General features: G+C 68.7%; 237 protein-coding genes, 8 tRNA genes and 4 pseudogenes (2 of these 249 cut by a window edge). 135 read left to right on the plus strand and 114 right to left on the minus strand.

The genetic code is table 11. The annotated features are described in order from the left end of the window. Positions 1-187, plus strand: the end of a protein-coding gene (locus J2744_RS02895; RefSeq protein WP_209544268.1) for a DUF4382 domain-containing protein. The gene continues 557 nt to the left of window position 1, outside the view; the window shows 187 of its 744 coding nt (coding positions 558-744); its start codon lies off the left edge, out of view; its stop codon occupies positions 185-187. A 294-nt stretch (positions 188-481) separates the two neighbouring features. On the opposite strand, the gene J2744_RS02900 is transcribed toward J2744_RS02895, so the two are convergent. From J2744_RS02900 to J2744_RS02910, 3 genes are read right to left on the minus strand one after another with little or no spacing between them, the layout of a single operon-like run. Further along, positions 482-1,177, minus strand: a complete 696-nt coding sequence (locus J2744_RS02900) for a VTT domain-containing protein (protein WP_209544270.1) — start codon at positions 1,175-1,177, stop codon at positions 482-484. Positions 1,178-1,226: 49 nt separating this feature from the next. After that, complete coding sequence (locus tag J2744_RS02905) at positions 1,227-1,754, minus strand: hypothetical protein (protein ID WP_209544272.1); 528 nt, start codon at positions 1,752-1,754, stop codon at positions 1,227-1,229. Positions 1,755-1,800: 46 nt separating this feature from the next. Further along, the gene (locus tag J2744_RS02910) at positions 1,801-2,628 is read right to left on the minus strand and encodes an NAD(+)/NADH kinase (protein ID WP_209544274.1); all 828 of its coding nucleotides are present in this window, start codon (positions 2,626-2,628) and stop codon (positions 1,801-1,803) included. A 173-nt stretch (positions 2,629-2,801) separates the two neighbouring features. Between J2744_RS02910 and J2744_RS02915 the strand changes: the two genes are divergently transcribed. Both J2744_RS02915 and J2744_RS02920 read left to right on the plus strand, forming a co-directional pair. After that, a complete protein-coding gene (locus J2744_RS02915; RefSeq protein WP_209544276.1) occupies positions 2,802-4,283 on the plus strand; it encodes a KaiC domain-containing protein in 1,482 nt (493 codons plus the stop codon). A 65-nt stretch (positions 4,284-4,348) separates the two neighbouring features. Further along, a complete protein-coding gene (locus J2744_RS02920; protein WP_209544285.1) occupies positions 4,349-5,203 on the plus strand; it encodes a mechanosensitive ion channel family protein in 855 nt (284 codons plus the stop codon). Between the two features lie 47 nt (positions 5,204-5,250). Here J2744_RS02920 and J2744_RS02925 read toward each other — a convergent pair whose 3' ends face one another. Then, positions 5,251-7,152, minus strand: coding sequence for a site-2 protease family protein (locus J2744_RS02925; protein ID WP_209544287.1), 1,902 nt, complete (start codon positions 7,150-7,152; stop codon positions 5,251-5,253). 129 nt (positions 7,153-7,281) lie between these two features. Between J2744_RS02925 and J2744_RS02930 the strand changes: the two genes are divergently transcribed. Next, entirely contained in the window at positions 7,282-7,521 is a 240-nt protein-coding gene (locus tag J2744_RS02930) for a hypothetical protein (protein WP_209544289.1), read from the plus strand. Between the two features lie 34 nt (positions 7,522-7,555). On the opposite strand, the gene J2744_RS02935 is transcribed toward J2744_RS02930, so the two are convergent. The 3 genes from J2744_RS02935 to J2744_RS02945 form a co-directional block, all read right to left on the minus strand. Next, positions 7,556-9,250 carry a methyl-accepting chemotaxis protein gene (locus J2744_RS02935; RefSeq protein WP_209544946.1) on the minus strand — a complete coding sequence of 565 codons (1,695 nt, stop codon included), beginning with the start codon at positions 9,248-9,250 and terminating at the stop codon, positions 7,556-7,558. A 192-nt stretch (positions 9,251-9,442) separates the two neighbouring features. Beyond that, the gene (locus J2744_RS02940) at positions 9,443-10,426 is read right to left on the minus strand and encodes a 5,10-methylenetetrahydromethanopterin reductase (protein WP_209544291.1); all 984 of its coding nucleotides are present in this window, start codon (positions 10,424-10,426) and stop codon (positions 9,443-9,445) included. A gap of 2 nt (positions 10,427-10,428) precedes the next feature. Next, complete coding sequence (locus J2744_RS02945; protein ID WP_209544293.1) at positions 10,429-11,184, minus strand: coenzyme F420-0:L-glutamate ligase; 756 nt, start codon at positions 11,182-11,184, stop codon at positions 10,429-10,431. A 473-nt stretch (positions 11,185-11,657) separates the two neighbouring features. Between J2744_RS02945 and J2744_RS02950 the strand changes: the two genes are divergently transcribed. Further along, the gene (locus J2744_RS02950; RefSeq protein WP_209544295.1) at positions 11,658-12,161 is read left to right on the plus strand and encodes a DUF367 family protein; all 504 of its coding nucleotides are present in this window, start codon (positions 11,658-11,660) and stop codon (positions 12,159-12,161) included. 93 nt (positions 12,162-12,254) lie between these two features. Then, positions 12,255-12,728: a redoxin domain-containing protein gene (locus tag J2744_RS02955; protein ID WP_209544297.1), complete on the plus strand. Its 474-nt coding sequence runs from the start codon at positions 12,255-12,257 to the stop codon at positions 12,726-12,728. Between the two features lie 512 nt (positions 12,729-13,240). Here J2744_RS02955 and J2744_RS02960 read toward each other — a convergent pair. Beyond that, a complete protein-coding gene (locus J2744_RS02960) occupies positions 13,241-13,603 on the minus strand; it encodes a DUF5518 domain-containing protein (RefSeq protein WP_209544300.1) in 363 nt (120 codons plus the stop codon). 137 nt (positions 13,604-13,740) lie between these two features. On the opposite strand from J2744_RS02960, the gene J2744_RS02965 reads away from it, so the two are divergent. From J2744_RS02965 to J2744_RS02980, 4 genes are all read left to right on the plus strand, one after another. Then, complete coding sequence (locus J2744_RS02965; RefSeq protein WP_209544323.1) at positions 13,741-16,155, plus strand: heavy metal translocating P-type ATPase; 2,415 nt, start codon at positions 13,741-13,743, stop codon at positions 16,153-16,155. A gap of 84 nt (positions 16,156-16,239) precedes the next feature. Next, entirely contained in the window at positions 16,240-17,199 is a 960-nt protein-coding gene (locus tag J2744_RS02970) for a hypothetical protein (RefSeq protein ID WP_209544325.1), read from the plus strand. 94 nt (positions 17,200-17,293) lie between these two features. Then, on the plus strand, positions 17,294-17,593 hold the full coding sequence (locus tag J2744_RS02975; RefSeq protein WP_209544327.1) for a hypothetical protein: 300 nt from the start codon (positions 17,294-17,296) through the stop codon (positions 17,591-17,593). Between the two features lie 126 nt (positions 17,594-17,719). Next, a complete protein-coding gene (locus J2744_RS02980; protein WP_209544329.1) occupies positions 17,720-17,896 on the plus strand; it encodes a hypothetical protein in 177 nt (58 codons plus the stop codon). Between the two features lie 47 nt (positions 17,897-17,943). Here J2744_RS02980 and J2744_RS02985 read toward each other — a convergent pair whose 3' ends face one another. Then, positions 17,944-19,011, minus strand: coding sequence for a type II glyceraldehyde-3-phosphate dehydrogenase (locus J2744_RS02985; RefSeq protein WP_209544331.1), 1,068 nt, complete (start codon positions 19,009-19,011; stop codon positions 17,944-17,946). A 184-nt stretch (positions 19,012-19,195) separates the two neighbouring features. On the opposite strand from J2744_RS02985, the gene J2744_RS02990 reads away from it, so the two are divergent. Continuing rightward, positions 19,196-20,146, plus strand: coding sequence for an aminopeptidase (locus J2744_RS02990; RefSeq protein ID WP_209544333.1), 951 nt, complete (start codon positions 19,196-19,198; stop codon positions 20,144-20,146). A 392-nt stretch (positions 20,147-20,538) separates the two neighbouring features. Here J2744_RS02990 and J2744_RS02995 read toward each other — a convergent pair whose 3' ends face one another. Then, positions 20,539-21,426, minus strand: coding sequence for an HVO_0234 family beta-propeller protein (locus J2744_RS02995; RefSeq protein ID WP_209544335.1), 888 nt, complete (start codon positions 21,424-21,426; stop codon positions 20,539-20,541). A gap of 142 nt (positions 21,427-21,568) precedes the next feature. Here J2744_RS02995 and J2744_RS03000 point away from each other — a divergent pair, with 142 nt between their 5' ends. From J2744_RS03000 to J2744_RS03010, 3 genes are all read left to right on the plus strand, one after another. After that, entirely contained in the window at positions 21,569-22,552 is a 984-nt protein-coding gene (locus J2744_RS03000; protein ID WP_209544337.1) for a nucleoside recognition protein, read from the plus strand. 58 nt (positions 22,553-22,610) lie between these two features. Next, positions 22,611-22,775, plus strand: coding sequence for a DUF7838 family putative zinc beta-ribbon protein (locus J2744_RS03005; RefSeq protein ID WP_007345976.1), 165 nt, complete (start codon positions 22,611-22,613; stop codon positions 22,773-22,775). Between the two features lie 117 nt (positions 22,776-22,892). Then, on the plus strand, positions 22,893-24,179 hold the full coding sequence (locus J2744_RS03010) for a CaiB/BaiF CoA transferase family protein (protein ID WP_209544340.1): 1,287 nt from the start codon (positions 22,893-22,895) through the stop codon (positions 24,177-24,179). A 73-nt stretch (positions 24,180-24,252) separates the two neighbouring features. Here the strand turns inward: J2744_RS03010 and J2744_RS03015 are convergent, their stop codons facing one another. From J2744_RS03015 to J2744_RS15290, 4 genes are read right to left on the minus strand one after another with little or no spacing between them, the layout of a single operon-like run. Beyond that, entirely contained in the window at positions 24,253-25,173 is a 921-nt protein-coding gene (locus J2744_RS03015) for an HpcH/HpaI aldolase/citrate lyase family protein (RefSeq protein ID WP_209544342.1), read from the minus strand. Further along, entirely contained in the window at positions 25,173-26,216 is a 1,044-nt protein-coding gene (aceA, locus tag J2744_RS03020) for an isocitrate lyase (RefSeq protein WP_209544344.1), read from the minus strand. The genes J2744_RS03015 and aceA overlap by 1 nt, the downstream gene beginning before the upstream one ends. Before the next feature lie 4 nt (positions 26,217-26,220). Further along, positions 26,221-26,451, minus strand: coding sequence for a hypothetical protein (locus J2744_RS03025; protein ID WP_209544971.1), 231 nt, complete (start codon positions 26,449-26,451; stop codon positions 26,221-26,223). Then, positions 26,448-26,780 (minus strand): hypothetical protein, encoded by a 333-nt coding sequence (locus J2744_RS15290; protein WP_245203158.1) that lies wholly within the window; start codon positions 26,778-26,780, stop codon positions 26,448-26,450. Before J2744_RS15290 ends, J2744_RS03025 begins: the two co-directional genes overlap by 4 nt. Before the next feature lie 288 nt (positions 26,781-27,068). Here J2744_RS15290 and thiL point away from each other — a divergent pair, with 288 nt between their 5' ends. Then, positions 27,069-27,980, plus strand: a complete 912-nt coding sequence (gene thiL / locus J2744_RS03030; RefSeq protein ID WP_209544346.1) for a thiamine-phosphate kinase — start codon at positions 27,069-27,071, stop codon at positions 27,978-27,980. A 354-nt stretch (positions 27,981-28,334) separates the two neighbouring features. Here thiL and J2744_RS03035 read toward each other — a convergent pair whose 3' ends face one another. After that, positions 28,335-29,477 (minus strand): thiolase family protein, encoded by a 1,143-nt coding sequence (locus tag J2744_RS03035; RefSeq protein WP_209544348.1) that lies wholly within the window; start codon positions 29,475-29,477, stop codon positions 28,335-28,337. Between the two features lie 63 nt (positions 29,478-29,540). Then, positions 29,541-31,118, minus strand: a complete 1,578-nt coding sequence (gene gpmI / locus J2744_RS03040) for a 2,3-bisphosphoglycerate-independent phosphoglycerate mutase (protein WP_209544350.1) — start codon at positions 31,116-31,118, stop codon at positions 29,541-29,543. Between the two features lie 152 nt (positions 31,119-31,270). On the opposite strand from gpmI, the gene J2744_RS03045 reads away from it, so the two are divergent. The 5 genes from J2744_RS03045 (at position 31,271) to J2744_RS03065 (ending at position 35,399) form a co-directional block, all read left to right on the plus strand. Next, the gene (locus J2744_RS03045) at positions 31,271-31,930 is read left to right on the plus strand and encodes an ArsR/SmtB family transcription factor (RefSeq protein ID WP_209544361.1); all 660 of its coding nucleotides are present in this window, start codon (positions 31,271-31,273) and stop codon (positions 31,928-31,930) included. 75 nt (positions 31,931-32,005) lie between these two features. Continuing rightward, positions 32,006-32,926 (plus strand): DMT family transporter, encoded by a 921-nt coding sequence (locus J2744_RS03050; RefSeq protein WP_209544363.1) that lies wholly within the window; start codon positions 32,006-32,008, stop codon positions 32,924-32,926. Between the two features lie 67 nt (positions 32,927-32,993). Further along, complete coding sequence (locus tag J2744_RS03055) at positions 32,994-33,968, plus strand: alpha/beta hydrolase (protein WP_209544366.1); 975 nt, start codon at positions 32,994-32,996, stop codon at positions 33,966-33,968. A 125-nt stretch (positions 33,969-34,093) separates the two neighbouring features. Further along, complete coding sequence (locus tag J2744_RS03060) at positions 34,094-34,687, plus strand: GNAT family N-acetyltransferase (protein WP_209544948.1); 594 nt, start codon at positions 34,094-34,096, stop codon at positions 34,685-34,687. A gap of 109 nt (positions 34,688-34,796) precedes the next feature. After that, a complete protein-coding gene (locus tag J2744_RS03065; RefSeq protein WP_209544368.1) occupies positions 34,797-35,399 on the plus strand; it encodes a transporter in 603 nt (200 codons plus the stop codon). A 30-nt stretch (positions 35,400-35,429) separates the two neighbouring features. On the opposite strand, the gene J2744_RS03070 is transcribed toward J2744_RS03065, so the two are convergent. Further along, positions 35,430-35,882: an RNA-binding domain-containing protein gene (locus tag J2744_RS03070; RefSeq protein WP_209544370.1), complete on the minus strand. Its 453-nt coding sequence runs from the start codon at positions 35,880-35,882 to the stop codon at positions 35,430-35,432. Further along, positions 35,879-36,496, minus strand: a complete 618-nt coding sequence (locus J2744_RS03075; protein ID WP_209544372.1) for an AAA family ATPase — start codon at positions 36,494-36,496, stop codon at positions 35,879-35,881. The genes J2744_RS03070 and J2744_RS03075 overlap by 4 nt, the downstream gene beginning before the upstream one ends. Positions 36,497-36,593: 97 nt before the next feature. Here J2744_RS03075 and J2744_RS03080 point away from each other — a divergent pair. Together J2744_RS03080 and J2744_RS03085 are read left to right on the plus strand one after the other, a co-directional pair. Further along, a tRNA-Arg gene (locus J2744_RS03080) sits at positions 36,594-36,668 on the plus strand. 188 nt (positions 36,669-36,856) lie between these two features. After that, a complete protein-coding gene (locus J2744_RS03085; RefSeq protein WP_209544374.1) occupies positions 36,857-37,180 on the plus strand; it encodes a hypothetical protein in 324 nt (107 codons plus the stop codon). On the opposite strand, the gene J2744_RS03090 is transcribed toward J2744_RS03085, so the two are convergent. From J2744_RS03090 to J2744_RS03125, 8 genes are all read right to left on the minus strand, one after another. Beyond that, positions 37,170-37,583 (minus strand): hypothetical protein, encoded by a 414-nt coding sequence (locus J2744_RS03090; RefSeq protein WP_209544376.1) that lies wholly within the window; start codon positions 37,581-37,583, stop codon positions 37,170-37,172. The two genes, J2744_RS03085 and J2744_RS03090, sit on opposite strands and share 11 nt — an antisense overlap. A gap of 320 nt (positions 37,584-37,903) precedes the next feature. Continuing rightward, positions 37,904-38,908, minus strand: a complete 1,005-nt coding sequence (gene moaA / locus J2744_RS03095; RefSeq protein WP_209544378.1) for a GTP 3',8-cyclase MoaA — start codon at positions 38,906-38,908, stop codon at positions 37,904-37,906. Positions 38,909-39,041: 133 nt separating this feature from the next. After that, positions 39,042-39,809 carry an MBL fold metallo-hydrolase gene (locus J2744_RS03100; protein WP_209544380.1) on the minus strand — a complete coding sequence of 256 codons (768 nt, stop codon included), beginning with the start codon at positions 39,807-39,809 and terminating at the stop codon, positions 39,042-39,044. Between the two features lie 108 nt (positions 39,810-39,917). Next, complete coding sequence (locus J2744_RS03105) at positions 39,918-40,343, minus strand: universal stress protein (RefSeq protein WP_209544382.1); 426 nt, start codon at positions 40,341-40,343, stop codon at positions 39,918-39,920. Between the two features lie 61 nt (positions 40,344-40,404). Continuing rightward, positions 40,405-40,962, minus strand: a complete 558-nt coding sequence (locus J2744_RS03110) for a diadenylate cyclase (protein WP_209544384.1) — start codon at positions 40,960-40,962, stop codon at positions 40,405-40,407. 199 nt (positions 40,963-41,161) lie between these two features. Beyond that, complete coding sequence (gene cruF / locus J2744_RS03115; protein ID WP_209544386.1) at positions 41,162-42,112, minus strand: bisanhydrobacterioruberin hydratase; 951 nt, start codon at positions 42,110-42,112, stop codon at positions 41,162-41,164. Next, complete coding sequence (locus tag J2744_RS03120; protein WP_209544388.1) at positions 42,109-43,050, minus strand: prenyltransferase; 942 nt, start codon at positions 43,048-43,050, stop codon at positions 42,109-42,111. Before J2744_RS03120 ends, cruF begins: the two co-directional genes overlap by 4 nt. Beyond that, positions 43,047-44,549, minus strand: coding sequence for a phytoene desaturase family protein (locus J2744_RS03125; RefSeq protein ID WP_209544390.1), 1,503 nt, complete (start codon positions 44,547-44,549; stop codon positions 43,047-43,049). Before J2744_RS03125 ends, J2744_RS03120 begins: the two co-directional genes overlap by 4 nt. 145 nt (positions 44,550-44,694) lie before the next feature. On the opposite strand from J2744_RS03125, the gene J2744_RS03130 reads away from it, so the two are divergent. Continuing rightward, a complete protein-coding gene (locus J2744_RS03130; RefSeq protein WP_209544392.1) occupies positions 44,695-45,441 on the plus strand; it encodes an SDR family oxidoreductase in 747 nt (248 codons plus the stop codon). A gap of 82 nt (positions 45,442-45,523) precedes the next feature. Here J2744_RS03130 and thiM read toward each other — a convergent pair whose 3' ends face one another. From thiM to J2744_RS03180, 10 genes are all read right to left on the minus strand, one after another. After that, positions 45,524-46,387, minus strand: a complete 864-nt coding sequence (gene thiM, locus J2744_RS03135) for a hydroxyethylthiazole kinase (protein WP_209544394.1) — start codon at positions 46,385-46,387, stop codon at positions 45,524-45,526. Beyond that, positions 46,380-47,015 carry a thiamine phosphate synthase gene (gene thiE / locus J2744_RS03140; protein WP_209544396.1) on the minus strand — a complete coding sequence of 212 codons (636 nt, stop codon included), beginning with the start codon at positions 47,013-47,015 and terminating at the stop codon, positions 46,380-46,382. Before thiE ends, thiM begins: the two co-directional genes overlap by 8 nt. 270 nt (positions 47,016-47,285) lie before the next feature. Next, on the minus strand, positions 47,286-48,146 hold the full coding sequence (locus J2744_RS03145) for a mechanosensitive ion channel family protein (RefSeq protein ID WP_209544398.1): 861 nt from the start codon (positions 48,144-48,146) through the stop codon (positions 47,286-47,288). Between the two features lie 132 nt (positions 48,147-48,278). After that, the gene (gene cofG / locus J2744_RS03150) at positions 48,279-49,448 is read right to left on the minus strand and encodes a 7,8-didemethyl-8-hydroxy-5-deazariboflavin synthase subunit CofG (protein ID WP_209544400.1); all 1,170 of its coding nucleotides are present in this window, start codon (positions 49,446-49,448) and stop codon (positions 48,279-48,281) included. Between the two features lie 178 nt (positions 49,449-49,626). Then, complete coding sequence (locus J2744_RS03155) at positions 49,627-50,355, minus strand: DUF6498-containing protein (RefSeq protein ID WP_209544402.1); 729 nt, start codon at positions 50,353-50,355, stop codon at positions 49,627-49,629. A 77-nt stretch (positions 50,356-50,432) separates the two neighbouring features. Beyond that, on the minus strand, positions 50,433-51,107 hold the full coding sequence (cofC, locus tag J2744_RS03160) for a 2-phospho-L-lactate guanylyltransferase (protein ID WP_209544404.1): 675 nt from the start codon (positions 51,105-51,107) through the stop codon (positions 50,433-50,435). Positions 51,108-51,126: 19 nt separating this feature from the next. Continuing rightward, on the minus strand, positions 51,127-52,305 hold the full coding sequence (locus tag J2744_RS03165; protein ID WP_193365843.1) for a tubulin/FtsZ family protein: 1,179 nt from the start codon (positions 52,303-52,305) through the stop codon (positions 51,127-51,129). A 114-nt stretch (positions 52,306-52,419) separates the two neighbouring features. Continuing rightward, entirely contained in the window at positions 52,420-53,316 is an 897-nt protein-coding gene (locus tag J2744_RS03170) for a complex I NDUFA9 subunit family protein (RefSeq protein ID WP_209544406.1), read from the minus strand. Between the two features lie 96 nt (positions 53,317-53,412). Further along, positions 53,413-54,276 carry a universal stress protein gene (locus J2744_RS03175; protein ID WP_209544409.1) on the minus strand — a complete coding sequence of 288 codons (864 nt, stop codon included), beginning with the start codon at positions 54,274-54,276 and terminating at the stop codon, positions 53,413-53,415. A 74-nt stretch (positions 54,277-54,350) separates the two neighbouring features. After that, on the minus strand, positions 54,351-55,748 hold the full coding sequence (locus J2744_RS03180; protein WP_209544411.1) for a hemolysin family protein: 1,398 nt from the start codon (positions 55,746-55,748) through the stop codon (positions 54,351-54,353). A gap of 166 nt (positions 55,749-55,914) precedes the next feature. Between J2744_RS03180 and tmk the strand changes: the two genes are divergently transcribed. Continuing rightward, on the plus strand, positions 55,915-56,508 hold the full coding sequence (gene tmk, locus J2744_RS03185; RefSeq protein WP_209544413.1) for a dTMP kinase: 594 nt from the start codon (positions 55,915-55,917) through the stop codon (positions 56,506-56,508). 18 nt (positions 56,509-56,526) lie between these two features. Here tmk and J2744_RS03190 read toward each other — a convergent pair whose 3' ends face one another. Beyond that, positions 56,527-56,850: a hypothetical protein gene (locus J2744_RS03190; protein WP_209544415.1), complete on the minus strand. Its 324-nt coding sequence runs from the start codon at positions 56,848-56,850 to the stop codon at positions 56,527-56,529. 39 nt (positions 56,851-56,889) lie between these two features. Beyond that, complete coding sequence (locus J2744_RS03195; RefSeq protein ID WP_209544417.1) at positions 56,890-57,486, minus strand: DUF5813 family protein; 597 nt, start codon at positions 57,484-57,486, stop codon at positions 56,890-56,892. A gap of 153 nt (positions 57,487-57,639) precedes the next feature. Between J2744_RS03195 and J2744_RS03200 the strand changes: the two genes are divergently transcribed. Both J2744_RS03200 and pyrF read left to right on the plus strand, forming a co-directional pair. Next, positions 57,640-58,950: a carboxylate--amine ligase gene (locus J2744_RS03200; RefSeq protein WP_209544419.1), complete on the plus strand. Its 1,311-nt coding sequence runs from the start codon at positions 57,640-57,642 to the stop codon at positions 58,948-58,950. A 48-nt stretch (positions 58,951-58,998) separates the two neighbouring features. Further along, positions 58,999-59,829, plus strand: a complete 831-nt coding sequence (gene pyrF, locus J2744_RS03205; protein ID WP_209544421.1) for an orotidine-5'-phosphate decarboxylase — start codon at positions 58,999-59,001, stop codon at positions 59,827-59,829. Positions 59,830-59,858: 29 nt separating this feature from the next. Here the strand turns inward: pyrF and J2744_RS03210 are convergent, their stop codons facing one another. Beyond that, positions 59,859-59,999 (minus strand): hypothetical protein, encoded by a 141-nt coding sequence (locus J2744_RS03210; protein ID WP_209544423.1) that lies wholly within the window; start codon positions 59,997-59,999, stop codon positions 59,859-59,861. Positions 60,000-60,049: 50 nt separating this feature from the next. On the opposite strand from J2744_RS03210, the gene trmY reads away from it, so the two are divergent. The 4 genes from trmY (at position 60,050) to J2744_RS03230 (ending at position 62,531) form a co-directional block, all read left to right on the plus strand. Beyond that, complete coding sequence (gene trmY / locus J2744_RS03215; protein ID WP_209544426.1) at positions 60,050-60,664, plus strand: tRNA (pseudouridine(54)-N(1))-methyltransferase TrmY; 615 nt, start codon at positions 60,050-60,052, stop codon at positions 60,662-60,664. 11 nt (positions 60,665-60,675) lie between these two features. Then, on the plus strand, positions 60,676-61,089 hold the full coding sequence (locus J2744_RS03220) for a CHY zinc finger protein (RefSeq protein ID WP_209544428.1): 414 nt from the start codon (positions 60,676-60,678) through the stop codon (positions 61,087-61,089). A 447-nt stretch (positions 61,090-61,536) separates the two neighbouring features. Beyond that, positions 61,537-61,609, plus strand: a tRNA-Pro gene (locus tag J2744_RS03225). Positions 61,610-61,829: 220 nt separating this feature from the next. Further along, positions 61,830-62,531, plus strand: a complete 702-nt coding sequence (locus J2744_RS03230; RefSeq protein WP_209544438.1) for a TVP38/TMEM64 family protein — start codon at positions 61,830-61,832, stop codon at positions 62,529-62,531. Positions 62,532-62,566: 35 nt separating this feature from the next. On the opposite strand, the gene J2744_RS03235 is transcribed toward J2744_RS03230, so the two are convergent. Further along, positions 62,567-62,989, minus strand: coding sequence for a GtrA family protein (locus J2744_RS03235; RefSeq protein WP_209544440.1), 423 nt, complete (start codon positions 62,987-62,989; stop codon positions 62,567-62,569). Beyond that, a complete protein-coding gene (locus J2744_RS03240) occupies positions 62,989-64,509 on the minus strand; it encodes a sulfatase-like hydrolase/transferase (RefSeq protein ID WP_209544442.1) in 1,521 nt (506 codons plus the stop codon). The genes J2744_RS03235 and J2744_RS03240 overlap by 1 nt, the downstream gene beginning before the upstream one ends. A gap of 157 nt (positions 64,510-64,666) precedes the next feature. Here J2744_RS03240 and J2744_RS03245 point away from each other — a divergent pair, with 157 nt between their 5' ends. Continuing rightward, positions 64,667-65,623: an alpha/beta fold hydrolase gene (locus tag J2744_RS03245; RefSeq protein WP_209544444.1), complete on the plus strand. Its 957-nt coding sequence runs from the start codon at positions 64,667-64,669 to the stop codon at positions 65,621-65,623. Positions 65,624-65,746: 123 nt separating this feature from the next. Next, positions 65,747-66,025 (plus strand): DUF7553 family protein, encoded by a 279-nt coding sequence (locus J2744_RS03250; RefSeq protein ID WP_209544446.1) that lies wholly within the window; start codon positions 65,747-65,749, stop codon positions 66,023-66,025. Between the two features lie 40 nt (positions 66,026-66,065). On the opposite strand, the gene J2744_RS03255 is transcribed toward J2744_RS03250, so the two are convergent. Continuing rightward, positions 66,066-66,605 (minus strand): hypothetical protein, encoded by a 540-nt coding sequence (locus J2744_RS03255; RefSeq protein WP_209544448.1) that lies wholly within the window; start codon positions 66,603-66,605, stop codon positions 66,066-66,068. Between the two features lie 83 nt (positions 66,606-66,688). Between J2744_RS03255 and J2744_RS03260 the strand changes: the two genes are divergently transcribed. Then, positions 66,689-66,763 (plus strand) — tRNA-Val (locus J2744_RS03260). 328 nt (positions 66,764-67,091) lie between these two features. Here the strand turns inward: J2744_RS03260 and J2744_RS03265 are convergent. Next, the gene (locus tag J2744_RS03265) at positions 67,092-68,258 is read right to left on the minus strand and encodes an ISH3 family transposase (protein WP_209544449.1); all 1,167 of its coding nucleotides are present in this window, start codon (positions 68,256-68,258) and stop codon (positions 67,092-67,094) included. 361 nt (positions 68,259-68,619) lie between these two features. On the opposite strand from J2744_RS03265, the gene J2744_RS03270 reads away from it, so the two are divergent. Together J2744_RS03270 and J2744_RS03275 are read left to right on the plus strand one after the other, a co-directional pair. Continuing rightward, the gene (locus J2744_RS03270; RefSeq protein WP_209544451.1) at positions 68,620-69,336 is read left to right on the plus strand and encodes a hypothetical protein; all 717 of its coding nucleotides are present in this window, start codon (positions 68,620-68,622) and stop codon (positions 69,334-69,336) included. Positions 69,337-69,652: 316 nt separating this feature from the next. Then, the gene (locus tag J2744_RS03275; protein WP_209544453.1) at positions 69,653-73,486 is read left to right on the plus strand and encodes an Eco57I restriction-modification methylase domain-containing protein; all 3,834 of its coding nucleotides are present in this window, start codon (positions 69,653-69,655) and stop codon (positions 73,484-73,486) included. 170 nt (positions 73,487-73,656) lie between these two features. On the opposite strand, the gene J2744_RS03280 is transcribed toward J2744_RS03275, so the two are convergent. Beyond that, positions 73,657-74,277 (minus strand): SWIM zinc finger family protein, encoded by a 621-nt coding sequence (locus J2744_RS03280; protein WP_321169780.1) that lies wholly within the window; start codon positions 74,275-74,277, stop codon positions 73,657-73,659. A gap of 93 nt (positions 74,278-74,370) precedes the next feature. On the opposite strand from J2744_RS03280, the gene J2744_RS03285 reads away from it, so the two are divergent. Then, complete coding sequence (locus tag J2744_RS03285; RefSeq protein ID WP_209544455.1) at positions 74,371-74,607, plus strand: helix-turn-helix domain-containing protein; 237 nt, start codon at positions 74,371-74,373, stop codon at positions 74,605-74,607. A gap of 249 nt (positions 74,608-74,856) precedes the next feature. Here J2744_RS03285 and J2744_RS03290 read toward each other — a convergent pair whose 3' ends face one another. Both J2744_RS03290 and J2744_RS03295 read right to left on the minus strand, forming a co-directional pair. Beyond that, on the minus strand, positions 74,857-75,849 hold the full coding sequence (locus tag J2744_RS03290) for a tyrosine-type recombinase/integrase (RefSeq protein WP_245203161.1): 993 nt from the start codon (positions 75,847-75,849) through the stop codon (positions 74,857-74,859). A 308-nt stretch (positions 75,850-76,157) separates the two neighbouring features. Next, on the minus strand, positions 76,158-76,571 hold the full coding sequence (locus tag J2744_RS03295; RefSeq protein WP_209544460.1) for a winged helix-turn-helix domain-containing protein: 414 nt from the start codon (positions 76,569-76,571) through the stop codon (positions 76,158-76,160). 98 nt (positions 76,572-76,669) lie between these two features. On the opposite strand from J2744_RS03295, the gene J2744_RS03300 reads away from it, so the two are divergent. Then, complete coding sequence (locus tag J2744_RS03300) at positions 76,670-77,290, plus strand: DUF7509 family protein (RefSeq protein WP_209544462.1); 621 nt, start codon at positions 76,670-76,672, stop codon at positions 77,288-77,290. Between the two features lie 20 nt (positions 77,291-77,310). Continuing rightward, a pseudogene (locus J2744_RS15390) lies at positions 77,311-77,493 on the plus strand (hypothetical protein); the annotation flags it as partial. A 13-nt stretch (positions 77,494-77,506) separates the two neighbouring features. Here J2744_RS15390 and J2744_RS03305 read toward each other — a convergent pair. Together J2744_RS03305 and J2744_RS03310 are read right to left on the minus strand one after the other, a co-directional pair. Next, a complete protein-coding gene (locus J2744_RS03305) occupies positions 77,507-78,247 on the minus strand; it encodes a competence/damage-inducible protein A (RefSeq protein ID WP_209544464.1) in 741 nt (246 codons plus the stop codon). Between the two features lie 52 nt (positions 78,248-78,299). Next, positions 78,300-78,665, minus strand: coding sequence for a cupin domain-containing protein (locus J2744_RS03310; RefSeq protein ID WP_209544466.1), 366 nt, complete (start codon positions 78,663-78,665; stop codon positions 78,300-78,302). Positions 78,666-78,806: 141 nt separating this feature from the next. Between J2744_RS03310 and J2744_RS03315 the strand changes: the two genes are divergently transcribed. The 5 genes from J2744_RS03315 (at position 78,807) to J2744_RS03335 (ending at position 83,001) form a co-directional block, all read left to right on the plus strand. After that, positions 78,807-79,691, plus strand: coding sequence for a DUF7260 family protein (locus tag J2744_RS03315; protein ID WP_209544468.1), 885 nt, complete (start codon positions 78,807-78,809; stop codon positions 79,689-79,691). Between the two features lie 67 nt (positions 79,692-79,758). Beyond that, positions 79,759-80,787 (plus strand): ring-cleaving dioxygenase, encoded by a 1,029-nt coding sequence (locus J2744_RS03320; protein WP_209544470.1) that lies wholly within the window; start codon positions 79,759-79,761, stop codon positions 80,785-80,787. Between the two features lie 99 nt (positions 80,788-80,886). Further along, complete coding sequence (locus J2744_RS03325; protein WP_209544473.1) at positions 80,887-81,747, plus strand: TatD family hydrolase; 861 nt, start codon at positions 80,887-80,889, stop codon at positions 81,745-81,747. A 116-nt stretch (positions 81,748-81,863) separates the two neighbouring features. After that, positions 81,864-82,445, plus strand: coding sequence for a DUF2150 family protein (locus J2744_RS03330; RefSeq protein WP_209544475.1), 582 nt, complete (start codon positions 81,864-81,866; stop codon positions 82,443-82,445). Positions 82,446-82,518: 73 nt separating this feature from the next. Next, on the plus strand, positions 82,519-83,001 hold the full coding sequence (locus tag J2744_RS03335) for a DUF456 domain-containing protein (RefSeq protein WP_209544477.1): 483 nt from the start codon (positions 82,519-82,521) through the stop codon (positions 82,999-83,001). Positions 83,002-83,018: 17 nt separating this feature from the next. On the opposite strand, the gene J2744_RS03340 is transcribed toward J2744_RS03335, so the two are convergent. From J2744_RS03340 to J2744_RS03355, 4 genes are all read right to left on the minus strand, one after another. Next, on the minus strand, positions 83,019-83,828 hold the full coding sequence (locus J2744_RS03340) for a DUF63 family protein (protein ID WP_209544479.1): 810 nt from the start codon (positions 83,826-83,828) through the stop codon (positions 83,019-83,021). Further along, complete coding sequence (locus J2744_RS03345; RefSeq protein WP_209544481.1) at positions 83,828-84,277, minus strand: universal stress protein; 450 nt, start codon at positions 84,275-84,277, stop codon at positions 83,828-83,830. Before J2744_RS03345 ends, J2744_RS03340 begins: the two co-directional genes overlap by 1 nt. Positions 84,278-84,432: 155 nt before the next feature. Further along, complete coding sequence (locus J2744_RS03350) at positions 84,433-85,353, minus strand: DNA adenine methylase (RefSeq protein WP_209544489.1); 921 nt, start codon at positions 85,351-85,353, stop codon at positions 84,433-84,435. A 105-nt stretch (positions 85,354-85,458) separates the two neighbouring features. Beyond that, positions 85,459-85,758, minus strand: coding sequence for a DUF7344 domain-containing protein (locus J2744_RS03355; RefSeq protein ID WP_209544491.1), 300 nt, complete (start codon positions 85,756-85,758; stop codon positions 85,459-85,461). 336 nt (positions 85,759-86,094) lie between these two features. Between J2744_RS03355 and J2744_RS03360 the strand changes: the two genes are divergently transcribed. After that, positions 86,095-86,382 carry a hypothetical protein gene (locus J2744_RS03360; protein ID WP_209544493.1) on the plus strand — a complete coding sequence of 96 codons (288 nt, stop codon included), beginning with the start codon at positions 86,095-86,097 and terminating at the stop codon, positions 86,380-86,382. Between the two features lie 106 nt (positions 86,383-86,488). On the opposite strand, the gene J2744_RS03365 is transcribed toward J2744_RS03360, so the two are convergent. Then, on the minus strand, positions 86,489-87,571 hold the full coding sequence (locus J2744_RS03365; protein WP_209544494.1) for an NAD(P)/FAD-dependent oxidoreductase: 1,083 nt from the start codon (positions 87,569-87,571) through the stop codon (positions 86,489-86,491). A gap of 347 nt (positions 87,572-87,918) precedes the next feature. On the opposite strand from J2744_RS03365, the gene J2744_RS03370 reads away from it, so the two are divergent. The 5 genes from J2744_RS03370 (at position 87,919) to J2744_RS03390 (ending at position 93,252) form a co-directional block, all read left to right on the plus strand. Beyond that, entirely contained in the window at positions 87,919-89,628 is a 1,710-nt protein-coding gene (locus J2744_RS03370; RefSeq protein WP_209544497.1) for an L-lactate permease, read from the plus strand. A 1-nt stretch (position 89,629) separates the two neighbouring features. After that, positions 89,630-89,812, plus strand: coding sequence for a hypothetical protein (locus J2744_RS03375; protein WP_209544498.1), 183 nt, complete (start codon positions 89,630-89,632; stop codon positions 89,810-89,812). Positions 89,813-90,028: 216 nt separating this feature from the next. Then, the gene (locus J2744_RS03380; protein WP_209544508.1) at positions 90,029-91,390 is read left to right on the plus strand and encodes an OFA family MFS transporter; all 1,362 of its coding nucleotides are present in this window, start codon (positions 90,029-90,031) and stop codon (positions 91,388-91,390) included. A gap of 53 nt (positions 91,391-91,443) precedes the next feature. Next, complete coding sequence (locus tag J2744_RS03385; RefSeq protein WP_209544509.1) at positions 91,444-92,211, plus strand: pirin family protein; 768 nt, start codon at positions 91,444-91,446, stop codon at positions 92,209-92,211. A 498-nt stretch (positions 92,212-92,709) separates the two neighbouring features. After that, the gene (locus J2744_RS03390) at positions 92,710-93,252 is read left to right on the plus strand and encodes a hypothetical protein (protein ID WP_209544511.1); all 543 of its coding nucleotides are present in this window, start codon (positions 92,710-92,712) and stop codon (positions 93,250-93,252) included. 33 nt (positions 93,253-93,285) lie between these two features. On the opposite strand, the gene J2744_RS03395 is transcribed toward J2744_RS03390, so the two are convergent. Beyond that, positions 93,286-94,326, minus strand: coding sequence for a succinylglutamate desuccinylase/aspartoacylase family protein (locus J2744_RS03395; protein ID WP_209544521.1), 1,041 nt, complete (start codon positions 94,324-94,326; stop codon positions 93,286-93,288). A gap of 110 nt (positions 94,327-94,436) precedes the next feature. Here J2744_RS03395 and J2744_RS03400 point away from each other — a divergent pair, with 110 nt between their 5' ends. From J2744_RS03400 to J2744_RS03410, 3 genes are all read left to right on the plus strand, one after another. Further along, a complete protein-coding gene (locus tag J2744_RS03400) occupies positions 94,437-95,792 on the plus strand; it encodes a putative ATP-dependent zinc protease (protein WP_209544523.1) in 1,356 nt (451 codons plus the stop codon). A gap of 79 nt (positions 95,793-95,871) precedes the next feature. Continuing rightward, a complete protein-coding gene (locus J2744_RS03405; protein WP_209544525.1) occupies positions 95,872-96,318 on the plus strand; it encodes a ribbon-helix-helix domain-containing protein in 447 nt (148 codons plus the stop codon). 24 nt (positions 96,319-96,342) lie between these two features. Continuing rightward, positions 96,343-96,606, plus strand: a complete 264-nt coding sequence (locus J2744_RS03410; RefSeq protein WP_209544527.1) for a hypothetical protein — start codon at positions 96,343-96,345, stop codon at positions 96,604-96,606. 18 nt (positions 96,607-96,624) lie between these two features. Here the strand turns inward: J2744_RS03410 and J2744_RS03415 are convergent, their stop codons facing one another. Next, a complete protein-coding gene (locus tag J2744_RS03415) occupies positions 96,625-97,242 on the minus strand; it encodes a DNA-3-methyladenine glycosylase family protein (RefSeq protein ID WP_209544529.1) in 618 nt (205 codons plus the stop codon). 146 nt (positions 97,243-97,388) lie between these two features. Here J2744_RS03415 and J2744_RS03420 point away from each other — a divergent pair, with 146 nt between their 5' ends. Beyond that, a complete protein-coding gene (locus J2744_RS03420) occupies positions 97,389-99,383 on the plus strand; it encodes a 3-hydroxyacyl-CoA dehydrogenase/enoyl-CoA hydratase family protein (protein WP_209544539.1) in 1,995 nt (664 codons plus the stop codon). Positions 99,384-99,886: 503 nt separating this feature from the next. On the opposite strand, the gene asd is transcribed toward J2744_RS03420, so the two are convergent. The 3 genes from asd to J2744_RS03435 form a co-directional block, all read right to left on the minus strand. Further along, positions 99,887-100,933 carry an aspartate-semialdehyde dehydrogenase gene (gene asd / locus J2744_RS03425; protein WP_209544541.1) on the minus strand — a complete coding sequence of 349 codons (1,047 nt, stop codon included), beginning with the start codon at positions 100,931-100,933 and terminating at the stop codon, positions 99,887-99,889. Positions 100,934-101,355: 422 nt separating this feature from the next. Continuing rightward, entirely contained in the window at positions 101,356-102,441 is a 1,086-nt protein-coding gene (locus J2744_RS03430; RefSeq protein ID WP_209544543.1) for a hypothetical protein, read from the minus strand. Further along, on the minus strand, positions 102,438-103,085 hold the full coding sequence (locus J2744_RS03435; protein ID WP_209544545.1) for a hypothetical protein: 648 nt from the start codon (positions 103,083-103,085) through the stop codon (positions 102,438-102,440). The genes J2744_RS03430 and J2744_RS03435 overlap by 4 nt, the downstream gene beginning before the upstream one ends. A gap of 135 nt (positions 103,086-103,220) precedes the next feature. On the opposite strand from J2744_RS03435, the gene J2744_RS03440 reads away from it, so the two are divergent. From J2744_RS03440 to J2744_RS03450, 3 genes are all read left to right on the plus strand, one after another. Then, positions 103,221-104,201 (plus strand): calcium/sodium antiporter, encoded by a 981-nt coding sequence (locus tag J2744_RS03440; RefSeq protein WP_209544564.1) that lies wholly within the window; start codon positions 103,221-103,223, stop codon positions 104,199-104,201. Between the two features lie 70 nt (positions 104,202-104,271). Next, a complete protein-coding gene (locus J2744_RS03445) occupies positions 104,272-104,505 on the plus strand; it encodes a hypothetical protein (RefSeq protein ID WP_209544566.1) in 234 nt (77 codons plus the stop codon). A gap of 259 nt (positions 104,506-104,764) precedes the next feature. Next, positions 104,765-105,325, plus strand: coding sequence for a hypothetical protein (locus tag J2744_RS03450; protein WP_209544568.1), 561 nt, complete (start codon positions 104,765-104,767; stop codon positions 105,323-105,325). A 161-nt stretch (positions 105,326-105,486) separates the two neighbouring features. On the opposite strand, the gene J2744_RS03455 is transcribed toward J2744_RS03450, so the two are convergent. From J2744_RS03455 to J2744_RS03465, 3 genes are all read right to left on the minus strand, one after another. After that, positions 105,487-105,559, minus strand: a tRNA-His gene (locus J2744_RS03455). A gap of 88 nt (positions 105,560-105,647) precedes the next feature. Beyond that, positions 105,648-105,929, minus strand: a complete 282-nt coding sequence (locus J2744_RS03460; protein ID WP_245203163.1) for a hypothetical protein — start codon at positions 105,927-105,929, stop codon at positions 105,648-105,650. A gap of 46 nt (positions 105,930-105,975) precedes the next feature. Beyond that, positions 105,976-106,338, minus strand: coding sequence for a hypothetical protein (locus J2744_RS03465; RefSeq protein ID WP_209544570.1), 363 nt, complete (start codon positions 106,336-106,338; stop codon positions 105,976-105,978). A gap of 112 nt (positions 106,339-106,450) precedes the next feature. On the opposite strand from J2744_RS03465, the gene J2744_RS03470 reads away from it, so the two are divergent. Further along, positions 106,451-106,906, plus strand: coding sequence for a DUF5814 domain-containing protein (locus tag J2744_RS03470; protein WP_209544572.1), 456 nt, complete (start codon positions 106,451-106,453; stop codon positions 106,904-106,906). 99 nt (positions 106,907-107,005) lie between these two features. Here the strand turns inward: J2744_RS03470 and J2744_RS03475 are convergent, their stop codons facing one another. Further along, a complete protein-coding gene (locus J2744_RS03475; protein ID WP_209544574.1) occupies positions 107,006-108,508 on the minus strand; it encodes an MATE family efflux transporter in 1,503 nt (500 codons plus the stop codon). Positions 108,509-108,754: 246 nt separating this feature from the next. Here J2744_RS03475 and J2744_RS03480 point away from each other — a divergent pair, with 246 nt between their 5' ends. The 4 genes from J2744_RS03480 to J2744_RS03495 all read left to right on the plus strand — a co-directional run bounded on the left by J2744_RS03480 (position 108,755) and on the right by J2744_RS03495 (position 112,234). Next, positions 108,755-109,651, plus strand: coding sequence for a COX15/CtaA family protein (locus tag J2744_RS03480; RefSeq protein WP_343769787.1), 897 nt, complete (start codon positions 108,755-108,757; stop codon positions 109,649-109,651). 115 nt (positions 109,652-109,766) lie between these two features. After that, entirely contained in the window at positions 109,767-110,591 is an 825-nt protein-coding gene (locus J2744_RS03485; RefSeq protein ID WP_209544576.1) for a basic amino acid ABC transporter substrate-binding protein, read from the plus strand. 78 nt (positions 110,592-110,669) lie between these two features. Then, positions 110,670-111,509, plus strand: coding sequence for an amino acid ABC transporter permease (locus J2744_RS03490; protein WP_209544955.1), 840 nt, complete (start codon positions 110,670-110,672; stop codon positions 111,507-111,509). Further along, positions 111,506-112,234, plus strand: coding sequence for an amino acid ABC transporter ATP-binding protein (locus J2744_RS03495; protein WP_209544578.1), 729 nt, complete (start codon positions 111,506-111,508; stop codon positions 112,232-112,234). The genes J2744_RS03490 and J2744_RS03495 overlap by 4 nt, the downstream gene beginning before the upstream one ends. A gap of 15 nt (positions 112,235-112,249) precedes the next feature. On the opposite strand, the gene J2744_RS03500 is transcribed toward J2744_RS03495, so the two are convergent. Continuing rightward, complete coding sequence (locus tag J2744_RS03500; protein WP_209544580.1) at positions 112,250-113,320, minus strand: zinc-dependent alcohol dehydrogenase family protein; 1,071 nt, start codon at positions 113,318-113,320, stop codon at positions 112,250-112,252. A gap of 158 nt (positions 113,321-113,478) precedes the next feature. Here J2744_RS03500 and J2744_RS03505 point away from each other — a divergent pair, with 158 nt between their 5' ends. Then, positions 113,479-114,609, plus strand: a complete 1,131-nt coding sequence (locus J2744_RS03505; RefSeq protein WP_245203178.1) for a sensor histidine kinase — start codon at positions 113,479-113,481, stop codon at positions 114,607-114,609. Positions 114,610-114,643: 34 nt separating this feature from the next. On the opposite strand, the gene J2744_RS03510 is transcribed toward J2744_RS03505, so the two are convergent. The 3 genes from J2744_RS03510 to J2744_RS03520 are packed head-to-tail and all read right to left on the minus strand — an operon-like array spanning position 114,644 to position 116,806. Further along, positions 114,644-116,158 (minus strand): replication factor C large subunit, encoded by a 1,515-nt coding sequence (locus J2744_RS03510; protein WP_209544585.1) that lies wholly within the window; start codon positions 116,156-116,158, stop codon positions 114,644-114,646. Positions 116,159-116,200: 42 nt separating this feature from the next. Then, positions 116,201-116,575 carry a PIN domain-containing protein gene (locus tag J2744_RS03515; protein WP_209544587.1) on the minus strand — a complete coding sequence of 125 codons (375 nt, stop codon included), beginning with the start codon at positions 116,573-116,575 and terminating at the stop codon, positions 116,201-116,203. Continuing rightward, entirely contained in the window at positions 116,576-116,806 is a 231-nt protein-coding gene (locus J2744_RS03520; RefSeq protein ID WP_209544597.1) for an AbrB/MazE/SpoVT family DNA-binding domain-containing protein, read from the minus strand. Positions 116,807-117,128: 322 nt separating this feature from the next. Between J2744_RS03520 and J2744_RS03525 the strand changes: the two genes are divergently transcribed. Both J2744_RS03525 and J2744_RS03530 read left to right on the plus strand, forming a co-directional pair. Then, on the plus strand, positions 117,129-117,554 hold the full coding sequence (locus J2744_RS03525; RefSeq protein WP_209544957.1) for a type IV pilin: 426 nt from the start codon (positions 117,129-117,131) through the stop codon (positions 117,552-117,554). Positions 117,555-117,730: 176 nt separating this feature from the next. Next, positions 117,731-119,128, plus strand: a complete 1,398-nt coding sequence (locus J2744_RS03530) for a phospholipase D-like domain-containing protein (RefSeq protein WP_209544599.1) — start codon at positions 117,731-117,733, stop codon at positions 119,126-119,128. A gap of 42 nt (positions 119,129-119,170) precedes the next feature. Here J2744_RS03530 and J2744_RS03535 read toward each other — a convergent pair. Continuing rightward, positions 119,171-119,446, minus strand: a pseudogene (locus tag J2744_RS03535) (restriction endonuclease); the annotation flags it as partial. Between the two features lie 150 nt (positions 119,447-119,596). On the opposite strand from J2744_RS03535, the gene J2744_RS03540 reads away from it, so the two are divergent. Further along, positions 119,597-119,983 carry a DUF7718 family protein gene (locus J2744_RS03540; RefSeq protein WP_209544601.1) on the plus strand — a complete coding sequence of 129 codons (387 nt, stop codon included), beginning with the start codon at positions 119,597-119,599 and terminating at the stop codon, positions 119,981-119,983. Then, positions 119,980-120,147: a hypothetical protein gene (locus J2744_RS03545; RefSeq protein ID WP_209544603.1), complete on the plus strand. Its 168-nt coding sequence runs from the start codon at positions 119,980-119,982 to the stop codon at positions 120,145-120,147. The genes J2744_RS03540 and J2744_RS03545 overlap by 4 nt, the downstream gene beginning before the upstream one ends. Before the next feature lie 33 nt (positions 120,148-120,180). Here the strand turns inward: J2744_RS03545 and J2744_RS15535 are convergent. From J2744_RS15535 to J2744_RS03595, 10 genes and pseudogenes are all read right to left on the minus strand, one after another. Beyond that, positions 120,181-120,714, minus strand: a pseudogene (locus J2744_RS15535) (Eco57I restriction-modification methylase domain-containing protein); the annotation flags it as partial. Positions 120,715-121,008: 294 nt separating this feature from the next. Then, positions 121,009-121,146, minus strand: a pseudogene (locus J2744_RS15470) (DUF5615 family PIN-like protein); the annotation flags it as partial. A 4-nt stretch (positions 121,147-121,150) separates the two neighbouring features. Beyond that, a complete protein-coding gene (locus J2744_RS03560; RefSeq protein ID WP_209544605.1) occupies positions 121,151-121,447 on the minus strand; it encodes a DUF433 domain-containing protein in 297 nt (98 codons plus the stop codon). Between the two features lie 398 nt (positions 121,448-121,845). Continuing rightward, positions 121,846-121,916, minus strand: a tRNA-Pro gene (locus J2744_RS03565). A 46-nt stretch (positions 121,917-121,962) separates the two neighbouring features. Next, positions 121,963-123,165, minus strand: coding sequence for a succinylglutamate desuccinylase/aspartoacylase family protein (locus J2744_RS03570; RefSeq protein ID WP_209544607.1), 1,203 nt, complete (start codon positions 123,163-123,165; stop codon positions 121,963-121,965). Positions 123,166-123,188: 23 nt separating this feature from the next. Next, complete coding sequence (locus J2744_RS03575; RefSeq protein WP_209544609.1) at positions 123,189-124,190, minus strand: RNA-guided pseudouridylation complex pseudouridine synthase subunit Cbf5; 1,002 nt, start codon at positions 124,188-124,190, stop codon at positions 123,189-123,191. Positions 124,191-124,211: 21 nt separating this feature from the next. After that, positions 124,212-124,790: a (d)CMP kinase gene (gene cmk / locus J2744_RS03580; RefSeq protein WP_209544611.1), complete on the minus strand. Its 579-nt coding sequence runs from the start codon at positions 124,788-124,790 to the stop codon at positions 124,212-124,214. Between the two features lie 84 nt (positions 124,791-124,874). Further along, the gene (locus J2744_RS03585; protein ID WP_209544613.1) at positions 124,875-125,312 is read right to left on the minus strand and encodes a hypothetical protein; all 438 of its coding nucleotides are present in this window, start codon (positions 125,310-125,312) and stop codon (positions 124,875-124,877) included. After that, on the minus strand, positions 125,302-126,342 hold the full coding sequence (locus J2744_RS03590; protein ID WP_209544615.1) for a zinc-binding dehydrogenase: 1,041 nt from the start codon (positions 126,340-126,342) through the stop codon (positions 125,302-125,304). The genes J2744_RS03585 and J2744_RS03590 overlap by 11 nt, the downstream gene beginning before the upstream one ends. A gap of 173 nt (positions 126,343-126,515) precedes the next feature. After that, positions 126,516-126,953 (minus strand): hypothetical protein, encoded by a 438-nt coding sequence (locus tag J2744_RS03595; RefSeq protein WP_209544618.1) that lies wholly within the window; start codon positions 126,951-126,953, stop codon positions 126,516-126,518. Between the two features lie 216 nt (positions 126,954-127,169). Here J2744_RS03595 and J2744_RS03600 point away from each other — a divergent pair, with 216 nt between their 5' ends. Beyond that, positions 127,170-127,499 (plus strand): hypothetical protein, encoded by a 330-nt coding sequence (locus J2744_RS03600; RefSeq protein ID WP_209544620.1) that lies wholly within the window; start codon positions 127,170-127,172, stop codon positions 127,497-127,499. A gap of 108 nt (positions 127,500-127,607) precedes the next feature. On the opposite strand, the gene J2744_RS03605 is transcribed toward J2744_RS03600, so the two are convergent. Beyond that, on the minus strand, positions 127,608-128,252 hold the full coding sequence (locus tag J2744_RS03605) for a hypothetical protein (protein ID WP_209544622.1): 645 nt from the start codon (positions 128,250-128,252) through the stop codon (positions 127,608-127,610). 350 nt (positions 128,253-128,602) lie between these two features. Between J2744_RS03605 and J2744_RS03610 the strand changes: the two genes are divergently transcribed. The 13 genes from J2744_RS03610 to rpsB all read left to right on the plus strand — a co-directional run bounded on the left by J2744_RS03610 (position 128,603) and on the right by rpsB (position 134,843). Next, a tRNA-Ser gene (locus J2744_RS03610) sits at positions 128,603-128,688 on the plus strand. Between the two features lie 56 nt (positions 128,689-128,744). Beyond that, the gene (locus J2744_RS03615) at positions 128,745-129,266 is read left to right on the plus strand and encodes a 30S ribosomal protein S13 (protein WP_209544624.1); all 522 of its coding nucleotides are present in this window, start codon (positions 128,745-128,747) and stop codon (positions 129,264-129,266) included. Next, positions 129,263-129,796, plus strand: a complete 534-nt coding sequence (locus tag J2744_RS03620) for a 30S ribosomal protein S4 (protein WP_209544633.1) — start codon at positions 129,263-129,265, stop codon at positions 129,794-129,796. The genes J2744_RS03615 and J2744_RS03620 overlap by 4 nt, the downstream gene beginning before the upstream one ends. Further along, positions 129,796-130,185 (plus strand): 30S ribosomal protein S11, encoded by a 390-nt coding sequence (locus J2744_RS03625; protein ID WP_004046448.1) that lies wholly within the window; start codon positions 129,796-129,798, stop codon positions 130,183-130,185. Before J2744_RS03620 ends, J2744_RS03625 begins: the two co-directional genes overlap by 1 nt. 1 nt (position 130,186) lies before the next feature. Continuing rightward, on the plus strand, positions 130,187-130,939 hold the full coding sequence (locus tag J2744_RS03630; RefSeq protein ID WP_209544635.1) for a DNA-directed RNA polymerase subunit D: 753 nt from the start codon (positions 130,187-130,189) through the stop codon (positions 130,937-130,939). Positions 130,940-131,088: 149 nt separating this feature from the next. Continuing rightward, positions 131,089-131,173: transfer RNA gene (locus J2744_RS03635), tRNA-Leu, on the plus strand. A 39-nt stretch (positions 131,174-131,212) separates the two neighbouring features. Next, positions 131,213-131,566: a 50S ribosomal protein L18e gene (locus J2744_RS03640; protein WP_209544637.1), complete on the plus strand. Its 354-nt coding sequence runs from the start codon at positions 131,213-131,215 to the stop codon at positions 131,564-131,566. Next, on the plus strand, positions 131,563-132,012 hold the full coding sequence (locus J2744_RS03645; protein ID WP_209544638.1) for a 50S ribosomal protein L13: 450 nt from the start codon (positions 131,563-131,565) through the stop codon (positions 132,010-132,012). The genes J2744_RS03640 and J2744_RS03645 overlap by 4 nt, the downstream gene beginning before the upstream one ends. Next, positions 132,006-132,404 carry a 30S ribosomal protein S9 gene (locus J2744_RS03650; protein WP_209544640.1) on the plus strand — a complete coding sequence of 133 codons (399 nt, stop codon included), beginning with the start codon at positions 132,006-132,008 and terminating at the stop codon, positions 132,402-132,404. Before J2744_RS03645 ends, J2744_RS03650 begins: the two co-directional genes overlap by 7 nt. Positions 132,405-132,416: 12 nt before the next feature. Then, entirely contained in the window at positions 132,417-132,611 is a 195-nt protein-coding gene (locus tag J2744_RS03655) for a DNA-directed RNA polymerase subunit N (RefSeq protein ID WP_006628058.1), read from the plus strand. 3 nt (positions 132,612-132,614) lie between these two features. Further along, positions 132,615-132,791: a DNA-directed RNA polymerase subunit K gene (locus tag J2744_RS03660; protein WP_209544642.1), complete on the plus strand. Its 177-nt coding sequence runs from the start codon at positions 132,615-132,617 to the stop codon at positions 132,789-132,791. Beyond that, positions 132,791-133,993, plus strand: a complete 1,203-nt coding sequence (gene eno / locus J2744_RS03665) for a phosphopyruvate hydratase (RefSeq protein WP_209544645.1) — start codon at positions 132,791-132,793, stop codon at positions 133,991-133,993. The genes J2744_RS03660 and eno overlap by 1 nt, the downstream gene beginning before the upstream one ends. 16 nt (positions 133,994-134,009) lie before the next feature. Continuing rightward, positions 134,010-134,843 (plus strand): 30S ribosomal protein S2, encoded by an 834-nt coding sequence (rpsB, locus tag J2744_RS03670; RefSeq protein ID WP_209544647.1) that lies wholly within the window; start codon positions 134,010-134,012, stop codon positions 134,841-134,843. A gap of 116 nt (positions 134,844-134,959) precedes the next feature. Here rpsB and J2744_RS03675 read toward each other — a convergent pair whose 3' ends face one another. Continuing rightward, positions 134,960-135,325, minus strand: coding sequence for a DUF4870 domain-containing protein (locus J2744_RS03675; protein WP_209544664.1), 366 nt, complete (start codon positions 135,323-135,325; stop codon positions 134,960-134,962). Between the two features lie 199 nt (positions 135,326-135,524). Between J2744_RS03675 and tnpA the strand changes: the two genes are divergently transcribed. Beyond that, the gene (gene tnpA, locus J2744_RS03680) at positions 135,525-135,929 is read left to right on the plus strand and encodes an IS200/IS605 family transposase (protein WP_209544666.1); all 405 of its coding nucleotides are present in this window, start codon (positions 135,525-135,527) and stop codon (positions 135,927-135,929) included. 1 nt (position 135,930) lies between these two features. Then, positions 135,931-137,172, plus strand: coding sequence for an RNA-guided endonuclease InsQ/TnpB family protein (locus tag J2744_RS03685; protein WP_209544668.1), 1,242 nt, complete (start codon positions 135,931-135,933; stop codon positions 137,170-137,172). A gap of 52 nt (positions 137,173-137,224) precedes the next feature. Here J2744_RS03685 and J2744_RS03690 read toward each other — a convergent pair whose 3' ends face one another. Beyond that, positions 137,225-137,794, minus strand: coding sequence for a mechanosensitive ion channel domain-containing protein (locus tag J2744_RS03690; RefSeq protein WP_209544679.1), 570 nt, complete (start codon positions 137,792-137,794; stop codon positions 137,225-137,227). Positions 137,795-137,921: 127 nt separating this feature from the next. Here J2744_RS03690 and mvk point away from each other — a divergent pair, with 127 nt between their 5' ends. After that, on the plus strand, positions 137,922-138,938 hold the full coding sequence (mvk, locus tag J2744_RS03695; protein WP_209544681.1) for a mevalonate kinase: 1,017 nt from the start codon (positions 137,922-137,924) through the stop codon (positions 138,936-138,938). Further along, complete coding sequence (locus J2744_RS03700) at positions 138,935-139,762, plus strand: isopentenyl phosphate kinase (protein ID WP_209544683.1); 828 nt, start codon at positions 138,935-138,937, stop codon at positions 139,760-139,762. Before mvk ends, J2744_RS03700 begins: the two co-directional genes overlap by 4 nt. Positions 139,763-139,778: 16 nt before the next feature. Here the strand turns inward: J2744_RS03700 and J2744_RS03705 are convergent, their stop codons facing one another. Beyond that, complete coding sequence (locus J2744_RS03705) at positions 139,779-140,699, minus strand: response regulator (RefSeq protein ID WP_209544685.1); 921 nt, start codon at positions 140,697-140,699, stop codon at positions 139,779-139,781. A gap of 90 nt (positions 140,700-140,789) precedes the next feature. Between J2744_RS03705 and J2744_RS03710 the strand changes: the two genes are divergently transcribed. Together J2744_RS03710 and J2744_RS03715 are read left to right on the plus strand one after the other, a co-directional pair. After that, a complete protein-coding gene (locus tag J2744_RS03710) occupies positions 140,790-141,857 on the plus strand; it encodes an Mrp/NBP35 family ATP-binding protein (RefSeq protein ID WP_209544687.1) in 1,068 nt (355 codons plus the stop codon). Next, positions 141,854-142,189 carry a hypothetical protein gene (locus J2744_RS03715; protein ID WP_209544690.1) on the plus strand — a complete coding sequence of 112 codons (336 nt, stop codon included), beginning with the start codon at positions 141,854-141,856 and terminating at the stop codon, positions 142,187-142,189. The genes J2744_RS03710 and J2744_RS03715 overlap by 4 nt, the downstream gene beginning before the upstream one ends. Before the next feature lie 38 nt (positions 142,190-142,227). Here the strand turns inward: J2744_RS03715 and J2744_RS03720 are convergent, their stop codons facing one another. Continuing rightward, positions 142,228-144,168: an aldehyde ferredoxin oxidoreductase family protein gene (locus J2744_RS03720; RefSeq protein WP_209544699.1), complete on the minus strand. Its 1,941-nt coding sequence runs from the start codon at positions 144,166-144,168 to the stop codon at positions 142,228-142,230. 127 nt (positions 144,169-144,295) lie between these two features. On the opposite strand from J2744_RS03720, the gene yqeC reads away from it, so the two are divergent. Continuing rightward, entirely contained in the window at positions 144,296-145,027 is a 732-nt protein-coding gene (gene yqeC / locus J2744_RS03725; protein WP_209544701.1) for a selenium cofactor biosynthesis protein YqeC, read from the plus strand. Between the two features lie 4 nt (positions 145,028-145,031). On the opposite strand, the gene J2744_RS03730 is transcribed toward yqeC, so the two are convergent. Further along, positions 145,032-145,631, minus strand: coding sequence for a hypothetical protein (locus J2744_RS03730; protein WP_209544703.1), 600 nt, complete (start codon positions 145,629-145,631; stop codon positions 145,032-145,034). A 90-nt stretch (positions 145,632-145,721) separates the two neighbouring features. Between J2744_RS03730 and J2744_RS03735 the strand changes: the two genes are divergently transcribed. Further along, positions 145,722-146,882, plus strand: coding sequence for a CobW family GTP-binding protein (locus J2744_RS03735; RefSeq protein WP_209544705.1), 1,161 nt, complete (start codon positions 145,722-145,724; stop codon positions 146,880-146,882). Between the two features lie 10 nt (positions 146,883-146,892). On the opposite strand, the gene J2744_RS03740 is transcribed toward J2744_RS03735, so the two are convergent. Next, positions 146,893-147,045: a hypothetical protein gene (locus J2744_RS03740; protein WP_209544708.1), complete on the minus strand. Its 153-nt coding sequence runs from the start codon at positions 147,043-147,045 to the stop codon at positions 146,893-146,895. 152 nt (positions 147,046-147,197) lie between these two features. Between J2744_RS03740 and J2744_RS03745 the strand changes: the two genes are divergently transcribed. Then, positions 147,198-147,365 (plus strand): hypothetical protein, encoded by a 168-nt coding sequence (locus J2744_RS03745; RefSeq protein ID WP_209544710.1) that lies wholly within the window; start codon positions 147,198-147,200, stop codon positions 147,363-147,365. 60 nt (positions 147,366-147,425) lie between these two features. Here the strand turns inward: J2744_RS03745 and J2744_RS03750 are convergent, their stop codons facing one another. Further along, positions 147,426-148,595, minus strand: a complete 1,170-nt coding sequence (locus tag J2744_RS03750; protein WP_209544712.1) for a glutathione-independent formaldehyde dehydrogenase — start codon at positions 148,593-148,595, stop codon at positions 147,426-147,428. Between the two features lie 205 nt (positions 148,596-148,800). On the opposite strand from J2744_RS03750, the gene fdhF reads away from it, so the two are divergent. Beyond that, positions 148,801-150,984, plus strand: a complete 2,184-nt coding sequence (gene fdhF, locus J2744_RS03755; protein WP_209544714.1) for a formate dehydrogenase subunit alpha — start codon at positions 148,801-148,803, stop codon at positions 150,982-150,984. A 15-nt stretch (positions 150,985-150,999) separates the two neighbouring features. Here the strand turns inward: fdhF and J2744_RS03760 are convergent, their stop codons facing one another. Both J2744_RS03760 and J2744_RS03765 read right to left on the minus strand, forming a co-directional pair. Beyond that, entirely contained in the window at positions 151,000-151,467 is a 468-nt protein-coding gene (locus J2744_RS03760) for a hypothetical protein (RefSeq protein ID WP_209544716.1), read from the minus strand. A gap of 57 nt (positions 151,468-151,524) precedes the next feature. Beyond that, complete coding sequence (locus J2744_RS03765; protein WP_209544718.1) at positions 151,525-153,957, minus strand: methyl-accepting chemotaxis protein; 2,433 nt, start codon at positions 153,955-153,957, stop codon at positions 151,525-151,527. Positions 153,958-154,164: 207 nt separating this feature from the next. Between J2744_RS03765 and J2744_RS03770 the strand changes: the two genes are divergently transcribed. Further along, the gene (locus J2744_RS03770) at positions 154,165-154,482 is read left to right on the plus strand and encodes a DUF5785 family protein (protein ID WP_209544720.1); all 318 of its coding nucleotides are present in this window, start codon (positions 154,165-154,167) and stop codon (positions 154,480-154,482) included. A 70-nt stretch (positions 154,483-154,552) separates the two neighbouring features. Here the strand turns inward: J2744_RS03770 and arsN2 are convergent, their stop codons facing one another. Further along, positions 154,553-154,996, minus strand: a complete 444-nt coding sequence (arsN2, locus tag J2744_RS03775; RefSeq protein WP_209544722.1) for an arsenic resistance N-acetyltransferase ArsN2 — start codon at positions 154,994-154,996, stop codon at positions 154,553-154,555. Positions 154,997-155,139: 143 nt separating this feature from the next. On the opposite strand from arsN2, the gene J2744_RS03780 reads away from it, so the two are divergent. Both J2744_RS03780 and J2744_RS03785 read left to right on the plus strand, forming a co-directional pair. Next, the gene (locus tag J2744_RS03780; protein ID WP_209544723.1) at positions 155,140-156,231 is read left to right on the plus strand and encodes a DUF1611 domain-containing protein; all 1,092 of its coding nucleotides are present in this window, start codon (positions 155,140-155,142) and stop codon (positions 156,229-156,231) included. Then, the gene (locus J2744_RS03785; RefSeq protein WP_209544725.1) at positions 156,228-157,274 is read left to right on the plus strand and encodes a dipeptide epimerase; all 1,047 of its coding nucleotides are present in this window, start codon (positions 156,228-156,230) and stop codon (positions 157,272-157,274) included. The genes J2744_RS03780 and J2744_RS03785 overlap by 4 nt, the downstream gene beginning before the upstream one ends. A gap of 46 nt (positions 157,275-157,320) precedes the next feature. On the opposite strand, the gene J2744_RS03790 is transcribed toward J2744_RS03785, so the two are convergent. Beyond that, positions 157,321-158,208: a PspA/IM30 family protein gene (locus tag J2744_RS03790; RefSeq protein ID WP_209544727.1), complete on the minus strand. Its 888-nt coding sequence runs from the start codon at positions 158,206-158,208 to the stop codon at positions 157,321-157,323. A gap of 168 nt (positions 158,209-158,376) precedes the next feature. On the opposite strand from J2744_RS03790, the gene J2744_RS03795 reads away from it, so the two are divergent. Next, positions 158,377-159,345, plus strand: coding sequence for a sugar phosphate isomerase/epimerase family protein (locus J2744_RS03795; protein WP_209544729.1), 969 nt, complete (start codon positions 158,377-158,379; stop codon positions 159,343-159,345). A 9-nt stretch (positions 159,346-159,354) separates the two neighbouring features. Here the strand turns inward: J2744_RS03795 and J2744_RS03800 are convergent, their stop codons facing one another. Next, positions 159,355-160,098 (minus strand): potassium channel family protein, encoded by a 744-nt coding sequence (locus J2744_RS03800; protein ID WP_209544731.1) that lies wholly within the window; start codon positions 160,096-160,098, stop codon positions 159,355-159,357. A gap of 112 nt (positions 160,099-160,210) precedes the next feature. On the opposite strand from J2744_RS03800, the gene J2744_RS03805 reads away from it, so the two are divergent. Further along, entirely contained in the window at positions 160,211-161,335 is a 1,125-nt protein-coding gene (locus tag J2744_RS03805; RefSeq protein WP_209544733.1) for a Gfo/Idh/MocA family protein, read from the plus strand. A 43-nt stretch (positions 161,336-161,378) separates the two neighbouring features. On the opposite strand, the gene J2744_RS03810 is transcribed toward J2744_RS03805, so the two are convergent. Then, on the minus strand, positions 161,379-161,846 hold the full coding sequence (locus J2744_RS03810; RefSeq protein ID WP_209544735.1) for a type IV pilin: 468 nt from the start codon (positions 161,844-161,846) through the stop codon (positions 161,379-161,381). A 169-nt stretch (positions 161,847-162,015) separates the two neighbouring features. On the opposite strand from J2744_RS03810, the gene J2744_RS03815 reads away from it, so the two are divergent. The 3 genes from J2744_RS03815 to J2744_RS03825 all read left to right on the plus strand — a co-directional run bounded on the left by J2744_RS03815 (position 162,016) and on the right by J2744_RS03825 (position 165,608). Further along, complete coding sequence (locus tag J2744_RS03815; protein WP_209544737.1) at positions 162,016-162,624, plus strand: YIP1 family protein; 609 nt, start codon at positions 162,016-162,018, stop codon at positions 162,622-162,624. Positions 162,625-162,698: 74 nt separating this feature from the next. Then, positions 162,699-164,855: a DHH family phosphoesterase gene (locus J2744_RS03820; RefSeq protein WP_209544739.1), complete on the plus strand. Its 2,157-nt coding sequence runs from the start codon at positions 162,699-162,701 to the stop codon at positions 164,853-164,855. A 171-nt stretch (positions 164,856-165,026) separates the two neighbouring features. Next, positions 165,027-165,608: a DoxX family protein gene (locus tag J2744_RS03825; RefSeq protein WP_209544753.1), complete on the plus strand. Its 582-nt coding sequence runs from the start codon at positions 165,027-165,029 to the stop codon at positions 165,606-165,608. 58 nt (positions 165,609-165,666) lie between these two features. On the opposite strand, the gene fer is transcribed toward J2744_RS03825, so the two are convergent. After that, positions 165,667-166,323: a ferredoxin Fer gene (fer, locus tag J2744_RS03830; protein WP_209544754.1), complete on the minus strand. Its 657-nt coding sequence runs from the start codon at positions 166,321-166,323 to the stop codon at positions 165,667-165,669. 146 nt (positions 166,324-166,469) lie between these two features. On the opposite strand from fer, the gene fen reads away from it, so the two are divergent. From fen to gcvPB, 4 genes are all read left to right on the plus strand, one after another. Then, entirely contained in the window at positions 166,470-167,447 is a 978-nt protein-coding gene (gene fen, locus J2744_RS03835) for a flap endonuclease-1 (RefSeq protein ID WP_209544755.1), read from the plus strand. Between the two features lie 185 nt (positions 167,448-167,632). Continuing rightward, positions 167,633-168,016 carry a glycine cleavage system protein GcvH gene (gene gcvH / locus J2744_RS03840; RefSeq protein ID WP_209544756.1) on the plus strand — a complete coding sequence of 128 codons (384 nt, stop codon included), beginning with the start codon at positions 167,633-167,635 and terminating at the stop codon, positions 168,014-168,016. 171 nt (positions 168,017-168,187) lie between these two features. After that, the gene (gene gcvPA, locus J2744_RS03845) at positions 168,188-169,516 is read left to right on the plus strand and encodes an aminomethyl-transferring glycine dehydrogenase subunit GcvPA (protein WP_209544757.1); all 1,329 of its coding nucleotides are present in this window, start codon (positions 168,188-168,190) and stop codon (positions 169,514-169,516) included. Next, positions 169,517-170,947, plus strand: a complete 1,431-nt coding sequence (gene gcvPB / locus J2744_RS03850; protein WP_209544758.1) for an aminomethyl-transferring glycine dehydrogenase subunit GcvPB — start codon at positions 169,517-169,519, stop codon at positions 170,945-170,947. A 33-nt stretch (positions 170,948-170,980) separates the two neighbouring features. On the opposite strand, the gene J2744_RS03855 is transcribed toward gcvPB, so the two are convergent. Then, the gene (locus J2744_RS03855) at positions 170,981-171,835 is read right to left on the minus strand and encodes a helix-turn-helix domain-containing protein (protein WP_209544760.1); all 855 of its coding nucleotides are present in this window, start codon (positions 171,833-171,835) and stop codon (positions 170,981-170,983) included. A gap of 230 nt (positions 171,836-172,065) precedes the next feature. Between J2744_RS03855 and J2744_RS03860 the strand changes: the two genes are divergently transcribed. The 4 genes from J2744_RS03860 (at position 172,066) to J2744_RS03875 (ending at position 176,119) form a co-directional block, all read left to right on the plus strand. Next, a complete protein-coding gene (locus J2744_RS03860; RefSeq protein WP_209544762.1) occupies positions 172,066-173,292 on the plus strand; it encodes a threonine synthase in 1,227 nt (408 codons plus the stop codon). A gap of 19 nt (positions 173,293-173,311) precedes the next feature. After that, positions 173,312-174,283 carry a decarboxylating 6-phosphogluconate dehydrogenase gene (locus J2744_RS03865; RefSeq protein ID WP_280921405.1) on the plus strand — a complete coding sequence of 324 codons (972 nt, stop codon included), beginning with the start codon at positions 173,312-173,314 and terminating at the stop codon, positions 174,281-174,283. 161 nt (positions 174,284-174,444) lie between these two features. Next, positions 174,445-174,789, plus strand: a complete 345-nt coding sequence (locus J2744_RS03870; RefSeq protein ID WP_209544767.1) for a DUF5802 family protein — start codon at positions 174,445-174,447, stop codon at positions 174,787-174,789. A gap of 421 nt (positions 174,790-175,210) precedes the next feature. Continuing rightward, entirely contained in the window at positions 175,211-176,119 is a 909-nt protein-coding gene (locus J2744_RS03875; protein WP_209544769.1) for a Vms1/Ankzf1 family peptidyl-tRNA hydrolase, read from the plus strand. Between the two features lie 27 nt (positions 176,120-176,146). Here the strand turns inward: J2744_RS03875 and J2744_RS03880 are convergent, their stop codons facing one another. From J2744_RS03880 to J2744_RS03900, 5 genes are all read right to left on the minus strand, one after another. Then, positions 176,147-176,569: a rhodanese-like domain-containing protein gene (locus J2744_RS03880; protein ID WP_209544778.1), complete on the minus strand. Its 423-nt coding sequence runs from the start codon at positions 176,567-176,569 to the stop codon at positions 176,147-176,149. Further along, complete coding sequence (locus J2744_RS03885) at positions 176,569-176,895, minus strand: cupin domain-containing protein (RefSeq protein ID WP_209544781.1); 327 nt, start codon at positions 176,893-176,895, stop codon at positions 176,569-176,571. The genes J2744_RS03880 and J2744_RS03885 overlap by 1 nt, the downstream gene beginning before the upstream one ends. A gap of 125 nt (positions 176,896-177,020) precedes the next feature. Continuing rightward, positions 177,021-177,554 (minus strand): cob(I)yrinic acid a,c-diamide adenosyltransferase, encoded by a 534-nt coding sequence (locus J2744_RS03890; protein WP_209544783.1) that lies wholly within the window; start codon positions 177,552-177,554, stop codon positions 177,021-177,023. Then, positions 177,551-177,790 (minus strand): glutaredoxin family protein, encoded by a 240-nt coding sequence (locus tag J2744_RS03895; RefSeq protein WP_209544785.1) that lies wholly within the window; start codon positions 177,788-177,790, stop codon positions 177,551-177,553. The genes J2744_RS03890 and J2744_RS03895 overlap by 4 nt, the downstream gene beginning before the upstream one ends. Before the next feature lie 79 nt (positions 177,791-177,869). Next, complete coding sequence (locus J2744_RS03900; RefSeq protein ID WP_209544787.1) at positions 177,870-178,268, minus strand: acyl-CoA thioesterase; 399 nt, start codon at positions 178,266-178,268, stop codon at positions 177,870-177,872. A gap of 194 nt (positions 178,269-178,462) precedes the next feature. On the opposite strand from J2744_RS03900, the gene J2744_RS03905 reads away from it, so the two are divergent. The 5 genes from J2744_RS03905 to J2744_RS03925 all read left to right on the plus strand — a co-directional run bounded on the left by J2744_RS03905 (position 178,463) and on the right by J2744_RS03925 (position 185,165). Further along, positions 178,463-178,942: an Lrp/AsnC family transcriptional regulator gene (locus J2744_RS03905; protein ID WP_209544789.1), complete on the plus strand. Its 480-nt coding sequence runs from the start codon at positions 178,463-178,465 to the stop codon at positions 178,940-178,942. A gap of 62 nt (positions 178,943-179,004) precedes the next feature. Further along, positions 179,005-179,382 carry a hypothetical protein gene (locus J2744_RS03910; protein ID WP_209544791.1) on the plus strand — a complete coding sequence of 126 codons (378 nt, stop codon included), beginning with the start codon at positions 179,005-179,007 and terminating at the stop codon, positions 179,380-179,382. 300 nt (positions 179,383-179,682) lie between these two features. Beyond that, the gene (locus tag J2744_RS03915; protein ID WP_209544793.1) at positions 179,683-181,164 is read left to right on the plus strand and encodes a proton-conducting transporter transmembrane domain-containing protein; all 1,482 of its coding nucleotides are present in this window, start codon (positions 179,683-179,685) and stop codon (positions 181,162-181,164) included. Beyond that, positions 181,154-183,646 (plus strand): DUF2309 domain-containing protein, encoded by a 2,493-nt coding sequence (locus J2744_RS03920; protein WP_209544795.1) that lies wholly within the window; start codon positions 181,154-181,156, stop codon positions 183,644-183,646. Before J2744_RS03915 ends, J2744_RS03920 begins: the two co-directional genes overlap by 11 nt. A 112-nt stretch (positions 183,647-183,758) precedes the next feature. Then, complete coding sequence (locus J2744_RS03925) at positions 183,759-185,165, plus strand: sensor histidine kinase (protein WP_209544797.1); 1,407 nt, start codon at positions 183,759-183,761, stop codon at positions 185,163-185,165. A 35-nt stretch (positions 185,166-185,200) separates the two neighbouring features. Here the strand turns inward: J2744_RS03925 and J2744_RS03930 are convergent, their stop codons facing one another. Together J2744_RS03930 and phoU are read right to left on the minus strand one after the other, a co-directional pair. Next, complete coding sequence (locus J2744_RS03930; RefSeq protein ID WP_209544800.1) at positions 185,201-185,545, minus strand: hypothetical protein; 345 nt, start codon at positions 185,543-185,545, stop codon at positions 185,201-185,203. A gap of 115 nt (positions 185,546-185,660) precedes the next feature. Next, positions 185,661-186,335 (minus strand): phosphate signaling complex protein PhoU, encoded by a 675-nt coding sequence (phoU, locus tag J2744_RS03935; protein ID WP_209544802.1) that lies wholly within the window; start codon positions 186,333-186,335, stop codon positions 185,661-185,663. A gap of 143 nt (positions 186,336-186,478) precedes the next feature. Here phoU and J2744_RS03940 point away from each other — a divergent pair, with 143 nt between their 5' ends. From J2744_RS03940 to J2744_RS03950, 4 genes are all read left to right on the plus strand, one after another. Continuing rightward, positions 186,479-188,131 carry an ABC transporter substrate-binding protein gene (locus J2744_RS03940; RefSeq protein ID WP_209544804.1) on the plus strand — a complete coding sequence of 551 codons (1,653 nt, stop codon included), beginning with the start codon at positions 186,479-186,481 and terminating at the stop codon, positions 188,129-188,131. 69 nt (positions 188,132-188,200) lie between these two features. Beyond that, complete coding sequence (locus J2744_RS15395) at positions 188,201-188,335, plus strand: hypothetical protein (RefSeq protein ID WP_280921403.1); 135 nt, start codon at positions 188,201-188,203, stop codon at positions 188,333-188,335. A 93-nt stretch (positions 188,336-188,428) separates the two neighbouring features. Further along, positions 188,429-189,226 carry a carbonic anhydrase gene (locus J2744_RS03945; RefSeq protein WP_209544806.1) on the plus strand — a complete coding sequence of 266 codons (798 nt, stop codon included), beginning with the start codon at positions 188,429-188,431 and terminating at the stop codon, positions 189,224-189,226. A gap of 92 nt (positions 189,227-189,318) precedes the next feature. Continuing rightward, the gene (locus J2744_RS03950) at positions 189,319-190,581 is read left to right on the plus strand and encodes an outer membrane protein assembly factor BamB family protein (RefSeq protein WP_209544808.1); all 1,263 of its coding nucleotides are present in this window, start codon (positions 189,319-189,321) and stop codon (positions 190,579-190,581) included. A 175-nt stretch (positions 190,582-190,756) separates the two neighbouring features. Here J2744_RS03950 and ndk read toward each other — a convergent pair whose 3' ends face one another. From ndk to rpl7ae, 4 genes are read right to left on the minus strand one after another with little or no spacing between them, the layout of a single operon-like run. Further along, the gene (gene ndk / locus J2744_RS03955; protein ID WP_209544810.1) at positions 190,757-191,236 is read right to left on the minus strand and encodes a nucleoside-diphosphate kinase; all 480 of its coding nucleotides are present in this window, start codon (positions 191,234-191,236) and stop codon (positions 190,757-190,759) included. Beyond that, positions 191,233-191,427 (minus strand): 50S ribosomal protein L24e, encoded by a 195-nt coding sequence (locus tag J2744_RS03960; protein ID WP_149798246.1) that lies wholly within the window; start codon positions 191,425-191,427, stop codon positions 191,233-191,235. Before J2744_RS03960 ends, ndk begins: the two co-directional genes overlap by 4 nt. A gap of 3 nt (positions 191,428-191,430) precedes the next feature. Then, positions 191,431-191,655 (minus strand): 30S ribosomal protein S28e, encoded by a 225-nt coding sequence (locus J2744_RS03965; protein WP_004595321.1) that lies wholly within the window; start codon positions 191,653-191,655, stop codon positions 191,431-191,433. 6 nt (positions 191,656-191,661) lie between these two features. Next, positions 191,662-192,024 (minus strand): 50S ribosomal protein L7Ae, encoded by a 363-nt coding sequence (gene rpl7ae, locus J2744_RS03970; protein ID WP_006112392.1) that lies wholly within the window; start codon positions 192,022-192,024, stop codon positions 191,662-191,664. A gap of 289 nt (positions 192,025-192,313) precedes the next feature. Here rpl7ae and J2744_RS03975 point away from each other — a divergent pair, with 289 nt between their 5' ends. Further along, a complete protein-coding gene (locus J2744_RS03975; protein WP_209544812.1) occupies positions 192,314-193,717 on the plus strand; it encodes a bifunctional metallophosphatase/5'-nucleotidase in 1,404 nt (467 codons plus the stop codon). A gap of 489 nt (positions 193,718-194,206) precedes the next feature. Here J2744_RS03975 and J2744_RS03980 read toward each other — a convergent pair whose 3' ends face one another. Together J2744_RS03980 and J2744_RS03985 are read right to left on the minus strand one after the other, a co-directional pair. After that, the gene (locus J2744_RS03980; RefSeq protein ID WP_209544814.1) at positions 194,207-195,100 is read right to left on the minus strand and encodes a bifunctional methylenetetrahydrofolate dehydrogenase/methenyltetrahydrofolate cyclohydrolase; all 894 of its coding nucleotides are present in this window, start codon (positions 195,098-195,100) and stop codon (positions 194,207-194,209) included. A 107-nt stretch (positions 195,101-195,207) separates the two neighbouring features. Then, positions 195,208-196,002, minus strand: a complete 795-nt coding sequence (locus tag J2744_RS03985) for an aldo/keto reductase (protein WP_209544817.1) — start codon at positions 196,000-196,002, stop codon at positions 195,208-195,210. A gap of 210 nt (positions 196,003-196,212) precedes the next feature. On the opposite strand from J2744_RS03985, the gene J2744_RS03990 reads away from it, so the two are divergent. Then, positions 196,213-196,755, plus strand: a complete 543-nt coding sequence (locus J2744_RS03990) for a hypothetical protein (protein WP_209544819.1) — start codon at positions 196,213-196,215, stop codon at positions 196,753-196,755. A gap of 70 nt (positions 196,756-196,825) precedes the next feature. On the opposite strand, the gene J2744_RS03995 is transcribed toward J2744_RS03990, so the two are convergent. Continuing rightward, the gene (locus J2744_RS03995) at positions 196,826-197,617 is read right to left on the minus strand and encodes a hypothetical protein (RefSeq protein ID WP_209544829.1); all 792 of its coding nucleotides are present in this window, start codon (positions 197,615-197,617) and stop codon (positions 196,826-196,828) included. 107 nt (positions 197,618-197,724) lie between these two features. Between J2744_RS03995 and J2744_RS04000 the strand changes: the two genes are divergently transcribed. Continuing rightward, positions 197,725-198,525, plus strand: coding sequence for a hypothetical protein (locus tag J2744_RS04000; protein ID WP_209544831.1), 801 nt, complete (start codon positions 197,725-197,727; stop codon positions 198,523-198,525). 27 nt (positions 198,526-198,552) lie between these two features. Here J2744_RS04000 and J2744_RS04005 read toward each other — a convergent pair whose 3' ends face one another. Next, entirely contained in the window at positions 198,553-199,236 is a 684-nt protein-coding gene (locus J2744_RS04005) for an HAD family hydrolase (protein WP_209544833.1), read from the minus strand. Positions 199,237-199,315: 79 nt separating this feature from the next. Next, positions 199,316-199,456 carry a hypothetical protein gene (locus J2744_RS04010; RefSeq protein WP_209544835.1) on the minus strand — a complete coding sequence of 47 codons (141 nt, stop codon included), beginning with the start codon at positions 199,454-199,456 and terminating at the stop codon, positions 199,316-199,318. A 125-nt stretch (positions 199,457-199,581) separates the two neighbouring features. On the opposite strand from J2744_RS04010, the gene J2744_RS04015 reads away from it, so the two are divergent. Beyond that, complete coding sequence (locus tag J2744_RS04015) at positions 199,582-200,721, plus strand: CBS domain-containing protein (protein WP_209544843.1); 1,140 nt, start codon at positions 199,582-199,584, stop codon at positions 200,719-200,721. Between the two features lie 119 nt (positions 200,722-200,840). On the opposite strand, the gene radB is transcribed toward J2744_RS04015, so the two are convergent. Then, a complete protein-coding gene (gene radB / locus J2744_RS04020; protein ID WP_209544846.1) occupies positions 200,841-201,548 on the minus strand; it encodes a DNA repair and recombination protein RadB in 708 nt (235 codons plus the stop codon). Between the two features lie 216 nt (positions 201,549-201,764). Continuing rightward, positions 201,765-201,971 carry a cold-shock protein gene (locus tag J2744_RS04025; RefSeq protein ID WP_004595330.1) on the minus strand — a complete coding sequence of 69 codons (207 nt, stop codon included), beginning with the start codon at positions 201,969-201,971 and terminating at the stop codon, positions 201,765-201,767. Between the two features lie 209 nt (positions 201,972-202,180). Between J2744_RS04025 and J2744_RS04030 the strand changes: the two genes are divergently transcribed. The 4 genes from J2744_RS04030 (at position 202,181) to J2744_RS04045 (ending at position 204,988) form a co-directional block, all read left to right on the plus strand. Next, positions 202,181-202,912: an SCO family protein gene (locus J2744_RS04030; protein WP_209544848.1), complete on the plus strand. Its 732-nt coding sequence runs from the start codon at positions 202,181-202,183 to the stop codon at positions 202,910-202,912. After that, the gene (locus J2744_RS04035; RefSeq protein WP_209544850.1) at positions 202,909-203,493 is read left to right on the plus strand and encodes a TlpA family protein disulfide reductase; all 585 of its coding nucleotides are present in this window, start codon (positions 202,909-202,911) and stop codon (positions 203,491-203,493) included. Before J2744_RS04030 ends, J2744_RS04035 begins: the two co-directional genes overlap by 4 nt. Positions 203,494-203,529: 36 nt before the next feature. Next, on the plus strand, positions 203,530-204,195 hold the full coding sequence (locus J2744_RS04040) for a cytochrome c biogenesis CcdA family protein (protein ID WP_209544852.1): 666 nt from the start codon (positions 203,530-203,532) through the stop codon (positions 204,193-204,195). Positions 204,196-204,328: 133 nt separating this feature from the next. Further along, entirely contained in the window at positions 204,329-204,988 is a 660-nt protein-coding gene (locus tag J2744_RS04045; protein ID WP_209544854.1) for an AIM24 family protein, read from the plus strand. Between the two features lie 65 nt (positions 204,989-205,053). Here J2744_RS04045 and J2744_RS04050 read toward each other — a convergent pair whose 3' ends face one another. Further along, on the minus strand, positions 205,054-206,409 hold the full coding sequence (locus J2744_RS04050) for a sodium-dependent transporter (protein WP_209544856.1): 1,356 nt from the start codon (positions 206,407-206,409) through the stop codon (positions 205,054-205,056). 195 nt (positions 206,410-206,604) lie between these two features. On the opposite strand from J2744_RS04050, the gene J2744_RS04055 reads away from it, so the two are divergent. After that, positions 206,605-207,993, plus strand: a complete 1,389-nt coding sequence (locus J2744_RS04055; protein WP_209544858.1) for an NAD(P)/FAD-dependent oxidoreductase — start codon at positions 206,605-206,607, stop codon at positions 207,991-207,993. Positions 207,994-208,059: 66 nt separating this feature from the next. Here the strand turns inward: J2744_RS04055 and J2744_RS04060 are convergent, their stop codons facing one another. Continuing rightward, positions 208,060-209,202, minus strand: a complete 1,143-nt coding sequence (locus J2744_RS04060) for a M24 family metallopeptidase (RefSeq protein WP_209544861.1) — start codon at positions 209,200-209,202, stop codon at positions 208,060-208,062. Between the two features lie 216 nt (positions 209,203-209,418). Between J2744_RS04060 and J2744_RS04065 the strand changes: the two genes are divergently transcribed. The 11 genes from J2744_RS04065 (at position 209,419) to J2744_RS04115 (ending at position 217,944) form a co-directional block, all read left to right on the plus strand. Continuing rightward, positions 209,419-209,493, plus strand: a tRNA-Val gene (locus J2744_RS04065). A gap of 379 nt (positions 209,494-209,872) precedes the next feature. Continuing rightward, positions 209,873-210,577: an AAA family ATPase gene (locus J2744_RS04070; protein ID WP_209544863.1), complete on the plus strand. Its 705-nt coding sequence runs from the start codon at positions 209,873-209,875 to the stop codon at positions 210,575-210,577. Between the two features lie 142 nt (positions 210,578-210,719). Next, positions 210,720-211,004 (plus strand): translation initiation factor eIF-1A, encoded by a 285-nt coding sequence (locus J2744_RS04075; RefSeq protein ID WP_137688795.1) that lies wholly within the window; start codon positions 210,720-210,722, stop codon positions 211,002-211,004. 235 nt (positions 211,005-211,239) lie between these two features. Beyond that, positions 211,240-211,578, plus strand: coding sequence for a thioredoxin (gene trxA, locus J2744_RS04080; protein ID WP_209544865.1), 339 nt, complete (start codon positions 211,240-211,242; stop codon positions 211,576-211,578). 71 nt (positions 211,579-211,649) lie between these two features. Further along, on the plus strand, positions 211,650-212,762 hold the full coding sequence (locus tag J2744_RS04085) for an aminotransferase class V-fold PLP-dependent enzyme (protein ID WP_209544867.1): 1,113 nt from the start codon (positions 211,650-211,652) through the stop codon (positions 212,760-212,762). Between the two features lie 75 nt (positions 212,763-212,837). Continuing rightward, positions 212,838-213,395 (plus strand): class I SAM-dependent methyltransferase, encoded by a 558-nt coding sequence (locus J2744_RS04090; protein WP_209544870.1) that lies wholly within the window; start codon positions 212,838-212,840, stop codon positions 213,393-213,395. A gap of 126 nt (positions 213,396-213,521) precedes the next feature. Further along, a complete protein-coding gene (locus J2744_RS04095) occupies positions 213,522-214,619 on the plus strand; it encodes a DoxX family protein (protein WP_321169784.1) in 1,098 nt (365 codons plus the stop codon). A 92-nt stretch (positions 214,620-214,711) separates the two neighbouring features. Next, complete coding sequence (locus J2744_RS04100; protein WP_209544874.1) at positions 214,712-215,998, plus strand: glucose-6-phosphate isomerase; 1,287 nt, start codon at positions 214,712-214,714, stop codon at positions 215,996-215,998. A 104-nt stretch (positions 215,999-216,102) separates the two neighbouring features. Further along, positions 216,103-216,837 carry a CPBP family intramembrane glutamic endopeptidase gene (locus tag J2744_RS04105; RefSeq protein WP_209544876.1) on the plus strand — a complete coding sequence of 245 codons (735 nt, stop codon included), beginning with the start codon at positions 216,103-216,105 and terminating at the stop codon, positions 216,835-216,837. 471 nt (positions 216,838-217,308) lie between these two features. Then, positions 217,309-217,578 carry an AbrB/MazE/SpoVT family DNA-binding domain-containing protein gene (locus J2744_RS04110; RefSeq protein ID WP_209544878.1) on the plus strand — a complete coding sequence of 90 codons (270 nt, stop codon included), beginning with the start codon at positions 217,309-217,311 and terminating at the stop codon, positions 217,576-217,578. Between the two features lie 15 nt (positions 217,579-217,593). Then, positions 217,594-217,944 (plus strand): type II toxin-antitoxin system PemK/MazF family toxin, encoded by a 351-nt coding sequence (locus tag J2744_RS04115; protein ID WP_209544880.1) that lies wholly within the window; start codon positions 217,594-217,596, stop codon positions 217,942-217,944. A 165-nt stretch (positions 217,945-218,109) separates the two neighbouring features. Here the strand turns inward: J2744_RS04115 and J2744_RS04120 are convergent, their stop codons facing one another. Continuing rightward, on the minus strand, positions 218,110-218,709 hold the 3' portion of the coding sequence (locus J2744_RS04120) for a DNA double-strand break repair nuclease NurA (RefSeq protein ID WP_209544882.1). Its footprint extends 693 nt past the window's final position; only the last 600 of its 1,293 coding nucleotides appear in the window; the start codon falls outside the window, past its right edge; it ends in the stop codon at positions 218,110-218,112.

Below are 218,709 nucleotides of genomic sequence, written 5' to 3' on the forward strand. Positions count from 1 at the left end.
CGAGATCCGCGAGAACGCGCGGACGACGTTCACCGCCGACTTCGCGCCGGTGCTGCGAGGGAACGGGCGGTACCTCCTCCGGCCGGTGCCGAGCGGCATCGAGGTCGAGTACGAGGAGTCCGGCGGATCCGACGGCGACGATTCGACAGGCGGCGAGAACTCGACCGACGGCTCGGGCGACTCGTAGCGACTCGCGTTCCCTCGGTCCCCCGTTGAAGCTGCGGTCGCGTCCGGTCGCTCGCTACAACGCGAGCGCGAGGCGCACCGCGGCTTCGGGGTCAGGGCTGGGTCGGTTCCCGGGATTTGGGGACCGGGGGAATGCGCGCACCGCTGCGGTCGGTTCCCGAGTCGAGGCACTCGTTCGCCGTCAGAGGCACACGACCCGCACGATCGCCCGCGAGACGACGCGTCCGGGCGGTCTTCGCTTTCCTCGATTCGTCGGCTGCCGACCGGTTCTCCCGGACACTCTTCGCACGGCGAGTCACGCCGACGCCGCCGACTCAGGTCGCACGAACGTCCGATAGAGCGGCCCGGCGAGCAGCAGCGCGCCGACCGCGGCCATACCGAGGATGACGGTCGGGTCGACGAGCGACCCGCCGCTCGCCGCGAGGCGGTCGAGCGAGACGCCGACCGCGACCCCGCAGAGGACCCACGGCAGCTCGCCGAGCGCGGTGCCGGTCAGGAACGGCCGAATTTTGACCCCCGCGGCCGCGGCTGCGACCGTCACCGCGTCGGAGGGGAGCGGCAGCAGGCGGGTTCCGGCCACGGCGCGCACGCTTCCGGACTCGGCCGCGAAGCGCTCGCCGGCGCGACAGAACCGGTCGGCGACACCCGGCTCCCCGTCGGTGCCGGAGCCGCCTCGGAGTCGGAGCCGCCCGGCCCGAGCGAGCGCGTACGGCGGGAGCGAGGTGCCGACCACGAGCGCGAGCGCGAACGGCGTCCCGACCCAGCCGAAGCCGAAGCCGACGGCGACGGCGAGCAGGGTCGTCGGCCACGCGAGAAGGGGTCTGACGGCCGCGAGCGCGACGACGGCGACCCCGAACCGCACCGGGTCGTCCGCGAGCCAGCGGAGCCGCGAGAGCGCCGCCTCGGGGGAGACCGCGAGCGCGAGCGCCGCCAGCGCGGCGACGACGACGCCCGCGACCGCGTACCGCCCGACCGTCGACCGACGATTCACGCCCTCGCGTCGGCGGGCGTCCGGTAAACGCTTTGTGGGTCGCTCGCCGTCACTCCTCGACGAACGCCTCGCGGAACGGCTCCGAGAGGTGTTCGCGCTGCCACGCCCCCACGGCCTCCTCGCCGAGCAGGCTCGCCCACGCGGTCAGGATACCCGCACACAGGACGACGCCGGGGACGACGTGCGCGGCGGCGTCGACGAACAGCGCCGGACGGAGGAGGAAGAACCCGACCCGGTCGGCGAGCGCGTCCCACGCCGGCCCGAAGACGGTCCAGCGGAACGCGAAGGGGACCACCGTCACCGTCGCGAGCGGGTACGCGAGGACGTCCGTCACCGGGCCGCCCTTCCCGCGGACGAACGCCAGCGCGTAGAACCCCCAGCAGGCCAGGGAGGCGAAAATGCCGGCGATCCGCTGCGGGCCGATCGGCTCCCCGTGGCCCAGCGCGGCCAGTCCGAAGAACGCCGCGGCCGCCCCGGCGTAGCCGACGAGACACGCGAGCGCCCCGCCGAGGAGGACGAGCGCGTGCTCGGTCCGCGACTGCCCTGCGAACGGCGCCAGCCCCAGCGGAACGTTCATGATCGGGGACTCCGGCCGGCCGCGGATTGAAGCTTGCGCGTCCGGCTCACGACAGCTTCCCGAGCGCCTCGAAGAAGTCGGAGGGCGGGCCGGCGACCCGTATCGGCGGCGCGGTCCGCTCGACGGTCACCTCCACCGGCCCGTCGAGCGCGGCGGTGTCGCGGCCGTCGCTGACGACGGTGGCGCCCGACTCGCCCGCGACCGAGACGGTGACGGTCGCGTCGGCGTCGACGACGAGTGGCGGCATCCCCTCCTCGGCGACCATCTCGTTGACGATCAGGCCGTCCACGTCCGGGTGGACGAGGGGGCCGCGCTCGGAGAGGTTGTACGCGGTCGACCCCGTCGGCGTGGCGACGAGGACGCCGTCGGCGTGACCGGCGCCGTACCGCGACCCGTCGACGCGCACCTCGTACTCGATCCCGCCGCCCGGACCGCGGCGGTCGCCCTGGACGACCACCTCGTTCGCCGCCGGCGTCGAGGTCCAGTCGCCCGCGCTGGCGGTGAGACGGGGGGCCTCTCGGACGTCCAGCCTGCCGTCGCGGAACGACCGTATCTCGGCGCGGAGCGAGGCGGCGGCGTCGGTCGGCGGGACGGCGTTGAGGAAGCCGACCTCGCCGAGGTTCACCCCGACGATCGGCGTGTCGCCGGCGTTGCGCGCGACGAACAGGAACGTCCCGTCGCCGCCGACGGCGACGACCAGGTCGCAGTCGTCGAACGCGTCGACCGGGCGGGCGTCGTCGCCGGCGTCGAGCGCCGCGGCGGTCTCCTCGTCGAGCCAGACGGCCTCGCCCGCGTCGACGACGACGTCCCTGAGCGTCGCCGCGAGCGACGCCGCCCGCTCGCTGCCCTTTCGCGCCACGATGCCCACTTCCATGCCGAACCCATCCCCGTCCCCGGGTAAAAGCGTGCGGACATCGGGCGACTGCGCCGGGAGTCATGGGAGGGCGGATCCGCCCGGTTCTCGGAAACTGAAACCTCGCCGGAAAGTTTCAAGCCGCTCGGCCGCGTTGCTCGGCGCATGTCGACTCCCTACGGGCGGCGGAAACGATGAGCGAGGAGGACGACTGGTTCGAGCGCGCGCTGCGCGAGACCGACGAGATGTCCGACGAGCGCCCGGCGGGTAGATCGGAGTCCGGCGACGACGGGGACCCGGAGTCGAAGGGTGTGGAAATCAGCGACGACAGCGCTGAAGTCGACGCCGACAGCGCGGAGGCCGACGCAGCCGACGCGGAACGCGAGTCCGACGACACCGAGAGCGGTCCCGACGACCCGGCGCGGGAAATCGGTATCGGGAGCGACGACGCGGACGGGAGCGACGACTCGGGGGGCGATCCGTTCGGCGGCGACGACGCGGACAGGACCGATGTCTTCGGCGGCGACGACGCGGACGAGACCGACATCTTCGGCGGCGACGACGCGGACGGGACCGATGTCTTCGGCGGCGACGACGCGGACGGGACCGACGTCTTCGGCCGCGACCACGTTGGAGCCGAGACGGATGCCGATCCCGAGAACGACGACCCGGCGAACGGCGGCGTACCGGCGGAGGCGTTCGGCGACGTCGACGCCGACGACACTGAGTTCGGTTCCTTCGGCGAGGAGGACCCGTTCGGCGGAAGCCGGAGCGGTGGGTCCGGCGGCAAGTCGGGCGGCGGCGGGTCACCGAGCGGTGGCGGCGCCGGCGCAGACGCCGGCAGCGACCCCTTCGGCGGCTACCGCGGCTCCGCGGGCGGGGGCGACGACGACTTCGGGTTCGGAGAGTTCGGTGGCGGCGACGCCGACGGTGGAGACGCGGCCGACTTCGACGTCGACCCCGACGAGTTCGAGTCGGCGATCGATCGGACCGACATCGGGATCGAAGGTCTCGACGACATGATCCTCGGCGGCGTTCCCAGCCGGTCGCTGCTGTCGGTCATCGGCGGCGCCGGGACCGGGAAGACGACGTTCGCGCTCCAGTTCCTCAACCACGCCCTCGAAGCGGGCGATAAGGGGATCTACATCACGCTCGAACAGACCAGCGAGTCCATCTTCGAGACGGCGACCGAGAAGGGGTGGTCGTTCCGCGAGCACGCCGACGAGGACCGCCTCGCGGTCGTCGCCATCGACCCCATCGAGATGGCGAACTCGCTGTCGTCGATCCGGAACGACCTCGTCCGGCTCATCGCCGAGTTCGACGCGGACCGGCTGGTGCTCGACTCCGTCTCCCTCTTGGAGATGATGTACGACCACCCCGCGAAGCGACGCTCGGAGGTGTTCGGGTTCACGCGCTCGCTGAAGGAGGCTGGCGTCACGACGCTGCTCACCTCCGAGGCGAGCGAGGAGACGCCGTACGCCTCCCGGCACGGGATCGTCGAGTACCTCACCGACGCGGTGTTCGTCCTCCAGTACGTCCGGGGGTCGGACTTCCGCGAGACCCGGCTGGCCGTCGAGATCCAGAAGATCCGCGACGCGAACCACTCCCGCGAGACGAAGCCGTACGACATCACGGACGCCGGTATCTCCGTGTACGACCAGGCGAACATCTTCTGACGCGTCGCGCGCCGACGCCCGCGGGACACGGCAACCTTCATTCCGCGTCCGCCGGTGGGTCGGGTATGACTGCGTCACAGGTCACCGCCGAACTGATCCCGAAGTACGTCGGCCTCCTCGCGCAGATCGCGGAGTTCCTCGTCGTCGCCGGCGCGCTGTACCTCCCCGGGAGGTACGTGGTCAGACCGATCGTCGGCTGGACGCTCGACCGCTGGGAGCTCGCACCGACCCTCGAACGGACCATCGAGAAGCTGCTCGGGACCGTCACCTTCGTTGCCGCGCTCGTCGTCGGCGCGTGGGCCGCGGGGTTCACCGGGTTCCTCGGCGGCTCGGCGCTCATCGTCGCCGCGCTCACGCTCGCGGTCGGGTTCGCGGCACAGGACGTGCTGTCGAACTTCGTCGCCGGCGTGTTCATCGTCCAGGACCGGAACTTCAACATCGACGACTGGATCGAGTGGGACGGCAACGCCGGCTTCATCGACGACATCGGCTTCCGCGTGACGCGGGTCCGCACGTTCGACAACGAGACGATCACGGTACCGAATACCGAACTCGCGACCGAGGCCGTGACGAACCGGATGAGCAACGACACGCTCCGCATCTCGACGACCTTCGGCATCGGCTACGCCGACGACATCGACGAGACGACCCGGATCCTGCTCGACGCGGCCGCCGAACACGACGACATCGTCGCCGACCCGGAGCCGTCGGTCCGCGTCGCCGGTCTCGCGGAGACGGCGATAGACCTCCAGGCCCGCTTCTGGATCGCCGACCCCGACCGCGAGGAGTTCTCGGTGACGCGCTCGGAGTACATCCGGACCGTGACGGAACGGTGTCGGGACGCGGGCATCGACCTCAGCACGACCAGCCAGCACGCGATCTCAGGCGATCTCACGGTCGAGGACGTCGGAGAAGCGTAAGCCAGCGGTGCGCCCACCTCGGCGCACCTGCGGCACGGGCCGCCGGCTCAGATCAGTCCGAGCGCGGTGAGGATCTGGTTCCCGAAGATCATCGCGATCAGCCCGGTCAACATCACGAGCCCGGACGAGACCGTGATCGTCCGCACCGCGGCGTGTCGGTCGCTGATCGGGACTCGGCTGATAACCGCCTCGGCGACCATCCGGAGGATGCGGCCGCCGTCGAGCGGGAACGCCGGCAGGCAGTTGAAAAGCGCCAGCTGGATGTTGATCCACCCCGACCAGAAGAGGAGGTTCGCCAGCAGGAACACGCCGCCGCCGAGCGCCGCGAGCGGCCCCTCGACGACGAAGAAGTTGGTCAACTCGCCGGTGAAGCCCGCGAAGTTGAACGGGAGCCCGAACAGGCTGCCGAGCGGGAGGATGAGCGCGACGAAGACGAGACCGAGCGGCGAGTCCGTGATCCCGCCGAGCGGGAGCCCGTCAGCGGCCTCCGCGCCGCCGTCGCCGCCGAGCAGTTCGAGGTACGCGCCCGCGGGGTACTCGGTGACGCCCACGTCGTCGAGCGCGAGCCCGCTCGTCCCGGGGAAGACGCTGACGCCGATGAACCCGCCGTCGCGGTTCGGGTGCGGGTCGAGTTCCACGTCGTAGCTGTCGCGCTCGCCGTCGCCGTCGTAGACGGTGACGGGGACGGTCTCGCCCGGCTCGCGCTCGCCGAGGACGGCCGAGAGCGCCTCGTTGTCGACGACGCGCTCGCCGTCGACCGAGACGACCGTCAGCGGCTCGCCCAGTTCCGCGCCCGCGTCGTGGAGCGGGCCGTCCTCTTGGACGCCGACGACGTACGCGCCGATCGGCGCGTCCGGGACGGTGACGGCGCCCTCGCCGTCGGCCGTTTCGACGCCCGTCGCGTTCTCCGCGCCGGGCGCGTCGCGGACCTGGTCGAGGACGCTCGCGTTGCCGGTCACCGTCAGCGTCGCGCGCTCGTCGTCGCCGACCGCGGCGTAGAAGTCGGACTCGGTCGCGACCGGCTCGCCGTTCACGGCCGCGATGGTCACCGGTTCCTCCTCGATGGTCACGCCGAGGGGGTTGCCGCCGGCGGAGCCGACCACCTGTAGCTCGCGGTCGACCGTCAGCGTCTCCCGCGTGTCGCCGTCGTCGACGGTGAGCGCGACAGAGTCGCCGGCGTCGGCGATCGCGGACTCGAACTCGCCGCTCGTCTCGACCGGGGTCCCCGCAACCTCGACGATCCGGTCGCCCTGCGAGATGTCGGCCGCGCCCGCCGGGGAGCCGGGGTTCACCTCGCCGACCGCGTAGCCCGCCGCGGGCGAGATGGCGCCGACGACGGGACCGAAGAGGAGCGCGAAGACGACGACCGTGAGCACCGTGTTCGCGGTGACGCCGGCCGCGAACATCCGGGCGCGGGCGCCGCGGGAGGCCTCCTGTGTCGCCTCCTCGTCGGGCTCGACGAACGCGCCGACCGGGAGCAGCGCGAAGAAGACGAGACCCATCGAGTCGATGTCGATGTCCTCGACCCGGCAGAGCAGGCCGTGCGCGCCCTCGTGGATCACCATCGCGCCGGCGAGTCCGGCGACGATTTCCGGCGCGACCGACAGCGGGAGGAAGTCGTTGACGCCGGGGATGATGAGGAAGTTCTGCGGCTGCTGGATCGCGGAGGGCTGCGCGTTCGTGAACGCCGACATCGCCGACGAGAGGATGAGCGCGAACGACGCCACCATCGCCACCAAGGCACCCCCCAGCCCGAGGTTGGCGACCGCGCGCCAGAACCGCTTCGGCGCCGCCAGCCGGCCGAGGAAGGCGCGGCCGCGGAGGGTCCGGAGGGTCAACACCGGTCCGGAGACCCTGACCGCGTCCGGGAGGATCCCCTCGTTCCGCAGCCACATCGCGACCGCGGAGTACGCGAGGATCCCCGTAAGCACCCAGAACAACGTGTTCATTAGCGGCGCCTTAGGTTCCGCCGTTCGTAAGGGGTTCGGTTCCGGGAACCCGTGTCCGGTCGTCGCCCGGGGCGGCGAGAGGCCGCCGCGAACTCAACACCCAAGTACCCCCCGGTCCAACCGTGGCCCATGATCGCGCTCATCGACTTCGTCTCCCGGGTGGTCGGCGACATCGGGCGGTTCGTCGACATCTTCCTGAACGACCTGATTCTCGGCGCGGGCGACCCGCTGTCGGCGCTGCTCGTCGTCGTCGGGCAGATCCTGCTCGTCGGCGCCGTCGCCGTGTTCGGGTACGCAGCGGTCGGCGCGCTGCTCGGGGAAATCGGCGTTGACTTCCCCTCGCTGGGCGGGCGCGGGCGCTCGGAGTAGCCGACGCGGTACCGCGGTTCGACCGCTCTCCTCCTCAGTCGTCGTCGCCCGTCGCCGACCGCGTTCCGGCGCCCGTCGCCGGATCCGGGTCGGTCGAACCCCCGACCGCGTCCGCGGTCCCTCCGTTTCCGTCCGGTACCTCGAACTCGTTGAGCCGCGCCAGTAGCTCGTCGGACTGATCCGAGAGGGTGTGAACCTGTCCCGTCACCTCGGAGACGGTCGCGGTCTGCTCCTCGGCCGCCGCCGCGACGGTCTCGGCCTCGGTGGCGGTCTGCTTGCTCACGGAGGCGACGCCGTCGACCATGTCGACGACCTCCTGGGTTGTGCGCGCCTGATCGTCGGTCGCATCGCTGATCTCCTGGACGGTCTCGTCGACCGTCGTCACGTCCTCGACGACCCCCTCGAACTCCCGCAGCGTCGACTCGATCGTCTCGACGCCCTCGGCGACCTGCGTCTCCATCGCCTCGGCGTCGGCCGCGGTCTCCGCGGAGGCGGTCTGGACCTCTTCGATGCGCCCGGAGATCTCCGCGGCGGACTCTCGCGTCTCCTCCGCGAGCGACTTCACCTCGTCCGCGACGACCGCGAACCCGTCGCCGGAGCCGTCGGCGCGCGCCGCCTCGATGGACGCGTTCAAGGCGAGCAGGTTGGTCTCCTCCGCTATCTCGTCTATCACGGCCGCGATCTCGTCGATCTCGCCGACCCGGTCGGCGAGGTCGGTGACCGCGGCCGCCGTCTCGCCGATCCGGGTCTCCAACGTCTCCAGTTCCGCGATCGCCTCGGCGGCCTCCTCGCGGCCGGAGCGACCGCGCTCGGCCGCGTCGCGGGCGGTCTCCGCCGCGTCGTCCGCGCTCGCCGCGATCTCCTCGACCGTCGCCGACAGCGTGTTCATCTCGCCGGCGATCGCCTCCAGCTCGTCGGTCTGTTCGGCCGCGCCGTCGGAGATCTCCTGGACCGAGCCGGCGACCTCGCCGCTCGCGTCGTCGACCTCGTCCATGCTGGCGCGCACGTCGTCCGCGGTGCCGGCCACGTCCGCGGTGAACGCGCCGACGTCGCCGAGCGTCTCGCCCAGCGTCGCGACGAGCCGGTTGTAGTTCTCGACGAGTTCGGCGTACCGCTGCTCGTCGGTCGCCAGCGCCTCCTCGTCGATGGTCGCGGTCAGGTCGCCGTCCTGCGCGCGCTCCGCGGCGTCGCCGAATGCGTCGACGAGCGCCTCAAGCTCGGTGGTGTAGGCGGCGAGGTTCTCGGCCATCTCGTCGAGCGACTCGCCGAAGGAGCCGGGGACCTCCTCGTCGAGCGCCGGGTCGTCGAACTCCTGGGCCGCGAGCGCCTCGGCCTGCGCGGAGACGGTGGTGAGGTAGCCGTGGACCTCGCCGAACGCACCGACGAGACTCCCGATCTCGTCGGGTTGGGAGGGGTCGAGCGCGCTCGCAGCGTCGCCCGGCGCGTTCGCCCCGCCGTCCCAGTTCCCCCCGTCAATCTCCCCCGCGGCGATCGCTTCCGCCTCGCGCTCCAACGCCCGAATCGGGCCGGAGAAGTCGCGCCGGACGATGAGCAGCGTGTTGTAGATGGCGACGACGGCCCCGAGGAACAGGGTCCCGGAGACCACGTACGCGGCGGTCCCGGAGACGAGAAACTGGGTGAGGAAGATGCCGACGGTGACGAGGAACTGGATCCCGACCGCCGTGACGACCTTTCGCTCTATCGACTCCGTGACGCCGAGCGCGTCCATCGTCCGCCACAGGAGGGCCTCGTACCGCCCGCGTATCCCCGGGCGGCGCTGTCGTGTCGTGGACATGTTCGGACCTCGACGAGAACGGGTTATGAAGGTCCCGCCGAGGTTATCACGAGCGATTCTCGATTGTCACCGGCTGAGAATCCGACCGGGGGAGGCGTCGGAGTCGGAGGCCGCCCGGGTGCGGCCTCAGAAGCGGTCGCCGACCGCGTCGGCCGCGAGGTCGACGGCGGTCTCCAGATCCGGGCCGAGCGGCGAGCCGACGACGAGTCCGTCGGCGTGGTCGGCGACGGCGGCGGCGCGCTCGCGGACGGTCTCGGGGGTGCCCGCCATACAGAACGCGTCGATCATCTCCGGCGTCACGCGCTCGAAGGCGGCCGAGAACTCGCCGGCGGAGACGCGCTCGCCGATTTCCGTCGCCGCGTCCGGGTCGATCCCGTGACGCTTCAGGACGGGGGGGGCCGCGCCCGCGGTGATAAATGCGACCGGCGGGCGGGCGGCCTCGCGGGCCGCGGCCTGGTCCTCGGCGACCGAGACGGCGGCGTAGGCGATGAGGTCGAACTCGCCGCGGCCGTCGGGCCTGTCCTCCAGCCCGTCGTCGACCTGCTCGCGGGCCCACGCGAGGTCCTTCGGATGCGAGCCGTTGAACAGCAGGCCGTCGGCGTGTTTCGCGGCCATCCGGCACATGTGCGGTCCCTCGCCGCCGACGTGGACCGGAATATCGGCTCCCTGCGGCGGCTCGTAGTTGAGTCCCGCGTCCGTCGCGTCGAAGGCGCCCTCGTGGTCGACGCGCTCGCCGGCCCACAGCTTCTGGGCGGTCTTGAACGCCTCCAGCACGGGGCGGAGGCCGCGCTCGTCCGCGAGTCCGAGGTTCGCCAGCGTCGAGGGGTCGCCGGGACCGATCCCGAAGACGGCGCGGCCCCCCGACAGTTCGTCGAGGGTGGCGACCTTCGAGGCGAGCGTCACGGGGTGGGTCTCGTAGGGGTTCGCGACGCCCGGGCCGAGCCGGACCGACTCCGTGGCGGCCGCGAGCCGCGAGAGGAACGCCCACGGGTCGCGGTTGTTGTAGTGGCACGTCGAGTAGACGGCGTCGTAGCCGGCCGCCTCGGCGCGGACGCCGAGGTCGACGAGGCGGGACAACTCGTGTTCGGGGGTGAGTTCGATGCCGAGCATGGTTACTCCTGAAACTCCCACTTCCGCAGGGCCTGCCGGACGAAGTCGCCCTCGACCTCGCGGAAGTGATTGTCCGAGCCGTCGTGGTCGCCAAACGTCCAGTCGCGGACGACGACGACCGGGGTGCCCCCGTCGCCCTCGCCGGCGACGAGGTTGGCGGCCGCGGCGAGTTCGTCGATCACGTTCTGGACGGTGACGCCCATCTCGCGGCCGTCGCGGTCGCGCTCGCCGCGCCAGTCGCGGCTGGCGGGCAGCCCGGCCCAGCCGATCGCGACCCCGCGCTGCCCGTGGCGGAACGGGCGCCCGCAGGTGTCGCTGACGACGACTCGGTCGGCGGCGACCCCCTCGCGGATCCGTGCCGCGCTCTCCGAGGGGCGCTCCGGGAGCAACAGCAGGTCGCCGTCGGGGACGTTCGACCGGTCTATCCCGGCGTTGACGCCGATGTGCCCGAATCGGGTCGCGGTGAGGAGGAACGGCGCTTCCGTGATCAGCTCCGTCGACTCCTCGATGACGGCCTGCGCGAAGCGCGGGTCCTTCTCCTCGCCCACGACCTCCGCGAGGCGGTCTGCGACCGCCTCCGCCCGCTCGCTCGCCGGGAAGTCGTCGAGGTCGAAGACGCGGCCCTCCGCCTTCGAGACGACCGTGCTGGCGACGACGACCACGTCGTCCTCGCGGAGGTCGACGCGCTCGTCGATCATGGCCGCGAGGTCGTCGCCCTCCCGGATCTCCGGGAGGTCCGGAACCGCGAACAGCTCCATACGAACGCCTGCGCGGCGACGAGGAAAAACCCCGCCGGTACCGGGCCGGTTTGACGGTATCGGGGCCGAGGGGCGGAACGTGGAGCGTGCGACCGAGACGGCGGCGATCGCTTATAAAGCGAACTGCGGTGGCGCGCGCCTCAGAGCGCCCGGTAGGGCGCGAGGAGCGCGTGCGAGGGAGTCGGCCGACCGAAGCGAAGCGGAGGGAGGCCGACGAGGCTGGGGAGGCGTGAGGCTGCGGTGCGGGGCGGGACTCAAAGGGGCAGTCGGCTCCGGGAAGACGGCCGAAGTAAGCACCGCAGCGAACGGAGTGAGCGAGGAGCGCAACGAGGCCCTCGACCGGAGCCGACTGCCCCTTTGTAGGGAGTAATCCGCAGCTCGCAGTCAGTTGCGTATAAGTAAGCGGCTGGGGCTTTGGCGGTGTTCACCGTTGCTCCGCACCCCTTATAACCCAAACCACCAATCCCGTACTTGTGGACCTTCACGTCCGGTACGAGGGCGACGACGACCCGGATAAGTGCACGGCCCGGAAGCTCGCGCGGTTCGACCTCGCGGAGCTTCACCGCTCGGACCGCGCCACGCCGTACGGGGTCGTGCTCAACCCCCACGCGGAGCGCGCGCTCTCGCCGGCGGACGCCGACCTCGCACGCGAGAACGCCCTGGTCGCGCTCGACTGTTCGTGGGAGTCGGCCGGCGAGAAGATGTTCAGCCTCCCGGGCGAACACCGCGCGCTCCCGTACCTCGTCGCCGGCAACCCGGTGAACTTCGGGCGGCCGATGCGACTGACGACGGTCGAGGCGTTCGCCGCGGCGCTGATCGTCCTCGGCGAGCGCGACCACGCCGAGCGGGTCCTCTCGAAGTTCACGTGGGGCGAGACGTTCCTCGAACTCAACGCGGAGCCGCTCCGGCGGTACGCCGACTGCGAGGACTCCGCGGAGATCGTCGCGATCCAGCAGGAGTACCTCGACCGGGAGTAACCGCCAGAAGCCTCCGAAACGCCCCCGTGCCGGATCCGGCACCGAACGGGGTCGCGACAAGCCTTTTGCCTGAATCGACCGTACCGAGAAGCGATGGTATCCACAGGCGACGCCGCACCGGCGTTCACCGCGACGGTCGGCACGAGCGACCACGAGCCGTTCGACCTCGACGACCACATCGGCGACGGGCCGGTCGTGCTCGCGTTCTTCCCCGGCGCGTTCACGCCGCCGTGTACGAACGAGATGATCGCGTTCCAAGAGCGCGCCGACGCGTTCGCGGACGCCGGTGCGACGCTGTTCGGGATCAGCGCCGACTCGCCGTTCTCGCAGGGCGCGTTCCGCGAGGAACACGGGATCGAGTTCGACCTCGTGAGCGACATGGCCGGCGACGCGATCCGGGCGTACGGTCTCGAGATCGACATCGCCGACCTCGGGCTTCACGGGATCGCGAACCGCGCCGTGTTCGTCATCGACGACGACGGGCAGATCGTCTACGACTGGGTCGCCGACGACCCGACGAACGAACCGGAGTACGAGGCGGTCCTCGACGCCGTCGAGAGCGCTTAAATATCGGTTTATTTCGGAGAGTCCGGTTTCGTTGCCGTTCCGTCCCGCTTTTTATAAATGGTGGATGCGATCGTAGTGACGGATCCCTCCAAAGCCCCAGTCGCTCGGCTGTACGTAGGTGTCTGCTGATCGACGACGAATCCCTCCAAAGCCCCAGTCGCTCGGCTGTACGTAGGTGTCTGCTGATCGACGACGAATCCCTCCAAAGCCCCAGTCGCGAGGCGGGCGCACGCTCGTTGCGCTCCTCGGTCGCTCACTTCGTTCGCTCCCTGCGGTGCTTACATCGCCTGCGCCCGCCTCGCGACTGCCCCTTTGAGTCCCACCCGACCGCGACCGCACCGCAGCCTCACGCCTCCCCAGCCTCGTCGGCCTCCCTCCGCTTCGCTCCGGTCGGCCGACTCCCTCGCACGCGCTGCCTCGCGGCCGCCTGTGGCGGCCGCTCGCAGGCGCGCGCCAGTAACGAAGCCTGCTCTTTTCGATTCCTCAAAACCGACACTCTCGAAAAGCGGCGTTTACTCTCCGACCACGCCGCCGATGGCCCCCGCGAGCGCGGAGTCGACCGCGAACAGCAGCGTCAGGAACAGCCCGACGACCAACACGCCGGCGCCGCCGAGCAGGCTCCCGAGCGGCCCGCCGACCAGTCCGACGAGGCTCCCGAACGCGGCGAGCGCGAGGGTGATAACGATCCCGCTCACCGACCCCGCCAGCAGGCCGTGCCAGAACCCGGAGAGCAGGCCGCCGCCGGCGAGGTAGCCCGCGACGAACCCGCCGACCAGCCCGGCGGCCGCGTGCCCCACGACCGGAACGGCCATTGCCAAGGCGCCGGCGATCAGCATCACCACGAACCCGTAGCCGACGGCGCGCCAGTCTGTCATGCGCCGAGGTAGCCGTCCCGCGGATAAATACTCGCGGATTATTTGCTATTCCATATCCTATTTTTAATAATCTCTTATAAATTGGACGGTGAGAATGGCAGTTGGATTAATAACTGTGCGGCCGATAGGGACTGATAATGAGCGACTCACGCGAATCGAACGGCCCCGACGACGGGGCAACGGATCCGCCCGCCCCCGGGGGACCTGACAACCCCGACGGCGCGGAACTCCGGCTCGCGGTGCCGGACATGGACTGCTCGTCGTGCGCGGGGAAAGTCGAGGGCGCGCTCGACCGCGAGGGCGTCCTCTCGGTCGACACGCGGCCGACCACGGGCGTCGTCGTCCTCACCTACGACCCCGACCGGACCGACGTCGAGGCGCTGACGGCGGCCGTCGAGGGGGCCGGCTACGCGGTCGCGGACGCGGAGTCCGACGGCGTCGCCGACGATCTGTTCACGAGTCCCCGCGCCGTCGGCACCGCGGTCGGCGGCGCCTTCCTCGCGGTCGGTCTCGTCCTGGAGTGGCTGCTCCCGGGGCTCGACCCGACGTTCGCCACCCTCGGCGGGATCGGCTTCCTCGGCCCGTGGGCCGTCACCGGCGCGTCGGTCGCGTACCTGCTGGCGGTCGCCGTCGCCGGCCCGCCGATCCTCCGGAACGGGTTCTACTCGCTGCGGGGTCTGAGCCTCGACATCGACCTGCTGATGAGCGTGGGCGTCGTCGCCGCGCTGCTCGTCGACCTCCCGTTCGAGGCGGCGACGCTCGCGGTGCTGTTCTCGGTCGCCGAGCTGCTCGAGCGCTACTCCATCGACCGGGCGCGCACCTCCCTCCGCGAGCTGATGGAGCTGTCGCCCGACGAGGCGGTCGTGATCCGCGACGGCGACGAGGAGACGGTGCCCGCCGAGAGCGTCGCGACCGGCGAGCGGCTGGCGGTGCGCCCCGGCGAGCGCGTCCCCCTCGACGGCGTCGTCCGCGAGGGGTCGGGCGCGGTCGACGAGTCGCCGATCACCGGCGAGTCCGTCCCCGCGGAGAAGGAACCGGGCGACGAGGTGTACGCCGGCTCGATCAACGAGGCCGGCTACCTCGAGATCGAGTCCACCGCGACCGCGAGCGAGTCGACCATCGCGCGGGTCGTCGAACTCGTCGAGGCCGCTAACGGCGAGGAGACGCGCGCCGAGCGGTTCGTCGACCGCTTCGCGGCGGTCTACACCCCGGTCGTCGTCGTGGGGGCGATCGCCACCGCCGCGCTCGGGCCGGTCCTCGTCGGCGGCGGCGCGGAGACGTGGTTCGTCCGCGGACTCACGCTGCTCGTCGTCGCGTGCCCGTGCGCGTTCGTCATCTCGACGCCCGTCAGCGTCGTCTCCGGCGTGACCGCGGCCGCCCGCAACGGCGTCCTTATCAAGGGCGGCGAGCACTTGGAGGCCGCGGGCGACGTCGATGCCGTCGCGCTCGACAAGACGGGGACGCTCACCCGCGGCGAGCTGTCGGTGACCGACGTGGTCCCCCTCGGCGACCGCGACGCCGACGACGTGCTCGCGTGCGCGACCGCCATCGAGCGGCGGAGCGAGCATCCCGTCGCGGCGGCGATCGTCGAACGCGGCGAGGAGACCGGTGCCGACCCCGACGACGAGGACGCGACCGACGACGAGACCGAGGTCACCGGTTTCGAGGCGCTGACCGGCGAGGGCGTCCGCGCCGACCTCGACGGCGAGACCCACTACGCCGGGAAACCCTCGCTGTTCGAGGAGCTCGGATTCGACCTGAGCCACGCCCACGTCCGCTCTGACGGCGGTGTGGTCCGGGAACGGGACGGCGACTCGAAGGCCGCCGCCGAACCCGAACCCTGCGACCACGGTCAGTACCTCGACTTAGCGAGCGAGACGATCCCGCGGCTCCAGGCCGAGGGGAAGACGGTCGTCCTCGTGGGGACCGAGACGGAACTGGAGGGCGTCGTCGCGGTCGCGGACACCGTCCGTCCGGAGGCGGCGTGGGTCGTCGACCGGCTCCACGAGCTCGGGATCGAGCGCGTCGCGATGCTCACCGGCGACAACGAGCGGACCGCCCGGGCGATCGGCGACCGCGTCGGCGTCGACGAGGTCCGCGCGGAACTGCTCCCGGACGAGAAGGTCGCGGCGGTGCGCGAACTCGCGGCCGAGACGGAGGGGGGCGTGGCGATGGTCGGCGACGGGATCAACGACGCGCCGGCGCTGGCGGCCGCGGACGTCGGGATCGCCATGGGCGCCGCCGGCACCGACACCGCCATCGAGACCGCCGACGTGGCGCTGATGGCCGACGACCTGACGCGGCTCCCGTACGTGGTCGACCTCTCCTCGCGCGCGAGCACGACGATCCGGACGAACATCGGCGCCTCGCTCGCCGTGAAGGCGGTGCTCGCCGCCGGGGCCCCGCTCGGCTACGTGAGCGTCGCGATGGCCGTGGTCGTCGGCGACATGGGGATGAGCCTCGGCGTCACCGGGAACGCGCTCCGGCTCGGCAACGTCGAGCCGGCGGAGCCGCCGGAGGCGGGCGCGGAATCCGACGAGTCGAGCGCGTAGCGGGGGTGAGGCGGTCGACCTCGAGGGGCGATTGATTCTAATCGGCCTCACTCTTTTTACCGGACCGGCGGTAACTCGGCTCGTATGCCCTCCGAGAGCGGAACCGCTACCGCGACCGCGGACACCGTCGACCCCGCCGAGCGCGAGGCGACCGACGGCGTCGACGAGCCCCGCGACCCCGAGCGCGACGCGATCGAGTGGGGACCGGTCCGGCACGACCGGCTTCGGTCGTTCGCCGCCGGTGCGACGGCCGGGATCGTCGGCGCGGTCCTCGTCGGATTCGTCGCCGTCGCCGCCGCGATGGTCCCGCGGGTCGCGGCCGGGGAGATCACGCTGCCGAGCGTCGGTCTCGGCGCGGGGATCGTCGCCGCCGGAGTCGCGGTCGCGCTCGCCGTGACCATCGCACCCGCCCTGTCCCTCTGGTACCGCGAGACCTCCGTCGACGAGCTGACCACCGCTCGGCTGCGCGAGGCCGCCGGCGCGCTCAGTCCCGGCTGGACGCTCGCCGGGTTCGGTGCCGTCCTCGCGGCGGCGTTGGCGTTACCGAGCGATTTGCTCCCCGCCTTCTGGCCGCTGTTCTGGCTCGTCTGGTTCGTACCGGCCGTCGTCCAGTCGAACGGGCGGGTCGTGCGGGTCGACCCGACCGAGTCGGCCGTCGAGCGGACGTATCCGAGCCAGGATCGGACTCGGAGCGACGACCTCGGATCCGTGATCCGAACGCGACGGATCGACCTCCCGTGGACGACGCTGTTCCTGCTCGCGTACCGGGGGAACGCGTGGTACCGGTCGACGCCGTGGCTGTTCGTCCCCGTCGATCGGGCCGACGAGGTCGAGTCGACCCTCGACGCGGTGCTGGCGGAAAGCGACGGCCCGGACCGCGCGAGCGTTCCCGAGCGACTCACCCTCGCGACCGTGGGGTCGTTCTCGCTGGTCGTCGGTCTCCTGATGGCCGTCGCGGCCGGCGAGGGGGCGGGCGGACTGGCGCTGGCGCTACTTACGGCACCGTTCTCCCTGCTGTTCCTCGCGCTGGCCGCGCGGCTGTGAGCCGGCCGTTCCCCCGGATCGCGGTCACTCCGCGACACCGGACGTGACACCCCCTACCACGCGACTCAAATACCCACGTCCCCTATACACGGGCATGGACAGACAGCGTCTGGAACGCGCGCTCGACGACGAGTTCGGCGGGACCGAGTCCGAGCGGCGCGCCGTCTCGCGGGCGGCCCGCGACCTCGTCGACTCCGGACGGCCCTCCGAGGACCGCGGCCAGGGACTGACCGTGACGGGGGTGATCGGGCACTTGGAGGACGCCCCGGACGGCTCCTCGCTGGTGGAGCGGTGGAACTGGTGGATGGGCGCGCTCGACGCCGCCTACGGCGGCTACGACTACTTCACGGTGCGGTTCGTCGAGGACGACGAGGCGACCGGTCTCCGCCGATAGGGTAGACCGATCGAACTTCGACCGCAGTCGGGTTCCGAACCACCCTCAGCGACGTGGAGCCGTCTACTTTCACTTTCACTCCGCGGATGGCTCGCTTATAGGGGCGCTCCGGACCGATCCGGAGGTATGAGCGCAGTCACCGCCGACCGACCGCGGTACGCGACGCCGACGCGCGTGGATGTCACCGAGTGCCGAACCGACCGCCTCCCGGACCGGGTCCGTGCGAACCGCGTCGACGGCAGCGAAGTCCACCTCGAACGCCGCGGCGGGCGGACGTTCCTCGTGACGCGACCGGCCGAGTGACCGCCAGCTCCGGCCGGTAGCGGGGTGGAAAGGACCGATCGCGAAAGTCAGTCGTCGGCCGTCAGCCCCGTGTGTGCCAGTTCCCCGTTTCCGAGTCGGCTGTCGAGACCCACGCCGAGCGTCTCGTTCGTGCGCGCGACCGACTCGGCCGCGTCGGCGTCGGTCGCCATCGCTCGGATCGCGTCGACGTTCTCGGGGACGACGTCGGCCTCCTGGTGGACGTTCTGAAAGAGGTACAGGTCCTGTCCCGTGACGCTTATCGACTCCTCCCAGACGCAGTTCTCCCAGAGGTCGCCGCGGGGACGCCCCGCGTCGGCGGCGTACTCCTTTAACGCGCCGGCGCCGTCGATGCCCGCGGCCTCGGGGACGAGGAAGATCCGGCCCTCGTCGGCGAGCAGGTCGCGGACCGCCTCCGGGTCGGGGTCGGTCTCCAGCGTGACGTTGACGCTGTGGGTGTGCATCCCCGTGACCGGCGCCTTCAGCGCCGCGGTGTCGACGGCCACGTCGGGGAGGATCTCGTTCACGTCCGGGCCGTGGTGTGAGGGGACCGTCGCCGGGTCGGGGACGATGTCGTTTATCGGACCGCGGTCGGTCTCGCTCGGGTCGCCGCCGCGGCGCACGAGCGTGACGCGCGCCTTCTCGACGCCGAACGTCTCGTCGAGCGGCGCGAGCAGCCGCGAGAGCGCGGTCGTGTTACAGGAGACGACGCGGACCGTCTCGGCGTCGCGGGCGGCTTCGAACCGACCGCGAGCGTTGAACGAGGCGTCGGCGACGGCGGCGTCTTCGCCGCCCTGAAAGACGGCCGGCGTGTCGTGGGCCTCGTAGACCGGCGCGTTGCGCTCGCCGACGCCGGAGGGGGCGCAGTCGACGACGACGTCGACGGCGTCGAGTAGGTCGCCGAGGGTCCCGGCCAGGTCCACTCCGGCGGCCGCGAACTCGTCGGTGCGGTCCTCGACCGCCGCGTACAGGTCGTAGCCGCGACGGGCCGCGGCTTCGACGCCGTAGTCCGGCGACGCCTTCGTCACGCCGACGAGTTCCATGTCCGGCTGGGCCGCGACGGCGTCCGAGACCCGTTTCCCGATCGTACCGTAGCCGTTGACGCCCACGCGTGTCATATCCGCCCGTCGCTGCGGAACCGACATAATGTTTTCGAGAACAGCAAAATGAAATTAACTACCCCGCGAGTAAGCAGTCGGTTAATTCGACGGCGATCGACACCGGACGTAAATAATTCAATTACGGAATGGAGTAAAGGCGGCGATGACAAGCCCTAACGCCCGGCCGTTCGGAGACGGGGGCATGGCAGCCGACCGCTCCGACGCCGCGGCGACCGCGATCGAACAGTGTCTGAACGTCTCCCCGGACGAGTCGGTCGTCGTCGTCACCGACGACGAGCGCGAGCCGATCGGCGAGGCGCTGTACGCGGCCGCGAGCGCCGTCACCGACGACGCGACGATCCTGCGGTATCCGCCCGCCGAGCAGCACGGGACGGAGCCGCCGGCGCCGGTCGCGGCCGCGATGCGGGAGGCCGACGTCTTCCTCGCGCCCACGACGAAGAGCCTGAGCCACACCCGCGCCCGCGGCGCGGCCTGCGACGCCGGCGCGCGCGGCGCGACGCTCCCGGGGATCACCGAGGACGTGTTCACGACCGGTCTCGACGCCGACTACGCCGCCATCGACGCGGCCTGCGACGACGTGCTCGACCAGGTCGCGGGGGCCGACGAGGTCCGCGTCACCGCGCCCGCCGGCACGGACATCACGTTCGGGATCGGCGACCGCGAGTGGCTCGCGGACACCGGTATGGTCCGCGAGCCGGGCGACTTCTCGAACCTCCCCGCGGGCGAGGTGTTCGTCGCGCCCGAGACCGCGACCGGGACGTTCGTCGTCGACGGCACGATGATGCCGCACGGCCTGCTCGACGAGGACCAGGAGCTCGCCTTCGAGGTCGAGGACGGGTTCGTGACCGAAATCGCCGACGACGCGATCCGCGCCGACGTGGAGGCGGCCGCGGAGGAGGTCGGCGACGCGGCGTACAACCTCGCGGAGCTGGGAATCGGGACCAACGTCGGCGTCGAGGCGCTCGTCGGCTCGGTCCTCTTAGACGAGAAGGCGGGCGGCACCGTCCACATCGCGATCGGCGACAACGCCGGGATCGGCGGCGAGACCGACGCGCCGCTCCACCTCGACGGCATCATCCGGGATCCGACGGTCTACGCCGACGGCGAGCCGATCGACCTACCGAGCGCGTAGGAGCGCTCAAGGCGGGAACGAGATCGTCCATTTATACCTGAACGAGGCGGTGGCGTCGCCGGCGGCTCTGCCGCCGGCTGCAAGAGGGACCTTCGGTCCCTCGCTGGAGTCAGTCGCCGGAGCGAAGCGACGGCGACTGACGAGGCTGGGGAGGCGCGAGGTGCGGTCGCTGTGCGGGGCGGGGTGGGACTCAAAGGGGCAGCCGTGAGGCGGGCGCACGCTCGCTGTGCTCCTCAGTCGCTCACTCCGTTCGCTCCCTGCGGTGCTTGCGTCACCTGCGCCCGCCTCACGGCTGCCCCTTTGGAAGTGTTCACCGCCGACCTGCTGAATCCCACTTATGAGCGATTGGCTGGGAATTTGGAGGCAGTTACCACCCATCTGCCAGCATCGACCTATTCCACGACCGCGAGCGCCACGCCCGCCACCTCGCGAACGCCGACCACCTGGTGGCGCCAGCCGTCTCCCGCATCCACGCAGAGCGTGCCCGCGTCCGTGACCGCGACCGAGATTCCCGGCCCGTACCCGAGCGCCACGACCCTCTCGTCCACCGGAAGCTCAGCGAGTTCCCACGTCTCGTCGTCCCACTCGCCGGCCTCGTCGGCGTGAACGACCAAGTCCCCGTCGACGATCGCCATCGCGTGGCCGTCGCCGTCGGCGGCGACCCCGTCCGCAGCGCTCTCCCGGACGCTCATCCAGCCGTTGCCGAGCCAGTAGAGTCCCGCGCCGGTCGCCGCGAGCGGCATCCCGGCGCCGGCCACGTCGCGCGCGTCGTCGAGACCGACGTCGTCGAGTCCGCCGCCGGAAACGCGGTACACCCCGTCCGCGGCCGCGAGGAGCGCGCCGTCGACCGCCCGCGGGTCCCCCACGGTTCCGATCCCGGCCGTCGACGCGACCGTCGTCCCACCCGCCGCGAACTCGACGCGCTCGATCGCGCCGTCCTCGCGCGCGACGAGAATGCCGCCGTCACGACCGCCGGCCGGTCCCACTGCGACCGCCGGATCGTCGTCGATCGACTCGAACGCTGGGTCGTCGCCGACCGCGGCGACCGTGAGCCCGTCGGGCGTGGCCGCGGCGACGAGATCCGGCCGCTCGTCGCGCGGGAGGACGGCGACGTCGCGAGCCGCGTCGCGGGCGACCATGTCGAACGCGCCGATCTTGTCGGCCGACAGCGAGACGCGGACGATCCCGGTCCCGGTCGCGACGTAGGCGTCGGTGCGGCCGGCGCTGCCCGCGTACACGCGCTTTTCGTCGATCGAGATGTCGTCCTCGGCGGGAGCCATCGCCCGGGGATTCACCGGCGGGAGGCATAAGCCCCGCGCGCCGGCGCCCGTCTCCCGTTCCGAGAGCCGACGCGCGTTCCGGCGGCCCGGGACGCCCGCGCGTTCCGACGGCCATTTGAGCGCCCCTCGCGTACGCCGATCCGTGCAGTCTGTCGCCGCCGACCTCTCGGTCCTGCTCGCGGACGTGGTCCCCCGACTGGCCCGGATCACGGCGTTCATCGCGGGCGGCGTCTTCGTCGCCAACGTCGCCGTCGCGTTCGGGCTGGTGCGGTACGTCGCCGGGATCGCGGGGTGGCTCACGCGGCCCGCGAACCTCCCCGACGAGGTCGGCACGGCGATCCTCACGACCGCGGCGTCGACGACCGCGGGCTACGCGACGCTCGCGGAGTACCGCGAGTCGGGGCTGCTCGACGACCGGGCGACGCTCGTCGCGGTCGTGATAAACACGTTCTTCGGCTTCGTCCAGCACGTGTTCACCTACTACGTCCCGGTGTTGATCCCGATCCTCGGGGCCACCACCGGCGCCGTCTACGTCGGCGCGCGCGCCGGCATCGCGCTGCTCATCACCGTCACGGGCGTACTCGCGGGCGGACTCCTCCTCTCGGAAGCGAACGTCGACCGCTCCGCGCTCGCCGACGTCGACGCGACCGGTCCCGAGACCGACGACCGCACAGACCGGGAGCGCGTCCGCGACGCCGCCGAGAAGTCGTGGGGGACGCTCCGCCGGATCGTCCCGCGGCTCGCGGTCGTGTACACGCTCGTCATCTGGCTCGTCACGACCTACGACGTGGCCGCGCTGACGAGCGTCGCGGAGCCGATCACGAGCGTGCTGGGACTGCCGGGCGAGGCGGTGCCCGTCATCGCCGTGTTCACGCTCGACACGACCGCGGGCGCGGCGACCCTCGCCGGGGCGGAGGTCGGCACGTTCACCACCCGCACCGCGGTCGCGTCGCTGCTCATCGGGAGCATCCTCTCCTTTGCCGTCTCGACGTTCCGGCGCTCGATCCCGTTCCAGTACGGGATCTGGGGCGCGTCGTTCGGCACGAAGGTGATCGTCGTCAACACCGCCCTGAAGCTCGTCTTCATCTCGGCGACGGTCGCGCTGCTGCTCGCGCCGGTGTGGTGAAAAAGTCCGTTTCGCTCGAATCAGTAGGTTCAACATCGCCCCGGATCGATCGGCGCACATGGCGCTCGAAAAGGACGTGGACTGTCCCGCGTGCGGCGAGACCCGTTCGTTCTACCGGACCGCGGCGATGACGCTCCACCTCGGCGAGAAGACGAAGTGGCGCTGTCCCGACTGCGGCTACGGCTACGTCGAGATCGACGGTATCGATACGCTCCCGGCCTGAGACGGCCCCTCACACGCGATTCTCTCCGCCGCGTCGACGCCGCAACACTCAGTAGCCTCGCGGCTAAGCCGGATCGCATGGACGGAACACGGCGACGGTCCGCGGAGGCGAGACCGCGTGGTCGGTGAGGCGCGCGACCCCGAGAGCGACGCCGGCCCGCTCGACGGACTCACCGTGTTGGACCTCTCCCGTGTGCTCGTCGGCCCGTTCTGCACCATGCAGCTCGGCGATCTGGGCGCGGAGGTGATCAAAGTCGAACGACCCGGGCAGGGCGACCAGACCCGGACGTGGGTCCCGCCGGCGTTCAGCAAGGGTGCCGGTGGGAGCGGGGGGAGTAACGAGAGCGGCGACGACAACGAGAACGACGGCAGCGCGAGCGCCTACTACGTCAGCGTCAACCGTAACAAGCGGTCGATCCAGCTGGATCTGACGACCGAGGCGGGCCGCGCGGTCGTCCGCGACCTCGCCCGCGAGGCCGACGTGCTCGTCGAGAACTTCCGGGTGGGGAAGATGGCCGAGTGGGACCTCGACTACGGCGACCTCGTCGACGAGAACCCCGGACTCGTCTACTGCGCCATCTCCGGCTACGGCGAGTGGGGACCCGACCGCGACGAGCCGGCCTACGACATCATGATGCAGGCCCGCGGCGGCTTCATGTCGTTCACGGGCGTCGAGGGCGGCCCCCCGGTCCGGATCGGGGTCGCGCTCGCCGACGTCGGCGCCGGCATGTACGCGACGCAGGCGATCCTCGCGGCGCTCCTTGAACGCGAACTCGGCGACGGCCGCGGGCAGAAAATCGACGTGAGCCTCCTGGACGGGCAGGCCGCCTGGACCAGCTACATGGCGACGAACTACTTCGCCAGCGGCGAGCCGCCGGGGCGGATGGGGAGCAAACACCCGAACATCGTCCCGTATCGCGCGTTCGAGACGGCGGACGACTACGTCGTCGTCGCCTGCTCGTCGGACCGGTTCTGGCCGCCGCTGTGCGAGGCGCTCGACCGTCCCGACCTGCTCGCGGACGAGCGGTTCGAAAAGAACGAGGGGCGCGTCCGGAACCGCGAGGCCCTCGACCGCGAACTGGAGGAGACGTTCGCGGCGCTGTCGACCGACGAGGCGGTTGCGACCCTCAAAGAGCACGACGTGCCCGCGAGCCGCGTCCGCGACGTGAGCGAGGTGTTCGCCGACCCGCAGATCGAGGCGCGCGACATGCTCGCCGAGGCGGAGCACCCGACCGCGGGCACGGTGCGGTTCCCCGGCTCACCGATGCACTTCTCGCGGACGCCGACGACCGTCCGCCGACACCCGCCGGCGCTCGGCGAACACACGGAGTCGGTGTTACGCGAGTACGGCTACGGCGACGGCGACATCGACGAGCTGCGCGGACGCGGCGCGATCCCGGAGTAGCGACACCGACGAGCGCCCGGCGAACGGCGAAAACGGATGCTCGAGTGCCGCGTCGACCTCGGAGGCTCCCGGCTTACAGGATGCCGGCCTGCTCGGCGCGCGCGACGATGCCGCGGGCCATCTTGTCCGTCGCCTCGTCGACCATCTCGCCGTCGACCGAGACGGCGCCTTTGCCCTGTTCTTTCGCCTCCGCGTAGGCGTCGACGATCCGGCGGGCCTTCTCGGCCGCCTCGGGCGAGGGCGCGAACGTCTCGTTGGCCGGCTCGATCTGGCTCGGGTGGATCGCCCACTTGCCGTCACAGCCCAGCTGGCTCGCCCACCGACAGGAGTCGCGGAACCCCTCCGCGTCCTCGATTTCGGCGTAGGGTCCGTCGATCACCTGAAGTCCCTGCGCCTTCGCGGCATGGGCGATGCGCGCGAGCTGGTAGTGCCAGTAGTGGCCGGGGTAGCCGCCGCCGGAGCCGATGGTGAGTCCCGCGGCGCCGACGTTGGCGGTGTAGTCGCCGGGACCGAACACCAGCGACTCCAGGCGGTCGCTCGCGCGGGCGATGTCGGCGACCTTCGTCATCGCCTCCGGCGACTCGATCTGCGCCTGAAGCCCGATGTCGCCGACCGGCAGGTCGTTGTTCTCCTCGACCTGCGTCAGCAGGTTGTCGACGGTGGCGACCGTCTCCGGGTTGTTCGCCATCGGCACCATGATCGTGTCGAGGTACTCCCCCGCCCGGCCGACGACCTCGATCACGTCGTCGTAGAACCACCTGGTGTCGACGCCGTTCATCCGGTAGCACGGGCGGGTGTCGGACCAGTCGTACTCGATCAGGCCCTCGATGGCGTTCTCGCGGGCCTCGACCTTCTCCGAGGGCGCCACCGAGTCCTCCAGGTCGATGAACGCCTCGTCGGCGCCGGAGTCGGGCGCTCGCTCGATCATCTTCGGGTCGGAGCCGGGCGTCGCGAGCTGACTCCGGCGGAGGGTGACGTCGTCCGCCCCGCCCATCAGTCGTCACCTCCCTCGGAGGCCGTGATCGGGTCGCTCTCCTCGTCGGTGAACCCCGCGGACTCCTCCTGGCGCTCGCGCGCCTCGGGGTCGAACTCGGCCTCGATGTCCTGATAGCGCGGGACGAAGGAGAGCTCGTGGTGGCTCTCTGTCTCGTGGCCGATGTACCGCTCTTCGAGGTCGAACTGCGCCTCCTCGTCGTTCTCGGCGATGTTCTCGAAGTCCTCGTAGGCGGCGTGGGCGCCGGAGTGAAGCCCGTACAGCGTGATGAAGATGTACTGGTAGCCCAGGTCGCCCAGCTCCTCGAAGGTGAGCGGGTCCTCCTCCGCGCCCCACTCGAACGAGGAGGAGTAGTTGAAGGCGAGATCCAGGTCGGGGTGGGTCTCGTGGATCGTCTCGGCGTACTCGACCGCGTCCTCGCGGGACGGGTCGGGCATCTCCGGCCAGACGAGGTCGACGCCGGCGTCGGCGTAGATCCGGCCGCGTTCGAGGTGCTCCTCCCAGTCGCCGTTGGCGGAGCCGTACGCGTCGGTGCGAGCGATGATGACGGTGTCCTCGCTCTGCTTGGCGTCGACCGCGGCCTCGAAGCGCGAGCGCGCCTGCTCGCGGGAGACGATCTGCTTGCCCGCGATGTGGCCGCAGCGCTTCGGCGAGGTCTGGTCCTCGATGTGGATCGCGGCGACGCCGGCCTTCTCGTACTCGCGGACCGCGCGCCGGACGTTGTGGACCCCGCCGTAGCCGGTGTCGCAGTCGGCGATGACGGGGAGGTTCGTCGCCTCGACCATGCGCTTGGCGTTCTCGACCATCTCGGACATGGTGACCATCTCCAGGTCGGGGAAGCCGAACTGGCCGAGGACGGTCGAGTAGCCGCTCATGTAGGCCGCGTCGAGACCCGCCATCTCGGCGAGGCGGGCGTCGAGCGCGTGGTAGATCCCGGGCGCGAACGTGTAGTCCTGCTCCTCGAACAGCTCGCGGAGCCGGCGGCCGGCCGGGTTGTCGATATCTCTCGTGAAGACGTCGTCGTCGAGTTCGTTGGGATTCATCGGATTACTGCGTGGTGGCGTCGTCTGCGGTGCGGTTCGTCGTCGTCCGTCGCCCGTCGGCGCTGCGCCCCTCGGCGTTGTGCCCGCCGGCGGTGCGGGTCGCGGACGTGAACGCCGTGGCGTCGGGTCGCGGGCCGTCGCCGGTCCCCGCCATCGGGACGGCGCGGCGGAACGAGCCCTCGCCGTTCGGTCGAGTCGAGCGGTCGCGGGGGCGTCGCGTCGCGTTCGTCGTCATCGCGATCCCCCGTCCGTCCGCGTCCGCGAAGCGGGACGCAGGTCGGGGACGAGCGGGGCGTCGCGCTCGCCGTCGGTCGGCGGGCGCGTGGGCTGGCGGGTGTCGGTCCCCGGCTGCGAGCCGGACGATCGCGTCCTCGTCGCTCGGCGGGTCGTGATCGTCGGGACCAGCGGCGCACCCGCCGCTTCGGTGAGCGGGGTGCGGCCGGGGACGGTCCGCGGAGAAGTAGCCGGATCGGGTCGGCCGGTCGAGCTCGGATCGCTCGATCGGGCGGTCGTGCTGTCGGTGCGTTGGGTCGTGTCGTCGGGCGTGTCGTTAGGTGTCGTCATCGGGTCGTGTGGGCGGTTGCGGCGGTCGTCTGGTGGTCGGGTCTGTGCGTCGGGTCACTGCGTGCTCGGATACGGGTACTGCCATTGCGACCGGTACGATTCGGAGGATGGTAATAAACATAATGATTGATAATGATAATATTCGTTATGTTGTTTTACCCGATTAAATGTTCCATGATAACGCGCAACATGGGAAACGTGAACGGCACAAGCAAGACGGCGTCGACGACGAGGGTGACGACGGGTCGGACCGATCGCTTATTGGTCCCGCCGCGCGGAGCGTAAGGAGTGAACGAGCGCGACGCCCTCCGGGCCTTGGCGGCCGACCTCCCGCACGCGGGCGACGACGCCGCCGTCGTCGACGGGACGGTCATCACGACGGACATGCTCCACGAGCGGACCGACTTCCCGGCCGGGACGACGCGGTACACCGCGGGCTGGCGCGCGGTCGGCGCGTCGCTGTCGGACGTGGCCGCGATGGGCGCGGCCGCCCGGGCCGCGGTCGCCGTCTACGCGGACGAGGCGTTCGACCGCGAGGAGCTGGACCGGTTCGTCGCGGGCGCGGTCGACGTCTGCGAGGCGGTCGACGCCGAGTACGTCGGCGGCGACCTCGACGAGCACGTGGAGTTCACGACCGCGACCACCGCGATCGGCCGCGTCACCGACGCGGGAGGCGTCACCCGGAGCGGGGCGCGACCGGGCGACGCGCTCTGCGTCACCGGTGAGTGGGGCCGGTCCGCGGCGGCGCTCCGGCTGTTTACCAAGGGAGAGGACGCGGCGGTCGAGCGCGCCAACGAGCTGTTCCGGTTCACGCCGCGCGTGGCCGACGGGCTGGCGCTGGCGCCGAGCGCGACCGCGATGATGGACTCCTCGGACGGGCTGGCCCGCTCGTGCCACCAGCTCGCCGAGGCGAGCGCGGTCGGGATCGAACTGGACCGGGACGCGGTTCCGGTTCATCCCGCGGTCGAGGAGGTGGCCGGGGATTCGGCGGAGCGGTTCGAGCTGGCGGCGCACTTCGGCGAGGACTTCGAGCTGCTCTGTGCGGTGCCGGAGGAGGAGGTAGCGGCGGTCGGTGCGGCGTGTCCCGCCGGGCTGACGCGGATCGGGACGGTGACAGCGGAGCCTGAAACGGGGGCGCCCCGCGTCGTCGCCGACGGCGACCCGCTTCCCGACCGCGGCTACACGCACGGCGACGAGTAGCAAGTCGACACAGATTCCGCCGATGTGCCGGCCGCTCGGCGATACATGATTGGAACCGCTGTCGCCAACCACTCCGAAGCCCCTGTCGCGAGAACTCGGGGGCCTCGCTGCGGTCCTCGGTCGCTCGCGCCGCTCGCTCCCTGCGGTCCTTACGTCGGCCGCCTTCGTCCTCGCGACAGCCCCTTCGAGTCCCACCCCGCACCGCACAGCCCCGCACCTCACGCCTCCCCAGCCTCGTCAGTCGCCGTCGCTTCGCTCCGGCGACTGACTCCCTCGCGCGTGCTCCTCGCGGCCGCCAGGGGCGGCCGCTCGGAGGCGCGCGCCACCGCAGAAATGTACTGCTTTTCGCGGTTCCTACCGCAGGAACTCGATCGCGGCGCCCTGCCCGAACCCGACGCAGAGCGTCGCGAGGCCGCGGTCGGCGTCGCGCTTCTCCATCTCGTGGAGCAGCGTCACGGGGAGGCGAGCACCCGACGCGCCGAGCGGGTGACCGAGCGCGATGGCGCCGCCGTTGACGTTGTAGATTTCCTCGTCGATCCCGAGCTCGCGTCGTGCGTACTCGCACTGGGAGGCGAACGCCTCGTTGAGTTCGACCAGGTCGTAGTCGTCGATGTCCGTGCCGGCGCGTTCGAGGAGGCCGCGAGTGGCGGGCACCGGCCCGATCCCCATCACGGTGGGGTCGACGCCGGCGACGCTGTTCGTGCCGACCTCGGCGAGCACGTCGAGTCCGTGCTCCTCGGCGAAGGCCTCGCTCGTCACGACCGTGAGCGACGCGCCGTCGGAGATCTGCGAGGAGTTCCCGGCGGTGACCGTGCCGTCGCCGGTGAAGGCGGGCGGCAGGTCGGCGAGCTTCTCGGCGGTCGTGTCGGGACGGATTCCCTCGTCTTCCTCGACCAGCCCCTCGTCGGTCTCGACCGGGACGATCTCGTCGTCGAAGCGGCCCGATTCAGTCGCCTCGGCGGCGCGCTGGTGGCTGCGGGCGGCGTACTCGTCTTGCGCCTCGCGGCTCACGTCGTACTCCTCGGCGACCTTCTCCGCGGTCATCCCCATCTGGAGCTGGAAGACGTTGTACGTCTCCGACAGCTCGGGATGGAGGTGCTGGTAGGAGTCGCCGTCCATCGGCACGCGGCTCATGTTCTCGACGCCGCCCGCGATGATGCAGTCGCGGTTCCCCGCGGCGACCGCGTCCGACGCCGAGATGACCGCTTGCATCGAAGAGGCGCACCAGCGGTTGATCGTGGTGGCGGGCACCGACTCGCCCAGCTCCGACAGGAGCGCGATGACGCGCGCGACGTTGTTGTCCTGCTCGGTCCGCTGCTGTGCGACGCCCCACATGAGGTCGTCGACGTGGTCGCTCGTCAGCCCCGTCTCGTCGAGCGCGTGGTCGATGAGCGTCGTCGAGAGGTCCTCGCTGCGGACGTCCTCGTAGACGCCGCCGTCTTTCCCCTGCGGCGTTCGGTAGGCGGCCGCGATCACCGGCGTACTCTCGTCTGTCATGGTCGATCACACGACGGTGGCGACCTTAAATGGCCGTGGAACGAGCGGGAATCGATCCCGAGTTTACTGTTTCTCTTCGAGCAGGCTCTCGCCGGTCATCTCCGCCGGGCGGTCGAGTCCGATCAGTTCGACGAGCGTCGGCGCGATGTCGCAAAGCGATCCGTCGTCGCGGACCGCGCGGCCGCCGTCGTCCCCGTCGGGCGTCAGGTAGACGAACGGGACCGGGTTGAACGTGTGGGCGGTGTGGGGGTCCTCGGGCGTCCCCATGTCGTCGGCGTTGCCGTGGTCGGCGGTCACGACCGCGTGGCCGCCAGCGTCCGCGACGGCGTCGAGGAGGCGGGAGAGCTGCGCGTCGACCGCCTCGACGGCCTCGACGGCCGCGTCGAAGTCGCCGGTGTGGCCCACCATGTCCGGGTTCGCGTAGTTCAACACCAGTAGGTCGGGGTCCTCCCGGTCGATGATCCCGAGCGCCTCGTCGGTGAGCTCCGGCGCCGACATCTCCGGCTGCCGGTCGTACGTGGGGACGTCCGGACTCTCCACGATCTCGCGAAGCTCGCCGGGGAACTCCACCTCGCGGCCGCCGTTGAGGAAGTAGGTGACGTGGGGGTACTTCTCCGACTCCGCGATTCGGAGCTGGGTGCCGTCGGCGTCCGCGACGACCTCACCGATCGTGTTCGCTGGGATCTGCGGCGGGAACGCGACCGGGAACTCGAACGTCTCGTCGTACTCGGTCATCGTCGTCATCCGAATGTCGGGTTGGTCGAGTTCGAACCCCCACTCCGGCCGGGTGTCGGTCAGCATCCGGACCAGCTGTCGGGCGCGGTCCGCCCGGAAGTTGAAGAAGATCGCGGCGTCGCCGTCGGCGAGGGACGGCTCGTCGGCGACGAGCGTCGGCTCGATGAACTCGTCCGTCTCGCCGCGGGCGTGGGCCTCGCGGGCGGCCGCGACCGCGCTCTCGGCCTCGTGCGGAGCCTCGCGGGAGACGATCGCGTCGTACGCCTTCCGCGTGCGCTCCCAGTTCTCGTCGCGGTCCATCGCGTGATACCGACCCGTCACGGTCGCGACGTGACCGGTGCCGCGCTCGTCGGCCTTCGCGGTCACGTCGGCGAGGAAACGGTCGGCGATCTCCGGGGCCGTGTCCCGCCCGTCGGTGAACGCGTGGCTCGTCGCCGGGACGCCCGCGTCGGCGGCGGCGTCGATCAGCGCGAGCAGATGTTCCACGTCCGAGTGGACGCCGCCGTCGGAGACGAGTCCCATGAGGTGGACCCGGCCGCCGGTCGACTTCGCGTGGTCGAGCGCGCCCGCGACGGCGTCGTTGTCCGAGAGCGACCCCTTGGCGAGGGCGTCCGTGATCCGGGTGTACGCCTGCTTGACGACCCGGCCCGCGCCGATGTTCAGGTGGCCGACCTCCGAGTTCCCCATCTGTCCCTCTGGGAGTCCCACGCGGCGGCCGTGAACGACGAGGCGACCGTCGGCGCCGCGGGCGGTCGCGTCGTCGAACGCCGGCGTGTCGGCGACCGCGACCGCGTCGCGACCCGCGGGTCGTCCCGAGGGGTCGACCGTCTCGCCGTCCTCGCCGTCGCCGCCTCCCGCGCCGCTTCCGAGTCCCCAGCCGTCGAGGACGATGAGTGCCGTCTCCATACGTCCCGATCCGCTCCCCGGACTAACTACCCTTCGCTCCGCGCGACCGAGGGCGCCGTCCGACGATCGCCCCCGGTCGATTCCGGGACGGAACGCACCCGAACCGCCCCCGGAGATCAGCCTTTTACGTTCTGGACGCTAACCATACGTTAATGGACTCCGCGGTACTGCTCGATCTCCTCGGCAACGAGAACCGGCGGCGCATCCTCCGGCTGCTCGCCACCAAGCCCTGCTACGTCACGGAGATCTCGGAGTACCTCGACGTGAGCCCGAAGGCGGTGATCGACCACCTGCGGAAGCTGGAGGAGGCCGGTCTCGTCGAGTCGACGACGGACGACCAGCGCCGGAAGTACTTCCGGATCGCGCGCAGCCTCCGGCTGGAGGTGAGCGTCTCGCCGTACGGGTTCGGCGCGAAGAGCGCGTACCCGGCGAAGAACAGCCTCGACATGTCCGGGCGGTGCCCCCACCTCTCGATCGAGGTCCCGGACGGCTCGGGGACGACCGGCGACCTCGCGGAACTCGCTCAGGAGTTCGCGCGGCTCCAGGACCTCGACCGCGAGCTCTCCCTCGCCCAGCGGTGGGTTCAGGGCCGCGTCGAGGACGCGCTCGCAGAGATCGACGAGCGGCTCGGCGGGCAGGCCGACAGCCGCTTCTTCGCGGCCGTCATCGCCGCGGTGGTCGAGACCGACGGTACGCCCGCGGCGGTCGCCGACGAGGTCGGCGCCCGCGAGTCGACGGTCGAAGACGCGCTCCGCCGACTCTCCGACGTCGGGGTCGTCGCCCGCGACGCCGACGGGTACCGGGTCCGGTAGCGTCCCCCGCCGAGCGAATCCAGCGAACGCAACCGTTTCCGGAACCTTTTGGCACGCCGGGGGGAGAGAGCGGACGTGAGCCGTCTCAGAAACCTCTCGCTGTTTCTCGTCCTCGCCGCCGCGTGGGGGTCCGCCTTCGTGGCGATCAAGGCGGGGCTGGCGTACTTTCCGCCGGTGCTGTTCGCCGCCTTCCGGTACGACCTCGCCGGCGTGGTGATGCTCGGCTACGCGGCGTACGCGGTCGACGACCCGATCCCCCGCGGCCGCGACGCGTGGCTTGAGGTCCTCTCCGGCGCCGTGTTCATCATCGCCGCCTACCACGCGTTCCTGTTCGTCGGCGAGACCGACCCGGCGGTGACCAGCGCCGTCGCCGCCGTCATCGTCAGCCTCTCGCCGCTTTTGACCACCGTCTTCGCGCGCGCCTTCCTGCCCGCGGAGCGGCTGACCGCCGTCGGCGCGCTCGGACTCGGAATCGGTCTCGTCGGCGCGGTCGTCCTCGCGAACCCGGACCCCGCGAACCTGACCGGCGGCGGGACCGTCGCGAAGCTGCTCGTGTTGCTCGCGGCCGCGTCGTTCGCGCTCGGCTCCGTGCTCTCTCGGGCCTCCGACGCTGACATCTCCATCGAGACGATGGAGGCGTGGGCGATGCTGCTCGGCGCCGGACTCACCCACCTGATATCGCTCGCGCTCGGCGAATCGGTCGCCGACGCGGTCTGGAACGGGGAGTCGCTGCTCGCCCTCGGCTACCTCTCGATCGTCGCCAGCGGGATCGGCTTCCTCATCTACTTCGATCTCCTCGACCGGCTCGGCCCGATCGAGATCAACCTCGTTTCCTACGTCGCGCCCGTGTTCGCCGCGATCGTCGGCTGGCGCGTCCTCGGCGAGGAGATCACCGCCACGACGGTCGCCGGCTTCCTGATCATCTGCGTCGGCTTCGCGCTGGTGAAACGCGACGCGATCCGCGAGGAGCTGCGGGCGGCCGGAGTGGTTCGGTGAGCGCACCGACCGCGCTCCGTCGACCCCGCCGCAACCGTCTTATCGACGGCCCGACGACCCCTCGGGCATGAGCGCCGCCGATCAGATCGATCCCCAAGCGAAACGCGCGGCTGCCCGCCAGTCGCGGATCCCGCTGCCGCACGGTCGCTACCGACTGAAGCTGCTCCGGCTCCTGACCGGCCCCCTGACGCGGCTTCAGAACCGCAACCCGCCGAGCGTCGGCGCGACCGAGTCGGTGACCGTCCCCGGTCCCGCCGGCGAGGCGCGAGGCGCCTCCGGCAGTCGGGCTTCGCCCGACGGTCTCGACGCGCGCCTGTACCTCCCCGACGGCGACCCGCCGTTCCCGACCGTCGTCTTCTTCCACGGCGGCGGGTTCGTCCTCGGGAGCCTCGAGACCCACGACTGGCTCTGCCGGCACCTGACGCGCGAGAGCGGCTGTGCGGTCCTCTCGGTCGAGTACCGCCTCGCGCCCGAGAACCCGTTCCCGGCCGCGGTCGAGGACGCGTACGCCGCCGTCGAGTGGGCCGCGGACGCGACGGAGGCGCTCCGCGGAACCGGCGACGTCGCGGTCGCGGGCGACTCCGCCGGCGGCACCCTCGCCGCCGTGACCGCACTCATGGCCGCCGAGCGCGACGGTCCCGAGGTCGCGCATCAGGCCCTCCTCTACCCCGGAATCGGTATCGATCCCGAACAGGAGTCGGTCCGGGAACACGCCGGCGTCGTCCTCTCGCGGGAGGACATCGAGTGGTTCTCGGAGGCCTACTACCGGAGCGAGATCCACCGCCGGAACCCGTACGCCGACCCGATCAACGCCGGGGACCTCGGCGGCGTCGCGCCCGCGACCGTGGTCACCGCCGGGTTCGACCCGCTCCGCGACGGCGGGAAGGCGTACGCGGAGCGGCTGGTCGCGGACGGCGTCGCCACCCGGTACGAGAACTACCCGTCGATGGTTCACGGGTTCATGACGATGCAGGATGTCGACCGCGCCCGCGAGGCGATCGCGAGCGTCGGCGACGACCTCGGCGACGCGCTCGACGCGTAGCCGCGGTCCGCGCGCTCGCCGTGCCGGGTGTGCCCGCCGGCGCGCTCCGACCTCGCCGTGCCGGGTGTGCGATCGCGTCCCGCGCCGGCGGTGGAATTTATTTGCGAGGTGACGACCGGTACGACGTGTTCCCCGAAACCATCGAGACGGACCGGCTGTGGCTGGAGGCCAGAGGTCCCGAGACGGTCGACCTCGACGAGTGTTACCGGATCTGTTCGAGCGATCCCGGCATCGACGAGGTGACCGAGCACGTCACGTGGGATCCCCACGAGACGAAAAAGGAGACGCTGGAGTTCCTCGAACGGGGCCGCGAGCGCTTCGAGAACGGCGAGGCCGCGACCTACGTGATCCGGCCGCGCGACGGCGAGAACGGGGCGGGCGAGATCGCCGGCTTCGGCGGCTTCGACGTCGAGTGGGACCGGCGGACCGCGAACCTCGGCACGTGGCTCCGGAAGCGGTTCTGGGGGCGCGGCTACTCGGGCGAGCGCGCCGCCGCGCTCGTCGCGGTCGCGTTCGACGACCTCGACGTAGACGTCGTCGCCGTGAGCCACCACCCCGACAACGAGAAGTCGCGGCGCGCGATCGAGAGGTACGTCGATCGCCTCGGCGGCCGGCGTGAGGGCCGTCTCCGCAACACGCTCACCTTCGCGGACGGGAGCGTCCACGACGAGGTCCGGTACACGATCTCGCAGGCGGAGTGGCGAGAGGCGACCGACTGACCGGAGGAAGTATCCGGCGCGAGAGGTCGTTCCAACGTTCTTTCCCGTCGAATTATGTATCGAACCAAAGCCAACAAACACTTACGGCGTCCGAAACGATACCGAGCACATGTCCTCGTCACCAACCGGTGGAACGACCGCGACGACGGGTTCGAACCAGAGTATCGCGCGAGACGCGATCGGCGGCGCGGTTGCGGGCGCCGCCGCGTACCTCCTCGGCTACCTAGCCGTCTACGTCACACAGAGCGGCCGGATCGAGGAGGGGTTATCAGGGCTGAACTTCCTCGCGGAGCTGTTCGGCGGCGACCCCATCTCGGCGTGGCAGGTGTCCGGCTGGATGTTCTACAACGCCCACTTCGTCGAGACCACGTCGCCCGGACTGCTCGGCGGCACGGAGTCGCGGAACCTCCTCATGCAGGCCGACGGCGGGTCGTTCCTGTTCGTCGTTCCGCCGCTCCTCCTGCTCGTCGCGGGCGTCGTCGCCGGTCGAGTCGCCGACGCGAGCACTCCCGCGGGGGGCGCCCGCTCGGGGGCGCTCGTCGCAGCCGGATACCTCCCGCTCGCGGTCGTCGGCACGTTCCTGTTCCGGTACGCCGCCGGCGACGGGAGCGTGGCGCCCGACATCGTGACGGCCGTCCTCCTCGCCGGCGCCGTCTACCCCGCCGTCTTCGGCGCGATCGGCGGAACGGTTTCGTCGCTGCTGAGCGACTGAGGTCGGAAACCGATCTCGCGACGGCTCCCGTCAGTACGTCTCGTCTTCGGGGTCGAAGCGGTCGCCGTACTCGCGGGCGGGGTCGACCGGCTGCCCCTCGTCCGTCTCGGGTGCGACGTAGTCGATGAACGACTCGACGTCCGGCTCGCGGACGCGCACCTCGACGTCTATCTCGCCAAGCTCGTCCGGCTCGCCGACCGCGAAGTTGACGACGCCTTCGAGCGCCGCCTGCTTTTTCAACGAGAAGGCGAACCCTTCGTCGGAGCTGTTTCGGCGGAAGACGCGGCGGGCGGTGTCGAGGATCTCCTGCTCGTGGAGCACGTCGGAGAAGGCGTCGAGGCTGTGCGTCTCGGAGACGAGCCGTCCGTCCTCGTGGACCGGCTCGGCGTCCGGGAAGACGTTCTCGACCGCGTCGGCGACCCGGTCGGTCACCTCCGTGTCCCGGACGGGGACCTCGATCCGGACGTCGACGCTGTAGATCACGCGCCGTCACCCCCGGCGTTTGCCGCCTCGGCGGCGTCGGCGTCCGACTCCCCGGTCCCGTCGTCGACGCCGAGCACGTCGCGGACGCGCTCGCGGAACGCCGCGAGGCTGTCGGTGTTGTCGATCTCGACGTCGGCCCGTTCGAGGGTCTCGCCGAGTCCGAGTTCGAGTTCGCGGTCGTCGCGCTCGCGGAGGGCTTCGAGGTCGGAGTCGGAGTCGTCACGCCCGCGCTCGCCCAGCCGCTCGGCGCGGAGTTCGAACGGCGCCCGGATCGCGACGAGCGTGAAGTCATCGCCGAACGCCTCGCGGAAGCAGTCGAGTTCGACGGTCGAGCGGAGACCGTCGACGAGAACGGTGTCGTCGTCGCGGTCGCTCTCGGCGGTCGCCTCCCGAATTCGCGGGAGCGTCCGGGCGGCGATGGCGTCGTCGCCCTCCTCCTCGCGGAGCGCCTGCGCGATCCGGCCGTGGTGTTGCGCCGGGTCCAGCCCGCGGCGGCGACACTCAGCGCGGATCACGTCGCCCATCACGACGACGGGGATTCCCGCCGCCTCGGCCACGTTCGCCGCCTCCCCTTTCCCGCTGCCGGGGAGACCGACGGTTCCGATGACGTTCATTACCGGCGCGTACTCCGCTCGCGGACTTAGGTCTGCTGTTGGCCCGCGGGCGCGAACCGCGGGCGTTTTTTAGACTGGGGGGATCAGAAGCGAACGAGGGCACGTAGCTCAGCCCGGATAGAGCGTCGGACTTCTAATCCGATGGTCGTGGGTTCGAATCCCACCGTGCCCGCTATCTGCGAGCGAAGCGAGCAGTAGCGACGCAGGGATTCGAACCCCATCAGCCGCACGCAGCGAACGGTGTGAGGTCCGAGCGAAGCGAGTACCTGGATAAGTGAGCGGCGAAATCGAGACGACTCTTAAAAAGCGAGAATGTGAGGGCTGAATAGGTTTATACAGTTGTGCCACAGAATTGTGGATATGAGTGTTCAGATCGAGGGGTTCGAAGAATTAGCCGACTCTCTGGATAGCCTCCAGCAGGATCTCGAAGGTGTAAGCGGCAAAAATGAGATTCCAATGAATGAACTATTCTCGGCTAGTTTCATGAGAACACATACCGAATTTGATTCGATTGATGAGCTTTTCGATAGTAGTCCTTGGGAGATCGAAACGGAGAACGATTTTAAACAGATCCCTGAATCAGAGTTTGACGATTACATCGATACACACACTGGCTTCAGTTCATGGGAGGCAATGCTCACCGCTGCCGCTCGTGAGTGGCTCTCACGTCAAATCAATCTCTGATTTCTCTTTCTTCGCTCTCTCCTTCAGTTACTTCATCTTCTGTTGACTCCGTATCTTCAGATTCTCTACTTGATTCGGGTGTGTCATCAACATGAAGATGGAAATCGATGTTATGGTTCTGTCCTTGAATAGTGAATCCAGTCGCAGGGCCGTCTGAATTATCTGACTCTGTCTGATAGTTGTAGGCGGCAAGAATAAAGGATCCAATGGTTGTAAGCCCAAGAATCGTTTTCCATATAGTTGATATGACCGAGGTAATGTCACCATATCTTGGACTTTCAATAATAATCCGTAGCTCAATAAAGAAACTCAGAGTAAAGAGAACTAGAGCTACTCCGCCAACGAAAGCAAACAAATACGGATTATATCGATGGCCCGTTATCAATCGGCGCAGCCCCATCATGTGATTCTGATATGAGCCTTCGTATAAATATCCAGCCAAGCTAGACGGGTCGCGTTAAGTTAGTACCCACATAGCTGCTGCCATGCGATTTTCTGTAGTGTTCTAGAATGTTGTAGCGGATCGTGTTCTGTGCATCACCGAGAAAGAGAACTGAGAAGGGAAATCCTGTTTCTCCCGGAGTTACGCCCTATCTTGAGTATATAAATGGCTTCAAAACTCACGGGATACTCTTGCCGTCTTGCGCTTCTGCGTGACTTAACACGAACCTGTAATCATCACCCAAATAAATAGTCTTCGCGAGATTTTCGATTCTGGACCACTCAGTCCGCGGCGCTCGGCGCCCCCAGATACTTTTCGTTCAGTTCGTACTCGCCGTCCTTGCCCTCGATCAGGTACTCGCCGTAGTAGGGCACGCGGTTCGCCACCACGTCCTCGAACGTCTCCGCGATCTCCTCGCGGGTCATCTCACCCATCGACCGGAGGTCGTCGTTGCGGTTGAGACACCCTTTTAAATAGCCCTCGTGGGTGACGCGGACGCGGCCGCAGTTGGCGCAGAACTCCTCGTTCTCGACGGGGTCGACGATCTCGACCATGCCGCCCGTCTCGTCGTCGCTGTCCTCGCCCACGAAGTAGCGCTTCCGGTCGTGCATCTCGCGGTGTTCGACGCGGTCCGCCTCCGCCACGAGCCAGTCGTGGACGCGCCCGATGTCGACGTTCCACTCGGGCTTGCCCGTCAGCTCCGGCATGTACTGGATGAGCTGGAGCTGAAGCCCCTCGTTGTCGGCGACGTGGTCGACCATCTCCTCGACGTAGCCCGCGGTGTGCGTGAACACGACCATGTTGAGTTTCACGGGGTCGAGACCGGCGTCGACCGCGGCCTTCACGCCTTCGAGGACCTTCTCGTAGGCGCCGGACTTGGTGACCTCCGCGAAGTCGTCCGGGTCGAGCGCGTCCTGCGAGACGTTGACGCGGTCGAGTCCCGCGGCCTTCAGGTCCGCGGCGCGCCCGGGGAGGAAGGTGCCGTTGGTCGTCATCGAGACCTCCATCGAGTCCGGCGTGCGCTCGATGATCTCCTCTAAGTCCTGCCGGAGCATCGGCTCGCCGCCGGTGAACTTCACGGCGTCGACGCCGTACCCCTCGACGACCTCAAGGAAGCGGACCACGTCGTCCGCGCTCATCTCCGACTCGCTCGGCTCCATCGGCCCGCGCGTGTCGCCTAACCCCTCGTTGTGACAGTAGACGCAGTCGAAGTTACACCGGTCGGTGAGCGAGATCCGAACCCCCGTCACCTCCCGTCCGAAGTCGTCCGCGAGTGGGCCGGCCATACCGGATCGGAGCGACTACGCGCGCTTAAGTATCCGGGTCGTTCGTGTGGGTGCGTAACATCCACCGGTTACGTCGCGCCCGAGACGCGACCGACAAGCGGTACGATTCCGCCGGCGAAACGCGCCGTCGACCTCACAGCGACAGCCGAAGCCCGTCGGTCGCGGTCCGCACCTCGCCGTCGAAGCCCGCCTCGCGAACCCCCCGTTCCATCTCGCGCTCGCGGCCGCCGGTGTGCGGGTAGAGGTGCGAGAGCAGGAGCGTCCCGATCTCGGCGCCCGCGAGCGACTCGCCGAGGCTCGTCGGCCGCGGGTGGTTGGACACGTCCACGTCGTCCGGGAACGAGCAGTCGTGGACCAAGACCTCGGTCCCGTCTGCGAACCGCGCCATCCCCGCGAACGCCTCGGTGTCGCCCGAGAGCGCGAGCGGGCCCTCGGCCGCCGGCGCGTCCGAACTCGGCGGCGAGAAGCGATAGGCGAACCCGTCCATCGAGTGGCGCGTCTCGCGCGCGGTCACGTCGAACCCGCCGGCGGCGAACGAGCGCGACGCCGACACCTCGCGCACCGCGAGGTCGATCCGTCCGTCGAGGTAGTCGTGGACGCCGAGCAGGCCGTCGACGAGCGACTTCGTGCCCGCGGGACCGACGACTTCGAGGTGCTCCTCGCCGGCGAGCCAGCGCGCCTTCAGGAGCGGGAGAAGCGCCGCGACGTGGTCGAGGTGGTGGTGGGTCAACAGGACCGTCGAGACGCCCTCGTAGCCGGCCTCCGTCCCGGCGAGTCGCTGGAGGACGCCGCTGCCGCAGTCGACGAGCAGCGACCGGTCGCCGTCGTCGAGGAGGTACCCGGCCTGAACGCGGTCGGGGACCGGCATCGCGCTGCCGGACCCGAGCACGGTGAGTTCCATGCCGCCCGGTTGCGGTCGGACCCACCTAACTGGCTCGGACGATCCGGCGTGGACGGGCCTGCCGCCCGGAGAGCGCGGCGGCGACCGCTGCCGGCGTCCGTCGGTCGACTACTTGATCAGGAACACCGGCACCGACGCGTCGTCGGCGACGCGGTCGGAGACGCTCCCGAGCGACCGGATCCGCTCGCGCGGGGACTTCCCCTCCGGACTCATCACGATCACGTCGATATCGGTCTCGCCGGCGTACGCGACGATCTCGGTGTCGGGCGTGCCGTGCGCGACGTGGGTCTCGGCGTCGAGACCGGCCTCGCTCGCCGCGTCGGCGACGGCGTCGACGGCGGTCTCGCCCTGCGATTCGAGGTCCTCGACGACCTCGTCGTGGAGGTCGCCGGAGTTGGCGGCCGCGATCCGCTGGTCGACGACGTACAGCGCGTGGACCGTCGCGTCGTGGTCGCTCGCGAGTCGGACCGCGTGGTCGAGCGCGCGGTCGACCGCCTCGCTCCCGTCGGTCGGCACCAGGATATCGTCGTACATGCGCCGACGTTCACCCGGTACCGGCTTAACGGTGGGGCCTCGATACCGGACTCCGAGAGCGCTACTCGCAGCGCCAGCGGCCGCCGATCTCCTCGCGACGCATGCTGTCCGCCTCGCCGTCGCGGAAGACGCTGACGCGGCCGGTCTCCTCGCTCAGCGTCACCGTCGCGACGACCTCCGGGCGGACGGAGGTCTCGATCGCGCTCATGTGGCGCGATCCCATCCACGGCTCGTAGCTCACGTCGTCGACGAGGTCGGTCTCCTCGTCGCGGGTGCCGAGGTCGCGGAACCGGACCATCTGGGACTCTATCTCGCCGTCGACCGCGACGACGACGCCGCCGTCCTGCGCGACGCTCACCGACTCGGCGGCGGCCGCGAACGCGTCCTCCTCGAAGACGGACGGACAGTCGTCGCGCGGCCAGCGGTTGTCGCCCATCGGGTCGGCGTACGCGCCGTAGTCGCTGTCGCCGATGACGGCGAAGTACAGTCCCGGTCCCTTCACGTGCGGCTCCTCCCACCCGTCGAAGGAGACGCTGACGTGCTCGGCGCAGTAGGTCAGCCGGTCGACGACCTCGCACACCCGCTCGTGGCCGCCGTAGTCGATGGCGAGGTCGCTCATCGTCCCCGATCCCCCCAGTCCGGTCGTCCGCTGCGATTGCCGCCGTCGGTCACGACCGAAAGAACGGGACCCCGGTATATAAGCGCAGCCGAGTCGGACGGGAGTTCACGCCCGCGGCCGCAAACGTCCGCGGCCGCGACCCTCACGCCCCCGGTCGCGCTCGCGCCGATCGCCCGCGCCCGCGCTCCCCGAGCGCTCGCTATCGCCGCCACTCGGTGAACAGCCGCGTGTCGAACCGGTCGGCGCGAACGAGACCGACGCCGAACGCCGCCGCGACCGCCGCGGGCAGGAGGTTGCCGAACCAGACGTTAATCGAGCCCCAGAGGATCACGAAGCTCACCATGTCGTCGAGCATGAACTCGCAGTCGCGGAGGCGCTCGCGGATCCCCGCGGCCGCGAACGCACGGTCGAGCGTGACGACCGCGACGACCGCCGACAGCACCCAGCCGGCGTAGTTCGAGAGGGGAACGCCGTAGAACGCGCCGCCGCCGAAGTTCCAGAAGCCGAGCGACACCGCACCTGGGTCCAACACGACGTCCATCGCGACGACGACCGGGATCACCGTCGCCAGCCGGACCCACACGCTGTCGGCTCGGGGCCCGAGCAGCAGCAGGCAGAGCAGGTACGCGTTCGTCACGAGCGGGATGAAGAAGACGGGGAGCGCGACCGGCACGCCGCCGAGCATCGGCCCGAGGTCGACCGTGTACGCGAACTCGCCGTACGGCCACCCGGTCGCGACGCCGACCGACTCGATGAGGTACGTGTACGCGGTCAAGGCGCCGATCCAGCCGAGCGCGCGGCGATCGATCGTCGGCAGCACGCCGACGACCAGCGGCGAGCGCATCACGATCACGCCGAACAGCACGAACCACGGGTGGAACGCGAACGGTTCGGGAATCCACCCCTCGGCGCTGCCGACGAGCGCGAGGGCCCCCACGAGCGGGAAGACGACCGCGATGGTGAAGCGGTTCTCGCGGACGATCCGGTCGAGCAGCGCCTCCGCCTCGCGACGCGTGTCCGGCGCGCGCTCGCGGAGCGCGTCGACCCGCGATCCGGTCGTCGGGGTCGCGGCGCCCTCCGCGGACTCGGCCGGGGCCGACCGCCTTCCCGCGGAGCCGCCCTCCGCCGAACCGCCGTCGCCGTCGGTCACGGCAGCGCCTCCCAGAGCGGGTACACCCGCCAGAGACCGCCCATCGACAGCAGCGTGCCGACGACGGTGTTCAGCGCCGGGAACCACCAGTACGCGCGGTCGACCGAGATCGACGAGCGCGCGACCCACGCGACGAACAGCGGGTACACCCCGAGCAGCGCGCCGAGCCGTGGGTCAACGAGCCAGAAGCCGACGGCCGCGGCGGTCCACGCAGCGAAGCAGTAGCCGTACGTCCGCCCCTCGCCCAGCAGCGTCGCGGTCGTGTCGATCCCCGCGGCCCGGTCCGGCTCGATGTCCGGGATCGCGGAGAACGTGTGCATCCCCATCGTCCAGAGCCACGCGCCGGCGAGCGCCGCGAGCGGCGGGTGCGTCCCCGCGACCGTCGCGTACGCCGCCGCGCCCGGCAGGGCGTACAGCCCGTTCGACAGCGAGTCGAGGAACGGCGTCGTCTTGAACCGAAGCGGCGGCGCGCTGTACCCGACCGCCAGGACGAGGAACCCGAGCAGGTACGGCCACGCGACCCGGGGCGTGATCGCGAGCGTCGCCAGCCCGAGCGCGCCGGAGGCGACGACCGCGGCGACCACCGGTCTGCTCCCCCGCCAGCGCGCCTCGCGGCCCTCCTTCTTCGGGTTCAGCTCGTCGATGTCGGCGTCGAACACGTCGTTGACGCCGTAGAGGAACACGTTGGCGGGGACGAGGAAGTAGCACGCGAGCGCGACCGTGACCGGCGTGAACAATCCGCTCACGGCGTCGATGCCGTAGGTGACGCCGACCGCGACCGGGCCGGCGAGGTAGAGCCAGAAGCGCGGCCGCGACAGCACCAGCAGGTAGCGAAGCCCCTCGCTCCCGCTGCCGGCGGAGCGGTTCTGTCCCTCCTCGACGGACCGGCTCTGGCCGTCGTCGGCGGATCGGTTCTGGTCGCTCACGGCGGAGATCACACGTCGTCGTCGGCCATGGCTTCCGCGGTCAGCCCCCCGCTGATGAGACACATCGGAACGCCGATGCCGGGCGTCGTCGTCGACCCGGTGAAGTAGAGTCCGTCGACCGCGTCGGAGGTGTGCGGCGGGCGCAAGAGTGACGTCTGCGTGAGCGTGTGCGCCAGCCCGAGCGCACTGCCCGCGTAGCTGTTGTACCGGTCCGCGAAGTCGTCGACGGAGAACGTCTCCTCGACGACGATCCGCCCGCGGAGGTCGGTGTCGGTGTTCGCCGCGATGTCGTCGATCACGAGGTCGCGGTAGCGATTGCGAATCTCCGGGGTGTCGGCCAGTCCGGGCGCGACGGGCACCAGCGCGAAGAGGTTGCTGTGGCCCTCGGGCGCGACCGTGTCGTCGGTCTTCGAGGGGACACAGAGGTAGTAGGCGGGGTCGTCGGGCCACTCGGGGTCGTCGAAGATCTGCGCGAAGTGCCCCTCCCAGTCGGTCGGGAGGACGAGCGTGTGGTGTTCGAGGTTCGGCACGTCGCCCTCGACGCCGAGGTACAGCAGGAACGCGGAGGGGGCGTACGTCCGCGACTCCCAGTACTCCTCGGTGTACTGCCGCTTGCTCTCGGGCAGGAGTTCCTGTTCGGTGTGTGCGTAGTCGGCGTCGGAGACGACGCGGTCGGCGAGGTAGCGCTCGCCGTTCTCGGTGTCGACCGCGAAGGCGCCGTACCGGCCCTCTATCCCCGTCACCTCCGCGTCGGTGACGAACTCGACGCCGAGCGCCTCGGCGAGCTCGACGATGCCGTCGACGACGGCGCCGATCCCGCCCTCGGGGTAGTAGACGCCCATGTTGTAGTCGACGTGGCTCATCAGGTTGTACAGCGCCGGCGTGTTCGTCGGCGAGCCGCCGAGGAACACGAGCGTGTACTGCATCAGCTGCTGGAGCTTCGGGTGGTCGAAGTACTCCTCGACGTGTCCCTGCATCTTCCCAAGCAGCGAGAGCCCCCACGAGTAGCGGAGCACGTCCTTGTCCACGTAGTCGCGCAGCCGCGGGCGGTCCTCGTACACGAAGTGTTCCATCCCGATCTCGTAGGTCCGCTGGGACTCCTCCAGATACGCGTCGAACGCCTCGCCCGCGCCCGGCTCGTACGACTCGAATATCTCCCTGTTCGCCTCGCGGTCCGGTAACACGTCGACCTTGTCCCCGTCCTTCCAGAACACGCGGTAGTGGGGGTCGAGCCGCTCCAGCTCGTAGAACTCGTCGGGCGACCGACCGAAGTGGCCGAAGAACCGCTCGAACACGTCCGGCATCAGGTACCACGACGGTCCCATGTCGAACCGGAAGCCGTCGACTTCGAGCCGGCTGGCGCGGCCGCCGAGCTGCTCGTTTTTCTCCAGCAGCGTGACGTCCGCGCCGGCGTCCGCGAGGTAACAGGCCGTCGAGAGACCGCCAAATCCGCCGCCGATCACGACGACGGACTCGCCGGCGACGCCGCCGATGTGCGGGACCACGTCCATGTCCGATCCTACGGACGGCTCCGGTATAAATCCGGTCGGACGCGCCGGGACGTGCGCCTCGTCGCGCCGCGCGGAAGGGTGCCGACACCCGCCTCTCGCGCCGAGTGGATACCACTAAGTCGCCGACGCGCGTAGCCGATTCCACATGGATCTGACGGTCGCGATCACCGGGGCAACGAGCGGGATCGGGCGAGCCGTCGCCGAGGCGTTCGTCGACGAGGGGGCGTTCGTCGCCGTCTCCGGGCGCGACGGCGGGGCCGTCGATCGGACCGTCGCGGCGCTGAACGGCGAGGGAGACGACGCGGAAGACGGGGGCGAAGCCCCGAAGGAAGGCGACGGCGACGAGCGCGGCACCGCCTGGGGCGACCGCGTCGACGTGCGCGACGAGTTCGACCTCGAACGCTTCTTCGAGCGCGTCGCCCGCGAGTCAGGCCCGGTCGACGTCGTGTTCGCGAACGCCGGCGTGTTCCACGGCGCGCCGGGCGAGAGCCCGACGGACGAACTCTCGTACGCCGACTTCGACGACACGATGCGGACGAACGCGCGCGGCGTGTTCGCGACGATCTCCGAGGCGCTCCCCCACCTCGCGGACGGCGCGCGCGTCCTCGTCCCGTCGGGCGCGGTTGCGGCCGAGTCGAAGCCCGGCATGGGCGCGTACGCGGTCTCGAAGGCGGCCGCCGAGGCGGTCGCGCGCGGCTTCGCCGCCGACCTCGACGCGAACGTCGGCGTCGTCGACCCCGGTCTCGTCGCCACCGACCTCACCGGGAAGGAGCGCGCCCGCGACCCCGAGAGCGTCGCGCCGCTGTTCCTCTGGGCCGCCACCGAGGCGCCGGCCGACGACGTAAACGGCGAGCGGGTCGGCCTGCGAGAGTGGAAGTCGGCGACGCGATAAGGCGGACCGGGCGCCGGCGCCCGGTCGGCGGCCCCGGTCGGCGGCGCTCGCCCGCACTCACCCCTGACCGCGCCTCAGCGAGTCAGATCGGCGTCACGCGGTCGCCGATGTCGACGTCCGGGGGGTCGGCCGCCGTCGACGCCACCGCGTCCATGAACGCGGTCCGGTAGCTGGCCGGGCCGGCCGGCGCCGCCTCGGCCGCGCGCTCTCCGGCCAGCCCGTACGCGGTCGTCGCGGCGAGGGCCGCCTCCGTCGCCGTCTCGACAGGTCCGTCCGGAGAGCCGGCCAGCGCGCCGATCGTCCCGAGCGTGCTCGCGAGCATACAGCCCGAGCCGACGAACGTACCCATGCGCTCGTGGCCGACCGCGACCTCGTACGCGCCGCCGTCCGGATCGGCGACGACGTCGACTTCCCCGGACGCGACGACGGCGGCGCCGGTCTCGGCCGCCAGCGCCTCCGCGGCGGCCGCGACGCCGGACTCCTCGCCGACGGACTCGACGCCGCGCACCGTCGCCTCCTCGCCCGCGAGGCCCCGGATCTCTCCGGCGTTTCCTTTGATGACGTCGAACGCGACCGCGTCGAGGAGCCGCCCGACCGACGCGACGCGGTGCGGCGTCGCGCCGTAGCCGACCGGGTCGAGGACGACCGGGACGCCGGCCTCGTTCGCCCGCTCGCCCGCGTCGACCATCGCGTCGACGTCCGGGCGGCTCGCCGTCCCGGTGTTTATCACGACGGCGTCGGCGCCGGCCGCCATGTCGCCCGCCTCGGCCGGCGCGTCGGCCATCACCGGAAGCCCGCCCCAGTGGAGGGTGACGTTCGCCGTCTCGCTGGTCGTCACGTCGTTCGTGAGGTGGTGAACGAGCGGCGACGCCTCCCCGACCGCGGACAGCGTCCGACCGAGGCGCTCGGCGTCGAACGCGTCGAGCGGGTCGCTCCCGTCAGACATCGGCGACCGCCTCCGCGAGTTCCACCGTCGCCGACTCCAGGTCCGCCGCGGCCGTGATCGCGGACAGCGCCGCCACGCCGGTCGCGCCCGCGTCGACGACGGGCGCGGCGTTGCTCGCGTCGATGCCGCCGATCCCGATCACCGGAACCTCGACCGCGTCCGCGACCGCGGCGATCCGGTCGGTGCCGACCCCGTTCCGGTCGTCGGAGACGTCCTTCGAGTCGGTGCCGTAGACGGCGCCGACGCCGAGGTAGTCCGCGCCCGCGTCCTCGGCCGCTCGCGCCTGCTCGACCGTCGAGGCCGAGACGCCGACGACGGCGTCCTCGCCCAGTTGCTCGCGGGCGACCGAGGTCGGCAGGTCCGACTGCCCGAGGTGGACGCCGTCGGCGTCGACGGCGGCGGCCAGATCGATTCGGTCGTTGACGAGCAGCGGGACGCCCGCCGCCGCGGTCAGCTCGCGGAGCCGGTGCCCCGTCTCGTAGCGCTCGCGGGCGGTCCGCGCTTTGTCCCGGAGCTGGACGACGTCGACGCCGCCGTCGAGCGCGGCCGCGACGACTTCGGGGGTCGTTCGCCCCGCGGAACGGCTCGCCGCCGTCACGAGGTATGTCTGCCACTCGTTGATATTCACGTGTGATATCGGGCGCTGGCGGCGTAAAAACGGTTGCGTTCCGGTCGTGAGGTACGGACCCGTCTCACGGACCGCGGCGTTCGTCGTCGCCTCGGTGCCGCCCGGCGTCGACGGTCGCTGCGCGGCGCCGGTGGCCCGGGAGTTCGTCCACCGGGCTGAACGGCTACGGGTTCCGGTCGAACCGGCGGCAGGCCGTCAGCCGGCAGTACCGGCCCGACGCGGGCGACGTGGAAGAAGGAGTCGGGCGAAGCGCGGGTCGGCCGCAGCGGCCTACTCGTCGGCGGCGACGTCTTCGATCACTTCGACGCTCCCGGTGAGCTGCCGGTGGACGTACGGCATGTCGATGCCGGCGTCGTCGAACGCCTCCTTGACGGCGGTGACGTACTCGGAGCGCACCCGAACGAAGTCGCCGCGGTCGGGGTCGGCGATCCACCAGCGCGACTGAAGCCCGACGGCGGAGTCGCCGAGCTCGACGAGCCGGACCGAGACGCCCGGGTCGTCGAGGATCTCCTCGTGCGCCTCGGCCTTCTCGACGATGATGTCGGTCGCCTCCTCGATGTCGTCGTCGTAGCCGATCCCGAAGACGAACTTCTGGCGGAGCGTGTCGTAGGCGACGGGGTTCGTCACCGCGCTGTTCGCGAGGTCCCCGTTCGGCACCGTCACCAGTTCGTTGTCGAACGTCCGGACCCGCGAGACGCGCAGGTCGATCTCCTCGACGCGACCGGAGTTGCCGTCCCACTCGATCCAGTCGCCGACCTCGAACGGCTTGTCCTTGAGGATGAAGACGCCGGCGACGAAGTTGCCGAGGAGGTCCTGCGCCGCGAAGCCGACCGCGAGCGCGATGGCACCGCCGAACACCGCGAACGCCGAGAGGAAGCTGCCGTAGCCGGCCACGGCGAAGCCGATCGCGATCGCCGCCACCCAGACGACGGCGTTGAGGACGTTCGCGCCGAGGCTCAACACCGCCTCGTCGAACCCGCGCGACCTGACGACACGCCGAAGCCCGGGAATCAGGACGAGCTTGCCGAGCAACAACACGGCGACGAAGCCGGCGACGAACTGGAGCGCCGTCCTCGCGATCGCCGCCACGTTGACCGCGTTCGCGATCGCGTCGAGCTGTAAGGGGTGCATCACGCCATCGTTCGGGAGACTATATAAAGAAGCTACTGGCACCGCGGTTGTTTACGTCCGGTTCGCCGGCGGAGCCGGCGGGTCGCCGGGATCCGTCAGTCGCTTCGAACCGCGAGCGAGGGGACCCGCGCGTCAGTCGCTTCGAACCGCGAGCGGCCCGTCGCCCCGGGCGACCGCGCGCAGCCGCCGGCCGTGGACGTCGTCCGCGGCGATCCGCTCTCGGACCGCAGCCGGAATCCACGCCTCGCGGTCGGCGGGGTCGGGGGAGGGCGCGGGACCGACGCCCGCCGGACGCAGGTCGTCCGGGAGGTATCGGGCGTACGTCGGGAGCCGCTCGCGGAGCGGCACGCCGCCGGCGTCCGCCACGGCTTCGAGACCGCGGAGATCCGGCCACTCGTACGCGGGGTTGATGTAGTCGTCCGTCACCGGCGAGACCCCGCCGAGGTCGTCGATCCCGCAGTCGACGAGCTCCGCCGCCGGCGAGAGGTTCGGCGGGACCTGAACGGACACCTCCGGCGGGAGCGCGGCGCGCGCCATCGCCACGACCCGGCGCATCGTGTCGCGGTCGGGCTTCGGGAAGTCGGAGCGCTCGTTGGGGACGACGTTCTGGACGATCACCTCCTGGACGTGACCGTGTCGCTCGTGGAGGTCCCGGATCGCGAGGAGGCTCTCGGCGCGGTCGCGCCAGCCCTCGCCGATGCCGACCAGGATACCGGTCGTGAACGGGACGCCCTGCCGGCCCGCAGCGCGGATCGTGTTGAGCCGCTGGCCGGGGGTCTTCCGGCGGCCGCCCGAGTGCGCGTCGACGTCGGCGGTCGTCTCCAGCATGACGCCCATCGACGCGTTCACCTCGCGGAGGTCGGCGAACTGGGCTTCGGTGAGATCGCCCGGGTTCGAGTGCGGGAGCAGCCCCTCCTCCAAGGCGATCTCGCAGGCCCGGTAGAGGTACTCGTGGACCGAGTCGAACCCCCACTCGGTGAGCGTCTCGTGGATCGCGGTGTACCGCTCGTCGGGGTCGTCGCCGAAGGTGAAAAGCGCCTCCGTACAGCCCGCGTCGGCGCCCACGCGGCACTGCTCGCGCACCTCCTCGGGCGACAGGAGCGACGCCTCGCCGGGGACGTCGTAGTAGGTACAGTACGTACAGGTGTAGCGGCACGCCGTGGTGAGCGGGATGAAGACGTTTCGCGCGAAGGTGAGCCGGTCGGCGGCGTCGACGTCGGCCGGGCGGACCGAGAGCAGTCGCTCGACCGCCCGCTCGTCGACCGTCACGTCGACGTCGTACTCGTCGGCTCCGGCGAACACGGCCGTCACTCGCGGTCGGCGTTCAAAAAGGATCGCGGTTGCGGATCCCTCGACGACACCGGATCCGGTTACGTCCCGGGCAGAGGGTGAGACCGATCGCTCTCGTTTCGCCGGCCCGCTCTCGTTTCGCCGGAGCCGATCGGACGGCCTCGCGCGATCGAGAGCCGTCCGTCGGCTTTCAGTACGACAGGCCCATCTCGAACCGGTCGTTCCGCAGCCAGACGCTCGCGGCGCCGATGGGGACGACGTAGATCAGCAGGATGAGCGTGTCCCCGTACGGAAGCGCTGACGTCGACTCCACGTCGAGCAGGAGGATCGCCGTGAACCCGTACACGACGGTGATCGGTGCGATCACGTACAACGCGACAACGAGCAGTCGGCCGACGGGACGGAGGGCGACTTCGAGTGCGTCCGCCGGCGACCGGTCTCGGTACGACCCGTCGCGGAGGAACTGACGCCAGACCTGCGCCGCCTGCGACCCGCAGACGGCGACTACTGTCAGGGCGACCGGGAGCGAGGACAGCGAGGAGAGGCTCAAGTCGAACATCGACACCGCGATCCAAGCGAAAAAACAGAAGAAGCCGGCACCGTTGAACAGCTGCCTGACGACCAGTCGGACGTTTCGCCTGTACAGCGGCGGGAGAAGGGGCAACCCGATCGGATTCGGCGCTTCCCGCCACTTGTCGGCCTCCCCGTCGTCGATCGGCCGTGCCGCGAACAGCGCCGCGGTCGCGAACAGAAGAATGGTGACCCCGATATCGATCAGGTAGACGAGTATCAGCTCGTCGATGCTCCACCGGAAGAAGACGATACCGACGACGAGACAGAGATGCGTAACGAGCACCGAGAGATCGTCTCGGGCGACGCCGAGCGTGTCCGCGACCGCGTCTTCTGCCCGTCTCGACATGCGTTCTGGCGACTAGTAAGACTTTCAGTCACTTGCCAATATCGGCGCGGAACGGCGGTCGACGAGCGGACTGTCGATCACTTCCGGACGGCCGCTACCCGGCCCTCGGACGCGTCGAGCGCGAAGCCGGCCTCGCGGAGCCACGTCGCCGCCCGGCCCTCGCCGTGGATCAGCACCTCCGCGAGGTCGGCCGGCTCGTCGACGTCGGTCCCGAGTCGCCGGGAGTCGACCGCGACGAATTCCGCCCCGATCTCGGCCGCGATCTCGCGGTGATCGAGGTACGACGCGCCGTGGTAGTCCACCCGGAACTCCGGGTGGGAGGCGACGAACGCGTTCGTGCCGCCGCCGCGGCCCGGCGCCATCGCGACGTCGGCGTCGCGCCCGGCCGCGAAGAGTCGGTCGAGCGCCGCGGGCGTCGCAAGCGCGAGGTCCGCCATCACCACCGCGACCGGCTCCTGGGATCCGTCGGTCCCGGCGTCGCCCTCGCCGGCGTCATCTTCGGGGTCGACCCCGATCCGCGCGTCGAGCGCCGCATTCACGGCGTCCGTCAACGGGCGGTCGTCGACGGTCACCGGGGGGTCGACGTTGACCGCGTCGGTGGCGAGGACCCGCGGCTCGCCGCCGGCTGCGGCGACGGCGTCGAGCACGTCGTCGAGCATCGCCCGCGCGAACTCGCCTCGCTCGTCGGGCGAGAGGACGCCGGAGAGTCGTGACTTCGGACGGTCGGTCGAAAAGGGAACGATGACCTCCATCGCGGGCGACGGCGGCCCCTTAGAACAGGGATTCCAGCTCGTCGCTGTCGTCGCTGACGAGCTCGTCGAGGTTCTCGTCGCTCTCCTCGCGGATCTCGTCGAGGTTGTCCTGCGCCTCGATGGCGACCTGCTGAAGCTCCTTGATCCGCGGGACGTTCGTGACGCCCGCGAGCAGGATGACCGTCGCGACGAAGCCGGCACCGCGGTACGGGTAGTCGCCGCCGCGGACCTCCATCGAGCCGGTCTGCTCTTCGAGCCACTTGCGGCCGCGCTCGATGCCCTTCCGGTTGAGGTACTCCGGCGGGCCCGCGAGCACGAGCAGCGCGCGCTCCGCGCCCTCGATCTCGCAGGGGAGCGTGAGCCGGCCGAGCGCCGCCTTGCGGACGAGGCTGGTGATCCGGTTGGTGGTGTGCGCGCTGTCGAGCTCCTCGTCGTCGCCGTCGTCGCGCAGCCGCGAGAGCAGGCCGCCCGAGGAGCGCTCCTCGACCTCCTCCTCCGCGTAGCCGACCGTGGAGACGCCGCCGCCGGAGAGCGTGTTGATGATCTCCGAGGAGTCGACGACGCTCTCGGCGACCTCCTGACCCTGCTGGATCTCGCCCGCGCCGAAGAGGATGCCGAAGCGGCGGACGATCTCCTCGTTGATCTCCTCGTAGCCGCCCTGGACGGACTCGCCCGTCTTCCGCCAGGCGTCGTTGTCGAACACCATCAGGTTGTCAACCTCGCGGACGAACGTCTGGAACGAGCGGGCCGCGTTGAGGGTGTAGATACCCCCCTCGTCGCTGCCCGGCAGGATCCCCAGCCCGTAGACGGGCTCGGTGTAGATCCGCTTGAGGTGTTTCGCGAGCACCGGCGCGCCGCCGGAGCCGGTCCCACCGCCGAGACCGGCGACGACGAGGAAGGCGTCGACCTCGTGGACCGGGATCGAGTCGATCGCGCCCTGGACCTCGTCGATGTCCTCCTCGGCGATCTCAGCGCCCAGTTCGTTGTCCGCGCCGACACCGTGGCCCTTCACGCGCGACTGGCCGATGAGGACGCGCTGGTCCTCGGCGATGTGTTCGAGTCCCATCAGGTCCGCCTTCGCCGTGTTGACGGCCGCCGCGGCCCGAACGATCTCGGAGCCGGTCCGCTTGTCGTACTCCAAGAACTTGTCGACGACTTTACCTCCCGCCTGTCCGAATCCGATCATTGCGAGTTTCATCGTGTGCTCCCTCCGCGTTTGAAATGAACAGAACGTGATCTCGTATATAAGCCTTCGGTTGCCGTTACCAGCGTTGAGATTAGGGCAGTTGACACGTTCGGTCCCCCGGTCATCTCATCGGATCCCGAGGTGCTCGCCGAGCGTGGTCAGTTCCGCCGGGTCGACGCCGAACGCGCCGACGTCGTTGTCGGCGGTCGTGTTGTCGAACTTCAGCGAACGATACTGGTCCGCACCCATCGGGAACCCGGGGACGGCGCCGAGAACGGAGAGTCCGATCTTCGCGAGCGGCATGGGCAGCGGGACGATGGTGACGCCCTTCTTCTCGGCCTCGTAGACGAGGTCCGTCACCTGTCGGAGCGTGAGCACCTCCGGGCCGCCGACCTCGTACGTCTCGCCGGCGTGCTCGTCGTCGGTCACCGCGGCGGCGATCATCGGCACCAGATCCTCAACGTGGATCGGCTGGAACCGCGTCTTCCCGCCGCCGGGAAGCGGGTACAGCGGGAGGCCCGGCGCGAACATCTCCTTGAGCCGCTTGGTGAACGAGACGAACTCGCCGCCCTCGCCGAAGACGACCGACGGGCGGAGGATCGTCCAGTCGAGGCCGCTCTCGCGGACGATTTCCTCCGCCTCGCCCTTCGCGCGGATGTAGGCGGTGTCGCCGTTCGGGTCCGCGCCGAGCGCGCTCAACTGGACGAAGCCGTCGACGCCGCCGTCCTCGGCCGCGCGGACGAGGTTCTCGGTCCCGCCGCGGTGGATCCGGTCGTGCATGCGGTTGCCGCCGTCCGGTTCGAACAGCGGCGAGAGGGCGACCAGGTTCACGACCGCGTCGTGGCCGTCGACGGCCGACTCGATGGAGTCGTAGTCGGTCACGTCGCCGGTGACGCCCGTCACGTCCTCCGGCGTCTCCTCGGGCGAGCGGGAGAGCGCGGTCACCGCGTGGCCGTCGTCGGCGAGCGCGCGACAGAGGTACGACCCGATGAAGCCGGTTCCGCCGGCTACCAACACTTTCATGCGATCAACGTGGCGTGGAAGCCCCGTAAACCTACCGCGCTGTCAGACGCTCGTCGAAAACGGGAGAAACGGTCGGCTGCGACCCGCGGGAGCGTCTCACTCCTCGTCTTGGGTGGGAACCGTTAGCACCGGAACGGGCACGGTCCGGAGGGTGCGCTCGGCGACGCTCCCGAGCAGGTACCGCCCCACCCCCGTCCGGCCGTGCGTCCCCATCGCCACGAGGTCGACGCCGGGATCGTCGACGTACGCCCGGATCCCGCGCGCGGCCGATGAGGCGACCTCGACGGCGCCCACCGCCTCCAGCCCGGCGGCCTCGACGCGGTCGACGCCCTCGGCGACCGCGTCGTCGGCGTACTCGGTGAGGGCGTCCTCCTCGACGTAGTCGCCGATGCCGAGTCCACCCGTGCTGACGACCGAGAGGACGTGGACCGTCGCGCCCGCGCGCTCCGCGATCGGAATGGCTCGGTCGAGCGCGGCGGTCGCCGCCGGGCTCCCGTCGGTCGGGACCAGTACGTCCTCGTACGGGTACGCGGTCTCCTCGTCGCCCGGGCGAAGCGCCAACACCGGAACGGGCGACTGCCTGACGACGCGCTCGGTGGTGCTGCCGACGACGTGTTCGACGCCCTGCCGCCCCCGCGTCGACATCGCGACGAGGTCCGCGTCGACCTCGTCGGCGTACGCTGCGATCGTCTCCGGAACGCCGCCCTGCCGGACCGCCGTCTCCGCGTCGACGCCGCGCTCCGCGGCGCGGGCCGCCGCGTCCTCGACGATCGATTCGCCCTCGCGTTCGAGCACGTCCACCACGTCGCCGCCGATCCGGGTCACGCTGTCGCGGGTCGTGTCCGCGACGTGGAGGAGGTGGACCGTGGCTCCGTGGTCGGCGGCGACCGACAGGATGTGCTCGAAGGCCGCCGCGGCCGCGTCGCTGCCGTCGGTGGGGACGCAGATTCGGTCGAACATACCTGCTCGGTCACGGCCGCAGGTGAAAAACGCTCGCGTCGGTACCGCCCGCTGCGCGTCGCCGCGACGCTCGGTTACGTCGCGCCGTCGCCCGACTCGGCTTCGTCGCCCGACTCGGTGCCGTCAGTCGATCCGTCTCCGCCGTCTCCCGAATCCGGCTCTCGCTCGCGGCGCGTGACGCGCACCGTCGAGATGCGCGCACCGTCGACCGCGGTGACCTCGAAGGCGAACGCGTCGGTCTCGGCGACGTCGCCGACCTCTGGAGAGCGCCCGAGACGGTCGAGGACGAACCCACCGAGGGTCTCGTAGCCGTCGCCGCTGAGGTCGGTCCCGAGCGCGTCGTTGACGGCGGTGAGCGGGACGGAGCCGTCGGCCTCGTGGGTGCGCTCGCCGGTCCGGCGGATGGTGTGGCGGCGCTCGGCGGCGTCGAACTCGTCGCGGAGGTCGCCGACGAGCGCCTCGGCGACGTCCTCGACGGTCGCGATCCCCTCGAACGCGCCCCACTCGTCGATGACCGCGGCCATCTGTCGGCGCTCGTCGCGGAACTGGACGAGGAGGTCGCTCGCGCTCGTCGTCTCCGGGACGACGAGTATCTCCCGCGCGAGGTCGGCCGCGGTGGCGTCGGCGTCGCCCTCCTCGGTCGCGCGCAGCACGTCTTTCACGTCCACGAAGCCGACGACGCGGTCGGCGTCGTCGCCGTCGACGACCGGGTACCGCGTGTGGCCGGCGTCGAGGACCGTCCCGCGGATCGTCGTCAGCGACGCGTCCGCGGGCAGCGAGACGACGTCGGGGCGCGGGACCATCAGCTCGCGGGCCGCGGTGTCGTCCAGCTCGAAGACCCCCTCGATCATCGCGACCTCGGACTCGTCGACGTGGCCGGCCTCGCCGGCCCGCGCCAGCACGCGCCGGATCTCGCGCTCCTCGAGCGTCTCGTCGCTCTCCGAGGCGGGCGGGATCCCGATCAGGCTCGTGAAGGCGTTCGCGGTGCCGTTGAACACCGTGATGCCGGGCGCAAAGAGGAGGTACGAGAGCTTCATCGGCGGCGCGAGGAGGAGCGAGACCCGCTCCGCCTGCGCGATGGCGATCGTCTTCGGCGCCAGTTCGCCGAAGACGACGTGGAGGAACGTGATGAAGGAGAACCCGATCGCGAACGCGACCAGGTGTACCAGCCCCTGCGGCAGGAGCGGGCCGAGGACCGGTTCGATGAGCGCCGCGACCGCCGGCTCGCCGATCCACCCGAGTCCGAGCGACGCGAGCGTGATCCCGAGCTGGGTCGCCGCGAGGTAGTCGTCGAGGTTGGTCATCACCTCCTGGAGCGTCTCCGCGCCCGCCGTCCCCTCCTCGACCAGCTGGTCGACCGAGGTGGCTCGGATCCGGACGAACGCGAACTCCGAGGCGACGAAGAAGCCGTTCAGGACGACCAACACCAGCGCGGCCGCCACGCGCGAGAGCGAGACGGCGATCTCTACCATTCGCTCCCTCCGGGCGCGTGAGCGACTGCTGAGTCGGCGACCATGCCGGCCGTTCGGGGAGAGGTCACTAAAAATGGGGGTCGAGCGCGGACCCCGCCCTACGGGAGCGCCGAACGGCGCCGCCGCGACCCGGGTCGTTTATTCCTCGCGGCGGCGGAACGCGACCATGCTGATCACGCTGGAGGGGCTCGACGGCAGCGGCAAGACGACGGTCTGGGAGGCGCTCCACGACGTGTACTCCGACGCGACGTTCACTCGCGAGCCCACTAACAGCTGGTACGGCGACGCGGTATACCGGTCGCTCTCCGACCCGGACGCCGACCCGCTCGCGGAGCTGTTCTTGTACACCGCCGACCACGCGAACCACCTCTCGGAGACGGTGGAGCCGGCGCTGGCCGACGGCGACCTGGTGATCTCCGACCGCTACTCGGACTCGCGGTTCGCCTACCAGGGGGCGACGCTCGCGCGCGCCGACGTCGACATCGAGCGGCCCTTAGAGTACGTCCGGGGCGTCCACGCCGCGTTCTCGCGCCCGCCGGACGCGACGATCTACCTCGACCTGGACCCGAAGACCGCGGCCGAGCGCGCCGGCCGGACCGACAAGTTCGAGCGCGACGGCTACCTGGCGGCGGTGGGCGAGAACTACGAGCGCCTGATCGACGCCGACCCCGGGCGGTTCCACCGCGTCGACGCGACGCGGTCGCCCGAGGACGTGATCGCTCGGGTCGAGGCGATCGTCGCCAACCTCGTCGAGCGCTGACCAGCTCGGAACCCCTCGTCAGCGCGTGTCCGGCAGTTCGTACTCCTCGGGCGACGGGACGTAGAGGTAGTCGATCGCGACCCCGAGCGCCAGCGGGAGCCCGACCAGAAGCGCCAGCAGAATGGTCGAACTCCCGACGTCGATCCCGGTCCCCACGCCGAGCGCTCCCGTGAACACGAGCGTCGAGACGAACAACAGCAGGGGAGTCAAGACGATCGTGTACACGACGGACCCCCACGACGTCGAGAGCTGAATCCGGAAGAACCGGGTCGCGACCCCGGCGAGGAACGTGTGGAACGCGACCAAGGCGAGGAGGCTGCCGAACCCGAACAGCGCGAGCATGGGCGCCGTACGGGCCGCCGACACTTGCCCCTATCGGCCTCAGACGGCGCCGTCGTTCCCGTGCCGTCGCGCGGCCGAGAGCAGGTCGGAGACCGGCTCCGTGTACTCGTAGCCGGGGATCACGCCCTGGACGTACGTCCCCTCGACGAAGTCGATCAGCGCGCCCGCGTCGTCAACCCCGCGGCGCTCGTTGATATCGTCGAGCGCGTAGGTGACCAGGATCTCGTCGCCCTCGCGTTCGACGACGGGGTCGAACTCGCGGTCCCGGCGGGTGACGCCGCCGACGTCGACGACGCGCCGCTCGAACGTGTCGGCCCAGCCGTCCTCGACCACGTCGGCGACCTCGTCCGCGGTGACCGCCGAGAGCGTCGGGACCCGAACGGTGACGGTGAATCGGATCTGCCGCTCGTCCGCCGGCTCGGCGCGGACCCGCCCGTCGAACGCGGTGGTCGTCGAGACCCACGCGTCGCCGTCGCGCTCGAAGGAGCCGTGGTCCGCGAACGCCCGCCGGACGCGGTCGGGGAGTTCGGCGGCGGAGCCGTCGCCGGCGGAATCGCCGCCGGTCGAGTCGGCGCCGTCGACGCGCTCGGCGTCCGTTTCGGCGTCGTCCGTTTCGGCGTCGTCCGTTTCGGTCATACCGATCCGGAGGCGGCGCGCCCTGAAAAGCCGCTCGCGTGGCCCGCGCAAGCCGCGGGCCGGGATGCCGAGGCGGGGCGTATCGCCTCACCGATACGGGCACGCTCGGCCGGTACGTCGGACCCTTTTGTGCGTCGACCGACGAGGAGAGGTATGGCAGACACGTTCCGGTCCACGGAGGGACTGATCGACGCGCTCGCAGACGCCGAGTTCGACCGACCGCCGGCGCTCGTCAGCAACGCGCACATCACCGGACTCGGTGTCGCCCGCGCGCTCGACGCCCACGACGTTCCCGTCATCGCGCTCGACCGCGCGGGCAACGCCGGCGACGGTGGAGCCGAGACCGGGACCGTCACCCACGACGGGCTGGCGCCGCCCTCCGACGCGGTCGACTTCGCGGGCGCGGTCACGTACCCCCTCGACGACCTCGACGGGTTCCGCGAGGACGTGGAGGCGATCGTCGAGGCGGCGGGCACCGAGGCGGTCGCGTTCGGCTGTATGGACGAGTGGGCGCTGTCGTACGCCGAGGCCGACCCCGAGGGCGTCCGGCTCCCGTTCGCCGGGAGCGACACGCTCGACGACGTGTTGAACAAGTCGGAGCTGTACGCGACCTGCGAGCGGCTCGGCGTCCCCTACCCGGAGACGTACCGGCTGGCGGAGACCGCGGCGTCGGGGACCCGCGAGGCGGACGCCACGGTCGACGAGGCCGCCGACGCGCTCGGCTTCCCGCTCGTGGTGAAGCCCGAACTCAAGCGCGACTTCGAGGAGGCGTTCGGCACCAACGTGATCGAGGTCGCGGACCGCGGCGAGTTCGAGGACGTGGTCGCGGCCGCGAGCGACGAGGGCGTCGCCGTGATGGCCCAGAAGCGCGTCGACATCGCGACGGGGCGGGACCACTCGCTGGCCTCCTACGTCCCCCCGTCCGGGCGCGAGGACGCGCTCGCGGTGGTCGGCAACGCCGCGGTGCGGTTCCCGCGCAACTTCGGCACCTCCTGTCTCGTCGAGACCGCCGACGAGCCGGCCATCGAGGAGCGCGCGCTCGCCGTCCTCGACGACGCGGGTTACCACGGGATCAGCGAGTCGGAGTACGTCTACGACGAGGTCCGCGAGGAGTTCCTCCTGCTCGACGTCAACACCCGGCCGTGGAAGTGGATCTCGATGCCCGTCGAAGCGGGCGCGAACCTCCCGATGGCCGCGTACGCCGCGGTCACCGACGCCGAGTACGAGTCCGACGGCGTCGAGCCGACGCGGTGGGTGTACCTCCGCGACTACCTCTCGCTGCTCGCCGGCGACGACGCGTTCTGGGACCAGCTGTCGGCCGCCGACTGGCGCCGGCTCGTCTCCGGCGCGTTCGAGCGCGACGGGAACCTGACGACCGGCGTCTACCGCCCCGCCGACCCGGGTCCGGCCGCGAAGCTGTTCGAGACGGAGTTCGTCGACCGCGAGTACTACTGCTCCTGTTAGTCGACTTCGGAACACAACGGTTAGTGCGCCCGCCGTCACAGGGCGCGTATGGGCTTCTTCGAGACGCTCGCGGACCGGATCGACGCGGTCGACAGCGTCGTCTCGGTCGGGCTCGACCCCGACCCGAGTCGGCTCCCCGACACCGTGACCGACGCCGACCTCCCGCGGTGGGCGTTCAACCGCCGGATCATCGACGCGACCCACGAGCACGCCGCCTGCTACAAGCCGAACGCGGCCTTCTACGAGGACCCCGACGGCTGGCGCGCGCTCCGCGAGACCGCGGCGTACGCCGAGGGGAAGGGCGTTCCCGTCCTGCTCGACGCGAAGCGCGGCGACATCGGGAACACGGCGCGTCGGTACGCCGAGGCGCTCGACCACGTCGACGCGATCACGGTGAACCCGTACCTCGGGCGCGACTCGCTCCAGCCGTTCCTCGACCGCGCGGACAAGGGCGTGTTCGCGCTCTGTCGCACCTCGAACCCGGGCGGCGCCGACCTTCAGGACCTCGAACTCGCCTCCGGCGAACCCCTCTACGAGCGCGTCGCGGCGCTCGCGGACGTGTGGAACGCGAACGACAACGTCGGCCTCGTCGTGGGCGCGACCGCGCCGGAAGAGCTGGCCGAGGTCCGCGAGATCGTCCCCGAGATCCCGTTCCTCGTGCCCGGCGTCGGGGCACAAGGGGGCGACGCCGAGGCCGCGGTCGAGCACGGGCTCGCCGCCCGGCCAGACCTCCCGGTCGACGTCGGCCTCGTGAACTCCTCGCGCGGGATCATCTTCGCCGGCGAGGAGTCGAGCCGCCCCGACAACGAGGCGACGTACTTCGGGGCCGCGGGCGACGCAGCGAAGCGGCTCAAGAGGCGGCTGAACCGGCATCGCTGACGCCGGCGGTTCCCGCGACCCACCCGACCTCACCCGCGCCCGGCGGCGCAGCCGGAACAGGCGCGGGCCGTCTCGTCCCAGTGGTCGTCGCAGACGGCGCGGCCGCAGCGGTCGCAGGCGTGGGTCGCGGTCGCCGCCTCGCAGACCTGACAGAGTCCGGTGAGGCTCACGCCGGCCGTTGGGTCGCACGCCTTATGAGGGTCGGGGGCGACCGCCGGATATGCGCCAGTTCGTCGTCCTCGGCCGCGACGTGCCCACCGACCCCGACGCGATCTCGCTGTCGGACGTCCCCGGGGCCGGGCGGCTCGACCTCTGCTGTCGGTGCGTGAGCGCGGGCGTCTTCCTCTCGCACGGCATCCGCGAGTCGGTCCGGGTCCACCTCGCGATCGCCGACGAGTTCACCGTCACCTTCGATTCCGACACGCTCCGCCACCTCCACCCCGACGAGCGCAACGTGGCCGCGCGGGTCCGCGACGCGCTCGACGCGAAGGCGGACGCGATCGGACACATGCCCGCGGACGTCTCGCCCGGCGTCGAACTCCGCCGGATGGGACTCGACGCGACGCTCGACCGCCTCCTCGGCGACGACGGTCGCGGCCCGGACGGGACGCTCGTCCAGCTCCACGAGGACGGCGACCCCCTCGTCGACGCCGAACCCCCGACGGACCCCGTGTTCGTGCTCTCGGACCACCACGACTTCGCCGACTCGGAGGCCGAAGCGATCGCCGACCGCGCCGAGCGACGGCTCCGCGTCGGTCCCGAACTGCTCCACGCGGACCACACGGTCACCGTGGTCCACAACTGGCTCGACACCGACGGCTACGCCGAATACTGACCCCGGGACCGATGCCGACCGAACCCTCCGACCGCGAGACGACGACCGTCCCCGACACGGACCCGCGCTTCGAGGTCCCGCTGCGCGGAATCTCCGTCGACCCCGAGACGCGCTGCGCGCACTGGGACGACCCCGTCGACGTGGTCGCACTCCGGTTCGGCTGCTGTGAGACGTACTACCCCTGCGACGCCTGCCACGCCGGGGCGGCCGACCACGAGGCGGTTCCGTGGCGCCGCGAGCGCTTCGACGAGCCGGCGGTGCTGTGTGGCGCGTGCGGGAAGAGGCTCACCGCGCGGACGTACCTCGATAGTGATGACACCTGTCCCGCGTGCGGCGCCGCGTTCAACCCCGGCTGCCGGAAGCACCGCGACCGGTACTTCGAGGTGGAAGGGTCGGACGGCGGAGACGATAAAGACGGATTATAAACGACGGCGCGGTGCGGTGGCGCGTGCCTGCGAGCGGCCGCCCGTGGCGGCCGCGAGGCGCACGCGCGAGGGAGTCGCGAGCGAAGCGAGCGACGAGGCTGGGGAGGCGTGAGGCTGCGGTGCTGTGCGGGGCGGGGTAGGACTCAAAGGGGCAGTCGTGAGGACGACGCAGGCGATGTAAGCACCGGAACGAGGGAGCGAACGAAGTGAGCGACCGAGTGAGGCGCGCAGCGAGCGTGCGTCGTCCTCACGACTGGGGCTTTGGCTGTGTCCATCGCTGCTCTCCGGTCTCCGGTCAATTATTTATCAATGAGCGGCTGGGGCTATGGCGGTGTCTGAGGCTGCCGTCAGTTTACTCATAAATCACCGATACATGTTCCATCTGAAACTCTCTGATCGCCCCCCTTTCGGAAGGATTAAAAGAACGAGCGGCCTTCTGTCGAGTGCGGGCCGGTGGGGTAGCTTGGTATCCTTCGGCCTTCGGGTGGCCGTAACCACGATTCAAATTCGTGCCGGCCCACTTCTCCCGCATCCGTTTTAAACCGACGAGCGACGGCGCTCGTTCTCCGGCTCACCGAACCGACTGCGGTGGCCGCGCCTTCGACCGATCCGCGAGGACGACCGCGACCGTCTTGAACGCCGCGGAGCCGCTGGCGCGAAGCGACTCATCTTCGTCGTCGACGACGGTCGGTCGTCCCGTTGGTAAGGTTCAAGGTCCTCTGTCACCCGCTACGACACGAATGAAACTCTTCTCCTCGCGGGCGGACCGCCGGCGGGGCATCGCGGCCGCGGTCGGCATCGCGGTCCTCGCGGTCGGACTCTACGTCCTCGTGAGCCGGTACGCCGGCTTCATCACCGACGCGCAGGCCCTCCGGACGTGGCTCGACCAGTTCGGGATATTCGCCCCCATCGTCTTCGTCGGCATCCAGGCCCTCCAAGTCATCGTCGCCCCGATTCCGGGACAGGTCGTCGCCCTCGTCGCGGGCTACCTCTTCGGCTCGTTCTGGGGCACCGTATACAGCCTCACCGGGGTGCTCATCGGCAGTGCTGTCGCCTTCTCGCTCGCGAAGCGATACGGTCGCTCCTTCGTCGAGAACGTCATCCACGAGGACGTGATCGCCCGCTTCGACGGGTTCGTCGACACCGTCGGGATCCCCGGGCTGTTCGCGTTCGTCATCATCCCCGGGCTTCCCGACGACGCGATCTGCTTTCTGAGCGGACTCACGAAGTGGTCGCTCCCCACGTTCATCGGCGTGATCGCCGTCGGTCGGCTGCCGGCGTACGTGTTGACGGTGTACGCGGGCGGCGAGCTCGCGAGCGGGCGGTTCCTCTCGGCGATGGCACTCGTCGCGCTCGTCGTCGTCGCGTCCGCTGTCGGCTACTACAAGCAGGACGCGGTTCGCGACCTCGTCGAGCGCTTCGAGCCGCGACTCCCCTTCTGAGGCCGCCGCGGTCGGCGCGTTTCGTCGCTCCCGCGTCACCCCCACGTCCACTGCCAGTCGAGGACGAACCGGTACAGCCCGCTGATGAGGATCGCGGGCACGTTCGCGACGAGCGCGATCATCCCGCCCCACTCGACGAGCGCGTAGAGCACGCCGATCTGGATCGGCCACGCGGTCCCGCGAACCAGGTTCGTCTTGAGCAGTCCGCCGAAGTACTCGGACAGGCCGGTGTTCTGACTCGCCCGGAACGTCCACGCGTTGTTGAGTACGTACGAGAGGATGATCGTGATCTCGATGGCGATCGTCGCGGCGAGGAGGTAGTTCAGTCCGGCAACGTTGTCGAACAGCCACAGCAGCGCCAGCTGAATCCCGGCCGTGAGCGCGCCGACGACCACGAACCGGCGCATCTGGACCGCGATCGGCCCGGTCGCGAGGTTCCGCAGCGTCGCTCGGATCATCACTTGTACCCGAGCGCTTCGAGGCGGGCTTCGAGGTCCTCGTCGACCGCTTCGTCGCCGTCCTCGCCGCGCTCGGCGGCGGCCGCTTCCGCCGCCGCGCCGCGCTCGCGGAGCAGCTCCGCGTGGGCGTCGACGACCGGCGCGAACCGGTCGATGACCGCTTGTTCGCGGTCGTCGGAGTCGACCGCGAGGTTCTCCTGTTGGGTCGGGTCCGAGGGGCGGTGGTACAGCTCCCGCTCGCCGGCGTCGACGTTCTCGATGTACGTCCAGTCGTCGTCGCGCGTGCTGACGAACAGGTCGCCGTCGGACAGCGACCGGGGGATCGGCTGTTGGGTCACGTCCTCGCCTCGGACGGTGACCGAGACGACGGGGTCCGCCGCCGGCTCCGTGTCGGGTTCGGGTGCGTCCTCCTCGCCGCGGAGCGCGGGCAGGAGCGAGTCGCCGTGCCACTCGGGTGCGGGGTCGACCCCGAGCAGGTCCGCGACCGTGGGCGGGATGTCGTCGAGACCCACGTGTCCGTCGACGCGGCCGCCGTCGAGTCCGGGTACGTCGGCCACGAACGGGACGTGGATCAGCTCGTCGTACAGCTTCGGATAGTGGGCGAGGTGGCCGTGTTCTTGGAACTCCTCACCGTGGTCACCGGCGAGCAGTACCGCGGTGTCGTCGGCCACGCCCGCGGCGTCTAAGCTGTCGAGCAGCCGTCCGACGCTGGCGTCGACCTGTCGCACCGTCGCCTGGTACAGCGTCCGGAGCTCGCGGAGGGTCCGCTCGCCCACTTCGAGACCGAGGCTCGTCCGGGCGTGCGCGTGGAGCATCTGATGGGTGCCGACGATGCCGTCCGACACCTCGCGGATGTACCGCGGCGCGGGGACGTACGGGGTGTGGGTGTCCATGTAGTGGACCCACAGGAAGAACGGCTCGTCGGCGTTGTCGACGAAGTCGGTCGCCGCGTCCTCGACGTCGAACATGCGCGAGGCGTCGAGGAACGGGCGGTCGTCGCTGTCGCCGCGGAGCTTCGAGCCGAGCCGGCGGACCGGCGAGGTGGCGAGTTGGATCCACGCCTCGACGGTGGGGTGCGCGGCGAGGTACCGGCTGTACACGCTGGAGCCGACGCTGGTGACGAACGGCTCGAACTCGTCGAACCCGTCGGGATACCCCCAGTGGTCGGTGAGGAACCCGTTCGCGGCGTTGAACCCGCCGGTCGCGACGCCGGCGTCGGAGAGCGCCTCCGCGATGGTCACCGACTCGTCGACGCCGATCTCGCCCGTCCGAGCGAACACCGGCTCGGAGGCGAGGATCGAGGGGAACGAGAAGGGCGTCCAGTTGCCCGTCGCGAACGCGCGGTCGAAGACGGTTCCGCCGTTCGCGAGACCGTCGATCACCGGCGAGTGGCGCTCGGAATCGTAGGGGGAGACGGCGTCCGCGCGCAGCGAGTCCACCGTAACGAGGACGACGTTCGAGACGGTCCCCTTCTCGTCCGGCGCGTCCGCGGCTGAAGGGGGCGACGAATCGGATGTCATTGGGTACGAAGCGAATCCCCGGGGAACGCGCGCTCGACGTACAATCCGCCGGGAATCACGGATATACCCGGAACGCCGCCTGCCAGCGGCTTGAGGATTTCGATCAGCGAAGTCGGTCGCGGGTAGCTATTTGCCGGCACCGCCCCACGAAAGTCGTATGAGCGAACCGCCGACGGGACGACACGTCGACGAAGAGGCCCTCTCGGAACCGATCTCCGACGACGAAATTCCGGGGTCTATCCCCGCCGAGTCCCGAGCGATCGAGACGAACGGCGTGCCGCTCCACGTCGTGGAGGCCGGCCCGGAAGACGGGAAGCTCCTGGTTCTGCTTCACGGCTTCCCGGAGTTCTGGTACGGCTGGCACGAGGCGATCGCACCGCTCGCGAACGCGGGCTACCGCGTCGTCGTGCCGGACCAGCGCGGCTACAACTGCTCCGCGAAGCCGCCGGCGGTGCGCGACTACCGGATCGGCGAACTCGCCCGCGACGTCGTCGGCCTGATCGACGCCTACGGGCGCGAAACCGCGGCCGTCGCCGGCCACGACTGGGGCGCCGCGGTGGCGTGGTGGCTCGCGCTCCACCACGAAGAGCGCGTCTCGGAACTGGTCGCGGTCAACGTCCCACACCCGACCGTCTTCGAGCGCGCGCTTCGCACCTCGTGGGACCAGCGGCTCAAGAGCTGGTACGTGCTCGCGTTCCAGCTTCCCAAGCTGCCCGAAGCGGTCGCCCGCGCGGGGAACTGGCGGCTGGCGACGAACGCGTTACGCGACACGAGCGCGCCCGGCACCTTCACCGACGAGGACCTGCGGCGGTACCGGCGGGCGTGGGACCGCGACGGCGCCTTCGAGGCGATGGTGAACTGGTACCGCGCGATCGTCCGCGACCGTCCGGAGCCGGCGCGGACGGAGGTGACCGTCCCGACGCTCGTGATCTGGGGCGCGCAGGACCGGTTCCTCGCCCGCCGGTTGGCCCACGAGAGCGTCGAGCGCTGCGCCGACGGCCGCCTGCTGGCGATCGACGAGGCGACCCACTGGGTCGTCCACGAACACCCGCACCGCGTCGCCGAGGCGATCGCCGACCACGCCGATCCGCTGCCGCCCGGCGCGCGGGAGTGAGGCGCAGACGCCCCGAAACGACTCGGTCGTCGAGCCCGCGAGCGCCCCGTCGGCGGCCGCGCCGAATACTGTCCCCTATTTGTCGCCACAAAGGTTATATCTGCCCTCTACCAAAGGACAGATATGAGCAAGCACTTCGAAGACGCACGGTACTACCTCGGTCGAGCGGCGGAACACGCGAAGGCGGGCGTGGTAGAGGAGCTGGAGCCGGTCGAGGACCGCGTGAAGGAGCTCGTCGGCCGCGAGGATGAGGAGCCGGAACCGGAGCCGTCGCGGCTGGACAAGCTTCAGGCGGACCTGAAACGGCTCGAAGAGCGCGCCGAGGGCGAGGCGCGCGAGGCGGTCGCGGCCGCCCGGAAACGCGTCACCGAGTACCGCGGCCGCGACGCCGCCGAGGAGTAAGGCCTCCGCGGCGCAGCGGCCGGGGGCATCAGCCGACTGACTATCCGATCGGCGCGTCCGCCGACGGTCCTTCCGTTCCGGACGCGTCGATTCCGATCCGATCTGCCGCGGGCACCACCGCGTACTCGATATCCGACTCCTCGAACAGCGACCGCGCTCGTTCGATACCGGCCTGCGCGTCGACGGCTTCCGCCCGGTAGTGACGGATCGGGTGTCGGATCCACGACGGCTCCCTGTGGGCGTACACGTCGGTTGTCGACCGGTCGCGTCCGGTGTACAGCGCGAGGTGGAGCTGGTTGTCGCTCGCGAGCGCGCCCTCCGGGTACCGCACCCAGCTCGCCACCGTCGTCTCCGGGGGCGTCGCGTACGCTCGGTACTTGAGCGAGGAGACGAGGTTGCGGACGAACCCGAGTCGGTGGAGCTGCGCCTCGACGACCGGGTACGGTTCGCGGAGCGTGAACGCGTACTGCTCGCGGGGCGTCTTCCGCTCGGCGTACAGCCCGACGAGCGACAGCGGCGCGTGGAGGAGGCTCGCGACGCCTTGCCGGAGGCGTTCGAGAAAGCGGAGTTCGTGGGTCACGGCGGGGGATCCGTTCGGCTCCGGGATGAAGCTTCGGCGTAAGGTAACTCTTAAGTCCGGAGGTCGGATACCTCCGAGTGCGCGGGTTGGTGGTCTAGTCAGGTTATGACGGCTCCTTCACACGGAGCAGGCCGGCGGTTCGAATCCGCCCCAACCCATCCACTCACTTCGTTCGTGGCGAGTAGTTAACCGCCAGACGGCGGCGTTGTGGTCTTCTTCCCCGTTTCCGACTCACCAAGTCGGCGGTCGGTGTCGTCCAAACCGCTTGACGTGGTCGGCTTCATCTTGGAGTAGTACGCGCGGTATCTATAATCAGTACCTCACAAAGCATCGCCAGTTGAGTTGACCTGAGTCACCTGTTCTGTTGGGATGAGTCGTCGATAGTGGCCGAAGAACGCTAATCGAAGACCGAGCTGCCGCTGTCGGCGGCCACCAGCCGCCGACGCGGCAGCGTTGCCACTCACAAGGCACGTCCTCGGTCGGCGATTACCGGTGGAACCGGTCGTCCGGTGGCCTGTTCGCGGGGACGGCCCGACGTACCGCGAGGGCCGTCCACGCTGCCCGACAGAGCATGTTAATGAACTCCTCAAACGACCAGGACCAGAGGCGACGCCCGCCACGGCGGGGCGTCGCCACATACTCCCAATGGAGATACCGCCACACATTCTGCAAGAGTAGACTAACAACGACGTACAGCAGCCGTACAACCGGATTCTGCGTTGTCGTCGTCACAATACTTTGTTCAGAGAGTCGGTAGCTGGCCTCGATACCGAAGCGTTTCGCGTAGTGGTATCGGGCATCTCGGGGTGTGTCAATGAACGGCGCGTCAGCGGCGTAGCCGTGACGCGCCACTCCGTGCTCGTCGTACCGCCCTTTTTGATAGGTACAGTCGATGTAGACGGGAAACTCGACGGTCCAGCTGTGACCGTCGAGTTTCCCCGTCAGGTCATGTTGGATTACACGGCTCCATCCTTCCGACAGTTCCTGCTTGATCGTCTTTCCCCATCGGACGATCGGCATCACGTACGCATAGTTGTGGGCTTGAAGCAGCGTGAGACACTTGCTATCGTAGAATTCTCGGTCAAGATAGACGGCCTTGACGCCGAGGTCAAGGCCGTCAAGCAGACCAAGAAACTCCACGAGGACACTGCTGGCGGTGTCGCCGTCGACAAGACGGCGCACCGCCAGCGTGTATCGCTTATTCTTCACACGCGCGTAGAGTGTCGCATAGGCGTGGAATGCGGTGGTTCCACGCTTTGCCTCTGAGTGGTAGAGGCCAGCTGTTTCGTCCTTGTCACCGTAGTAGGGCCGCAGGTGGAGGTCTGCGACGACCTCCACCTGCTCGGGGAGAACCTCTAGAACGTCCTTTTGCAGGAGTGCGTTCCCGACTTGTTCAACCGACGTTAGGTCGAACTTCTCGCGGAGGTGGTACAGAATCGTGTTCTGATGAGGAGAGTCTTCACTAGTCTCGCAGAGTTCAGATACCGAGGTCCCGTCGGCGCAAGCGCCGACGAGGACCTCGTAGATATCCTCAGCACCTATTTCAGCATTAGCGCCAAGACCGAGATCAACTTCCTCGTCAAGCGTGTTGACGAGGAAGTTAAGGAGCTGGTCTTCGTGGATTTTACCGTCTGCTTGCTTGGTCTTAGACACACCTTCAGCAAGCAGACCTCTCAACTAACCGGCTTTGTGAAGTACTGATAATGTTTCCCTCGCCCGTAGCAGATTTTCCACCCTATGCGATTCACCGCATCGAGGGGTGTCGTTCCAGTACGGCTTCTTCTCCGTCTCCCCGGAATTATGTGGATGAAACAGCACTCCAGAGTTTGATTCCATCCCGAGTTGATACGGCGATACGCGAATCGGTAAATCGTGCGAAGCGAATCGCATACGCCGACAGAAACGATTATTACGGATGTTCCCGTCTTTTAGAGTGTAGGCGTTTTCTCGCCGTAATTGCTGTCCACGAGCTTGCTCCGTGTAGGGGCCGCTCCGGGCGGCGGAGATTGTCTTTATGGCTACTACGCAGTCACTACCATCCGATTTCGAGCATCGAGCGAAGCAAGTAACCGCGAATCATCCCTTTGCGCGAACCGACGAGCATCTTGACACCCGTGTTGGGGAACACGCGGTCAGCGTTGACGCACAGAACAGCACTTACCTTGACGTCGAGGACGACCAGCTTACCGAACACGCGTCCGACGCACGAATCAACCACTACGCGAAGCTGGAACTGTACAACAGAGGGACGCACAACCTCAAATGGACGGTCGATGAATCCGCAAAGCGAGACAACGACGACTTCCTGTTCTGTGGGTCGCTTACCGACCAAATGGGACTCCCATACTGGATGAGGAAGGCCGTTTGGCGACTGTTCAAGCCGATGGATATGCGGGGGTACGCCCGCTTCGATACGCCGAAAGGCGAACCCGAGTACAAGCAGTATCTCGTTGCGTTCTGTATTGCCGCCGTTCTCTACAACCACTACCTGCCCGAACGGTGCGAGAAGTGGAGGTACTACCCGACAACTGAGTGCTACCCGAGCAAGTCGAAGCGGTATCGTTGTCCCCACTCCCGACTCCGCGCTCAGGAGATGGGTGACGACGGCGACGGGCATCAAGTCATTGAGCGGGTTGCCGACCAGATGGGTTTCACCGAGGAGGATTTGATTTCCTGCTACCAGATGGTGTTGTCCCGACTCCGGAAGTACCTCGAAGATACCGAAGACTGACTTAAAGACGGGAGGGGGTATATACGGTATCTTGTATTATATTAGGTGGCGGAGCTACCCGGTGAGATACCTCCGTGATACACACCGGGGTTCGACTCAAGCGGTTTACCGCATCGAGGGGGTTTGAACACAGGCGAGTGAGACAGAGAGGAAAGAAAACGCCTCGATGCGGTAAAACACAAAGAGCGAAACACAGAGAAGTGAACCAGCAGGGTAAAACACGGCCAACAGTATCGGCAGAACTCCGTCACGACAGTACCCCTACGTTTATGACGATTTCCGCACCAGAATCGAGTAACCGACTCCGGATTCACCAATGTCTTCCGACTCATCATCTGTTCCCACCGAGTTCGTCGCGGACGCCTTCGAGACGACCGTCACCGACGACGAAGCCGACCGCTTCATCCAGACGATTGACGACGCCGTCTCGAACCTCCGCGACCAGATAGACGACGACACGCTCGAAAGCATCCTCCGGGCCGACGCCGGCTCCTACCAGCTCAAGAGCGGGATGACTAAAGACGGCCTTCAGCCTGAATCGTTCACGCAGGAAGCCGTCATTAATCCCCTCCTCGATGCGTTGGGACACGAGTATTCGACCGAAGCCGGCGGACTCTCCGGCGGGCAAACGAAAGTAGCCGATTACACCATCTCCCTCCGCGACCATCCCGAAATAGACTCTACCCGTCTCCTTATCGAAGCCGAACCCATCAACAAAGACCTCGATAGCCGCAAGCACGGCGTCGGGCAAGTCCGGGACTGGCTGAGTCAACGAGAGTTCGAGTCGGACTTCGGCTTCGCCACCGACGGCCTCCGGTGGGTGTTCGTCCGGTACGACCCCGACTCCTACACGCTCAACGTCATCGAGGAGGTGGACTTACAGCCGGTCTTTCTCGCGCTCTTCGAGAACCAAGTCGGCAAACGCGACGACCCCGCGGACGTCCTCTTCGACGCCGACCGCGACCGCGTCCTTCGGCTCGTCCGCACGTTCGAGTACGAGAACTTCGTCTCCATCGCGGGAGACGCCCGCCGCGTCATCAAGGAGAAGAAGGAGGAAATCACCGACGAGTTTTACGACGACTACATCCGGTACGTCTTCGGTATCGTCGGGGGCGACGAAGAGACCGCCCGCTCACTCGTCGGAGACGGCGTCGTCGTTCCCGAGGAAGCGACCGAGGACAACGCCCGACTCTTCGCGGTCGAACTGATGAACCGGCTCGTCTTCATCAAGTTCCTCGAAGACAAGACGCTCGTTGAACCCAACCTCCTCAGCACGCTCAAGGAGACCTACGAGAACGGGATGTACGCCGGCTCGTTCTACGAGTCGTTCTGTCAACCGCTGTTCTACGACGTGATGAACAACAAGCCGGACGACCGCCCGGACTCCGTCCAGAACATCGACCTCTTCCAGAACATCCCGTACCTCAACGGCGGCCTCTTCCGCCCCACGATTAGCGGGGACGACTTCGAGGAAGCGGACTTCGACGTGCGGAACTCGGTGCTGTTCTCCATCATCGACCTCTTGGAGCGGTACAGCTTCTCGGCGGAAGGCGCACCGACCGACCTCGACCCGAGCGTTCTCGGCAACGTCTTCGAGAAGACAATCAACTACATCACGAGCGACAACGCGGACACGAACAAGGAACTCGGGGCGTACTACACGCCGAGCGAGATAACCCGGTTCTCCGCCGAGGAGACTGTCCGCCCGGCTCTGCTCGACCGCTTCCAGACGGTGCTTGTCGAAGAGTGTGACTGGCCGGAACACGAGGCCGAGCGGTTCGACTCGGTGTACGAACTCATCGAGGGGCTTCCCGGCCATATGGGGACAATCGGGCCGCTTCTGGACGAAGTGAACGAGTTCCGCGTAGTTGACCCTGCGTGTGGGAGTGGACACTTCCTCACCAGCGTCCTCGAAGAAATTGTCAACATCCGGAAGGCGCTGTACGCGCAAAACGAAGCCTATCCCGACGAGTATCGCCTGAAAAAGACGACTGTCCTCGAAAACATCTACGGGGTTGACCTGATGGGGCCGGCAGTCGAGATTGCGAAACTCCGGTGTTGGCTCTCGGTTATCTCCGAACTCGAAACCGAGAACGTTGACGACCTTGCGGAGGCCGATGCGCTTGCCCTGCCGAACATCGCGTTCAACCTACGGGAAGGGAACAGCCTCATCGGGTACACAGGCTTCCCGGAAATGAACGGTGACGACCAGTACCGTCTCGGGAGTTTCAGCGGGGACAGCGTCCGCGACCGCTATCAGGGAATCATCGACGAAATCGAGAAGCACGAACAGGCGATTGACACCGAGACTGCCGAGAAGCATCGTCGGCGGGCGTTCGAGAAGCTTCGGGACGCTCGTGAGGAACTGATTGATGATATTCACAGGGACTTCAACGAGGCGGGTGTTGAGGAAATCACTCAACAAGAAGTCGCTGAGATGGAACCCTTTAATTGGGTGCTGGAGTTCGCGGAGGTGTATGCGGAGGGCGGGTTTGACGTAGTCGTTGGAAACCCACCGTGGGACAGACTGAAACCTCTTAGAGACGACTTTTTCTCCCGGTACAAGGCTACATTCCGGACACTTCCTCCGGACGAAAAGGACGCGGTACAGGAGGAACTACTGGAGGATGAACACATCTCGCAAGAGTGGGAGAACTATCTGGACAGTATGGACAAGAGGGCGACGTACTTCAAGAACAGTTCAGCATATGAGCTACAACGACCGGAAATTGATGGGCGGGTAAAACCGAACCCGAACGACCTCTCCGCATTATTCTTAGAGCGTGTTTACAGGATTGCCGATGACGATTCCCACATAGCACAGGTTCTGCCCGGAGTGGTGTTCAACGGAGCATCGTGTAAAGACCTCCGGAGCCATCTACTCGATAAAACCCGGCTAAAAGCCCTTCCAATCTTCGAGAATCACGGTATCTTCGACCAGATTCACGGACAATACAAGTTTGGAGTCGCTGTCTTTGAGAATCAAGGAACGACAGATACTGTAACTGGAATTTATCAGGAAGGGAATGTCGAAATACTCCAATCGTTTGAAGAGAACGCTATTGACATACCTAAAGGTGTTCTCGAATCGTACTCTCCCGAAGCTCGTATCTTCCCGTACATTGAGTCGGAGGAGAAGTTGGAGGTTATCAAGACGCTCATCGAGAAGCCTCCATTGGGAGATAAAACAGCTTCAGATTGGTACATGGAGCCATATCAGGGACTTAGACGGACAAGCGATTCAGACAGGTTCGTTGATGAAGCGGAAGGAGAATACCCGGTCTATGGTGGTAGTAATATATATCAATTCTCCTACACTTCAGATTTCTTCGAAGATATAGATTCCCCCGAGTTCTGGAGTGTTGAGGAGGAGACTGACCCGGAGAGAAGTGCGAAACAGCGTATGCGTGAGAAGACGATAGGCGACCTGAAGAAAGCAATTTACGAAGAGTTCGACGGCACAGGGTCGCAAAAGGGATTCGTGAACGATTTGCTTGAAGAACATCGCGGGAAACCCTTGTCTGAAAAAGACGTTCTCCTTGATAGTACAAGGGCGCGAATTGTTCTGCGGGACATTACTAACTCCACAAATGAGCGGACACTCATTTCAACAGTTCTCCCCGAAGGAATTGTCTGCCACAATACTCTCAGAGCAGTTCGCAACTATAAGATGGAACCTTTCGAGGAAGGACTAACAGAATATCCGTTACACGACTTCTACCAGCCAATATTCACGGACGAAGAGCTATTCGCAGGAGTTGGCCTGCTAAATTCACTCCCCTTCGATTATCTCATCCGAACGAAGGTTGACACCCATATTGTCACCTACAAGTTCAAAGAGACGCAAGTCCCACACCTCTCCGAAGGTGACGAGTGGTTCGAGCAAATCTGGAGGCGGGCCGCTCGACTCAACTGCTACGGCGACGACTTCGAGGAGATGCGTAACCGACTCGGTGGCATTAAGCCGGCGACGACGTTGGACGAACGCCGGAAGGTACAGGCCGAACTTGACGCCGCCGCGTTCCACGCCTACGGTCTTGACCGCGAGCAAACGGCGTTCGTACTGGACGACTTCCACCGCGTTCAGAATCCCCGTCTGATGGACGAGGATTACTTCGAGACAGTTCTGGAGAAGTACGATGAGTTGTGAAAACAATCAATTTCTCTACAATCACCACAAAAAACACGGCAGGATATGGTACGTGAAGCGGCACCTACCGTGTCTCTCGTAGGTCGGCGTAGTGCCGGTTTGTAAGTCTGTGTCACACCTTGATAAGTGTGTCGCGGCTAAATCTTTCAAACCGAAGATTCGCTTAGCGCTTACTCGGGAAGTTCTTTCCTCCCGTCTCTCACGCACGGCCAGCAGGGGAAGTCGTCGGATAATCCCGCACAGTCACACTCGTCGTGTTCTGCCGCATCGAGGGGTTTGGACTCCCCGCCGACTCCCTCGGTTGTAGCCCCACCGTCTGCCCGGAGCTTGTCCGACAACGTCGATGCGTTCGACCGCTCGGAGTTCCCGCTCGGCGTCGGACAGTTTACAGATGCTTCGAGGACGACCGGGCCGCCGACCGTGGCGAGCGCGACCTTGTGCTTACAGTCGTACTTCTCGTTGTACTTGTCCGCCGGACACTCGCACTCCGCCGGAACGAGGACGCCGTCGCGGTCTTCGACGCCGACGAGGTACGAGTGGTCGGCTTTCTCCGCGCCGTAGGAAGCGTTCGTGACGCGAACCAGATGCGGGGCTTCGACCGCGAACTCCCACAACTCCCACGAGACGCGCTTCGACGTCTTCGCGCCGAAGTTCAGGTATTCAACAGCGTTGCGCTTATCTGCCGCAGAGTCGTTTTCTGACATGGCTTTCTGGTATCCACCGAAGGCCACCGTCCGAGTGTTCCAGCACTCGGGCATTCTGACGAAACGAACGCCCCGAAGGACGGCCACCTTCTACCTGTAACCACGTAGTAATTGGTAATAAGCATTCCCCTATTACTTCGTAGTCATAGGATTGAAGCGTCAACGGCTCGAATCCTGTGTATGGAACGCGAACGCGACAACTCCGGGCAGTACGTCGAACAATTGACGGTCGATGCGGTACTCCATGTCTTCGAGGAGGCCGACGTTCCCGTACTAACGGCTAATGAGGTAGCCGACGAACTGGACTGTTCCCGCCCGGCGGCATACAACAAGCTGGAGAAACTGGTCGAACAGGGAGAACTCCTGAAAAAGAAAGTCGGAGCGCGGGCAGTAGTCTATATCCGACTCAACGAGTAGGGGTTAGCGGAGTGAACCCGCTGTAAGAACAAACGACTCGATGCGGTAGAATACTGAGTAAGGACAGTAGGGTATATACACAGTAGGAGAGGGGGAGTTAGAACATTCACCGAGCGCGTCCGCGCGGTATTTAGTAAGTCGCTCAGAGAATTTTCAGGTCTGAGGTCAGGAAAACGGGTTGCTGAAAACGTCGAAATTCGCGGCGTTGAAAGTCGGGAAATCAGGGAGTATGGACGCCCGAAAATGCCCCTACTCCATCCCGAACTCTCTCCGTCGTAGCTCTCGCTTTTCGCTCTCCGAACGGGCATCGTAGTGTTTCTCCAGCGTCTTCGCGGAGACGTTCATCCGGTCGGAGAGGAGTTCCTTACTGTGCCCCTCGTTGAGCCAATGCGTAATCGCTCCGCGTCGAATCGGATGCGGAGATACCGAGGTCGGACACTTCGAGGCGTGGTCGTAATCCTGTGCGGCTTCACACTCGGATTGGTCGCGCCCGTGGGGACACTCTCCTGTAGTGTGACAGGGCCGAGTCACGCGGTTAATATGCATCCGGAGATTCGACCGAACGGTTCGCCCCCTCGATGAGGAAAACAACGGCTCGCGTCCGTACTCGTCTGTCACGTCGTTACGGTGAATTTGGAGGTAGTCATCGAGGATGTCGCACACCCACGGATGGAGATTCACTTCGCGTTCGGCTCGCGTCCCGTTCTTTAGCGGAGTGTCCTGTTCGGGTCGATGCCTGATTTCGACGTATTGTTCTTCCGGATGATAGTCCTCTACGTCGATAGCACGGGCAGTTCCGATACGGAAGCCTGTGTCCCACAGCAAGGCGAATAGTGTGTGCCGGAGCGTGGCGTACTCGAACTTCTCCAAGTAATTGAGTATCTGGTCGGCACGCTCGGCATCGAGCATCGTATCGCGGGCGTCGTCCTCCAAGTCGGGAAGAATCATATTCTCCACGACACTCGAATCGACCAGTTCCATCGAGCGACACCACTTGAGGAAGACACGGAGCGTACAGAGATTTTTGTAGAGCGTGACTTCGTTGATGCCCCCGACCTCGCGGCGGAATATCTTGAAGTCGTGAATGTGGAAGCCGTCCACTTCACAGATGTTGTCTAACCCTTCCTCCTCGCAGAACTCCAAGAAGGCGTTAAGCGTACACGCATGGTTGTAGTGGGTTGACTCCGAGACTTCGGGCTTCCGTTCTTTGAGATACCGTTCGACGGCGCGTTCGGGCTTCATTTGTCGGCTCATTGGTTGTCTCTGAAGCCGACTCACGCCGGGCGTGGTACACGGGGAGATGACCACACACTTCACCACTTCGTGCCGCGCCGTCCTACGGCCTTTTGTGGGCCGTAATCGCTGGACGGCGTCGGGAGGCCGGCGGTTCGAATCCGCCCCAACCCACTTCTGGCGGCACACTGCGACGAACGAGCGACGCGAGTGAGGAGCCGTGCCGCCAGAGCGGATGTTTGTCTGGAGAAACGAGCAATTCCACTACTCGCTGTCGTCACAGCGGGACGAGGGGGGTCCACGGCGTCAGTCGTCTCTCACCCCTTGGTCGAACTGTCGTACAACGCTTCGAAGTCGTTCTCGCCGCGGATCAGTTCGTCGACGCCGCTCGTGAGCGTTACCTCGCCGAACACCGTCGCTCGGTAGTACGTGTAGAGACCGTCCGCTTCTCGCTCGGCGCGTTGCCGTTTCTCGACGAGGCCGACATCGACGAGTTCGTTGAGGTGGTAGTGGAGGGTGCTGTCGTCGACCTCGATCGCCTCCGCCAGCTCCTTGGGACTCATGTCGCCGCCGTGGACGAGCCGATAGAGGATCTCGTATCTGGTGCGGTGCCCGACCGCCGCGTGCATCGCCAGGTACTCGTCAAGGCTGAGGACGCTGTCCTCCGGCAGCAGGTCTTCGGGGTCCTCCGGGAGGGCTGCGTCGGCGGGCTGCGGGTGATTCGTCGCCATCGTGGTGTCCCGTACGAGGGAAAGACGCTTAGTCTTTCTCAAGCCGAACTCTCTCAAAAACACCAGTTTTTAAATACTAACGACGGTCGTGACTTCTCATGGCCGTGGATATCACCCGGGACCTCATCGCTGAGCGGGTAGGTCACGTGGCGTACGACCGGTTCCTCTTCTACCTGATGGGTCCGTACAAATCGTTCAATCTCAACTACGTGCTCGACGAGGACGAGCGAGACGCGATCGACGTGGCCGATCTCCCCGGGCCGCTCCGACGGTTGTTCCGTAGCGAAGACGAGATCGACGCGGCACAGGTGCTCTTGCGACGGGTACAGGGCGCACTTCGCGTGGACCCCGGCGTGAACGCGTTTCTCGCCGTTGACGTTGACGTGGACACCGACGACGTGGACGCCGCGACGCAGAGTATCGAGTACACGCGATGTAGCAACGCGACGGCGTTCGTTCTCCCGTTTCTCGGGCATAACTTCGGCGTCGGCGAAGAAGCCGGAAGCATTCTCGAAGCGCTTTCAGCGACTCACGGCGACCGGCTGATCTTCGTTCACGAGGACGACGTGACGAGCGCGATGATACGATCCGCCCGGGTGCGATGGGACTTGCGCGTAGCAACGTACGAGACCGAGTCAGAGCTAATTTCGAAACTTCGGCTGTTCACCGGCGGAATCATGCATCGCGAGCGTCGAGGAGATCTTGACCAGTTGGGGTAGTTTGACTCCGTGTTGTTACGGTCGATGACGACGACGGGCTGGTCGAGTCGGTACCGACGCGCGATCGGGTGCTCGCGCGAGCGGGCGAACTGGGACTCGACGAGGACGACGCGACCTCACGGCTGAGTCGGCTGGCGACGCTGGAGGTCGTCGACCTCGACAACGGCTACGTCCACCCGGACGACACCTCCTCGCGGTACTGAACGCGGTCCGACCTCACCAGTCCCGGGACACCGGCGTCTCGCTGGCGTTCGCGTTCTCCAGCAGCCACGTCGCGGCCGCGTCGAGCGCCCCATCGTCGGTCGCGGTCACCTTCAGGCGGTTGTGGTCGGCCTCGCGGTCCGGGTAACAGCCGACGACGACGTCGAACCGCTCCATCGCCGTCTCCAAGACGTCGATGATGTTCGACTCCGGCTCGACCGTGTACAGGAACCGCGAGCGCCGGTCGCCCGCGAACTCGTCGGCGACCGTCTCGAACGTCGCCTTCAGCTCGTCCGGAATGCCCGGCATGACGTACACGCCCTCGATCACGCAGCCCGGCGCGAGCCCGACCTCGGTCACCAGCGGGCGGCTCCCCGCGGGGACCGCCGCCTCGGCCTCGACGTCGACGTCGAACTCGCGGTCGGGGACCTGCTCGCGGATCGCGGCCAGCCGCCGCTCGACCGACTCGCGCGTGAGGTCGGTGACGGCCATCTCGCGGTCGAACGCGTCCGCGACAGCTTCCATCGTCACGTCGTCCGGCGTGCTGCCGATCCCCCCGGTGACGATCACGGCGTCGAAGTCGGCCGCGTACTCCCGGACCCGCGCCGTGATCTCGGCCCTGTCGTCCGGGATCGAGAGGATCCGCCCCACGGCGACGCCGCGCTCGCTCAGCTCGGCGGCGAGCCAGTTCGCGTTCGTGTTCACCGTGTCGCCCGAGAGCAGTTCGTCCCCGACCGTGATCAGCGCGATCTCCATCGAACCGCCGTACGGTCGGCCGACGGATGTACGTTTCCCGTCTCGGAAAGCGTCAGTCCAGCCGCTCCAACTCGGTCACGGTCTCGTCGGTCTCGACGTCGCCCGTGTTGCGCGTCTCGCTCGGCTCGAACAGCAGGATGTCGGCCTCCGGCTCCGCGACGGGCCGGTGTTCCGTTCCGCGCGGGACGACCGCGAACTCGCCTTCCTCCAACACCGCGTCCGCCTCCTCGCGGAACTCGATCCGGAGCCGCCCGGCGTGAACGAGGAACAGCTCGTCGGCGCCCGCGTGGCTGTGCCAGACGAACTCGCCGTCTCCCTTCGCGAGCTTGACCGCCTGCCCGTTGAGTTCGCCCGCGAGCCGCGGGGACCACGTCTCCTCGAACGAGTCGAACGCCTCGGCGAGCGCCACCTTCTCCATACCGGCGGTCGGCGACGGAGCCGTAAAGTCGCTGTCCACCGCGTTCGTGATATATACCGCTCCGGAGCGGTCCGGACGTCTCGGCCGCCCGCGATACCTCTCATATAAGCGTTTACGAGGGGTGTCGACGTGCGGCGACGTATGGCAGCGACTCACGCGGACGGTGGGAGCGATCCGATCCGGGCGGCGCGAGCGGAACTCCGGGTCGAGCGGCGTCGGGTCGTCGACGAGCGGGAGGCGTTCCGGGCGTTCCGCGGCCGCGTGTCCTCGATCCCGGACGAGAGCGCGAACGCCGGTCCGTCGGACCCCGCGGCGTCTGACGGATTCGCCGGCGTGGGCGGCGCGATGAGCGGTGCGGTGGGAGGCGGGATGGACGGCCGGGGCGACGCGACCGCCGCTTCCGGCTCCCGGCTGGTCGCGGTTCGGGACGCGTATCAGGCCACGGTGATGTCGGTCCCGCACTACGAGGCGGAGTACGACGACACCTACGAGCGGAGCGTCGCCGAGGAGTTCGGTCCGGAGATCGCGTACGCGCTCACCCGAACGAACTGCTTCCACGAGGAGTACAAACACTCCCTGTTGAGCGCCGCCGAGACCGCGGTCCAGGAGCGCGAGGCGTTCCTCGACGCGCTGGAGTCGGAGATCGAATCGGTCGAGCGCGCGCGGTCTCGCCTCGAACCGATCCGGACGGAGATCGACGCGATCGACGCGGAGCTCGGCGACGGAAATCCCGGTGACGACGAATCGGAGGGCGAACTCCGCACGCCCACCTTCGGCGCGCTCGACGCCTGCCGGACCCGGACTGCGGCGCTCCGAGAGGACTGCGACCGGATCGCGGCCCGCCGCCAGCGCGTGCTCGCGGACCACGAGCGGCGGCTCGCGCTCGGCGACGAACTCGATCTGCCGGAGTACTGCTACCAGAAGCTCGAGGTCACGTACCCGGTTCTCGGGGCCGTCGGCGCGGTCGGCGACCGCTTGGAGGCGCTTATGCGACGAATCGAGAAGGCGATGGCGCGGGCTTGCTGATCCGTCGGCGATCCGGTAACACCCGTGTCCGCGCCGATTCAAGTCCCTCCGGGACGTACCCGGTAGCATGACCGACGAATCCGAGAACGCCGACATCGGAACCGAGGACGGCCCGACACCCACGCCCGGGATCCACCACGTGACCTGCGTCGCGGGGGACCCGCAGCGGAACCTCGACTTCTGGGTCGAGACGCTCGGTCTCCGGCTCGTGAAGCGCTCCATCAACCAGGACGACCCCGGCACGTACCACTTCTTCTACGGCGACGCCGAGGGGAACCCCGGGACCAGCATGACGTTCTTCCCGTGGACGGACCTGCCGGAGGGCGAGGTCGGCGCGGGTCAGGTCTCCCGCACCGCGTTCCGGGTGCCCGAGGGGAGCCTCGACTACTGGGAGGCGCGGTTCGACGAGCGCGGCGTCGACTACGACGCCCGCGAGGAGCGCTTCGGCGAGACGGTCCTCCCCTTCCGCGACCCGGACGGCCTCCCCGTCGAACTGGTCGCGGTCGAGATACCGGACGACGACCCGACGACCGCGTGGACCGCGTTCGTCCCCGAGTCCGCCGCGATCCGGGGCTTCCACTCGGTGACGCTGTGGCTCGACGACGCCGAGCGAACCAAGCGGCTCCTGGGGACGATGGGGCTGACGGTGACCGGCTCCGAGTCGGACGCCGCGACCGGAGAGGACCGCACCCGCTTCGCGGCGAGCGGTCCCGTGGGTAAGTACGTCGACGTCGTCGAGACGGACCGACAGGGGAGTTCGGGGCGCGGCACGGTCCACCACGTCGCGTTCCAGACGCCGACCGACGCCGACCAGTCCGCGATGCGCGACGCGGTGGCCTCGATGGGGCTGCGACCGACCCAGCAGATCGACCGCCACTGGTTCCGATCGGTCTACTTCCGGGAGTTCGCGGGCGTCCTCTTCGAGCTCGCCACCGCCGACCCCGGGTACGCGAGCGACGAGCCGCTCGACGAACTCGGCGAGCGTCTGGTGTTGCCCGGGCAGTTCGAGGACCGCCGCGACCAGATCGAGTCGGGACTCGCCGACGTGACGATCCCTCGATCCGACGCGGAGTTCGCGGCGAACCGCGCGGACTGAACCACGAATCGCGCGAGCGGCGTCTCGGCGCGGGCGCTGATCGAAGGGGTTCCCGCCGCAGACCGAGCCTTCTAATCGGGCGCGCCCGAACGCCCTCGCATGACCGAGGACCTCGGGACGCCCGTGCTGGATAACCACCTCCACCTCGACCCGCGACACGGCCGCGGGATCGAGGCCGTCGAGGAGTTCGTCCGGCTCGGCGGCACCCACCTGCTCGTGGTGAACAAGCCCTCGTGGCTGCTCGGCGTCGAGCCGGACGAGCCGGCCGACTTCCGGGCCGTCTTCGAGGAGACGCTGGAGACCGTCGCGGCCGCGACGGAGGCGCTGCCGGGGCGCGCGTGGCCCGTCCTCGGGGTCCACCCAGGCCTGATCAGCCGGCTCGTCGACGAGCGCGACTTCTCGCCGACTGAGGCCCGCGACCTCATGCGCGGCGGGCTGGAAGTGGCGAGCGAGTACGTCGCCGACGGCGACGCGCTCGCGCTGAAATCCGGACGGCCCCACTACGACGTGACCGACGCGGTCTGGGAGGCGTCGAACGCGGTCACGCGGCGCGCGTTCGAGCTGGGCGCCGAGGTCGACTGCGCGGTCCAGCTCCACACGGAGGCCACCGAGGACCTGACCGACCTCGCCGCGGTCGCGGAGGAGGCGGGTCTCGACCCCTCGCGCGTCGTCAAACACTACGCCGCGGGCGAGCTGGCGGGAGTCACGCCGAGCGTGATGAGCGACAAGGACCGACTGGAGCGCGCGGCCGAGGCAGTCGAGCCGTTCCTGATGGAGACCGACTTCGTCGACGACCCCGACCGCCCGGGGATGGTGTTGGGACCCAAGACCGTCCCGCGGCGGGTGCGCTGGCTGCTGGAGGAGGGGTACGACGAGGCGGTCCGGCGGGCGCACGTCGAGACGCCCCGAGACGTGTACGGAATCGACACCGAGGCGACGCTGGAGCGGTCGGAGTCGTAACCCGAACCCGGGACCGGACGGCCGACCCTCGAATCCGGGATTCACCCGGGTGAGACGCGATCTCGGGCGGCGATCGATAGGAAAGGCCTTTGAGTAGTCCGGGCGACGTACGGGACATGACCGACGACGACGCCGTCGAAACGTTCTATACCGACGAACGCTGGCAGAACTGGCTCGACAGGCTGGCCGAAGAGGAGCTGGATCCCGAGAACGAGGACTCCGCGCGCCTCCTCTTGAACCTCCAAGACGACGCGGCGATCGCCGTGGTGAAGGTGCTCGCCGCGTTCGACGAGGACCGCATCGACGAGGACCGCGCCGTCGAGGAGGTCCACGACATCCGCGACATCGTCCTCGACGACGTCGAGTTCGACGACGAGGACAAGGCGATGCTGATCGACGGTGTCCAGACCTCGCTCGTCCCCGTCTTCTACGCGGCCGAGGAGTACGTCGTCGGCGGCGTCGTCGACGGCGACGTGAGCGAGTTCGTGCGCGCGGCCGCCGAGGCCGAGGAGGGCGACGACCTCGACGCCGCGCTCGGCTACGTCGTTCAGGCCGGCACCCGCGTCATCGACGGCGAGGCGCTCGACATCGAACTCGTCGAGGACCTGGAGTACGGGCTGGTCTCCGAGTGGGTCAACGGGCTGGACTCCCTCCAGTCGGCCATCGAAGATCCGGAAGTCGTCGAAGAGGAGGACTGACGGCGTCGGCGGATCCGCCCCCGCCGGGTCGATCGAGGTGAAGTGTTTTCAGCGCACGTAGCGTCCGGTCCGTATGGTGACTCTCGCGGCCGGACTGGCGATCGCGCTGCTCGTCGTCTGGACGGCCAGCTCGTTCGTCCCGCTCGTGCCGGGCGGCGCCCTCGCGGCGTTGACCGTCGTCGGCTACGCGTACACCACCGGGTTCGCGGAACCGAGTCTCGTCGTGCTGGTCGCGCTCGTTCTCGTCTCGCTTTTGGCCTCCGCCGCGGACCTCGCGTCGGGAATGGTCTCCGGGCGGCTCGGCGGTGCCTCCACCCGGACCGTCGTCGTCGGGACGCTGGTGGGGATCGCCCTCTTGATCCCGCTCGGCCCGATCGGCATCGTCGTCGGGCTGGGCGGCACCGTCTTCCTCGCCGCGCTGAACGAACACGACGGCGACACGCGCGAGGCCGCTCGGCAGGCGGCCTACGCGGTGGTCGGCGCCCTCGCCAGCGCGTTCGTCCAGGCCGCCCTGCTCGCCGGCGTCACGGTCGCGTTCGCTGTCGCCGTGCTGTAACGCCGTCCACCGACCCGTTAGGCCGCCACGGAGAACAGGAGCAGGTTGTGCGCCGCCGGACCGAGACCCATCGCCGCGACGAACCCGAGGAGGAGATACCCCTCCGCCGGCGTCTCGCGGACGTACGCCGCGAAGAGCCAGACGACGGCGGTCGCGACCGCGAGCTTCACGAGGAGGAACAGCCATCCCTCGCCCAGCACCGGCACCGGCGGAATCGGGCCGAGTTCCAGGAGGATCCGCGAGACGGGAGTGCGCTCGCCGAAGCCGAGCTGGGTCGTCCCGACCGCGGTCGAGACGCCGTCGAGCGCGTGGCCGAACACCGCGAGCGCGCCGACCGCACCGGTGACCGCGGCCTCGGGGCGGAACCGCGTCAGGCCGACCCAGGCGGCGCCGGCGAGCGGAACGGTAAGCGCGAGCGCGACCGCCGACCAGCGCGCGCCGTCGGAGGAGATCCCGGTCCCGGCCGCGACCGCGACGACGGGAACGAGGAGGAGCGCGCCGGCGGCCGCGAGGGTCGTCGCGACGCGGTCCGGGCTGGCGGCGTCGGCGGCGAGCCACGCCGCGCCCGCCAGCGATCCGACCGTGAGGTAGACGGTCGGCGAGCCGGCGAGGGGGGAGAGCAGAGATGGGAGCGCGTCGACGACGTAGAGGACGTGAGCCGCGGAACCGAGCGCCATCCACGGGGCGAGCGCGAGCACGCGCCGGGCGGTGACTCCCGGCCGTCGGCGGCGGAGCGCGGCGACGACCCCGCCGGTCGCGAGCAGGACGACGAGGAGGTGCGGTGCGGGCGGCAGCGTCGTGCCCGCCGGGAGGAGACCGCCGACCATCAGACGGACAGCACGGGCTGGCTCGCGTACAGGAGGACGTACTCCGCGGCCTTTCCGAGCACCTCGCCGGGATCGCCGGAGACCGGCTCGCGCGGGACGACGATGAAGTCGGACTCCAGCTCCTCGGCGGTGTCGAGGACGACGCTCCCGGGGTGGACGGTCTTGACCGACGTGGAGAAGCCGTACGCGATGGAGTTGCTGTGGGTCACCCCGGCGGCCTCCGCGCGGCGGGCGACGGAGTCGGTGAACGCCTCGGAGTCGTCGGCCACGTCGCTCTCGTCGACCACGCCGTGGTCGATGGCGCGGACGACCTCCTCGTCGAGCACGTACAACGCGTGGACGCCCGCGTCGTACTCCGCCGCGAGCGCGATGGAGTAATCGACCGCCTCGTGTGACTCCTCGCTGCCGTCGACGGCGGCGAGGACGAGGTCGATGTCGAGATCGGTCATACCCGGGTCGTCGGCGGGGAAGGTCAAAAAGCCCGCCCCAACGCCGCGGTCCGAGGGACGGAATCCGGCGACCGCGACCGCGGTCCGACGGGCGTCGCCGGTCGGCGACCGCGACCGCGGTCCGACGGGACCAACCGGTCGCCGCCGGCGGCGCGTCAGAACCGGGACAGCTCTCGCTGGCCCCCCTCTCGGCGCTCTGTCGGGGGGACGTTGGTCGCGACGATCTCGTCGACGGCGTCGCGGTTGCCGGCGTCGCTGTTGATCGCCCGCGTCGCGTCCTCGCGGTCGACCCTGAACCCCGCCTCGGCGTACGCGTCGTACATCACGCCGCTGTTCGAGAGGACGACCCACACCCCGGCGTCGTCGAGTTCGCCGGCGGCGTCGAGCAGGCGCCGCTGGTCCTCCCGGTCGAACCCGGACGCGCTGTACTCGTTGAAGTTCGCGGTCGCGCTCATCGGCTCGTAGGGCGGGTCGAAGTAGACGAGATCGCCCGGCTCCGCGGCGTCGAGGACGTACGCGAAATCCCCGTTGCGAATCTCGGCGTCGGCGAGCAGGTCGCTCGCGCGCCGGATCCGGTCGCGCTGGACCCAGTCGGGATCGGCGTACCGGCCGACCGGGACGTTGAACCCGCCGTCGGCGTTCTCGCGGTAGAGACCGTTGTAGCAGGTGCGGTTGAGGTACAAGAGGAGCGCGGCCTCCTCCAGCGGGTCGAACTCGCCCTCGTACGGGCGGCGGTTGAACCGCGCGCGCTGCTGGTAGTAGTAGGCGTCGACGGCCCGGCCGCGAGCGGTCTCCTCGGCGTACGGGAGGCTCGGATCCGGGTCGCTCTCGGGGTCGGCGAACTCGGCGAGCCTGGCGATCAGCTCGTCGGGGCGGTCGCGGACCTGCTCGTAGAAGTTCACGAGCCGCGGGTTCGCGTCGTTGACCGTCGCGCGGGCGGGTTCCAGATCGAAGAAGACGGCGCCGCCGCCGACGAACGGCTCGTGGTACCGACCGAACTCGGGCGGGAACCGAGCGTACAGCTCGTCGAGCAGCTGTCGCTTCCCGCCGGCCCACTTCAGGATCGGCTCGGCCATCGCTGTCGGGTGTCGCCCGCGCCCGGGCATAAACGTCCCGGGCCGCGACCGCCGCCGCGCTTCCGCCCGTCGCTCCGGGCCGTCGCTGCCCGTGCGGCCGGCCGGTCAGTCGTCGGCCGGCTCCGACTCCGGCAGCGGGAGGTCGTCGACGTGGGCCGCGGCCTCCTCGAAGTTCGGGCCGGGCTCGATGGTGCCGGCCTCCCGGTCCCACTCGATGTAGCCGGCCTCCTCGAGGGCCGGGAGGTGCGTTTCGCGGAGCTCGGCCGCGATCTCCTCGGCCCGCCCGCGAACGCGCAGATCCACGACCGCCTCGACGGTGCCGTCCGCGAGACCGGCGACCACGCGCCTGCGTTCCGGCGCCGCGACGGCGACCGCTGGATCGGTGGTGCGAGTGTCGAGTGTCATCGTGTGTCTGTCCGTAACTACGAGAGGTATCGAATCGAAATAAAAGCACCGGCGAGCGGGAGCGGCGCCCGTGCTCGTCGACGACCGTACGCGGAGTCGAGACGCGACCGCGACCGCCACGTCCGCCCTCCGAAATCCCCGGGAACCGGAGGCGATCGGTGACATGCTCGGCGTAAGTCACAGAATTATGAGACGTATACCAACGAGTGTCATGGTACACCTTACACCCCATTAACAACCGTTTTAGAACCTCTGATAGATAGTGGTGTGGTACCAATTCTCAGAACCTATTTGAGAAGTGAAAGGTTTTAGTCGTCGGAGTTCGTACGGAGTAGTATGTACCAAGGCTCCATCACCTCGGCCGAGCAGCACCGACCCGTCGGCTCCGAGTCGCCGCCTGCCGGCCGCTCGCCGCTGGGGACGCTCCTGTACCTGGCGCTCGTCGTCGTTCCGTTCGTCGCGTTCGCGTACCCCGTGGCCACCGTCGCGCTGTTGACCGGCACCGTCGCGCTCGCCGTCCTCTCGCGGTCCGTCCTGCGGACCCTGCGACGGCGCAGCGGCCGGGTCCAGACGCTCACGCTCCCCGGACTGGGCACCGTCGAGTACCGTATCACGACGAACTAACCGCGCGAGTATCCGGTCTCCGGCCGGAACGTCGCCGAACCGCTCTCCGAAACAGATCCGTTCTTTCGACGGCGACGAAGCAAACCGCGGCGTCGCGGCCGTTCTTTTAAGTCCGATACGCGACGCGTTCGCCGACGTCGAGTCCGTTCGCGAGCGCGGCGTGGAGTCGTCCCTCGCCCGCGACCCAGTCGCCGAGGAGGTACAGCCCCGCGTCGCGCGCCGAGTCGACCGGTCCGCGGTCGACGCCGCCCTCGGGGAGCGCGTAGCGCCACCCCTGGTGGTCGGTCCACGCGGGGTCGGCCAGCCGCTCGTCGCCGACGATGTCGGCGGCGTGGTCCGCGAGCGCGGCGGCGTTCTCGACCGGGTCGTCGTCGTAGCGCGCCGCCGACCACGCGTCGTTCGCCTGAACGACCAGCAGCGTCTCCCCCTCGGGAACGTGGCCGGCCTTACACTCCTCGCGGGAGATCCAGCCGACCGCGTGCTCCTTGTCGGTGTTGACGAGCGCGTAGTAGGGGACGTCGAGCGCGAACGGGTAGCGCAACACCGCGGTCCAGACGCTGCCGTACTCGACTTCCCCGACCGCCTCGACGAGCGTCTCGCGGAGCGGGTCGTCCCACTCGGCCGTCCGGAGCAGTTCGGCGGTCTGCGGGGCCGGCGGATTCAGGAGTAGTACGTCGAACGGACCGTGCGTCTCGCCGTCGGCGTCGTCGAGTTCCCACCGACCGTCGTCGCCGCCACCGTCCGCTGCGCCGCCGCCTCCACCCGGACCGTCGATCCGCCGAACCGTCTCGACGCGAGTCCGCCGGTGAACGGCCGCGTCGGTGCGGCCGAACAGGCGCTTCGCGATCTGGGTGAGACCCCGCCGGTAGCTCCACTTGTGTTCGTCGGCGTCGCGGCCGGGAGACACCGCCCCGTCGGCTTCGAAGGTGTACACCGGGTCCGTCACGTCGACGAGCCCCTCGTCGTCGAGCGTCTCGGTGATCAGTTCGACGACGCGGTCGTCGTCGCTTTTCAGGTAGTTCGCCCCGTAGTCGTACGTGAGTTCGTCGCGGCGGCGGGTCGCCGCGCGCCCGCAGAGACCGCCGGACTTCTCCAGCACGGTCACGTCCGCGTCGGGCACGGCCCCGTCGACCACGAACGCCGCCGCGGCCGCCCCCGCGCCCGCACCAACGATGCCTACGTCTGTCACACCGATCGTTGCGGTCCGATCCACTTAATCGGTCGCGTGCGGTTCCGCGTCGGACGAGCGACCGTTCCGGTGGTCGGTTCGTTCGAACCTCGAGGTTCCCTCGAGCGCGAATCGATCCCGAACAATGGCCGTAATAGAACACCTAATACATGACCCCATAGAAATGAATCTTCCCCACACGTCTGGTTCGTATTATGGGCACTCTTTTGTAAAATACTCGGAGTTGATGCGATGTCAGTCAATGAAGTCGAGTAAATCTGTGTGGACGATCGATCAGACGGGTGGATTCTCGAACGCGGACCGCCGGCTCGCCCGGTCTCGGAGCGATACGCCGCCGTCGACCGGGGGTGTCCGCCTTGCTGCCAGTTAACGCGACGTACGCCGCGCTAGCGCTGTTGCCGCTGGCACTGCTGCTTTTCACGCTCGTTGTGCTGCGCTGGCGGGCCCACGAGGCCGCGTCGGTCGGGATGTTCGCGGCGGCCGGCGTCGCGGTGGTGGCGTACGGCCTGCCGGCCGAGGCGCTGTCGGTCGCGAGCGCGAAGGGAGTGTGGGACGCGGTGTTCGTCCTCTACGTCATCCTCCCCGCGCTCGTGTTCTATCACGTGATCGACCGGGCCGACGGGTTCGAGGCGCTCCGCACCCGGATCACGGCGTTCACCGACAACGAGCTGTTCCTCGTGTTGGCGTTCGGCTGGGTGTTCGTCTCGTTCATGCAGTCAATCTCCGGGTTCGGGACGCCCATCGTCGTGGTGGCACCGCTGCTGCTGGCGCTCGGCGTGAAGCCGGTGTACTCGGTCGCGATCCCGCTCATCGGCCACGCGTGGGCGAACACCTTCGGCACGCTCGGCGTCGCGTGGCTGGCGCTGGTACAGGTCACGGAGATGCAAAGCGTCGCGGTCACGGCGCTCGCGCTCGGCGTCCTGCTGTGGATCCCCAACCTCGTCGCCGGGTTCTCGATCGCCTGGATCTACGGCCGGATGGAGGCGGTGCGGTACGCCGCCCCGATGATCCTGATCGTCTCGCTCATCCACGGCGGCGGCCAGCTGGCCGCGGTGACCGTCATCCCGCCGGAGTTCGCGAACTTCTTCGCGGCGACGGTGGGGCTGCTCGCGCTCGCGCCGCTCGCGGCGTGGGACCGGTACGCCAGCGCGACCGACGCGATCGAAAAGCGGCTCGTGATGACAGAGGGCCTGACTCCCGCCGCCGACGGCGACGGGACCGGGGCGGTCGCCGACGGCGGCGTGGCGACGGCCGCCGACGCGGCCGCGCCCGACGACGACCTGATGAGCCTGCCGCTCGCCGCGCTGCCGTTCGCGGTACTCGCCGCGATCGCGCTCGTCACCGCCGTCGTCACCCCGCTCGGCGACGCGCTCGGGAGCCTCCAGGTCGGCCTGAGCTTCCCCGAGATCGCGACGGGACTCGGCGTCGTGACCGAGGCGGCCGCGCCGTACGACCCCTTCGCGCCGCTGACGCACCCGGGCACCTTCCTGCTGGCGAGCGCCCTCGTCGCCTTCCTCGTCTACCGTCGGAAGGGGCACTACGAGGCGGCCGCAGATCGGGCCGACGAGCCGCGGACCGGCTTCTCGCGGGCCGTGTTGGCGACGGCGATCCCGGCGTCGATCGCGGTCGTCTCCTTCCTCGTGATGGCGAAGGTGATGGACCACAGCGGCCAGGTGCTCGTCCTCGCCGAGAGCGTCGCGAGCGTCGCGACGACGAACACCTACGGGTTCCTCTCGCCGCTCATCGGGTCGCTCGGCGCGTTCATGACGTCGAGCAACACGGCGTCGAACATCCTCTTCGGCGGTCTCCAACAGCAGACCGCCGCGCAGCTCGGCGGGCTCTCCGAGCCGCTGATCCTGGCCGGGCAGAGCGCGGGCGGCGCGATCGGGAACGCGATCTCGCCCGGCAACGTCATCCTCGGGACGACCGCGGCCGGGATAGTCGGTCGCGAAGGCGACGTGCTCCGCGTGACGATCCCGTGGGTCGCCGCGGTCGGCGCGCTCGTCGGACTCGCAATCGTCTCGCTGAACGCCGCCGGACTGCTGGGGGTGGCCTGAGATGAGCGTCCTGCGCCGGTACACGCTGGCGTTTCTCCTCATGGCGCTGTCGCTGCCGCTGATCAGCTACGGCGCGTCGGCGGGGACGGTCGTCGCGTGGGCCGCGGGGCTCGCGATGCTGTTCGGCGGCGGGCTCGTTCCACCGGCGGTACGGTTCGCGGCCGAGGATCCGGACGCGATCTGAGCCGCGCGCCTCGTCGTCCGGCCCGTCGCGTGCGGTTCGGACCGCACCGTCGCGGTCGAAGCAAGAACGACCGCAACGACGCGTTTTAGTCGAGTGGAGCGACGAGTAGGGACACGAAGCCACGACTGCGGGCCGACCGCGCCGCGCGTCGACCTCGCAACCGCAGATCGAACGGACACATGACACGGACCAACAGCACGCGGCCGACGAACGACGATGGGTAGCGACGAACGGGACGGCTCGACCGCCGGGACGAACGGTGCCGAGTCGACCGACACCGACGGCTCCGGCGGGGTCGACTACGCCGCGCGGGCGGCCGACGTCCTCGGCTTCTCGCGGTGGTGGCAGATCGCCGCCGCGGCCGGGATGATGGCCGCGGTGAGCCCGTACCAGTACGTCTGGTCGTCCATCGAGCAGCCGCTGGCGGACAGCCTCGACATCGCGCTGCCGGCGCTGGGCGCGGTGTTCTCCTTTTATGTGGTGTTTCAGTCGCTCTCGCAGTTCCCTGCGGGGAAGTGGCGCGACAGCCGCGGCCCGGGCGCGCTCACGTTCCTCGCCGCGCTGCTGGCCGGCGGGGGGTACATCGGACTGGCGTACGCGACGAGTCTCTGGCAGCTGTACCTGCTGTACTCGCTTGGCGCAGTCGGCGTGGGAATCGTCTACACCGTCGCGGTCAACACCGCGGTCAAGTGGTTCCCCGACCGCACCGGGCTGACGACCGGCGTCGGGACGATGGCGTTCGCCGCCGGGAGCGCCCTCGTCGTCCCGTACGTGCGCGCGAACGCGACCGTGGCGGCGTACAGCAATGTTCTCCGCAACATCGGGATCGGCATCCTGGTCGTCACGCTCGTCGGCTCGTTCCTCCTCCGGGACCCGCCGGAAAACTGGCTGGACCGCGAGAACGGTACCGACGGCGGTGACGGCGACAACGAGGGGCTCGCCGCGTCGATCCGCGGCCGCAACTACTCCACGCGCGAGATGCTCTCGACGTGGCAGTTCTGGCTGCTGTACGCGATGTTCATCGCGATGGCGAGCGCCGACCTCCTCGTCATCGCGAACGTGGTCCGGTTCGCGGAGAACTTCGGGCTGGCGGCGCTCGTCGCGACGCTCTCCGCGACACTCCTCCCCGTCGCCGCGGGCGTCTCGCGGATGATCCTCGGCGAGGCGATAGACCGGTTCAGCCGCAAGCACGTGATGGCGGGGTCGTTCCTCCTCGCCGGGCTGTTCCGGATCGGGCTGGTGGGCGCCGGCGAGGCCGGTAACGGCGCCGTCTTCGTCGCGTTCGTCCTCGGCGCGATGTTCTTCTCCTCGCCGCTGTACGTCTTCTTCCCGTCGCTTTTGGCCGACTACTTCGGCGCGGCCAACTCCTCCGGCAACTACGCGGTCCTGTACACCGCGAAGGTCGGCGGCGGCGTCTTCTCCGGCACCGTCGCCGGCTACCTCGTCGCGACGCTCGGCTGGACCCCGACGTTCACGCTGGGCGGCGTGCTGGCGGTCGCCGCGGGGCTGGCGGTGTACGCCCTCCGCCCGCCGAGCGGGTCCGGACTGGAAACGGCCGAGCCGGCGGCCGCGGACTGACGCCGCTCGCCGCCACCGGGCGCCTTTTTGCCGGCGCGCACCTACGCAGGGCAATGGAACACACCGCCGCCGCGACCGATGACAACCTCTTTCCCGCGCCTCGCTCCGAGGTCTTTCAGGACCAGGGGAAGTTCCGCACTCGCTTCAACTTCCCGGGCCGGAACCTGCCGGACGGCGACGACCACGGGTACGGCCCCCTCTCGACGGTCGTCGAGTCGTTCATGGACCCCGGCACGCTGATCCGGATGCACCAGCACCGCGACGAGGAGATCGTCTCGTGGGTGCCCGCCGGCGTGATGCGCCACGACGACCGCGAGGGCAACGAGCTGGTCACCGACTCGGAACACCTCCTCGTGATGAACGCGGGCGCGGGGTTCTGGCACGCCGAGGAGACACTCGCGGACGACCCGCCGCTCCGGATGCTCCAGATCTTCGTCCGCCCGCAGGAGGTGGGCCTGGAGCCCGGCATCCAGCACGGGCCGCTCCCGGACCCCGAGCCGAACGAGTGGCGTCGCGTGTTCGCGCCCGCGGGATCCGACCTCCCCTTCACCGTGCGCAACGCGGTCGACTGCTACGACGTTCGCCTCGACGCGGACGCGGGCGCGGCGCTCCCGGAGATCGAGGGACGTGACGCTTACGTGTACGTGTTCGAGGGCGACGTCGACGTCGACGACGCCGCGCTCGACGAGACGGAGAGCGTCCTGTGGACCGGTGACAACGCGCCGCCGACCGTCACCGCGGGCGACGAGGGCGCGACCGTCGTCGCGTTCCTCGTCGACCCCGACGCGCCCGTGACGCGGCAGGGGACGATCGGGCGATAGAAGAGGACAGCAAGACAGATAGCTGAAGTACGCGAATCGGTGCGGCGACGGCGATACGATATTTAAACAGCCGCGGGCGCCCGCGACGATCGCTCATAAGGAGCGGTGCGGTGGCGCGCGCCTCCGAGCGGTCGCCACCGGCGACCGCGGGGAGCGCGTGCGAGGGAGTCAGTCGCCGGAGCGAAGCGGAGGCGACTGACGAGGCTGGGGAGGCGTGAGGTGCTGTGCGGTCGCGGTCGGGTGGGACTCAAAGGGGCAGCCGCGAGGGCGAAGCACGCCGCAGTAAGCACCACAGCGAGTGAGCGGAGCGAACGAGCGAGGCGCACAACAAGGCGCGCGAGCCGTCGCGGCTGGGGCTTTGGAGGTGTTCCCGCCAGCAGCCGCGTATCTCCGAGCGGCTGGGGCTTCGGAGGTGTCAGTCGCCGATCCGTCAGCGACAGTTTACGAAATCGCGTCGGGTCGGAAAGGCTCAACTGCCGGCCCGATAAACCCTGAGCCATGCGCACCCCGCTCGCGGCCGCCGGACTCGTCGCGCTCGGCGTCCTCCTGATGGCGAACCCCCTGTTCCTCCCCGTCCCGGTCGGGGAGCCGGACCCCGCGTACACGCACACGGTCCAGCCGGTGACCGACGGGTCGGTCGCCGGCTTCGAGTCGCCCGCGACCGGCGCGGGTAACGAGACCGACGGGGGCAACGACTCGAACGCGTCGGACGCGGTCGTCGCGTACGCCGACCTCGCCCCCGACGCCCGCGAAGCGTTCGACCGCGCTCGCGACGCGCCGGAGGGCGGATTCGGCGTCGAGGACCCGGCCGAGCGCGTCGACTCGCTGCCGTACCCGACAGAGCCGACGCTCGGCGACGGACTGCTGATCGTCGAGTACGACGGCGAGCGGTACGAGTTCTGGACCCGAACCGTCGAGCGCGAGCCGGGCGCCGTCGTCGCGCAGCGGACGCTGCTCCAGCCCGTCGCGTTCCTCGCTGGCTTCCTCGCGGTCGTCGCCGGCGCCGCGGTCGGACTGCGGGGGCGACTCGGCGGGGACTGACGGAACGACTCGGCGGGGACTGACGAGTCGGCTCTACTCCGAGACCGTCGGCGTCGGCTGTCCGACCGGCTCGGGGGCGTCGCCCGCCTCGATCGCCCGCCGGGTCGACTCGTCGATCTCGACGAGGTGACACAGCGGGTTGCCGGGGTAGACGACCGGGTTCTCCAAGAGACCGATCAGGAGACCGGTGAAGGGCGCCTCGACCGCGACCGCGTCCTCCTTGAACGGGTTGGTGATCGTCGCGATGCGCTTGCCCTCGCGGACGAGCGACCCGCTCTCGAAGTGGGTGTCGACGATGCCGCCGGAGTCGGCGCGCAGCCACGTCTTCTCGCCCGCGCCGGCGACGATCGTGCGCCAGCCGGGCCAGCGAACCGTGGTCTCCAAGAGACCGTACTCCGCGAAGACGGAGCGAACACCGGCGAGCGCGTCGTCGATCAGCGGGCGCTGGAACCGGTGGGCCTCGCCCATCTCGATCGTGATCGTCGGGATGTCGTCGTCGGTGGCCTCGCCGCGGAGGGTGCCGCCCGGGCCGTCGCTGTCGATGACGACCTTCGAGCCGAACGCCATCGCGAGGCGGTAGACCGCCTCGTCGGTCATGTCAGCCCGGACGTGGAGCATGTTCGTCCGCCCGCGAGTGGAGGTGTGGAAGTCGAGTCCGAAGTCGCAGGGTTCGATGAAGTTCGTGTAGATCTGGTGGGCCATCCGCTTCGAACTGGTCGATCCGCGTTTCCCGGGGAACGACCGGTTCAGGTCGCGGTCGTAGACGGGGAGGTAGCGCTGCTGGGCGAGGAAGCCGGGGACGTTGAGGACGGGGAGACAGACCAGGGTGCCCGAGAGCGCCGAGAGGTCCCACTCGTGGGCGACCTCGCGGACGACCTCGATCCCGTTGAGTTCGTCGCCGTGGGCGGCGGCGGTGAGGAACGCGGTCGGCCCGTCGCGCTCGCCGTTGACGATGGTGACCGGGATCCGCACCGGGTCGCCGAGGTACGTCTCGCTGATCCCGTAGCGGATGTTCTGCGTCTCGCCGGGCGGTACAGCCCCGCCGTTGTACGTGAACGCCCGGTCGTCGCTCATGCCGGAGCGGAACACGGCGGCGGGTATATATATGGCGACCGGCCGACCCGACGTTTCGCCGTGCTGAATCGATCGGCGCGCCTTTTATCTCGGCCCACGCAGTGACGCGTATGAGTTCGGACTCGGTTCGGGTGGGAGTGCTGTCGCTGCACAACAGCAAGGAGACGAAGGCGATCTGCAACGCGGTCGAGGACCTCGGCCACGAGCCGGTGTGGCTCCGCGAGGAGAACGCCGCGGTCAGCGTCGAGGACGGCGACGTGTCGGTCGAACCCGCGGTCGACGTGATCGCGAACCGCCTCCTCGTGTCGAACACCGACCAGCCCGCGGAGCTTTTGGGGCTGGCGGCGACGTTCGAGCGCATTCGACCGATGTTGAACGAGCCGAACGCGGTGCTGGCGTCGATCCACAAGTTCGCCACGGCCGCGACGCTCGCCGACTGGAACATCCGCGTGCCGGACGCGCTGCTCGCGCTGTCGAACGACCGCCTCAACGAGGACCGGGAGCGGTTCGGCGACGTGGGCGTGTACAAGACCGCGATCGGTACCCACGGCGGCGGGACGTGGAAGGTCGACCTCACGGAGCGCGTGAACCCGAAGGTGGGCAATCGACAGGCGTTCCTCCAGCAGCTCATCGACCGCGACGACGAGAAGCACCGCGACCTCCGGGTGTACGTCGTCGGCGACGAGATCGTCGGCTCGATGTACCGCTACGCGCCCGAGGGCGACTGGCGCACCAACGTCGCGCTCGGCGGCGCGGTCGAGGACGCCACCGACGACATGCCCGAGGAGGCGGCCGACACCGCCCTCTACGCGGCCGAGGTGATGGGGCTGGACTACGCCGGCGTCGACCTCGTCGAGGGGTACGACGGCTGGTACGTCCTCGAAGTGAACCCCACCGCGGGGTTCAAGGGCCTCTTCGAGGCGACCGGCACCAGCCCCGCGCCGCACATCGCCAAGCTCGCGATCGAGACGGTCGGCGGCGAGGTCGACGACGAGGCGGTCGCGCGCGTCGCGGGCGCCCTCGACGACTCGCGGCCCTCCTGCGCGCCGGCGCCGAAGCCGACCTCAACGGAGCAGCCCGACATCGGCTACATCGAGGAGGTCGTCGTCACCGGCACCTCCGGCTCCACGCAGGCGCTCGCGAAGTCGGACACGGGCGCGACCCGGACGAGCATCGACACGCAGCTCGCCGCCGAAATCGGCGCCGGCCCGATCAAGAGCATGACGCGCGTGAAGTCGGGCAGCGTGAAGGGCGGGAAGGCCCGTCCGGTCGTCGACCTCGTCATCGGCATCGGCGGCAACCAGCACACGGTCACCGCGAGCGTCGAGGACCGCGGACACATGGAGTACCCGCTGCTGCTCGGCCGTGACATCCTCACCGACTACCGGGTCGACGTCCGCCGGCGCGCGGACACCGACGAGGCGGAGCGCGACGAGACGGGGGAAATATTGGAGGAGGAGGAGTGACGCCGGCGTCTCGTCGCCGGGCCGAACGCCGAGGTCGTGTAACGAAGATATAAGACCGAGGGTGTCAATGGCACGGCACATGGTAAAGAGCACGGTTCGGTTTCCGGAACCGGTGGTCGAGGAGATCGAATCGCTCGTCGACGACGGGCAGTTCGAGAGCAAGTCGGAGTTCTACCGCTTCTCGGCCGACTACGTGCTCTCCCGGACGCTCGACGACTACGAGCCGGAGACGATCGACTACGAGGCGATCGAAGCGGAGGTGATCCCGGACGCGGAGCGGGAGCTCGGCGGCGACCGCGACGCGGACGGGCCGCCGTTCTTCGAGTCCGTCGCGTTCGTGCGGAAGCTCGCGCTCCGCGGGAAGTTCAGCGACGCCGAGGACTTCATCGACCACCAGTACGTCCCGGGCGACCGGCACGCCGTCCTCCTCGAAGAGATCCTCCGGCTGTACCGCGAGGACACGGCGAGCGACGACCGGTCGCCGGCGTCCGAACGCGAAGGGGATCCGACGACTCGAAATCGATAACCCGGTCGACACCGCTCAGCGCGCATGAACGTCGTCACGCTCGAACGAACTCGAACCTGTATTCGGTGCCACGAACGGTTCACCGAACCGGCGGGAACCGTCACGCGCATCTGCGACGACTGCCCGGGCCGCAGGCCGGGAGCGTCCCTCGGCGCGGCGGGCGGGAACGTCGTGGACCGCGGCCGGGAGCGGTCGTGTATCCGCTGTGGGGAGCGGTTTCTCGAAGTGCCGGGCGAGATATCGCGGCTCTGTCGGTCGTGCGATCCGGACCACGTCGTCCTCGACTGACGCCGAGCCGCCGCCGAACTACGACTCGTACTCGGCCCAGATGTACCGCGTCCCGTAGCTCCGGTACGGCCGCCACGCCTCGCCGATCTCGCGCATCTCCGCGCGCGACAGCTCCTCGCCGTCGTTGTAGGTCTGCTCGATCCCCTTCCGCACCGCGAGATCGCCGAGCGGCAGCACGTCCTCGCGGCCGAGCGCGAAGATGAGGTACATCCGCGCGGTCCACGCGCCGACCCCGTGAATCTCGGTGAGCGCGTCGACCACCGCCTCGTCGCTCCGGTCCGCAAGCCCCTCCCGGGTGAAGTCGCGCTCGTCGTCGCGGAAGGCCGCGGCGACGTTCCGCAGGTACTCGACCTTCGTGCCGCTGAGTCCGGCCTCGCGCAGGGCCGACTCGTCCGCGTCGAGGACCCGGTCGGGCGTCGGGTCGCCGCCGAGAACGTCCACGAACCGCTCGCGGATCGCCGCCGCGGAGGCGGTCGAGAGCTGCTGGTTCACGATCGAGGTACAGAGCCGGCCGAACTCGTCGTCCGCGGGCGCGACGTCGAGGGGGCCGTGCCGGTCGATCAGCGCCGCCATCGTCGGGTCCTTTCGAAGCACTTCGGTGACCGACGCGTTCGCGCCGTCGACTCCGTCGTCCATACAGAATCGACGGGACCGCACGCACGAGTACGTTCGGTTCCCGTCCGACCTGCCTCGTCTCCCTCCCAGCCGCCCGAATAAACTCACCGCGCGTTTTGGGTTTGGAAGATGGAAACGTTCAACCATGACGGTTCCGACCCTCAGGTATGCAGCTCGAAGACGTCCAGCGCGTGACGGTGCTCGGCGCCGGAAACATGGGACACGGGATCGCGGAAGTGGCGGCCCTCGCCGGCTACGACGTGTCGCTCCGCGACATCAACGACGAACTCGTCCAGAAGGGGTACGACCAGATCGAGTGGTCGCTCGGCAAGCTCGCGGAGAAGGACCGGATCGGCGGCGACGAGGCGGACGCGGCGCTCGACCGCGTCGAGGCGTTCGTCGACCTCGGTGACGCGCTCGACGGCGCCGACGTCGTCGTCGAGGTCGTCCCCGAGAAGATGGCGATCAAGAAGGACGTGTACGACGAGGTCGTCGAGCACGCCCCCGACGAGGCCGTCTTCGTCACCAACACCTCCAGCCTCTCTATCACCGAACTGTCCGAGGTCACCGACCGCCCCGAGCGCTTCTGCGGGATGCACTTCTTCAACCCGCCCGTGCGGATGGACCTCGTCGAGGTCATCTCCGGGAAGCACACGAGCGAGGACACCCTCGAACTGATCGAGGGACTGGCGGAGTCGATGGGGAAGACCCCCGTCCGCGTCCGGAAGGACAGCCCCGGCTTCATCGTCAACCGCATCCTCGTTCCCCTGATGAACGAGGCGGCGTGGATCGTCGAGTCCGGCGACGCGGACATCGAGACGGTCGACTCCACGACGAAGTTCGACATGGGTCTCCCGATGGGGTCGTTCGAACTCGCCGACCAGGTCGGCATCGACGTTGGCTACCACGTGTTGGAGTACATGCACGAGGTGCTCGGCGACGCCTACCGCCCCTGCCCGCTGCTCGGCGAGAAGGTGGAGGCGGAGGACCTCGGCAAGAAGACCGGCAAAGGGTTCTACGACTACGAGGACGGCGACGGCGCCCAGATCCCGAGCGACGCGATCGACACGGGCGTCCGGCGCCGCCTGCTCGCGGTGATGGCCAACGAGACGGCCGGGCTGATCGGCAACGACGTGGCCGACGTCGACGACATCGACGAGGCGGTCAAGCTCGGCGCCGGCTTCCCCGACGGCCCGGCGAAGCTGGCCGACGCCGAGGGACTCGACAGCTTAGTCGAGACGCTCGACACCCTCGCCGAGGAGACCGGCGAGGCGCGCTACGAGGCGACCGACTACCTGCGGGAGGCCGCCGAATCCGGCGGCTTCCGCGGCGGCGACGCGAGCGGCGCGGGCGACGCGGGCGACGCCGAGGGCGGCGCCGACTACGAGGTGCTGAACGTCGCGGTCGACGAGCGCGTCGGCCACGTCGAGATCGACCGCCCGCACCGGATGAACACGATCAGCGGCGAGGTGCTCGACGAGCTCGCCGACGCGATCGACCGACTGGACGACGACGACGAGGTCCGAGCGATCCTGCTCTCGGGCGCCGGCGACCGCGCCTTCTCCGCGGGCGCGGACGTCCAGAGCATGGCCGCCGGCGGCGCGGACCCGATCCACGCCGTCGAGCTCTCCCGACAGGGCCAACAGACGTTCGGCAAGCTGGAGGAGTCGGACAAGCCCGTCGTCGCCGCCATCGACGGCTACTGCCTCGGCGGCGGGATGGAGCTGGCGACCGCGGCGGACATGCGGATCGCCTCCGAGCGCTCCGAGCTGGGCCAGCCCGAACTCGACCTCGGTCTGCTCCCGGGGTGGGGCGGCACGCAGCGGCTCGCCCGGATCGTCGGCGAGGGGCGCGCGAAGGAGATCATCCTCACCGCCGACCGCTACGACGCCGAGACGATGGCCGACTACGACTTCGTCAACGAGGTCGTCCCGGACGACGAGCTCGACGAGCGCGCGCGGGAGCTGGCCGAGCAGCTCGCCGGCGGCCCGCCGATCGCCCAGAAGTACACGAAGCGCGCGATCCACGCCGGTCGGACCGACAACGAGGCCGGACTGGAGGTCGAGGCGATGGGCTTCGGCCACGTGATGAACACCGACGACCTCATGGAAGGGGTCACGGCGTTCATGGGCGACGGTGAGCCGGAGTTCGAAGGGAAGTAGGACGCGAGCGGGTCGGTCGTGGTAGTGGGGGCGGATCGCGTCTCCGGCTGTTTGTTTATAAGTGAGTAATCGCGGCGTGATAAGGAATACCGCGGAAGCCCCAGCCGATCGGCCGGACGACGGTGAATCTTTTAAATCACTGATCGACACAAACACCGCCGAAGCCCCAGCCGCGAGGCGGGCGCACACTCGCTGCGCTCCTCGGTCGCTCGCATTGCTCGCTCCCTGCGGTGCTTGCGTCGTCTGCGCCCGCCTCACGGCTGCCCCTTCGAGTCCCGCCCCGCACAGCGACCGCACCTCACGCCTCCCCAGCCTCGTCGGTCGCCGTCGCTTCGCTCGGCGACCGACTCCCTCGCACGCGCTCCTCGTGGCCGCCAGAGGCGGCCACTCGGAGGCGCGCGCCACTGGGAAAGATCAGAATTCCGATCCGCGGTCCGGTCACTACCGATTATTTAAAAGAAGCCGCGGTCGGTGGAAACGACGTTCGCGGCCGAATCCGTGCCTTAGACGTACCCTTCCTCGACGAGCAGTTCGCCGTTGAGGAGGGAGGCGCCGGCCGCGCCGCAGATGGTGTTGTGCGCGAGGCAGTTGTACTTCGCGCCGGCGTCCGTCGTCTGGACGCCGCCCGCGACGATACCCATCCCGTCCGCGTACGTGCGGTCGAGGCGCGGCTGCGGGCGCTCCGGCTCGTCGTCGCCGAACACCTTGATCAGCTGGTCGGGCGAACTGGGGAGGTCGCCGACGCCCTCGAACGAGCGCATCGCCTCGCGGAGGTCTTCCGGGGAGGGGTCTTCGGCGAACTCGGCGAAGACGTTCTCCAGGTGGCCGTCGAGCGTGGGGATCCGGTTACAGGAGGCGGCCACGTCGGCCCCGTGGAGCGCGACCTCGGCGCCGTCGAACTCGCCGAGCAGCTTGCGCGACTCCGTCTCCATCTTGTCCTCCTCGCCGCCGATGTGCGGGATGGCGTTGTCGATGATCTCCATCGAGGTGACGCCGGAGTAGCCGGCGCCCGAGACGGCCTGAAGCGTCGAGACGCGGACGCTCTCCAGCCCGAACTCGTCGATAGCGGCGAGCGTCGGCACCATCGTGATCGTCGAGCAGTTCGGGTTCTTCACGAGGGCGCCGTCCCAGCCGCGCTCGTCGCGCTGGACCTCGATGAGATCGAGGTGACTGGGGTTGATCTCGGGGATGGTGAGCGGGACGTCCGCCGCCATGCGGTCGTTCGAGGAGTTCGAGGAGACGACGTACCCCTCCGCTAAGAACGCCGGTTCGACCTCGGCGGCGACGCCGGAGGGCAGCGAGGAGAAGAGCAGGTCGACGTCGTCGTCCGCGATCCCCGCGGGCGTCGTCTCCGAGACTTCCATCTCGGCGACGCCCTCCGGGACGGGCGTGTCGACGCGCCACTTGGCCGCCTCGCGGTAGGTCTTCCCCGCGCTCTCCGCGCTCGCGGTGACCGCGGCGAGGTCGAAGGTCGGGTGGTCGTCGAGCAACTGGATGAACCGCTGACCCACGGCGCCCGTCGCGCCGAGGATGCCGACTCGGACTGACATTGCGCGTGGGTCCGTGGCAGGGACGTAAGTGCGTTCGGATAGGCGTCGATACCGCCGGTCGTCGCCGTCTCCGCCTCGGCGACGAAACCGACCCGGCGAGAGGGAACCGCTCGGGGTCCCGTCGGCGGGAGCAAGACCGTTAAGCCGCTCGGGACGGTAGGTTCCGCCGCGCGCCATCAGTCCCCGCCCGAGTACTCCCCGATGGGAGCGATGACAGCGCGGAGAACCCAGGCGCGTCACACCGGTCGCACACGCGACCCGCCCGTCGCCGCGCAGGCGACCGCCCGCCACGAGGGTTTCCCGGTCGACGCGGCACGCCGCCGGAGATGAGACCGGTCGTTAGTGTCGCGGGCGACATTCCGACATGTCCGAAAGCGCCGCACATCCGAAAGCGCCGCACATCCGAAAGCGTCTGCGATCGGCTACTCGGAGTCCCGTAACACCAGCGGGCCGATGGCGAGCGTCCGCTTCGCCAGCGTGAGGATCCGGAGGACGTAGGAGACGAAGAGCGTGAAGGGGAACAGCGTGACCGCGAACGCGGCCCCCACGACGAGCGTCACGTGGTCGACCCCGAGCGTCCGTCCCGGGAACGTCCCGGCGTCGACGACCGTGAGCATGAGGCCCGCGACGACCAGCGCCGGTATCGCGGCGTAGAGAATCAGTCGCGAGAGGTCGATCAGCGCCCACTGGAAGTACAGGGTCTTGACGTGCTCGCGGGCGGGACCGAACAGCGACAGCGACTCCCGCAGCCCCGCGAGTAGGTCGCGTTCGTCGTCACTGAGTGCGTCGCCGTGGTCGTCGACGATACGCTCGACCCGACCGATCTTCGGGCTGTAGTCGAAGTCGAGCGCAGCGAACACCACGTCGAATGAGCCGAACTCGGCGCCGTCGAGCTGGCCGCGCACGGTGTCGGCGTTTTCGGCAATCTCCGCGGCAAACTCGTCGACATCCGATCTGAGAGCGGCTCGGTCCGACCCGCTATGATCGGCGTCGCGCTCGCGGACCGATTCGCGGAGGGATCGGGCGCGATCCGACGCGCTCCGGAGGATCGCGTCGAGGAACGTCGCGGGGTCCGTCGGCACCGGTGAGCCGGTCAGTTCCGCGACGGAGCTCCGGACCGAGAGCGTGTCGTTCATGCGTTCCTGCTGGTCTCCGAGCGGGCCGTTCTCCTGCGTGAGCACGAGCTGTCCGATCGTGACGACGAGCGTCGCCCCGGTGACGATCACCGTGATCATCGAAGCGAACAGCGTCTCGATCGGGTCGCTCGACCCGACCTTCTCGGCGAGAGACGGGGAGAACACGGCCGCCGCGGCGACGAACGCGACGAAGACGACGAGTGTCAGAACTGCCGCGACGAGGGGCCGGTTCGCGCGCAACAGCAGCCAGAGCTTCAGCCGGTTCTCTCCTGCGCGCTCGCGCATCGTGTCGGCGGTGTCGGTGCCGCTTTCGTCGTTTTCGGCGTCGGGGGCGTCGGAAGCGCTCGACGCCGGTTCGGTCGCTCCGCTCATCGCGGCTCGACGGTCACCGCGAGGTCGTCGACGTAGTGCGTCGCGTCCGCCTCCCAGATCACAGCGGTACCGACGGCGAGGTACAGCGTGTCCGTCGACAGCTCCGGGGTCGTCCACTCGAAGGCGTACTCGCGCCAGCCGTCGGCGAGCCACAGCGCGTCGCGGAGCCCGCCGTACGGCGTCTCCCCGAGGTCGGTCGTGTTGAGTCCGGGCTGCGGGAAGTCCTCCTCCGTCTCCGGCGGCTCCGGACCCAGCCGCATCAGCGCGTGCCGGATCGTGTTGAACGACTCCGACTCGCTCCAGAACTGCCCGCTCACCTCGATCCGGTACGAACCCCCGGACTCGACCGGGACCGGACGAGCCGCCCACGTGACGCCGTCGTCGTAGTCGCCCTGGTTCCAGATCCGGAGCGACCGGTCTCCCGAGGCCGCCTCCGTCTCGGAGACGTCGACCTCCCAGTCGAACTCGTCGACGTCGACCTCGGGACCGATCGCGGCGCCGGTCTCCCAGTCGCCGAGACCGTCCTCGAACCCCTCCTCGAAGACCGGCCCGTCGCCGCCGCCGGACTCCGTACATCCCGCGATTCCGGCGATACCGATCGCGCCGACTCTGACACCCTTCCGGAGCAGCCCGCGTCGGTTCACGGCGTCTCACGTCCGTTCATACGACTCGGTACGACTCGCGAGCGGCATATAAGTACGCGGGCGTTACGGAGGCGAACTGACGCGTTCGACCTGGTGGGTCGATTTTAACACAGCCGTTCGAGAACGACGACGCGTATGATCTCGGGAGCACCGATCGCCCAGTTCGCGATCATCGTGGCGACCGTTCTCGGCCTGTGGATCGGAGCCAGGGCGCTCGTCGACTCGACGGTCCGGATCGCCCGACGGTTCGGCGTCAGCGAACTCACGATCGGCCTGACGATCGTCGCGATCGGGACCTCGACCCCGGAGCTCGTCGTGTCCGTCGACGCCGCGCTCGCGGGGCTCGGCGAGATCGGCGTCGGCAACGTCGTCGGGTCGAACGCCTACAACCTCGCGTTCATCCTCGGCGCGGTGTCGCTGCTGCGGGTGATCCCGGTCGAGCGCTCGCTGGTCCACCGAGACGGGGGCGCGCTCGTGCTGTCGACGCTCGTCGGGTTCTGGGTCCTGTTCGACCGGACGATGACCCGGGTCGAGGGCGCCCTCCTCGTCGCCGCGTTCGTCGCCTACACGGCCTACGTCGTCCGCGACGAACGCACCGCGCACTCGATCGAGACCGAGTACGCCGACTCTCGGGTCACGGGTGCGATCCCGGCGCGGTTCTCGCACCGCGCTCGCGACGCGCTGCTGCTCGCCGGCGGACTGGCGCTCGTCTTGAGCAGCGGGCACTACATGGTCGAGGCCGCGTCGACGCTCGCCCGGGGGGCCGGCGTCTCGGACTGGGCGATCGGCGGAACGATCGTCGCGGCCGGGACGTCGACGCCGGAGCTCGCCGTCTCGCTCGTCGCGATGCGGCAGGGCCACGTCGGGATGTCCGTGGGCAACGTCGTCGGCAGCAACGTGTTCAACATGCTCGGAATCCTCGGGATCGCATCGCTCCTCCGGCCGCTCGCGGTCGGCGGCGCGGCGATCGAGACGCTCGCCTGGCTGACGGTGCTCACGGTCGTGATGGTCGCGGCGCTGTGGTCCGGACGGCGGCTCTCGCGCTCGGAGGGCGTCCTCTTCGTCTGCTCCGAACTGGCGCGGTGGACGCTCGGATTGCTGCGTATCTTCGGGTGAACCCGCTGACGTCGACCGACCCCGCTCGCACACCCACCTATTTACGGCCGGCCGGCGACCGACGAAAGGCATGGGAATTCTCGACGCGTTCGGTTCGGTAGCCAGCGCATTGGTCGGCGGGTTCGTGATGCTCGCGTTCGCCGTGTTGAGCCTCTTCGTCACGGTGTTCGTCGTCGACGTGGCGGCGGGGATCGCCGGACTGAGCCCGGACCCCGGGTTCGTCGTCCTCGGCGCGACGGTCCTCGCCGGCAGCGCGATCCTCGCCGGCGGCGTCGGCTTCGCGACGCCGGAGGAGAGCGCCTGACACGAGCCGTCCGCTCACATCGGTGACGACACGCGACGAGGGATCGCGGCGCAACTGACGCGGGGGCCGAAATCTCCACTCGGCCGGTCTGAGGCCCTCCGGAGACACCGAATCCGTTTTCACATTGATTCCGAGGGCGGAAGCCCCCGACGTTAGTCGTGGTAACCGACGGGAAGCGTTTAGTCGCTCGTCGGAAACGGTTCCGTGTGTTATTGAAACTCAGGCGGCTTCGATACCGGGCCTACTCAGGTGGCGAGCGATGACGCAGCCGCAGCCGGGGGAGCAGCTGGTCGGGGCGTACCTCCGCGTCATCGAGGGGTGCGATCTCGTGACGTACAACCAGCGCTCCATGGAGCGGGGCGACCAAACGGAGCTCGACGTGCTGGGCGTCAAATCGACCCCCGAGGGACAGCGTCTCCTCGCCTGCGAGGTCGTCACGCATCTCGACGGGCAGCTGTACTCCGGAACGCCCTCGACGGACGAGTGGGCCGAGTACGGCAACGCCAGCTACCAGTACAGCCTCGAACGGATCTCCGAGAAGTTCGAGCGCGTCGCCGGCTACCTCGACGTCGTGTTCGACGACCTCTCGCTCGCCGAGATACAGCTGTGGGCGCCGTACGTCAGCGAGGGGCACCAGACCGACGGACTCGCCGAGGTCGTCGAGCGCACCGAGACGGAACACGAGCCCTCGGTTCGACTCGTGATCAACGACGACTACACGGAGCGGATCGAGGAGCTTCGCCACGCCGCGGGCGCTTCGTCGAAGGACTACAGCGAGACGGGGTTCCGGTACCTACAGATCCTCGAAGGGATGCGGTAGCGCGTTCCGCGAACGTCGCGGCCTCGCGGCTCGCGGAGTTGCTCGCGGTGAGAAGGTCCGGGTGCGAGAATCGAACCCGAGGCGAGACTCGCTCCGCTCGTCTCGCGTAATTCGATTTCGCCTTCCGGACTTTTCGCTCCTCACTTTGCTCGTCGGAAAAGGTCCGGGTGCGAGAATCGAACCCGCGTCTCAGCCTCCACAAGGCTGAAGGATAGTCCACTACCCTAACCCGGACACGCGTCGTCAACTACCCCGCTTCGATAAATAACGGTTACGACTCCCGGACGGGCGTGGCATTGAGTGGCGTCCGAGGCGGGGCGGTTCATCGGAGGTACGCGGTAAGCGCGTCAACGACACGGTCGACGAACTCGTCTTCGACCTGACCTTGCCACGCGATCAAGTCCTCTCCACGAGGAGAGTGAACGGCCCACGGTGAAACGTACGAGTCGCGCGGAACACCACCGACCTCCCACACATCGGATGACAGCGGGATCAACTCCGGGTACCCCTTCGTCGAAACGGCGACCGCGACGAACTGCTCGTCACCGAACGGATGCGACTCGTTGTTGACGATCAGCCACGGACGCTGTCGCTCGTCGCCCACCTTAACGGGTCCGAGCTTCGGACCACGTCGCCCCGTTCCGGTCGCATCAGTCCTCGCGTTCGCTGGGGTGCGGTTCGTCCGGTGCGGCGTCGTCCCACGTCTCGGGATCGATACCCCCGTCCTCAGCGTCGAGACGGGCGCTGACATCGCGGAGCGCGTACGCGTCACGGACCCGATCCAGATCCGTCGCGAGCGCCCAGTACTCGCCGCGGTGCCGGACGATATCACGTTTCTTCAGCCGTGAAAGGGCGGTTCCGACCGCGTTCGCGTCGGCGTCGATCGCGGATGCGATCTCGGACCGGGTGAACGCCTTGTCCCGATTCGCGTAGAGGTGCGCGACCACGCGCTCGGGAACGCTCGGACCGCTCGGCAGGTCGCCGGACTCGAACTCCTCGATACGGACGGGCATATAGTGTACTTGGCGTACTCTCGAAATAAGTGTACGGGTATACCAAACGACGCCCACCGATCCCTGATCACCGCGTCGCTTTTGAGGGCCGCCCGCCTATCAGGGCGTAACTGTGGCCTTTACCGACAAGATCTACGTGAAGAACCACCGGCAGCTCGCCTCCCAGCTGGAGACGAACATCCCGAAGGGAGCGTTCGCCGGCGCCACCCTCGACCTGCTTTTCACCGGCGACGGCCTCTCGAAGCTCGACGAGACGACTCGCGATCGGGTCCTCGACTTCGCCGAGGACTTCCTCGACTGCGACTGCGACGCGAACCCGTACTGCGGCTGTCCCGAGGAGAAGTTCATGCGCTACGTCCTCGAGCTGCGCGCCGAGGGGTTGGGTCCGCAGGCCATCGTCGACGTGATGACCGACGACTACATGGTGTACGCGTACACCGGCGACGTGCTCTCCTTCCTCGACGACTCCGTCCGGAAATTGGAGGCGATCGAGACGCTCGCCGACGTCGACGGCAACGGGGAGATGTCCGAGCGGGCGCGGAAGGCGAAGCGGGAGCTGTCGGGATAGCGGTCCGGATCGATTCCAGAGCGAACGAGTCTCTTTTGAACGCCGTCAGCCGGTGAAAGCGGGATACCGTCTCGGAGGTGTCGCCCGCGACGTCCGCGCTCAGTCGTTGTCGGGCGACGGGACGTTCGATCCGATCTCCTCGACCGACGGGCCCTCCTCGGTCAGGTTCCCGTCGCGCCAGGTGTCGCGGTTGAACCAGAGGTACGCGACGATCCCGCCGACGACGTTCGAGATCGGGAACGAGATCCACAGCCCCATCGCGCCGAGCGAACCGGCGGCGACCCACGCGACCGGCAGGCGGACGAAGCCGAGCGTGACGAGGGAGATGACGGCCGCGATCATGGTGTGGCCGGCGCCGCGGAAGCCGCCGGTGTACGCGCGCATGACGCCGATGAACCCGAAGGAGAGACCGCTCACGCGGAGGAACGTCGTCGCGTGGTCGACCACCGCCGGGTCCGGGGAGAAGACGCCGGCGATCGGCCGCGCGGCGAGGACGATGATCCCGCCGCCGACCGTGAGCAGGACGAGCATGGCGCGTGCGCCGAAGTGGTTCGTCTCGGCGGCGCGGTCCAGTTCCCCGGCGCCGATGTTCTGCCCGGTCATCGTCTCGATCCCCTGCGATACGGCGAGCGCCGGCAGGAAGATAACCGAGAAGATCCGCGTCCCGATGCCGTACGCCCCGCTGACCGCGTTCGGGAAGTTCGCGACCACGACGAGCAGCGCGGTGATCGACACCGACCGGGCCGCGCCCTCCGCGGAGGCCGGGAGGCCGATGCCGAGGACGGTCTTCCCGAACTCGGGGTCGGGGACCATCTCCGAGAGCCGGATCTGGACCCCCCTGTCTCCGCGGAACATGATCTGAAGCCCGACGAGGAGCGCGAGCGCCCGAGAGCCGACGGTCGCGATCGCCGCACCGGCGATCCCCCAGCCGGTGAAGCCCGTCGCGTCGAGGGCCGCGGCCTCCAGTCCGCCGAGTCCGAGGAACCCGAAGAGAGGGTTCGCGTCGAATCCGAAGATGAAGATCGGGTCGAGGACGATGTTGAGGACCACGGAGCCGGCCATGACGTACATCGGGGTCACCGTGTCGCCATAGCCGCGCATCAGCGCCATGAACACCGCGAAGCCGAAGACGGCGAACAGGCCGATCGCGTAGACGCGCATGTACTCGACGACGAGCGGGGCGACCGTCGCGTTCACCCCGAGGAGCGCGGTGACCTCGTCGACGAAGACGTATCCCACCACCCCCAAGACGACGGAGATGACGGCCGCGTAGGCCATCGTCTGCGAGGCGGCGTAGGCGGCGCGCTCCTCGTTGCCGGCGCCGGTGTGTTGGGCGACGAGGACGCTCCCCGCGACGGAGACGCCGAGCGCCAGCGAGATCATCAGGAAGACGATCGGGAACGCGAACGTGATCGCGGACAGCGCCTCCGTGCTGTAGCGGCCGAGCCAGAAGGTGTCGGCCAGGTTGTACAGCACCTGAAAGAGGTTCTGGACGACGATCGGCAAAGAGAGGAAGAACAGCGGCCACCCGATGTCGCCCGAGGTGAGGTCCAGCTCGTCGGCGCCCTTGAACAGGGAGTCTATCGAGTCGCGAAGCCCCATCAGTGGCTCACCTCCGGAGGGGTCGCGTCGTCACGGTTTCGGAGGGGGCTGTGCGCGGCGTCGGGGATCGGTCGTTCCGTGTCGTCCATTCGGTACCTACCGATACTGACTGACTGGTCAGTCAAAAGCGTTCGGAAGCCGGCGGACCGCGACGCCGGGCTGCCCGGTCGCGGGGAGCGGCCGCGCGCTTCCCGGGCGTAGAAAGCGGCCGAACGGTCTAAGTGCGCGCGCGTCCGAAATCGGCCAATGAGTCTTCGGCCCGCGTGGCTAACGTTCAGGCGATACGCGGCGGCGACGACGGGGATGACGCTCGTCCTCTTCTCGCTCGGCGTCTACACCGCGGCGACCGGCTCCGGGCTGGCGTGTCAGGCCCAGTGGCCGCTGTGTTCCGACCAGCTCATCCCGGCGCTGACGATCAACCCCGACTTCATCGAGTGGTTCCACCGGGCGTGGGCCATGGTTACCGGCTTCCTCATCGTCGGCGTCGCCGGGTGGACCTGGCTCGGTACCGGGTTCGAGCGCCGGACCCGGCTGGCCGCGACGCTGGCGGTCGCGATCCTTCCGCTTCAGATCACCGTCGGCGCGATCACCGTCACCCTCGGCGGACTCGTCCCCGGCGGGTACACGGTGTCGACCCACGCCGCGCACCTGATCGTGGCGCTGATCATCTTCACGCTGCTCGGACTGGCGACCATCTGGGGCGGCGGTCGCGGGAGCGCTCGGCTGCTCCGCGCGGCGGCGGGTATCGCCGTCGCCGGCATCGTCGCCAGCGCGGTCTTCTCGCGGGCGGTGCCGTTCCTCACCTACGCGCCGCCCGCGCAGGCCGCCTTCTACGTGACCGGGCTCGCCGGTCACCTCGGTCTCGTCGCGACGGTCGCGTACGCGACGGAGGCGGTTCGAGGGTGGTACGACGGTCTCGACGGCGGCACCGCGGGTACGGTCCGGGCGCTCGCGGCCGGATCGATGGTCGCGCTCGTCGGGACGCTGCTGCTCGGTCGCGATCTGGTCCCCTACACCGCGACGTGGCAGCGGATCAACCTCGTCGCGCTGGGCGTCGCGCTCGCGCTCGCCGCGGGCGCGGCGTGGACGCTCCGCGGGGCCGACGAGATGCGCGACGGGAGCGTGCCGATCGGCGGCGACTGACGCCGCCCGACGGCGGGGATTTCGCCGGGACGACCGTGTTATACCCCCGAAGAGCGGCAATTATTGCCTGGATACGGTCGAAACGTTGAAACCGTGATCAACCGAGCAACGGTGTATGGACGAACGCAGTTCAGTGAACCGGCGACAGTACCTGACCGCGGTCGGCGCTGGCGGCCTGACCGCAGCGGCCGGCTGTATCGGCGGCGGCGGCGGCGACGACGGTGAGACGATCACCATCGGATCGGACATTCCGTACGCGCCCTTCGAGTACCGGAACGAGGCCGGCGACCTCATCGGGTTCGACGTCGAGATCGCCGAGGCCGTGTTCGGCGAGCAGCTCGACTTGAACTACGAGTTCCAGGAGACCTCCTTCGACGGGATCATCGCGTCGCTGAACAACGCGAACTTCCGCGTCATCATGAGCGCGATGACGATAAACGAGTCGCGGGCCGAGCGCGTCGACTTCTCCGACCCGTACTTCACCGCGTACCAGACCGTCCTCGTGCTGGAGGACAGCGACATCACCTCCCGCGAGGACCTCCGGGGCGAGTCCGTCGGCGTCCAGCGCGGAACGACCGGCGAGGCGGCCGCCGAGGACCTCCAAGAGGAGTTCGACGGCGAACTCCAGATCGAAAGCTACGACCAGATCAACGGCGCGTTCGACGCGCTGCTCAACAACCAGGTGTCGGCGGTCATCAACGACAACACGGTGAGCGCCTCGTTCGCCGCGGAGAACGACGGCGTCGTGTTCCTCGAGGGCGACGGGGTCGCGGCAGACCGCGACGACGCGCCGCCGTACCTCACCCTGACTATCGAGGAGTACGGGATCGCGTTCCGGCAGGACGACGACGACTTCAGAGGGGAGGTCAACGACGCACTTCAGGCGATCCGCGACGACGGAACGTACGAGGAGATCTACAGCGAGTACTTCGACGGATAGCTCCCTCGACCCCGTCGTTTCACCTGATATTCAATGGCAACACAGACCGAATCGGAGTCGAGCGGCGGCGGCGTACTGATGCGCGACCGGCTGGTGAAGCGGGCCGGCGAAGTGGCCGCCGGCGGGTTCATGCTGGCCATCGGCGGACTGCTCGTGTGGATCCTCTCGACGCAGGTCAACTACGAGCTGCTCGCCTCGCCGCTCATCGCCCGGCGGTTCGCGGAGGCGTTCTTCCTCGTCGTCCAGATCGTCGTGATATCGAGCCTCCTTTCGGTGTCGCTCGGCGTCCTCGTGGGGCTGGGGCGGATCTCGACGTCGAACGTCACCGGTCGGATCGCGAAGGGATACGTCGAGTTCTTCCGCGGCACGCCGCTTCTGTTCCAGCTGTTCGTCATCTACTTCGGCGTGCCGCGGCTGTGGGCGACCGGCGAGTTCCCCTTCTCGGACTGGGCGATCCCGGCCGCGATCATCGGACTCACGCTGAACCACGGCGCGTACGTCGGGGAGGCGATCCGCGGCGGGATCGACGCCGTCCCGGACGGGCAGATGGAGGCGGCGCGGTCGCTCGGGATGTCCCGGGTGATGGCGCTGCGGGAGGTCGTCCTCCCGCAGGCGTGGCGGAACGCGCTCGCGGCCATCGGCAACGACCAGATCATCCTCGTGAAAGACACCTCGCTGCTGACCGTCATCGCCGTCCCGGAGATCATGAGCGTGTTCCGGAACATCAACAGTAACCAACTGGACCCGTGGACCCCGCTCGTGTGGGTGTGCGTGCTGTACCTCGCGATCACGATGTCGATGAGCCAGCTCGTCAACGGCCTGGAGCGCCGGTCGGACTGGGGGTCGGACAGCGGGATGTTCGGTCGGCTGTCGGGGCTCGGCTCCGGCGGCGACGCCGACGGAGGTGAGGAGTCGTGACCGGTCCGCTCGTCGAGTTCGACGGCGTCGACAAGTCGTTCGGCGAGACGCAGGTGCTGTACGACGTCGACCTCTCCGTCGACGAGGGGGAGGTCGTCGTCGTCATCGGGCCGTCCGGCTCCGGGAAGTCGACGCTGCTCCGGTGTGCGAACCGGCTGGAGGAGATACAGGGCGGCGACATCCGCCTCGACGGCCGGTCCGTGATCGAGACGGACGTCAACGAGATCCGCCAGCAGATCGGGATGGTGTTCCAGTCGTTCAACCTCTTCCCGCACAAGACCGCGCTGGAGAACGTCGCGCTCGCCCCGGAGAAGGTCAAGGGCGTGCCGGAGGCCGAGGCGAAGGAGGCGGCGGCGGACCTGCTCGACCGGGTCGGACTCGCCGATCAGGCCGAGTCGTACCCGGGCGCGCTCTCGGGCGGTCAACAGCAGCGCGTCGCCATCGCCCGCGCGCTCGCCATGGAACCGAAGGTGATGCTGTTCGACGAGGTGACGAGCGCGCTCGATCCGGAGCTCGTCGGCGAGGTGCTCGACGTGATCGAGGGGCTCGCGGCCGACGGGATGACGATGGTCCTCGTCACCCACGAGATGGGGTTCGCCCGCGAGGTCGGCGACCGGATCGTCCTGATGGCCGACGGCCGGGTCGTCGAGCGGAGCGAGACGCAGTCGTTCTTCGAGGAGCCGTCGACCGAGCGCGGTCAGCAGTTCCTCTCGCGGCTGCTTTAGTCGTGTCTCGTCCTCTCACAGGTCGGTGACGACCTCGACTCCCCGAACCGCGTACTCGTTCATGGCCGCGAGCCGGTCAGAGACCTCAGACAGCGCCAGCTCGCGGGCGACCAAGGCCCCGGGGTCGATCCCGGTCGACTCGATCATCGCGAACAGGTCCGGGTAGCTCGTCGGCGGCATTCCGCGCGAGCCGATAAAGGATATCTCCCACCGGGTCATCCAGTCCGTCGGCAGCGACACCTCCCCGCGCTCTGCGTCCGTCGTGAGTCCGACCTGAACGTGGGTGCCGCGCGGCCGCAGCGACCGGACCGAGTTGCGGCAGGTCTCCGCGATTCCCAGCGCGTCGAGCGACACGTCGGCGCCGCCGTCGGTGAGGTCGCGGACCCGTTCCGGGACCGAGTCGTTCGCTCCGTCGCCGCCCGGGTTCACAGTCTCGCCCGCGCCGAACTCGGTCGCGAGCGCGAGGGCGTCGTCGTCGACGTCGACCGCGATCACGCGCGCGCCGAGCGCCGCGGCGATCTGGACCGCGGAGAGACCGACGCCCCCGCAGCCGTGGACCGCGACGGCGTCGCCGCCGCCGACGGCCGCCCGCTCCGCGAGCGCGTGGTACGCCGTCATGTACCGGCAGCCGAGCGCCGCGGCGGCGGTCGCGCCGAGCCAGTCGGGGCGTTCGACGAGGTTGTAGTCGGCCGCCGGGACGGCCACTCGCTCCGCAAACGCACCGGGGGCGGCGGACTCGAACCCCAGCGCCCGCCCGTCCTCGCAGACGTTGCCGGCCCCACGGCGGCAGTGCGGACAGGTGCCGTCGCCGAGCGAGAAGGGGACCACCACGCGGTCGCTCGGGCGGAATCGGTCGACCTCGTCGCCGACGGCGACAACCTCGCCGGCCGGCTCGTGGCCCAACACCTGCCCGCGCGGGACGCGGTCGTCGGCCCACTCGCCGTGCCCGGCCCAGGCGTGCCAGTCGCTCCGACAGACGCCGCAGGCGTCCACGCGGACGACGGCGCCGTCGGGGGCCGGTTCGGGGTCGGGAATCTCGCGGACCGCGAGCGGCTCGCCGTACTCCCGCAGGATCGCTGCGCGCATACGACGATCCACCGGGGGACGCGACAAAGGTCTCTCGGCGATCCGGTCCGCAGATCTAATTATTTCGTATGTTTTTGACTTGATCTCATCGTATGACACGTGATAGCCGAGTAAGGCTTATGCTGTCGCGGTAGACTCGTTGACACGTGGTACGACGGATGGAACAGCGCCCGGGGATCGCGTACCGTCGTCCAGACGGCGATCCCTCTCGGCTCGTGATCGAGACCGACGGGGAGCCGCGGCTCGACGTCACGGAACGGCCGGAAGGGGGATGGCTCGACCGCGTGGTCGGCGACGACCGCGATCGACTCCGCGAGGCGCTCGGATCGGACTCCGTCGACGTCGTGTATCGGGTCGCGGCCGACGAGGACTCACGGTGGGTCCACGAGCGAGGCCGAGCGACGGACGACGGCGACGTGGTCGGGTATCTCTTTCCGGCGGACGAACGCGTCCGGCGGCGACGGCGGCTGGAGCGACAGCGAGAGCGACTCGAGGAGTTCGCGAGCGTCGTTTCACACGACCTCCGGAACCCCCTCTCCGTCGCGGTCGGGAACATCGAACTGGCCGACGACCTCGACGGTGACGCGGCGGCCGACCGGCTGGACCGCGCCCTCGACGCGCTCGACCGGATGGACGACCTCATCGGCGACCTCCTGACGTTGGCGCGAGAGGGGGAGACGGTTCAGTCCGCCGAGTCGACGGACCTGCGGTCGGTCGTCGAGAGCGCGTGGGGGACCGTCGGCGAATCCGCCGACGCCGCCCTCGTCGTCGACGGACCGCTCGGGACGGTGCCGTGCGATTCCGACAGGCTTCGACAGGCCCTGGTGAACCTCTTCCGGAACGCCCTCGAACACGGGACACCCGAGGGCGTCGACGCCCTCCCCGGATCCGATTCGGCCGAGGGCGACGCCGGGTTCGGAGACCGGGTCGCGTCAGGGACGTTCTCGGCCCGAGAGGAGCCGCCGTCGGACCGCGCCGAGACGGACGCGGAGAGCGCCGCGATCCGTATCCGCGTGGGACGGACGGACGAGGGGTTCTACGTCGCTGACGACGGCCCGGGGATCGAACCCGACCAGCGGGACGCCGTCTTCGAGCCGGGACACACGACCGCCCCGGGCGGCACCGGCTTCGGGTTGGCGATCGTCGAGCGGATCGCGGAGGCCCACGGGTGGACGATCTCGGTGACGGAGAGCCGAGAGGGCGGCGCCCGGTTCGAGTTCGTCTGCGACGGTCCGATCGAAACCGCGGAGTCGTCCGAAAGCGAGGCGAGTCCGACTCGCAGCGCTTGAGCGTCCGCGTCCGCGCTCGGAAACCGGTAGCGAGTCACATGAAGTCGTTCAGTCCGGCCTGATCGTCGCCCGCGCCGTCGGCGTCTCCGTCGCCCGCGCCGTCGGAGGATCCCTCGTCTACCGAGTCGTCGCGATCGGTTCCCGCGGCGTTCGTTTCGGCGCCGTCGAGGGGGGAATCGTCGCCGTCGGAAGCCGCGTCCTCCCCGTCGTCCGCGCGCCCCGCCGCGTCGAGCGCGAAGGCGCCGTCGGCGTGTTCCTCGATCAGTTCCTCGCGGCGGGCCTGCGCGTCCTCGACTATCGACGCAACCTTGTTCGTCGACTCGCCCGAGCCGGTGACGAAGGCGACCCCTTCCTCGTCGAGGTCGTAGGCCGCCGCCATCGCGACGGTCAGCTCGCGGGGCTTACAGTGGTGGGTGACGGACTCGAGGAACGGCAACACCTCGCGTCTGGCGGTCGCGACGCTACAGCCGCTCGCGGCCGCGATCTTGCCGACGATCTCGTCCGCGGTCGCGTCCGACGACGACCAGAACTGCGGGCGACCGTACCGCGTCCACCCGCCCTTCTCGCCGTCGCGGGCCGCGGCCACGCCCGCGGCCGCGTTGTCGGTCGCGTACCGCCAGTAGGAGTAGTTCTGCGTGGCGCGCACGCGGCCGAGCCACACGTCCGCGTTGGCGAGGAAGTCGTACGCGCGGACCGCCTCCGCCGGCTCGTACACGTCCAAGAGGTTGTTCTCGATCCACCGCATCAGGTCGTCGGGCGTCTCGTCGACGGCGTACGCCGACCGGAGCGCCTCCTCGGCGGACTCCTCTTTCAACACGGCGTCGAGGAACGGGAACAGCCCCAACGCCTTGTCGCGGTCGCCGGTGACCACGTCCTCGACCGTGATCGAGTCGCGCCCCTGCGTGGCGGCCTGGAGGTCGTTGACCGCGCCCCGCAGGTCGCCGCGGTTCCCCTCCGCGATCCGCTGGAGGGCGTCGGACTCGAACTCGATCCCCTCCTTGCGACAGACGTCCCGGAGGACGGGGACGATGGAGCGCGCGGAGACGTCGCGGAACTCGATCTCCTGGGTCGCGTTCCGGAGTCCGCGCGACATGTCGTAGTAGTCGTTGGCGATGAGCACGATGGGCTGGCCCGACTCCTTGACCAGCTTCGTGATCGCCGACGCCCCGCCCCGGTCGTAGTTGCCGTGGATGTTGTCCGCCTCGTCGACGATGACGAGCTGGCGCGAGGCGGTGTCGCCGCCGCTCGCGCCGCCGCCCGCGGCGCTCCCGCCGAGGGTGGCGTTGCGCGCGGCCCGCCCCGCGAATCGCTCGATGACGTCGGCGGTACGCTGGTCGGAGGCGTTGAGTTCGACGGTCTCCCAGTCCATGTCGTTCGCGAGCGCGTGCGCCGCGCTCGTCTTCCCGACGCCCGGGCTGCCGTGGAGGACGACCGCCTCGCGGTGGTCGTCCCACGAGCGGGCCCACTCCGCGAACGCGTCGCGGGCCTTGTCGTTGCCGCGCACCTCCGAGAGCGTGCTCGGGCGGTACTTCTCCGTCCAGTCGGCCATTACCGGAGCAAGGAGCGAGCCGCGTTTAGGGGTTGCGGAGCGTCAGTCCTCGCTCGGCTCCGCCAGGTCGTATCGCGGCGCGAAGCCGTCGTACGCACCATCGCTAGAGGCGATAGTATCGCCGTCGGATTCGACGAGGTGGAGCGCGTCGAACGGCGTGAACCCGTGTTCCTCGACGTACGTCGCCGCCGCGACGACCGTGTCCGCGTCGCCGCGGACCTCCACGAGACTCGCGGCGTTCGTGACGACCCGCTCCGTGTCGCGGTCCTCGCGGTAGGCGACCAGGAGGAGTTCGATGAGGGTGAACTGCGACGTCCACAGCTCGCTCCGACGGTCGCGGTACGCCTCCTCGGCCGCCTCACCGAGCCAGTCCTCGTCTTTGATCAGCGCGAGGAGGAAATCGGTCTCCGCGTACATTCAGCGCCCGGCCTCGTCGAACGCCGCCTCGCGCGCCTCCTCGCGAAGCTCGTCGGCCGTCTTCTCGACCCCCGCAAACTCGTCTCGGAGGGCGTCGAGCGGGTCTTCCGCGACCGGGATCAGCTTGATCCCGTCGTGGACCTCGACGATGCGATAGCGGTCGCCGTACCGCTCTCGCAGGTCCTTCGGAAGCGTCATCCGACCTCGGTCGTCGAGCGTCGCCTCGGACATACGCGAACGTAGTGTGGGTAGAAATAAGAATGTACCCATCGAGAGCATCTGTACCCACGCCCGAGGCGGACGCCCGCCGACCGGAGGCCGCCGGCGTCACGCATATTTCGACGGATCCCCCGAAACGGAGGGGTGCGCCCCCGAACGCGACGACCCCAGCGGTTCAATTTTCGGCGTTGATATTCGTGCCACTAAGTACATAAGTGCGCTTCTCCTTTTTACAGTCAACCAGCAACCGATCGGAACGGAACTGAGGGCCGCTTCAACCATGGCACACGAGGCCCTCGGTGTCCGTTCTTCGGTGAACCGCTGGGTTCAAACAATGAAACCAACCAACCAATCCAATTCGGACGACCGTGCGGTGAGCCCCGTTATCGGGGTCATCCTGATGGTCGCGATTACAGTCATCCTGGCGGCCGTCATCGGGACGTTCGTCCTCGGGCTGGGCGATCAGTTAGGCGACACGGCGCCGCAGGCGACCTTTACGATCGACGACAACAGTTCGCAAACGATCAACATCACCAAGACAGGCGGCCAGTCGCTCGAAGCGGGCGATCTCGTGCTTTCGGTCGACGGTGAGAGAGTCAATACCTCCTTCCCAGGAGACACCTGGGAAACAGGCGAGCGGAAGGAAATCGGTAACGGAGATAGTGGTCTCAGCGACTGGGACTCCGGTGAGGCTACAGTTCGAATAATCCACGACCCGAGCGGGAACGCGATCTTCGAGCGGACGTGGGACTTCAGCTAATCGCGTAGCCCGGTTATCACCTCTGTCGGATCTCTATTTCTGTTGGACATCAGAATCGAAGAGCGTCGGCGTTGAACCGCTTGGTCGTGTTGGTCGACGCCGAGCTTGTTTAGTAATTCTCAATGGATAAAGAAGGCAAAGAATAATTCAATCAACTCCTTAACAGTATGTTAAGAATGAATCAGAACAAGCTACAGGATTGCTCGCCGACTATCACGAAGACATTAGAGAATTTGGAAGAGTTTTATTCAGAGGTTGGTGAGTACAAGATCCGTCACGCACCAGCTATTTGGACTCTAGATCGTTTTGATAGTGAGAAGTCGACAATATTCTTGGAAAAATTTGGAGAGGATTTAAGTGTCGATCTTGCTGATTACTTATTATTAGAGTACGGTAGGATATTCACGCCGTTATATAGGCTGTTCATTGAAAATCAGAAGCCAGAGAACTGTAGTGACCATATAAAACTAATCCTCCAAACTCAGAAACAGAAGCAGGAGTTCTCTGGCGGTTTTGTCAACTATCACCCAAATCTATTCCGATCTCTCGTACACATCGCACCCGATTCAGAAGCGACTCAAAGAGCTCGGGATTACTTTATCAAAAATTTTCACCCAGAACAAAACCCGGTAAGAGGACTAATAAGCGGGGTCTCCGGGGTTCTTGGACTTATTGAATTAAATTATAATAAATATGAAGAAATGACGGGGGAGTGGTTACAAGAAATCGCATCGGAAATTGTGGGGGAAGGTAGAAGCGAAACATTAGATGGCGGAACTATTTCAGCGGGTCATTTATTAGAGGCTTCAACCAAACACCGCAGTTATTCTCTTCCACAAGAAGTAATCACTACGATTGAAGAGGATCTTGTTGACTACTGTGACAGTTTTAACCAACATATAGAAAATTCCGGTTTTGACGAGCTAGCCAGCAACGATTTCTATACCCAAGAGAAGCGCTCACATGGAGCAGTTATGTTGCCAGCTTTTGCTGTGAATTCGCTAACAGCAATCGGTCATGGATACAATGTCTCCGGGTATGAACGAGAATGGGAGAACCAACTTAAAGAAAAAGAGCAGGAGCGAACTAGGTCTGAGTTTGTCTCAACGTTGCCTGCAATGGAGATGTGGGAGCGTAAACGTGGAATACAACGGAAGGCAGAATCAATGATTTCTTCTACAGAGAATGAGCTTCGTATCGCTTCACTACGGATCGATATGCTTCATGAGGACTTGATCGATATCGCTGAATCAGATGAGGAGATTGAGATAAAAATACTCACAAACACGGGTTCATCACGTGGCGAGCGACGGAAAATGGCGAACGCGGTGATAAACGAACTGGCTCGTCGAACTGAGGGCAACGTCCATGAACACCAGCTAGTTCATGCCCGGATTGTTATAGCAGACGATCGAGAATTGCTGGTTTCATCTGCTGATCTTACGAGGGATCAGCTTGCAGACGAATTTAACGGCGGTATTTACACCAGAGATCCTGATGCGGTCCAGCAAGCTATAGACGCATTCGATGAAATCTGGAATAGCGGGCATAAACTGGACCCAAGTGGTAATTGATCACAAGCTGCTGAAGGATAGCTCAGGGGTGAGTTATTTGACTCACTTACTGACCGCCTCCTCGACGATATCGATTTCCTCGTCGGTCAGTCCGTACAACTCATACACGATCTCATCAATCAGCGCATCCGTCTGCTCGGCCTTCGCGTCGAGCTCCTCGGCGCGCTCCTTCGTCTCCAGGTAGTTCTCCAGATCATCGGCCACGTCGTCGACATCGGGCAGTTCGATCGCCTTCAGCCGGTCGATCAGCGAGTTCGTCTTCGTCGCCGTCTCGCGGAAGTTCGCGAAGCCGCCCGCCTCGTCGACGGCGACCGGGACCCGTCCAGCAAACCGCCTCAATCGGCGTCCCGTGCGCACCGACCCGGCCGGTCCGGTTCCGACTGTGCTGACCTACGTTCCGACCGAGTCCGGCATTAGCAACGAAAGGAGAACTTCCTTGAAACAAGCCCTCTTCGGACGACGTAAGCGATGGGTAACGGCGACGTCCAGTACTCCGAGTGGGTGGAGTACCCACATGCTCGCCTGCGGGTCGATATCGACAAGACGGCGGGGGTTCCAACTCGGTTCGTCGTCCAACTGGAACGACGCGTCGACGGATCGTGGCGGCAGGTCGTTCGGTTCGATCACGAATCCGAGAATCCGATGGGCCACGATATCACCGACGAGGGACTCCACATGGACGTGTATCGCGACGGCGAGAAGGTGCGGGTGAAAGATGACTTTCCACCCGTAGACTTAACCCACGCGCCGCGCTACTGTATCGCGTATATCGAGCGGCACGCCGGCGTGCTGCTCCGGAGGTTCGAGAGATGGCACGATCTGAGTCAGGAGCCGAGTGGCGGGACGAGCCCATGAGTGACGCTGAACTCGATGCGTTCGAGGACGCCGTCGACGACCTTGGTGAACGCGTCAGCAAGGTCCTCGCGGCCGGAACCGACCAGACTCTCGACGAGATCGAAGCCGAAATCGACGACCTCCAGATGCCCGACCCGCTCGACGATCGCGCCGTCGACGAGTAGTCAGATCAGTCGTGACGGCGGCCTCCTCCGACGCTACTCCCCGACCGCCTCCTCGACGATCTCGATCTCCTCATCGGTCAGGCCGTACAACTCGTAGACGATCTCATCAATCAGCGCGTCCGTCTCCTCGATCTTCGCGTCGAACTCCTCGGCGCGCTCTGTCGTCTTCAGGTAGTTCTCCAAGTCGTCGGCCACGTCGTCGACGTCGGGTAACTCGATCGCCTTCAGCCGGTCGATCAGCGATTTCGTCTTTGTCGCCGTCTCACGGAAGTTCGCGAAGTCGCCCGCCTCGTCGACGGCGACCGGCACGAAGTGCTCGATCAGGTCCGCCTCCCGTTCCGTGAGGTCCGTGATCCGGAACGTGGGCAGGTACTCGGACTCCGTGTAGCCCCACTGGTCCGTCTCGTGTGCGCCTCCATGGGCTTCGTCCGTTCCGGCAGCCCGAGAGCCTCGCTCCGGTCTGCTCTCGCAGTCCTCGTCGTCGGGCTTGTAGCGAGCGGTGGCCTCTATGAGGACCGTGTTGGCGGACTCGCGATCGACGCGAGCGGTGTTGCGTCGAAACGCCGGGACAGCGATTAGAACTGATATCGCAGCGCCGACTCGGTCGCCAGCCAGTGCGCGCCGATCAGGTCGGTCTCGACCTACTCGCGCGTTTTACTCCATTCAGCCCCACTCGTTGAGGTTCACGATCGGGGGCAGGTCGTCGGCTCCGGCACCCACTCGATCACCGCCGCGACGCGGTCGGCGATCGCGTAGGTGTCCATCGTGTCGTCGGCGTAGTAGAGTACCGGCACGTCGCCTCGCGTCTCCGCGTCGAGAAAATCGGTGTCGTGCGTGAGGACGACGATAGCCGCCCTCGCGAGCGAACGCCGCGATCGACTCGTCGTCGACGCCTTCGGAAAGCGCCTCGTGGACGTGGTCCGCGGCGACGCCCTTTCCCCGGAGCGCCTCCGCGACCCGCGGACTCGTGTTCTCGTCGACGAGGACCCGATACGCCATCCGGTTACGCGCTCTCGTCGCCGTTCAGCTCCGACAGCGACACCGCGCCGGCCTCCCGCGCCGCGGTCTCGCGTTCCGACCGTTGACGTTCGACCGCCGCCATCTCGTCGGGGTGACTGTGGTAGTACTGGAGCGCGCCGTACACGTCCGCGACGTCGAGGTCGAGCTGGTCGGCCACCGCCTCGGCCGACTTCCCGGCCTCCTCGACGAGCCCCTGAATCCGCCGGACGGTCACGCGCCGTCCCTCGATATGCGGCTCGTCGTGAACCTCGGCCACGATCCGAACCGACGACTGTGCCATACCGGTGTGTATTAGCCGAGAAGACATAAAACATCGCTCCAGCGGTCATCGATCGCTTCTCTCGAACTCGACCGGGTCTGACCGCTGGCGTGCTTCGCTCGATGCGAGCGACTACGGCGCCGCGGCGGCCCACACACCCGGGAGAGACCATGCGCCTGTCCGATACACGTCCGAATCGGTCCGTTCTACGCGTCCGCGAGCGGCTCCGGCCCAGTCGAATTCCGCCCACATGACCGGAGACTCCCCGAAACTATCAGAAAATCTAACATCGAAGTACCGGCACTACGCGGTCTCGTCGGAACCGCCGATCTGGCGGTTCATAGCGCACCCCCGAATGCGGTTTTCGAACGTTAGAGGGCGTTGAGGCTGCCGATAATGGAAATCTATAAAGAATCTGATGGGACCGCTGAGAGTCGAACTCAGGTCATACGGACCCCATCCGCATAGGATACCACTACCCCACGGTCCCTGACTACACGCTGAAAAACGACGGTCCGGTAATTAAGGACTTCGCTTCACTCCTCGTCGGCGTCCCGCGGGACCACGAGGTCGCCGTCGTCCCGCACCGCGAGGCTCCCGATCGGGTCGCCCTCGTAGACGGCCAGCCCCTCGGACCGGCCGAGGACGTACCCGTCGCGCTCGGCGGTGACCGTTGCGCGTTCTTCGCCCCCGGCGTCGACCACGCGGGCGAGGACGTCGCCCTCGGCGAAGGCGTCGCCGGCGGCGACGCGGTGCCGAGCGATTCCGGAGGTGTCGGTCGTCGGCCCGCGGAAGCGCCGCACCGGGAACTCGACGGGCTCCGGATCGACACCGACGCCGGGCGCGCCGACCGACTCGGGAACGTCCTCGGCCGCCAGGAGTCCCAGTTCGACCGCGACGCCGAACGCGCCCGCGACGCCCGCGGCGAGCAGGTCGTCGTCGACGACGCTGTGCGCGCCCAGTTCCGCGGTGAACGCCGGGACGCCCGCCTCGTTGAGCACGGCGCCCGCGGTCGAGCGCTGGAGGTTCTCCTCGACGTACTCGGCGGCGGGGTACTCCCGGACCACCGGAAGTCCGAACGCGTCGACGAGGCGGCCGAGGTCCGCGGAGAGCGCGGCCGCCTCATCCTCGCTCCGGCGGTCGCCGTAGAGGACGCGGTCGCGGATGGCGAAGGGGACGCTGCCGACGCCGGCGGTGTGACAGTCGATCAGCGCGTCCACAGCGGCGTTCGTTCCGACCGTCTCGACGGGGAACTCGCTCGATTCGTCCGCGGGGTCGTCGTCTCGGCGCTCCCCCGTGATCGCGGCGTACAGCTGCGCGTCGATCCGCTCCTGGAGCTTCGGCGGGCGGGCCGACTCCGCGTCGGCGTCGGGGAAGTGTCGGTTCGGGTCCTCGTCGGCGTAGTACGTCTCCCTCGCGTTCCGACGCAGCCCCGCCGGGGAGACGACGGGCACCGCGACGACCGCGCCGACGAGGTCGGAGAGGTGGCCCGAGAGGGCCGCGACCGTGTCCTGGACGACCGCGACGCCGGTCGCCTCGTCCCCGTGGACGCCGCCCGTGAGCCACAGCGTGGGACCATCTTCGGCGCCGTTCGCGACCGCGACGGGAAGCCGCTCCGAGCCGCCCGTCGGGAGGTCCGCGACGGCGAGCCGGCCGCGGTCGAGCGTTCCCGGCGCCGCGCTCGCGCTCCCGATTGCTATCCGTCTGCCCTCGTCCCCATCCGCGTCCGACTCGTCCATGGTCGGATCCGGTCGCGGCGGAGCTATAAAAGAACGCGCTCTAAGGCGACGACCGTCCCGCCCTCGGCGTCCGGATCACCGACGACTCGCCCGAGACAGACCGCCGTCCCATCAGGAGTGAAGCACGCGACGAGCGGGGGGTCCGCGTCAGGGTCGTCGCCGGCCGGTTCGTCATCTCCCGCCGCCGGGACGGCGTCGTCGTCGACGTCGATCACGCCGGGCGCGTAGACGGGGGCGCCGGTCGCGACACTGCGCGCGGCCGACCGCGCGATCGTCACCGCGGGGAGGTGCGTCAGGGCGTCCTCGGCGGGGCGGACGACCTCGCGGAGGAACGCGTCGTCGCCGTCCTCGGCCCACGCGAGCGCGTCGACGAGGTCCTGAAGCGTGTGAAGGTCGCGGTCGTCGAACGGGTCGGTGGCGCTGCGCCGGAGGTGACCCATCTGCGCGCCGACGCCGGTCGCCAGCCCGATGTCGTGACACAGCTTTCGGACGTACGTCCCCGACTCGCAGCGGATCCGGAGGAGCGCCTTTCGGTCCGCGACCTCCAGCACGTCGAGGTCGTGGACCGTCCGGGTGCGGAGCCGGCGGCTCACGGCGCTCTTCCGGGGCGGCTTCTGGTAAATTTCGCTCTCGAACTCGGCGACCACCTCGCGGAAGTCGGCCGGGGGCGACCCGTGGAGTTCCAGCACCGCGACGTACTCCTTGGTGCCCTCGAGGAACACCTGCGCCATGCGCGTCGCGTCGCCGGTCAGGGTGGGGAGACAACCGGTGACCTTCGGATCGAGCGTGCCGGAGTGGGCGACGCCGCCGGTGGGCGGTCCCTCCGGATCGAGCGTCGCGAGCGTCTCGTCGACGCCGTCGCGAACCCACGCCGACACCTGGTGTGAGGAGGGACCGGCGGGCTTGTCGAGGTTGACGACGCCGAACCGGAGCAGCTCCGGCACCGAGCGCTCACCGGGAGGCGCTCTGAGGGGTCCCTCGCCGTCGGCGGGGGCGTCTGCGTCGGCGTCGGAAGCGTCTGTCATGAGATGGGCGGCGGGTGCGGCTCAGAAGTCGTACACGACGTCTTCGACGGGTGCTTTCCCCTCGTCGTCCGCGGGGTCGTACGCCTCGACGGTCGCGACGAGGACGTCGAGGAAGCGTTCCGGCCCCCAGCGGGCGGTGTTGTACGCGGCGTCGTAGATCGAGAGGTCTTCGATGTCGATGTTGTAGTACTCCCGGTACCGCTTGCGCTCGGAGGTCTCGCGGCGCTCCGTCTCAGTTCTGGCGCGGTCGACGGCCTTCGCTTCGCGCTCCGCGATCCGCTCCGCGCGAACCGACAGCGGCGCGTCGAACCAGAAACGGAAATCGGCGTGGTCGGCCGCGAGCCAGCCGGCGAGCCGCGATTCGAGGACGACGTCGTCGCGCTCGACCGCGATCTCCCGGAGGCGACGGTCGAGGTCGCGGTCGATCTGCGGGTCCTCCTCGGCGAACTCGTTGAACTCGACGGGCGTCATGTCGCGCTCGGCCGCCATCTCACGGAAGATGTCGCCGCCGGAGACGTGCCCGAGGTCGAGCGCGTCAGCGAGCTGGACGGCGTTGGTGCTCTTCCCGCTCCCCGGCGGGCCGGAGACGGTGATCAACATAGCTTCACTCCGCGGGTGCCGTTCAAAACGGTTGTCGTTCGGCGCCGAGCGAAACCGGTCGGTGGGAGGATGCGGAGGCGCCGCTCACGCCTCGCCGTCCGCGGTCGCCGCCGTCATCGACCAGACCGCGACGAGTCCGAGCAGGAGTGCGGGGACGAGCGGGAGCGCGAGGTACGTCGCGAAGAAGGTGAGACCGAACGCGCCCGCCGCGTACGGGTAGACGTAGATGATCCCCGGGATGACCAGCACGCAGGTGAACAGCACGGCCGTCAGCGCCCATCCCCTGCGGCCGAAGCCGTCGGCGGTCGGTTCGCCGGCGGCCGCCGTCCGTTCCCGTGGATCGTCGCCGTCGCCGCCCGCGCCACCGCCGCTACCACCCGAGTCAGCGTCGCTACCGCCCGCATCACCGCCATCTCCCTCGGTTCCGGGGACGTGGACGTAGCCGCCGTCGGTGGTGCCGTCGGCGGTCGCGTCCGTACCGTCGGTTGCGTCGTCCGCGCCGGCGTCGGTCTCAGAACTCACTATCGGGTTTAACCACCACTTTGCCAAAGCCCTCACGGTTCTCGATCATCTCGTGTGCGCGCGGCGCTTCGCTCATCGGGAGGACCTCGCGCACTCGGGGTTCGAAGGTGCCGTCCCAGACGAGTTCCAGCACGTCGTCGACCTCGCCGGGCGTCGCCATCGTCGAGCCGAGCACCGACAGCTGGTTCCAGAAGATGCGGTTGAGTCCGGCGCCCGGGTTCCCGCCCGTCGTCGCGCCGCAGGTGACGAGCCGGCCGCCCTTCGCCATCGACTTCAGCGAGTCCGGGTAGGTGGCCTCGCCGATGTGGTCGACGACGACGTCGACGCCGCGTTTCCCAGTGAGTGCGTCGATCTCCTCGGCGAAGTCGTTCGCCTCGTAGTCGATGACGTGGTCGGCGCCGCAGTCCTCGGCGTGCGAGAGCTTCTCCTCGGTGGAGGCGGTCGCGAACACCTCACAGCCCGCGTGGTCGGCGATCTGGACGGCCGCGTGGCCGACGCCGCCGGAGGCGCCGAGGACGAGCACCCTCTCGCTCGCCTCGATCTCGGCGCGCGTGTGGAGCATGCGCCACGCGGTCTGGAAGACGAGCGACGCGGAGCCGGCGACCTCCCAGTCGACGCCGTCCGGGACCGGGACGAGGTTCGCCTCGGGGACCGTCGCCTTCTCCCCGTGGACGCCGCGGACGTGCTCGCCGATGATGTGGAAGGAGACGCAGAGCGACTCCTCGCCGTTCCGGCAGAACTCGCAGTTCCCGCACGAGACGCCGGCGCTCACGGCGACGTGATCGCCCGGCTCGAAGCGCGTCACGCCCTCGCCGACGGCCTCGACGACGCCCGCCGCGTCGCTGCCGGGAATATGCGGCATCTCCAGGTCGATGCCGGGCATGCCGCGGCGCGTCCAGATGTCGAGGTGGTTCAACGCGCCGGCCTTGACGTCGACGAGCACCTCGCCGCGGTCCGGTTCGGGGTCCGGGAACTCGCCGTACTCGATCACGTCGCGGTCGCCGTGGTCGCCGAACTGAACGGCTTGCATACTCGGGTCCTCCCGCGGAACCCACTAAACAGTACGCCTCACGGCACTGAGCGACACGCCTCGACTGTGCTGTCGAAATCCGCAGAAAGAGACACGTTCTCTCCGGTCTCGGTCGGCACAGGTGAGCTACTGAACGGTCTCTGGAGTTTGCTCAGTAGAGGAGTCCTCATATTCTACTTTTTCTCAGACACGACAGGTGATTGCCTCGGGAGAAATCGCCGTAACGCATACGCAACAGTAGCTGAGATAATCCCTATTGGGAGGCCATAGAAGATTGCTGTCCCCACGCCGGTTAAAAGCCCATAGTCAGGTTGGGGGTGATTAAGCGAGATAACACCGTACAGTGTAAAGCTGCTCATGATGATGACGGTGACAGCAATACTCACGAGTATTCCGTCGTTTCGATATGTATGTATCCCTGCCAGAATAATCGCTGATACTGTGATTCCAAGTGGACCCATAAGCAAACCAAATGAGTTTCCCATACCGGAATTTCCAACAAGATAGAGTTGACCGAAGAACAAGGCCATGAGAACGACCGAGTACCCGAGATACCGAAGCGATAGGTTCAGCGACTTCCCTAAGAGAAGCGATTCTAACCGAGAGTCCATACACCACGATGGTTCACTGGTTGTATAAGCTTTTAATCAAGAAGGTCGCAGAAAATTAGACAGATAGATAGTAGGGGGCTCTGTTGAAATCCTCAGCGGTTGATGTTTTCACACTCTCAATCGCTCAGTACAGTAATAATACACACTTGAAATGGAAACTCAGCGGGTTGTTAGAAGGACCCAAGACATATGTCGAGTCCAACGATTCTATACATAATGACTAATTTCACAGGATATCTGCTGAGCATAAGAGATACGATCGTTAAAAAACGAGGTGGGGAGGTCAGCTATGGCATTTTATCTGCCATTGGTATAATCTTGTTTGCGTTAACATTCAGATCAGTTGATTTCAACGCGTCCTCAATAGTTACATTATTTCCGTTTCTGATCAGTTTAGCTTTTCTTTCCTACGGAGTATCTGGTTTTGTACCGGACAAGAACAAAAATACAATATTATTGCTGCGATCAGGTGTTGTGCTTATAGCAATTGCCGCGATTGGCTTCGTTGTATTATTTATTCTATTTGCGCTTGGAAATACTCCTTGAGTTGTGGGCTAGGTTTTACGGTTGATTCAGCCGCACAATCCCCCATAGATCGTTCAGTACAGATGAAATGCCTAGTGGTCAACACATTTGTGTGAGTGTCTTCCGGCGCTAGTCGTTCGTTCCCTGCATTACGAGTCTTGCCGTCGCACGGTCCCGTTCTGAGCCCCTGAGGAATCCCTTCGTGAAGCCCGCCCCGAACATCGCATCAACGAGAGTATCGTCTGTCTCCGGTGGCTCTTCACGGTCTACGACAGTGGCGAAGCGAAAGATGTGGGAGTTCCCCGTCGCGGTATCAAACATTAGATCCCACCGGTACCGCCTCGTTGACTGGTCAGTATCCAAGTAAAGGTTTGAATCGGCGTTGCCATCGTCAGCGGGAACAACGTCTCCGGAGTGAGAGACGAGCGAGCCTGAGTGCCAGCCGTGTTCGACCGTTAGCGAGGCAGTCTTCCACTCGGTTCCCGTCTCGTTCGCTCCCGGGATAAGCCGATACTTGGTGACGAGAGCGTAGCGGTTGGTCAATTCGAGGTCAAGAACCGATGCGGACTGTTGAACGGTACCATACGTCTCGCGTCCCGCTGTCGTCGTGTCGGTGGCCACGATGGGGCTGTTCCGTTGACCTGTTGAAGGAACTGGCTCCTCGGCGTGCGTGGCTGGTGGAGCGGGGGGTTTGTTGGCGATCGCGGCTGTAGCCCCGAGGACGCCGACGCCCCCGGCGCTGGCGGCCAGTCCAAGGAACGTGCGACGCTTCATTATCTTGAATGAATATCTCTGAGGTAGAATATCTGTTGATAGCACTAGAGATGAACCTGCGTATCAAAGAGCCAGAAGGTACGACGCGCTCAATACGCACGCCTCAGCGACCGGCTGTTTCCGACAGGAATCTGTCTGAAGAAGAGGTTTTCAACGGAGTCGCCTCATCGAACCCGCGCGTTCGACGCGGATCTCATCATCCCCCGATACGACCTCCGCGACAACCGTGCGAATCGCCCACAGCGACCCGGCCGTTTCGTGATGTTTAAGTACTGAAAGCGGGAGGTAACGAACGCACGAACTGCAGGGGCGTCGGGTCCCGAGTCCGAGAGGGCGATGATACAACGCGGGTTGCGGTAGCCAAGCTTGGCCCAAGGCGCAGGGTTGCTAACTCTGTGGCGTCACTGCCTCCGGGGTTCGAATCCCCGCCGCAACGCTCGAACGGACGAGTACCGCCGGATTCGCGCCGGTAGGACTCACCACAACCAACACATGAGCACGGAAGAATCACAGGACGACTCACCGGAGGAGGAGGAAGACCTCCAGTACTTCGTTCGGATCGGGGGCGCGGACCTCGACGGGACGAAGACGGTCGAGCGAAGCCTGTCCGAACTCGACGGCATCGGCACGCGCACGGCGCGGCTGGTCGCCGAGAAGGCCGACGTGGACCGAAACGCCACGTTCGGGCTCCTCGACGAGGATGACATCGACGCGGTGGTCGACATCGCCGAGAACCTCGAAGACCACGTCCCGTCGTGGATGACGAACAGACAGAACGACTTCTTCTCCGGGGAGACGACGCACCTCGTCGGCACCGACGTCGACGAGAAGCGCCGTCACGACATCAACCGGATGAAGATCATCGAATCGTACAAGGGCGTGCGCCACAAGCGCGGGCAGAAGGTCCGCGGCCAGCGCACCAAGTCCACGGGTCGCTCGGAGGGGACCATCGGGGTCAACGTCGAGGAGATCCGCGAGGAGATGGAAGACGAAGAAGGCGGTGACGAGGAATGAGCACCGGCAAAAACACCAAGGGTTACGAGACGCCGAACCACCCGTACCAGGGCGAGCGCATCGCCGAGGAGTCCGATCTCCTCTCGCGGTACGGCCTGAAGAACAAAGAGGAGTTCTGGCGCGCCCAGTCCGAGCTGCGTAACATGCGCCGGGAGGCCCGACGGCTGCTCGGCGAGGCGCAGGGCGACGTCGACGCCGCTCAGGACGCCGGCGCGGAGTTCGTCGCACGCCTCCGCCGCATCGGCATCCTCGGGGACAACGACGACATCTCGACGGTCCTGTCGCTCGACGTGACGGATCTTCTGGAGCGTCGGCTCCAGACGGTCGTCTACCGCCAGGGCTTCGCTTCCTCGACCCAGCAGGCCCGCCAGTTCATCGTTCACGGCCACATCACCGTCAACGGCGCCCGCGTCACGCGCCCGTCGGTGAAGGTGGACGTCGACGACGAGGGAGCCATCGATTTCGACGAGAACAGTCCGCTCGCGGACGATCTCCACCCCGAGCGCGCGGAGTCTCAGGAGGGTAACTAATGAGTGAATCCGAGGACGGAAAGTGGGGCATCGCCCACGTGTACGCGTCGTTCAACAACACGCTCATCACGGTCACCGACGAGACGGGCGCCGAGACGATCGCCAAGTCGTCCGGCGGCACCGTGGTGAAGCAGAACCGCGACGAGGCGTCGCCGTACGCCGCCATGCAGATGGCGGAGGTCGTCGCCGAGCGCGTCAAGGACGCCGGCTTGGAGGGCGTGCACGTTCGCGTGCGCGGTCCCGGCGGCAACCTCAACAAGTCCACCGGTCCCGGTGCGCAGGCGACGATCCGCGCGCTCTCGCGTGCGGGCGTCGAGATCGGCCGAATCGAGGACGTCACGCCCATCCCGCACGACGGGACGAAGGCGCCGAAGAACAAGCGAGTCTGACATGACCGAAGACGAATTCGACGTCCAGTACGTCGAACGGGACGAACGCAGCGCGCGGGTGCTGATCCGCGGGCTCACGCCGGCGTTCGCCAACGGCATCCGCCGCGCGATGATCGCCGACGTCCCGACGTTCTCGATCGACACGGTCCGGTTCGTCGAGAACTCCTCGGTCATGTTCGACGAGATGATCGGCCTGCGTCTGGGGCTTATCCCCCTGACGACCCCGCTCGACGACTTCGAGGTCGGCGACGAGGTCACCCTCGCGCTCGACGTCGAAGGCCCGGCGACGGCGTACTCCGGCGACATCGAGTGCGCGGACCCGCTCGTCGAGGTCGCCGACGACAACGTTCCGATCATCGAGCTGAAGGAGGGACAGCGGTTGGAGTTCGAGGCCGACGCGGTCCTCGACACCGGCAAGGAGCACGCCAAACACCAGGGCGGCGTCTCCGTCGGCTACCGTCACCTCCAGCGCGTCTCGGTCGAGGGCGACCGCGGCGAGTTCGACGACGACGAGCCGAACATCCTCCGCGGTGTCATCGAGACGCCGGACGGGGAGATCGAGCTCACCGACGAGTTCGACAACGACCTCTCGGAACGGTTCCCCGGGAAGGAGGTCGCGGTCGAGGACGTGCCGGAAGCGTTCGTCTTCCACATCGAGACGGACGGCTCGTTCGACGTCGAGGAACTGCTGCTCCGCGCGATCGGCTCCATCGAGGAGCGCGCGGACGAACTACAGACGAAAGTCGCAGTATAAGGAAATGACGGCCCTTCGAACCAACCCCCTGACCGTCGCCCCCGCCGCCAGCCGCGGCGCCGCTCCGACCGCCGGAGCGCTCGCGGCAGGGTCGGCGGACGGCGGGACCGAAAGTGGTTTGAAGGGAGCCGGAATACGGTGGAGTGCACGCAGGGATAGCCAAGTCAGGCCAACGGCGCAGCGTTCAGGGCGCTGTCCTGTAGAGGTCCGCAGGTTCAAATCCTGCTCCCTGCACTCCGTTTTCCACGAACTCTCCGTACAGGAGGGACAGCTATGAGTAGCAAGACGAACCCGAAACTACAGAACCTCATCGCCGATCTGAAGTCGGTCTCGCGTGACTCCGGTGCCAACGTGTGGCAGGACGTCGCGGACCGACTCGAGAAGCCACGGCGCACGCACGCTGAGGTCAACCTGGGCCGCATCGAGCGGTACGCTCAGGAAGACGAGACGGTCGTCGTCCCCGGCAAGGTGCTGGGCAGCGGTGTGCTCGAAACGAACGTCACCGTCGCCGCGGTCGACTTCTCCGGGACCGCCCGGACGAAGATCGACCAGGCCGGCGAAGCGGTGACGCTGGAACAGTTCATCGAACAGAACCCCGAAGGAAGCAACGTCCGGGTGGTCCGATGAGTCTCGCGAAGATAGACGCGGACGTCGTCGTCGACGCCCGCGACTGCATCCTCGGTCGCGTCTCCTCGGAGGTCGCGCAGCGCGTCCTCGCCGGGGAGACCGTCGCCGTCGTCAACGCCGAGCGAGCCGTCATCACCGGCAACGAGGAGGCGACGATGGAGACGTACCACAAGCGCGCGGAGCTCGGCTCGGACAGCGGGCCGTACTACCCCAAGCGCCCCGACCGGATATTCAAGCGCGCCATCCGCGGCATGCTGCCGTACAAGTCCGAGGACGGCCGCGAGGCGTTCTCGAACGTGCGCGTGTACGTCGGGAACCCCTACGAGCGCGACGAGGACGTCGAGAGCGTCGTCCTCGACGGCACCTCGCTCGACCGACTCTCGAACATCAAATTCACGACGCTCGGATCGATCTCCGAGTCTCTGGGAGCCAACGTCACATGGTAACGAACACCTCAGGCAAGAAGAAGACGGCCGTTGCCCGCGCCACCGTACGCGAGGGCAAGGGTCGCGTTCGCATCAACTCCCAGCCAGTCGAGCTGGTCGAACCGGAACAGGCGCGGCTCAAGATGCTGGAGCCGTTCCGCATCGCAGGCGAGGAGCTCCGCGACGGCGTCGACATCGACATCGACGTCGAGGGCGGCGGCTTCAGCGGCCAGGCCGACGCGACGCGGACCGCCATCGCCCGCGGTCTCGTCCAGCACCTCGGCGACGCCGAGCTGCGCGACGCGTACATGAACTTCGACCGTACCCTGCTGGTCAACGACGTGCGCCAGTCCGAACCCAAGAAGTGGGGCGGACCCGGCGCGCGCGCTCGCTACCAGAAGTCCTACCGCTGAGGTGATCCAGTCATGATGATCCCCGTTCGGTGTTTCACGTGCGGCAACGTCGTGGGTGAACACTGGGAAGAGTTCAAAGAGCGGGCTCGCGAGGGCGACGAAGACCCGGGCGAGGTGCTCGACGACCTCGGGGTCGACCGGCACTGCTGCCGGCGCATGCTGGTGAGCCACCGCGACCTCGTCGACGTCGTCTCGCCGTACCAGTAAACTATGTCAGGACAGCGATACAATCGATACGAGAAGGCACGAATCCTCGGCGCGCGAGCGCTACAGGTGTCCTACGGGGCGCCCGTGCTGATCGAGACGGACCAGACGGAGCCGATCCTCGTCGCCGCGGAGGAGTACGACGCGGGCGTGCTTCCGTTCACGGTACGGAGGGACAGCTGATGACGCGAATCACCGGCGTCTCGCTGCGTCGCGTGCTCGACTCGCGGGGGAACTCGACGGTCGAGGCCGACGTGCTCACCGAGTCCGGCGGCTTCGGGCGCGGCGCGGCCCCCAGCGGGGCCTCGACGGGCGAGTACGAGGCGATCGAACTGCCCGCGAGCGAGTCGATCGCGAAGGCCCGCGAACACGCGGTCCCGCGCCTCGAAGGCGTCTACGCGGGCGACCAGCGCGCGGTCGACAACGCCTTACGCGCCGCCGACGGCACGGACGACTTCTCCGCCATCGGCGCCAACAGCGCGGTCGCCATCTCGATGGCGGCCGCGAAGGCGGCCGCCGACGTGCTCGGCGCGCCGTTGTACCAGCACCTCGGCGGCGCGTTCCGCGGCGAGAACTTCCCCGTTCCGCTCGGCAACGTCGTCGGCGGCGGGGAACACGCAAAGGAGGCGACCCACATTCAGGAGTTCCTCGCGGCGCCCGTGGGCGCGCCGAGCGTCTCGGAGGCCGTCTTCGCGAACGCCGCGGTCCACGCGGCGGTCGCGGACGTGCTCGACGAGCGCGGCGTTCCCGCGGCGAAGGGCGACGAGGGCGCGTGGGCGCCCCCCATCTCGGACGCGGAGGCGTTCGAGGTCGTCGACGAGGCGGTCGACCGCGTCGAGGCGGAAGTCGGATTCGAGATCCGCTTCGGACTCGACATGGCGGCCGCCGAGCTGTACGACGACGACCGGGAGGCGTACGTGTACGGCGACGAGACGAAGTCGGCCGACGAGCAGATCGAGTACGTCGCCGGTCTCGTCGATGAGTACGACCTCGCGTACGTCGAGGACCCGCTCGACGAGAACGACTACGAGGCGTTCGCGGAGCTGACCGACCGGGTCGGCGACCGGACGCTGATCTGCGGCGACGACCTGTTCGTCACCAACGTCGAGCGGCTCGAAGACGGGATCGAGGCGGGCGCGGCCAACAGCATCCTGATCAAGCCGAACCAGATCGGGACGCTGTCGGACGCGTTCGACGCGGTCGAACTCGCCGCCCGCAACGGGTACGAGACGGTCATCTCCCACCGTTCGGGCGAGACCGAGGACACCACCATCGCACACCTCGCCGTGGCGACCGACGCCGGCTACATCAAGACCGGTACGGTCGGCGGCGAGCGAACAGCCAAGCTGAACGAACTGGTCCGCATCGCGGACGACGCGGTATGACGGACCGACACCACGCATGAGCGAAGACAACGACGCGGTCGAACTCGACGACGACGCGGAGACCGAGGCGGTCGACGCGGCGGTCGAGGAGGAGGCCGACACGACCGAGGAACCGACCGCTGACGCGGCTGCCGAGGGGGCGTCCGCCGACGCCGAACCCGAAGCACCCGCCGACGCCGAGAGCGAGGCGGCCGCCGAGACCGACGCGGGCGACGACGCCGACGAGGAGGACGCCTCCCCGTTCGACGACGACGTCATGCCCGACGACGACGTCGACCTGCTGATCCCCGTCGAGGACTACCTCTCCGCGGGTGTCCACATCGGGACCCAGCAGAAGACGAAGGACATGGAGCGGTTCATCCACCGCGTCCGCGACGACGGGCTGTACGTCCTCGACGTGAGCCTGACTGACCAGCGGATCCGAACGGCGGCGGACTTCCTCGCGAACTACAACCCCGAGCAGATCCTCGTCACGTCCTCGCGACAGTACGGCCGGTTCCCGGCCGAGAAGTTCGCGGACGCCATCGGCGCCCGCGCTCGCACGGGACGCTTCATCCCGGGCACGCTGACGAACCCCGACTACGCCGGCTACATCGAGCCGGACGTCGTCGTGGTGACCGACCCGATCGGCGACGCGCAGGCCGTCAAGGAGGCCATCACCGTCGGCATCCCGGTCATCGCGATGTGCGACTCCAACAACCAGCTGTCGAACGTCGACCTCGTCATCCCGACGAACAACAAGGGTCGCCGCGCGCTGTCGGTCGTCTACTGGCTCCTCGCCAACGAGACGCTCGACCGCCGCGGCACCGACACCGTGTTCGCCCTCGAAGACTTCGAGGACGAGCTGTAAGTCGGTCTTCGACGTCGAGTTCGACTTTTCTCGAACGTTCTGAACCAGAGTCACAGTGTCTTAGCGGCGGCGCTCGAGCGAAGACCGGACCGAAAATGTGGGGCGCGAGCCGCCGTCTACAGTAGGTCGATCGTGAGCGGGTAGCTCCATACCTCACCGTCGGCCGCCTTCACCGCGGCGATGACGATGAACACGAGGTCGATGAGGCCAAGAACGGAGAACAGTATCGGCGCGATCAAGAGACCAATTCCGATGACCGCGGTCACTAGCACGAACAGGCCTCCAACGATCGAGTAGATCGTGAGCCAGATCTGCCAGTTTATCGCTTTACGGGCGTTCGCCTTCACGAACTCATCGTCGGTGACGAGGAGAACCACGAGCGGTCCGATCAGCCACGTAAACAGCGCGAGGATGTGCGTGATGGCCGCCATGCTGGTGTTGCCGTTGGTTCCGTCACCGACGCTCTCTGTCGTAGATGCCATGGATCCGAGATTCGGGTCCGGATATTTAGCTGGATATAGGCGCTAAGCCCCACCCTCGACGGAGCGACCGAAGGGAGCGGAGTAGGGTGGAGATACAGCGCCGTCATCATCTGTTCATACAGCGATACGGTTGCAGGCCCACAGGCCCACGTAGTCGCAACGGTTTTGTATTGGAGTACCGTATAATAGTACGAACCCAATGGAATACGACCTCGATTCGGAAGCGCATTCGACGTATTCCCTACACTACCACCTGATACTCACTACGAAGTATCGGCGCGGAGTGCTAACCGAGGAGCGAACCCAATTCATTCGCGGGGTCATCAGCGGGTTCACGGACAAGTACGACGTCGAACTGACGAACTTCGACGGAGAGGACGACCACGTTCACATCCTGTTCCGAGCGAAACCAACCACGGACCTCGTGAAGTTCATCAACACGGTCAAGGGCGCGACTGCTCGCCGTATCCGAAACGAGTACGAGGATGAACTGAAGACCGAACTGTGGGGCGACTCGTTCTGGAACGACTCCTACTGCCTCATCTCAACAGGGCAGGTGTCGTTGGATGTGCTGAAAAAGTACGTAGAGGACCAACGCGAGTAGAATGTACTACGCCTACAAGTACCGTCTCAAGCCGTCCGACGCCCACCGCGAGGAGTTGGACCGCCACCGAGACATTTGTCGGCAACTGTACAACCACACGCTCTACCGCCTCAACGAGTACCAAGACGACCACGGCGAACTGCCGTCCATGACCACGCTTCGGTCGGAACTCCCCGACCTCAAGACGTGGTGGGACGGCCTCTCCGACGTGTACTCGAAGGTTCTCCAAACCGTCGTTGAACGGCTATTCGACAACCTCAAAGGCCTCTCCGCGCTCAAGGAGAACGGCTACGGCGTCGGTCAACTCAAGTGGAAGCCGCCACGGGAGTTCCGCAGTTTCACGTACAGTCAGTCTGGCTTCAAGCTCGACAAGAAGGGCGGTCAGACTGTGCTGAGTCTCTCGAAACTCGCGGACATACCGATACGGCTCCACCGCGCCATCCCCGACGACGCGAAACTCAAACAGGTCACGGTCAAGAAGGAACCGACGGGTGAGTGGTTCGCTACCTTCGGCGTCCAAATGGACCGTGAACCACCCGAACCGCCTGAGAACCCCGAGAAGTGCGTCGGTATCGACGTTGGGATTCTCAAGTACGCCCACGACACCGACGGCACGGCGGTCGAGTCGCTCGACCTCTCAGACGAACGCGACCGCTTGGAGCGCGAACAACGGAAGCTCTCGCGCAAACAGCACGGGTCGAACAACTACGAGAAGCAACGGCGTCGAGTCGCGGAGTGTCACGCCGATCTCCGACGGAAGCGCCGCGACTTCCTGCACAAGCTCTCTGCGTACTACGCTCGGGAATACGACCTCGTGGCGGTCGAAGACTTGAACGTGAAGGGGATGATGGAAAGTCCGTCGAACAGCCGCAACACGGCGTCTGCCGCGTGGCGGACGTTCCTCTCGTTACTCGAATACAAGTGCGAGCGTGAAGGAACGCACTTCGTCGCGGTGAACCCGAGAGGGACGACCAAGGAGTGCGCGTCGTGCGGCGTTTCGACCGACAAGCCGTTGTGGGTCCGTGAACACTCTTGTCCCGCCTGCGGGTTTGAGGCGGACAGGGACGCGAACGCGGCGTGGAACATCCTTTCTCGCGGTCTCGAAGATGTAGGAGTGGGATACTCCGAATCAACGCCTGTGGAGACTGCGCTCCCTGTGGATACGCCTGTATCTGCAAAGCGCGTCGTGGAAGCAGGAAGCCCTACCCTCAAGGAGCGAACGGCGTCAGCCGTGAGCGAGTAGGGTAGGGTAGTTCACGTGTTGTCGCCGACGTCGCACCCGGTCGCGTCCGTCCCTACTCTCCCATTTCCGGTCGCTCCACCGCCTCCTCGGGCACGTCGTGAGTCCACCGCGGCTCTATCTCGCGGTTCGCCATCACGACGCGGTCGCCGCTGTCGGCGTCGATCCGGGTCTTCCGCAGTTCGATGGCCGCGACGGTGCCGGTGACGCCCTTCGCCTCGACGCGGTAGCCGACGTTGAAGTCGGGGTCGCGCAGGAGGTAGACGCCCGCCACCGTGTCCTCGATCATCTCGGAGAGCGCGTAGGAGACGCCCAGCGCGATAAACCCGACGGCGGTGCCGAGACTCGCCGCGATGTCGCCCATCCCGAGTACTTTCAGGAACGTGAGCGCGACGCCGAACCACAGGAAGATCGACACGAGCGTGACGATGAGATCCCCCACCAGCTCGCGGTCACCGACGTACACCCGGTTTATCGACGACCGGACGACCGCGAGAACGATTCGGACTGTCACGTACGCTAAGGCGAGGAAGACCAGCCCGGAGAGCAGCCGGGGAATCGCGACGGCCAGCCCCTCGAGGAAGTTCGTGAGCGACTGCGTCAGCAGCGACGGGAGCGCGGTCATAGCGCGCACGACGGCGGCCGCCGGTGAAAAACTGGCGGGGCGGAGGGGTTTTCCGTCCCGCCCCGCTCTCCGCCCGCCCCTGACCACAAGCGCAACGCCTGTAAGCGCGCGGGGAGAGGGAACTCGTATGACCGTTTGCGAGGCGCCGGGGAAGGTGTACCTCTTCGGCGAACACGCCGTCGTCTACGGCGAACCGGCCGTGCCCGCGGCCATCGAGCGACGCGCGACGGTGACCGCCGAGCCGCGAGAGGACGACCACGTGCGCGTCGAGGCCGAGGACCTCTCGCTCGACGGGTTCACGGTGGAGTACGCCGGCGGCACCGGCGACCGCCCCGATGTCGACGTGCCGACCCCCCTCGTCGAGGCCGCGATGGGGTACGTCGACGCCGCGGTCGAGCAGGCCCGGGAGGCCGCCGACGCCCCCGACGCGGGCTTCGACATCACCGTCGAGAGCGACATCCCGCTCGGCGCGGGGCTGGGGTCGTCCGCGGCCGTGGTCGTGGCCGGCATCGACGCCGCGACGCGCGCGCTCGGCGAGCCGCTCGACCGCCGCGAACTGGCGGACCGGGCGTATCAAGCCGAGTTCGAGGTACAGGACGGGCAGGCCTCTCGCGCCGACACCTTCTGCTCGACGATGGGCGGCGCGGTCCGCGTCGAGGGCGACGACTGCGAGCCGATCGACGCGCCGAATCTCCCGTTCGTCGTCGGCTTCGACGGCGGCGCGGGCGACACCGGCGAGCTGGTCGCGGGCGTCGGCGAGCTCCGCGAGGAGTACCGGTTCGCCGCGGACACGGTGGAGTCCATCGGCGACCTCGTCCGGACCGGCGAGGAGCTGCTCGCGGACGCCGCGGCCGACGCGGAGCCGTCGCCGGCGTTGCTGGCGGAGCTGGGGGAACTGATGGACTTCAACCACGGGCTGCTCGCGGCGCTCGGCGTCTCCGCCCGGTCGCTCGACGCGATGGTGTGGGCCGCCCGAGACGCGGGCGCGCACGGGGCGAAGCTCACCGGCGCGGGCGGCGGCGGCTGTATCGTCGCGCTCGACGAGAGCGACGCGACGGAGACCGCTCTCTCGTTCACGCAGGGCTGCGAGGAGGCGTTCCGCGCCGAGCTGGCGACCGAGGGCGTCCGGGTGGTGGAGCCGTGACGGGGGATGATTCGGCGGGTGAGAACGGGGGCGACGACGCCGCGGTCGACGGCCGCGACGACGCCGACGAACCCCCCGTCGTCCTCAAGCTCGGCGGGAGCCTGATCACCGAGAAGGACCGGCCCGAGACCCTCGACGACGCGGCGCTCGACGCGGCCTGCGACGCGGTCGCCGACGCGCTCGCGGCGGGCGGGATCGACCGGCTCGTCGTCGTCCACGGTGGCGGGAGCTTCGGCCATCACCACGCCAGCGAACGCGGGGTGTCGACGACCGACGGAACTCGCGACGCCGACGCGGTGGCCGCGGTCCACGGCGCGATGAAGCGGCTGAACACGCACGTGCTGGAGCGCCTGCGCGAGCGCGGCGTGCCCGCGGTCCCCGTTCACCCGCTGTCGCTCGCCGCGCGGGCCGACGGCGCGGACGGCGGGCTCGACCTCCCGCTCGGGTCGACGGCGACGCTGCTCGGCGAGGGGTTCGTCCCGGTCCTCCACGGCGACGGCGTGGCGACGGCCGGCGACGGAGTGACGGTCGTCTCCGGCGACGAGCTGGTCGTCGAGCTCGCGAGCGGACTGGGCGCGCGCCGCGTGGGCGTCTGCTCGACGGTCCCCGGCGTCCTCGACGGCGACGGGACGGTGATAGCCGAGATAGACGCGTTCGAGGCGGTCGCCGACACGCTCGGCGCGAGCGACGCGACGGACGTCTCTGGCGGGATGGCCGCGAAGGTGCGGGAACTGCTCGCGCTCGACGCGCCGGCGTACGTGTTCGGCGCCGACGGACTGGCCCCCTTCCTGCGCGGAGAGGACTCGGGGACGCGGATCGACTGATTCGGGAGAGTGCCGCTCAGTCGGTTCGGTCCGGGTCGACCGCGTCCGGAGCGTCCGAATCGACGGGGTCCGGGGCGTCCGAACCGACCGCGTCCGGAGCGTCCGAACCGACGACGTCTGGGTCGTCGCGGTCGCCGGCGTTCGGGTGCGTCGCGTCCGCGGAAGCGACGTTCGGCGACGACTCCTCGATCGGTTCCGTCTCCCTCACGATACACACGTGACCGCCGTCCGTCGTGTGCGTAAGCGCGAGTCGCTCGCGGACCAGGCGGTCGTCGGCGCCGTAGACGACGGCCTCGCCGCTCCAGTACCCTTCGGCGGTCACGCGAGGCAGGATCTCCTCGACGAACCGGTCGACCTCCTCGTCGGGGTAGAACGCCCGCCAGTGTGTCCCGACGACGTCGTCGGGTGCGAGGCCGTACACCGACGCGTACGCCTCGTTAGCGAACAGGTACGTGCCGTCGGCGCCGAGGATGCCGATCGGTTCGCTCGCGGCTTCGAGCGCGGCGACGGCGCGGTCGACCTGCCGCATGAGCCGGTGTCGGTCGACCGCGTTTCGGATCCGGTTGACGAGGACCTCGTACTGGTCGGTGCCGCCGCGCTTCTGGAGGTAGTCGGTGACGCCGGCGGAGATCGCCTCGCTCGCGACCTCCTCGCTTCCCTTCCCGGTGAAGAGGACGAACGGTAGCTCGGGGTCGATCTCGCGGACGCGTTCGAGGAGGTCGATCCCCGTCCCGTCCGGGAGGTCGTAGTCGCAGACCACCGCGTCGAACGATTCGCCGCGGCATCGGCGCCGCGCGGCCCCGACGGTGCGAACCGCCTCGTGGCGGATGTCGGCGTCGAGTCGCTCGAAGTACGCCGCGGTGAGGTCGGCGAAGGCCTCGTCGTCTTCGACGTGGAGAACGCGAATCCGATCCCCGGACGCGGTGCGCTGGGCCATCAACGGAGGGTTTCTGACAGCCGGACATAAGAATGGTGGCGCCGCGACCGCTACAGAACCCTTATTCGACCGAGTTCCCTCCGTCCGACCATGAACGAAGCGGACGTGCGAGAGCGGCTGTCGGCGGTACGAGACCCCGACCTCGGCGACGATATCGTCTCGCTCGGGCTGGTGAACGACGTCGAGATCGAGGAGTCCGAAGGCGGGACCGGAGGCGATGCGGGAGGGACGGTCCGCGTGTCGCTCGCGCTCGGCGCCCCCTTCTCGCCGAACGAGTCGGCGGTCGCCGACGACGTGCGGGAGGCGCTCGCGGACACCGGACTCGACGTGGAGCTGTCGGCGTCGATACCCGACGACCTCTCGGCGGACGAGCAGGTCCTCCCGGGCGTCCAGAACGTGATCGCGGTCGCCTCCGGGAAGGGCGGCGTCGGGAAGTCGACCGTCGCGGTGAACCTCGCGGCCGGACTTTCCGAACTCGGCGCCCGGGTGGGCCTGTTCGACGCCGACGTGTACGGGCCGAACGTGCCGCGGATGGTGTCGGCCGAGGAGCGCCCGGAGACCGACGGCGAGACGATCGTGCCCCCAGAGCGGTTCGGGGTGAAGCTGATGAGCATGGACTTCCTCACCGGCGAGGACGACCCCGTCATCTGGCGCGGCCCGATGGTCCACAAGATCATCACCCAGCTCGTCGAGGACGTGGAGTGGGGCGAGCTGGACTACCTCGTGATGGACCTGCCGCCCGGCACCGGCGACACCCAGCTCACCATCCTCCAGACGCTGCCGCTGACCGGGGCCGTGATCGTCACGACGCCGCAGGACGTGGCGCTCGACGACGCGGTGAAGGGACTCCGCATGTTCGGCAAACACGACACGAACGTCCTCGGCATCGCGGAGAACATGGCCGGCTTCCGCTGTCCGGACTGCGGCGGGTTCCACGAGATATTCGGCTCCGGCGGCGGGAAGGCGCTCGCGCAGGAGCACGATCTTCCCTTCCTCGGCGGGATCCCCCTCGACCCGTCCGTGCGCACCGGCGGCGACGACGGCGAACCCGTCGTCTTGGAGGACGGCGAGACCGCGGACGCGTTCAAGGTGATAGTCGAGAACGTCGCGAACAACGCCGGCGTCGTCCGCCGTCGCGGGGTGAGCGAAGGGCAATGACCGACGCGGACGACGAGACCGCGGACCGCGACGGCGACGACGCGAAGCGCGACGGCGACGACGAGGATCCCCTCGCGGCAGCCGGCGTCGACCCGGTAGTCCCGGACGAGGCGTCGGGCGCGGAGTTCGCCCCGGACGCGGAGGTCCGGGAGTTCATCAGGGAGGTGGCCGACGACGTGCGGGGCGACAGCTCCGAGAGCAAGCAGCTCTCGGCGGTCCTCTACCGCGTGTCGGACCTGTACGACGACGAGGAGGAGACGTCGCCGGAGGAGATATACCTCAACGTCCGGCACATCATGCGGATCAAATCCGAAGGCGGACTGCGCCGCTGAGTCGTCGGGTACGGGGAAATCGGAGTGCTCCGCTGCGATCAGTCGTCGGAATCGACCGCCGTGGAGAGGTCGATGGCGCGCTCGTCCAGCGGGGTCGCGTCGTCGACGACCGCCGCGAGACCGAGGCGTTCGAGCGTCGCCGGCGTCGGGAGGCCGCGGTCGCCCCAGCCGCGCGCCGCGTAGTACCGGTCGAGCAGCCGGTCGAACGCGTCGGCGTCGACGCCCGGCGTCCCGTCGGCCGCGGTCGAGCGGAGCGGCTCCGGGAGCGCGTCGTCCGCGCGGTCGAACCCCTCGCGGGCGTTGAACAGCCGGGTGAGCGTCCAGATCCGCTCGCCGGTCGTCGCGAGCGCGGCGACCGAGTCGGTCAGCGTGTCGCGGTCGGCGCCGCGACCCGACTCGACGCGGTCGATGTCGGCGACGGCCGGATGGGCGACCGCCGCGAGCCACTCCGCGCCGAGATCGGTCCAGACGGTCTCGCCGACGAAGTCGTCGACGACGAGGCTCCACAGCACGGACCGGGCGTTCTGCTCGCCGACCACGTCGCCAACCCGGTCGGCCGGGGACCGGTCCGGGCCGGCGACCGGCTCCGCGTCCTGCGGTCGCGCGCGGCGGTGGCACGCGCCGCGGTCGCTCGTCGCGTACGCGAGCGCGACGCCGACCGCCGCGCGGGGGTCGAAGCCGGGCAGCGCCATCGACTTCACCGTCGGAACGAGCGCCTCGCCGCCGAACCGGGCCGCGGCGGCGTCGACCCCGTCGGCGAGCGCGTCCGGGAGTCCCGGCTCCACGTCGAGGTCGGGCGGCGCCTCCCGGGCCGCGATCGCTTCCAGCAGGCGCCTCGCGCCCGCCGCGTCGCCGAACGAGACGGGACAGTCGACGACGCCCGCCTCCCCGGCGCGGATCGCCCACGCGACCGCGTTGCCCGCGCCGATCACGTCGAGACCGAGTCGGTCACAGACCCCGCAGAGGTCGACGATGCGGTCGAAATCGTCGATGCCGAGACCCGCGCCGAGCGTGATCGGGGCCGCACCGCGGGGGACGACCTCGCCCTCCGGAGTGTCGATCCGGAAACCGCCGGGGACGGCGGAGTCCGCGCCTCGGGCGTCGTCGGCCGCCCCCTCGTCGTCGTCCGTTGTCTCCTCGCCGTCGACTCCCTCGCGCCTCGTCGCGCGCGCCAACGCGGCCTCGACGCCGATGTCGTCGGCGCCGTCGAAGCCGGTCCCCGTCCACCCCTCCGCGGCGAGGATCCCGACCTCGTCGGCGTAGTCGACCGTCTCGACGGTCTCGCCGGCCGCCTGCCACTCGCCCGTCGGGTCCCGGGCGTAGGCCGCGGCGTCGCGATCGCGGAGGGCGGCGAGGTCGTCCGGGACCATCGGCGAGGGGTCGCGGGCGACGACGGCCTTCAGCCGCTTCGCGCCCATCACCGCGCCGGCGCCGCCGCGACCCGCGTGGTGGGCGCCGCCGTCGCTCGCTATCGTCGCGTACGCCGCCCCGCGCTCGCCGGCCGGGCCGACGCAGGCGACGCCGGCGTCCGGGAACCGCTCGGCCGTCTCGGCGGCGTCATCGCCCCACGCGTCGCTCGGTTCGATCCGGGCGCGGCCGCCCTCGACCTCGATCCGAACCGGCCGGTCGGCGGCGCCCGTCACGAGCAGGCCGAGGCAGTCGTCGAGCGAGCCGACGAGCCGGTCGGCGAAGTCGCCGCCGGCGTACGAGTCGAGGAAGCCGCCGGTGAGCGGGGACTTCGTCACCGCGGCGTAGCGCGTCTCGCCCGGGAGGTAGCCCGCGAGCGGCCCGACGAAGAGGGCGAGGAGGTTCGCCGGGCCGGTCGGATTTGTCCCCGGAGACAGCTCCTCGTAGAGGTAGCGCGCCCCCAACCCCTTCCCGCCGACGTAGTCGCGTCGCCAGTCTCGCGGGACGCGCTCGCGGGAGGTCTCGCCCGTCGAGAGGTCGACGCGGAGGACGCGGGGGCGGCTCCGACTCATTCAGACGCCCTGCGCGGCGGAGACGTATCAATCTGTTCGCCGTCGGGATCGCCCCGTGCGATCGCCGCGGTCGCGCCCCGCCGCCCCGACCGCCAGAGTGAGGCCGGCGGCGGTCGAACTGCCGGGCATGGACCTGACGACCGCGCTCGACGCCCACGACGCGACCGTCTGCGTCGTCGGCGCCGGCGGCAAGAAGTCGACGCTGTTCGCGCTCGCCGACAGACTCGACCGGCCGGTCGTGACCGCGAGCGTCCGGATACCGATCTTCGACGACCGGGTCGCCGCGGTGCGCGTGACCGAGGACCCGGTCGCCGCGCTCGCCGAGGCGGGACTCGACGACTGGCCGCTCGGGCTGGTTCCCGAGCGCGAGCGGTCGGACCGGTACCTCGGGTACGACGTTGAGACGGTCGCGGAGATCGCCGACGCCGCTCCCGGCGCGACGCTCGTGAAGGCGGACGGCGCGCGCCTCCGGGAGTTCAAGGCGCCCGGCGACCACGAGCCGCAGATCCCGGCGAACGCGGACGTCGTCGTCCCGATCGCGAGCGCGCACGTCGTCGGCGAACCCCTCACCGAGGAACACGTCCACCGGCCGGAAGAGGTCGCCGCGATCACGGGCCGCGAGATCGGGTCGGAGATCCGCCCCGCCGACATCGCGACCGTCCTCGCCAGCCCGGCTGGCGGGCTGAAGGGCGTCCCGAGCGACGCGATCGCGATCCCGGTCGTGAACAAGGTCGACGACGAGGCGGACACCGCCGCGGCCCGGAAGGTCGCGAGGGAGATCCACTTCCGCGCGAACGTGCCGCGCGTCCTTCTCACGCGCCTGATCGCGGACGATCCGGTCGTCGAGGTCGTGGAGTGAGCCGCTACGAGGTCCCCTCCAGAAGCTCCTCGAACGACCGCCACAGCGCCCGGTACAGCGTCCACGCGTCGACGCCGGTCCGGTCGGTCACGGCTCGGCAGGCGTCGTCGAACCGACGGTAGTCGGCGGTCGACGGCGGGTCCGGGTAGTCGCCGTCGAGTTCCCCGGCCGCGACCAGCACGGCCCACGTCCGGCGGTCGATCGCGACGAACCGCGACGGCGCGAGGAACTGGCAGAAGCCGGACGCGACCGCGACGTCGACCCCGTCGAGCGCGGTGAGCGCGTCGAGGGCGGCGTCGACGTCGGGCGGGTCGGCGTTTTTCACACCCACCGCGTCGGCAGCCGCCTCGATGGCGTCGATCACGTCGTCGAACTCGTTGTCGCGGAACGCCTCCTCGCGCTCGCGGCGTTCGCGGTCCGGGTACTCGCCGAGGTACCGGCGGAAGTACCACCGGACGATCCACTGGGCGTCCCGTCGGCCGTACTCCTCGCCGGCGAACGTCTTCGGGACGGTCTCGACGTGCTGGCGCTCCACGTCGTACAGCGGCTCCGCCGCCGCGTACTCCCGGGCGCGGTCCCGGAGGGTCGACTCGCTCAGGTCCATCGCCTCGCGGTACGGGGGTGGGACGGATGAACATTCGTCTCATTCATCCCGATCGATCGTTTCATACTGGCGTGGTGGTTGGTAGCACACATGACAGATGACCGGATCCCGGTCACCGTCCTCAGCGGCTACCTCGGCGCCGGAAAGACGACCATGGTGAACCACCTGCTCTCGAACCCCGGCGACAGACGGATCGCCGTCATCTTGAACGACATGGGCGAGGTGAATGTCGACGCGGAACTCGTCGCCCGCGAAAACGACGAGGAGGGAGTCGTCGACCTCTCGAACGGCTGTATCTGCTGTCGGCTCCAGGACGACCTGCTCTCGGAGGCCGCGGCGCTGGCCGAGTCCCGGGAGTTCGACTACCTCCTCGTCGAGTCGTCGGGCATCTCCGAGCCGATCCCGGTCGCGCGGGCGTTCACCGAGGGAACTGAGGACTCCGAGATCGACCCCACCGAGCGGTTCCGGCTCGACACGATGGTGACCGTCCTCGACACGTACGGGTTCTGGAAGGAGTTCGACGCGGGCGAGAGCCTCCCGGGCGACGGGGAGCCGGCTGCCGACCGGCCCCTCGCGGACGTGCTCGTCGAAGGGATCGAGTTCTGCGACGTGCTCGTGTTGAACAAGACGGACATGGTCCCCGACGACGTGCTCGACGAGATCGAGTCGGTCGCCGACCGGCTCGGGCCCCGCGCGAGGCGGATCCGAACGAGCTACTCCGCGGTCGACCCCGGCGACGTGCTCGACACGGGGCGGTTCGACTTCGAGACGGCCAAGCGGTCGCCGGGGTGGAAGCGCGAAATCGCCGAGAGCGAGGGCGATGCGGGAGATGAGGGTACGGAGGAGGGAGCGGGCCACGCGCACGATCACGACCACGTCGAGGGCGCCGCCGCGGCCCACGGCGTCGACTCGTTCGTTTACCGCTCCGCCGACGCGCTCGACCCGGAGCCGTTCGCGAACTGGCTGGACGACTGGGACGGCGCGGTCGTGCGGGCGAAAGGGGTGGCGAACGTCGCGGGCACCGACGAGGTGATCGGCGTGAGTCAGGCCGGTCCCTCGGTACAGGCGGGCCCCATCGGCGAGTGGGACCCGGACGACGACCGCCGGACGCGGCTCGTGTTCATCGGCAGCGAGATGGACGAGGCGAGGATTCGCGGCGAACTCGACGATCTGGCGACCACCGGCGGGGGGACGGCGGCCGACGGGGAAACCGCGCCCGAGGAGGCGGCGGCCGACGCGTTCCCGCTGTGAGGCCGGCGCGTCAGATCCCGAGCTCCGCCTGTAGGTCGTCCCACTCGTCGTGGAACCCGTGGGTGGACTCGGTCTCGGCGCCGACCGCCGACTGGTAGACGTCGTCGTACTTCAGCAGCTGGCCCCACTCGTCGTGGAACGCCCAGTTGCAGTACTTACACATACGAGCCACCACGAGAGGGAGCGACATACCGGTTTCGGCGGGAGAGACGAGCGGACGGCTCGAAGCCGCCGCGCGTCCCGAACGCCGACAGAGTGAACCTCGTCCGTGTCGTACGGTACCTATCGACGCGGATCGACCGCGGCGGGAACCTCATGGTCACGTATAGACGCGGCGGACACGTTCACGGCGGCGACGAGGCGGTCGAGCGCACCTGCGACCTCTGCGAGTGGCACTGCGTCGCCGACGGGTATCCGGAACTGGTGTCGCGGTACCAGTCGCATCTCCGGGCGGAACACCCGAAGGCGTGGCTCCGGGCCTGATCGTCGTCGCGGGCAGAAAAAGTCCGGACGGCGGCGTGGCGATGCCTCGGCGTCGGGGGTTCAGGGTTCGAGCAGGACCTTCGTGACGCCCTCCTCGCGGGCGTCGAACGCCTCGTACATCCCGGGCGCCTCCTCGAGGTCGACGCGGTGCGAGACGACCCAGCTCGGGTCGGCGCGCCCCTCGATGATCATGTCGCGGAGGTACCGGTTGTACTCCTTCACGTTACACTGGCCCGTGCCGCACTTGAGGCCCTTCTCGAAGAACTTCCCGAAGTCGATGCCGAGGCGCCCCTGCGCGGCCATGTCGTCGGGCGCCCCCGGATCCTCGGGCACGTACAGGCCGGGGATTCCCAGCTCGCCGGTCGGTCGGACCACGCGGATGAGGTTGTTGATCACGACCGCCGGGTTCTCCTTGGCCGGCTGGTAGGAGTAGTCCTCGGTGTCGGTGTCGACGTCGTCCGGGTCGGTCGCCTGGTACCCGACCGCGTCGACGCCCTTGTCGACCATCCCGCCGTGTTCCTCGATGATCTGGTCGACCGGGTCGCCCTCGGAGAAGTCGATCGCGTGGGCGTCGCAGTGCTCCTCCGCGAGCTCCAGTCGGCTCGGTACCTGGTCGACGACGTAGATCTCGGCCGCACCCTTGATCTTGGCGCTGTAGGCGGCCATCAGCCCGACCGGGCCGGCGCCGAAGATGGCGACGGACTCGCCGGACTCGAGGTTGGCCAGCTCGGTGCCGTGCCACCCCGTCGGGAAGATGTCCGCGAGCAGCGAGAACGCGTCCTCGTGTTCGCGCCCCTCGGGCAGCTTCAACGCGTTGTGGTCGGCGTAGGGGACTCGCAGCTTCTCGGCCTGTCCGCCCGGATACGGTCCCATCGCGACGTAGCCGTACGCCCCGCCGGCGAAGCCCGGATTGACGTTGGTACAGAAGCCGGTGTACCCCTCCTCGCAGTTCTGACAGAAGCCGCAGGAGACGTTGAAGGGCATGACGACGCGGTCGCCCTCCTCCAGCGTCGACACCGCCTCGCCGACCTCGCTGACGATCCCCATGTTCTCGTGGCCGAACACGATCCCCTCCTCGGCCGCGGTCCGCCCCTCGTACATGTGGAGGTCGGAGCCGCAGATACACGAGGTCGTGATGTCGACGACGACGTCGTTCGGGTGTTCGATCTCCGGCTCGTCCACGTCTTCGATGGCCACGTCGTACGGGCCTTGATAGACAACTGCTTTCATGTTGGTTCCGGTTGTATCGTGTTAACAAATCATAGTAAATGTTTTTCCATTATAATTACGGTTAACAATACTGAAACGTCGACTGTTAACAGGAGTCGGGGGGTGACCGCCTGCGCCTGCTCCGGATCCGGTGGAACCACCGACACACTCATTGACTGCGACGATAGATCGTGTGGTATGTGCGCACACGGGGGCGGTGAGACCGATGTCCAGTGAGCCGGACGACGCGACGAAGACGATCTGTCCGTACTGCGGGGTCGGCTGCGGGATCCGCGTGCTGGAGGGCGACGAGCCGGGCGAGATGCGCTTCATGCCGTGGGGCGACGCGCCGGTGAACGAGGGGAGCGTCTGCATCAAGGGCGGGGCGGCGACGCAGGTCGTCGACCACGAGGACCGACTGACCGAACCGCTGATCAAAGAGAACGGGGAGTTCCGCGAGGCGACCTGGGAGGAGGCGCTCGACCGCGTCGTCGACGAGATGGAGGGGATCCGAGAGGAGCACGGTCCCGACGGGATGGGATTCTTCGGCTCCTCGAAGACGTTCAACGAGGAGAACTACCTCATCCAGAAGCTGGCGCGGCGGTACGGCACCAATCAGGTCGACAACTGCACGCGGATGTGCCACGCCTCCACCGTCTGGGCGCTCCGGACCAGCCTCGGGATGGGCGCGATGACGAACAGCATGGCCGACCTGGAGGACTCCGCGGACGTGCTGTGGATCCAGGGGGCGAACCCGGGCGAGCAGCACCCGATCGCTAACAGCCAGTACTTCCGGCAGGCCGTCCTGGAGGGCGCGACCGTCATCCAGGTCGACCCGCACGCGAACAAGACCACCCGGTCGTTCGAGATCGACGACACCGACCGGCACATGCACCTCCAGCTGAAGCCGGGAACCGACATTCCCCTCCTGAACGTCGTTCTCAAGACGATCTTAGAGCGCCACGAGGAAGATCCGGACGCGGGCTGGATCGACGAGGCGTTCGTCGCGGAGCGAACCAAGGGGATCGACCACCTGAAGGAGACGCTCGCAGACTTCGACAAGGAGGCGGCCGCCGAGGAGTGCGGCGTGCCGCTGGCGGACATCGAAGCCGCCGCCGAGAAGTACGCGATGGCGAACGACGCCGCGGTCTTCACCGGGATGGGGATGAGCCAGCACACCTGCGGCGTCGACAACGTCCAAAACGAGATCAACCTCGCGCTGATCACGGGGAACCTCGGCCGCCCGGGAACCGGCGTCAACCCCCTACGCGGGCAGAACAACGTCCAGGGCACCTGCGACGTGGGCGCGATGCCGAACGTCCTCCCGGGGTACCAGCTCGTCGACGACGACGAGGCCCGCGAGTCCGTCGAGGACGTGTGGGGCTTCGAGATCCCCGACGAACCCGGACTGACGAACGTCGAGATCTCCCACGCGATCGGCGACACCGTCCACGGCCTGTACGTCATGGGCGAGAACCCGATCATGAGCGAGCCGGACGGCAACCGGACCGAGAAGCGGTTCCGCGAGGATCTGGACTTCATGGTGGTCCAGGACATCTTCATGACCGAGACCGCAGAGCTGGCGGACGTCGTCCTCCCCGCGACGACGTGGGCCGAGCGCGACGGCACCGTCACCAACACGGACCGCCGCGTCCAGCGCATGCGCGGCGTCCACAAGGTCCACGAGAACACCCGCCACGACCTCGATATCCTCTGTGAGGTGGGGACGCGGCTGTTCGACGGCAGCGAGGAACGGAGTTCCTCGGAGAACCGGGCGAAGCCCGGTGGAGCCTTCGAGTTCGACGGGCCCGAGGAGGTGTTCGAGGAGCTGCGCGAGGTCTGTCCGATCATGCACGGGATGACCTACGACGCGCTCGGCGAGACGGGGCTTCACTGGCCCTGCTACGAGGAGGGCGACGAGGGCGACCCGTTCCTCTACGAGGACACCTTCGAGACCGAGGACGGTCTCGGCCGCATCGAGGGCGTCGTCCACCAGGAGCCGAAGGAGGTCCCCGACGAGGAGTACCCGCTCGTGTTGACCACGGCGCGGCTCGAAGAGCACTACAACACCGGGACGATGAGCCGCCGGTCGCCCACGCTCTCGAAGCAGCACCCGGAGAACTTCGTCGACGTCCACCCGAACGACGCCGAGCGGTACGGCATCGAGGACGGCGACGACGTGGTATTGAAGTCCAGACGCGGCGAGATCACCGTCCGCGCGGACGTGACCGAGGACATCAAGGAGGGCGTCGTCTGGACCACGCCGCACTTCGCGGCCGCCTCCGCGAACCGCCTCACAAACGACGTGCTCGACGAGCGCGCCAAGATCCCCGAGTACAAGGCCGCGTCCGCAGAGATCGAGGTCGACATCGAGACCGCGGGCGACGACGCGGCGTCCGCCGACGACTGAGCGGGGTCAGCTCTTTTACACGCTCTCTTCCAGCACCGCGCGGTCGCCGTGTCGGACGACGACGCGGTCCGAGACTGACGCCTCGATGAAGTCGACCGCGACCGAGTACCGGTGTTCCTGCGCCACGTCCGGGCAGGCGTTCCCCTCCCACTCCGGGTCGTTTCTGGTCTCGACGCGGAGCGAGAGCGTTCCCTCGTCGAGCGCGGCGTCGATCAGGGCGGGCCGGTAACACTCCCGCGCGCCGTCGAGGATCCGCCCCGCGACGACCAAGCGCGGCGGGGCGGCGTCGAGGTCGCGACGCAGTTCGGCGGCGTCGACGGGACCGTGATCGGGACCCGGCCGGTCACCGTCGTACTCGCGGCGGAACGTCACCTCGGCGCCGTCGACCGTCGTCGGGTCCTCGCTCCACGGCGGCGTGGGACACCCCGCGAGCGAGGCGGTGCCGACGGCGGCCGCGGACGCGAGGAGGGCGCGGCGTCGCATGTCGCGGGCCACGCGGAGCGCGGTGAAGTGTCTTGTGCGGTCCCGCCCGTATCGGGATCAGTCGTCGCCGGGTGCGGTCTCGCCGTCGCCTTCCGCGCCGCCGTCGGCCGCAGTCGCGGCGTCGACGGCGGCTTCAGCGTCGGCCGCGTCCCTCTCTCCGTTTCCGCCGAACTCGAACTCGGTGGTCTCGGCGTCGTCGAGGTCGGCGATATCCGCCTCGGCGGCCGGCTCCTCGCGCGCCTCGAACTCGTCGGCGAGCGTCCGGAGCTCGTCTGCGCGCGTCGACAGCGACTCCGCGCTCGCGGATATCTGGCCGATCGCGGCGGTCTGCTCCTCGGCGGCGGCGGAGACGTTCTGCGCCTCGCTCGCGGTCTCCACGCTCACCTCGGCGACCTCGTCGATCATCGAGACGGCCTCTTGGGTCGACTCCGCCTGCTGGTCGGTGGCGTCGTTGATCGACTGGACCCCCGCGTTGGCGTCCTCGACGTCCGCGACGATCGATTCGAGCGTCTCAACGGTCTCCTCGACGACCGCCCGGCCGGCCTCGACGTCGTCCTCCATCGAGAACAGCCCGTCCGCGACCGACTCGGTGGACCCCTCGACGCCCGCGATCAGCTCCTCGACCTCGGTGGTCGCCTCCGCGGTCTCCTCCGCGAGCTCTTTCACCTCGCGGGCGACGACCGCGAACCCCTCGCCGGCCTCGCCCGCGCGGGCGGCCTCGATGGAGGCGTTGAGCGCGAGGATGTTCGTCTGCTCGGCGATGTCGTCGATGAGTTCGACAACCTCGCCGATGCGCTCGACCTCGTCGCGTAAGTCGCGCATCTCCGCGACGGTCTGGCCGACCTCGTCGTCGATCCGGTCCATGCGGTCGATCGCCTCGCCGGCCTCCTCCCGGCCCGCCTCGCCCGCTTCGGCGGTCGCGGCCGACCGCTCCGCCAGCTCGTTCGTCGAGGAGGCGACCTCCTCGACGGTGGCCGAGAGGTCGTCCAGCTCGGCGGCCGCGGTCGCGAGCGTCTCCTCCTGCCGCTCCGTGCCGACCGAGATCTCCTCGACGCTCTCGGCGACGTCGACGCTCGTCGACTCGACCTCCGCGGCGGAGCCGGTCACCTCGGCGCTCCGTTCGCCGACCGTCTCGGCGGCGTCCTGAATGTCGACGACGAGCGCCTCCAGCCGGTCGAGCGTCTCGTTGAGCGACTCCGCGATGGCCGTCATCGCCTCGCTCTCGCTCTCCGGGTCGAGCCGGCGGGTGAGGTCGCCGTCGGCGACCGCGTCGATCGTCGCCTCGTACTCGTCGGCCTTCGTCTCCAAGTGCTCGGAGAGCGACTCCGCCTCCTCGCGGGCCGCGGCGGCCTCGTCGGCGGACTCCTCGATCGCCTCGATCTGCTCGCGCATCGTCTCGCGGATGCGGTCGAAGAGCGCGGAGAGCTGCCCGAACTCGTCGGCCCGGTCGCGGTCGATCTCGACGTCCAGCTCGCCCGCCTCGATCGCCTCGGCGTATCCCCGCAGGTCGTCGACGGATCCGCTCACGTCGCGGACGACGAACGCGCCCACCGCGAGCAGGCCGACGACCGAGATGGCGATCAGGAGCAGCACGCTCTGGGTCACGTCGCCGACGGTGCCGTACACCTCGCCTTCCGGGGCCGCGACGACGACCGCCCAGGACTTCCCTTCGATGGGCGCGGTCGCCGTGGCGATCGCCGACCCGTTCACGACCTCCTGTTCGGCGTCGGTGACGTCGGCCGCGACCGGCTCGGTGACGTCGGTTTCCAGATGCGACAGCTCCTCCGCCAGGAAGTAGTCGTTCAAGATCGCGTCGCTGTTCGACGCCAGCGCGACCTGTCCGGTGCGGGTGGAGACGACCTGCATGTTGCCGCCGTCGACGGGAGCGGTCAGGAGCGAACCGCGCTCGGACAGGTCGACGGTGATCACGATCGCCCGACCGGGCACGTTGTTGATCGGGCTGACGAAGCCGAGCCGGTTCTCGCCGTCCGCCTTGTACGGATCGAAGGAGCGGACCTCGTTCGCGTTGGCGAACGCCGCCGGTCCGACCGCCCACGGTCGTTCGTCCTCGGAGAACGTCGTTCCCTCCGTCGTCGGCGAGGTGCTCACGGTGACCTCGTTCGTTACCATGTCGTAGTAGTGGACGTCGACCACGTACTCCGGGAGCATGTCGGCGTTCTGCCGGAGTTCGTCGCGGATCCGTCCCTCGCTGGACGACTGGACGCCGGAGGCCGACGAGACCCGGAGCGCGTACCCGTTCATGTCTTCGACGAACCCGTCGATCCCCTCGGCCTCTCGTTCGGCGGCGCTCATCATCGTCTCCCGCGCGTCGGACTCGACGCTCGCTTGGACCTGGTCCACGGCGAGCGCGCCCGTCCCGAGCAACACGGCCGACACGATAACCACCGCGGCTGCGATTTTGAAGAGATACCGGCTGCGGAGTCGATCGGAGAGACGTCGGAGGACGCTACCTCGGTCGTCAGCGGACATGATTCGCAGTTTCTACAGTCATTAATAAACGTCGGTAGCCAGATATCAAATGTGGTAGTTGAGGATCGGCGAGCCGATCGAGTGGCGCGTTCGACGGCGCAAATCGGAGTCGAACTGAACGGTTGGCGGGACCGAGCCGCGGGGTCGGCGGGACCGATCGACCGCCCCATCCGAAACCACTATCCCCGATCCGGCGGATCGGTCGGTATGGACTGGCCACACGACCCCGACGGCGAGCAGGGGAGCGAGGGCATGCGGCAGTACGGCCACGCCGTGCTCGCGAAGAAGATCGACGAGGAGGAGGACTTCCCGCTTTCGGCCGCGGAGTACGTCGAGCAGTACGGCGACCACCCGATCCGGATCGACTTCGAGACGGTCGTCTCCGTCGAGGAGATCTTCGAGAACGTCGAGCAGGAGGAGTTCGCGGACTTCGTCGAGTTCCACCAGGAACTCGGGCGGGCGATGCGCGAGAACGGCTACTGGTTCTACGAGGGCGCAGAGCAGTTCGTCGAAGAGAGCGTCTGACTCCGTCGGCGGTTCGACGCCGGTCTTCGGGGATCGTGCCGAACGCGGAGGTGGAGCGGGGAGAATTGCTCTACAGCGATTTTCTCAGACAGGTCGCCGTCGCCGGGCACAGCTCGTCGAACTGCGTCGTCTGTCGGATATCCGCCGGGACCTCGCCCCGCGGCGTCTCCGCGTATCCGCGAGCCGCGAAGAACTCGGACGCGGTCGTCGTCAGGAGGTACAGCGCGTCGACGCCGTCGGCCCGCGCCTCGGATTCGAGCGCGTCACAGAGCGCCGCCCCGTAGCCGCGACCGCGCTTCGAGCGTTCGACGACGACCGACCGGAGGAGACCGTGGCTCCCGTACACTTCGACGCCGCCGACGCCGATTCGCTCGTCCCCGTCGCGGGCGACGTAGAAGGCGTCGGGAGCGGACCGAACGTCCTCCGAGGGAAGTCCGTTTTCCGCCAGCAGCGCCTCGACGTACCCGAGCGAGTCGTCGTCCGCCTCTCTGAGCGTGAGCGACGTGTCGTTCATCCTCGGACCGGACTGAGGAACCGCGTCGGTATCATACCTCCGGCGGCCCGGTGGGCGACCGGGCGCACTGTGCGTCCGCGCGAACGGCGTGTCGAGTCCGCGACCCTCGACCCTTTAAGAGCGCGCGGAGCGAGCGACCCACCATGGACCACGAGCGGATCGCCGTCCTCGCCCACGAGAAGTTCCCCGACCGCGCGAAGACCGCGCTCGGTGTGCTGCGCTACGGCGACCAGGAGGTGTGCGGCGTCCTCGACCGCGACCGCGCCGGCGACCGCGTCCGCGATCACGTCCCGGACGTCGCCGACGCGCCGATCGTCGAGTCGTTCGCGGACGCGCACGCGGCGGCCGACGGCGACCTCGACGCCCTCTACATCGGGATCGCGCCGATCGGCGGCGGCTTCGACGAGTCGTGGCGCGCGGACGTCGAAGACGCGATCGAGGCCGGCTGCGACGTGGTGAGCGGCCTCCACTACTTCCTGAACGAGGACGACGAGCTGGCCGCGCTGGCCGACGACCACGGCGTCGACCTCGTCGACGTGCGGGAGCCGGACGACGACCTCACGGTCGCGACGGGCGCCTCGGGCGACGTCGACGCCGACGTGCTGCTCACGGTCGGCACCGACTGCTCGGTCGGGAAGATGACCGCGTCGCTGGAGATCGTCGCGGCCGCCCGCGAGCGCGGGATCGACGCCGCGTTCGTCCCCACCGGACAGACCGGGATCATGATCGCCGGGTGGGGGAACCCGATCGACCGCGTCGTCGCCGACTTCGCCGCGGGCGCGGTCGAGGAGATGCTCGTCGCGGTCGGCGACGACCACGACCTGCTCGTCGTCGAGGGACAGGGCAGCATCGTCCACCCCGCCTACTCCGCGGTCACCTGCGGCATCCTCCACGGATCGATGGCCGACGGACTCGTCCTCTGTCACGCCGCGGGCCGCGAGGCCGTCCACGGCTACGAGTCGTTCGACCTCCCGCCGATCGCCGACTACGTCGACCGCTACGAGGACCTGGCGGCGCCCGTCCGCGAGACGAGCGTCGTCGCGGGCGCGCTCAACACGAAGGACGTGGCCGACGACGAGGCGGCGACCGAAGCCGTCGCGTCCTTCGCCGACGAGACCGGCGTGCCCGCGACCGACCCGGTGCGCCACGGCGCGGGCGCCATCGTCGACGCGGCCCTCGACGCGGGACTCGGCGGGAGCGACGGTCAGAGGGAATCGGAGGCAAACGCCGAATGAGCCTCGGAACCGAGTTCGAGCGGGTCTCATTGCCGCTCGAAAACCCGTTCACCATCTCCCGGGGGACCCAGACGGAGGCCGAGAACGTGGTCGTCCGGGTGACGGACGACGCGGGGATGACCGGGGTCGGCGGCGCGGCGCCGTCGGCCCACTACGGCGAGACCGCCGACACCGTCGAAGCGGTGCTGCCGGACCTGCTCGACGCGGTCGAGCGCGTCGGCGACCCCCACGCGCTCCACGCGATCGAGACCGAACTGCGGGCGGTCGTGAACGGCAACCCCGCCGCCCGCTGTGCCGTTTCGATCGCCGTCCACGACCTCGCGGCGAAGCGGCTCGGCGTCCCCCTCCACCGCCTGTGGGGACTCGACCCGAGCGACGCGCCGAAGACGTCGTTCACGATCGGACTCGACGAGACGGACCGCGTGCGCGAGAAGGCGGCCGACGCCGTCGAGGCGGGACACTCCGTGCTGAAGATCAAGCTCGGCACCGACCGCGACCGGGAGCTGATCGACGCGGTCCGCGACGCCGCGCCCGACGCGCGGCTGCGCGTCGACGCCAACGAGGCGTGGACGCCGAAGGAGGCGGTGACGAAGAGCGCGTGGCTCGCCGACCGCGACGTGGAGTTCGTCGAACAGCCCGTCCCGGCCGACGACCCCGAGGGGCTCCGATACGTCTACGAGCGGTCGGCGCTACCGATCGCCGCCGACGAGTCCTGCGTGACCGCCGCGGACGTGCCCGCGATCGCTGACCGCTGTGACATCGCGAACCTGAAGTTGATGAAGACCGGGAGCCTCTCGGAGGCGCGCCGGCTGATCGCTGCCGCCCGGGCGCACGGGCTGGAGGTGATGTGCGGCTGTATGATCGAGTCGAACGCCTCCATCGCGGCGGCCGCGCAGCTCGCGCCGCTGTTGGACTACGCCGACCTCGACGGCTCCCTGCTGCTCGCCGAGGACCCGTACGAGGGTGTCGACCTCCCGAACGGCGAGATCCGGCTCGACGAGCAGGACCGCGCGGGGACCGGCGCGCGACCCCGGTCGGAGTAAGAAACGAAAGCGGGGACGGGAGCGAGGACCACCGTCCGGGGCGGCGTCAGTTCCGCTGCTCGTCGGCGTCGGCCTCGGACTCCTCTAACTCGACGTCGAGCTCCTCGTCGACGCTGTCCTCCGAGCTACCGTCAAGGTCGGCTTCGAGGTCGTCGCCGTCGATCTCCGCTTCGATGTCGGAGAGCTCGGCGTCGACCTCCTCGTCGCTGACATCGACGTCGCCGTTCGACGACTCGCCCTTGCCGAGTTCTCCCTTGAGCGTCTCCAGCTCGGCGTCGACCTCGCTGTTCGTCGAGAGGCCTTCCAGCTCCCGGTCGATGCTGTCCTTATCGGAGAGGGCGTCCTCGAACGCGCCGGAGTCCTCCAGCTCGTCCATCGCCTCCGAGCGCGCCTCCATCTCCTCGGTCCGCTCCTCGGCGCGCTCGATGGAGCGGCTCACGTCCTCCATCTCGTCGCCGACACCGGTCATCGCCTCCGAGACGCGAGTGGACGCCTCGGCCGCCTCGTAGCGGGCCTTCATCGTCTCCTTCTTCGTCCGGAACTCCTCGATGCGGTTCTGGAGCTTGTTCTTCTTCTCGACGAGCTGTTCCTGCGTGTTGTTCAGGTCGGCGATCTGGCCTTCAAGCTCCTCGATCTGGGCCATCTTCGACTTCTTCTTTTCGAGGGCCTTCCGCGCGAGGTCGTCGCGGTCCTGCTGGACCGCCTCGCGGGCCTGCCGGTTGTGCTTTTCGACGTTCTCCTCGAGCTTGCGCTTTTGGATCTCCAGGCGCTTCTTCTGGGTCGTCAGGTCGGCGATCCCCTGTTTGACGTCCTGAAGCTCGTCGCGCATCTGTTCGTACGAGTAGTCGAGCGATTCGGTCGGGTCTTCCGCCCGGTTGAGGAGGGCGTTCACCTTCGAGCGGATGACGTAGGAGGCGCGCGAGAGGATTCCCATACCACCTCGTACGCGTTCCACCCGTTAAAACCTCATGCGGTTCGCGGCGGAGAGACGCGGTCCGCGGTGGGAACGCGAGGCGGTGTCCGTGGGTGACGGTCGACGACGGACGAGCGCCCCGGTGGCGCTTCCTGAAGGCTTATGCGGGGCGTCGGTGTAGCCCCGCGCATGGAGATCGGCGTGCTAACGGTTCCCCTCGGCGGCGAACCGATCGGCGACGCGGTCGCGTACCTCGACGATATCGGCGTCGACGCCGTCGAACTCGGCGTCGGCGGGTGGCCCGGCGAGGACCACGTCGCCCGCGAGACGCTCCTCGACGACGGGGCGGCGCGCGAGGACCTGCGCGAGCTGCTCGACGACCACGGACTCCGGATCTCCGCGCTCGCGACGCACAACAACCCGCTTCACCCCGACGAGGAGCGGGCCGCGGCGGCCGACCGCGAGCTGCGCGAGGCGATCGAGCTGGCCGACCTGCTCGGTGTCGAGATGGTCACCTGCTTTTCGGGACTCCCCGCGGGCGCGCCCGGCGACTCGACGCCGAACTGGGTCACGGCGCCGTGGCCGACCGAGCACGCCGACGCGCTCGACTACCAGTGGGACGAGGTCGCGGTTCCCTACTGGAGCGACCTGGCGAAGCACGCCGACCACCACGGCGTCGACGTCGCCATCGAGATGCACCCGAACATGCTGGTGTACGAGCCGACGGGCATGCTCGCGCTCCGGGAGGCGACCAACGAGCGGATCGGCGCCAACTTCGACCCGTCGCACCTCTACTGGCAGGGGATCGACGTGTCCGAGGCGATCCGGTTCCTCGGCGAGCGCGACGCGATCCACCACGTCCACGCGAAGGACACCAAGGTGTACGACGCGAACGCGCGCGTGAAGGGTGTCCTCGACACGACGGGCTACGCCGCGGAGGCCGAGCGCTCGTGGCTGTTCCGCTCGATCGGCTACGGCCACGGCGAGGACCACTGGAAGGACGTGGTCTCGACGCTCCGGATGGTCGGCTACGAGGGCGCGCTGTCGATCGAACACGAGGACTCGCTGACCTCCGCGCGCGAGGGGTTAGAGAAGGCCGTCGACGTGCTCGACCGCGCCGTCTTCGAGACCCGACCTGGCGACGCGTACTGGGCGTAGTACCCCCGGTCACAGCGAGTCGCTCACGTCCTCGCCGCTCAGCACCTCCGGGATGACGACCTCGTCGGCACCGGCCCGGCGCGCGACCGACGTGTAGTCGTCGTCGCCGACGCGGACGACGAGCCGCACGTCAGGGGCGATGCCGCTCGCGGTGATGGCGATCTGGATGTTCGCGTTCGAGTCGTCGATGGCGGCGACAACGGCGTCGGCGTCGCGGATCGCCGCCTCGTGGAGCATCGCCTCGTTCCTGGCGTCGCCCTCGACGGGGAACACCGACTCCGTGTCGATGCGTTCGAAGGTGTCCCTGTCGCGCTCGATGGCGACGACCGGTCGCCCCTGTTCGCGAAGTCGCCTGGCGACGGTCCGCCCGAACAGGCCGTAGCCGCAGATGATCACGTGGTCGTCGAGTTCGTCGATGGCTCGTTTGGTCTGCATTCGTTCTAATCCCTCTCGCATCCGTCCGCCGAACGCCGTCGTCAGAACCGTCTCGCCGATCCAGACCCCGGCGAGGACCAGCGATCCGAAGACGACCGTGGCGAACGCCTTCACTTCCCGGCCGTCGCTGGCGCGGGCCTGATAGTGGACGCTGATGCTCGCCGGGTCGATCAGCCAGAACGCCGCCTCGATCGGTCCGATCCCCGCGAGCGAGACGAATCCGCCGATCCCGCCGCCGACGACCAGCAGGAAGACGGCGACCGGCCTGAGCGCCCGCCGAGCCAGCGACCCTCCGAGCGTGCGTCCGGTGACTGACACGACTGTGGGTTCACGCGGTGACACATGAATATCACGGTGCGTGTGAACAATGATCACATACCCTCCGAGGGACGTGAGAACAGCTAAGCCGGTGCCGGCAGAACGGCGACGTATGGCGCTTAATATCGGCGTCTTGGGGTATCGGTTTATGGGCAGGGCACACGCGAACGCGCTCGCGCGACTCCCGATGTTCTTCCCGGACGCGCCAGAGGTCGAGCGGCACACGCTCGTCGGGCGCGACGAGGGGGCGCTCGCGGACGCGGCCGACCGGTTCGGCTTCGCGCACACCGCGACCGACTGGGAAGACGCGATCGACGAGGTGGACGTCTTCTACAACCTCGGGCCGAACCACGTCCACGCGGAGCCGTCGATCGCGGCCCTCGAAGCCGGTGTTCCCGTCCTCTGTGAGAAGCCGCTCGCGCCGACCCTGGAGGAGGCCGCGGCGATGCGCGACGCCGCGGCCGCGGCGACCGTGCCGGCGGGCGCCGCGTTCAACTACCGGTTCGTCCCCGCGATCCGGTACGCGAAGGGGCTGATCGAGGACGGCGAACTGGGCGAGATCCGGCAGGTCCGCGGGCGGTACCTCCAGGACTGGCTCGTCGACCCCGAGGCGCCGTGGGCGTGGCGGATGGACGCCGAGATGGCCGGCTCCGGCGCGCTCGGCGACCTGGGCGCGCACACGATCGACCTCGCGAACTTCCTCGTCGGCGACGCGGTCGGCGGGATAGAACGCCTTTCGGGACAGCTGACGACGTTCGTCGACGAGCGCCCCGTCTACGACGAGGACGGGGAGGTAGCCGAGTACCGCGACGTGACGGTCGACGACGCCTACGGCGCGCAGGTCGCCTACGAGTCGGGCGCGACGGGGAGCTTCGAGGCCAGCCGCGTCGCCGAGGGGCACAAGAACGACCACGCGATCGCGGTCCACGGCTCGAAGGGGAGCGTGAAGTTCTCCTTAGAGCGGCTGAACGAACTGGCGGTGCTCCGCGAGGGGAACCGCGGCTACGAGACGGTGTTGGTCACAGAGGAGTCGGACCCGTACGTCGACCACTGGTGGCCGCCCGGTCACGTGATCGGGTGGGAACACACGTTCGTCCACGAGAACTACGAGTTTCTCTCGGCGGTCGCCGAGGGCGGGACGTTCGAGCCGTCGTTCGCTGCCGGGTACGACGTCCAGCGCGTGCTGGCGGCGATCGAGCGCGCCGACGAGCGCGGCGAGTGGGTCTCCGTCGAGTAGCGGTCGCGGGCGGGCGTTCGCCCACGACCGCCTCGGCCCGGCGTCAGGCGCCGATGCCGCCGCCGGGCGTCCCCCCGCCGTTCTCCTCGCTCCACTCCTGGATCGCGGAGTCCTCGCCGTCGTAGCTGCCGAGCGTCTCGCGGGTGTCGAACGCGACCGGCTCCCAGACAACCTCGAAGTTCTCGTTGCCGGTGGCGTTGGGTATGGGGACCCGGTCGCCCGGTTGGACAACGCCGTCACCGGGCCACGCGCCGAACTGGACGTTTCCGTCGGGGTCCTCGCCGCGGACGTACAGCTCCTCGGCGGGAACCGGATCGGGACCGAGCGCGACGACGACGAGTTCGCCGTTCTCCTGTGCCCCCTCGAACTCGGCGTCCGGCGGGGCGACGCCGTCGATGAGACCGAACACCGCCGCGCCGACGAGCGCCAGCAGCAGCACGACGATTCCGACGAGCAGTCCCGTCCCCGCCAGCGGGGTGAACCCTCGCTCGTCGCTTCGGAACGCGGCCATTCGACCGTCAGTCAGACGGCACCGGTATAAGGGTTTGCGCGCCGCGTATCAGCGCTGATAAGTTTGAGTGGTCGGAGCCGACGCGCCCGGACCGAACCGGACGGACGTTCGCGGACCGAACCGGAAACGGGTTATTTCGCGCGGCCGAACCCCGCCCGTGACGTCTCGGATGAGCGATTCGACGGGCGGTCGCCCGCGCGGGCTTCGCGGCATCGCGCGCACCTGGGTCGAGGTGCTCGTCCGACCGCGACGGGCGTTCGCGAACGGGATCACGCCCGGCGATCAGGCGCCCGCGCTGACGTTCGCCGTCGCAGTCGCCGCGGCGTTCACGCTCGGGGCGATAGCGACGGACCCCGGAGCGGTGCCGGGCGTCGTCCCCTCGTCGCCGGCGCTGTCCGGTCTCGTCGTCTTCCTCGTCGCGGTCGCGCTGGCGGCGCCGGTCGGACTCCACCTCACGGCCGCGGTCGCGACCCTCTCGGTCGTGCTCGCGAGCCTCGAACTCGCGGGCGGGATCGGGTTCCGCGACCGCGGCGGCGTGAGCGAGACCGTTCAGGCCGTCGCGTACGCCAGCTCCCCGATGGCGCTGGCCGGACCGGCTGTTCCCGAACTCAGGGTCGTCTGCGGCGCGTACGCCGCGGTCCTGCTGTTTGTCGGGTTCCGGGCGGTCCACGGGCTGGGACCGGTCCGGACCGTCGTCGCCGCGCTTCCGCCGGCCGCGCTCGGCTACGGCGTGGGGTACCGCGTCGTGGCCGCGGCGCGGACGCTGTTCGTCGCGTGACGCGCCGGCCGCTCGCGGCGCCCCCAGCGGGCTTTCGACAACCGTTTTAGGCCCGAGACACTCGGTGTACTCAAATGGGATCCTGTATCATCTGTGGCACCGACGTCGGGGGCGGTCGCGTCTGCGACTCGCACCAGGAAGACGTCGTGTTCGACTTCCGGGGCGACTCCCCGGACGGTCTCGTTCCGAGCCGGTTCTACCGAGGCGTCGTCGACGGGTACGCCGAGTTCGGCGTGTTCGTCGACCTCGCGCCGGGGGTCACCGGACTGTTACACCGCTCCGAGCTCGACCGCCGGCTCGACAGCCTCGACTGGGAGCCGGGCGACGAGGTGTTCGTCCAGGTGAAGGGCGTCCGCGACAACGGCAACGTCGACCTCGGCTGGTCGATCCGACAGGCCGACCGCGAGTTCCGCGGCGTCCTCGTTCAGGAGTCCTCCGGGGAACGCCTCCTCGACGAGGAGCCGAGCGAGGGCGACGACAGCGAGGAAACGGAAGAGACCGTCGAATCCGAGGACCAGGGCGCCGTGGAAGACGAGACCGAGGAGTCGACCGACGACACCGGGTCCGAAGAGTCGGCTGACGACGACACCGTCGAAGCCGACCCGAACCCCGAGCCGACCGGCGAAGGCGATACGGAGTCCGTCGAGGTCGACGCCGCGTCCGCCGAGGAGGAGTCCGTCGAGGTCGACGCCGCGTCCGCCGGGGGCGACGAGGAACCCGACGCGGACCGCGAGCGCGTCTCGATCACGACGCTCGGAGACGCGGTCGGCGAGTCGATCCGGATCGAGGGCGAGGTCGTCGGCGTCCGCCAGACCGGCGGCCCGACGGTGTTCGAGGTCAGCGACGAGACGGGCGCGGTCGACGTGGCCGCCTTCGTCGAGCCGGGCGTCCGGGCGCACCCGGACGTCGAGGTCGGCGACGCGGTGCGGGTCGACGGCGAGGTCGAGAGCCACCGCGGCGACATCCAGGTCGAGTCCGAGGCGCTCGTCCTCCTCGACGGCGAGGAGGCCGAGGCGGTCCGCCGCCGCATCGCCGAGGCGCTCACCGACGAGGCGCGCCCCGAGGGCCTCCAGCCGCTGGCCGGCGACGAGACGGTCGCCGAACTCGCGGACGGCCTCCTCGACGCGGCCGAGGCGGTCCGGCGCGCGGTCCTCGAATCGCGGCCGATCGTCGTCCGGCACCCGGCGACCGCCGACGGCTACGTCGCGGGCGCCGCGGTCGAACGCGCCGTCCTCCCGCTGATCCGCGACGAGCACGCGAAGAGCGACGCCGAGTACCACTACTTCACCCGCCGCCCGCTCGACGAGCCGGTGTACGGGATGGACGCGGCCACCAACGACGCGACTCGGATGCTCCAGGACCGCGACCGCCACGACGAGAAGCTCCCGCTGTTCCTGCTGGTGGGCACCGGTTCGACGACCGAGTCCGCCGACGGCATCGACCTGCTGTCGGTGTACGGGGTCGACGCGGTCGTCGTCGACGCCGCGGTCGCGGACCCCGAGACGCGTGACGCGGTCGACACGCTCGTCTCGCCGGAGCTGGCCGACGTCGACGGCGACGAGACGCTCTCGACGGGCGCGCTCGTCGCCTCGCTGGCGTCCGCGATCAACGACGAGGTCCGCGCGGACCTCCGGCACCTACCCGCGGTGGGTTACTGGGCGGACGCCCCCGAGCGGTACGTCGACCTCGCGCGCGACGCGGGCTACGACGCCGAGCGCGTCGCGGAGCTCCGCGAGGCGGTCGCGCTGGAGGCGTACTACCAGTCGTACCAGGACAAGCGCGAACTGATCGCGGACCTGCTGTTCTCGGACGGCGGCAACCTCGCGGCGCACGTCTCCGAGCAGTTCCGCGAGAAGCTGGAGACCGAGATCGAGACCGCGGACGCGAACGTCGTGACGGAGGCGGTCGACGGCGTCGAGTTCGCGCTGCTCGACACGGACGGCTACACCCACCGGTACGACTTCCCGCCGACGCCGCTCCTCTTGGACGACCTCCACCGGCGGCGCGCCGACGGCGAGCCGTTCGCGACGGTCGGCGTCGGCACCGACGAGCTGTACGTGCGCACGACCGCGGGCGTGTCGGTCCGCGACGTCGCCGACCGCGCGGCCGAGATCGCGCCGAACGCGGATATCGCCACCGCCGGCGTCCGGGAGGGGAAAATCGAGTTCCTCTCGGGCGAGCGCGACGCCGTCGAGGACGCCGTCGTCGCCGCCGTCGCCGAGGCGTTCTGAGGCGTCCGGTCGCCGAACGTTCCGGCCGGGAACGGACTGGAACCGCGTCGATCCCCGCGAGAGGGGATGCGCGGTAGTTCTTTTTCGCTCGCGGGCGAAAACTGAGAGGCATCGGACCGGGCGGTAGATTATTGCTGATGTATGGTATCTTCCCGCGTGGGTGTCATACTCATGGCAACACAACCCTCTGAACGGACGCTCCGCGCGGAGCTACTCGGCCGCAACGTGGAGTTCAACTACTCGGAGACGTGGCTGGCGTACTCGATGCTCGGTCTCCGGGTGGTGATGGCGTGGGTGTTCCTCCAGGCCGGGTTAGAGAAGCTGTTCGAGGGCGGTCTCGCCGACCCGCTCGCGTGGAGTTCGGTCGGGTTCCTCCAGAACGCGGTGGCCGACGCCAACCCGCTTCAGGGGCTGTTCCTCTTCTTCGCGGAGTACGCCGCGATCATCGACCCGATGGTGGTGTTCGGACAGATACTGATCGGACTGGCGCTGCTTTTCGGCGTCCTCTTCCGGTTCGCGGCGCTGATGGGCGCGATCATGATGTCGATGTTCTGGACCGCCGCGTGGCAGGGCGGGCTCACGGCCGGGTTCCCGATGGAGAACGGCTACTTCATCAACAGCTCCTTCGTCTACATGCTGCTGCTGTTCGGGCTCGGCGCGTGGGGTGCCGGGCGGATTCTCGGGGTCGATCGGGCGTTAGAGGAGACGGAACTGGTGAGGAACGCCCCGGGGCTGCGGTATCTGCTGGGTTGATGGACCCGAGCGGCGACCCGACGTGAGACGTTTTTGCGTCGACCGATCGCCTGCCCGCTCAGCGACGCGTGAACGGTCCGGGCGGGAGGATGAGGTCGTCAAGTTCGGGGCGCTGTTTCACGTTGAACACGACCGACAGCTCGTCGGTCAGCGGGTAGCCGTTACAGGAGAGCCGGAAGCCGCGCTCGGCGAGGTCGTCGGGCATGATGTGGTCGGTCGGCTGCGAGAGCTCGCCCTCCGCGAGGTACACCGCGCAGTTCGCGCAGGCGCCGCCGCGACACGAGAAGGGCCACGCGAAGCCGCTGCGCTCGGCCGCCTCAAGCAGGCTCTCGTCGGGGTGGACGAGCAGCCGACCGTGGGCGTCGGGGTCGAGGTCGGCGTGGGAGGCCTTCCGGAACAGCTCGTCGTCGTCGAGCGACCAGCCGTAGTCGACGACGGCCTCGTAGTCGAGGAACTCGACGCGGGTCGATCGCGGTTCTCTGGCGTCTGATCCCTCCGCGAGGTCGACGTCCGCGGGGTCGACTCCCTCGCCGTCCCCGTCGCCGTTGCGGTCGCGTTCCGACAGCTCCCGGTAGGCGCGGCGGACGAGCTGAAACTCCTCGATCGAACCCCCCTGATCGGGATGGGCGCGCTTCACGCGTTCGCGGTAGGCCCGTTCGATCGCCTCGTCGTCGGCGTCCTCGTCGACGTCTAACACCTCGAACGGGGAGACCATCCGGTTACGCTCCGTACGCGCGTGAGACACATAAACTGCCCAGAAGTCGGCAGGCGGGTCGGCCGGACGAACCGCCGGCCCACCGCGGGCGAGCGAACGCCGCGGACCGGTGGGCGTTTAAGAGCGCCGCGCCCCAGTGACCGGTAATGGGAAACGCCGACCTGCGCGACCTCGCGTCGATCCGCGACGTCGCCTTCGCGGAGATCGAGGGGAGCGTCGTCGCCGTCGACGCGCACAACTGGCTGTACCGCTACCTCACGACGACGGTGAAGTGGACCGCAGACGAGAAGTACACCACCGCCGACGGCGTCGAGGTCGCGAACCTGATCGGCGTCGTTCAGGGGCTCCCGAAGTTCTTCGAGCACGACCTGATCCCCGTGATGGTGTTCGACGGCGCCGTCACCGACCTGAAGGCCGACGAGGTGGCCGAGCGCCGCGAGAAGCGCGAGGCGGCCGAGGAGCGGCGGGCCGCCGCCGAGGAGCGCGGCGACGCGGTCGAGGCCGCGCGCCTGGAGGCCCGCACGCAGCGGCTCACCGACACGATACAGGAGACGACCCGGGAACTGCTGGAACTGCTCGACGTGCCGGTCGTCGAGGCGCCCGCGGAGGGGGAAGCGCAGTGCGCGCACATGGCCGCGACCGGGACCGTCGACCACGCCGGCAGCGAGGACTACGACACCCTGCTTTTCGGCGCGCCGACGACGCTCCGCCAGCTGACGAGCAAGGGCGACCCGGAGCTGATGGATCTGGCGGCGACGCTCGAAGACCTCGACCTCGACCGGCAGGGGCTCGTCGACGTCGCGATGCTCTGTGGCACCGACTTCAACGAGGGGGTCCGGGGGATCGGCCCGAAGACCGCGGTGACGGCGGTGAAGGAACACGGCGACCTGTGGGGCGTCCTGGCGGCCCGCGACGCCGAGATCCCGAACGCCGAGGCGATCCGCGAGCTGTTCATGGACCCGCCGGCGGCAGACGTCGCGGTCGACGCCGACGTGAACCCCGACGTCGAGGCCGCCCGCGAGTACGTCGTCGACGAGTGGGGGGTCGCCGCAGACGAGGTCGAACGCGGGTTCGAGCGCATCGCGGAGTCGCAGGTCCAGACCGGGCTGGACCGGTGGACCTGATCGGGAGCGATCGGTGAACCCGACCGGGCGCGAGCGGTGGATCCAACGGGAGGACTCAGGGCGGGTTCCGGCGGCCGTCCGCCGGTGCGACCGCCGCGAACACACCTTTTATTTCCTCGTCGTCAGAAGGGTGAATCACACCTGTCGCGGGCCGGAACCCGAGCGGACCGCGGCGACCCTGACCAATGAGCTTCGACGTTCCCGACGACAGACGGTACCTGGAATCGCACGAGTGGGCGACGACCGGCGGCGACACCGTTCGGATCGGCGTCTCCGACTTCGCGCAGGACGAGCTGGGCGACGTGGTGTTCGTCGAACTCCCCGAGGTCGGCGACGAGATCGCCGCCGGCGAGGCGTTCGGCGTCGTCGAGTCGATCAAGGCCGTCTCGGACCTGTACGCGCCCGTTTCCGGCGAGGTCGTCGCGGTCAACGAGGCGCTGTTCGACCGCCCGGAGCTGGTCAACGAGGACCCGTACGGCGACGGGTGGCTGCTCGAAGTCGACCCCGCCGAGGGCGGCGACGCCGACGGGCTGCTCGACGCCGACGCGTACGACGACCAGATCGCTTGATCACCGGATCGACGCGGGGAACGGACCGCGGACTCCGACCGACACACCCACCCGACACACGACCATGACCACGCCACCTTCCGACGCCGCTTCACTCGCGAACCGACGGGCCGCGACCGGACGGGCCGCGGACGAACGACCGAGAGACTGCGGACGAGACGGGCCGAACCGATGAGCCGGGCGAACGGGACCCCGTACGCGCCCCACACCGACGAGGAGACCGCGGCGATGTTGGCGGCGATCGGCGTCGACGACGAGGAGGCGCTGTTCGACATCCCCGAGGCGGTCGCGTTCGACGGCGACTTCGGTATCGAACCGCGCACCGAACGCGGGATCCGCGACGAGTGCACCCGAATCTTGAACCGTAACGACGACCTCACGGAGTTCCTCGGGCGCGGCCACTACGGCCACTACGTGCCGAGCGTCGTCGACCACCTCGCGGACCGCGCGGAGTTCCTCACGAGCTACACCCAGTACCAGCCGGAGGTGTCACAGGGGTTCCTCCAGGCGCTCTTCGAGTACCAGTCGATGCTGGTGGAGCTGACCGGACTCGACGTCGCGAACTGTTCGATGTACGACGCCGCAACCGCGCTCGGCGAGGCCGCGACGCTCGCCGACCGCGTCCGCGCCACCTCGGGCGACACCGTCCTCGTCCCCGAACAGCTCCGCGAGGGGAAGCGGGCGGTGCTGGAGAACTACTGCGCGGGCGCCGACCTGAGCGTCGAGACGTACCCGATGGCGGACGGGACCGCCGACGTCGATCGGCTCGCCGACCGCGCGGGCGACGACGTCGTCATGCTGTACGCCGAGAGTCCGACCGTCCGCGGCTGCGTGGAGGAGCGTCTGGCGGCGATCGGCGAGGTCGCCGACGACACCGACGCGCTGTTCGCGCTCGGCTCCGACGTCGTCGCGCTGTCGGTGTTGGAGTCGCCGTCGGAAGTCGGCGCCGACGTCGTCGTCGGCGAGGCCGGCGCGCTCGGCCTGCCGACCAGCTACGGGATGGGGCTGGGGATCTTCGCCTGCCGCGACGAGTTCCTGCGACAGGTCCCCGGCCGGCTCGTCGGCGCGAGCGAGGACGCGAACGGCGACCGCGCGTACACGCTGACGCTCCAGACGCGCGAGCAACACATCCGCAAGGAGCGCGCCACCTCGAACATCTGCACGAACCAGGCGTGGGTCGCGCTCCGCGCGGCGATCCACGCGGCGACGCTCGGGCCGGACGGTCTCGTCGACCTCGCGAACGACTGCGTCCGCGAGGCCGAGGCGCTGGCGGCCCGGATCGACGACCGCTCCGGCGCGGCCGCCCCCGTCCACGACCGCCACCACTTCCGGGAGTTCGCGGTGCGGGTCGACCAGCCCGCGCCGGCCGTCGCCGAGGACCTGGAGGCGGAGGGGTTCGCGGTCCACGCGATCGGCGATCACCTGCTTCAGGTGTGCGTCACCGACCTGAACGCCGGACGGACCGACGGGCTCGTCGCGGCCTTCGAGGGGGTGCTGTAGATGATCCACGACCAGGCGAACTACGAGCGCGAGGGCGAGGACGTCCGCGAGCCGCTGCTCTCGGAGAAGGGGCAGGAGACGGTCGACGTGCGCGGGGACTCCCCGCTCCCCGACGAGTTGACCCGCGAGGAGCTGACGCTGCCGAACCCCTCGGAGCCGGAGACGGCGCGCCACTACACTCGGCTCTCGCAGATGAACTGGGCGATCGACTCGGGACCGTACCCGTTGGGGAGCTGCACGATGAAGTACAACCCCAAGTTCACCGAGGACGTGGCGGCCGACCCGAACGCCGCGGTCCACCCCGACCGCTCCGCGCGCTCGGCGCAGGGAATCTTAGAGCTTCAGTACCGGCTTCAGGAGGTCCTCTCCGAAATCGGGGGGATGGACGCCGTCACGCTCCAGCCGCCCGCGGGCGCCGCCGGCGAGCTGACGGGGATCCTCGTCGCGAAGGCGTACCACGAACACCACGGGAACGACCGCTCGGAGGTCGTGATCCCGGCGTCGGCCCACGGGACGAACTTCGCGACCGCCGCGACCGCGGGCTACGACGTGGTCGAACTCCCCTCCGGCGAGGACGGGCGCGTCGATCTGGAGGCCCTGGAGGCGGCCGTGGGCGACGACACCGCCGCCCTGATGTTGACGAACCCGAACACCGTCGGCCTCTTCGAGCGCGACATCACCGAGATCGCGGAGATCGTCCACGACGCCGGCGGGCTGCTCTACTACGACGGCGCGAACCTCAACGCGCTGCTCGGCCGCGGCCGCCCCGGCGACATGGGGTTCGACGTGATGCACTACAACGTCCACAAGACGTTCGCGACCCCCCACGGCGGCGGCGGTCCCGGCGCCGGGCCGGTCGGCGTCGTCGACGAACTGGCGCCGTTCCTCCCGACGCCGCGGGTGCGCGAGGCGGCGGAGGGGGCGGGGTACGAGCGCTTCGAGCCGGATCACACGATCGGCAAGGTACACGGGTTCGCCGGCAACTGGCTCGTGTTGATCAAGGCGTACGCGTACATCGCCCGCCTCGGCAACGAGGGGCTGTCGGACGCGGCCGCGAAGGCCGTGCTCAACGCGAACTACCTCGCGGAGCGGCTCGACCTCGACGTTCCCTTCGGTCCCTTCCACCACGAGTTCGCGGCGACCGCGGGCGACCGCGACGCGGCCGACGTCGCCAAGCGCATGCTGGACTTCGGCGTCCACCCGCCGACGACGAAGTGGCCGGAGATGGTGCCGGAAGCGATGCTGACGGAGCCGACCGAGATCGAGGGGCGGTCCTCGCTCGACGACCTCGCGGAGGCGTTCAACCTCGCGTACGCCGACAGCGACGAGGCGCTCGACTCCGCGCCGACCCGGACCGCCGCCGCCCGGATCGACCAGGTCGGCGCCGCGCGGGACCCGCGGCTCTCGTGGCAGGCGCTCGACGAGGAATAGGGCGCCCAAATCCGAGAGGCCCGGTCGACCGACTCAGGGTTCGGTCGCGGCCGACCGCACCGGCTCCTCGCCGTCCGTGTCGCTCGCGTCGAACTCGCCGGGGTCGCGGTCGTCGGCATCGAAATCCCCGGTATCGAGGGGGGTCGCGTCCGGGTTCGGACCGTCGGCGGTCGCGGCGTCCTCGGCGTCCGACGCCGGGTCGAACGGTCCCGCGCCGTCGACGAACCGCCGCATCACCCGTCCCTCGGCGCGGTGGAGCGTCTCGCTACAGGTCGACTTCGCGATCCCGTTCGCCTCGGCCAGTTCCGTGAGCGTACACCGGCGCGGGGTGTCGTAGTACCCCGACCGGACCGCCTCGAAGACGAGTTCGCGCTGCGCCTCGGTGAGCGTCCGGTCCGGGTCGTCGCCGCCGGTCGCGGCGACGCCGACCGTCACCCCGTCGCCCGCGAGCCGGCGGCCGAACGCCTCGATGCGATCGCGGTCGCCGACGACCGTCACGGTCGCGCGGCCGTCGACGACCTCGACCGCCGACTCGATCGGCAGTCCGACCGCGCGCGCGGCCGGGAGATACGCGGGGGTGTCGCCGACCACGCGGAGCGTGCGGACGTCGCCGCGGCGCTCGACGGCCGTCGCGCGAGCGACGCGGTCGTGGTCGCGGAGCGCGTCCTCGACGCGGTCCCGATCCGTGCCGGCGACGAGGACGGTCGCGACCGTCCTCGTCGCGTCGTCCGCCGCCGCGTTCGGATCGCCGACGGGGGCCTCCGCCGGGCCGTCACCGTCGACCGCGATCGTCTCGTCGACCCGGAGCGTCGCCGAGGAGACGGTTCGGGAGACGTCCCCGAGCCACGACCCGGTCGGGAGGTCGAGTCGCAGTGCGGTCCGACTCATCGCCTCCACCTCGATTCCCCCGGCGGACCGGCCGCCCCGACGGTCGCTGATACACACATCTCTCGTGACCGTACGGTCTCGGTCCTCCTCCGCGTGCCCCTTCATACGTTTCGAACCTAAATACCCCGGCGCGGATCGGCCCGTGCCGCCCGCCGCGACCGCGGGACCGAAGAAACGACCCGCCCGCCGCGACCGCAGGACCGAAGTCCCCGGCGCGCGAGCGCGGTCGCATGGAGACGACAGACGCGTTCATCGGCCTGACCTGCGTCGACTGCGGGGAGACGTTCGACGCGGAGACGGCGACACACCGCTGTCCCGACTGCGACGGCATCCTCGACCCCGACTACGACTACGACCGCGTTGAGCTGACCCCGGAGACGCTCGACTCGCGTCCCGACGGGTCGATGTGGCGGTACGCGGAGCTGCTCCCGTTCCCGGCCGAGACGGCGGTGTCGCTCGGGGAGGGCGCGACGCCGCTCGTGGAGTGCCCGGCGCTGGCGGACGCGATGGGCGTCGGGCGCGTCCTCCTGAAAGACGAGGGCGCGAATCCCACGGGGACGTTCAAGGACCGCGGGCAGGCGGCCGCGATGACGGCGGCGCGCGAGCACGGCGCGAGCGAGGTCGCGCTGAACAGCGCCGGCAACGCGGGGCAGGCGGCCGCGGCGTACGCGGCCCGGGCGGACTTAGCGGCGCACGTGTTCCTCCCCTCGCGGGCGGGGTTCACCCAGAAGGCGATGACGGAGGTCCACGGCGCCGACCTCACCGTCACCGACCCCATCGACGGGAACTCGCAGATCGGCGACGCCGGGACGGCCTACGCCGAGGCGATGGACGACCACCCGGAGTGGTACTCGACGAAGACGTTCGTCACCCCGTACCGCCACGAGGGGAAGAAGACGATGGCGCTGGAGCTGCTGGCGCAGCTCGACTGGGAGGCGCCCGACGCGGTCGTCTACCCGACCGGCGGCGGCGTCGGGCTGGTGGGAATGCACAAGGCCGCCCGGGAGGCCAGAGATCTTGGGTGGACCGACGAGCTGGTCCCGATGTACGCCGCGCAGGCCGCGGGCTGTGCGCCGGTCGTTGACGCCTACGAGTCGGGCGCGGAGCGGCACGAGCCGCTCGACGACGACGAGGTCGACACGGCCTGTAACGGGATCGCGATCCCGGATCCCGGCGCGAGTCACCTCATCCTGAAGGCGATCCGCGAGTCCGACGGCGGGGCGGTGGCGACGACGGACCGGGAGATCCTCGACGCCGCCATCGACGTGGCGCGGGCGGAGGGGCTTGAGGTCGGTGCGACCTGCGCGGCCGCGGTCTCCGGCGCGTTCGCGCTCGCGGAGTCGGGCGAGTTCGGTCCCGACGACACGGTCGTCCTGCTGAACACCGGCGCCGGCAACAAGGACGTGGACGCGCTGCGCGCGCACCTCGGGGAGCGGGAGGCCGAGGCGGGAGAGTAGGCGACAACGGAGCGGGCGACTGCGGACGCGGCCGAGGAGGAGCCGAACCGGAACCACTACGGCGGGGGGTCGCCACCCCTCGCGCATGGAACTCGGCGTCATCGGACTCGGGCGGATGGGGCAGATCGTCGCGAACCGGTCGCTGGAGGCGGGCCACGACGTGGTCGCGTTCGACCTCTCGGCGGAGGCGACCGCGGAGGCGGCGGCGGCGGGCGCGGAGCCGGCCGACTCGGTGGCGGACCTCTGCGACCGGTTGGGTGAGGAAAGGCGCATCTGGCTGATGGTGCCCGCGGGCGACGCGGTCGACGCCACGCTCGCGGACCTGGAACCCCACCTCGATTCCGACGACGTGGTCGTCGACGGCGGGAACTCCCACTTCGAGGCGTCGACCCGCCGCGCCGAGGGGACGGACGCCGCCTACCTCGACTGCGGCACCTCCGGCGGCCCCGCCAGCGCCGAGGCGGGCTTCTCGCTGATGGTCGGGGGTCCGGCGTGGGCCTACGAGGCGATGGTCCCCGTCTTCGACGCGGTGGCGACCGGGCCGGACGGCCACGACCGCATGGGCGAGTCGGGCGCGGGCCACTACGTGAAGATGGTCCACAACGGCGTCGAGTACGCGCTGATGCAGGCGTACGGCGAGGGGTTCGAGCTGCTCACGGACGGGCGCTACGAACTCGACATGGAGTCGGTCGCGCGCACCTGGAACAACGGCGCCGTGATCCGGTCGTGGCTGCTGGAGCTGTGCGAGGAGGCGTTCCGCGAAGAGGGGTCGGACCTCGGCGACGTGGCCGACCGCGTCGCGGGCGGGTCGACGGGCACGTGGACGGTCCAGGAGGCGCTCGAACAGGAGGTTCCCGTGCCGATCATCTATCAGGCGCTCGCGGAGCGGTTCGACTCCCGGAACGAGGGCCGCTTCTCGCGCCGACTGGCGAACCGGCTCCGGTACGGGTTCGGCCGTCACGAGGTTGCGCGGCGCTCCGACGGGGAGTAGGAGCGAGCGAAGTGGGTGGAGCGGGCGGAGCGAGTGGAGCAGGCGGAGCGGGCCGAGCGGGGTAAGCGGACGACGAGAACGGTTCCTTCGTCTGATTATCAGGATCTATCACGTCCGAGAAAGGCTTATGTACGGTCGTGGTAGAGTATACCACGCATAGAATGTTCGAGCGATTCTCGAGCGGCTACTACCTGGGGGAACTGTACGTGGAACCCCACGGCGGCGAGCGCGCCGTCATCCGGCGGGCGGACCACGAACACGTCAACGAACAGCTGTACGCGGACGGCGAGGGCGTCGAGCGACTCGACGCCCCGCTCGTGATGAAAGTCGACGGCGGCCATATCCCGGTCGGCGGCGACGACGACGTCCCGAGCGGCACGCTTGCGATCCCTCAGGAACTCGCCGACGAGACGCTCCCGGACCGGCGGAACGTGCTGTTGGCGGACGCGGACCGCGCCGAGAAGCTCCTGCGCTGGGAGGGGTGGGAGCCGTACGTGAACGCGTAGTACTACTTGATTGCCCCTGTGTTCCGTAATTTCGTCGTCGTGACCGGTTATTTATAAGTGGTTGTCCGTGAGTCGGCGACGACCACCCCCAAAGCCCCAGCCGGGAGGCGGGCGCACGCTCGTTGCGCGCTTCAGTCGCTCGCTTCGCTCGCTCCTTCCAGTGCTTACGTCGCCTGCGCCCGCCTCCCGGCTGCCCCTTTGAGTCCCACCCCGCACAGCACCGCGACCGCTCCTCACGCCTCCCCAGCCTCGTCGGTGGTCCTCCGCTTCGCTCCGGACCACCGACTCCCTCGCGCGTGCTCCTCACGCCCTTCGGGCGTTCGGAGGCACGCGCCACCGCACATCGTTCGTTTATAAGCGGTATCAATATCGTCCTCGCCACAGACGCACCTTTTAGGTCGCGGGAGGTCGCGGATTCGGTATGATCGACAGGCTGCTCGGGCGCGCCGAGCTGAAAGAGCGGATCGAGGAGCTGGAAGAGGAGAAGCGCCACCTCGAACGCCGCGCCGAGGCCGAAGAGGAGCGCCGCTCCGACGCGGTCGCCGACCGCCAGCGCGCCGAGGTGCGCGTCAACGAGCTGGAACACCGGATCGAGTCGCTCGAAGAGCGGCTGGAGCGCGCCGAGGGGACCGAGGAATCGGTCGAGTTTCGGCGGGTGAGCGACCGCAGCGGCGCGCGACTGGTCGACGCGCTCGACCGCTTTCGGAGCGTCGAGAGCGACGACCCCGAGGGGCTGCTCACGGCGTATGTCCCGGACGCCGACTCGGTCCCGGCGACCGTCTCGGACTGGTTCGGCGACCGCACGGAGCTGGTCCGGCGCGCCGCGCCCGCGGTCGCCCTCGCCGACGACACCGGCGCGGTGAGCGTCGCGCTGACGCCGCCGATCGAACCCGAACCGTTCGACCGGTGGAGCGACCGGTTCCGGCTCGACGACGCGTGGTTCCGCCCGACCGGCCGGTTCGCGTTCGCCGTGGTCCGCTCGGACACCTTCGCCGTCGGCACCTACGAGGGCGACGAGCGGGTCGACTTCGAGGGGTTCGCGAGCGACGTGAAGGAGACCCACTCGAAGGGCGGCTTCTCGCAGGGGCGCTTCGAGCGCCGCCGCGAGGGGCAGATCGACGATCACCTGAAGAAGGCGAACGAGGCGCTCGCGGCGGTCGCCGCGGAGGACGAGGTCGACCGCGTGATCGCCGTCGGCGAGCGCAGCGTCCTCGGTCGGGTGCGCGACCGCGCCGACGTCACCGACGTCTCGGACGCGACGGGTAAGCCGAAGGCGGCGCTCGACGACGCGTTCCGCGACTTCTGGCGGGTTCGCCTCCGCGCGATCTGAGCGGAGCGAGAAGCGATCCGTCCCGAGTCAGAACGGCGACTCGGGACCTTCGTCGGCGTCCCCGGCGTCGGATCCGTCGTCCGGTTCGTCGGACTCGGTCAGCTCGCCGATCGCCTTCTCCCACGCCTCGATGCCGCCGCGGAGGCTCTCGACGCGCGCGTTCTGCGTCCCCTCGTAGCTACCGATCAGTTGGGCCGCCTGCTGGCTGGCGACGCCGTGCGGACAGACGGTGACGATCCGGTCTGCCCCTTCCAGTTCCGCGACCCGACTCGTCAGCTCCGGGAACGGGATACACTCGCTGCCGGGGAGGTGCCCGCGGTCGAACGCCCGCAGGTCACGGATGTCGACGACGCGGAGCGATTCGGCTTCGTCGTCGGGGTCGCCGGCGGAGCCGTCGGCGCGCTCCTCGAGCAGCGCCGACAGCTCCTCGGGGTCGATTTCGCCGTCCATCAGGGGAGGGGAGCGATGCTGGCCGTGAGCACGGCTCGGTCGTCGGTGTCGTTGCGCGCGCCGTGGATCGCGCCCCGCTCGTTTTCCACCACCGCGGGCGCCGCGAGCGCCGCCTCGTGGTCGTCGCGGACCACCGTCGGCTCTCCCTCCAACACGTGGAACACGTTCGTGGCGTCGGCGTGTTCGTGGGCGTCGACGGCCGCGTCCGGGCCGAGGACGAACGCCTTCACGAGCACGTCGTCGGTGACGACGAGCTCCGCGGTCTCGACCTCGCCGGGTGCCGGGTCGAGACCGGAGACCGCCGCCGCGTAGCTGTCGAGCGTCATACTCGTCTCTCGCGCGGCACGGGGAAAAGTCGCGCGCTCGGGACCGGAAACGGAGCCGGTCGGGACGAATCCGGGGGCGGTCGGGACGAATCCGGGGGCGGTCGGGACGAATCCGGGACCGGGAATCAGTACGAGGGCGACTCCTCCGGCTCGCCGTCCCGCGCGTTGACGACCCGACCGAGCGTGAACAGGAGGTCGGAGAGCCGGTTGAGGTAGGTGACGACGGCCTCGTTTATCGGCTCCGAGCGCGCGAGGTCGACGACCCGGCGTTCGGCGCGTCGCACGACGGTGCGCGCGTGGTGGAGCGCCGCACCCGCCTCGCCGCCGCCGGGCAGGATGAACGACCGGAGCGGTTCCAGCTCCTCGTCGAACGCGTCGATGTGCTCCTCTAACTCCTCGGTGTGGTCGCTCTCGACCTGCGGGTCGTCCGGGTCGGGGTCCGGGTTCGCGAGGTCCGCCTGAACGACGTGGAGGTGGTTCTGAACCGTCTCCAGGAGGTCGTCGACATCGTCGTGGCCCGTCGGGCGGACCGTCCCGAGTAGCGCGTTCGCCTCGTCGACGGAACCGTACGCCTCGATGCGGTGGCTCGACTTCGAGACGCGGCTCATGTCCCGGAGGTCGGTCTCGCCCTCGTCGCCGCGGCCGGTGTAGATGCTCATGCGAGGGTCCTCTCGACGTACTCGACGATGTTCGCGCTCTCGGCCATCGTCACGCCGCGCTCCGCGTCGACGAGGACGGGGACGCCACGCTGGCCGCTGACGCGCTTGACCTCGTTCCGCTCGGAGTGGAGCGCTTCCACCCACTCGGTCTCGTACTCGACGCCCGCGTCGTCTAGGGCGTCGGCGACCTTCTCGCACCACGGACACCCGTCGAGGGCGTACAGTCGAACGCTCATACCGATCGATCCGTCCGCGGCGTCAAGAAGGTGTGCGTCCGGCTCACCCTCGGTCACCGGGGGAGTCGTCCCGGCCGGTTCAGAGGTCGTGGTACGACTCCATCCCGGCCCGGTGTTCCTCCGGGATCGGCGCCGGCTCGCCGGTGTCGGGGTCGAGCGAGACGAGCGTCGCCTCGGCCTCCGCGGCGACGGCGTCGCCGACCCGGACCTCGTGGGTCATCGTCGCGCTCGATCGCCCGAGGTCGGCCACGTCGACGGTGACGGTGACCTCGCCGTCGGCGAGTTCGACCGGGCGCCGGAAGTCGATCGAGATCGACGCCAGCACGGTCGACGCCCGCGAGATGTCGGCGTCGAGGACGTCGCGGAAGTACCGCGTCCGCGCCTGCTCGATGTACGTCGCGTAGACGGCGTTGTTGACGTGGCCCATCGCGTCGATGTCGCGGAACCGCACGTCGATGTCCGCGGTGTACGTTCCCATATCCGACCCACTAACGGCGATCGTATGTAGGCGTCGGGATCGGAAGGACGCCGGACACGTCGGGATCGGAAGGACGCCGGACACGTCGGGATCGGAAGGACGCCGGACACGTCGGGATCGACGGCGACGGACGCGTCGGAACCGGGCCGACGAGCTGCCAACGTATAAAAACGACACGCGCCAACTAAGGGGGTATGGACAACGGAGCGATCGACGACGTCGACAGGGCGATCCTGTACGCGCTGCAGGCCGACGCCCGAAACACGTCGTCCGGGGACATCGCGGAGCGGACCGGAACCTCCGACAGCACCGTCCGCAAGCGGATCGGGCGCCTCGAGTCCGACGGCGTGATCAAGGGGTACAGCGCCAACGTCGACTACCAGCGGTCGGGGTATCCGCTCCGGATGCTGCTCTACTGCACCGCGTCGATACCGGAGCGCGGCGAACTGATCCCCGACATCCTGGAGATCGACGGCGTCGTGTCGGTCCAGGAGCTGGTGACCGGCGAACAGAACCTCCTCGTGACCGTCGTCGGCGAGTCGGACAACGACATCACGCCCGTGGCGCAGGCGCTCCTCGACATGGGCGTCACCGTCGCCGACGAGGTCCTCGTGCGGACCCACGAGACGACCCCCTTCGGGAGGTTCGACACCGAGGGGCGCGACGACGGATAGCGACTCGCTAATTCCCTAACGGGTCGGCCCCATACCTTTAAAAAACAAGTACAAACCACGGTATGCGATTTTTCACCAGGACCGTCATTACGGGCGTAGTCATCGGCTCGGCGGTTGGTATTATCGCAGGCGAACTCATCGGCCCGGACGGGTGGGCGCTCGGCGGAGCGGTAGCGGGTGGGGCCATCGGCAGGAGAAGTACCGATCTCGCGGAATCGATAGTCGAGAGTTCGAAGGCCGGTGTACTCACTGCCGTCGTGTTCGCGGCGGTTTTCGGATTCGGTAGCGGTGTACGCGCCGCGATCGATACAGGGAGTCCGGAATTACTGGCACAGGGTCTGGGACCGTTCTTTTCGATCGCACTTATATACGGATTCGGTTGTTTCATCGCCGCCGCCGCCACCGGCGCGATTGTTCACGTCGTCCAAAATTCGAGATAGGTAGTGGATACACAACGCTCATCGATCGCCCGTTTCAGGCGAGAATCTATCTGAAGAAGCGGATTCCAACGGAGCCACGTAGACGGGGCGTTTCGTGACGTGGGTCGTGGTGTGTCGCCGAGAGGCTGACCTGCCGGTCGGAACGCCGATAAACATAACGTTCTATAATCAGGTTCTTTCGAACGTTTTGTGAATACAGACAGTTTTAATAGACATTATGTTCTCAAAACTGGGTAGAGACGACCGAAATCGGAGTCCGGGGCGATGCGGGTTCCGAGCGGTCGTGCGAAGAGTCGAACGATGTCAGGACGCACCTCGAAGCCGACGGTCGGAGCGCTCCGGGAGACGGGCGAGTCGTCGTCCGTCCCCGCGGTATTGACGTGGCTCGCGTGGTCGCTGTTCGCCGCGAGCGTCGCCGCGCTCGTCGCCCGAGTCCGACTCGGGGGGGCGTGGGAGATCCCCGGCGCGGTCGCCGTCGACGGGCTGACCGTCCTGCTGTGGGTTGTTGTCACCTTCTTCAGCGGGATCGTTCACAGCTACTCGCGCCGCTACATGGCCGGGAGCGCCCACGTGACCGACTTCTTCCTCGGGGTCTTCGCGTTCACGCTCGCCGTGATGGCGCTCGTCGCGGCCGACCACGTCGCGCTGTTCTGGCTGTGCTGGCTGGCGATGGGGCTGCTGATGGCGCGGCTCATCGGGACCGTCGACGGCTGGCCGCAGGCGCGGGCGGCCGCGAGCGTCGCTCGGCGGTCCTTCCTCGCGAGCAGCGCGCTCCTCGGCGTCGCGCTCGCGGCGCTGTGGTGGGCGACGGGCGCGACGACGGTCTCCGGCGTCGCCGCGAGCGCCGACGGTCTCGGCGGCCCCGCGTGGGTCGTCGCCGCGGTCGCGCTCGTCCTCGCGGCGATGCTCCAGTCGGCGCTCGTCCCGTTCCACGGCTGGCTGCTCTCCTCGATGACCGCCCCGACGCCCGCCTCGGCGCTGATGCACGCCGGGTTCGTCAACGCGGGGGGCGTCCTGTTGACCCGCTTCGCCCCGGTCGTGACCGTCGACGCCGCGCTCATGCTCGGCGTCGTGGCCGTGGGGGCGACCAGCGCCCTGCTGGGCAAGCTGCTCAAGACGGTCCAGCCGGACGTGAAAAGCGAACTGGGCTGTTCGACGGTCGGACAGATGGGGTTCATGATCATGCAGGCCGGTCTCGGCTTCTTCGGGGCCGCGATCACGCACCTGATCGTCCACGGCTTCTACAAGGCGTACCACTTCCTCAGCGCGGGCGAGGAGGTCGAGCACGCGGTCCCGACCGAGGAGGCCCACTCCGAGACGAGCGCCGTCGGCGCGGTCGTCGTGCTGGCGACCGGACTGGCGGGCGGCGCGACGTTCGCGGTCCTCACTGGGAAGGGCACGAGCGTCGACAGCGGACTGCTGCTCGCGGCGCTCGTCGCGCTCACGACGCTCCACGCGGCCCGGAGCGCCCTCCGGCAGACCGCGCTGTCGCCGGCGGCCCGCTACGGCGCGATCCCGCTGGTCTTCCTGCCGGCCATCGCGGGCTACGCGCTCGTCTACGAGGCCGTTTCGAGCGTCCTCGCCGGGGTGCCGATGGTCTCCGCGCCGACCGAACTGACCGCGCTCCACGCGCTCGTCGCCGTCGCCTTCCTCGCGGCGTACGTCGCGATCGAGACCGGCGTCCACGAGCGGAGCGAGCGCCTCTACGTCGCGTTGCTGAACGCGGGGCAACCCGCCCCGGAGACGGTGTTGACCGCCACGGAGGAATACGATGAGCACTGAACGCGCCATCAGAGAGAGCATCGACGAAGCCGCGACCACCGTCGGTTCGGTCTGGCCGATCCACTCGTTCGTGACGGCCAACCCGCTTTCCGGCTTTGAGGACGAACCGTTCGCCGAGGCCGTGCCTCGGGCGGCAGACCTCCTCGGCGGTCGCGGCTATCCGAGTCCGGAGACGTTCCGGGCGGCCCTCGACGACGGCCGGATCGACCCGGAACTGCTCGACGCGGAGCTGGCCGAGCGGGGGTACGATGACGACCCCGAGACGCTGCTGGAGCGGATGGAGACCGGCGGCGAGACGACGGATCCGACCGGCGGCGAGCGCGGAGGGCCGTCCGGCGACGGCGAGACCGAGGACCCGGAGGCCGAACGGGTCGACCGCGTGCTCGCGAAGTGGCTGTCGGCGTTCCTCGACGAGGGGCAGGCGGAGTGGTCGATGCCGAACCGGGAGGACGGGTTCTACGACGCCTTCCGGTCGGTGGTCCCGTACGACGACGAGATACCCGACGAGGGCGTCGTGGCCGACCTCCCGGCGTCGCCGATCGAGGCCGTCGAGTCCGTGTTGGCGCCGTACCCCGAGGGGCGGTGGAACTCCGTCTTCGAGGCGCAGTTCGCCGCGCTCCCCGGCTGGACCGGGCTGATCAAGCGCCGCGCCGCGGACGGCGGCGCGTGGCAGGCCGCGCACCCGATCACCCTCGAAGGGTACCTCGCGGTCCGGATCGCCTTACTCGACGCCTTCGACGCCGACGTCTCCCCCTCGTCCGATCCGGGCGACGCGGAGACCGAGACGACAGTCGAACTGGCGGACGCGTTCCTGAGCGCGTGGGAGGCGAGCTACCGCGGCGAGCTGGTCGAGCGGGTCGCCGCCGAGAGCGAGGCCCGCGCCGAGGCGAGCGACGCCCGCGCCGACGGCGGCGCGTCGGCGCGGCCGGACGCGCAGCTGGTCTTCTGTATCGACACGCGCTCGGAGGTCATTCGGCGTCACGTCGAGGCGACCGGCGACTACGAGACCCACGGGTACGCCGGCTTCTTCGGCGTCCCGATGGAGTACCGGGGGTACGACGCCGACGTGTCCGTCGACGCCTGTCCCCCCATCGTCGACGCGCAACACCGGGTTTCCGAGGTGCCGACCGACGAGGACGCGCGGGCCAGTCGCGACCGCTGGACGGACTTCCGCGAGGCCGCCGGCGAGGTGATCGAGACGCTGAAGTCCAACCCCGCCACCGCGTTCAGCTTCGTCGAGGGCGCCGGGAGCGGATACGGGGTCGCGCTCGCGGCGCGCACGCTCGTTCCCGGACGGGTGGCCGACCTGCTCGCCGCGGCCGACGACTCGGCGCCCGACGACCACGAGTTCTGCGAGCCGGGCGTTCACCGGCGTGACGGCTCCGGCGAGGGGCTTCCGGCGGGGTTGACCCGCGACGAGAAGGTCGAGTACGCCGCGACCGCCTTCGATCTGATGGGCGTAGAGGAGTTCGGTCGCCTCGTCGTCTTCACCGGGCACGCGGCCGAGACGGCCAACAACCCCTACGACTCCAGCCTGGACTGCGGCGCCTGCGCCGGCAATCCCGGCGGGCCGAACGCCCGCGCTCTCGCCGCGATCTGTAACGACCCCGAGGTCAGGGCGGATCTGCGCGAGCGCGGCCACGACGTGCCCGACGACACGCTCTTCCTCGCCGCGGAACACAACACGACGACCGACGAGATCGAGCTGTACGACGGCGACGTGCCCGACTCGCACGCCGCGGACCTCGCTCGGCTGCGCGCGGACCTCGACGCGGCACGCGAGAACGCGACCGCCGAACGGGTCGGGGACGCGGACGACGACTCGGCGACTCACGGCGACGCGACGGGCGTCGAGGAGGCGGAACGCCGCGCCGGCGACTGGGCCGAGACGCGCCCGGAGTGGGGGTTGGCCGGTAACGCCGGGTTCGTCGTCGGTCCCCGCGAGCTGACGAGCGACCTCGACCTCGACGGGCGCGCCTTCCTCCACTCGTACGACTGGGCGACCGACCCCGACGGCGACGCGCTCGAAGCGATCCTCACCGGCCCGATGGTCGTCACCCAGTGGATCAACGCGCAGTACTACTTCTCGACGGTCGATAACGCGGCGTACGGGAGCGGGTCGAAGGTGACCCACAACCCGGTCGGGAACGTCGGCGTCTATCAGGGCAACGGCGGGGACCTGATGACCGGGCTACCGCTCCAGTCGGTCATGGCCGCCGCCGACGAGCCGTACCACCAGCCGCTCCGCCTCTCGACGGTCCTCCACGCGCCGGTCGACCGCGTCACCGAGGTCTTGGCCGACAACGAGGCGGTGGCCGAACTGCTTGACAACGACTGGCTCTCGCTGACGGTCGTCGACCCGACGCAGGGGCACCGCGCGTTCCACTACGAGGAAGAGCTGGAGTGGACGCCGCTGTCCGAGTCCGAGCGGACCGAACCGCCGGCCGAGGCGCCGACCGCTCCCGCCGTCGCGGACGACTGAGTCCGCATTTCGGGTGCCCGAGACCACCGCTTGCGGTCCCGGGCGCCGCGCACGGTATCAATACTGATTGTCGCGGGACAACCCCTATTCGGTTCGCTCGGCTCTCGGCGGTATGAGGAGCGAACGGCCCGTTGACCTGCTGTACGTCAACGACGACGACCAGCTTCGAGAGCTGGTCTCCACGCAGCTACGCAACGAGAGCGACCGGCTCCGGATCGAGACGGCGGACTCCGCCGTCGAGGGAGAGCGGCTGCTGGAGGCGGAGGCGATCGACTGCGTGCTCTGCGATCACCACATGCCGGACGTGACCGGGGTCGAATTTCTGAAGCGCGTTCGCGAGGAGCGTCCGGATCTCCCCTTCCTGCTCTTCACGAACACCGGGACCGAAGCCGTCGCGAGCGAGAGCATCGAGGCCGGCGTCACGGACTACGTCGTCCAGGACACCGTCGAGAACCAGGCCCCGCTGCTCGCTCGGAAGATCGTCACCTACGTCGAACACCGGCGGGCGCAGCGGGAGCGGGACCGGACGAACGAGCGGCTCCGCGAGATCGCCGCCGTGACCGACCAGGTGTGGTGGGTCTTCTCCCCGACGTGGGACGAGCTGCGGTTCATCAACGACGGTCACGAGGCGATCTTCGGGCAGCCGCCGGCGGAGCTTCGGGACGATCCGACGACGTTCCTCGACCGGATACACGGAGACGACGTGGACCGCGTTCGGCAGGCGATGGAGTCGTGCTCGAAGGGGACGCCGCAGGTGGTCGAGTACAGGGTCGAGAAGTCCGACGCGGTGCGGCTCTGGATCGAATCGCGGTGCAAGCCCATCACCAACGAGGACGGTGAGACCACCTCGCTCGTCGGGCTGACGCGCGACATCACCGACCGGAAGCTGTACCAGCGGGAGCTGACCGAGACGGTCGACCAGCTGGAGGAGTTCACCACGACGGTGTCGCACGACCTCCGGAATCCGTTGAACGTCGCGGCCGGCAACCTCAGCCTCGCGGCCTCGGAGAGCGACGACGACCGCATCGACACGGCGCTGAACGCCGTCACGCGCATGAGCGAGCTCATCGACGAGCTGCTGGCGCTCGCGAAGGAGGGCAAGACGCTCGGCGATCGGCACGACGTTCCGTACGAAGAGATCGTCGCGAAGAGCTACGAGAACGTCCGGGCACCGGAAAGCACTCTACGCGTTACGGGGAGCGTCACGCTGTCGTGCGACTCCGCGCGACTCACCGAGGCGGTCGAGAACATCGTCCGCAACGCCGTCGAACACGGCGGCAGCGACGTCACGCTCACCGCCGGCGTACTGCCCGACGAGAGCGGCGTGTTCATCGAAGACGACGGACCCGGCGTTCCGCCCGAGGAGCGCGAACGTGTCTTCGAGAAGGGACACACGACTCGGGAGGACGGCAGCGGGTTCGGACTCGCGATCGTCGAACGGATCGTCGACGCGCACGGCTGGGAGATCCGCGTCGCCGACCACGCGGCCAGCGGCGCCCGCTTCGAGATCGTAACCTGAAACCGAGGGACGGAACCGAACCGACCGGGGACGATTCAGACGCCCGGGACGCCGAACGCGCTGATGCTGAGGTCGAGAACGCCGTTCAGGACTGCGATGACGACCAGCGCGGCGGCCCACGCGACCAGCCCCATGATCGCCGCGTCCTTCCAGCCGCCGGGATACCGCCACTTGATCACCCACACCCACGCGATCAGCGCGACCAGCGACCCGATCAGGGGGATCAGCGACCCGATCGCCCACGCGAGGGCGCCGAAGAGCGCCGTGACCACCGCGTGCGAGTAGTCGTCGACGCCCGCGACGACGCGGCCGCTAATGTAAATCCCTAATCCACCGACCAACAGCGCGACGACGAACGAGACGATAGCTCCCAGTACCATACACCGTCCCGTCTCGACTCAGAGGGATATAACAGGGGGACAGACTCCCCTCGGATGACACGTACCGGAGAGTCGTCCGGACGGGAGTGTGATATCGAACCGCGGTGAATCCAGCTCAGTACAGCAGCTCGTCGTCGTTCTCGATCATGTACAGCGACCGGGCGGCGATGTTGACCGCGTGGTCGCCGACCCGTTCGAGGTCGCGGATCGTGAGCAGGAGCCGCGAGACGTTCTGCATCGTCGCCTCCACGTCCTCGTCGTCGCGCAGCTCGTCGCGCTCGATCAGGTCGCGGACGACGAGGTCGCTCGCGGCCTCGCAGGCGGCGTCGACGTCGTCGTCCGCCTCGGCGACGGCGTAACACCGGTCGGAGTCCGACTCCGCGTACGCCGCCATCGCCTCGTCGAGCATCGCCAGCGTGTCGTCGCCGATGCGCTGGACGTCGACGTCGGGGAACACCTCGCGGTCGGCCCGCTTGGCGTACTCCCCGAGGTTCGTCGCGAGGTCAGCGATCCGTTCGAGGTCGGTGATAATCTTGAACGACGCCGCGATGAACCGCAGGTCGCCGGCGACCGGCTGCTGGAGCGCGATGAGGTCCGTACACTGCCCCTCCAGTTCGAGGTAGAGGTCGTTGATCTCGGCGTCGCCGGTGATCACTTCCTCGCCAAGTTCCCCGTCCTGCCGTTCGAGGGCGTCGAGTCCCATGCGGAGGCGCTCGGCGACCACTTCGCTCATGTAGAGGACGTCGTCGCGGAGTCCTTCCAGTTTTGTCTGGTACTGTTCGCGTGGCATCGTGTTGGCGTATCCGCCACGCCCGACGCACAAAAACACGTCGGCGGCCGCGGAGTACCGGACGGAATCTCCGGTGATCCGACGTACGGTCGAACGCTGCCCGTGTGTCCGGTGACTTATAGGGCGGGGCGAAACTGACCAGCATGTCACGGAAACTCGATCCGTCGCGGCGGCGCGTCCTGCGCGGCCTCGCGACCGGGGTGACCGCCGGGGCTATCGCGGGCTGTGCCGGCCGCGGCTCCGACGGCACCGGCAACGGAACGGACGGGAACTCGAACGGAACCGACGACGGGACCGGGAGCGCCGAGCCGGTCGCCGGCGGGGAACTGGTGTACTCACAGCAGGTGTCGCCGATCGAGTTCGACCCGATCGTCGTCAACGACATCTACTCGCAGCAGGTGTGTTCGCAGGTGTTCGAGCCGCTGTACGCCTACGACGAGAGCACCAACCCGGTTCCGCACCTCGCGAGCGAGGAGCCGACCGTCGAACGCGACGGGACGCGGTACGTCGTCGAACTGCGAGACGGGCCGCGCTTCCAGAACGGCGACCCGGTCACCGCTGAAGACGTCCGGTACTCGCTTCTCGCGCCGGTCGAGGAGGAGACCGCCAACGCGCCGGACGTGGAGATGATAGACACCGTCGAGGTCGTCGACGACCGGACGGTCCAGATCGACCTCCAGTACGGGTACGGCCCGTTCTACACGCTCGCGCTGACGCGGAGCGTGGTCCCCGAGTCGGTCCGGGAGGCGGACAAGGACGCGTTCAACCTCGAATCGCCGGTCGGCTCGGGACCGTTCGAGTTCGACGACTGGACGGAAGGCGAGTTCGTCGACCTGGTGAAGTGGGACGACTACTGGGGCGATCCGGAGCCGTACCTGGACCGCCTCCGCTTCGAACCCGTCGAGGAGAGCACGACGCGCGTCGTCTCCTTAGAGACCGGCGAGTCGGACGTCGCGGACGGGATCACGCCGCAGACGTGGGAGACGGTTCGGAACGCGGACAACATGTCGCTCCAGTCGGAGCCGGGCATCTCCTACTACTACATCGCGTTCAACTGTAACGAGGGACCGACCGCCGACCCGCAGGTCCGCGAGGCGATCGATTACGCCGTCTCGATGGACCAAGCGGTCTCGAACTTCATCGAACCGGCTGGCGAGCGCAACTACGCGCCGGTGCCGCTCCCGGTCGCGGACTCGTGGGACTTCCCGGTCGACGACTGGGCGGACATCGGCCACGACCGCGACGTCGACCGCGCCGGGGAGCTGCTCGCGGACGCGGGCGTGCCCGAGGACTACAACTTCCGGATCATCGTCCCGCCGGACGACCTCCGCGAACAGATCGGCATCTCGGTCTCGAACGGGCTGAACGAGGCCGGCTACGAGGCGGAGGTGCGCCGGTACGACTGGGGAACCTTCCTCGACACCTACGACACCGGCAACGAGGACGACTACAACATGTACGCGCTGGGCTGGCTCGGCGGTCCCGACCCCGACTCGTACGTGTACAACCTGTTCCACGACGGCCAGATCGGCGCCACCAACGGGACCTACTACGAGAACGACGAGCTCATGGACGAGATCATCGAGGCGCGCCGCGCCAGCGACATCGACGAGCGGCGCGATCTCTACGAGTCGATCATCCCGACGGTGCTCGAAGACCGGGTTCACCTCCCCAGCTACAGCCTGCGCGTCTCCATCGGCGTCCGCGACCACGTCAACGACTTCGTCGCCCACCCGCGCTCGCAGTACAACCCGCGGGTCGTGAGCGACTACAACAACGTGTGGCTCGACCAGTAGCGAACTGGATCATCCAGTAACCGGGACTCGGTCGAAGCGTTCAAACCCCGCCGCGACGACGACTCGGACATGCCGAACATGGAAGACGTGGTTCTCGACGAGAACGAGGAGGCGCTCGCGCCCGCGGTCGTGATCGCGACGGTCGCGCTCCTCGCGGTGTTCGTCGTCGGGGTTCTGGTCTCGGTCGTCGGACTCGTCGCCTGACCGGCCCGCCGTTTCGACGGCGACGAGCGGTCCCGGACCGAAGGCGCAGTTCACGGCCCCGACGCTTTTGGTTCCCCGCCGGGTGTGAGTGGTATGGACCGGCGGATACTCGCGGATCTCCTCGACCGCAACGACGATCACGTCGCTGCGCTCGCGCCCGGCGCCTTCGACCGCCACCGCGACGACCAGCGTCCCGGGGTGGTCTCCGTCTGCTGTTCCGACTCGCGCGTCTCTCAGGAGGGGATGTTCGCCGTCGACGAGCCGGGATTCCTCTTCACCTCCGGTGCCATCGGCAACAGCGTCAGCGCCCTCGTCGACGGCGAGCGCGTCCTCGACGGGAGCGTGGCGTACCCGCTCCGCCACACCCACACCGAGGTCCTCGCCGTGGTCGGCCACACCGGCTGCGGCGCGGTCGGCGCCGCGCTCGCGGCGGCCCGCACCGGCGAGTTCCCGGCCGAGCCGGGCGTCCGCGCCGACGTGGAGGCGCTGCTGCCGATCGTCGAGTCCGGACTGGCCGACCCGGCCGTCGTCGGCGAAGGCGACGAGGGAGCGACCGACGACGCGACGGCCGACGATTGGACGGCCGACGATGCGCCGGTCGACGACGCGTCGGGTAGCGATGAGACGGCCGATGATGCGGACGGTGCTGCCGCTTCCTCGGTTCGCGACCGGCTCGTCGAGTACAACGTCCACGAGCAGGTCGCGTTCGCCCGCGAGAGCGAGGAGGCGGCCGACGCGACGGTGTACGGCTTCGTCTACGACCTCCACGGCGTCTACGGCGACCGCGACGGCGCCGTCTACCTCGTCAACGCCGACGGCGAGCGGGACCCCGCGGCGCTGCGCGAACTCGTGGGCGACGCCCACGCGGACCACGTGACGACGCTGCTGTAGCGGCCGAGCGTCTCAGACGTGCGTCCCGACGCTCGCTCGGCCGGGGACCGCATCCGACAACCGTTTCACCGCGACGCCCGAACGGGGTTCAAATGGACCGACGCGTCCTGTTCGCGACGCTCATCCTGCTGGCCGGCGGCGCGACCGGCGTCGGCGTGGCGCTGTTCGCGTTCGTCGGCGTCGACGACGCCACCACGGAGACCACCGTTGTCTGGGAGTCCGAACCGGCGGCCGGCGACGACGGCAGCGGCGCCGTGGTCGCGACCGTCGACGGAGACCCGCTGCTCCTTCAGCCGGCGGTCGAGAACGGCTCCCGGGTCGTCCGCGCGACGGTCGCGGGAAGCGACGAGACCGCCTGGACGGTCCCGATCTCCGGGCCGGACGCGGAGCGCAGTGGCGGCGACTCGGACGGAAGCGGCGGCGACGCGAACGGGAGCGACGGCGGGCCCGTCGGCGTCAGCGGACTCACGGCGGGGACGCTCACCGGCGACCCGGTCGTGGCGCTCACGACGACGTCCGGGGAGATCGTCGCCGTCGACGCGGCCGCGGGCGCGGAGCGGTTCTCGGTCGACCTCGGCGGTACCGGCGGGCTTCGACCCGCAATCGGCGACCTCACCGGCGACGGGAGTCGGGAAGTCGCGGCGGTCGCGACCGACGGGACCGTCCGCGTCGTCGACCGCGAGGGCGACCCCGTCGCCGAGACCTCGCTGTCGGGCGACGTCAATCGCCGACCCCTCATCGTCGAACCGGACACCGAGGCCGGTTCCCGGGGGGGACTCGCGGTGTTGACGACCGCGGGGAACCCCGCGACGGTCCACATGCTCGACGCGAGCGGCGAGGCGCGCTGGACGACGACGCCGAACGTGAACTCCCTGAGTTGGGCCGCCGCGGACAGCCGAGACGGCCCGGTGCTGGCGCTCGGCGGATCGAACGGCAACCTGGAGACTATCGAGGCGAGCGACGGGTCGGACCGGTACGAGGTCGGGCTTCAGGACCTCCCGGTCGCCGTCGGCGACGCGGACCCCGGCAGAGTGTACGTGGGCGGCTCGGGGAGCGTGTGGGCCGTCGACCTCCTCGACGGCGAGGTCGTCTGGAAACAGCAGTACGGCGCGTCGACGCGGATCAACGAGCCGCGGATGGGCGACGTCGACGGGAACGGCGAACTCGCACCGGTCGCGGTCAACCGCGCCGGCGAGGCGCTCGCGATGACCCAGAGCGGCGAGGTGATCGCTCGGGGCGGCCCGGCCGAGGTCGTCGCCTACGGCGGCCCGCTGTTCGCCGACGTCACGGGGGACGGCGGCGACGAGGTGATCGTGGTCGCGGACGACGGGACCGCGATCGCGGTCGACACCTGAGCCGCCGGCGAACCTGTCCGTCTGTTTATAAGCGTGAGAGTGGAGAAGATCAGCCGACTGCGTGGGATCCGAGGACGGTATTCACCGGAAACGCGGTGTGTCGACTGAGCGAAAGCTCAGCGGAGAAGCGGGCGGAGCGTCTCGGCGGAAAAATCCGGAACCCGGAACGGCCGCGTCAGTGGTCTTCTTCCTCGTACACCCACGCCGCGGTGTCGAGGTCGTAGTCGACGAGCTCCTCGTCGTCGAAGAACAGGTCGATCTCGCGCTCGTTCGCGCCCTCGTCCTCGTGGTCCGACGCGTGGATCACGTTGTGGCCGAGATCGAGTCCGAAGTCGCCGCGGATCGTGCCCGGGGCGGACTCGGCGGGGTCGGTCTCGCCGACCATCGCGCGGACCTGTCGGGTCGCGTCCGCGCCCTCCCACACCATCGCGAAGACGGGACCGGAGGTGATGAACTCGACGAGACCGTCGAAGAACGGCTTGTCCTCGTGTTCGCCGTAGTGCTCCTTCGCGAGCGCCTCGTCGAGCTGGACGAACTTCCCGGCGACGAGCTTGAGCCCGCGGTCCTCGAAGCGAGAGACGATCTCGCCGATGAGTCCGCGCTGGACGCCGTCGGGCTTGACCATCACGAAGGTCCGCTCGTCGTGGTGGCTCACTGGTCGTCGCCTCCCGCGCGGTGGCCCTCCTCGGTCCACTCGACGTCTCGCGCCTCGCGGCCGAGGAAGTAGTTCTTCTCCGCCTTCGAGTCGACGAAGTGGAGGATCTGTCCGTCCTTCTTCACGTACATCGTGCCCGTGCCGGGCTCGATCTCCTCACCGCTGTAATCGCAGGTGCGTGTCTCGACCATTGGTTATCGGCCTCCGATGGAGTCGGCGTCGCGCTGGGTCTCCCGCAGCTGGAGCACGTCGCCCAGACGGACGGGACCCAGGACGTTCCGGGTGATGATCCGTCCCTGGTTCGATCCCTCCTGGATGCGGCACTTGACCTGCATGGCCTCGCCGTGCATCCCGGTCTTGCCGACGACCTCGATGACCTCCGCGGTCGTCGAGTCGCCGGTGCCCTCTTCTGCGCTCATGGGAGGTTATCGAAGCTCCGCGACCTTCTCGCCGATGTCCTCGACGTCGTCGTCGGCGTCGCCGGCGTCGACGACGGCGGCGGCGGCCGAGCCGACTTCGAGACCGGCGGCCTGGCCGACCTCGTCCTGCGTGTCGACGAAGGCGACCGGAATCCCCTTCTCCTCGGCGAGTTCGGGGAGGTGCATCACGATCTCCTCGGGGGAGACGTCCTCGGCGACGATGACGAGATCCGCGTTGCCGCGCTCGACGGCCTTCGTGGTCTCGTTGGTTCCTTTCTTCACTGTACCGGTGTCTCGGGCGACCTCGAGTGCCTCAAGCGATCGCTCGGCGAGGTCGGCTGGGGTGTCGTAGTCTACGTAAACGGGCATATGTTGTTCACCTATCCTCCGCGCGGGCTCGCGTGCCCGTACCGTGGTCGGTCCCTAACGGCACGGCACATCATCAACCCCGCAGAGGCTGTGAAGCGACGTAGTCCGGACATCCATAAAAGCGCTTTCAATGTCCTGCGCGTGTGCGAGCAGGGATCACGGGTCGGAATCTCGGAGGAGGACGCGAGGCGGGGGCAGAGCGACGAACAGCGACGCGGTCCCGCGGGCGTCGAGGCCGGTCGAACTCCGCGCTTTTTAAGCCCGCCACGCGCCTCCCGTCCGACATCGAATGGTCTGTCTCGTCCACTACTCCGACATCGAGAACGTCTTCGACGCCCCCGAGCGGGCGGCCCGCCTCGCCGGCCGGATCCGGGCGCTCTCGGGTCCCGACGCCGCGGTCGTCGCCACCGGCGACACGACCGCGCCGGGCGTCCTCTCGCTGGTCGCGACCGGGAGGCAGGTCCTCGACTTCTACGAGGCGACCGACACCGTCCTCGACACCTTCGGCAACCACGAGTTCGACTACGGGCCGGACGCGCTCCGCAGCCTCGTCGCCGACGCGCCCGCGACGTTCGTCTCCGCGAACGTCCGCGACGAGGACGGCGACCCGTTCGGCCGCGACGAGGGCGTCGTCCCGTGGACCACCCTAGAGGTCGACGGCGAGCGAGTCGGGGTCGTCGGCGTCACCGATCCCGCCACCGACTCGCTGAACCCGATGGCCGCCGAACTCGCCTTCGACGACCCCGTCGACGCCGCCCGAGAGGCGCTCGCGGAGATGCGCGCCGCGCACGCGGAGGAGACCGAAGACCTCGATCACGTCGTCGTCCTCTCGCACCTCGGCGCGGGCGACGACGACCTCGCGCGCGAACTCGACGTCGACGCGGTCCTCGGCGGTCACGTCCACAGCCGCCGGAACGAGGTCGTCGCGGAGACGCTGCTCGTCCGGCCCGGCGTCAACGGCGAGGCGGTGGCCGAGATCGATCTCGACGCCGAACCCCCGACCGTGACGCTCCACGAGCCGGAGGGGGCCGCCCCCGCGCCCGGGCTGGCGGACGCCCTCGCCGAGCGGATGGCCGCGGCCGACCTCGACGAGACCGTCGACGTCGTCGACGAGCCGATCGAGCGATCGGGAGACGTGGTCCACGGCGGGGAGTGTCGGGTCGGCAACTTCGTCGCGGACGCGTTCCGGTGGGTCCACGGCGCCGACGTGGGGCTGTCGAACGCCGGCGGCCTCCGGCAGGGCGACCCGTGGGCGGGCGACGTGACGAAGGCGGACCTAATCTCTCTGATCCCGTTCGAGGAGCCGGTCGCGCTCGCCTCCGTCACCGGCGCGGAACTCGGCGACGTGCTCCGGGAGATGGCCGCGCCCGACGTGGACTTCGGCGAGGACGACTGGTGGCACGGCCACGTCTCGAACGCCCGCGTCGTCTGGGACGACGACGCCGAACTCATTCTGGAGGCGACCGTCGGCGGCGAGCCCATCGACGCCGACGCGCGCTACACGGTCGCGGTCTCGGAGTACCTCCTCCACTCCGAACACGAGTTCCCGACCCTCGGCGAGCGTCACCGGGTCGACGAAGCGGGCATCCAGTACGAGGTGCTGGCCGAGTACGCCCGCGAACACGGCATCGACCCCGCAATCGAGGGCCGGATCGAGATCCGGAACCGCGCCGCCGCGGCCGACGACGACTGACGCGACCGCGATGGCGACTTATTTATAAACTGACGCGGTGGCGCGTGCCTGCGAGCGGCCGCCGAAGGCGGTCGCGAGCCAGCACGCGCGAGGGAGTCGGTGGCCCGGAGCGAAGCGGAGGGCCACCGACGAGGCTGGGGAGGCGTGAGGTGCGGTCCCGCGAGCGACCGGAGGGAGCGAGCGGGAGCACGGAAGTCGCAGCCCGCGCAGCGAACGCAGTGAGCGAGCAGGACCGTCTTCCGGCGGTCGCTGTGCGGGGCGGGGTGGGGCGGGACTCAAAGGGGCAGTCGCGAGGACACCGTAGGCGACGTAAGCACCGCAACGAGGGAGCGGAGCGACCGAGTGAGGAGCGCAGCGAGCGTACGGTGTCCCCGCGACTGGGGCTTTGGCGGTGTTCGCCGTCGATCCACCAGCAACTGTTTATAAATAACAGCCAATGGCATATAAACGAAGACCGCCAGAACTCACGAACTCCGCAGCATCCCGGTCTCAGTCCAAGTTCACGTCGACGTCGCGCTGGAGACCGGCCGCCTTCACCGTGTTGTACAGGAGCATCGCGCGCGTCATCGGCCCGACGCCGCCGGGCACGGGCGTGATCGCTCCCGCCACTTCGCTCGCCGACTCGTACTCCACGTCGCCCACGAGTTCGTACCCCTTCTCGGTGTCCGCGTCGACGCGGTTGATCCCCACGTCGATCACCGTCGCGCCCTCTTTCAACATCGAGCCGTCGACGAACTCCGGGATGCCGGCGGCCGCGACGACGATGTCCGCGCCCGCCAGCTTCCCCGCCAAGTCCTCGGTCCGGGAGTGACACACCGTCGTCGTCGCGTTCCCGACCGGACTCTTCTGGATCAGCAGGTTCGCCATCGGCTTGCCGACGATGTCGGAGCGACCGACGACGACCGCGTCCGCGCCCTCCGTCTCCACGTCGTAGGCGTCGAGCAGCTTCTGGACGCCGTGAGGCGTACACGGCTTGAACCGGGCGTCGCCCGCGACGAGGCGGCCGACGTTCTCCGGGTGGAAGCCGTCAACGTCCTTCTCGGGGTCGATCCGCCGGAAGACGGTCCGCTTGTCGACGTGGTCCGGCAGCGGAAGCTGGACCAGAATGCCGTGAACGTCGTCGCGGTCGTTGAGGTCGTCTATCGTCTCGTACAGCTCGGTCGCTGGCGCGTCGGGGTCGATCTCGACGTGGAAGCTCTCGATGCCGACCTCTTCGCAGTCGCGCTGTTTCATCGAGACGTACGTCTCGCTCGCGGGGTCGTCGCTCATTAGCACCGTGGCCAGCCCCGGCTCGACGCCGGCGTCGGAGAGCCGCGCCACCTCGTCGGCGACCGCGTCGCGCACGTCGGCCGCGACCGCCTCCCCGTCGATGATCTCGGTCATGCGAGAACCGCGGCGGTCCCGAGGTAAAAGTGACGCGGGATCGTGGTCATCGCACGTACGATTCTTCCATTTCGATGCGAGAACGCGGATCGTTATCCCGCGAGCGGCTACTCCGGGAACAGCTCTTCCTCGCGCTCGACGGCGTCGATGGCGGCGACCTCCGCGTCGGTCAGTTCGAGGTCGGCCGCCGCGAGGTTCGCGCGGAGGTGCTCCTCGCTCGACGCCTTCGGGATCGCGACCACCGGCTCCTTCGCGGTCGCCCACGCGATCGCGACCGCCTCGGGCGTCGTCCCGTGCGCGTCCGCGACCTCGACGACGGCGTCCACCTCGCGGACCCGACCGCCGGCGAGCGGCGAGTAGGCGACGACCGGATAGCCGTGTTCGCGGGCGTGATCCAGGAGGGCCGGCCGGTAGAATAGCGGGTGGAGTTCGGTCTGGTGGGCCGCCGGGGGCCGACCGAGGACGTCGATCGCGCGGTCGAGATCCGGGATCTCGAAGTTCGAGACGCCGACGTTCCGGACCGGACCCGCGTCGACCAGCCGGTCGAGCGCGGACAGAGTCGCCTCCGGGTCGTAGTCGCCGCGCGGCCGGTGGACGTACAGGAGATCGATCGCGTCGACGCCGAGCCGGTCCGCGCTCTCGCGGGCCGCGGGCGCGACCGCGTCGGCCGCGAGGTCGTCGATCCACAGCTTGGTCGCGACCGTCACGTCGTCGCGGTCGATCCTCTCGCCCGCGACGCCGCCGTCGCCGGTCGACCGCGCGGCGAGCCCCTCGCCGACGACCGCCTCGTTGTCGTAGATCCGGGCGGTGTCGAGGTGGCGGTAGCCGACGTCGAGCGCGGTGGCGACCGCGTCGGGGTCGTCGATCTCCATCGTTCCGAGACCGACGGACGGGAGTTCCATGCGCCCGGGTTCGCGCCGGGGAACAAAAGCCTCCCGTCGTGGAGAGGGGATGACGTGTCCGCGCCTCGGTCTGCCGAGACTCACGGCAGCATTTACGGGAGCGGCTCTCGTACGGTCGTTCATGTCCGTTGCCCCTCCCCGTCCCCGTCGGCCCGTCGTCGACCGCGCGTCCCTCTCGCCCCTCGCGTCTCCGCTCGGAGCCGACGCCGCATGACCCGCACCGGGACGTGGTCGTTCGCGACGACCGCGGGACGCGTCGAGGTCGCGCCCGACGAGATACGGGTTCGGCGGCGAGTCGGTCGCACGTGCCGCGAGGTCGCTCGGAGCCTCGCGAGCGGTCGGCTCCCTTCGGTCGGACGGGATGTGGGATGGTCCGGCGTCGGCGCCGCGATCAGCGCGCTCGGGATGCTACTGGAGTGGACCGGCGAACCCGGAACCGGCGTCGGCGTCGCGGCGTTCGGTCTCGCGACGGCGTTCGCCGGGGTCGGCGTCTCGGCGCTCCAGAACGCCCGGACCGAGATTCGCCTCCGAGACGTCCGACACGTCGCCTTCAGGAAGGGCGACGTGGTCGTCGTTCACGAGAGCGAGGACGGCGGCGCCGCCGAGACGGCGCTCAGCCCGCGGTCGCCGGCGGCCCGAAACGACGCCGCGCTCGCGTTTCGGCTCCGCGGCGTCGACCTCCGCGGCGCCGACGACGCCGAGGGAGTCTCCCGGACCGCCGTCGACGCCCCCGCGACCGAACTCGTCACGTAAGCCGGACCCGTCGCCTAAGGCGAGGGGATCGGCGCGGAAGTCGGTCCCGTCGCGTGAGTCGCCGCGAAGGTCACCGCGTCAGCGAGGTCGTCCGCTCGACGACCTCGTACCCCTGCGCCGCGAGCGCGTCGGCGTAGTACCGGTCCGCGACCCAGCCCTGCGGGATCCGACGGATGTCGAACCGCCGCGTCGGCCGCAGCTCGAGGTCGACGACGCTCCCGCCGTCGGCCGCCTCGCGGACCGTCGCCGCGTACGACCCCCACGGGCGGCCGTCCGCCCTCCCCTCGATTTCGACCGTCGCAGCCCGCGGGCGTTCGGTCCCGCTCCCGTCCCCATCGGTCGCGTCGTCGTCAGCGAACGCGTCTCCCTCGGTCGCCTCGACGGAGAGGTCTATCTCGGCCGTCTCGAGTCCGAAGAGGTACGAGAACGCGTACGTCGCGCTCGCGTCGGACGCGCCCGCGCCGCCGTCCGCGTCGGAGTCGGTCGCGTCGCCGACCGAACCGTCGTTCCGAACCTCGTCGGCGACGGCCCACTGGAAGGCGAGGACCGGCGGCGTCGGCGACGCGAACTCCCGGACGACGGTCTCGGGCGTCGCGTCCGTTCGGAGCCGGACCGAGCCGCACCGTCGGGAGACCGGGAGGCGGAGCGCGACGAGGAGGACGACGCCGACCGCCACGCCGGGCCAGAACGAGAGCGCGGCGACCGCCGCGAGGAACGCGCCGGTGACGAGCAGCGCGAGGGTCCAACTGACGAGGCGCTCGGCGCGGCGGTACCGAGAGGCGACGGCGTCGAGTGCCGCCCGGTCGACGCGCCCCGAGTCGTTGAGGGCGAAGCGGTCGGGGCCGGTGGAGGGTTCGGACACGCTCCGAACTCGTCGAGACCGCCAATCAGGATTTCGGTCGCGTTCGTGGCGGAGGCGCGCTCACGTGCGGCGAAACGCCTACGGCCCGTCGGCGAGACCCGTCGCCCGTGTCCCGGCCCTCTACCCGGACCCTCCTCGCCGGTTTCGGCGGCGGGACGGTCCACCTCGCGGCCGTCGAACTGGCGTTCCGAGCGCTCGGTCACGCGCCGCCCGAGCGGTGGCCGCTCGCGGATCCCGGCCGCGCGATCGGTCTCTTCGCGGTCGGCTTCCTCGTCGCGATCGCAACCGCGCACACGCGGCTGTACTCGCCCGCGGTCGGTCTCCCGGTCGCGCTCGGGTGGGCGACCGTCCGCGACGCGGCGGCGCCCTCGCCAGAGTGGTCCGAGGTCGGCGGGTTCCTCGTGGTCGACCGCACCGTGTTCCTCTCGGCGTACGCCGGCGGCTGGGTCGTCGTCGCCGGACTGCTCGCCGTCGCGGCCGGCGCGGAGTTCGGGCTGCGCCACCGATACGGACTCGCCGCGGACCGGATCCGAAATCTCCCGCCGGCGCCGACCCGCCTCCGCGACGCCGCGCTCGTCGGACTCGCGGTCGGCGGGGTCTTCGGCGCGGCCGCGACGGCGCGCGTCGCCGCGTTCGGCGTCTCCCCGTCGACCGCGGTCCCGGTGATGGCCGCGACGACCACGCTCGCGGCCGCGGTGCCGGTCGCCGCGGCGACGGCCCGAGGGCTGATCGGACCGGTCGCCTGCTTCGCGCTGCTCGCCCCGTCGATCGCGTGGGGCGCGATCACCGGCGCGGAGGGCGGGCCGGTCGGCCTGCTCCTGCTGGGTCTGATCGCGGTCGCGCTCGTTCTCGTCGCACTCGCGGAAGGCGCGGTCCGGCGTCGGCTCGATCGGCTTCCCACGGAGTGAGACGGTCCGAGCCGGGGGAGTACGGTCTCAGACCGGCTCCTCGTCGTCGGTCGAGGACCGCCCGCAGATGCTCACGAGGTCGTGGAGGTCGTCGATCTCGTAGGTCGGGTGGCAGGCGAGTTCCGTCGACCGTCGATGGGGGCGGCGGACGAACGCGGAGTCGATGCCGGCGTTGTCGGCCGCGCGGACGTCCGACTCGTTGTCGCCGACGAACAGCGCCGTCTCGGCGCCGAGGTCTTCGAGGGCGCGCTCGATGTAGTAGGGAGAGGGCTTCTTCCGCGAGAGGCTGGCCACCGAGGGCTCGCGACCGTACGCGACCTCGAAGTGGCCCGCCAGCCCGAAGTGGTCGAGGAGGGCGTCGACGGTCGCCTGCTGGTTCGAGGAGACGACGCCGAGCGAGGCGTCGAGCGCGCGGAGGGCGTCGACGTCGTCGTACGGGGTCTTCCGTCCCTTCCGGGCGGCGTCGATCTGCGCCGCGGCCGCGGTCTCGTCTCTCACCCGCCAGAACTCCGTCGGGTCCACGCCGTAGCGCTCGCAGATGTCGGTCAGCGTCGCGGGGTCGACGCCGACGGCGACGTCGTCGACGTGGGCGAGGTCCGGGTCCTCGACGCCGAGGCTCACGAACGCGTCCCAGGCGGCCTCGCGGAGCGTGTCGAACGGCGTCCGCCCGACCAACACCCCGTCGTTGTCGAGGACGACGGCGTCGTACACGCCTTTCCGTGGGTGGGTAACGGGCAAAAAGGTTTCACACGTCGAGACGGCGGTGCCTCGGTGTCGTGAGACCGGAGCCTCACACGCCGAACAGCCGGAGGAAAAGCCCGGCGAGCAGCGCGATCGTGCCGACGATCACGCCGATGAACGGGATGGGGACCGGCAGCGGAATCACGATCAGCGCGACGCCGACGGCGATCAGCGCGGTCGAGAGTTTCACGTCCCGACTTCGTCGGCGACGCGGAAATACCTTCAGGCGGATTCCGTCCGTCGGACGACGAGTCCGGGCGCGCGCAAGACTCCCGCACTTTCAATACCCGGCCGGTCGAAGACTCAGATTGGACCATGAACATCTCTGATATCGCAGTGTCGGAATACGTCGAGGTCGACGTCGACGAGCGACTCGCCAAGGTCCGTTCTATCTTCGAGCGAGAGAACCCGAAGGGGATCGTCGTCGTCGAAGACGGCGAGTACGCCGGCGTTGTCGGGGAGAAACAGCTCATGCGCTCGCGCATGGAAGACGACACGAAGGTGTCGGCGGTGATGAAGCCGGCGCCCTCGGTCGACCGGCACGAGGACGTCCGCGAGACCGCCCGGCTCCTCGTCGAGGGCGACGTGAAGATCGCGCCCGTCTACGAGGGCGAGAAGCTCTACGGCATCGTCACGGTCGACCAGATCCTCGAGACCGTCCTCGACAGCCTCGACGCGATCACCGTCGGCCAGATCGCCACCGAGGACGTGATCGGCATCGGCGAGACGGAGAGCGTCGGCCGCGCCATCAACCGCCTCCGCGAGAACGGCGTCTCCCGGCTCCCGGTCCTCGACGACGACGGCGACCTCGTCGGCGTCGTCACCACGAACGACATCGTGGAGTTCGTCGTCCGCGACCAGGAGCGGCAGGGCAGCGGCGACCGCGCCGGCGACATCGACCGGATGCTCGACATCCCCGTCTACGACATCATGTCCAGCCCGGTGGTCACGGCGACGAGCGACGAGACGGCCCAGGCGGTCGTCGAGCGCATGTTCGACAACGAGGTCTCCGGGCTGGTCGTCACGCCCGAGGGCGCCGACACCATCGCCGGGATGGTGACGAAGACCGACGTGTTGCGCGCGCTCACGTTCACCGAGCAGGACTCGATGGACGTCCAGATCACCAACGTCGAGCTGCTGGACACGACCTCCCGCGAACACATCGTCAAGTCCATCGAGCAGGTCGCGGACAAGTACGCGGACATGCACGTCATCCACGCGCACGTCCGGCTTCACGCGCACAAGGAGAAGCTCCGCGGCACGCCCCTGATCCAGTGTCAGATCCGCCTCCGCACCAACGAGGGGCAGGTCGGCGGCTCCGGCGAGGGCTACGGCGCCGAACACGCGTTCCACGTCGCGCTCGACAAGCTCGAACGGAACGTGCTCGAAATCAAGGGCGTCAACGCCGACGAGGAGTACCGCGGCCAGCTCCTCCGCAAGCTCGGCGAGCTGTGAGCCGATAGGCGCTCGCCCGCCGACCTCGACCGATTCCGACGCGTATTTTCGTCGCTTCCGCCGTTTCGCCGATCGACCGTTTTCGACGCCTTTCCGCCGTTTCGCCGATCGAGGCGGCACTACCCGTCTGCGCCTTCCGCGAGCCCGTCGGCGACGATCCGGAAGGTCGCGGTGTCGCCCGCGGGCTTCGAGCGGTGCTTTTCGAGGGTCGCTCGGCGGTTCCCGCCGCGGAACCGGTCGACGCGGACGATCGCGCCGGTCCAGTGGTTGAGGGTGTTTCCGCCGAGCGCGCGGTCGCGGTCGCCCTCGGGGTCGGTGAACACCTGGTTCGTGATCACGACGGCGACGTCGTGGCGACGGGCCAGAGAGAGGAGGTGGGTCACCTGCTTGGCGACCTTGCGGAGCGACTCGCCGCCCTCGGTGTCGCCGGCGCGCTCCAGTCGGTAGAAGCCCGTCGCGGAGTCTAACACGATCAGCTCCACCTCCTCCGCGAGCTCCTCGGCGTCGCGGACCGCCTCGCGCTGGTCGTCGAAGTCGTACGCCTCCGAGATCACCAGCCGCGCGGCGAGCGCCTCGAGGCTCTCGTCGCCGTCGTCCCGGTCGAGCCGCCCCTCGGCCATCTGCTCGAACCGGTCGATCGAGAGCCCCTCCGTGTCGATGTAGAGGGCGCGGTCGCCGCCGGCCGCGACCTCGACCGCCGCGGCGAGCGCGAGGTTCGTCTTCCCCGCGGCCGGCGGGCCGTACACCTGCGTGACGACGCCGCGCTCGAAGCCGCCGCCCAACAGCTCGTCGACCGGGCGACAGCCGGTCGGGATCGGATCGCTCACTGGAGAGACGTTCGCTCGCGCTCGTATTTAAACGGTCGATCGCGGCGGGAACGGGTCGATACGCACCGCTCGTCGGCGGAACGCCGTCGTCCGTCGACAAAGCGCCGTCGCTCGTCGGAGTGTAATAAGTGTGAGAGAAACGGAGATGGCGTCGATCACGTCGAGCGACGGCCGAAATCCGGTAGTGCGTGCGGACGCGCGTCCGCTACTTGGGGGTTAGTTGCGGACGAGGTTCGTCGCGCGCGGTCCCTTGGGGGACGATTCGATGTCGAATTCCACTTCCTGACCCTCCTCGAGGTCCGGGCCGCCGACGTCTTCCATGTGGAAGAACACGTCTTCGTCGTCGTCGAGGTCGCCGTCGTCAGTCGAGATGAAACCGTAGCCGCCAGTGTCGTTGAAGAAATCAACCTTACCGTTTGCCATTGCGAATATACGTACAGCCCGTTCGGGGATAACCCTTGCGAGGGTCGTGGTACCACGGGGGTTCCGGACGTTCGTCTACCGGATATTTTTCGCACACCGACTCGTTTCGTGGCGCTACAGTCGATGTTCGGACGCTTCCGGTCGTGTTCACCGCGTGCCACCAGCCGCGGGGTTCATTTACGCGCGCCCACGTAAGGTCGGACAACGACATGGACCGCCGCCACTTCCTCCGCTCGCTCGCCGCCACCGGCGCCGCCGCCGGCGCGACCGCCACCGCCGGCTGCGCCGGGGTGCTCGGTGATTCCGGCAGCGCAGACGACTCTCCCGACTTCGGCGGCGCCAACGCGAACGACACCGTCCTCGGCCCGCCCGAACAGAGCCGGGGGGATCCGGTCCACCCGATTCGCGGCGACGACATGCCCGAGTTCACCGTCCCCGACCCGATCTCGGGCGAGGAGATATCGACGGCGGGGTTCGAGGGCGATCGGGCGTTCCTGTGGACCTCCTTTTACACCAGCTGTCCCGACGGCGTCTGTCCGGCGCTCATCCTCCGACTTCGGCGCGCACAGGAGGTCGCGGCCGAGGAGGGGTTCGGCGACGAGGCCGCGTTCCTCCCCCTCACGTTCGATCCCGAGCGCGACACCGCCGACGTGCTCCGCGAGTACGCCGAACAGCGCGGCGTCAACCTCGACGCCGGCAACTGGCACTTCCTTCGCCCCGAGAGCTACGAGGCGGGTGTGGAGCTGATGGACGAGAACTTCGGGCTCAAAATCGAGAAGACGGACGGCTCGGAGTACGAGAACCTGGAGTACGCGTTCCCGCACTACGGGCTCATCCTGCTCGTCAACAAGCGGGGCATCGTCGAGCGGGCGTACCCGAGAGGACCCCAGACCGACGTCGAACGGATCGTCGACGACTTCCGACGGGTGGTCACGGCGTGAGGCGACGGGACTTGGTGGCCGGACTCGCGAGCGTCGGGGTGCTCGGCGGGGCGGGCGCCGTCGCGACCGGCGGGATACCAAGCGCGCCCGGCGGCGACGACCTCGACGGCAGCGAGACCGGCAACGAGACCGGCGGCGACGCGCCGGAACGGGTCGAACCGGTGACGCTCGAGACGGTCGACGCGCCCGGGAGTCGCGACGGCGAGGTGACGTTGCCAGCTCCCGATCGTCCAACTTTCATCGATTTCTTCGCGACGTGGTGTAGTCCGTGCGTCGAGCAGATGCCCGACCTCGTCGCGGCGCACGAGCGGCTCGGCGAGGAGGTGCTGTTCGTCTCGGTGACGCCGGAGGACGTCGGCGGCGCAGTGAGCGAGGAGTCGGTTGCCGACTGGTGGACCGAGAACGACGGAAACTGGCTCGTCGCGGCCGACGTGACGGCGGAGCTTGCGGCGCGACTCAACGTCGGCGGCTACCCGAGCGCCCGCGCAATCGACGCCGCCGGGCGCGTCCGGTGGTCGACCTCCGGAACCCACACGACGGAGGAGTTCGTCGCAGGCATCGAACGGGCGCTCGACGAATGAACAGGCGATTCGATCAATGACCCGACGGACCGACAGATGACCGACGTCTCGCTCGCGACCAACGTCCCGTTCGCCGTGACAGCGGGGGTCGCGACGTTCTTCTCGCCGTGCGCGTACCCGCTCCTGCCGGGGTACGTCGGCTTCTACGTGAACTCCGTCGACGCCGACTCCGCGTCGGTCCTCGGGGCGGGGGTGCGCGGGGTCGCGGCCGCGGTCGGCGTGCTGGCGACGTTCGCGCTGCTCGCCGGCGCCACGGTCCGGGTCGGCTACTCGACGCTGTCGAACATCACCGTCTTCGAGACGCTCGTCGGCGGGCTGCTGATCGCCTTCGGGCTGCTCGTGGTCTCCGGGCGCGCGCCGTCGATATCGGTACCGCTGCCGGAGCGGCGGTCGAGCGTGCTCGGGTTCGGCGTCTTCGGCGCGGGGTACGCGCTGGCCGGGGCGGGCTGCGTGGCGCCGGTGTTCCTCGGCGTCGTCGCCCGCGCGATCGCGCTCCCGTCGGAGACGGCGGTGCTCCTCCTCGCCGTCTACGGCGGCACCGTCGCCGTCCTGATGGCCGCGACCACCGTCGCGACCGGCGTCGGACTCGTCAGCAACGCGAACCGGGTGATGGCCCACGCCGGACTGCTGAAGCGAGTCGCGGGCGCGGTGATGGTCGTCGCGGGCGTCGGACAGCTGTACCTCTCGCTGGTCGTGTACTGAGACCGGAACCGCGTGCCGGACCGGGACGCATCGCGTCTCGGTCGGCGAAACGAACCCGTGAGTCTCCCGTAGATTCTTAAGCGACAGCACGGAAGTTCTGGACAGCCGAACCACACGGTTCGGTCCCCGCAACATGAATCTCGATCAATTCACCGCCGAGAACGCACCGACCGACAGCGCGGAACCGTTCCAGCGCGAGAACAGCTACACCCTCGACGTCGAGGTCGCCGGCACCGTCATGGCGAAGGCCGGCTCGATGGTCGCGTACACGGGCGACGTCTCGTTCACCGGAAAGGCCTCCGCCGAGGGCGGCATCACCGGCTTCCTCAAGGAGGCCGCCACGGGCGAAGGGACGCCGATCATGGCCGTCGAGGGCGACGGCCACGTCTACTTCGCGGACGACGGCAAGAAGGTACAGGTGATCGAGCTCGGCGCCGGCGAGTCGATCACGGTCAACGGCGAGGACGTGCTGGCGTTCGAGGAGTCGCTCTCCTACGAGATCAGCACCATCGATAGCCTCGCCGGCGCGCTCGCGGGCGGGTTCAGCAACGTCTACCTCGAAGGCCCCGGCTACGTCGCGCTCACCACCCACGGCGACCCGATCGTCCTCGAACCGCCGGTGGCGACCGACCCGAGCGCGACCGTCGCGTGGGGCGGCACCTCCCCTGACGTGGAGGTCAACCGGAGCCTCTCGGACATGATCGGCCAGGAGTCGGGCGAGCGGTACCAGATGCGGTTCGACGACGCCGACGGCGGCTTCGTCGTGGTCCAGCCGCGCGAAGAGCACGTCTGAGTCGGGACCGAGACGCCGACCTGCGGACCGGGCTTACCGCGCCGTCGGCCTTTCGCGCCGCCGGCTTACCGCGCCGCCAGCCAGTCGGCGAAATCGCCGGTGAGGAACCCGACGTAGTCGGCGATTCCGAGGTACAGGGAGACGACCACGACGATCAGGATCGGGACCCGGACCGCCCAGATCCAGACGCCGTCGAGTCCGCCGATGTCTCCGATCCCCTTGCGGAGCTCCTTGCGGCCGACGTCCGGCACGACCCAGCCGACGAACAGCGCGAGCAGCAGCGACCCGAGCACGAGCAGGATACCGTCGGCGAGCCCGTCGTACAGCCCGAGGAAGACGGAGTCGATCGTGACGGGGACGCCGAGCAGGAAGACGGCGGCCCCCAGTCCGGCCGAGGCCGGAACCCGGGCGACGCCGACCTCGTCAATCAGGTACGAGACCAGCACTTCGAGGATGCTGATCGCCGAAGAGAGCGCGGCGATCCCGACCATGCCGAAGAAGACGATTCCGAGCGCACGACCGCCGGGAATACCGGCGAACGCCGCGGTGAGACTGACGAATATCGCGCCGGGACCGCCCGTCCCCGGCTCGATCCCGACCGAGAAGAGGACGGGGAAGACGACGAAGCCGACCAGGACGGCGACGAGCGTGTCGATCGTCGCGATGATCCCGGCGTCGGCCGCGAGGTTCCGGTCCTCGCCGAGGTAGGAGGCGTAGGTGATCATCACGCCCATCCCGAGCGAGAGGGTGAAGAACGCCTGCCCGGCGGCGGCGGGGAGGATCTCCGTCCAGTTCGCGGCGATCGTCCCGAAGTCGGGCGAGAGGTAGTAGGCGTACGCCGCGCTCGCGCCGTCGAGCGTGGACCCGTACGCGGCCAGCCCGACGAGCAGCACCAGGATGGCGGGGACCATCACCTTCACGCTCAGTTCGATCCCGCGCCTGACCCCGGCGGCGATGATGCCGACGACGAGCAGCATGAAGAGGGCGTGGAACGCGAGCGAGTCGAGACCGGTCGAGACGGCCCCGTACAGCGCGTCCGCCGCCGACGGGCCGGCCAGCGTGTACCCCTCTGTGATCCCGATGAGCGTGTAGCGGAGGAACCACCCCGCGATGACGCTGTAGTACGACAGGATGATGAAACCGGTGACGACGAACAGCCAGCCGGCGTACGACCAGACGCCGCTGCCCAGTTCCCGCAGCGCGCCGACGGGGTTCCGGTCGGTCCGGCGACCGATCACGAACTCGACGAGGATCGCCGGGAACCCGATCAGCGCGACGAACGCCAGGTAGGTGATCAGAAACGACGATCCGCCGTACTGGCCGGTGATGAAGGGGAACCGCCAGATGTTCCCCAGTCCGACCGCGCTGCCGACCGCGGCGAGGATGAACCCCGCCCGCGTCGCCCATGTCTCGCGTGCCATTGGTGTCGGAGAGAGATCCCCAACGCGTAAAAACGTGTCTCTCCGCCGCTCTCACCACTAATCATCGAACGTGATCAATTGGGCACCGGCGCGGCGGAGACGTGTGCGGCGCCGCGCGTCCGCGCCGAAATCACGACCGGTCCGACCCGCGTCGGGGACCGTGAATTTAATAGCCGGACGGCGACCTCACGGGATATGGAACGCGTAGACGTCGCGATCGTGGGTGGCGGGCCGGCCGGATCGTCCGCGGCGCACGCGGCCGCGACCGGCGGGGCGGACGCCCTGGTCCTCGAGAAGGGCGTCCCCCGGGCCGACCGCGAGCGGCTCGGTCCGGACTCGACCGACGCGGCCGGGATCTTGGACTACTGGGTCGACATCATGGGGATCCACCCCGACGAGTTCGACGACGGGGTGGTCCAGCGCGAGCTGAACCGCGCGGAGTTCCGCGGTTCCGACGAGTCGGCGACGCTCACCTCCACCGGCATCGACTCCTCGTACGACGGGTTCGGGTACACCTTCCAGCGCGCGCGCTTCGACGACTGGCTCCGCGACCGCGCCGAGGACGCCGGGGCCGAGTACCGCGCCGGCACCTCCGTCCGCGGCGTCGACACCGATCTCTCGACAACGCCCGGCGACGACGACCCGCGGCACACGCTCGAACTCGCGGACGGCGGCACCGTCGGCGCCGACTTCGTCGTCCTCGCCGACGGGCCGCAGCGCACCGTGACGAACCGCGTCCTCGACGAGTACCTCCCCGCGGACGCGCAGGCCTCGGAGCGGCTGGCCTCCCGGACCGCGAACCACATCGCGTACCAGGAGTACCGGCGCGTCCCGGAGGACGTGTTCGAGGAGGTGAACGACGCGATCGTCTTCTGGTGGGGCGTGATGCCCGGCGAGACCGCGTATCCGTGGATCTTCCCGAACGCGGACCGCGTCTGTCGGATCGGACTGACGATGCCGATCGGACTCGACATCGACGACTTCGACCGCGACGCGTACGCGCTGCTCGACGGGGACGACGAGTCGATTCCGCAGGGCAACGAGTACATCCGTCGGCTCTTAGAGTGGCAGTACGGCGACGAGTACGACATCGAGGAGGACTTCCCCGTCGTCGAGGACGCCGGGAAGCGGAACGGTACCGAAACGTATCCGATCTCGTCGACCCGACCGATCGACTCGCCCGTGGAAGCCGGCATCGCGGTCGCGGGCGGCGCGATGGGTACGACCTCGGCGTTTCACGAGGGCGGCGACCACGTCGCGGTCCGAACCGGCGCGATCGCGGGCGAACTCGCCGCGGAGGGCGATCTGGCCGCGTACAACCGCCGCTGGAAGGAGGCGATCGGCGACGAGGTCGTCCGCAACGTGACGATGGCCGACATGGTGGCGGAGTACGAGCCGGACGACTGGAACCGCGTCATCGGCGCGGCCGACGCGATGCTCGCGGCCGAGACCGGCGACGGCCTCCTCTCGCAGCCGTACCGCTCCGGCTGGGAGTCGCTGAAGCTGATGCTCGGCTACAGGTGGAACAAGCGGCGGGTGAAGAAGGGGTACGTCGGCATCGACGAGAGCGAGTACGTGTACTGACTCCCGACGCGCCCCTCGGCTCCGAACCGATGGCCGCGACGCCATCTGCCGACAGATCGACGCCCGCTACCGGATCACGGGCGCCGCCAACTCCACCGGATCCGCGTCGATCCCCGCGACGTCCACCGGCTCGACCTCGTGAGTGGGCCATCGCCCGGTCTTCGTGAGTCGCTCGGTCAGGTCCGGCGCGACGAGGTGCGTGTCCTCGCTTTTCGTCCCCTGAACCGTCGGGTTCCACGCGTAGCCCATCGGCCACCGGACCGGCTCGTCGCCGTCCGGCGTCGCGACCCACTCCCGGCCCGCGAACCCGGCGGCGCCGCCCTGGTGGTGGTTCTCCCACTCGTCGGGGAAGCCGACCGCGTCGTACGCCGCCCGGACCGCCGCGAAGACGTCGCCGGCGGTGTCGGCGGTGTCGGTGGTGTCGGCGGTGTCGTCGCCTCCCGAGAGCCTCCCGGCCGCGGCGGCCTCGGTGGCCCGGATCGCGGTCGCCTCGACGCGCGCCGCGGCGCGGTGGCGCTGTTCGAACCAGTCGGGGGCGTCGAAGGCGACGGTCCGGGTCATCGAGGCGTACAGCCCCGCGCGCTCGCCGGTGACGGACACGAGCGCGTAGTCGCCGAGCGCCGCGTCGGTCGGTGTGAAGTGGCGGTACGCCTCCGCCCGTTCCGCGCCGCCGACGAGCACGACCGGGGTGTCCACGTCGCGCGAGGCGAGCGAGATATCGATCCCGGCCGCGACCTCGTACTCGGGGTCCTCCGGTTCGAGGTTGCGGCAGACGGTCTCGACGGCGGCGGCGACCTCGCGGCCCAGTTCGCGGTACCGCTCGACGTCGTCGTCGGTGAGCGGCTGCCGGAGCCGGCTCCCGTCGGCGTCCTCGAACCCGGGCACGTCGAAGTCCGCGGCCGCGGGGGCGGGCGACCGCTCGGCGACCGCGTCGGCGAGCGAGTCGGCGTACCACGGAAACGACTCGACCGCGAAGGCGTCGGGAAGCTCCTCGTCGGCGAGCCGGTCCGCCTCGATGTCGTCGGTGATCACGCGGAGGTCGCCGTCGTAGCCGGCGGCGGCGACGCCCGTCGGCGCATCGGCGTCGACGACGTTGTCGCCGCCGGTGAGCCACGCGAAGCCGTTGGGACGCGCGAACCAGACCGCTTCGAGCCCGCGCTCGTCGAGGTACGCGTCGAGCCTGTCGGTGCGAGCGGCAGTGTCGACCATACGAACGGATGCTCGTCGAACGGGTAAAACCGGTCGGAAAACCGCCGACGCGTCGCGCGCCGTCGGTACCGAGCGATGGGTCGAGACGCCGGTGGAATCGGGATCGTCGCCGCGCCGTCTTCCGATCGATTCGCCGGACGCGCTCGGGCCGAAGCTCGAAACGAAAGGTTCAATTACGTTCCACGGAAACGACGAAACGCGTCAGTAAGCCCCTTCGGGTTGGTAGTCTAGTCCGGTTATGACACCTCCTTGACATGGAGGAGGCCGGCGGTTCAAATCCGCCCCAACCCATTTTCGTCGACACCGTAATCGCGAGCGACAGCGAGCGGTCCGTGTCGACAAAATGGTGCCGCGAATTTGAAGCAGGGAACGAAGCGAGCGGTGCGAGGTGCGAGCAAAGCGAGCACCTCGACGGCGAGCGGCGAAGCCGCGAGCAGCGAGCGGTGTGACCGAGGTTCAAATCCGCCCCAACCCACTTCTTCACGACGATTTCGACAACGGAGAGGATTCTCCGGCGCCAAGCGCTCCATTTCGTTACGTCTTCCGACGAGAGTCCTCGCTACCGGTGCTCGATATCGGGAGTCTCGGAAGGAAGGGGGAGCTGGAACGTCCGTATCGCTCGCGAGGCGATGCGAAGTTTCTTTTACTTCACCCCGGAGGATCCGGGTAGATGAGTGACCGAGGCGGTCAAGCGCCGGACCGGGCCGAATCGTCGACTTCGGGACACGACACGGCTGATTCTCTCTCCCCGACGGCGTCGGATCGGACGGCCGCGGTCGCCGACGACGACCCGTCGTCCGGGCGGTTGGTGGTCGTCTGCGGGCTCCCCGGCGTCGGCAAGACGACCGTCGCCGAGCGGATCGCCGACCACGTCGACGGGCGGATCCGCCGGACCGACGTGATACGGAAGGAGCTGTTCCCCGACCCCGAGTACACCGACGCGGAGACGGAGGCGGTCTACGCCGAACTCCTCTCCCGCGCCCGCGACGACGTCGACGCCGGGGACGCGGTCGTCCTCGACGCGACGTTCGCGGACGACCGGTTCCGGGCGGCGGCCCGCGAGACCGCGGCCGAGTTCGACCTCGTCGAGGTCGCCTGCGACGAGGCCGTCGTCGAGCGCCGGATCGAGCGCCGAGACGGGATCAGCGACGCGGACTTCGAGATCCACCTCCACTTCAGGGAGCTGTTCGACGCGGTCGCGGGCGATCACGTCGTCGTCGACAACTCCGGAACGGAAGCGGAGACGTTCGCGCAGGTCGACGCCGCGTTCGCCGCCGACGCGTCCGCTGCGGAGGCGCTCGCTGAGGAGGCGACCGCTGAGGACGCGCCCGCCGACCGCGACGAGCGGTCCGCCGCGGTCACCGACGCGAAGTGAGACCGACGCGAACCGGGATCGGCGCGGGGCGGGAACGACGCGAACCGAGATCGCGGGGAGGTCCCGTCGTGCGAACAGATCGCGTGACGGACGCACACACGCGTCTCCAATCACTTATACGGGCGAACACACAACGGAAGGTATGAGCGAAGAATCCGGGCGGAAGAACCTCCGAATGCCCAACGACGACGAAGTGTTCGCCGTGGTGACGGAGCACCTCGGCGGCAACCACGTTCAGCTGCGCTGCGCCGACGGCAAGGAGCGGCTCGGCCGGATCCCCGGCCGGATGAAGTACCGCACGTGGATCAGCGAGGGCGACGTGGTGCTCGCCGAACCGTGGGACTGGCAGGACGAGAAGGCGAACGTCGAGTGGCGGTACGAGGACGAGGACGCCGACCAGCTCCGCCGCGAAGGCCACATTCAGTAACGGAAGTACACGCGACCGCGCCGCGTAGTCGTCGACCCGCTACCTGCGGCTCTCTCGTTACTCGAACACGGTCCGTTTGGACGTTCTCGCGCCCCATTACCCGGGTTTCGAACGCGGATCGCGACCGTACCGGCCCGCCCCGCATCGCGGCCGGACGGACGGCACGCATCTGTTCGGCCCAATATTGTGTACTTCATTCAAAACTATTATCACCGCGAAGCGCGTACGGGTGAGTATGAGTTCGACAGAAGCCACACCCGCCGAGCCGATCCAGCTGACCGACGCCGACGCGTTCGACGAACACGTCGCCGACGGCGTCGTCCTCGTCGACTTCCACGCCGACTGGTGCGGCCCGTGTCAGATGATGGAGCCGGCCGTCGAAGCCGTCGCGAGCGACACCGACGCGGCGGTGCTGAAGGTCGACGTCGACGACCACCAGGCGCTGGCCGGCGAGTACGGCGTCCAGGGGATCCCGACGCTGCTCGTGTTCTCGGACGGCGAACTCGTCGAACAGATGGTCGGCGCACAGACCGAGGAGGCCCTGACGGACGCGGTCACCGAACCGACCGCCTGAGTCGATTTGCGCCACCAACGATTCGCCGCCGAAACCGACACCGTGAGAACGATCGAACACGACGACGACGTATGACCCCGAGAGAGCTCCGCGCGGACGTCCCGGCCCTCGACGACGCGGCGTACTTCAACTTCGGCGCGCACGGTCCCAGCCCGGAGTACGTCGTCGAGGCGGCCGCGTCATTCATCGAGGACCACGAGTACGGCTCCGCGACGACCGACCCGTACGAACACGCCTTCGAGACGTACGAGGAGGTGCGCGAACGGATCGCGGCGTTCGTCGGCGCCGACCCCGAAGAAATCGCGCTGACCGAGAGCACGACAGACGGGATCACCCGCGTCGCGGGCGCGATCGACTGGGAGCCGGGCGACGTCGTCGTCCGGACCGACCTCGAACACCCGGCCGGCGTCCTCCCGTGGCAGCGGCTCGAACGCGAGGGCGTCGAGGTGCGCGTCCTCGGTACCGAGGACGGCCGCGTCGACCGCGAGGAGTACGCCGAGGCGGTCGCGGACGCGCGCCTCGTCTGCTTCAGCGCGATCACGTGGACCCACGGGACCCGGCTCCCGGTCGCCGACCTCGTCGAGGTCGCGAGCGACGCCGGCGCGTTCACCCTCGTCGACGCGGTCCAGTCGCCCGGGCAGGTCGCGATGGACGTGTGCGAGTGGGGCGCCGACGCGGTCGCGGCCGCCGGCCACAAGTGGACGCTCGGCCCGTGGGGATCCGGGTTCCTCTACGTCGACCGCGACGCCGCGGCCGACCTCGAGCCGCGCGCCGTCGGCTACCGGAGCGTCGAGGACCCGACCGGCGACGAGATCGAGTTCAAGCCGGCCGCGGGGCGCTTCGAGGTCGGGACGACCACCGCCGCGGCCCACGTCGGACTCGCCGAGGCGCTCGACGCGATCGACGCGGTCGGGCTGGACGCGATCGAGTCGCGGATCGAGTCGCTCACCGACCGCCTGAAGGCGGGCGTCCCCGACGACCGACTCCTCAGCCCGGAGGCGTACGAGTCCGGACTCGTCACGATCGACGTCGACGACCCGGAGGCGACCGTCGAGCGGCTCTCGGAGGCGGATATCGTCGTCCGGTCGCTGCCGCACCCGGACGGGGTCCGGGCCTCAGTTCACGCCGTCTCCTCTGAGGCGGAGATCGACCGACTCCTCGACGCGCTGGAGCCCGAGTGGTGAGTCGCGAGCGCCCCTGCCCCCGACCGCGGACAGCCCGACCGGACGCGTTTTAGCACTCGACGCACAAGACCGCACATGGGATTCCACACGTTCGACGCCGATCAGGCGGAGCGGTTGGAGCGTCCCGACCTCTATCGCTGGGTGTCCGCCGAGGAGGTCGTCGGCCCGTTCGCGACCGACGCGTTCGGCGTCCTCGCCGACCTCGGGAGCGGCACCGGATTTTACACCGACGACGTGGCGGCACGCGTCGAGACCGTCTACGGCGTCGACGTCCAGCCCGAGATGCACGACCGATACCGCGAGAAGGGGACGCCGGCGAACGTCGAACTCGTCGCGAGCGACGTCGCGGACCTCCCGTTCGCGGACGACGAACTCGACGGCGCGTTCTCGACGATGACCTACCACGAGTTCGCGAGTCCCGACGCGATCGCGGAGATCGCTCGGGTGCTTCGCGAAGACGGCCGGCTCGTCGTGTTCGACTGGTCGGCCGACGGCGAGGGGGACCACGGGCCGCCGGTCGACGAGCGCTTTACGGCGGGGGACGCGCGCGACGCGCTCGCCGACGCCGGGTTCGACGTGGCGCGCGCGGAGACGCGGACCGAGACGTTCGCACTCGTCGCGGGCGCGCCCTGAGTTTCGCGTTCGGTGCGTCCGAGAGACCGTTCCGGGAAACAGCGTTAGGTGCGTCCGGCGCCTACCGACCGTATGTCCGACCGAACCGGAACGGTACCCGCTCGCGCGACGACCGCGGCCGGCCGGATCGCGGCGACCGCTCTCACGCTCGCGCTCGCCGTCGTCGCGCTCGCGACGAGCCTCGTGGGCGCCGCGGCCGCCCACGTCGACTACGTCACGGAGGAGCCGGGCGAGACCGTCGACGCGCTCGGATTTCTCCTCGACGTGCTCGGCGACCCGATTAACGCGGCGATCCTCGGCGGGTCGGGGGTCGCACTCGCCGCCGTGATCGCCGGCTACCTGTGGCTGCGACCGACGGTCGTCGATGTGGTCGTCCTCCGCGAGACGCTGGCGGGGTACGGTGACCTGATCCCGTGGATGCTGCGACTTTCTGTCGGTCTCCCGCTCGTCGGCGCGGGGTTTCAGGGGTACCTGTTCGCGCCGACGCTCACCTTCGACCCGGCGGCGAACCCCGTTCTGCGCGTGTTCTTCATCGGACTCGGCTTCTGTCTCCTGTTCGGACTCGCGACCCGAATCGTCTCGATGCTCGGGCTGGCGGCGTTCGCGGCCGTCCTCGCCGCCGTCGACCCCGCGGTCGTCATCGCGATGGAGTACGTCCCCGTCCTCGCCGCCCTCGCGGTCCTCGGCGGCGGCCGCCCCAGCGCGGACGAGATGCTCCAGGCGCTCGCGACCACCGACGGGACCTACTACGGGCGGATCGACCCGGTCCACCACCTGAAGGGGTTCCTCGACGCCCGGGCGGCGCCGCTGCGCCGGTACGTCCCGACGGCACTGCGGGTCGGGATGGGCGTCAGCTTCGTCTACCTCGGGCTGATCCAGAAGCTCGCGGACCCGGGAAGCGGCCTGCTCGTGGTCGAGCGCTACGACCTCACGTCGGTCGTCCCCGTCGACCCCGGGCTGTGGGTCGTCGGCGCCGGTCTCGCGGAGACGGCGGTCGGCGTCGCCCTGATCGCCGGCTTCTTCACCCGCGGCGCGGCCGCCGTCTCCTTCGTGCTCTTCACGACGACGCTGTTCGGACTCCCCGACGACCCGGTCCTCGCTCACGTGGCGCTGTTCGGCCTCGCATCGGCCGTCTTCGCGCTCGGCGCCGGTCCGCTCTCCGTCGACCGGCTGATCGGTCGCCCCGCGCTCGGCGACGAGGAGCCGGTCGCGGCGGCGGACTGAGACCGCCCGCCCGCGCCGCGGTCGCGCGCCGCCGGACCGGGCGTCCGGTCCGGTCGACGGTTTTTAAGTCGCTCTCGCGCGGTGAGGCTGGTATGCGCGTCGACCTCGGCAATTCACTGGAGACGACACCGGGACTCACGACGGAGACGCTGGACAGACTCGACGGCCGCGTCGCGGCCGCACACGAACGGATAACGGCGGGGATGGCCGACGACGAGTTCGGCTACGCCGCCCTGAATCTGCCCCAGACCGCGGACCCGGACGAGATCTACGCCGCGGTCGACGGGTTCGACCGTCCGGAGGCGGTGCTGACGGTCGGTATCGGCGGGAGCGCGCTGGGCGCGGCGACGCTGTCGAAGGCGTTAGAGAGCGACGTGGACGCGTACGTCCTCGACAACGTCGACCCCGACGACACCCGGGCCCTCCTCGCCGACCTCCCGCTCGACGACACCGTCGTCAACGTGGTCTCGAAGTCGGGGACGACCGCGGAGACGCTCGCGAACTTCCTCGTCGTCCGCGAGGCGATGACCGAAGCCGGCGTCGACTGGACCGAACGGACCCTCGTCACCACGGGCGAGTCGGGGAACCTCCGCGACCTCGCGGACCGCCACGGACTCCCCTCGCTTCCGGTTCCCGACGGGGTCCCGGGGCGCTTCTCGGCGCTGTCGACGGTCGGTCTCCCGGTCGCCGCGCTCCAAGGCCACGACGTGGAGTCGGTCCTCGCGGGCGGCCGCGACGGGATGGAGCGCCTGTCGGGGTCGCTGTACGAGTCGCCCGCCTACGCCTACGGCGCGGCGACGTACGCGCTCGCGGAGCGCGGCGCGCGCACCAACGCCGTGATGCCGTACGCCGAGTCGCTGGAGACGTTCGCGGAGTGGTTCGCCCAGCTGTGGGCCGAGAGCCTCGGGAAGGACGGACTCGGGCAGACCCCCGTCCGCGCGCTCGGCGCGACGGACCAGCACTCCCAGCTCCAGCTGTACCGCGCCGGCCCGCCGGACAAGCTGGTGACGCTCGTGCGCCCGACCGAGCGCGCCGACGTGCCGATCCCCGAGACGGACCTCGACGGGCTGGCGTACCTCGGCGGCTCGTCGCTCGGCGGGCTGCTCGACGCCGAGTTCGAGGCGACCGAGGCGAGCCTCGCGGCCGCCGGCGTCCCCAACGTGCGCGTCGAGATCGACCGCGTCGACGAGCGGTCGCTCGGCGAGCTGCTCTACGGGATGGAGGCGGCCTGCGTGCTGTACGGGGAGCTTGCGAGCGTCTCGACGTTCACGCAGCCCGCGGTCGAGTGGGGGAAGAAGGCGGCCCGCGGGTTACTCGGTGGCGGGGACTTCGCGGAGGCGGACGCGGTCGACGAGAAGCGCGAGCTACGGGTCGACTGACGCCGCGGCCGACGAGCCGCGGGACCGGAGTCGGCGGGCCGTGAATCCGGGACCGGCGATCCCCTTCCGGTGCGCCTAAACCCCCGTGCGTCGTACGGCCGACGATGAGCGACGATCCCCTCGCGGCCGCCATCGGCGAGCGGCTGTTCCGCGTCACGAGCGCGCTGTTCGCGATCGTGTTCGCGCTGCTCGTCGCGAGCGCCATCACTCAGCCGGGGGCGGATCTGGCCGCCACTCTCGGACTGGTGACGGACGGGTCGACCGGCTACCAGCTGATCCGGACGGTGCTCCAGTTCGTCGGGTTCGCGCTCGCGGTCGCGGGGTACCTCGCGATCACCGACGAGTGGGAGCTCGCCCGGTTCTCGCGGCCGGACCGCCGCGAGGCGGCGATCATCGTCGGCGGCGGCGTCCTCCTCTTCGCGTTCCAGTACGGCGCCCTCTTCGCGCTCGATCAGGTCGGGCTCTCGACCGGACAGAACCAGGCGGTCGTCCCCGCCGGCGACCCCGTCCCGTACTACCTCGCGATGATCGCGGTGTCGCTCGCGGTGGTCGGACCCGTAGAGGAGCTGCTGTTCCGCGGCGTGGTTCAGGGGGGGATCCGGCGCGCGTTCGACGCGGTCCCCGCGGTGCTGGTCGCGAGCCTCGCGTTCGGACTGATCCACCTCCCGGCAGTCTCCGGAACGCTCGTCGAACAGTGGGCGTACGTCGGCGTCGTCGTCGTCCTCGGCTCGGTCCTCGGCGCGCTCTACGAGTGGACGGACAACGTGCTGGTCCCGGGGCTGGTCCACGGCATCTACAACGCGGTCACCTACGTGGTGTTGCTGGCGCAGGCGGTCTGAGTCCGGACAACGCTGTTCTCGACGAGTGCTCTCCTCCGGGGTGGCGCGTGCCGGTGAGCGGCCGCCGAAGGCGGTCGCGAATCGCACGCGCGAGGGAGTCGCGAACGGAGTGAGCGACGAGGCTGGGGAGGCGTGAGGTGCGGTCCCGTGAGCGATCGGGGAGAGCGAGCGGGAGTACGGAAGTCGCAGCCCGCGCAGCGAAGCGAGCAGGAACAGGGCAAGACCGGAGGTCTCGCCCTTGCTCACGGGTGGAACCGCGTGACGGTCTTCCGGCGGTCGCGGTGCGGGACGGGACGCAAAGGGGCGGGGGCTTTGACGGCGTTCGCCGTCGATCCGCATTCGATTATTTGGCTCTGTTGAAACCCGATTCTTCAAACAAAATATCGTCTGAAACAGTCGGTCGCCGAGAAGTGCGAATTGAATGACCATGCCACCAACATCTATATTAATATGAAAAAAGTATGAATAGGTATGCCCGAACACAAACGGAAAGTCGGAGATCGGGGGCAGGTGACGATTCCGAAGGAACTGCGGGACCGTCGTGGAATTAAAGGCGGTGACGAAGTTGAATTCGTCGAAGTGAATAACGAGATCGTAATCAAACCGCCGACAGATGAAGAACGGCTTGCTGAAGGATATCGAAAGAGGGCCGAGCGGTCTCGTGAGTTGGCTGAAGAAATGGAAGAAGCATCCGCAGAAGCAACCGAGCATCTCGGTGACGCACCCGGCTGGAGCGAGTGAATTCCGGAGTCAAGTGTGCAGGTACGCCGCGGCGACATTGTCATCGTTGAACTGAATCCCACGAAAGGGAGTGAGCAGCACGGAAAGAGCCGGCCCTGTGTTGTCATCCAGAACGATGTTGGGAATCAGTACGCACCGACAACCATCATCGCTCCGTTCACAACGCAGTACACGTCTGGCGACACGTACCCGTTCGAGGTGGAAGTACTGGCTTCGGATACTGCCCTCGATCACGATTCAGTGGCAGATCTCAGTCAAATCCGGGTTGTCGACATCGACGAGCGTGTGAAAAAGAACATTGGATCTGTCCCGTCATCGGATATGGTAAAAATCGACTCGGCAATCAAAGATAGCCTCGGCATTTGAGCGAAAGTTCCGGCAGTGTATCGTCTGTATTGACCACAACCGGCGCAGAATGTCTCATCGACTGGGGATTTCAACAGAGCCGACTATGTACAAGAGAGCAGAAAGAGATTTGACGGAGTTTCTCGCGGAGCTATCGGGATTCAAGTTAAAACGACCGACGGCTGGTCAGTACGTCTCTTTACCCCACCGGAGGTCGTCGTACGTCGCCTGCTGGTCGCTGCCGAGGCGCTCTTCGAACTTCCGGCGGAGCGCCGCCTTCTCGGCCGCCGAGATGCGCGCCAGCTCGTCCGCCTTCGAGACCGGCTCCGGCGGGCCGCGCGTCGCCGCCACCTCGGCGACGACCTGTCGGGTGAGCCGCTCGCGGGTCGCCTCGTCGCGGGTGAACGCGTACGGCGCCTCCAGCTTGTAGGTCACGTCGGTCCGCGGGTCGTAGACGACCATGAACGTCGGCTCGTACAGCTCCGGGTCGAGTTCGCGCTCGACGCCGAGCGCGTCGCCGTCGGCGGCCATCGGCGCGTCCGCGCCGCCGCGGCTGCGGAACCAGGTGGTGAAGGTGAGGTCGTCGTCGAGGCGGGCGCCGCAGTCGGCGTCGCGGTCGTCGTCGATGAACTCTCCACCGGCGTCCCCGTCCGGCTCGCGACGCTCCAGCAGCCGGGTGAACAGCGCGGTGTCGTCGGGCCACGGCGACTCGACGCCGGCGCGAGAGAGCGCCCGGACCGCGGTGGTGCTCGCGGGGTTCTTCACGAAGCCGGCGAGCGGCACGTC

This window comes from Halorubrum trapanicum (assembly GCF_017873555.1).
Classification (GTDB): domain Archaea; phylum Halobacteriota; class Halobacteria; order Halobacteriales; family Haloferacaceae; genus Halorubrum; species Halorubrum trapanicum.

Excerpts from the sequence above, each read along its gene's own strand:
- asd (WP_209544541.1), bottom strand. The coding sequence starts at position 100,933 with ATGTCAGTCCGAGTCGGCATCCTCGGCGCGACGGGCGCCGTGGGTCAG.
- J2744_RS03825 (WP_209544753.1), top strand. The coding sequence starts at position 165,027 with ATGGCAACACAACCCTCTGAACGGACGCTCCGCGCGGAGCTACTCGGC.
- tnpA (WP_209544666.1), top strand. The coding sequence starts at position 135,525 with ATGGAATACGACCTCGATTCGGAAGCGCATTCGACGTATTCCCTACAC.
- J2744_RS03570 (WP_209544607.1), bottom strand. The coding sequence starts at position 123,165 with ATGGACGAGTCGGACGCGGATGGGGACGAGGGCAGACGGATAGCAATC.
- J2744_RS03395 (WP_209544521.1), bottom strand. The coding sequence starts at position 94,326 with ATGAGCGACGACCGGGCGTTCACGTACAACGGCGGGGCTGTACCGCCC.
- J2744_RS03175 (WP_209544409.1), bottom strand. The coding sequence starts at position 54,276 with ATGTTCGACCGAATCTGCGTCCCCACCGACGGCAGCGACGCGGCCGCG.
- J2744_RS03980 (WP_209544814.1), bottom strand. The coding sequence starts at position 195,100 with ATGACCGAGATCATCGACGGGGAGGCGGTCGCGGCCGACGTGCGCGAC.
- J2744_RS03420 (WP_209544539.1), top strand. The coding sequence starts at position 97,389 with ATGCAGCTCGAAGACGTCCAGCGCGTGACGGTGCTCGGCGCCGGAAAC.
- J2744_RS03155 (WP_209544402.1), bottom strand. The coding sequence starts at position 50,355 with ATGTCGAGACGGGCAGAAGACGCGGTCGCGGACACGCTCGGCGTCGCC.
- J2744_RS03315 (WP_209544468.1), top strand. The coding sequence starts at position 78,807 with ATGGCAGCGACTCACGCGGACGGTGGGAGCGATCCGATCCGGGCGGCG.
- fdhF (WP_209544714.1), top strand. The coding sequence starts at position 148,801 with ATGTCCAGTGAGCCGGACGACGCGACGAAGACGATCTGTCCGTACTGC.
- J2744_RS03350 (WP_209544489.1), bottom strand. The coding sequence starts at position 85,353 with ATGGCCGAGCCGATCCTGAAGTGGGCCGGCGGGAAGCGACAGCTGCTC.
- J2744_RS03285 (WP_209544455.1), top strand. The coding sequence starts at position 74,371 with ATGGAACGCGAACGCGACAACTCCGGGCAGTACGTCGAACAATTGACG.
- gpmI (WP_209544350.1), bottom strand. The coding sequence starts at position 31,118 with ATGGAGACGGCACTCATCGTCCTCGACGGCTGGGGACTCGGAAGCGGC.
- J2744_RS02970 (WP_209544325.1), top strand. The coding sequence starts at position 16,240 with ATGCCCTCCGAGAGCGGAACCGCTACCGCGACCGCGGACACCGTCGAC.
- J2744_RS03485 (WP_209544576.1), top strand. The coding sequence starts at position 109,767 with ATGGACGAACGCAGTTCAGTGAACCGGCGACAGTACCTGACCGCGGTC.
- J2744_RS03975 (WP_209544812.1), top strand. The coding sequence starts at position 192,314 with ATGGTCTGTCTCGTCCACTACTCCGACATCGAGAACGTCTTCGACGCC.
- J2744_RS03430 (WP_209544543.1), bottom strand. The coding sequence starts at position 102,441 with ATGAGCGGAGCGACCGAACCGGCGTCGAGCGCTTCCGACGCCCCCGAC.
- J2744_RS03815 (WP_209544737.1), top strand. The coding sequence starts at position 162,016 with ATGAGCGATTCGACGGGCGGTCGCCCGCGCGGGCTTCGCGGCATCGCG.
- J2744_RS03085 (WP_209544374.1), top strand. The coding sequence starts at position 36,857 with ATGAGTGTTCAGATCGAGGGGTTCGAAGAATTAGCCGACTCTCTGGAT.
- J2744_RS03005 (WP_007345976.1), top strand. The coding sequence starts at position 22,611 with ATGGCGCTCGAAAAGGACGTGGACTGTCCCGCGTGCGGCGAGACCCGT.
- J2744_RS03630 (WP_209544635.1), top strand. The coding sequence starts at position 130,187 with ATGACCGAAGACGAATTCGACGTCCAGTACGTCGAACGGGACGAACGC.
- J2744_RS03805 (WP_209544733.1), top strand. The coding sequence starts at position 160,211 with ATGGCGCTTAATATCGGCGTCTTGGGGTATCGGTTTATGGGCAGGGCA.
- J2744_RS03620 (WP_209544633.1), top strand. The coding sequence starts at position 129,263 with ATGAGCACCGGCAAAAACACCAAGGGTTACGAGACGCCGAACCACCCG.
- J2744_RS03490 (WP_209544955.1), top strand. The coding sequence starts at position 110,670 with ATGCGCGACCGGCTGGTGAAGCGGGCCGGCGAAGTGGCCGCCGGCGGG.
- J2744_RS02960 (WP_209544300.1), bottom strand. The coding sequence starts at position 13,603 with ATGACAGACTGGCGCGCCGTCGGCTACGGGTTCGTGGTGATGCTGATC.
- J2744_RS03100 (WP_209544380.1), bottom strand. The coding sequence starts at position 39,809 with ATGGAACTCACCGTGCTCGGGTCCGGCAGCGCGATGCCGGTCCCCGAC.
- J2744_RS03540 (WP_209544601.1), top strand. The coding sequence starts at position 119,597 with ATGGGTAACGGCGACGTCCAGTACTCCGAGTGGGTGGAGTACCCACAT.
- J2744_RS03650 (WP_209544640.1), top strand. The coding sequence starts at position 132,006 with ATGGTAACGAACACCTCAGGCAAGAAGAAGACGGCCGTTGCCCGCGCC.
- J2744_RS03345 (WP_209544481.1), bottom strand. The coding sequence starts at position 84,277 with ATGACCGATCTCGACATCGACCTCGTCCTCGCCGCCGTCGACGGCAGC.
- eno (WP_209544645.1), top strand. The coding sequence starts at position 132,791 with ATGACGCGAATCACCGGCGTCTCGCTGCGTCGCGTGCTCGACTCGCGG.
- J2744_RS03900 (WP_209544787.1), bottom strand. The coding sequence starts at position 178,268 with ATGGGAACGTACACCGCGGACATCGACGTGCGGTTCCGCGACATCGAC.
- J2744_RS03985 (WP_209544817.1), bottom strand. The coding sequence starts at position 196,002 with ATGGAACTCCCGTCCGTCGGTCTCGGAACGATGGAGATCGACGACCCC.
- J2744_RS02995 (WP_209544335.1), bottom strand. The coding sequence starts at position 21,426 with ATGGCTCCCGCCGAGGACGACATCTCGATCGACGAAAAGCGCGTGTAC.
- J2744_RS03515 (WP_209544587.1), bottom strand. The coding sequence starts at position 116,575 with ATGTACGCGGAGACCGATTTCCTCCTCGCGCTGATCAAAGACGAGGAC.
- J2744_RS03750 (WP_209544712.1), bottom strand. The coding sequence starts at position 148,595 with ATGAAAGCAGTTGTCTATCAAGGCCCGTACGACGTGGCCATCGAAGAC.
- J2744_RS03685 (WP_209544668.1), top strand. The coding sequence starts at position 135,931 with ATGTACTACGCCTACAAGTACCGTCTCAAGCCGTCCGACGCCCACCGC.
- J2744_RS03190 (WP_209544415.1), bottom strand. The coding sequence starts at position 56,850 with ATGCTCGCGCTGTTCGGGTTCGGCAGCCTCCTCGCCTTGGTCGCGTTC.
- J2744_RS03295 (WP_209544460.1), bottom strand. The coding sequence starts at position 76,571 with ATGGCGACGAATCACCCGCAGCCCGCCGACGCAGCCCTCCCGGAGGAC.
- pyrF (WP_209544421.1), top strand. The coding sequence starts at position 58,999 with ATGGGCTTCTTCGAGACGCTCGCGGACCGGATCGACGCGGTCGACAGC.
- J2744_RS02955 (WP_209544297.1), top strand. The coding sequence starts at position 12,255 with ATGGTATCCACAGGCGACGCCGCACCGGCGTTCACCGCGACGGTCGGC.
- J2744_RS03520 (WP_209544597.1), bottom strand. The coding sequence starts at position 116,806 with ATGTCCGAGGCGACGCTCGACGACCGAGGTCGGATGACGCTTCCGAAG.
- J2744_RS03055 (WP_209544366.1), top strand. The coding sequence starts at position 32,994 with ATGAGCGCCGCCGATCAGATCGATCCCCAAGCGAAACGCGCGGCTGCC.
- J2744_RS03600 (WP_209544620.1), top strand. The coding sequence starts at position 127,170 with ATGACTAATTTCACAGGATATCTGCTGAGCATAAGAGATACGATCGTT.
- J2744_RS02920 (WP_209544285.1), top strand. The coding sequence starts at position 4,349 with ATGACTGCGTCACAGGTCACCGCCGAACTGATCCCGAAGTACGTCGGC.
- cofC (WP_209544404.1), bottom strand. The coding sequence starts at position 51,107 with ATGGAGGTCATCGTTCCCTTTTCGACCGACCGTCCGAAGTCACGACTC.
- J2744_RS03505 (WP_245203178.1), top strand. The coding sequence starts at position 113,479 with ATGGAACAGCGCCCGGGGATCGCGTACCGTCGTCCAGACGGCGATCCC.
- J2744_RS04040 (WP_209544852.1), top strand. The coding sequence starts at position 203,530 with ATGACCGACGTCTCGCTCGCGACCAACGTCCCGTTCGCCGTGACAGCG.
- J2744_RS03380 (WP_209544508.1), top strand. The coding sequence starts at position 90,029 with ATGGGTAGCGACGAACGGGACGGCTCGACCGCCGGGACGAACGGTGCC.
- J2744_RS03760 (WP_209544716.1), bottom strand. The coding sequence starts at position 151,467 with ATGCGACGCCGCGCCCTCCTCGCGTCCGCGGCCGCCGTCGGCACCGCC.
- J2744_RS03795 (WP_209544729.1), top strand. The coding sequence starts at position 158,377 with ATGGAGATCGGCGTGCTAACGGTTCCCCTCGGCGGCGAACCGATCGGC.
- J2744_RS03915 (WP_209544793.1), top strand. The coding sequence starts at position 179,683 with ATGTCAGGACGCACCTCGAAGCCGACGGTCGGAGCGCTCCGGGAGACG.
- J2744_RS03480 (WP_343769787.1), top strand. The coding sequence starts at position 108,755 with ATGAGTCTTCGGCCCGCGTGGCTAACGTTCAGGCGATACGCGGCGGCG.
- fen (WP_209544755.1), top strand. The coding sequence starts at position 166,470 with ATGGGAAACGCCGACCTGCGCGACCTCGCGTCGATCCGCGACGTCGCC.
- J2744_RS03410 (WP_209544527.1), top strand. The coding sequence starts at position 96,343 with ATGAACGTCGTCACGCTCGAACGAACTCGAACCTGTATTCGGTGCCAC.
- J2744_RS03385 (WP_209544509.1), top strand. The coding sequence starts at position 91,444 with ATGGAACACACCGCCGCCGCGACCGATGACAACCTCTTTCCCGCGCCT.
- J2744_RS03530 (WP_209544599.1), top strand. The coding sequence starts at position 117,731 with ATGAATCAGAACAAGCTACAGGATTGCTCGCCGACTATCACGAAGACA.
- J2744_RS03145 (WP_209544398.1), bottom strand. The coding sequence starts at position 48,146 with ATGCACCCCTTACAGCTCGACGCGATCGCGAACGCGGTCAACGTGGCG.
- J2744_RS03895 (WP_209544785.1), bottom strand. The coding sequence starts at position 177,790 with ATGAGCGTTCGACTGTACGCCCTCGACGGGTGTCCGTGGTGCGAGAAG.
- J2744_RS03810 (WP_209544735.1), bottom strand. The coding sequence starts at position 161,846 with ATGGCCGCGTTCCGAAGCGACGAGCGAGGGTTCACCCCGCTGGCGGGG.
- J2744_RS03855 (WP_209544760.1), bottom strand. The coding sequence starts at position 171,835 with ATGAGTCGGACCGCACTGCGACTCGACCTCCCGACCGGGTCGTGGCTC.
- J2744_RS03405 (WP_209544525.1), top strand. The coding sequence starts at position 95,872 with ATGGTAAAGAGCACGGTTCGGTTTCCGGAACCGGTGGTCGAGGAGATC.
- J2744_RS03820 (WP_209544739.1), top strand. The coding sequence starts at position 162,699 with ATGGGATCCTGTATCATCTGTGGCACCGACGTCGGGGGCGGTCGCGTC.
- J2744_RS03270 (WP_209544451.1), top strand. The coding sequence starts at position 68,620 with ATGGCTACTACGCAGTCACTACCATCCGATTTCGAGCATCGAGCGAAG.
- J2744_RS03445 (WP_209544566.1), top strand. The coding sequence starts at position 104,272 with ATGGGAATTCTCGACGCGTTCGGTTCGGTAGCCAGCGCATTGGTCGGC.
- J2744_RS03560 (WP_209544605.1), bottom strand. The coding sequence starts at position 121,447 with ATGGCACAGTCGTCGGTTCGGATCGTGGCCGAGGTTCACGACGAGCCG.
- J2744_RS03890 (WP_209544783.1), bottom strand. The coding sequence starts at position 177,554 with ATGAGCATCTACACCGGCCGCGGCGACGAGGGCGAGACCGACCTCCGG.
- J2744_RS03575 (WP_209544609.1), bottom strand. The coding sequence starts at position 124,190 with ATGACAGACGCTTCCGACGCCGACGCAGACGCCCCCGCCGACGGCGAG.
- J2744_RS03230 (WP_209544438.1), top strand. The coding sequence starts at position 61,830 with ATGAAACTCTTCTCCTCGCGGGCGGACCGCCGGCGGGGCATCGCGGCC.
- gcvPB (WP_209544758.1), top strand. The coding sequence starts at position 169,517 with ATGATCCACGACCAGGCGAACTACGAGCGCGAGGGCGAGGACGTCCGC.
- J2744_RS03595 (WP_209544618.1), bottom strand. The coding sequence starts at position 126,953 with ATGGACTCTCGGTTAGAATCGCTTCTCTTAGGGAAGTCGCTGAACCTA.
- fer (WP_209544754.1), bottom strand. The coding sequence starts at position 166,323 with ATGGTCTCCCCGTTCGAGGTGTTAGACGTCGACGAGGACGCCGACGAC.
- J2744_RS02940 (WP_209544291.1), bottom strand. The coding sequence starts at position 10,426 with ATGCTCGGCATCGAACTCACCCCCGAACACGAGTTGTCCCGCCTCGTC.
- J2744_RS03675 (WP_209544664.1), bottom strand. The coding sequence starts at position 135,325 with ATGGCATCTACGACAGAGAGCGTCGGTGACGGAACCAACGGCAACACC.
- J2744_RS02975 (WP_209544327.1), top strand. The coding sequence starts at position 17,294 with ATGGACAGACAGCGTCTGGAACGCGCGCTCGACGACGAGTTCGGCGGG.
- J2744_RS15395 (WP_280921403.1), top strand. The coding sequence starts at position 188,201 with ATGCCGAACATGGAAGACGTGGTTCTCGACGAGAACGAGGAGGCGCTC.
- J2744_RS04060 (WP_209544861.1), bottom strand. The coding sequence starts at position 209,202 with ATGGTCGACACTGCCGCTCGCACCGACAGGCTCGACGCGTACCTCGAC.
- J2744_RS03885 (WP_209544781.1), bottom strand. The coding sequence starts at position 176,895 with ATGACGCTCGACAGCTACGCGGCGGCGGTCTCCGGTCTCGACCCGGCA.
- J2744_RS04070 (WP_209544863.1), top strand. The coding sequence starts at position 209,873 with ATGAGTGACCGAGGCGGTCAAGCGCCGGACCGGGCCGAATCGTCGACT.
- J2744_RS03690 (WP_209544679.1), bottom strand. The coding sequence starts at position 137,794 with ATGACCGCGCTCCCGTCGCTGCTGACGCAGTCGCTCACGAACTTCCTC.
- J2744_RS03025 (WP_209544971.1), bottom strand. The coding sequence starts at position 26,451 with ATGACGACGAACGCGACGCGACGCCCCCGCGACCGCTCGACTCGACCG.
- J2744_RS03075 (WP_209544372.1), bottom strand. The coding sequence starts at position 36,496 with ATGAACGTCATCGGAACCGTCGGTCTCCCCGGCAGCGGGAAAGGGGAG.
- J2744_RS02930 (WP_209544289.1), top strand. The coding sequence starts at position 7,282 with ATGATCGCGCTCATCGACTTCGTCTCCCGGGTGGTCGGCGACATCGGG.
- J2744_RS03440 (WP_209544564.1), top strand. The coding sequence starts at position 103,221 with ATGATCTCGGGAGCACCGATCGCCCAGTTCGCGATCATCGTGGCGACC.
- cmk (WP_209544611.1), bottom strand. The coding sequence starts at position 124,790 with ATGTTGATCACCGTCTCCGGCCCGCCGGGGAGCGGGAAGAGCACCAAC.
- J2744_RS04105 (WP_209544876.1), top strand. The coding sequence starts at position 216,103 with ATGAGCGACGATCCCCTCGCGGCCGCCATCGGCGAGCGGCTGTTCCGC.
- J2744_RS03290 (WP_245203161.1), bottom strand. The coding sequence starts at position 75,849 with ATGAAGCCCGAACGCGCCGTCGAACGGTATCTCAAAGAACGGAAGCCC.
- J2744_RS03645 (WP_209544638.1), top strand. The coding sequence starts at position 131,563 with ATGAGTCTCGCGAAGATAGACGCGGACGTCGTCGTCGACGCCCGCGAC.
- J2744_RS03765 (WP_209544718.1), bottom strand. The coding sequence starts at position 153,957 with ATGTCCGCTGACGACCGAGGTAGCGTCCTCCGACGTCTCTCCGATCGA.
- thiM (WP_209544394.1), bottom strand. The coding sequence starts at position 46,387 with ATGTCTGACGGGAGCGACCCGCTCGACGCGTTCGACGCCGAGCGCCTC.
- J2744_RS04055 (WP_209544858.1), top strand. The coding sequence starts at position 206,605 with ATGGAACGCGTAGACGTCGCGATCGTGGGTGGCGGGCCGGCCGGATCG.
- J2744_RS03035 (WP_209544348.1), bottom strand. The coding sequence starts at position 29,477 with ATGACAGACGAGAGTACGCCGGTGATCGCGGCCGCCTACCGAACGCCG.
- J2744_RS04050 (WP_209544856.1), bottom strand. The coding sequence starts at position 206,409 with ATGGCACGCGAGACATGGGCGACGCGGGCGGGGTTCATCCTCGCCGCG.
- J2744_RS03355 (WP_209544491.1), bottom strand. The coding sequence starts at position 85,758 with ATGACACTCGACACTCGCACCACCGATCCAGCGGTCGCCGTCGCGGCG.
- J2744_RS03165 (WP_193365843.1), bottom strand. The coding sequence starts at position 52,305 with ATGAAACTCGCAATGATCGGATTCGGACAGGCGGGAGGTAAAGTCGTC.
- J2744_RS03065 (WP_209544368.1), top strand. The coding sequence starts at position 34,797 with ATGTCCTCGTCACCAACCGGTGGAACGACCGCGACGACGGGTTCGAAC.
- J2744_RS03720 (WP_209544699.1), bottom strand. The coding sequence starts at position 144,168 with ATGAGTCGGAGCCGCCCCCGCGTCCTCCGCGTCGACCTCTCGACGGGC.
- J2744_RS03715 (WP_209544690.1), top strand. The coding sequence starts at position 141,854 with ATGACCGACGCGGACGACGAGACCGCGGACCGCGACGGCGACGACGCG.
- trxA (WP_209544865.1), top strand. The coding sequence starts at position 211,240 with ATGAGTTCGACAGAAGCCACACCCGCCGAGCCGATCCAGCTGACCGAC.
- J2744_RS03105 (WP_209544382.1), bottom strand. The coding sequence starts at position 40,343 with ATGTACGACGATATCCTGGTGCCGACCGACGGGAGCGAGGCGGTCGAC.
- J2744_RS03110 (WP_209544384.1), bottom strand. The coding sequence starts at position 40,962 with ATGAGCGACCTCGCCATCGACTACGGCGGCCACGAGCGGGTGTGCGAG.
- J2744_RS02915 (WP_209544276.1), top strand. The coding sequence starts at position 2,802 with ATGAGCGAGGAGGACGACTGGTTCGAGCGCGCGCTGCGCGAGACCGAC.
- J2744_RS03250 (WP_209544446.1), top strand. The coding sequence starts at position 65,747 with ATGAGCAAGCACTTCGAAGACGCACGGTACTACCTCGGTCGAGCGGCG.
- J2744_RS03245 (WP_209544444.1), top strand. The coding sequence starts at position 64,667 with ATGAGCGAACCGCCGACGGGACGACACGTCGACGAAGAGGCCCTCTCG.
- J2744_RS02905 (WP_209544272.1), bottom strand. The coding sequence starts at position 1,754 with ATGAACGTTCCGCTGGGGCTGGCGCCGTTCGCAGGGCAGTCGCGGACC.
- J2744_RS04100 (WP_209544874.1), top strand. The coding sequence starts at position 214,712 with ATGCGCGTCGACCTCGGCAATTCACTGGAGACGACACCGGGACTCACG.
- J2744_RS03925 (WP_209544797.1), top strand. The coding sequence starts at position 183,759 with ATGAGGAGCGAACGGCCCGTTGACCTGCTGTACGTCAACGACGACGAC.
- J2744_RS03195 (WP_209544417.1), bottom strand. The coding sequence starts at position 57,486 with ATGACCGAAACGGACGACGCCGAAACGGACGACGCCGAAACGGACGCC.
- J2744_RS02910 (WP_209544274.1), bottom strand. The coding sequence starts at position 2,628 with ATGGAAGTGGGCATCGTGGCGCGAAAGGGCAGCGAGCGGGCGGCGTCG.
- J2744_RS03325 (WP_209544473.1), top strand. The coding sequence starts at position 80,887 with ATGACCGAGGACCTCGGGACGCCCGTGCTGGATAACCACCTCCACCTC.
- J2744_RS03780 (WP_209544723.1), top strand. The coding sequence starts at position 155,140 with ATGGACCACGAGCGGATCGCCGTCCTCGCCCACGAGAAGTTCCCCGAC.
- J2744_RS03240 (WP_209544442.1), bottom strand. The coding sequence starts at position 64,509 with ATGACATCCGATTCGTCGCCCCCTTCAGCCGCGGACGCGCCGGACGAG.
- J2744_RS03045 (WP_209544361.1), top strand. The coding sequence starts at position 31,271 with ATGGACTCCGCGGTACTGCTCGATCTCCTCGGCAACGAGAACCGGCGG.
- J2744_RS03305 (WP_209544464.1), bottom strand. The coding sequence starts at position 78,247 with ATGGAGATCGCGCTGATCACGGTCGGGGACGAACTGCTCTCGGGCGAC.
- J2744_RS03735 (WP_209544705.1), top strand. The coding sequence starts at position 145,722 with ATGACAGATGACCGGATCCCGGTCACCGTCCTCAGCGGCTACCTCGGC.
- J2744_RS03875 (WP_209544769.1), top strand. The coding sequence starts at position 175,211 with ATGATCGACAGGCTGCTCGGGCGCGCCGAGCTGAAAGAGCGGATCGAG.
- J2744_RS03015 (WP_209544342.1), bottom strand. The coding sequence starts at position 25,173 with ATGGGCGGGGCGGACGACGTCACCCTCCGCCGGAGTCAGCTCGCGACG.
- J2744_RS03990 (WP_209544819.1), top strand. The coding sequence starts at position 196,213 with ATGACCCGCACCGGGACGTGGTCGTTCGCGACGACCGCGGGACGCGTC.
- arsN2 (WP_209544722.1), bottom strand. The coding sequence starts at position 154,996 with ATGAACGACACGTCGCTCACGCTCAGAGAGGCGGACGACGACTCGCTC.
- J2744_RS03880 (WP_209544778.1), bottom strand. The coding sequence starts at position 176,569 with ATGGACGGCGAAATCGACCCCGAGGAGCTGTCGGCGCTGCTCGAGGAG.
- moaA (WP_209544378.1), bottom strand. The coding sequence starts at position 38,908 with ATGGCCGGCCCACTCGCGGACGACTTCGGACGGGAGGTGACGGGGGTT.
- J2744_RS03090 (WP_209544376.1), bottom strand. The coding sequence starts at position 37,583 with ATGATGGGGCTGCGCCGATTGATAACGGGCCATCGATATAATCCGTAT.
- J2744_RS03340 (WP_209544479.1), bottom strand. The coding sequence starts at position 83,828 with ATGGTCGGCGGTCTCCTCCCGGCGGGCACGACGCTGCCGCCCGCACCG.
- J2744_RS03390 (WP_209544511.1), top strand. The coding sequence starts at position 92,710 with ATGCGCACCCCGCTCGCGGCCGCCGGACTCGTCGCGCTCGGCGTCCTC.
- J2744_RS02965 (WP_209544323.1), top strand. The coding sequence starts at position 13,741 with ATGAGCGACTCACGCGAATCGAACGGCCCCGACGACGGGGCAACGGAT.
- J2744_RS03360 (WP_209544493.1), top strand. The coding sequence starts at position 86,095 with ATGTACCAAGGCTCCATCACCTCGGCCGAGCAGCACCGACCCGTCGGC.
- J2744_RS03450 (WP_209544568.1), top strand. The coding sequence starts at position 104,765 with ATGACGCAGCCGCAGCCGGGGGAGCAGCTGGTCGGGGCGTACCTCCGC.
- J2744_RS03770 (WP_209544720.1), top strand. The coding sequence starts at position 154,165 with ATGGACTGGCCACACGACCCCGACGGCGAGCAGGGGAGCGAGGGCATG.
- J2744_RS03930 (WP_209544800.1), bottom strand. The coding sequence starts at position 185,545 with ATGGTACTGGGAGCTATCGTCTCGTTCGTCGTCGCGCTGTTGGTCGGT.
- J2744_RS03605 (WP_209544622.1), bottom strand. The coding sequence starts at position 128,252 with ATGAAGCGTCGCACGTTCCTTGGACTGGCCGCCAGCGCCGGGGGCGTC.
- J2744_RS03125 (WP_209544390.1), bottom strand. The coding sequence starts at position 44,549 with ATGGACGTGGTCCCGCACATCGGCGGCGTCGCCGGCGAGTCCGTCGTC.
- J2744_RS03910 (WP_209544791.1), top strand. The coding sequence starts at position 179,005 with ATGCGATTTTTCACCAGGACCGTCATTACGGGCGTAGTCATCGGCTCG.
- J2744_RS03660 (WP_209544642.1), top strand. The coding sequence starts at position 132,615 with ATGTCAGGACAGCGATACAATCGATACGAGAAGGCACGAATCCTCGGC.
- J2744_RS03945 (WP_209544806.1), top strand. The coding sequence starts at position 188,429 with ATGGACCGGCGGATACTCGCGGATCTCCTCGACCGCAACGACGATCAC.
- J2744_RS03415 (WP_209544529.1), bottom strand. The coding sequence starts at position 97,242 with ATGGACGACGGAGTCGACGGCGCGAACGCGTCGGTCACCGAAGTGCTT.
- rpl7ae (WP_006112392.1), bottom strand. The coding sequence starts at position 192,024 with ATGCCCGTTTACGTAGACTACGACACCCCAGCCGACCTCGCCGAGCGA.
- gcvPA (WP_209544757.1), top strand. The coding sequence starts at position 168,188 with ATGAGCCGGGCGAACGGGACCCCGTACGCGCCCCACACCGACGAGGAG.
- J2744_RS02925 (WP_209544287.1), bottom strand. The coding sequence starts at position 7,152 with ATGAACACGTTGTTCTGGGTGCTTACGGGGATCCTCGCGTACTCCGCG.
- J2744_RS03625 (WP_004046448.1), top strand. The coding sequence starts at position 129,796 with ATGAGTGAATCCGAGGACGGAAAGTGGGGCATCGCCCACGTGTACGCG.
- J2744_RS02985 (WP_209544331.1), bottom strand. The coding sequence starts at position 19,011 with ATGACACGCGTGGGCGTCAACGGCTACGGTACGATCGGGAAACGGGTC.
- J2744_RS03400 (WP_209544523.1), top strand. The coding sequence starts at position 94,437 with ATGAGTTCGGACTCGGTTCGGGTGGGAGTGCTGTCGCTGCACAACAGC.
- J2744_RS15290 (WP_245203158.1), bottom strand. The coding sequence starts at position 26,780 with ATGACGACACCTAACGACACGCCCGACGACACGACCCAACGCACCGAC.
- J2744_RS04075 (WP_137688795.1), top strand. The coding sequence starts at position 210,720 with ATGAGCGAAGAATCCGGGCGGAAGAACCTCCGAATGCCCAACGACGAC.
- J2744_RS03920 (WP_209544795.1), top strand. The coding sequence starts at position 181,154 with ATGAGCACTGAACGCGCCATCAGAGAGAGCATCGACGAAGCCGCGACC.
- J2744_RS03655 (WP_006628058.1), top strand. The coding sequence starts at position 132,417 with ATGATGATCCCCGTTCGGTGTTTCACGTGCGGCAACGTCGTGGGTGAA.
- J2744_RS04045 (WP_209544854.1), top strand. The coding sequence starts at position 204,329 with ATGAATCTCGATCAATTCACCGCCGAGAACGCACCGACCGACAGCGCG.
- J2744_RS03130 (WP_209544392.1), top strand. The coding sequence starts at position 44,695 with ATGGATCTGACGGTCGCGATCACCGGGGCAACGAGCGGGATCGGGCGA.
- J2744_RS03705 (WP_209544685.1), bottom strand. The coding sequence starts at position 140,699 with ATGGCCCAGCGCACCGCGTCCGGGGATCGGATTCGCGTTCTCCACGTC.
- J2744_RS02945 (WP_209544293.1), bottom strand. The coding sequence starts at position 11,184 with ATGGAGCTGTTCGCGGTTCCGGACCTCCCGGAGATCCGGGAGGGCGAC.
- rpsB (WP_209544647.1), top strand. The coding sequence starts at position 134,010 with ATGAGCGAAGACAACGACGCGGTCGAACTCGACGACGACGCGGAGACC.
- J2744_RS04085 (WP_209544867.1), top strand. The coding sequence starts at position 211,650 with ATGACCCCGAGAGAGCTCCGCGCGGACGTCCCGGCCCTCGACGACGCG.
- J2744_RS04110 (WP_209544878.1), top strand. The coding sequence starts at position 217,309 with ATGCCCGAACACAAACGGAAAGTCGGAGATCGGGGGCAGGTGACGATT.
- J2744_RS03965 (WP_004595321.1), bottom strand. The coding sequence starts at position 191,655 with ATGAGCGCAGAAGAGGGCACCGGCGACTCGACGACCGCGGAGGTCATC.
- J2744_RS03320 (WP_209544470.1), top strand. The coding sequence starts at position 79,759 with ATGACCGACGAATCCGAGAACGCCGACATCGGAACCGAGGACGGCCCG.
- J2744_RS02990 (WP_209544333.1), top strand. The coding sequence starts at position 19,196 with ATGGCAGCCGACCGCTCCGACGCCGCGGCGACCGCGATCGAACAGTGT.
- J2744_RS04090 (WP_209544870.1), top strand. The coding sequence starts at position 212,838 with ATGGGATTCCACACGTTCGACGCCGATCAGGCGGAGCGGTTGGAGCGT.
- J2744_RS03640 (WP_209544637.1), top strand. The coding sequence starts at position 131,213 with ATGAGTAGCAAGACGAACCCGAAACTACAGAACCTCATCGCCGATCTG.
- J2744_RS03950 (WP_209544808.1), top strand. The coding sequence starts at position 189,319 with ATGGACCGACGCGTCCTGTTCGCGACGCTCATCCTGCTGGCCGGCGGC.
- aceA (WP_209544344.1), bottom strand. The coding sequence starts at position 26,216 with ATGAATCCCAACGAACTCGACGACGACGTCTTCACGAGAGATATCGAC.
- J2744_RS03510 (WP_209544585.1), bottom strand. The coding sequence starts at position 116,158 with ATGGCCGACTGGACGGAGAAGTACCGCCCGAGCACGCTCTCGGAGGTG.
- mvk (WP_209544681.1), top strand. The coding sequence starts at position 137,922 with ATGACCGTTTGCGAGGCGCCGGGGAAGGTGTACCTCTTCGGCGAACAC.
- J2744_RS03465 (WP_209544570.1), bottom strand. The coding sequence starts at position 106,338 with ATGCCCGTCCGTATCGAGGAGTTCGAGTCCGGCGACCTGCCGAGCGGT.
- phoU (WP_209544802.1), bottom strand. The coding sequence starts at position 186,335 with ATGCCACGCGAACAGTACCAGACAAAACTGGAAGGACTCCGCGACGAC.
- J2744_RS03710 (WP_209544687.1), top strand. The coding sequence starts at position 140,790 with ATGAACGAAGCGGACGTGCGAGAGCGGCTGTCGGCGGTACGAGACCCC.
- J2744_RS02980 (WP_209544329.1), top strand. The coding sequence starts at position 17,720 with ATGAGCGCAGTCACCGCCGACCGACCGCGGTACGCGACGCCGACGCGC.
- J2744_RS02935 (WP_209544946.1), bottom strand. The coding sequence starts at position 9,250 with ATGGACGCGCTCGGCGTCACGGAGTCGATAGAGCGAAAGGTCGTCACG.
- J2744_RS03615 (WP_209544624.1), top strand. The coding sequence starts at position 128,745 with ATGAGCACGGAAGAATCACAGGACGACTCACCGGAGGAGGAGGAAGAC.
- J2744_RS03235 (WP_209544440.1), bottom strand. The coding sequence starts at position 62,989 with ATGATCCGAGCGACGCTGCGGAACCTCGCGACCGGGCCGATCGCGGTC.
- J2744_RS03740 (WP_209544708.1), bottom strand. The coding sequence starts at position 147,045 with ATGTGTAAGTACTGCAACTGGGCGTTCCACGACGAGTGGGGCCAGCTG.
- J2744_RS03745 (WP_209544710.1), top strand. The coding sequence starts at position 147,198 with ATGGTCACGTATAGACGCGGCGGACACGTTCACGGCGGCGACGAGGCG.
- J2744_RS03180 (WP_209544411.1), bottom strand. The coding sequence starts at position 55,748 with ATGGTAGAGATCGCCGTCTCGCTCTCGCGCGTGGCGGCCGCGCTGGTG.
- J2744_RS03905 (WP_209544789.1), top strand. The coding sequence starts at position 178,463 with ATGGACAACGGAGCGATCGACGACGTCGACAGGGCGATCCTGTACGCG.
- J2744_RS03785 (WP_209544725.1), top strand. The coding sequence starts at position 156,228 with ATGAGCCTCGGAACCGAGTTCGAGCGGGTCTCATTGCCGCTCGAAAAC.
- J2744_RS03545 (WP_209544603.1), top strand. The coding sequence starts at position 119,980 with ATGAGTGACGCTGAACTCGATGCGTTCGAGGACGCCGTCGACGACCTT.
- trmY (WP_209544426.1), top strand. The coding sequence starts at position 60,050 with ATGCGCCAGTTCGTCGTCCTCGGCCGCGACGTGCCCACCGACCCCGAC.
- J2744_RS03940 (WP_209544804.1), top strand. The coding sequence starts at position 186,479 with ATGTCACGGAAACTCGATCCGTCGCGGCGGCGCGTCCTGCGCGGCCTC.
- J2744_RS03330 (WP_209544475.1), top strand. The coding sequence starts at position 81,864 with ATGACCGACGACGACGCCGTCGAAACGTTCTATACCGACGAACGCTGG.
- yqeC (WP_209544701.1), top strand. The coding sequence starts at position 144,296 with ATGGACCTGACGACCGCGCTCGACGCCCACGACGCGACCGTCTGCGTC.
- J2744_RS03590 (WP_209544615.1), bottom strand. The coding sequence starts at position 126,342 with ATGCAAGCCGTTCAGTTCGGCGACCACGGCGACCGCGACGTGATCGAG.
- J2744_RS03170 (WP_209544406.1), bottom strand. The coding sequence starts at position 53,316 with ATGAAAGTGTTGGTAGCCGGCGGAACCGGCTTCATCGGGTCGTACCTC.
- J2744_RS03960 (WP_149798246.1), bottom strand. The coding sequence starts at position 191,427 with ATGGTCGAGACACGCACCTGCGATTACAGCGGTGAGGAGATCGAGCCC.
- J2744_RS03275 (WP_209544453.1), top strand. The coding sequence starts at position 69,653 with ATGTCTTCCGACTCATCATCTGTTCCCACCGAGTTCGTCGCGGACGCC.
- J2744_RS03790 (WP_209544727.1), bottom strand. The coding sequence starts at position 158,208 with ATGGGAATCCTCTCGCGCGCCTCCTACGTCATCCGCTCGAAGGTGAAC.
- J2744_RS04030 (WP_209544848.1), top strand. The coding sequence starts at position 202,181 with ATGGACCGCCGCCACTTCCTCCGCTCGCTCGCCGCCACCGGCGCCGCC.
- J2744_RS03300 (WP_209544462.1), top strand. The coding sequence starts at position 76,670 with ATGGCCGTGGATATCACCCGGGACCTCATCGCTGAGCGGGTAGGTCAC.
- J2744_RS03200 (WP_209544419.1), top strand. The coding sequence starts at position 57,640 with ATGGCAGACACGTTCCGGTCCACGGAGGGACTGATCGACGCGCTCGCA.
- J2744_RS03525 (WP_209544957.1), top strand. The coding sequence starts at position 117,129 with ATGAAACCAACCAACCAATCCAATTCGGACGACCGTGCGGTGAGCCCC.
- J2744_RS03375 (WP_209544498.1), top strand. The coding sequence starts at position 89,630 with ATGAGCGTCCTGCGCCGGTACACGCTGGCGTTTCTCCTCATGGCGCTG.
- J2744_RS03310 (WP_209544466.1), bottom strand. The coding sequence starts at position 78,665 with ATGGAGAAGGTGGCGCTCGCCGAGGCGTTCGACTCGTTCGAGGAGACG.
- J2744_RS03870 (WP_209544767.1), top strand. The coding sequence starts at position 174,445 with ATGTTCGAGCGATTCTCGAGCGGCTACTACCTGGGGGAACTGTACGTG.
- J2744_RS03500 (WP_209544580.1), bottom strand. The coding sequence starts at position 113,320 with ATGCGCGCAGCGATCCTGCGGGAGTACGGCGAGCCGCTCGCGGTCCGC.
- J2744_RS04015 (WP_209544843.1), top strand. The coding sequence starts at position 199,582 with ATGAACATCTCTGATATCGCAGTGTCGGAATACGTCGAGGTCGACGTC.
- tmk (WP_209544413.1), top strand. The coding sequence starts at position 55,915 with ATGCTGATCACGCTGGAGGGGCTCGACGGCAGCGGCAAGACGACGGTC.
- J2744_RS03730 (WP_209544703.1), bottom strand. The coding sequence starts at position 145,631 with ATGGACCTGAGCGAGTCGACCCTCCGGGACCGCGCCCGGGAGTACGCG.
- J2744_RS04025 (WP_004595330.1), bottom strand. The coding sequence starts at position 201,971 with ATGGCAAACGGTAAGGTTGATTTCTTCAACGACACTGGCGGCTACGGT.
- J2744_RS03335 (WP_209544477.1), top strand. The coding sequence starts at position 82,519 with ATGGTGACTCTCGCGGCCGGACTGGCGATCGCGCTGCTCGTCGTCTGG.
- J2744_RS03475 (WP_209544574.1), bottom strand. The coding sequence starts at position 108,508 with ATGGGGCTTCGCGACTCGATAGACTCCCTGTTCAAGGGCGCCGACGAG.
- J2744_RS03860 (WP_209544762.1), top strand. The coding sequence starts at position 172,066 with ATGGAGACGACAGACGCGTTCATCGGCCTGACCTGCGTCGACTGCGGG.
- gcvH (WP_209544756.1), top strand. The coding sequence starts at position 167,633 with ATGAGCTTCGACGTTCCCGACGACAGACGGTACCTGGAATCGCACGAG.
- J2744_RS03220 (WP_209544428.1), top strand. The coding sequence starts at position 60,676 with ATGCCGACCGAACCCTCCGACCGCGAGACGACGACCGTCCCCGACACG.